This is a genomic window from Streptomyces sp. NPDC002911, assembly GCF_053591835.1.
Window position 1 is genome coordinate 112,716 of record NZ_JBSFUO010000009.1, and the last position, 196,909, is coordinate 309,624.

Here is a 196,909-nt window from a genome sequence, read left to right on the forward strand (position 1 = left end):
GCAGGGCCGCTGGTGGCGGAGCCCTGCCACCACTGACGGCCCGTCCCGGCGAGCGTGGTCGTCACGCCCGTCGCGAGGTCGAGGGCCCTGATCGCGTGGTTGACCGTGTCCGCGACGGCGATCCGGCCGTCCGGCAGGAAGGCGAGGCCCTGCGGTTCGCTGAACCGCGCCTCGGCCCGGCCGCCGTCCACGAACCCACGCTCGCCGCTGCCGAAGTGCCCGCGTACGGTCTCCCCGTCGGCGTCGAGCTCGACCAGACGGTGGCGGGTGGTGTCGGAGACCAGGAGTCCCCCGTCGGGGAGCGCGAGCGCCTTGCCGGGGAAACGCAGGTGCGTGGCGACCGGTTCCGGAGCGACGTACGGGCCGTCGCCGCGGCGCAGCGTGCCCTTCGCGGAGTGCTCGGCCTCCAGCTCCTCGACCAGCTTCTCGATGGCGTGCGCGTGCCCCTCACCGGCGTGCTGGGCCACGACATAGCCCTCGGGGTCCACGACGACGAGCGTGGGCCAGGCCCGGACGGCGTACTGCTTCCAGGTGGCGAGCTCCGGGTCGTCGAGGACGGGGTGGTGTACCTCGTACCGCTCGACGGCGTCGACCACGGCCTGATGCTCGGCCTCGTGCACGAACTTCGGGGAGTGGACACCGATGATCACCAGCGTGTCGCGGTGCTTCTCCTCCAGCTCCCGCAACTCATCGAGCACATGCAGACAGTTCACACAGCAAAAGGTCCAGAAATCCAGGACGACAATGCGTCCCCGCAGGTCAGCGAGGGTGTACTTCCGGTTGCCTGTATTGAGCCAGCCGCCCTTGCCGATCAGTTCGGGGGCGCGGACACGTGCACGTCCTGTCATGACAACAGTCAACAGCACCGCGGCCTGCGCGCATTCCGGTGGGGCGTCGGGGAACCTGTGATCCATGAGACTTCTCGTACGTGAGCGAGTGTTCGGCGTCGGCGACGACTACTGGATCCAGGACGCGGACGGGCGGAAGCTCTTTCTCGTCGACGGCAAGGCCATGCGGCTCCGTGACACCTTCGAGCTGAAGGACACGTACGGCCGGGTGCTGGTGGAGATCCGCCAGAAGCTGATCAGTCTGCGCGACACGATGATCATCGAGCGGGACGGCGAGGAGCTCGCCAAGGTCAAGCAGAAGCGACTCTCGCTCTTGCGCAACCACTACCGGGTGGTCCTGGTGGACGGCACCGAGCTGGACGTCAGCGGCAAGATTCTGGACCGCGAGTTCGCCATCGACTACGACGGTGAGCTGCTCGCCCAGATCTCCCGGCGCCGGCTGACCGTCCGCGACACCTACGGCGTCGACATCGTGCGCGAGGACGCCGACGTTCCCCTGCTCGTCGCGGTGGCGGTCGGCGTGATCGTCCTTGCGGACAAGGAGCGCGAATAGGAGCACGGCGAGGACGAGAGACGGAAGGCGCAGAGCGATGGCCCGGTTTCACGTGAAACGAAACCAGGCCATCAGGCGTGCTGCGCCTGCACCGATCAGGCCAGGCGCCGCCGGGCGAGACCCAGACGGCGGTCCTTGAGGGCCGGGAACTGCTCCCGGGTGGTGGCGACCCTCGTCGGGTCGAACTCCACGGTCAGCACCTCCTCGGCCGCCCCGGCCTCGGCGAGTACCTCGCCCCAGGGATCGACGACGATGCTGTGGCCCGCCTGCTCGACCCCCGCATGGGTGCCCGCCGACCCGACCGCCAGGACGTAAGCCTGGTTCTCGACGGCGCGGGCCTGCGCCAGCAGCGTCCAGTGCGAGCGGCGGCGCTCCGGCCAGCCGGCCGCAACGATCAGGGTTTCGGCCCCCGCGTCGACGAGCCCCCGGAACTGCTCGGGGAAGCGGAGGTCGTAGCAGGTGGCGAGGCCGAGCGTGGTCTCCGGCAGGGCGACGGTGACGAGCTCCTCGCCGGCCCCCATCAGCACCGCCTCGCCCTTGTCGAAGCCGAAGCGGTGGATCTTGCGGTACGCGGCGGCGCGCTCACCCTCGGGCGAGAACACCAGCGAGGTGTTGTAGAGGGTGCCGTCCTCGGCGCGCTCGACGAAGGACCCGGCGTGCAGCCAGACGCCGGCCTCGACCGCCGCCTTCGCCATGATGTCGTGCGTGGGCCCCTGCAGCGGCTCGGCCTCGTCGGCGAACGCGGTGTACGCGAAGGCCCCGACCGGCCAGAGCTCGGGAAGGACGACCAGGTCCACACCTCGCTGGGCCGCGACCAGGGAAGCCGCGCGCTCTCTCCGGAGTTGGACCGATTCATCCGGGTTTACTGCGATCTGGATGAGGGAGGCGTGCACACTACCACCGTCCTGGCATAGGAGCCGTCAACGCGGGCCTACGATCGTCACACGAAAGCACTGCCGGGGTGCCTGCTCGCAGCGTAACTTAGCGAGCGAACCTCCCACGCAGACCGCAGACAGCACCGTCGTTGCCGGCCATCCCGTCCGGCACTCCCTGCTCTCCAGCCCATGCACCGCAGAACCGCACGAGGGGTCCCGTGACCGTCCATCCCAGCCTCCAGACCTATGCCGATGCCTGGACAAACTCCGTCGAGTCGATATCCGAGCTGGTCAAGCCGCTCGTCGAGGGGGAGTGGAACCACCGGACACCCTGCCCGGCCTGGTCGGTGCGCGACATCGTCTCGCACGTCATCGGCATGGAGTGCGAGCAGCTCGGCGATCCCCGACCGATCCACACACTGCCGCGCGACCTCTACCACGTGCAGAACGACCACCAGCGCTACATGGAGATGCAGGTCGACGTACGGCGCCACCACACGGCACCGGAGATGACCTCGGAACTGGAGTACACGCTCATCCGTCGCATGCGTCAGCTGCGCAACGAGTCGCGGGCCCCCGAGACCATGGTGCGGGCGCCGCTGGGCGCCGAGCAGACGCTGGAACTGGCACTGCGCATGCGGGCCTTCGATGTCTGGGTGCACGAGCAGGATCTGCGTACGACGCTGGGACAGCCCGGCAATCTGGATTCCCCCGGCGCCCTGATCGTCCGGGACACGCTGCTGGACGAGCTGGGCAAGGTGGTCGCCAAGGACGCGGGCGCGCCGCCCAATTCGGCCGTGGTCTTCGATGTGCACGGCCCGCTGGAGTTCCTGCGCACGGTCAGGGTCGACGGCGAGGGACGCGGTTCGGTCGACGGCGCCCCGTCGCTGGGCCCCGCGGCGACCCTGGCGATGGACTGGGAGACGTACTACCGGCTGGCCTGCGGCCGGGTCCGGGCCCAGGCCGTGGAAGACCTGATCAAGATCGAGGGCGACCAGGACCTGGCGGCCGAGATCCTGCGCCACTTCGCCGTGACCCCGTAGGTCCTGGCTCCGTAGATCCTGGCTCCGTAGGACGTGGCCCCGTAGCGCTGGGACCGGCGGCGCCCGCCCGCAGACGGGACGGGGGACGGGCGTGCCGCCGGGGCACTGTCAGACGGGCACGTGTACGGCTTCGACCCGGCTGACGACGTGGTGGTCGCGTTCCCGGTGTGTGGCGCCGGCGTGCAACCTCAGGATCTGCACGACGCCGAGCACCTCCAGGACGAAGACCGAGGCGAACGCGATGCGGTAGTTGTCCCCGGTCGCGTCCAGCAGGACACCGACCGCGAACAGCGTCGTCATCGAGGCGACGAAGCCGCCCATGTTGACGATGCCGGAAGCAGTGCCCTGGCGTTCCGGCGGATTGGCCGGACGGCCGAAGTCGAAGCCGATCATCGAGGCCGGGCCGCAGGAGCCGAGCACCACACACAGGGTGATCAGCAGCCACATCGGCGCGTGGTCGCCGGGGTAGAAGATCGTGGACGCCCAGAGCAGCGCGGTCATCGCGACCGTGCCCAGGGCCAGCGGCGCACGCGCCGCGTGATGGCGGGCGATGATCTGGCCGTAGACGAGCCCCACCACCATGTTGGAGAGCACCACCAGGGTGAGCAACTCACCCGCGGTACCCCTGCTCAGCCCCTGCGCCTCGACGAGGAACGGCATGCCCCACAGCAGGAGGAACACCATCGCGGGGAACTGCGTGGTGAAGTGCACCCACATGCCCAGGCGGGTGCCCGGCTCCCGCCATGAAGCGGCGATCTGCTTCCGCACGTACGCCGCTCCGGCGTGCTCCGCGGGCGGTGGCTCATGACCCTCGGGGTGGTCCTTGAGGAAGAGCAGCAGCAGGGCCAGCACCACCACGCCTGCGAGCGAGCTTCCGACGAAGGTCGTGGTCCAGCCGAACCCGTGCAGCGCGCGGGCGATGAAGAGGGTCGAGACGAGGTTGCCCGCCATCCCGCAGAGGCCGGCTGCCTGCCCGATCAACGGTCCACGTCGGGCCGGGAACCACCGGGCGCCGAGCCGCAGCACGCTGATGAAGGTCATCGCGTCACCGCAGCCCAGCAGCGCGCGGGAGGCCAGCGCCATTCCGTACGAGGGGGAGAGTGCGAAGCCCAGCTGACCCAGCGTGAAGAGCACCACCCCGAGGGTGAGGACCTTCTTGGTGCCGAGTCGGTCGACCAAGAGGCCCACGGGTATCTGCATGCCGGCGTAGACGAGCAGCTGAAGGATGGAGAACGTCGACAGGGCCGAAGCGTTGACGTCGAACCGGTCGGCGGCGTCGAGTCCGGCGACGCCCAGGCTCGTGCGGAAGATGATCGCGACGAAGTAGACGGCGACACCGATGCCCCAGACCCACACGGCACGCCGACCGCCGGGCGGGTCTCCGGGCAGGGACAGGGTGGGAGTGGCGGAGCTCATCGGTCATCACCCCGGACCAGCACCTTGACCCGGCTGACGTGGCGGCGCACGACCTGCGCGGCGCCTTCGGCGTCACCGGCCCTGATGGCGTCCAGCAGCTCACCGTGCTCGGTGATGTTGGCGGCGATCCTGCCGGGGTGCGCCTCCATCACGGCGACGCCCATCCGCAGCTGCCGGTCGCGGAGCTGGTCGTAGAGGCGGGAGAGGATCTCGTTGCCCGCGTTCTTCACGATCTCGGCGTGGAAGCAGCGGTCCTTGACGGACACCGCGGCCAGGTCTCCCGCCTCGGCGAGCTCCCGCTGCTCCTCCAGAAGCTGTTCGAGCCGGGCGATCAGCTGTGCCGGTGCGGGCACGGCCTTGCGTGCGGCGAACTCCTCCACGAGCAGCCGGGTCTCCACCACGTCGGAGATCTCCTGCGCGGAGACCGCGAGCACCAGCGCACCCTTCTTCGGGTAGAGCTTGATCAGCCCTTCGACCTCCAGCCGGAGCAAGGCCTCCCGCACCGGGGTGCGGGATACGCCGACGGCCTCGGCCAGGTCGCCTTCGGTGAGAAAGGTTCCGCCCTCGTAGCGACGGTCGAGGACCGCTTCCTTGATGTGGGTGTAGACGCGATCGGCTGCGGGCGGCGGCTTGGGGTCTGCCTGGCGGGCAGCGGGCGAAGCAGTGGGTGCGGCAGGCATGCACACAGCATAGATACAAGATGGGTGCGTCCGCCTCCCCGTCCGCCATCCGGACCCCCGGCACCCCGTCCACGACCAGCCCGGCGACGGCCATATGATCCGTCTGCCGGGCATCGACATCACCCTTACGGGGGTACATCCATCCGGCCACCTCGCGAGTCTCATCACCGAGCAGCACCTCATGTTGCCGCATTTCAGGTGTATTTGGAGCGTTTGACTTGAACATCGGTCTCAAGGGCATAAACCGCGCAACCGTCGCCGCCACTGCGGCCCTCACCACGGGCGCCGTCCTCGCGGGCGGCGCGTTCGCCTCCACGGCCCAGGCGGCGGCCCCGCCGACGCCCACGATCACCGCCAAGGGCGGCTTCGTGATGAACAGCGGCACGGCGAAGACGCTGTACGGGAAAACGCCGGACACCCGCCGCCCCACCGGCTCCACGACGAAGATCATGACCGCCAAGGTGGTCCTGGCTCAGAAGAACCTGAACCTTGATTCCAAGGTCACGATCCAGAAGGCGTACAGCGACTACATCGTCAAGAACACCGCCTCGTCGGCCCGGCTGATCGTCGGCGACAAGGTCACGGTCCGTCAGCTCCTGTACGGCCTGATGCTGCCGTCGGGCTGCGACGCCGCGTACGCGCTCGCCGACAAGTTCGGCTCCGGCACCACGCGCGCGGCCCGGGTGAAGTCCTTCATCGGCAAGATGAACGCCTCCGCGAAGAGCCTCGGCCTCAAGAACACCCACTTCGACTCGTTCGACGGCATCGGCAGCGGCTCGAACTACTCCACGCCGCGTGACCTGACGAAGATCGCCGGCAGCGCGATGAAGAACAGCACGTTCCGCGCGATCGTGAAGACGAAGTCGACGAAGCAGAAGGTCACGACCAAGTCCGGCGGCTACCGCTACATGTCGTGGTCCAACAGCAACGCCATGCTGGGCAGCTACACCGGCATGATCGGCGTGAAGACCGGATCGGGTCCCTCCGCCAAGTACTGCCTGGTCTTCGCCGCCACCCGTAACGGCAAGACGGTCATCGGGACCGTCCTCACCTCGACGTCCGCGACCACCCGGACCGCCGACGCGAAGAAGCTCCTGGACTACGGCTTCAAGAAGTAGCGCCGTGGTACGGAGGAGGGGCCTTGTTCGCGCGATGCGTGGGCGGGGCCCCTTTGTCGTTCCTCCGGCTGACCCGGCTACGGGTACTGGCGCAGGTCCGCTATGAAGCTGCCCCAGGCGGCAGGGGTGAGGACGCGGAAGTCTCCGTCGGACTGCTTGGAGTCAGGGACGGCGACGGCCCGGGGGAGGTCGCGGGCCACTTCGACGCATTCGCCGTTGCCGCTGCTGTAGCTGGACTTGACGAACTCGAAGTGACGCACGGCTACAACTCCTTGCGCATACGCCCTATCAAGGCAATGGAATCGCGGGGAGCGAGTCCGCATCGTGCGATACGGCTGAACGTGACGTTGTGACGAGCGGCGTCCCTCTCACTCTCCAGCCACTGCGTAGACGAAGTGGTGTCCATGTAGAGCACGTCCATCGAGCCAGGTTCCGCAAACGATACGACGCTGAATGCGCTGGTCATGCCAGGGTGCGCCCCGGCGAGGAAGGGGACAACCTGCACGGTGACATGTGGCTTGCCGGCGGCCTCCGCCAGATGTTCCAGTTGCGCACGCTCACCTCGCGACCACCGACCAGTTGCCGCAGGGCTCCCTCGCCGACGATCGCCCACAGCGCGAGTGGAGTGCTGTCCGCAAGGCGTGCCTGCCGGGCGATCTTCGCCTCCACGAAGCGCTCGACCTCACTTGTGGGGTGTCGAGCCACGCACCGTCGGGAAGACCGTGTTCGCCGAACTCGCCCTACGAGGGCCAGGCATGGCGGTGGGCCCGCGCACACTTCGCGCGAGCCCACCTCATACACGTACCGCAGGGGCGACTACGCCCAGGTGATCAGCCGCTTCGGCTGCTCCAGGATCGCCGCGACGTCCGCGAGCACCTTGGAGCCGAGCTCGCCGTCGACCAGCCGGTGGTCGAAGGAGAGCGCCAGCGTGGTCACCTGCCGGGGCTTCACCTTGCCCTTGTGGACCCAGGGCTGGAGCTTGATCGTCCCGACCGCGAGGATCGCGGACTCGCCCGGGTTGAGGATCGGCGTACCCGTGTCGACGCCGAAGACGCCGACGTTCGTGATGGTCACCGTGCCGCCCGCCATGGCCGCAGGGGAGGTCTTGCCCTCACGTGCCGTGGAGACCAGCTCGCCCAGTGCCTCGCCCAGCTGGGGCAGGGTCTTGTCGTGCGCGTCCTTGATGTTCGGCACGATCAGACCGCGCGGGGTGGCGGCGGCGATGCCCAGGTTGACGTAGTGCTTCTGCACGATCTCCTGGTTGGCCTCGTCCCAGGCGGCGTTGATCTCCGGGTTGCGCTTGATGGCGACCAGGAACGCCTTGGCGATGATCAGGAGCGGGTTGACGCGGACTCCCGCCATGTCCTTGTCTTCCTTCAGCTCCGCCACGAGCTTCATCGTGCGCGTCACGTCGAGGGTCACGAACTCGGTGACGTGCGGCGCCGTGAAGGCGCTGCCGACCATGGCCTGCGCGATGGCCTTGCGTACGCCCTTGACCGGGATGCGCGTCTCCCGGGCGCCCGCGACAGCCTCCACGGGCAGGGCCGGAGCCTGGACGGCGACGGACGCGGGCGCCGGTGCGGGGGCCTCGGCGGCGGCCGGCACGGCTGCCGCGTGGACGTCCTCACGGGTGATGATGCCGCCCTCGCCGGTCGGAGTGACCGTCGCCAGGTCGATGCCCAGGTCCTTCGCGAGCTTGCGCACCGGCGGTTTGGCGAGCGGCCGGCTCTCCGGGGCCACCGCGCCACGGCCGTTGATCTCGGCCTGGATCGCGGCGGCTGCCGGCCCCGGGATCTCGGTGCCCTTGCGGGCACGGCGCTTGGTGGAGGTCACGGCCACGCCGTAGCCGACGAGCACCGGCTTCCGGGCCTCGGGCGCTTCCGGCTCGGGCTCCTGCACGGGCTCCTGCACCGCTGCGGGAGCCGCAGGGGCGTCGCCGCTGCCGGGCGCCACGTCCACCGCGATGATCACCTCGCCGACGTCGACGGTCGTGCCCTCGGGGAAGCGCAGCTCGTGCACCACCCCGTCGAACGGGATCGGCAGCTCCACCGCGGCCTTGGCCGTCTCGACCTCGCACACGACCTGGCCGTCGGTGACCGTGTCGCCGGGCTGGACGAACCACTTGAGGATTTCCGCCTCGGTCAGTCCTTCGCCCACGTCGGGCATCTTGAACTCACGGAAACGAGCAGACGTTTCGGTCATCGTCGTCACGAACCCTCTCCTCAGTACGCCAGCGAGCGGTCGACGGCGTCGAGCACCCGGTCGAGACCCGGCAGGTACTCGTCCTCGAGCCGGGCCGGCGGGTAAGGGGCGTGATAGCCGCCGACCCGCAGCACCGGTGCTTCGAGATGGTAGAAGCAGCGCTCGGTGATCCGGGCCGCGATCTCGGCCCCGGAACCGTAGAACACAGGCGACTCGTGGACCACCACGAGCCGGCCGGTCTTCTCGACCGAGGTCTGTACGGCGTCGAAGTCGATCGGGGACATCGACCGCAGGTCCAGGACCTCGACCGACTTGCCCTCCTCCTGAGCGGCTGCCGCAGCCTCCAGGCAGACCTTCACCATCGGGCCGTACGCGACGAGCGTGAGGTCAAAACCCTCACGGGCCACGGCGGCCCTGTGGAGCGGACCGGGGATGGACTCGGTGTCGAGCTCCCCCTTGTCCCAGTAACGCCGCTTGGGCTCGAAGAAGATGACCGGGTCATCGCTCTGGACGGCCTGCTGCATCATCCAGTAGGCGTCGCCCGGGTTGGACGGCGAGACGACCTTCAGGCCCGCCACGTGCGCGAACAGCGCTTCGGGCGACTCGCTGTGGTGCTCCACGGCACCGATTCCGCCGCCGTACGGGATGCGGATGACGACCGGCATCTTGATCTTGCCGAGCGAGCGGGCGTGCATCTTCGCGAGCTGCGTGACGATCTGGTCGTACGCGGGGAAGACGAAGCCGTCGAACTGGATCTCGACGATCGGGCGGTAACCGCGGAGGGCCAGGCCGATCGCCGTACCGACGATGCCGGACTCGGCGAGCGGGGTGTCGATGACCCGGCCCTCGCCGAAGTCCTTCTGGAGCCCGTCCGTGATACGGAAGACCCCGCCGAGCTTGCCGACGTCCTCACCCATGATGAGGACCTTGGGGTCGGTTTCGAGAGCCTTGCGCAGGGACTCGTTGAGCGCCTTCGCGATGGACATCTTTTCCATGGCCATGGCTAGTTGCCCTCCTCGGCGAACGATGCCTGGTAGGCGGCGAACTGGGCGCGCTCCTCGTCCACGAGCGGACTGCCGTCGGCGTAGACGTGGTCGAAGATCGCCAGCCGGTCGGGTTCGGGCATGGTCCGCACCACCTCGCGCACCCGCTTACCCAAGGCCTCGCTCTCCTCGTCCAGCGCGGTGAAGTACGCCGCGTCGGCGAGCTCCTGCTTCTCCATGTACGTGCGCAACCGCAGGATCGGGTCCTTGGCCTCCCAGGCCGCCGTCTCCTCGTCCGCCCGGTACTTGGTCGGATCGTCGGAGGTGGTGTGGGCACCCATCCGGTAGGTGAACGCCTCGACGAGGGTCGGCCCCTCGCCCCGGCGGGCACGATCCAGCGCCGACCTGGTGACGGCCAGGCACGCCAGTACGTCGTTGCCGTCGACCCGGATGCCGGGGAAGCCGAAGCCCTGCGCGCGCTGGTAGAGCGGCACGCGCGTCTGCTTCTCGGTCGGCTCGGAGATCGCCCACTGGTTGTTCTGGCAGAAGAACACGACGGGGGCGTTGTACACCGCGGAGAAGGTGAAGGACTCCGCGACGTCGCCCTGGCTGGAGGCACCGTCACCGAAGTACGCGATCACGGCCGAATCCGCACCGTCCTTGGCGACGCCCATGGCGTAGCCGGTGGCGTGCAGGGTCTGCGAGCCGATGACGATCGTGTACAGGTGGAAGTTGTTGGTGTTCGGGTCCCAGCCGCCGTGGTTCACGCCGCGGAACATCCCGAGCAGATTGGTCGGGTCGACGCCCCGGCACCAGGCCACGCCGTGCTCCCGGTAGGTCGGGAAGACGTAGTCGTCGTCACGCAGGGCCCGGCCGGATCCGATCTGCGCGGCCTCCTGGCCCAGCAGCGAGGCCCACAGACCCAGCTCGCCCTGACGCTGCAGCGCGGTGGCCTCGGCATCGAAGCGACGGGTCAGGACCATGTCCCGGTAGAGACCGCGGAGCTCGTCCGCGCTCAGGTCGATCTGGAAGTCCGGGTGCTCCACGCGCTCGCCCTCGGGCGTCAGCAGCTGCACCAGCTGGGGGCCGGAATTTTCCGGCGTCTTCGCGGGCGTCTTCGCGGCGCTGGTCCGCTTGCTGCTGCGTCGCGGTTTGCGCGCGGCAGTGCTCTCCACGGTCACGTGCGTGCTCCTCCGTCGGTCCGGCCCCCGGGGTGGCCGGGAACCAGTGCGGCTCGCCTGTATCCGGACCCGTGCACGGGGTGGGTGCCGTCGGCCGGGAACAGGCGTGACAGGTGCCCCGGCGAGCGTCCTGTCATAAGCACGTTACCCAGTGCATCGCATAACTGCGAAACACCTTGTGACCTGCGTTTTTGCTTGGATTTCCAAGTAAATCGCGAAAAAGGCGAACTCCCGCTGGTCACAGCTCTGGTAACGGCCTGGCAGACGGCCGGAACAACGGCACGTTATCCCGGTAGCCAGTCGCAGGGAAGGGCGGACGAGAAGGGAGTGTGTGAGACTGCGAATGTGCGTGAAGGAGGAAAAATCACGGTATTTCTGCTCGATGATCACGAAGTCGTCCGGCGAGGCGTTCATGAACTGCCGGCCGCCGAGCAGGACATCGAGATCGTCGGCGAGGCCGGCGCGGCGGCGGACGCGCCGGCACGTATCCCGGCCACCCGGCCCGATGTCGCCGTCCTGGACGTGAGGCTCCCGGACGGCAGCGGGGTGGAGGTCTTTCGCGAGGTCCGCTCGGGGGACGAGAGCATCACATGGTGGCCCGGCACCTGGTGGCCGAGGCCCGTGTCATCCTGCGGCTGCACCGAGGGCCCGGCTTCCACGAGGCCCGCGACGGAAGCGTCATCACCTACGGGGTGGACAACGTCAACTTTCCCGCGTCCGGCGGCGCGGAAGACCACTGGTCGGTACAGTTCACCGGCCCTGTCGAGATCGTGCACCCGGCTTCCGACCAGCGCGGACGCTTCGGAACCGGCCCGGCCGAGGTGAACGGCGAGGGCTCCGACCCGGCGTGTCTCCCGCTCGATCCACAACTCACGCACATACACACTTTGACCTTCGCCGCAAGTCCGTAAAACCGGCCACACAGGGTCACCTACCATGTGGCGAGTGCCGCGCTCATCTGTGACCCTCTTACCTGTCCCTCCGGTCGGCGAGGTCCTGCGCCGCTACCCCGATGCCGGTGAGCCTCTCGCCTGCGAACCTCTCAGCAAGGGCCTGCTCAACCACGGTTACCGCGTGTCCACCACCCGCGGCTCGTACTTCCTCAAGCACCATCTCGACAAGCATCACCTGGACGACTCCAGCGGCGATCACGCCACGATCGTCCGGCAGCACCGGGCGACGCAGCAGCTGCACTCCCTCGGTGTGCCGGTGGCCCCGCCGCTCGCCGCCACGCAGGGTGACACAGTCACCGTGATCGACGGACAGCACTACGCCCTGCACCGGTGGGTCGACGGTCTCCACCGGGACGGCGCCCAGCTGACGACCGCCCAGTCGCGCCGGCTCGGGGCGCTCCTCGGAGCCGTACACATGGGCCTGGAGCAGGTCATGGAGGCGGACCCACCGCCTCCGGTACGGGGGCAGAGCCCCAACCCCGCCGATACGTTCACGCTGATCGACGAGTTACTGACGGCCGCGCGGCACCTGGGCCCACGGGACGCGTTCGACGAGCTCGCCGTGCACCGTCTCGTCGAACGCCGCGCCCTGCTGGAACAGCACGCGCACCGCCGCCCGCCCACCCCCGAGGGCTCCGCCAGGGGCTGGGTGCACGGCGACTTCCACCCGCTGAATCTGCTCTACCGGGGAGCCGACCCCGTCGCGATCGTTGACTGGGACCGGCTCGGCGTCCAGCCTCGCGCGGAGGAGGCCGTACGGGCGGCGGCGATCTTCTTCGTACGGCCGGACGGTGAGCTGGAGCTGGAGAAGGTGCGGGCGTACGCCCGCGCCTACCGGCATTCGGCGGGCGCCGGGGCGGCCGAGCTGGCGGCCGCGGTGCACCGGGTGTGGTGGGAGCGCCTCAACGACTTCTGGATACTGCGCTGGCGCTACCGCCTGAACGACCGCAGGGCCGACCCACAGTTTCCTGCGGTGTCGGCCCTGGCGGTGTGGTGGACGCGCGAGTACGAGGCGGTCGGCGAGGCCTTCACGGGGTGAAGGCCTCGCCACACGGGCCGGTGGCGCCCGTGGTCACTCCCCGGTGGTGCCCGTCGTCGTTCCCGCGGCGGCACCTGTCGAGGTGCCGGCCGACGTGCCGACCGAGGCCCCCTCCGCCGCCGCTCCCTCGTCGTCGCCGGTGCCACCGTCCTCGGCGCCACCGTCATCGCCGGTGCCACCGTCATCGCCGGTGCTGCCGTCCGTCGTCTCACTGCCACCCTCGCTCGTGCCCGGATCCGGCGAGCTGGGTGTGTCCGAGGGCTCCTCCGTCGGCTCGGCCGGCTTCTCCGGCTGGGTCCACGTCGGGTTCTCGGTGGGCCACCTCTGACCGCCCGTGGAACTCTCGGGCACCTCGGCGGTCTCCTCGTCCGTCGCCTCGTCCGTCGGCTCCTCCGTGGACGGGGTCGGCGAGGGAGTGACCGCCTTGGAGGGCGAGACCGGCGCCTTCTTGTTGCCGTCGTCGCCGCCGCTCGCGGCCTGGAGGGCGAACGCGACGCCCGCGCCGATCGCGATCAGCGCGAGCAGGACGAAGAGCCACATCTTGCTGCGGCCGCCACCGTTGTGATGGCCACCTGCGTACGCCCCGTCATCGGGATTCATGGGCGGCAGGATCGGGCCCTGCGAGGTGTCCCCGTGCATGGGGCGCCCCATGGCGGTCGTGGCGCCGCCGACGTTCATCGCGGCCGTGTGACCGCCGTCGTGCGCGTTGACCGGGCCGGTGTTCCACGTACCCGTGTGCCCGCCCTGGACCTGCAGCATCTGCAGGCTGTACTGGACGAGCCCGCGCATCTCCTCGGCGCTCTGGAACCGGTCGTCCGGGTCCTTCGCGAGGGAGCGCATGACGAGCCCGTCCAGCTCCGGCGGGACGTACCCGGCGACGTGGGAGGGCGGGACGGGCATGTCCTGGACGTGCTGGTAGACGACGGAGAGCGGAGTCTCACCCGTGAACGGAGGCCGCAGGGCCAGCAGTTCGTAGAGCAGGCAGCCGGTGGCGTACAGGTCGGAGCGGTGGTCGACCGCCTTGCCGAGCGCCTGCTCGGGGGAGAGGTACTGAGGTGTGCCCATGACCATGCCGGTCTGCGTCATCGTCGACTGGGCGCCGTGCAGCGCGCGGGCGATGCCGAAGTCCATCACCTTGACCGCACCGGAGTGCGTGATGATCACGTTCGCCGGCTTGATGTCGCGGTGCACGATGCCGTGCTGGTGGGAGTACGCCAGGGCCTCCAGCACTCCGGAGACGATGATCAGTGCCTGCTCGGGCGGTGGGGCCTCGGCTTCGAGCAGCAGGTCACGGATGGTGTTGCCCTCGACGAGCTCCATGACGATGTAGGGCACGGTCGCCCCGCCCACGACGTCCTCGCCGGAGTCGTACACGGCGACGATCGCGTGGTGGTTGAGCCCCGCGACGGACTGTGCCTCACGCGTGAAGCGGGCCTTGGAGACCGGGTCCTCGGCCAGGTCGGAACGGAGCAGTTTCACCGCCACCGTGCGTCCCAGACGGACGTCCTCCGCGGCGTAGACCTCGGCCATGCCGCCGCGGCCGAGCCGGTGGGTCATGCGGTAACGGCCGTCTCCGACCACACCGCCGACACCCCAGGAGTCGGTGCCATCCGAAACTCCGCCGCCGTTTGCTTCGGATTCGGGTGCCATCAGTCCTCGCCGTCGTATCTGTCCGCGCGTCCGCGGTTCTCACGGTGCCTTGCTGCATTTGCCACGTCACGCTACAGCCTCTGGCCGACCCGCCGGATTTCAGAGTGACGGGCCATCCAATCGGCTCGCGTGCCGTACGCGCAAATTCCATGAGCTTCCTGTAACGCTTCCGAGACGCTTCTCGTGCGTAGGGTCACGGAACGGGCACCTGGCTTGACGTGTCGTACCCCTCGGGCAGACTTGGCCCGTAACAGGGATGATCGCGTCCGTCGGGCGCCGAGGGGGATGCAAGTCATGAGCCACGACGGCGCCCAGGGGCGCTACGCGGGCGGTTCCGTGGCCGGTGGCCGCTACCAGCTGCGCGACCTGCTCGGCGAAGGCGGCATGGCCTCCGTCTACCTCGCGTACGACTCCGCCCTCGACCGGCAGGTCGCCATCAAGACGCTGCACACGGAGCTGGGGCGCGAGCAGTCCTTCCGCGAGCGGTTCCGTCGCGAGGCGCAGGCCGTCGCCAAGCTGCAGCACACCAACATCGTCTCGGTGTTCGACACGGGCGAGGACGAGCTCGGCGGCGCGCTGATGCCGTACATCGTCATGGAGTACGTCGAGGGGCAGCCGCTCGGCTCCGTGCTCCAGTCGGACATCCAGCAGTACGGCGCGATGCCGGCCGACAAGGCCCTCAAGGTGACGTCCGATGTGCTCGCCGCCCTGGAGACCAGTCACGAGATGGGCCTGGTCCACCGCGACATCAAGCCCGGCAACGTGATGATGACCAAGCGCGGCGTCGTCAAGGTGATGGACTTCGGGATCGCCCGGGCCATGCAGTCGGGCGTCACCTCGATGACCCAGACCGGCATGGTCGTCGGCACCCCGCAGTACCTCTCCCCCGAGCAGGCGCTCGGCCGTGGCGTCGACGCGCGGTCCGACCTGTATTCGGTCGGCATCATGCTCTTCCAGCTGTTCACGGGCCGTATCCCGTTCGACGCGGACTCCCCGCTCGCCATCGCGTACGCGCATGTGCAGGAGGAGCCGGTCGCCCCGTCGAGCATCAACCGGTCGATCACCCCTGCGATGGACGCCCTGGTCGCCCGCGCGCTGAAGAAGAACCCGAACGAGCGCTTCCCGAGCGCCGCGGCGATGCAGGACGAGATCGCGCGGGTGCTGAGCGCTAACGGCCCGGCGGGCGCCCCGGTGATCGTCGGCGGCGGCACCCCGGCGCCCAGCGGATCGGGCGTCGGCGCGGCGGTCTTCCCGCCCGTCGACCAGGGCGCTCCCACGCCGCAGAGCGTGCAGACGCCGTACCAGACCCACCCTCACCAGCAGCACCAGCCGGGCCCCTACGGCGTGCCGGTCCCCGCGCCCACACCGGGCTACGGCTACCCGCAGGCGGCCCAGCCGTACGGGACTCCGGCGCACCCGGGGCAGCAGACCCCGCCTCCGTACATGATGTCCCCGCAGCCCACGGGGGGTGCGGGCGGCGGCTCCTCCAAGCGCAACATGCCGGTGGTCGTGGGGTCGATCGTGGTCGCCCTGGTTGCGATCAGCGGCCTGATCGCCTTCCTGAACATGAACCAGGGCTCGGGCACCGGCAAGAGCGACGACCCGAGTTCCAGCGAGTCCGCCGTCGCCGGCGAGCACAAGCCCCCGGAGCGGAACCGGACGATGGACGAGGAGGACTGCAGCGACGCCACGGAGGACACGGACGACCCGGCCAAGGTCCAGGCTCCGAATTTCGTCTACAAGGACATCATCTCCGCGAAGTCCTGTGCGGCCGCCGCAGGCTGGACGGTCAAGGTCATCGAGGTGGAGGGCAACACGTACGCCGAGGACCAGGTCATCGATCAGTTCCCGACCTCGGGCACGGCGGTGGCCGAGCAGGGTGCCCACTTCGAACTGCGGATCGCGACGGGTGACCCGGCCTGATCGGCTGCCCCGGCTCCGCCGTCTTCCACCGAGGGCTGGTCCCGCGCGGGATGATTGAAGTGCGGCTTCCGGATTCACTCGGGATGCCGGATATATCAGGGCGTGTGACGCTGATCTCATGCCACCTGGACTCCGGGCTTCACGGTCGTCACAGCGTGTCGCCTGCCTGGTGATGGCGGCCGGGGTGGCGCTCGGGCCGGCCTCTCGTGCGTACGGGGGCGACGGAGCCACCGCGTCAGCGAGTCCGGGGTACCTCGCGCCGTCGATGCCCTCGGGCAGGGGTGACGCCCCTCCCCCTGTCGCTAGCTCTTCGGCAAAGGAAGGCCCCCTCGCCGGACGGCAGGCCGGGGAGGGCCGAGCGCGGCCGGGACGGTCGCTCACCCCCCAGGAGGTCGCGGACTCCGGGGCCGCGGACTCCGGGGCCTCCGCGGACTCCGGGGCCTCCGCTGACTCCGGGGCCTCCGCTGACGAGATGCCGCCGGACCCGGACCCCGCCCGGGAGCCCGCGTTCACGCCACCGCCGGAGGCGTTTCCCGAGCCCGGTAAGACCGCACGACAGCGGCAGGCGCAGGACGAGCCCGCCTCGCGCCATGTGCGGGACGCGTCGCTGGGCAGCGGGATCGCCCTGGTGGGACTGGGGCTGGCGTTTCTGGCGATCCGCCTGCGACGCGCCGACTGACCTTGCCGTCCCGCCCGGTAGCTCCCCCCTGGCCCTGACCAAGAGCACGTGCACCCATCGACATCCTGGTTGTGCGTACTCAGTACGTCGACGCGTCACGGGCTTCTCGCCCTCCTGGAGCGGGGGCCACGGTACGGCTCCCGGATCCGCACCGAATGCGAGTCCCGCACGGGCTCCACCCGGCCGCTGAACGTCGGCCGGGTCTGCACGACGCTCAGCATCAGCCCGCCGCGCAACGAGCAGGCGATCAAGCTCGCCATGGCGGTCGGGGCGCCAGGGGTCCACATCCGGGCAGTCATCCGGTCCCAGTGGAGCCACACGCTGAAGGCGTGCAGGACTACACCCGGCTGATGCCCCAAGCACTCGCCGACGTGCCCACCGACCGCGACGAGGTCGCCTGGCTGCTCGTGGCCGAGCAGTTGATCTTTCAGGCCGAGGCGAAGACACGCCGACCGGACCACTGCGAGTCGCGCCACGTCCGCTTCGCCGCAGTGGCCGCCACGGAGCACGTGTGATCACCGGGCTGCCGGCCCTGCTCGTGCCGGTGCCGACAGGGCCGCCGGCCGCCGCCTTCGCCGGGTCACGGTTGTCCCTGGCACGACGCGCGGAGTGACCGGCTGCCGCTGAGCGGAGGTTCCGGGATGCCGACACCCCGGCCCCGTGGACACCGGTGCCCGCCAGTGCCCGCCAGTCCCCCTGGTAGAGGGTGATCACCCCTTTTCGGGGGCACCACCATGGGGTGAGGCGCGTGTGCGCGACAATGGCGTCATGGAGATGCCGAGGAATGAACGGTCGCAGGAGCACCCCCAAGTCCTCGTAGTGGGGCAGGACGGAATGGCTATCGGCGGCGGTGGCAGTGGTGGTGGCGGTGACGACGAGTCGCGCGAGGTCCCGGTGACGGAAATGGTTGAGCAGCCCGCGAAGGTCATGCGCATCGGCAGCATGATCAAGCAGCTTCTGGAAGAGGTCAGGGCGGCTCCTCTCGACGAGGCGAGCCGGGTCAGGCTCAAGGAGATCCACGCCAGCTCGGTGAAGGAGCTCGAGGACGGTCTGGCGCCGGAGCTCGTGGAGGAGCTGGAACGGCTCTCCCTGCCGTTCACCGAGGAATCCGTCCCCTCCGAAGCCGAGCTGCGGATCGCGCAAGCCCAGCTGGTGGGATGGCTGGAGGGCCTTTTCCACGGCATTCAGACGGCACTGTTCGCCCAGCAGATGGCCGCCCGTGCGCAACTGGAACAGATGCGCCGCGCCCTTCCTCCGGGCGTGGGCCATGAGGACGAGGAAGGCGGCGCCGATCCGCACGGACCGGCGCGCTCCGGTCCGTACCTGTAGCCCCTCAGTCCCCTCCAGCTCCCGATCCCACCGACCGCGGTACGTACGCACCGGGGCCCGGCACACCCCGGTGAGGCAGCATCACCTCGGTGCGCCGGGCCCTCTGGTTTGCCCGTGAGGTGCAGACGTGACCTGCGGAACGGGGCTTCTCATGTCAGCCGCTCGTGTCAGCCCCGCTTGTACAAGGTCGCTCGTGTCGGCTGCCGCTCGTGTCGGCTGCCGCTCGTGTCAAGCCTTCGGCGCCGCCAGGAGGATCTTGCCGATGTGGCTGCTGGACTCCATGAGCCGGTGGGCCTCCGCCGCGTCCGCCATCGGCATCGTGCGGTCCACGACCGGACGGACGACACCGTCGGTGAGCAGCGGCCACACATGCTCACGCACCGCCGCGATGATCGCGGCCTTCTCCGCGAGCGGCCGCGCGCGGAGCGACGTCGCCGTGACAGCGGCCCGCTTGCTCAGCAGGGCGCTCAAGTTCAGCTCGCCCTTGGCTCCGCCCTGGAGGCCGATGATGGCGAGACGGCCGTTCACGGCCAGCGCCCGCACGTTCCGGTCCAGATACTTCGCCCCCACGATGTCGAGGATCACGTCCGCGCCCGCGCCGTCCGTCGCCGTACGCAGCTCCTCGACGAAGTCCTGCTCACGGTAGTCGATGAGGATGTCGGCGCCGAGCTCCTGACAGCGCGCCAGCTTTTCGGGGCCTCCCGCAGTCACCGCGACGCGCGCGCCGACGGCCTTGGCGAGCTGGATCGCCATCGTGCCGATCCCGCTGGACCCGCCGTGGACCAGGAGGGTCTCGCCGGGGCGCAGGTGGGCCACCATGAAGACGTTGGACCAGACCGTCGCCGCTACCTCGGGCAGTGCCGCGGCCTCGGCAACGTCCACTCCGTCCGGTACAGGCAGCAGCTGACCGGCCGGCACGGCGACCTTCTCCGCGTATCCGCCGCCCGCAAGCAGTCCGCACACCTCGTCGCCCACGGACCACCCGGTCACCCCGGGACCGAGTGCCGCGATGCGGCCCGCGCATTCCAGGCCGGGGTAGGGAGAGGCGCCGGGCGGCGGGTTGTAGAAGCCCTGCCGCTGCAGGACATCGGCCCGGTTGACCGCGCTGGACACGACCTGGACGAGAACCTCGCCCTCGCCTGGTACGGGATCGGGGACCTCGGCCCATACGAGCGCTTCAGGGCCGCCGGGTTCGGGGATCGTGATCGCATACATGGCCGCGAGGCTACTCCGTGCAGGGCCCCGGACGGGGGCGGACCGGCCTGCGCCGCGTCCGGACCCTGTTTCTACGGCCGCTGATTGGGCTGCTGCGGATGGCCCATCGGCGATGTGTGGATCGGTGAGGCACGCACGATCGTGATCACCCGGTCCGTCAGCTGCAGGGGGCTGGCCGCCGGATCGTCGTAACCGAGCAGCCGGTGGCCGCGCAGGACGCTGACCACCAGGTCGTCGGTCTCCCGGACGTTCTTGCCCACCTCCGCCTTTATCACCGGCCGTTCGACGAGATCGAGCCCGCTGCCCTGCTGGATGAGATCCTCCATCACCGTGCCCGCACTGGGGCTGAGGACGGACAGCCCCAGCAGACGGCCCGCCGCGCTCGCGCTGGTGATCACAGCGTCGGCGCCGGACTGCCGCAGCAGTGGCGCGTTCTCCTCCTCGCGCACGGCTGCCACGATCTTCGCGCCTTTGTTGAGCTGACGCGCGGTCAAGGCGACCAGCACAGCGGTGTCGTCGCGCTGGGTGGCGATGATGATCTGACGGGCCTTCTGGACCTCGGCGCGCAACAGCACGTCGCTACGCGTCGCATCGCCCAGGACGCCCACGAAGCCCTCGGCGTTGGCCGCTTCGATCACCTTGCCGGCAGGGTCGACGATGACGATCTGATCTTTCTTCAGGCCGGTGGCGCAGAGTGTCTGGATGGCCGAGCGGCCCTTCGTACCGAAGCCGACGACCACGGTGTGTTCACGCAAGTTGGTTCTCCAACGGTTCAGCCGGAAGTCCTCCCGAGTCCGCTCGGTCAGGACCTCGAGGGTGGTGCCGACCAGGATGATCAGGAAAAGCACGCGCAACGGCGTCACCAGTACGACGTTGACGAGGCGGGCCGGGTCGCTGTACGGGACGATGTCGCCGTAGCCGGTCGTCGACAGCGTCACCGTCGCGTAGTAGACGGCGTCGAGGAGGTCGACCTTGCCGTCGGCGTTGTCGTGGTACCCGTCCCGGTCGGCCCAGACGATGAAGACCGTTATGGCCAGCACCGTGAGGGCCATCGCCAGCCGCTTGGCCACCTGACGCAACGGCCTGTCGACCACCCGCCGGGGCAGGAGCACCCGCGTCGGGACGACATGCTCGTCCGCCCGCCTGGCCATCGCATCGTGGCCGGGAAGTTTCACGTGAAACACCCTTCCGTCCACGGCGCTGCCGAGGCCCACGGTAGATCGAGGATCTCCACCTCGGTGCCGGACCGTACCCCGCCGGGCGGCACCACTGCCAGCCCGTCCGCGGCGGCGATCCCCCGGAGCATCGCGGGGCCGTTGTAATGGAGGGGTACGACGCTGTCCTGGCGATGGGCCACAGGGATCAGCCGGGTGTCATGCGGGTGTCCGTGCACCTCTTCGCAGATAGGCACGCGGTAACGGTCCTGGGTTGATTGGCCGGCAGCTCCCCGGAGCAGAGGCTCGGCCAGCGTGAGCAGTCCGGACACCGCGGCGAGGGGGTTTCCGGGCAGGCCCACCAGCCAAGGGCCTCCCTCGGCGAGTCGCGCCAGAAGCATCGGATGGCCGGGACGCACAGCCACTCCGTCCACCAGAAGCTCGGCTCCGATGTCGGCCAGAACCGGGTGGACGTGGTCCAGCGGGCCGGTGGCTGTCCCGCCCGTGGTGAGGATCAGGTCGGCGTCGCTGGAGACGAGGGCCTGACGGAGCGTCTCGGCGTCGTCACCGAGCCGCCGGGGCTCTGCGACATCGGCCCCCAGCGTACGGAGCCAGGGGCCCAGCATGGGGCCGAGCGCGTCCCGAATCAGCCCTTCGTGCGGAAGCCCCGCCGTGAGGAGCTCGTCACCCAGGACGAAGATGTCCACGCGGGGCCGGGGTACGGCGACGAGAGCGTCGTACCCCGCGGCTGCCGCCAGTCCGAGAACGGGCGGGGTCACCACGGTTCCCACGGGCAGGAGTTCATCGCCGGACCGGCATTCCTGGCCACGGGGGCGGATGTCCTGGCCCGGGACGACATCACGGGTGGCGTGCAACAGCCCCTTGGCTTCGTCGTGGTGCACGTGCTCGCTGCGGATGACGGCGGTGGCGTCTGCCGGGAGACGTGCGCCTGTGGCGATCCGCAGGGCCCGCCCATCGGGCAGCGGCTCCATGGACCCGCGTCCGGCGAGGAGTCCTTCGCCCTCCTGCACGGTCCAGGGCCCCGGCCCCGCGACGACCCAGCCGTCCATGGCCGAGGTGTCGAACGACGGCAGATCGGTGAGCGCGACAACGGCCTCGGCCAGGACATGTCCGAATGCCCGGTCGAGGGGCAGCCGGAGGGCGGCCGGGGAAGCTGTACGGCCGAGGCTCTCCGCCAGGTCACGCGCCCCGACCCAGACGGTGGAGCCGGCTCGGTGAGCGGGCGGAGAGGACGGGGAGCCGTTGCCCTGCGAGGTTCCGTGACGGCTGGAAGGGCCCGAGGCCGGAGTGCCTGGGGCCGCCGGAGTTTCTGGGGCCGGGTTGCCTGAGGAGGGGGCCGGGCTGGTGCGTATGCCCGGCTCTGCCGGCGTCGACGAGGAAGCCGGAGCGGACGCACCGGGCCGGCCCGGCAGGTGGTGCGCGGCCTGCGGCTGACGCCCGACGAGAGCCAGAGCCTGCTCGACAGCCCGCTCCTCCTCGGCCGCCCGTTCTTCCGCGGCTGCCCTTCTTCGCTCGGCCGCCCGTTCTTCCGCGGCTGTCCGCGCCCTGCCTCCGTGCGCGGTCATGTCGTACCGGGCCCGCTGCCGGCCTCCGTTTCCTCCTCCCACCTGAGCGCGAGGGCGGTGGCCTTGCGGGAAGCCTCGGTCACCGCTTCAGCTGCGGCCTCCGGGCTTTTCCCGCTGCTCGCCATCGCCGCCGCGTACCCCACCAGGAAGGTGGTCAGCGGCGCGGCGGGCCGGGCCACGCCGTGCGCGGCATCACGGGCGAGGTCGAGCAGGACGCCGGTGTCGACGTCGAGTTCGATGCCCAGCTCGTTCTTGACTGCGGTGATCCATTCGTCCAGCACGGTCCCATGCTCCCTGATCCGCGCTCTGGCGGCAGCAATGTCTTCCCAGGTGTCGCAGTCGAACGAAGCCAGTGGACCCGCCTGGATCCGGGCCAGGTCCAGTTCGGCCGTCAGCAACCGCAGCGGGAGACCGGCGAGGCTGCCGTGTTCCATGGCGATGAGGCCGAGTTCACGGCGCAGCGGCTCGGCCCGGTAGACCGCTACCAGCGGCTGATCCCGGCCGTCCTGGTCGGTACACAGGGCACCTTCGCGGCCCCCCGGCTCCGCAGCGGCCAGCAACGAGCGAACGGTCGTCTCCCCCAGAAACGGCAGATCCGCAGAGAGCACCAGAACGCTCTCCGCGTCCGTATGCCGTACACCGGCGCCAAGCGCGGCCAACGGCCCGCCGCCCTCGGGTACTTCACGTGTCCAGGTGACCGGACGCACGGTGGGCCTGCGCCCGCCCACCACCACGGTGGACCCGGCATCGGCACATACGGCGAGCACCCGGTCGAGCAGCGCACGGCCGCCCACGCGGAGCCCCGGCTTGTCAGCTCCCCCGAGGCGCTTCGCGGCCCCTCCGGCAAGAACGATGGCGTCATACGCGGTCATGCCCCGAGTATGCGGGCCGCCCGCCCCTGACGGTCCCCCGGAGACGGAACTCACAGGAAGCCCGGCCCGGGGCCGTCCACATCCCGGGCTCCGCTACAGCGTGCGCAGCAGCACCACCGGCTGTTCCACACAGTCGGCCACGTACCGCAGGAAGCCGCCCGCCGTGCCGCCGTCGCAGACCCGATGGTCGAAGGTGAGCGAGAGCTGGACGACCTGGCGGATCGCCAGCTCCCCCTCGTGCACCCAGGGTTTCGGCACGATCCGGCCGACGCCGAGCATCGCCGCCTCCGGGTGATTGATGATCGGCGTCGAACCGTCGACGCCGAACACCCCGTAGTTGTTCAGCGTGAATGTCCCTCCGGTGAGCTGCGCCGGGGTCAGCTTCCCGTCCCGGGCAGCCTCGGTCAGCCGAGCGATCTCCGCCCCTGTCGACTCCACGTTCCGGGTATGTGCGTCCCGGACGACCGGAACGACCAGCCCTCGCTCCGTCTGGGCGGCGAAGCCCAGATGGACCCCGGACATTCGTACGACCTCCCGGGCCTCGGCGTCCACTGTCGCGTTGAGCTCGGGGAACCGGGCCAGAGCGGCCGTACAGATACGGGCCAGCAGCGCGAGCACCGACACCTTCGGCGCGGCACCACCGGCGGCGTTCATGGCGGCCCGCGCCGCCATCAGTTCGGTGGCATCGGCGTCGACCCAGCAGGTGGCGTCGGGAATCTCCCGCCGGCTGCGCGACAGCTTCTCGGCAACCGCGCCCCGGACCCCGCGCAGCGGGATCCGCACGGCCGATGTGTCCGGCTCCGGCACGGCCGCCGTGGCTGCACGGACAGGGCGCTTTTCGCCCGTGGCCTTGATCGCGGACTCCACATCGGTGCGCAGGATCAGCCCGTCGCGTCCTGTGCCGGTGACCTGCCGGAGATCGAGACCGTGCTGCCGCGCCAGCTTCCGGACCAGTGGGGAAATGACGGCCACGGGCCCCTGCTGCTCCATGGCGTCGAGAGCTGGGGCCTTGGTGGGAGGCGTGGCAGTGGCTGCCGGGCCCGAGGGCATGGCCGCAGCCGTGGTTGCGGCCGTGGTTGCGGCCGTGGCGGGCAACGGAGCGGGCCTGACCCGGCCTCTTCGCGCAGCCGGTGCGCCCGTGCCGTAGCCGACCAGCACATTGCCGGAGGTCCCGCTCTCGGCACCGCTGCTGGACGGCTCGCCGGAATTGCGGTGCTCCGTCACCGGCTCCACCGACCCGACCGCCACCGTCAGCAGGGGCGCCCCGACGGGAAGCTCCGCGCCCTCCTCGCCGAACCGCGCGGTGACCACACCCTTGTACGGGCAGGGCACCTCCACCGTGGCCTTGGCCGTCTCGACCTCGACGACCGGCTGGTCGACAGCGACGACGTCGCCGACCTCCACCAGCCAGCGCACGATCTCGGCCTCGGTCAGCCCCTCTCCCAGGTCCGGCAGCTTGAATTCGAGCACCTGCGCCATCAGCTCTCGGCCTCCCACTGAAGACGGGCGACCGCGTCGAGCACCCGGTCCACACCCGGCAGATGGTGCCGCTCCTGCATCGGCGGCGGATAGGGAATGTCGAACCCGGCGACACGCAGGACCGGCGCCTCCAGATGATGGAAGCATCGTTCGGTCACCCGTGCCGCGATCTCACCGCCCGGACCGCCGAAACCGGAGGACTCGTGGACGACCACCGCACGCCCCGTGCGGCGGACCGATGCGGCGACGGTCTCGTCGTCGAAAGGAACCAGCGAGCGCAGGTCGACCACCTCGAGATCCCATCCCTCGGCCGTGGCCGCCTCGGCTGCCTCCAAGCACACGGGGAGAGACGGTCCGTAGGTGATCAGGGTCGCGCTGCGACCGGAACGCCGGACCACGGCCCGCCCGATCGGCTCGACCTTCGCGGGCGCATCCGGCGACCAGTCGGCCTTGGACCAGTAGAGCCTTTTCGGCTCCAGGAAGACCACCGGGTCGTCGGAGGCGATCGACTCCCTGAGCAGCCCGTACGCGTCGTCGACCGTGGCCGGCACGACGACATGGAGACCGGGCGTCGCCATGTAGTACGCCTCCGAGGAGTCGCTGTGGTGCTCGACTCCGCCGATGCCGCCGCCGTACGGAACCCGCACTGTGATCGGCAGCGGCATGGCGCCCCCTGTGCGGTTCCGCATCTTGGCGACATGGCTGACCAGTTGCTCGAACGCCGGATACGCGAAGGCATCGAACTGCATCTCCACCACGGGTCGCAGCCCGTACATCGCCATGCCCACGGCCGCGCCGAGGATTCCTGCTTCGGCCAGCGGTGTGTCCGTGCAGCGGTCGTCGCCGAACTCCTTCGCCAGGCCGTCGGTGACGCGGAAGACGCCGCCGAGTGTGCCGACATCCTCCCCGAGCACGTGCACCGCCGGGTCCTCCGCCATCGAGTCTCGCAGCGCCCGCCCGAGGGCCTGCGCCATCGTGGCCGGCTTGGCCCTGCCGGTCCGGTCGCCGGCCGTCGCGGCAGCAGTGCTCATCGCCCACCCTCCGCGCCGCGATCGTCGTGCGTGCCGTGCTCGGCGTCCAGCTCGGCCCACAGCCGTGCGGCCTGCTCCTTCAGCTGTCCGGTCTGCTCCCCGTAGACATGGGTGAACAGATCCATCGGGTCGAGCACCGGGTCGGCGTTCATCTGCTCCCGCAGCTGCTCCGCCATCCGTTCCGCCGCCTCCCGCACCGTCCCGATGCCGTCCTCGTCCAGCAGCCCGCGCCCGATCAGCTCCCGCTCGAGAAGCATGATCGGATCGTGCGCGCGCCACGCCTCCACCTCGCTGTCGCCGCGGTAACGGGTGGCGTCGTCGGCGTTCGTATGGGCGTCCATGCGGTAGGTGACCGCCTCGACCAGCGTCGGCCCCTCGCCCCGCCTGGCCCGTGCCACCGCCTCGCCCAGCACCTGGTGCATCGCGGCCGCGTCGTTGCCGTCGACCAGGCGCCCGGGCATCCCGTAACCCACGGCCTTGTGGGCGAGGGACGGTGCTGCCGTTTGCTTGGCCAGGGGCACGGAGATCGCGAAGCCGTTGTTCTGCACAAGGAACACGACCGGGGCCCGCCAGACGGCCGCGAAATTCAGCGCCTCGTGGAAATCGCCCTCACTCGTACCGCCGTCGCCGACCATCGCGAGAGCGACCACGTCGTCGCCCTTGAGGCGGGCCGCGTGTGCCAGGCCCACGGCATGCGGCAACTGGGTGGCCAGCGGGGTGCACAGCGGGGCGATACGGCGCTCACGCGGGTCGTACCCGGTATGCCGGTCGCCCCGCAGCAGTGTCAGTGCCTCAACCGGGTCCAGGCCACGCGCCACCGCAGCGAGAGTGTCGCGATAGCTGGGAAAGAGCCAGTCCCGGTCCTCCAGCACGAGCGCCGCCGCGATCTCGCAGGCCTCCTGGCCCGTGCTCGACGGGTACACCGCGAGCCTGCCCTGCTTGGTCAGCGCGGTGGCCTGCGCGTTGTACCGGCGCCCGCGCACCAACTCGGCGTAAAGCCTCAGCAGCAGTTCGGGGTCGGCGCCTGCCGCCGCGCCCGTACCGAGCACGCGGTACGGCTCGGCGTCCGGGAGCAGCGGCGCGGGATCGGTGAGCGGCTTCCAGGCCGGGGGCGGCGTGGGCCGGTAGGCGGCTGCGCCGGGCAGCTCCTGAACCGTCATGACAAGCACCTCCTGGCATCGAGATACATCGAGGGGTGTCGAAATCCGCAGCAATGTCGGGGCCTGAACGAGGCACGGTGTGGTGTACCTCACCTACCGATTGTTCGGTCGTGGGCGCAATTTGGCTACAGCCGACTTCAGCCTGTGGACAAACGGTTCTCCACAGCCTGGGATAGAGGCAGGTCGTCCACAACAGGGAGGCGCGGGCAGATGGCAGCTGAACGAATGGCCGCCGGGGGCGGGGACCCGGACCGCACTCCGCCCGCACGACCGCTGGACTCCACCGACCGCGCCATCCTGCGCATCCTCCGGACGGACGGCCGCGCCTCGATACGGGCCGTCGCGGAGCGCGTCCACGTCTCGCGCGCCAATGCGTACGCCCGGATCAACCGGCTCGTCGAGGACGGCGTGATCCGCGGATTCAGCGCACGCGTGAATCACGAACGGGCAGGGCAGGCCGCCTCCGCGTACATCACGCTCAAAATCGTGCAGAATTCCTGGCGCACCGTGCGCGAACAGCTCCAGGCGCTTCCGGGCGCCACCCACATCGCGCTGGTCAGCGGCGACTTCGACGTCCTGCTCCTGGTGCACACCCCGGACAACCAGGCGCTGCGCGAGCTGGTCCTGACCAGAATCCAGGCCATACCCGAGGTGCTCTCCACCCGCACCCTGCTGGTGTTCGAGGAGACCGACCTGGGCCCGCGCCCGGACCGCCCGGCCGAGCTCACCTAGGGTCTTTCTTCTGGCTCAGCCCTGATCGAGGACCAGGGCCTGTGCCGGGCATCACCAGGCGGAAGAAGGGGTCGACGCGGAGCGGTTGGGGCCTCCCTGCTCGAGCGGAGCCGAGACCTCGGGGAAGACTGACGACAACGCCGCGAGGTGCGGTGCCAGGGCACGCGAGCCCAGCATGATCCGAACGACAGGCCTTAGCCCGTTCGGGATCAGCCGGCCCGCATCCCCTCGAAGGCGAGCTGGACGACCGTGTCGGCGAGCTGCTCCGCCTCCGCGGAGCCGCCCGGCTGCGGGCGGTACCACTCGACCAGCGAGTTCACCATGCCGAAGAGCAGCCGGGTCGCCAGGCGTATGTCCACGTCCGCACGCAGATCTCCCTCCGCCACCGCGGCCTTGAGCAGCTCGGACACCCGCTGGTCGAATTCACGCCGGCGCTCCAGCGCCCATCGCTCCGTCTTCGTGTTCCCGCGTACCCGCAGAAGCAGCGTCACGTACGGCAACTCCGCCAGGAGCACCTCGACCGTGCGGCGCGTGACGTACTCGACCCGGGCGATCGCCCGCCCCTGTATCGCCCCCGTCTCGTCGAGGATGCCGAAGAGTCCGTCGAGCGCCCGGCTCACCGCACGCCTCAGCAGCTCCTCCTTGCCCGCCACATGGTGGTAGATGGACGACTTGGAGATGCCCGCCGCCTTGGAGAGGTGCTCCATGGACGTGCCGTCGTAGCCGCGCTCGTTGAAGACACGGACGGCAACGGTCAGGAGTGTCTCCGGGGTGTACGTGTCCCGCTTGGCCGTGGTCATGACCGCGATCCTCCCCCATGAGTCGTCCACAGGTTCTTCGGGGCCCCTTGTCCCGACCGATCGTTCGGTTACTCTAACTCCGTCAGCACGTCCCTGCCCGGCTCGACGAGGAGTTGGTCCGTCATGGCCGCCGAGCTTTCCCCCGAGAAGCTTTCCGAGATCCACCGCCCGACGCTCGACCAGGCCCTCGACGCGATCCGCACGCGCGCCTACTGGTCTCCGCACCCCGAGCACCCGAAGGCCTACGGCGAGGGAGGTCTCCCCGGCAGCCTCGGCGCGGCCGAGGGCAAGGCCGCGTTCGACGCCGTGCTCAACACCCGGATGGATCTGGGCCAGCCCGGCACCGACGGCTGGACCGGCACAGAGGTCTCGCCGTACGGGCCCGAGCTGGGCGTGGAGTACCCGCACGTCGACCCGGACGTCCTGCTGCCCGCCATGAGCGCCGCCATGGGCGCCTGGCGTGCGGCGGGGCCCGAGACGAGGGCCCTGGTCTGTCTGGAGATCCTCGCCCGGATCAGCGCCCGTACGCACGAGCTGGCCCACGCCGTGATGCACACCAGCGGGCAGGCGTTCGTGATGGCCTTCCAGGCAGGCGGCCCGCACGCCCAGGACCGCGGCCTGGAGGCCGTGGCGTACGCGTACGAGGAACAGACACGCACGCCGCGCAGCGCCGACTGGTCGAAGCCCCAGGGAAAGCGCGACCCGCTGCAGCTGCACAAGTCGTACACGGCGGCCGGGCGCGGTATCTCACTCCTGATCGGCTGCAACACGTTCCCCACGTGGAACGGCTATCCGGGCCTTTTCGCCTCGCTGGCCACCGGCAACCCCGTCCTGGTCAAGCCGCACCCGCGGGCGGTCCTGCCACTGGCGCTCACCGTTCAGCTGGCGCGTGAGGCTTTGGCCGAGGCGGGCTTCGACCCGAATCTCGTCGCGCTGGCGGCCGAGCGGCCCGGTGAGGGCATCGCCAAGGCCTTGGCGCTTCGGCCCGAAATCAAGATCATCGACTACACGGGGTCAACCGCCTTCGGCGACTGGCTGGAAACCAACGCCCGGCAGGCCCAGGTATACACGGAGAAGGCGGGCGTCAACACGATCGTCATCGACTCCACCGACAACTACCGCGGCATGCTTTCCAACCTCGCCTTCTCGCTCTCTCTGTACAGCGGCCAGATGTGCACCACCCCGCAGAATCTGCTCATTCCGCGAGACGGTATCGCGACCGACGCCGGCGCCAAGTCCTACGAGGACGTGGTGGGGGACATCGCCGATGCGGTGAACGGGCTCCTCGGCGACGACGCCCGCGCCAACGGACTGCTCGGCGCCCTGGTGAACCCGGACGTGAAGGCCCGGCTGGAAGGGGCCGCGGCCCTGGGGGACGTCGCGCTCGCCTCGCGCCCGGTCGCCAACCCCGAATTCCCCGACGCCGTGGTTCGTACGCCGGTTCTTGTGAAACTGGACGGAACCAAGCCCGAGGACGGCGCTGCCTACCTCTCGGAGTGCTTCGGCCCGGTCTCCTTCGCGGTCGCCGTCGGTTCGACCGCTGACGCGCTGGACCTCCTGCGCCGCACGGTCCGCGAGAAGGGCGCGATGACCGTCGGCGCGTACACCACGTCCGACGAGGTGGAGCGCGCGATGGAGAGCGTCTGCTTCGACGAATCGGCTCAGCTCTCGCTGAATCTCACCGGCGGCGTGTACGTCAACCAGACGGCGGCGTTTTCCGACTTCCACGGTTCGGGAGGCAACCCGGCGGCCAACTCTGCGCTCTGCGACGGGGCGTTCGTGTCCAACCGCTTCCGGGTGGTGGAAGTCCGCCGCCAGGCCTAGGAGGCCGCCGGTGACCGGTGGAGTGGGTCACGTCCACCGGTCACAGGCCCCCGCGGGTCCCCGATGTCCGCGTACCTCTGCACCCAGGCATGCATGGCGATGGCGGCCGCCGCACCGGCGTTGATCGACCGCGTGGAGCCGAATTGCGCGATCGAGCACACCATCGAGGCGTGCTTGCGCGCCTCCTCCGTCAGCCCGGGCCCCTCCTGCCCGAACAGCAGCACGCACCGGCGCGGCAGCACCGTCCGCTCCAGCGGCACGGCCCCGGGAAGGTTGTCGATCCCGACGATCGGCAGTCCTTCTGCCTCGGCCCACGCGGTCAGGTCCGCCGTGTCCGGATGGTGCCGCACGTGCTGGTAGCGGTCGGTGACCATCGCCCCCCGCCGGTTCCAGCGCCTCCGCCCCACGATATGGATCTCCTTTGCGAGGAAGGCATTGGCGGTGCGCACCACCGATCCGATGTTGAAGTCATGGCCCCAGTTCTCCACCGCCACATGGAAGTCGTGCCGCCGCAGATCGAGATCGGCGACGATCGCCTCCCGCGTCCAGTACCGGTAGCCGTCGCCCACGTTGCGCCGGTCACCGTGCGCCAGGAGTTCAGGGTCGTAGCGCTCCCCCTCGGGCCAGGGCAGCGGATGCGGCCCCACGCCGATAACGCCGCCGTACCCGTCGTCGTACTGGATCGGTTCCGCGGTCGGGTCGGGCGCGGCTGCCGCCTGGGGCTCTTCTGGACTGCTGGTCTCGCTGGTCACCCGACGAGCGTATGGCCACTGCCACTGCCGGTGCGCGTGGCCTCCTCGTCGTCCGGCATTGCCCGCCGCTGTCCGGGGAGCCGGAGCCCGCCCACCGTCAGGGCGAACAGACGTTGCCGGCAGAACGACACCCTGTGTCCCAGCCACACCAGGAAGACCGTCGGCAGGAAGACGGCGTCGGCGGCGATCATCGCCATGGAGAAGAAAGGCAGCCCCAGCAGGACGGAGATGCCGGCGTGCTCACCGATCATGAGGACCAGCAGGACGTTCTTGACCCGCCGGTTGAACAGCGTGAAGGGGAAGGCGACCTGCACGATGACCGTGGCGTACGTCAGCAGCATGATCGCCAGGGCACTGGAGGCGAGCAGGCCGGAAAGCCCTGGCCACGGGGTGAAGTAGTCCAGCTTGAGCGGGTAGTAGATCGCGGTGCCGTCCTGCCAGCGGGAGCCCTGGATCTTGTACCAGCCGGAGGTCGCGTAGATCAGACACACCTCGGCCATGATCACGAAAAGCGCGGCATTGTGGGCGAGGTTGGCCAGGACGTCGAAGAGGGCGCGCATCTCATGGCCCGGCGCGTACCGGTTCAGGGCCCACCAGCCGCCGTTTCCCAGCCACAGCACCCACAGGAGGGACGGCAGCCACCAGGTGCCGCCGAGTCCTCCCATGAGGGTGGCAGTCAGAAGGACACAGCCGAGCACCGCCCACAGGACCGGCCCCACGACGTCACCGGCCGGCCTGCCTCCCTCCGCGCGCCGCGCGGCGTCCCGCGCCGCACGGCGCGCGTCCAGGGACCAGACCCGCGCACACCGCGTCAGCACCAGATAAAGCGCAATCAGGTGGATGACGTTGTCGCCACCGTCGCCCATGAAGATGCTGCGGTTCTGCAGGGAGAGCACGCCGGCCATGAAGACGACGGACGTGACCCGGGTCCGCCAGCCGGTCATCAGCAGCGCGGCTGATACCAGCGTGAGCATGTACACGGTCTCGAACCACAGCGTGCTGTCCGACCACATCAGGACCGTGAAGGCGTCGTTGTTGGTGATGAGACGGCGCGCCATGTCCCAGCTCCACGGGCCGTCGGGGCCGTACAGCTCCTGACGGTGGGGCAGCTCGCGCAGTAGGAACAGCAGACAGGTGGCGGACACACCGATCCGGACGACCGCGCTCTGATAGGCACCGAGAGGGGAAGCCGAGATGCGCTGGACGGCGTGAGCGAGCGCATGGCCGAGGGCACCGGCGTGCTCACGGACCGGGGCGAGGGCGGGGGCGGGGGTTCTCATTTCTCGGCCTTCCCGGCCTGCGAAGCCTGATCCGCCGTGGCAGCCCCGGGAAGGTCGGACGGGACGACGGTCCACCACGGGAGCTCCCTGTACTCCGGCCGGGTGCTGATCTTCTCGTCGCTCCACGTCGGGGCCACGACAGAGCGTACGGCGGACCGCACCTGGATGCGCTCGACCGTGCCGCCGTAGCCGTGCTCGGCGAGGCGCAGCATGACGATGCGGCGGATGTAGCGCTCGGACAGCTCACCGCGCAGGCCGTTGGGGCGGCTCTCGCTGTCGTGGGACCCGGTGTAGAAGTCCCACGCACGGCGTAGCTCGTTCTGGTCGACATGGCTGGGGAGGAGATTGCCGCGTATCGCCTCACCGTCATCACGCGAGAGGTTGATCCAGCGGGTGACCCTGCTGCCGTCGGCGCCGTTGTCGGCCACCTCCGCCCGCACGTGCACGGAGATGTTGCGCTGGAGCGGATTGGGTGCGAACAGCTTCCAGTTCTGCTCGAACTCGGGGAAGACCCAGTCGTCAACCACCTCGCCGTGCTGCTTCGTCAGCGTGTTGGAGGGCGCGACGTGCAGAAAGATCATGGCTATGTGCACGCAGGCGAACAGGCCTATGCCGGACAACACGAGCGCCGCGGGGATCTGGTACGGCAGCGAGAGCGCGGCCATGCCGCCGCTCGACCGGCGCCCGGCGGGCCCCGGGACAGGCCCGGCGGCAGTGTCCGACGGCGCTCCCGCGACCGGATCCGGGGGCCGGGCCGCCCCGGCCGGTGTACCCGCAAGCGTGGCCTCCGCGTCCCGATCCGCGTTCTGGTCCGCGTTCGGGCGGTTCGTCACGCCGGGCCGGGTGAGTTTCTTCTCGTCTCCGGTGCGCCCACCGTGGTCCGCAACCATCCCGCCCCGATCACCGTCGATCATCACTCAGTTATCCACAGGGTTGACACCCTACGGGCCTCCGACCCACCATTGAAGCCAAGGAACCGAACGATCGGTCGGTAGGGAGCCCGGGATGGCGGCAGTGACTGCGGACCAGATGACGCAGGGGACAGCAGGCACGGTGGAGGAAACGGACGCGGAGCATCTGGCGGCATTCGGCGCCACAGTGGCGGCGGACGACCGGATCGAGCCGCGGGACTGGATGCCCGAGGCGTACCGGGCCTCACTGATCCGCCAGATGGCCCAGCACGCCCATTCCGAGATCATCGGCATGCAGCCCGAAGCCAACTGGATCTCACGGGCACCCTCGCTGCGCCGTAAGGCCATCCTGATGGCGAAGGTGCAGGACGAGGCCGGGCACGGCCTCTACCTCTACAGCGCGGCGGAGACACTGGGGACCAGCCGTGAGGAACTGCTCGACAAACTGCACGCCGGTCGGCAGCGCTACTCCTCGATCTTCAACTACCCCACGCTGACCTGGGCTGACGTCGGTGCGATCGGCTGGCTGGTGGACGGTGCCGCGATCACCAACCAGGTACCGCTCTGCCGCTGCTCCTACGGCCCGTACGCACGTGCGATGGTGCGGATCTGCAAGGAGGAGTCCTTCCACCAGCGCCAGGGGTACGAACTGCTGCTCGCTCTCAGCCGTGGCACCGCCGCCCAGCACGAAATGGCGCAGGACGCGGTGAACCGCTGGTGGTGGCCCTCCCTGATGATGTTCGGTCCGCCCGACGACTCCTCGGCGCACTCGGCACAGTCGATGGCCTGGAAGATCAAACGGCACTCCAACGACGAGCTGCGCCGACGCTTCGTCGACATCTGTGTCCCGCAGGCACAGGCTCTGGGCATCACCCTTCCCGACCCCGACATCCGATGGAACGAGGAGCTCGGGCAGCACGACTACGGAGCGATCGACTGGACGGAGTTCCAAGAGGTCCTCAAGGGCAACGGCCCCTGCAACGAGCAACGGCTCACTCAGCGGCGCACGGCCCACGAAGAGGGCGCCTGGGTCCGCGACGCGGCATCGGCATACGCGGACAAGCACGCGGTACGGCCCGGTACGACCGGAGCGGCCGCCCGGACCGTGGAGGCGACCGCATGAGCAGCCTCACTGACTGGCCCCTGTGGGAGGTGTTCGTGCGCTCCCGGCGCGGACTGTCCCACACCCACGCGGGCAGCCTGCACGCACCGGACGCCGAGATGGCCCTGCGCAACGCCCGCGATCTGTACACACGCCGCTCGGAAGGCGTCTCCCTCTGGGTGGTTCCCTCGACGGAGATCACCGCCTCCTCGCCGGACGAGAAGGACTCGTTCTTCGAACCGGCCGGGGACAAGCCCTACCGCCACCCCACGTTCTACGAGATCCCGGAAGGCGTGAAGCACCTGTGACCGCGGCCCTCGCACTCGGCGACGACGCGCTGGTGCTCTCGCACCGGCTGGGGGAGTGGGCGGGCCACGCCCCCGTGCTGGAGGAAGAGGTGGCTCTGGCCAACATCGCCCTGGATCTTCTGGGCCAGGCCAGGATGCTGCTCTCTTTCGTAGGGGACGAGGACCAACTGGCCTACCTGCGTGAGGAGCGGGCCTTCCGCAACGTCCAGCTGGTGGAGCAGCCGAACGGCGACTTCGCCCACACCATCGCCCGCCAGCTCTACTTCTCCGTCTACCAGCACCTGCTGTACGAGGAGCTGGCATCGGGTGACGGTGAGTTCGCGGATCTCGCGGCCAAGGCCGTCAAGGAAGTCGCCTACCACCGGGACCACGCGGAGCAATGGGTCCTGCGACTCGGTGACGGCACCGTGGAGAGCCATGAGCGGATGCAGCGCGCGCTGGACGCCCTGTGGCGGTTCACCGGCGAATTGTTTGAATCCGTCGAGGGTGTCGACGTCGACTCGCACGCCCTGCGCGACCGCTGGCTGGCCGCCGTCACGTGCCTGGTCGAGCGGGCCACCCTGACTCTGCCGTCGGGGCCCCGGTCCGGGGCATGGACGGCCGGAGCGGGCCGACAGGGCCTGCACACGGAGCCGTTCGGGCGGATGCTCGCCGAGATGCAGCACCTGCACCGCAGCCACCCGGGGGCGTCATGGTGACCACCGAGACCCCGCTGGAAGCCGAGCTTCGCCGGCTGGCGGGGTCCGTGCCCGACCCCGAGCTGCCGGTCCTCACTCTGGACGAGCTCGGTGTGCTCCGCGGTGTGCGGGTGGACGGCCCGGACAGGGTCACCGTGCGGCTCACCCCGACGTACACCGGGTGCCCGGCCATCGAGACCATGTCCGCCGACATCGAGCGGGTACTGCACGACCACGGCGTCGCGAAGGTGTCCGTGGTCACGGTCCTCGCGCCGGCTTGGTCGACGGACGACATCAGCGACGAAGGGCGTCGCAAGCTCGCTGAGTTCGGCATAGCGCCGCCCCGCCCACGGAGCGGTCCGGGCGGACCGGTGCCTCTGACGCTCTCGGTGCGCTGTCCGCAATGCGGCTCCACGGACACGGAGCTGCTGAGCCAGTTCTCCTCCACGGCGTGCAAGGCGCTGCGCCGCTGTGTGACCTGCCGCGAACCGTTCGACCACTTCAAGGAGTTGTAGATGTTCCATCCGCTCCGGGTCAGCGCGATCGAACGGATCACGGACGGCGCGGTGGCCGTCACCTTCGCCGTGCCGTACGAACTGCGCGAGACCTTCCGCCACACTCCCGGCCAGCACCTGAATGTGCGCTACCGCGTCGGCGGCGAGGAGATCCGAAGGTCGTACTCGATCTGCGCACCTGCAACGGAACGACCGGGCGCTCCGTTGCTGCGGGTGGGCATCCGCATGGTCGACGGGGGCGCGTTCTCGACATACGCCCTCAAGGAGCTGGCCGTCGGGGACCAGGTGGAGGCGATGGCTCCGATGGGCCGTTTCGTCCTCGACCCGCGTCCGGGCCACTTCGCCGCGATCGTCGGCGGCAGTGGCATCACACCGGTGCTGTCGATGGCGTCGACACTGCTCGCACGGGAGCCCCTGGCGCGTTTCTGTCTGCTCCGCAGCGACCGGACGGCTGCGTCGACGATGTTCCTCGACGAAGTGGCGGACCTCAAGGACCGGTATCCGGACCGCTTCCAGCTGGTGACCGCACTGTCCCGTGAGGAACAGGCTGCCGGGCTCCCCTCGGGCCGGCTGGACCGCGATCGGCTTTCCGAGCTGTTGCCCGCGCTGTTGCCGGTGCCCGACGTGGACGGCTGGTTCCTGTGCGGGCCGCTCGGCCTGGTCCGGGGGGCGGAAGGGGCCCTGCGTGCACTCGGCGCCGACCGCTCACGCATCCACCAGGAGATCTTCCACATTGCCGACGAGGGGACGGCTTTGCCGACGGTCACGCGAGCGGCCGCACCGTCGAAGAGCAGGCTCACTGCGACACTCGACGGGCGGTCGGGCAGCTGGCCGGTCCAGGACGGCGAATCGCTGCTGGACACGATGCTGCGAAGCCGCTCGGACGCTCCGTATGCCTGCAAGGGAGGAGTGTGCGGGACCTGCCGGGCCTTCTTGGTCTCGGGCGAAGTGCGGATGGACCGCAATTTCGCGCTGGAACCGGAGGAGACCGGGGCCGGCTTCGTACTGGCCTGCCAGTCGCACCCCGTCACTCCGGAAGTCGAACTCGACTTCGACCGCTGACGGCCCGCACGGCCACTTCATGCCTTGCCCGCACGGCCACTTCATGCCTTGCCCGCACGGCCACTTCATGCCTTGCCCGCACGGCCACCGGCCGGTGCCCGTGCGGGCAAGGCCCTCAGAGGACGAAAGCTGCGTTCCCACTCTCCGTGACCATCGGCCGCTCGGCCCCGTGCCAGGCCAGCATGCCGCCGTCGATGTTCACGGCGTCGATGCCCTGTTGCACCAGGTACTGCGTGACCTGGGCGGACCGACCTCCGACGCGGCACATCACATGCACGCGACGGCCGTCCTCGACCGCCTCGGTCAGCTCGCCGAAGCGGCCCACGAAATCACTCATGGGAATGTGCAGCGCGCCGTCGACATGCCCGGCCGCCCACTCGTCGTCCTCCCGGACGTCCAGCACGAAGCCGTCAACCGGCACCGCCGCGACGTCCACCGAGGGCAGCGGAGCGAAATTCATGGATATGCCTTCTCTCGTACGTACGCGCCGGGTCATCCGGAACGCTACTGCACCAGCCCTGCCAGCTCGTCCTCACGCTTGGACACGTCTGCCAGAAGCTTTTCACCGATGTCCTCGAGCAGCCTGTCGGGGTCGTCCGGCGCCATCCGCAGCATCGAACCGATCGCGCTGTCCTCCAGCTCTTTGGCCAGAACCGTCAGCAGCTCCTTACGACGACTGAGCCAGTCCAGCCGTGCGTAGAGCTCCTCGCTCTCGCTCAGCTGCAGCTCCCGCGCCACAGGCCCCGCCGCCCACTCGGCGGCCAACTCCTTCAGCAATGCCACGTCGCCGCGTCCGTAGGCCGCGTTGACACGAGCGATGAATTCGTCCCGCCGTGTCCGCTCCTGCTCGTCCGGCGCCAGATCCGGGTGGGCCTGACGGGCCAGCTCCCGGTAGAGCTTGCGCGCCTCCTCGCCCGGCCTGACCCGCTTCGGCGGCCGCACGGGCTGCTCGGTGAGCATGGCCGAGGCTTCGGGCGAGAGCCCGTCCGAGTCCATCCAGTCGTGGAAGAGCTCGTCGACGCCAGGCATTGGCATGACGATCGCCCGCGCCTCCTGAGCCTTGCGCAGATCCTCCGGATCGCCGGACTTCGCGGCCCGCGCCTCCGCGATCTGCGCATCGAGCTCGTCAAGACGTGCGTACATGGGGCCGAGCTTCTGATGGTGCAGCCGGGAGAAGTTCTCCACCTCGACCCTGAAGGTCTCCACCGCGATCTCGAACTCGATCAGCGCCTGCTCGGCGACCCGGACCGCCTTGGCGAGACGCTCCTCGGGCCGAGGAACACTGCTCTCACCCGCCGCCGCGTCGCCTGCGGCGGGACCCGCCTGCGGCGCATCGTGCGTGTGCTGCGGCTCATCCTGCCGGTCCTGGTTCTGCCGGTCTTCGTCGTTCCGGGTGGTCGGCACCCCGGCGGCTTCGTGGGTCACCCGTCCAGCGTATGGCCACGGCCCGTGCTGCGAAGACACACGGTGGTCGCAGAACAGCTCAGACGCCGAGCTCGGCGTCTATTCGCCCGGCTCGGACAGCCCGGACGAGCTCGGCGTGGTCCGCTTCCGTCCGGTCCGCGTACGTCACGGCGAAATCTGCCACCGCCGCGTCCAGCTCGGCGTTCTTCCCGCAGTAACCCGCGAGCAGCCGGGGATCGGCGCTGTGCGCATGGGCCCGGGCCAGCAGCGCCCCGGTCATCCGCCCGTAGTCGTCCACCTGGTCCGCCGCAAGCGCGGCCGGATCCACACTGCCCTTGCGATTCCTGAACTGCCGTACCTGATAGGGCCTGCCGTCGACCTCGGCCCAGCCGAGCAAGATGTCGCTGACCACCTGCATCCGCTTCTGTCCGAACACCACCCGGCGGCCCTCGTGCACCACATCCGGCACCTCGAAGCCGACCTCCGGGAGATAAGTGGAGAGCGCGGACGGACGGGCCTCCTTCACCTGCAGTACCAGCGGCTCGCCACGGTGGTCGAGCAGGAGCACCACGTAGGACCGGGTCCCCACGCTCCCCGTGCCGACCACCCGAAACGCCACATCATGGATCGCGTAGCGCGCCAGCAGCGGAACCCTGTCCTCCGAAATCGTCCCGAGGTAGCCCTCGAGCCCCGCCGCGACGGCCGCCGCTTCCGCGTCGGGCACCCGGCGCAGCACGGGTGATGCGTCGACGAAGCGACGCCCGCCGTCCTCACATTCCTCTGTGGACCTGGCGGCGAAGCGGGCACTCGTGTTGTTGCGCGCCTTGGCGGAGACCCGCTCCAGCGTCCCGAGAAGGTCCCGCGCGTCGGTGTGCGAGACGAGCTCCTCGTCCGCGATGGCGTTCCACGCGTCGAGTGCGGACAAGCCGGCCAGCAGACGCATCGTGCGCCGGTAGGCGCCCACGGTGTCGTACGCGCCCTGTCGGCAGGTGGCCTCGTCCGCGCCCGCCTCCCGGCCCGCGAGCACCAGCGAGGTGGCGAGCCTCTTGAGGTCCCACTCCCACGGTCCGAACACGGTCTCGTCGAAGTCGTTGAGATCCATGACCAGGTTGCCGCGCGCGTCGCCGTACAGTCCGAAGTTGGCTGCATGCGCGTCACCGCAGAGCTGGGCACCCACCCCGGTGACCGGCGTGCCCACCAGGTCGTGTGCCATCAACCCGGCCGAGCCGCGCAGAAACGCGAACGGCGTCGCCGCCATCCGTCCTACCCGTATAGGTGTCAGGCCGGGTACCCGGCCGCGATTCGACTCCTCGACCGCCTGAACCGCGTCCGGCCTGCCGGTGGGCAGGACCAGGGAACTGTGCGCGGACCGGGGCACCTCGAGCCTCAGCGCCTTGCCGGCCGCCTTCGGGGACGCCGCCCCCGCCCCGGGCGGCCGCACGCCGTCGACCGCCCGTCGCGCGAATCCCGGGACGACCGGGATGCGCCCGGCCCCTGCTGCCCGCTGCACCGTCGCCTCGACCACGCCCATGGAGCGCCGCCTCCCCCGCCCTCGTCCAGCCGTTCCGTCCGACCAACATCAACTGCGGATGACGGTACAGCCGCCCCGTGGCAACCGTCTGCCCCTGTGGACAACTCGAGAGCCGACGTGTGGGCACTCCCGGCATCGAACGATCTCGAGGACGTCCGGAGTATCTGCCGCGCTACAAGCCGACAGCCGGTCAGCAGCCTCGTGGTCCGGCCAGATAGGCATCCGCCCACTGCCCCAGCGCCTTCAGCGCGGGCTCCATGGCGGCGCCGGCCTCCGTCAGCCGGTACGCGACCCGCAGCGGGGGCCCTTCATCGACCTCACGCGCCACGAGGCCGGCCGCCCCCAGCTCGGACAGCCGGTCCGAGAGCATCCGCTCGCTGATACCCGGAATCGCTCGCCGCAGTTCCGCGAAGTGCACCGGCTGCTGCATCAGCACCGAGACGATCGGGCCCGTCCAGCGCTTCCCGAACAGCTCGAAGACGCGGGTGATGCTCGCATCCACCTGCCGACAGGTCTTGTCGCTGTGATCCGCCATGCCTCCAGCGTACTGCGTCACAGTGAGGGGCTAATAAAAAGTAAGTGACTGTGTTATTAATAGGTACGTACTCAAAGACTGCGTACTTCGAAGCCAGGTCGGTCGCGCTCACCGTGTTCACGACTGTCACCCGCGAGCCCACACCGAGCCGCCCGCCCCAAACTTGCACGGAGAATCCCCATGGCCACGCTTCTGCACCTCGACTCCGCCGTTCTCCCCCAGGGCTCCACGTCCCGTGAGGTCACCGCCGCCTTCGTCACGGCGTGGCGCGAGCAGCACCCCGACGGCGAGGTCGTGTACCGCGACCTCGCCGCAGATCCTCTGCCCCACCTGGACGCCTCGGCCGTAGCCGCCGGCGCCGAGGACACGCTGCGCGGGGAGCTGGCCGCCGAACTGACCGCTGCGGATGCCGTTCTCATCGGTGCGCCGATGTACAACTTCTCCATCCCGTCCACTTTGAAGGCATGGCTGGACCAAGTGATCATCGTCGGCCACAACGCGGGCCCGGACGGCCCCGTCGCCGGCACGCCCGTCACAGTCGTGGCCAGCCGCGGCGGTTCGTACGCCCCCGGCACCCCTCGCGAGGACTTCGACTTCGTCCAGAACTACCTGGAAAAGGTGCTGACGGGCATGCTGGGGGCCGAGGTCGATTTCATCGTCGCGGAGTTGACGATGGCCCACTCGAAGCCCGAGATGGCCGAGCTCGTGCCTCTTGCCGACGCATCCCGCACCCAGGCGTTCGCCGACGCGGCAGAGAAGGCCAAGGCCCTGGCAGCGCGTCTCGCCGCCTGACGCAGCCCTCACGGGCGGACTGTCCGAAACGCCCCTATGGCACGGAACCGACGTTTCACGTGAAACAGCATGCACGTACAGCACGCGCATCTGGACACGCCGAAGGCACCACACAACGAAGAACCCCCGTACCGGATCTCTCCGGTACGGGGGTTCTGTCGAACCAACCTGGTAATCGCAAGCGACTGCCTGTTGTGCGCGAGGGGGGATTTGAACCCCCACGTCCCTAAGGACACTGGCACCTGAAGCCAGCGCGTCTGCCGTTCCGCCACTCGCGCATGAGTGGTGTTTTCAGACTCTCTCACCGTGTGGTGTGAGCGCCTGGCGACATTCGGAAGATTAGCACGCTGGACAGGGTGGATTCACATCCGTTGTTTCGCCGGACCCACCAGAGGAACCGGGAACGCGGAAAGCCCGGCCCCACTCCTCCTGAGTGCACCCGGAGTGCGGGACACTGTCAGGAGGTCACCTCTACGATCCGTGTGAGGGGTGACACTCATCCACTGTGCAGACAAGGGGAACCAGCCGATTTCCCGACGCGTGGATACGATCAGTAAGCAGTACAGGGATGACGACACCGGAGGAGGTGCCCCATGGGAGTCATGAAGCGTTTCGAGCAGCGTCTCGAAGGTCTGGTCAATGGCACCTTCGCCAAGGTCTTCAAGTCCGAGGTGCAGCCGGTCGAGATCGCGGGAGCCCTCCAGCGCGAGTGCGACAACAACGCATCGATCTGGAACCGCGAGCGGACCGTTGTGCCCAACGACTTCATCGTCGAGCTCAGCACCCCGGACTACGAGCGACTCAGCCCGTACTCCGGCCAGCTCGGCGACGAGCTGTCCGGCCTCGTACGTGACTACGCCAAGCAGCAGCGGTACACCTTCATGGGGCCGATCAAGGTCCACCTGGAGAAGGCGGACGACCTCGACACGGGTCTCTACCGCGTCCGCAGCCGGACCCTGGCGTCTAGTTCGTCACAGCAGGGCCAGCAGAGCCCCGCTCCCCATGCCCAGCCCAACCGTCCAGGCGCCCCTCAAGGGCAGGGCGGTTACGGCTACCCGCCGGCTTCCGCCCCGCCCATGCCCCCGGCCCCACCGCCGGGTGCCGGGCGCTCCGGAGGCACTTCCGGCGACTGGCGCCCGCCGGCCGCGTCCGGCCCCGCGCCGGACGCCCAGGTGCGGCGCTGGATCGAGATCAACGGCACCCGCCATCAGATCTCCCGCCCGACGTTGGTGATGGGACGAAGCACCGACGCCGACGTGCGGATCGACGACCCCGGCGTATCGCGCCGGCACTGTGAGATCCGGACCGGAACGCCCTCGACGATCCAGGATCTCGGGTCCACCAACGGCATCGTGGTGGACGGGCAGCACACCACCCGCGCTACGCTCCGCGACGGCTCGCGGATCGTCGTGGGCAGCACCACCATCGTTTACCGGCAAGCCGAAGGGTGAAGCGGGGGCAATGTCAGAGCTGACCCTGACGGTCATGCGGCTAGGTTTCCTAGCTGTTCTGTGGCTATTCGTAATCGTGGCCGTGCAGGTCATTCGCAGCGACCTGTTCGGTACGCGCGTCACGCAGCGCGGCTCACGCCGCACTGCCGGTGACGCGCGCCCGCAGCAGGGGCGCCAACAACAAGCAGCGCCGCCTCAGCAGCGCCAGCAGCCCGGGCGCCAGCGCCGCGGGGCACCCACCAAGCTGGTCGTCTCCGAAGGCACGCTCACCGGCACCACCGTCGCGCTCCAGGGCCAGACCATCACCCTGGGCCGGGCGCATGATTCAACGATCGTGCTGGATGACGACTACGCGTCCAGCAGGCATGCCAGGATCTACCCGGACCGTGACGGCCAGTGGATCGTCGAGGATCTCGGGTCCACCAACGGCACCTATCTCGACCGGACCCGGCTCACCACCCCGACACCTGTTCCGCTGGGCGCGCCGATCCGCATCGGCAAGACCGTCATCGAGCTGCGGAAGTAGTACGACAATGAGCGAGCGGAGCGAGCGAGCCGCAGCGGTCCTGACGACGGACCCGGCCCGGCTCCCGACCGGAGGGTGGGCAGTGTGGCTCGAGACCGGCTGTACCCCGAACCGACGGGCGAGGTGCGCATGAGCTTGTCCCTGCGCTTCGCCGCCGGATCGCACAAGGGCATGATCCGGGAAGGCAACGAGGACTCCGGCTACGCCGGCCCCCGCCTTCTCGCCATCGCCGACGGCATGGGCGGCCAGGCGGCCGGAGAGGTCGCCAGCTCCGAGGTGATCTCCACGCTCGTCCAGCTCGACGACGACGTGCCGGGCTCCGACCTCCTCACCTCGCTCGGTACGGCGGTGCAGCGGGCCAACGACCAGCTGCGCGTCATGGTCGAGGAGGACCCCCAGCTGGAGGGCATGGGCACCACGCTCACCGCCCTGCTCTGGACAGGTCAGCGCCTCGGCCTCGTCCACGTCGGCGACTCCCGTGCCTACCTCCTGCGTGACGGCGTCCTGACGCAGATCACCCAGGACCACACATGGGTGCAGCGTCTCGTCGACGAGGGCAGGATCACCGAGGAAGAGGCCACCACCCACCCGCAGCGCTCCCTGCTGATGCGGGCCCTGGGCAGCGGCGACCACGTGGAGCCCGATCTCTCCATCCGGGAGGTCCGCGCCGGTGACCGCTATCTGATCTGCTCGGACGGACTCTCCGGCGTCGTCTCGCACCAGACGATGGAAGAGACCCTGGCCAGCTACCAGGGCCCGCAGGAGACCATCCAGGACCTCATCCAGCTCGCCCTGCGTGGCGGTGGCCCGGACAACATCACCTGCATCGTCGCCGACGTCCTGGACGTCGACAGCAACGACACCCTGGCAGCGCAGCTCAACGACACGCCGGTCATCGTCGGCGCGGTCGCCGAGAACCAGGCCGCCCAAGCGAACGACGGCCGGGCCATGGAGACACCGGCGGGACGCGCGGCCGGCCTCGGCCGTCCCGTGCCCCCGCCGGCCGGTGGCTTCGGCCCTCCCGGCAGCGGCGACGACATGGGCTACGGCTCCGGTCCGGACGGCGCCTTCGACTCGTACGCCGACGACGACTTCGTCAAGCCCCGCGGCCGTCGCACATGGCTGAAGAGGTCGTTCTACATCGTGCTCGCGCTGGCCGTCATCGGCGGTGGCGTCTACGGCGGATACCGCTGGACCCAGACGCAGTTCTACGTGGGCGCGAAGGACGACAACGTCGCGCTTTTCCGCGGAATCAGCCAGGACCTCGCCTGGGTGTCCCTCTCGAAGGTCGAAGAGGACACCAAGATCGAACTGAAGTATCTCCCGCCCTACTGGCGCAAGCAGGTCGAGGCGACCATCTCCCAGGGCAACCTCACCGATGCCCGTAAGAAGATCAGCGAGCTCGAAGCGCAGGCCTCCGCCTGCAAGAAGGACGCGCAGCGCCGCGCGTCCGAAGCGGACACCAATGCCGCCAAGGACAAGGGCGAGACCGGCAACGCCTCCGACAGCACGTCAGCCACGTCTCCCGCCAAGGGGACCAAGACCGCGACTCCCACTCCCGGCCCCAGCCTCTCGGAGGAAGAGAAGAAGCTGGCCCTGCAGTGCGGTAAGCAGTAAGCCGTAGGGGGCCTTCAGCACATGAGCGTTGTCACCAACACCACCACGATCGGCGCGATCGACGCGCCGAGCCGCCGTAACACCGAGCTGGCGCTGGTCGCCTTCGCCGTTCTGATCTCGGTGTTCGCGTACGCCAACGTGGGCCTCGCCCTCAACGGCGAACTTCCCGCCGGCATGCTCGGGTACGGGCTCGGGCTCGCCCTGCTCGGCGGAATAGCGCATCTCGCCGTCCGCAGATTCGCACCGTACGCGGATCCGCTGCTGCTGCCGCTGGCGACTCTGCTGAACGGGCTGGGTCTGGCCCTCATCTGGCGTCTGGACCAGTCGGAGAGGTTCCAGGCAATCTCGACGTTCGCCCCGGCCGCCTCCAAGCAGCTGATGTTCTCCGCGGTCGGTGTGGCCCTGATGGTCGGCGTCCTCATCGCCCTCAAGGACCACCGCATCCTGCAGCGCTACACCTACATCTCCATGCTGGTCGCGCTGTTTCTGCTGATCCTTCCGATGTTCTTCCCCGCCGTGAACGGCGCCAAGATCTGGATCAAGATTCCTGGCGTCGGCACGATCCAGCCGGGAGAGTTCGCGAAGATCATCATCGCGGTGTTCTTCGCCGGTTACCTCATGGTCAAGCGCGACGCGTTGGCCCTCGCCAGCCGCCGCTTCATGGGTCTCTATCTGCCCCGAGGCCGCGACCTGGGCCCCATCCTCATGGTCTGGGCGTTCTCGATCCTCATCCTGGTCTTCGAGACCGACCTGGGGTCCTCACTGCTGTTCTTCGGCATGTTCGTCGTCATGCTGTACGTCGCCACCGAGCGCACCAGCTGGATCGTCTTCGGCCTGCTGATGTCGGCGGCCGGTGCCGTCGGTGTGGCCACGTTCGAGCCACATGTCCAGGACCGCGTCACCGCCTGGCTCGACCCCTTCGCGGGCTGGGGCAAGGAGGCGGCGAGCGAGCAGATGGCAAAGTCCCTGATGGCCTTCGGCTCCGGCGGCACGCTCGGCACCGGTCTCGGGCAGGGCAACTCCGACCTGATCGGCTTCGCCGCCAACTCCGACTTCATCCTCGCCACCGTCGGGGAGGAACTCGGCCTCGCCGGAATGATGGGGGTCCTTCTCGTCTACGCCCTGATCGTCGAGCGCGGTGTCCGCACGGCACTCGCCGCCCGCGACCCGTTCGGCAAGCTCCTGGCGATCGGCCTCTCCGGCTCCTTCGCCATCCAGGTCTTCGTCGTCGCCGGCGGTGTCATGGGACTCATCCCGCTGACCGGTATGACCATGCCGTTCCTCGCGGCCGGTGGCTCGTCCGTCATCGCCAACTGGGCCCTCATCGGCATCCTGATCAGAATCAGCGACACAGCCCGGCGGCCGGCCCCGGCCCCCGCACCGTCATCGGATGCCGAGATGACCCAGGTGGTACGACCGTGAACAAGCCGCTCCGCAGGATCGCGATCTTCTGCGGCATCCTCGTCCTTGCCCTGTTGGTACGCACCAACTACATCCAGTACGTCCGTGCCGACGAGCTCAACGCGAACGAGCACAACCGCCGCGTACAGATCGAGCGCTACGCACACGAGCGCGGCAACATCATTGTCGACGGCGAACCCGTCACCGGCTCGGTCGAGACCACGGACAGCGACTTCACGTACAAGCGTGTCTGGAAGAACGGCCCCATGTGGGCCCCCGTCACCGGTTACTCCTCGCAGGCCTTCGACTCCTCACAGCTGGAGAGCATCGAGGACGGCATCCTCACCGGCAACAGTGACGACCTGTTCTTCGACCGCACCCTTTCGATGTTCACCGGTGAGCAGAAGGGCGGCGGGAACATCGTCACCACCCTCAACGGTGCCGCCCAGAAGGCCGCCTTCGAGGGGCTGGGCGACAAGAAAGGCGCCGTTGCCGCGCTCGACCCGCAGACCGGCGCCGTCCTGGCGCTGGCCAGCACGCCCTCGTACGACCCCTCGGTCTTCGCGGGCAACTCGATGAAGGACTCCGACGCCCGGCAGAAGCTTCTGGCCGACAAGGACAAGCCGATGCTGAACCGGGCCCTGCGGGAGACCTACCCGCCCGGCTCCACGTTCAAGGTCGTCACGGCCGCCGCGGCGCTGGAGAACGGCCTCTACTCCGACATCGACGCGAAGACGAACTCCCCGCTGCCCTGGCGTCTCCCGCAGTCCACCAACTTGCTTCAGAACGAAGGCAGCATCCCCTGCAAGAACGCCTCGCTCCGGGAAGCCCTGCGCTGGTCCTGCAACACCGTCTTCGGCAAGATGAGCGATGACCTCGGCAACGAGAAGATGATCGAACAGGCCGACAAGTTCGGCTTCAACGAAGAGGTCTTCACTCCGGTCCGTGCCGACGCCAGCGTCTACCCGAAGGACAACCCGCCGCAGAACGCCATGGCGGGCATCGGCCAGGCGTCCAACCGCGCCACTCCGCTCCAGATGGCCATGGTGGCGTCCGCGATCGCCAACGACGGCAAGCTCATGCAGCCGTACATGGTCGCCCAGCGTCAGGCCCCCAACCTGGACGTCATCTACACGCACGAGAACGAGCAGCTGAGCCAGCCGCTCTCGGCGGAGAACGCCCAGAAGGTGCAGCAGATGATGGAGACCGTGGTCAAGGACGGCACGGGAACCAACGCGCAGATCGACGGCGTCACTGTCGGTGGCAAGACCGGTACCGCACAGCACGGCCTCAACAACAGCGAGAAGCCGTACGCCTGGTTCATCTCGTACGCCAAGACCGACAGCGGCTCCCCGGTCGCCGTCGCCGTGGTGGTCGAGGACGGCAACGCCAACCGGGACGACATCTCCGGTGGCGGTCTGGCCGCACCGATCGCCAAGAGCGTGATGAAGGCGGTACTCGACGGAAAGTAGTGACACCCGTCACAACTTCTGTCCACACCAGCACATTGGGATACCGGTCGGATATCAGCTGACGGGTGCGGGCCGATCGCGACGGGAGCGCCCGGTAGCGTATGCGCGAACAGCGCACCGCCGGACCACACACGGGTGCGGTCGGGACTGACGGAGAGGGCTGGATCAGTTATGGAAGAGCCGCGTCGCCTCGGCGGCCGGTACGAGCTGGGCTCGGTGCTCGGCCGTGGTGGCATGGCCGAGGTCTACCTCGCGCACGACACCCGGCTCGGCCGCACCGTCGCTGTGAAGACGCTCCGGGCCGACCTCGCCCGCGACCCGTCCTTCCAGGCACGGTTCCGCCGTGAGGCCCAGTCTGCCGCCTCGCTCAACCACCCCGCGATCGTCGCCGTCTACGACACCGGCGAGGACTACGTCGACGGCGTCTCCATCCCGTACATCGTGATGGAGTACGTAGACGGGTCGACGCTCAGAGAACTCCTGCACTCCGGCCGCAAGCTGCTGCCGGAGCGGACCCTCGAAATGACGGTCGGGATCCTCCAGGCACTGGAGTACTCGCACCGCGCGCAGATCGTCCACCGCGACATCAAACCGGCGAACGTCATGCTGACGCGCACCGGCCAGGTCAAGGTCATGGACTTCGGTATCGCCCGCGCCATGGGTGACTCCGGTATGACGATGACCCAGACCGCCGCGGTCATCGGCACCGCCCAGTACCTCTCCCCCGAGCAGGCCAAGGGCGAGCAGGTCGACGCACGCTCCGACCTGTACTCCACCGGCTGCCTGCTCTACGAGCTGCTCGCGGTCCGGCCCCCGTTCGTCGGGGATTCACCCGTCGCGGTCGCGTACCAGCACGTACGCGAGGAGCCGCAGCCTCCGAGCAACTTCGACCCCGAGATCACGCCCGAAATGGACGCCATCGTCCTGAAGGCGCTGACCAAGGACCCGGACTACCGCTACCAGTCGGCCGACGAGATGCGCGCCGACATCGAGGCCTGCCTCGACGGCCAGCCGGTCGCGGCCACAGCGGCCATGGGCGCGGCGGGCTACGGCGGATACGACGCCTACGGCAACGAGCAGCCCACCACAGCGCTGCGGTCGGCAGACCCGGGCGGTGCCCAGACGTCCATGCTGCCCCCGGTCAATCCGGACGACGGCGGCTACGGCTACGACGACCGGCCGGGGCGCCGGCGCCAGAAGAAGAGCAACACCTCGACGATCCTCCTGGTCGTCGCCGGCGTTCTGGTGCTCATCGGCGCGATCCTGATCGGCCGTTACATCTTCAGTTCCAACGAGGGCACCGGCAGCGGGGACAAGTTCGACGTGCCGAACATGATCGGCTCCACGGTCGCGGAGGCGCAGAAACTCGCGGACAACGCCGAGATCAAGCTGGAGGTCGGTTCCAAGGAACCCTGCGAGGCTCAGGAGAAGGATCAGATCTGCAGCCAGACCCCGTCCCCGGACGGCCAGATGGAGACGGGTGAGACCGTGACGGTCGTCGTCTCCACCGGAGCTCCCAAGATCGAGGTGCCTGACGTCCTGGAGAAGTCCGAGGACAGCGCCCGCAAGAAGCTGGAGGACGAGGGCTTCACGGTGAAGGTCACCGCCGTGGAGTCCGAGGCGAATCCGGGCACAGTCACCAAGCAGGACCCCGAGGGCGGTACGAAGGTCGAGAAGGAAAGCGAGGTCACGATCACGGTGGCCAAGGAGTCGCTGCTCGATCTGCCGGTTCTCAACCGGACGTACGCCGAAGCGGAATCCCAGCTCCGGGGCATCGGCTTCACCAACATCGTCCGGCAGGACGTCGACTCCGAACAGCCGAAGGACATGGTTGTCGGCCAGACCCCGGAGGGGCCGAGCAAGCAGGCCAAGGACGCTCAGATCGTCCTGAAGGTCTCCAAGGGTCCGGCCCCGCCCGAGCAGGTCACCGTCCCGGGTGACGTCATGGGCAAGCGGTACTCGGAGGCGAAGGCCATGCTCGAGGGCCTGGGCCTCGTGGTCGCACTCGCACCCAACTCGTCCGACAAGCCGAACGCCCTGGTGGTGCAGGCCGACCCCGGGCCCAACTCCACGGTGGCCAAGGGTTCTACGGTCACCCTCACCACCCTTGGCGGTACGGGCGGGAACGGGGGCGGCAACATCTTCGGCGGCTCGTCCGGCTCGGAGGACTGACCCGCCCGGCGCCGTACGGACGAACGCAGAGGACCCCGGTCACCGCTGAGGTGGCCGGGGTCCTCTGCGTTCGTCCGTGACTACCGCAGCTCCGCCGGCTTCGTGCGGTCCCTGTCCACCTTCTCGGTCCGCACCAGCTCGCCCCACACGATGTAGCGGTACTTCGACGTGTAGACGGGGGTACACGTGGTCAGCGTGATGTATCGGCCCGCCTTCTTCACGCCCGACTCCTCGGGCACCGGGGCGATCGCGGCGACGTTGAACTTCGATGTCTCCGGAAGCTCCGCGTAGACCTTGTAGATGTACCAGGTGTCCTTGGTCTCGAAGACGACCGCGTCGCCCTTCTTCACCTTGTCGATGTTATGGAATTTGGCACCGTGCCCGTCCCGGTGCGCGGCGAGCGAGAAGTTGCCCTGCGCGTCCGAGGGAAGGGCCGACTTCACAGGGTCCGTGTAGTAGCCGGCGATGCCGTTGTTGAGCGTCTCGGTGTCGGTGCCCTTCTTGACCAGCACCTCGCCGTTCTTCATGGCCGGGACGTGCAGGAAGCCGATGCCCTCCCCGGTGTCCAGGGCTCCCGGGCCGCCCGCCCAGCGGTCGCGGACGGTGTTGCCCTGCTTGTCGGCCTCACGGTCGGCGAGCACATTGGTCCACCACAGTGAGTAGGCGACGAACAGGCCCAGCACCAGCCCGGCGGTGATCAGCAGTTCACCGAAGAGGCTCACCGCCGTAGCGACGGGATGGCGGCTCCTGCGCCGTACCGGGGTCACCGGTTCGTCGGTGCGCTCTTCGTGCTCGGTCCTCGCTGCCACCGCACCGTCCCTGTCGTGATGATGTTCAGCCCACGAGCGCGTCGGGCTTCCCCTTGCTGCGCGGTCGTTCGTCGACCATTTTGCCCCATACGATCATTCGGTACGTACTCGTGAATTCCGGGGTGCAGGTCGTCAGCGTGATGTACCTGCCCGGGCCGGTGAACCCGGAGCCCGGGGGGACTTCGTCGATCACGGCCACATTGGACGGCGACGTCTGCGGAAGGATGCTGGCCATCTCGTACGTGTAATAAGCGTCCTGCGTCTCGATGACGATCGGGTCGCCCGGATTCAGCTTGTTGATGTAGCGGAAGGGCTCACCGTGGGTGTTGCGGTGACCCGCCACCGCGAAGTTCCCCTGCTTCGCCGAAGGCATCGCGGTCTTCAGCTTGCCCTCGGCGTAATGACCGATCATGCCACGGTCGAGGACCTTCTCCTTGTTGATGCCCTCGGCGATCGGCGCGACCACGTCCAGCTTGGGGATGTGCATGACGGCGAATCCCTGACCGGGTTCGAAGGTGCCAGGGCTGCGCTCGCCGTTCGCCCAGTCGTCCTGGATCTTGCTTGTCTCCCGGCCGGCGATCTGATCGGCGCGGATGTTGGTCCACCACAGCTGGTACGTGACGAACAGGAGCATCAGCACGCCGAAGGTGATGAACACTTCGCCGGCGACCCGGCTGGCCACGACGGCGGGGCTGTCCTTGGCGGCACGGGCCGCGCGCCGGGCCTCCAGCCGTGACATCGGGACCGCGGGCTCCGACGCCCCGGGCTCCGCAGCACGCGCGGGTTCACCCCGTCGTCTGCCACGCCCCTTGGCTGCCCGCCGGCGCTCGGCCCGGCCGCCTGTCGGCGGGAATTCGGGGGCATACTCCGAGGCCCCGGACCCGGCCGGCCGCGACACGCGCGGCGTATCGGCGGTCCGCAGGGCGACGGTCTCGTCGCCCGTGGCCGGAGGGACGCCGGTGAGGAAGGGCTCGGGGGCCGGGTCAGGCGCTACCGGCGCGGGGTCAGGTGCTACCGGCTCGGCTGCCACCGCCGCAGCCTGGACCCTGCCCTGTTCGGGGGTTTGCGGGCCCTGGCGCCCGTACCAGTCCCCCTGATACCCCTCCGGGTCGTACCACTCGCCCGGGGGCTCCGCCGGCCCCTGAGCCGCCGCCTGAGGCATCTGCTGGGCCCCGCCGTCGGCCTGCTCGGTATCCGCCCGGAACCAGGACGAGGCGTGCTGACCCGGCAGGGGATCGCCCAGCGGATCCGCGAGCTGCCCCGGCAACGGATCGTTCAGCGGATCCGCGAGCTGCTCCACCGCCGCCTCGAACGTGCCGTCGGGCTCGTGCGCTCCCTGCGCGTACGGGCCTTCCTGCCCGGCGTGGGGGCGGAGCGAGGTCACGCGGCGGCCTTGCCCACCACCGGGGCGAGCCCCGCCGATCTCCCGACGGCTCCCTCGTCACCGCACTGCTCGAGCCAGTTGGCGAGCATCAGGTGGCCGTGCTCCGTGAGTACCGATTCGGGGTGGAACTGCACGCCCTCCACGGCCTGTTCGCGGTGGCGCAGGCCCATGATGATGCCGTCGGCGGTACGTGCGGTGACCTCGAGCTCAGGCGGAACCGTCGCCGGCTCGGCGGCGAGGGAGTGGTAACGCGTCGCGGTGAACGGGGACGGCAGACCGGCGAACACCCCCTTGCCCTCGTGCAGTACGGGGGAGGTCTTGCCGTGCAACAACTCCGGCGCGCGGTCCACCACACCGCCGTACGCGACGGCCATCGACTGCATTCCCAGGCAGACGCCGAAGACCGGGACCCTGCTCCGCGCGCAGTGGTGCACCATTTCGATGCAGACGCCCGCCTGCTCGGGTGCACCGGGCCCGGGCGACAGAAGGACCCCGTCGAAGCCGTCGTCGGCGTGCGCCGTGGTCACCTCGTCGTTGCGCACCACTTCGCACTCGGCACCGAGTTGGTAGAGGTACTGGACGAGGTTGAAGACAAAGCTGTCGTAGTTGTCGACGACGAGAATGCGTGCGCTCACTGGCCGTGCCCCGCTCCGCTGGTGTCTTCGCCGTCCACCGTCACATCACCGAACGGAAGCAGTGGCTCCGCCCAGGGGAAGACGTACTGGAAGAGCGCGTAGACAACGCCAAGGGCCAGCACGAGCGAGATGAACCCCCGCACCCATGCGTTGCCCGGCAGGTGCCGCCAGATCCAGCCGTACATGCTGTTGCCTCCATTCGGTACGGCACCAGACTAAACGGCCGGGGCGCAGGCGTGGGTCGCCTGTGGAAAGCCGCTGCCCGGTGTCCGGCACAGCCCTGCGCGTGCCGCACGGGCACCTGTACGCGTGGGGTGCCCGGCGACCTACTCCGCGGGCTGTGCGTAATGGAGATCGACGGTGCCCGAATAGCCGGGGAGTGTCAGCTTGTCATCCTCTTCGACCTTCCATCCCAGCCCGTACGCCTTGACGTACAGCTGGTAGTTCTGGATCGCCGTGGAGTCGTCGAGCGCCTGCCTCAGCTTTCCCCGGTCACCGACGGCGGTGACCTTGTAGGGAGGTGAGTAGACCCGCCCCTGCAGGATCAGCGTGTTGCCGACGCAGCGCACCGCGCTGGTCGAGATCAGCCGCTGGTCCATGACCTGGATCCCACGGGCCCCACCTTCCCAGAGAGCGTTGACGACAGCCTGCAGATCCTGCTGGTGGATGACCAGGTCGTTGGGCTGTGGCTCCGGGTATCCAGGCTTGGCGGTGGCGTTCGGCGGGGCGTCGTTCAGCGTGACGGCGAGCGCTTCACCGGCGACTTCCGTGGTGCCGGCGGCCTTCTCCAACGCCTCGAGCTCGGCGTCCTCGGCACGGGTGCTCCCGTCGTCCCGCCGGGCGAGGGTGTCGATGTCCGCGCGCACGGAAGCGGTCGATTCGTCCAGCTCCGCGTTCTTCTCGCTGCGCTGCTGAATGAGATCGGAGAGCTTCAGCAGAGAGGAGTCGGTACGGATATCGGTCCCCTTGGCCGTATTGGCACTGGTGACGAAGATCAGCCCGGCCAACGCGAAAACGGCAGCGGTGAGACCCTGGACCGGCCATCGGTACACGCGCCGGGCCGGGCCTCGATGAGATTCGGCAGAATTACTCAACGTACCCTTATCTCCTTAGGCGCCACGGAAGCACTACGCTAACGGACGCCCCGGGGAGGCAGCATTCCCCCTTGCGCCCCGGCGCCAGCCACAGATCCCTGCGCGGTCACGCAGCGCATCGACAGGAGAGTCCCTCGTGCCGAAGTCACGTATCCGCAAGAAGGCAGACTTCACGCCTCCGCCGGCGAAGCAGTCGACGAGCATAAAGCTGACCAACCGGAGCTGGGTGGCGCCGGTGATGCTGGCGCTCTTCTTCATCGGTCTGGCCTGGATCGTGGTCTTCTACGTCACCGAGGGCGACCTGCCGGTCGACGCTCTCGGCAACTGGAACATCGTCGTCGGCTTCGGCTTCATCGCCGGCGGCTTCGGCGTTTCCACGCAGTGGAAGTAGCTCTGCCCTGAAGTTACCCACAGAGTTATCCACAGGCGGGGGAAAAGGTCAGACGATCTGTGGATAACCTCCCTCCACGTTGACGCTGGTGTGACTACTCACTTACGCAGCGCGGGCCGGTACGCCCCTTGTCCTGACTGGTAGAACCCAGTTCAGCGACAAGGGGCACACCTGTTCCACGCGTCGTGCACAAGATTCGGCACGCTCTGTGGACAACTGCACGCCTGGAGCAACGGATTCCGCTCAGGTGAGCGCCGCTGTCCTGATGAGGACGGCCGCCACGACCACCACGAGGACCAACGCACAGGCGCCGTACTGCACAAGATTCCGGCGCTCATGCGGCGCGTGGACCATGGCGACGGCGATCAGCGCCCCGGCGACCAGACCACCGACATGCGCCTGCCAGGCGATCGCACCCCATGGGTTGAAGGTGAAGATCAGGTTCACCACGAGGAGCGCGATCACCGGCCGCATGTCGTAGTTCATCCGGCGCATCAGCACGGCAGTGGCGCCCAGCAGGCCGAAGACAGCACCCGAAGCACCGAGCGAGCCCTGTGCGGGGTCGGCGATCCAATAGGTGAGCGCGCTGCCCGCGAGCCCTGAGAGCAGGTACAGCGCGAGGTAGCGGCCACGACCCAGGGCGGTCTCCAGCGGGCCGCCGAGCCACCACAGCCCCAACATGTTGAACGCGATGTGCCACACCTCCTGGTGCAGGAACATCGACGTCAGCAGCCGGTACCACTGCCCCTCGGCCACTCCTTCGATTCCGGCCGACAGATCGCCCGAGTAGGCGCGGCCGAACAGCAGCAGATCCTCGACCAGCGGGTACCCGGACCGTTCGGCGATCAGGACCGCGACGAAGACGGCGAGGTTGATACCGAGAAGGATCTTGGTGATCAGCCTCGGGTCGTTCACGACACTGCTGCCCGCCAGGGTCCGAGGCCGGTTCGCCGCGGTGTGGTGGCCCGTACCGGAACCCTCGCGGACGCATTCCGGGCATTGGAAGCCCACCGAGGCCTCGACCATGCAGTCCGCACAGATCGGCCGCTCGCACCGCGCACAGCGGACCCCCGTCTCCCTGTCCGGATGCCGGTAACACGTGGGGGGACCGCCCGCAGCCACGGACCTGTCCCGGTCTTTCGGCGGCTGCTGCTCCATCGGTCACGGCCCCTTCGGTCCTCGTCCGTGGAGGCGGCACACATGCGGCCGCCCCGCTCGCCCGTTATGTAACAGTACGGATGAGCAGGGCGGTTGGTTCCCCGGGCCGGGACCACGGCCCATCGGGTCATCGACCCCGCTGACCGGCCGCTCCGCCCGGTCAGCGGATCTCGATGACGACGGATTCGATCACCACATCCTGGAGCGGACGGTCGGTGCGCGGGTTGGTCGGAACCGCGGCGATGGCGTCCACGACCTTCTTGCCCGCCTCATCGGCGACCTCGCCGAAGATCGTGTGCTTGCCGGTCAGCCAAGCGGTGGGCGACACGGTCACGAAGAACTGCGAGCCGTTGGTGCCCGGACCGGCGTTGGCCATCGCCAGCAGATACGGCTTGTTGAACGCGAGGTCGGGGTGGAACTCGTCGCCGAACTCGTACCCGGGGCCGCCCGTGCCGTTGCCCAGCGGGTCGCCGCCCTGGATCATGAAACCGCTGATGACGCGGTGGAAGACAGTGCCGTCGTACAGCTTGTCGGTGGACTTCCCGCCGGTCTCGGGATTGGTCCACTCACGCTCGCCCGCAGCGAGCTCTACGAAGTTCTTGACCGTTTTCGGCGCGTGGTTCGGCAGAAGCCGGATCTCGATGTCGCCCTTATTGGTCTTCAAAGTGGCGTAAAGCTGCTCGGCCACGGTCTGCCTTCCGTAAGTCTCCGCTGGACGACCGATCCTCGCACGGAGCATCCCGCCCCAGCCCGGTCAGCGCCCTGAGGGGAGCGGCACTCACCTTGTTGCCCTCCTTTCTGCACTTTTTCCACACTTCCTGCGGGATCGGCACAGCCACGTGCACGGCGACACGGAGCGCTCCGACACGAACCGTGGCATCGTCGTCCGCACGCTCCCCTTGCACCTCTTTGCCCGAGAATCACGTTCATGACCCGGATGCCCGTCCCGCATGGCGCTTCAGGCCTCAGCGGGCATGATTTCGAATTGGGTGGATAGGCGGAGTACCTACCCGCCACCAAGGAGGAGGATCCCGTGACCCGCATCGACAGCGTGCGCGCCGCAACCTACTCGGCGAAGGACAGCGCGCAGCACGCCGCGGAAGTGGTGGCGCCTTACGCCGACACGGCCAAGGAACAGGCCGCGCACTACGCACAGGAGGCTCGCGCACGGCTCGCACCCAAGGTGTCGAAGGCAGCCGCGCAGGCCCGCGTCCAGTACGGCGCGCATCTCGCACCACGTATCGAGCAGGCAATGACCCACGTGCCTCCCAAGGTTGACGAGGCCGCGCACAAGGCGGCCTGCCGGACGCGTAGCGCCGCCCGCACCGCCGCGGACTACACCGTGCCGCGTGTCGAGTACGCGGTGGCCGCGAGCCGGCCCATGGCCGAGGAGGCCACCGCCCGCAGCACGGCCGCGCTGGCCGCGCTCCGAGGCCAGGTGACGGCCAGGGAGATCCAGAAGCTCGTAAGGAAGCACGAGCGGCGAGCCAAGGCTGGACGAGCGGCCAAGGGGTTTCTCGTGCTGGGCATCCTGGCCGGCGGAGCTTTCGCCGCCTGGAAGTGGTGGGACAAGCAGGCCAACCCGGACTGGCTGGTCGAGCCGCCCGCTCCTACCGAGGTGGGTGACGAACGAACTCCGCTGACCTCGGTCGACGGCAGCGGCCGGACCGTGCTCGACCCGGAGGTCCGAGCCAAGCAGGACGACGCCGAAGGCGAATCGGACCAGGCGGACGGCACCGACCACGACGGTCGCACCTGAGGAGATCACCGCTGGCCCGGTCCGCCCGCGAAGGCCGCCTGGAAGGGGCGCCGGACGACTTCACGGTCCCCAGGCGCCCCGTCTCTGTTTCACGTGAAACAGAGACGGGGCGCCTTTCCTGTTCCACGTGAAACAGGAAGAGCACGCAGACCGCATGGCAAGGCAGCCGCACGCCCACGCGGTTCACATCGGACCACTGCTCAGACAACTGCCTCGAAAGTGATTTCGGCGGCACGGGCGAGAAGTGCATCATCGCGTCCGGCGCCCTTGGTGTCGCGGCGGGAGAGGACAGCGAGAGCGATGGGAGCGGCGCCGGGGGGCCAGACGATGGCAATGTCGTTGCGGGTGCCGTAGCCGCCCGAACCGGTCTTGTCGCCGACGAGCCAACCGTCAGGGGTACCGGCACGGATGGTGTGGTCACCGGTGGTGTTGCGCTTGAGCCAGTCGGTGAGCACGGCGCGCTTGTCCGCGGGGAGCGTGGTGCCGAGGACGTATGCGCGCAGGTCGTCGACGAGAGCGCGGGGGGTGCTGGTGTCTCGGAGGTCACCAGGCACCGCATCGCTGAGCGCGACCTCATAGCGGTCGCAGCGGGTGACGTCGTCGCCGAGCCCGCGTAGAGCGTCCTGCAGTCCCTGAGGGCCTCCGAGCTCCCGGAAAAGGAGGTTGGCCGCGGCGTTGTCGCTGTAACGGACGGCGGCATCGCACAGCTCACGCAAAGTCAGCCCGGTGGCAACATGCCGCTCGGCGATCGGCGAATTACTGATGAGGTCGTCACGGCTGTAGCGCACGAGCCGGTCGAGCTGGCGGAGCGAGTTCCTGTCCAGCACCGCGCCGGCGAGCAGTGCCTTGCAGGTGGAGGCGTAAGCGAAGCGTTCATCGGGCCGGTGGGTGACGGTCCGGCCGCTGCCGGTGTCGAGTGCGTAGACGCCCAGCCTGGCGTCGTACTTCCGCTCCAGCTCGGCGAACGCGCGCTCGGTACGGGACTCGGCGGACATGGAGGCGGAGGGCGTCGAGCCGGAGGACGTGGAAGCGGACGGTGGCGAACCGGATGATGCCGGGGAGGCGTTGCACCCGGAGAGCGGCAGGGTCGCGATCCCCGCCAGCGTGGCGAATGCGGCACGGCGGGAGACAGGGGGTCGGGTGCTCATGAGGTGTGGGCTTTTCCCTTCAGAGGTCTTCGTTCGGACCCTGCCGGCTTCTGCTCAGCGGGTCAGGTTGCGCAGAAACCGCGCGGCGACCGGTCCGGCGTCGGCGCCGCCGGAACCGCCGTCCTCCAGGAGAACCGCCCACGCGAGGTCGGAGTCACCCTGATACCCGATCATCCAGGCGTGGGTGCGAGGCGGTATGCCGCTGCCGTATTCGGCGGTTCCGGTCTTCGCGTGGGGTCGACCGGGCAGGTCCTTGAGCGCGTGGGCCGAACCGGAGGTCACGGTGGCACGCATCAGTTCACGGAGCTCGCCGGCGACTCCGCCATCCAGTTCTGCCGGGGCCCGGTACTTCTTCTTCACCGCGTCCGGCACCAGCACGGGCTGGTTGAACGTCCCGGTCTTGACGGTGGCCGCGACGGACGCCATGACCAGCGGGGACGCCTGAATGCGTGCCTGGCCGATGGTGGCAGCGGCCTTGTCGTTGTCGCTCGTCGTAACGGGAACGCTGCCGTCATACGTGGTCGTGCCCACGTCCCAGCTGCCGCCGATCCCGAAGGCCTGGGCCGTGTCGCGCAGGCCGGTTTCGGAGAGCCGGTCGCGGGCGTCGACGAAGTAGGTGTTGCACGACTGCGTGAAAGCGTCGGCGAAGGTCGAGCCGGACGGCAGCTCGAACTGCTTCTGGTTTTCGAAGCGCTGCCCGTCGACCCGTGCGAACTTCGGGCAGGGAGCGGCGCTTTCCACCGTCATACCGCCTTTCAGGAGAGCCGCTGCCGTGACGACCTTGAAGACGGAGCCGGGTGGGTAGCGTCCTTCGAGGGCGCGGTTGAAACCGCCGGGCCGGTTGGCCGCGGCGAGAATGTGACCGGTGCGCGGGTCTATGGCGACGATGGCCGCGTGGACCTCGGCCCCGGTCAGGGAATCGGCTGCCGCCTTCTGTACGCGGGGATCGATGGTGGTGTGCACCGGGCGGCCTTCGGCCTGGGCTGCCTCGGTGAGCTCCTTGACCGCGCGACCGCTCTGCCGGTCCGCGACCACCAGGGATTTGCCCGCCTTCCTCCCCCCGGACAGGACATCGTCGTAGCGGGCCTCCAGGCCTGATGCGCCCTTGCCGCTGGCCGGGTCGACGGTTCCGACCAGACTTTCCGCACGCAGCGGGTCGCCCTCGGCGTCGAGGATCTGCGCCCTCTTGCCGGCGCTCTTGAGCGCGAGCGTCTGCCCCGGCTCCAGCTCCGGATGGATCACCGGCGAGGTGAACTCGACCTTCCACGTCCCTGCGATGTCGCTCACCTGGGCGTGGGAGCGCCACGTGACGTCGCCCGCGCCGGGTACCACCATGGTCACGGTGAAGGGGAAGCGCACCTTCCCTTCCCCTTCCCTCCGGCCCTCGCCCTCGTCGATGGTGGTCCTGGAGGGCTTGAGGTTGGTCAGTACGGACGTGAGAAGCGATGCCGCCCCGTCGGGTGTGTCGGTGTAGCTCGCCGCCTTCCGCGCGTCGTGCCCGGCCCACGCGGCGAGGAATGCCGCCAGGGGCTCATGGGCGGACGTGACCTGCGCGTCTTCTTCCTGAGTATCGCCGCCCACAAGATCGAAGGCGGCATAGCCCCCTCCCGCGAGCAGGAGAAGAGTCACGGCGATGCCGAGCGGTATCCGCATGCGCCGCGACCGCCCCCGCGGCGGGGCGGACCTGTTCCGGCTGTCGGTGCGCGTCACGGTGTTCTCCGTTCCGAGTGGGGCCTGATCAGCTGGCCGGAGGCGGTCCCCCGGCGTCGGGGGCGCCTTCGCTCGACTGCAGCCCGGCTACGGCCTTACCCGAACCGGCCCGGCCTGCCCCCTTTCCGGAGTCAAGCCCGCCCTCCCGCCGCATGTCGAATACGCTTTCGGCATCACGCTGATTCGCAGGCTGTATCGCTGCACTTCAGGAGGAAAAGTGCTGACGGAACGGCATCTGGAAATCTTCGTCGCGCTGGCGGAGGAAGAGCACTTCGGAACTGCCGCTCAACGGGTGGGCATCACCCAACCGCCTCTGTCGCAGGGCCTGCGTCGGCTGGAAGCCCTGCTCGGGGTCCGCCTGTTCGACCGCGATAGAGGCGTGTCCCTCACCGAGGAGGGGGCTCTGCTCCTTCCTCACGCCCGTAGAGCACTGGCCGCACTCGCGGAACTCAGGGAGACCGGTGCCCGCGAGCACGCCGACGGCAGGCGCCTGCGGCTCGGGCTGACACCAGAGGTCCCCACGCCCCTCGCGGCCGACGTGGCGGCCTCGCCGGTCCGGGCCGGCGAACGCACACGGATCGGCATGGTGACGGCATCGACCTCCGCACTCCTCAACGACGTGGCGGCCGGGCGGCTCGACATCGCCGTGATCCGCCATCCCTCCGTGTTGCACGGTCTCGCCGCAGGTCGGGTGATCCTGCTGCCGACCTGGATCCTCGCCCCCGCCGGACGGAGCGGCGCCCATGACGCCCTGGCGTCGCGCCTGCCCGTCGCCGTACGGCCGCGTGCCGAAGCGCCCGCGGCCCACGACCTCTTCGTCGACACCCTGGCCAGCCGCGGACGGCGCGTGGACACCGTGGTGGTCTCCGACGAACGCGCCGGCCTCGCCCTGGTCGCGGCAGGTCAGGCGCTCCTGGTCACGGCGGACGCCACGTTGACGGCAACAGAGGTCGAGCGGCGATCAGCGACGGACCCACCGCTCCCCCTGCGCCTGCGGGTGGCCTGGGACCCACGGCGTCCGGGTTCGAAGGAGACCGCTGAGACGGCACGACTGATCGAGGACGCCCTGACCCGGAGGGTGGCGAAGTGAGCGGGAGGAGGACCGGCGGCAGTGCGGAGCGGGCCATCCGCGGCATGTTCGACGACGCGGGTGTCCGAGGCTGGCTGCACGTGGCGGAACTGCACCGTCCGTCTGCCCGGGTGGCCGTCGATCCCGGCGAGCGGCTGCCCATGGGGTCGGTCTACAAGGTGCCTCTGATGGTCGCCTTCTGCCGCCTCGCGGACGCGGGGCTGATCGACCCGAGTCACAGGCTGACGCTGGACCCGGACGAGCGCGTGCCCGGCCCGACCGGCATCTCGATCCTGCACGACCCCGTCACCCTGTCACTGCGCGACATGGTCATCCTGATGATGGCCATCTCCGACAACACCTCCGCCGACGCCGTCCTCCGGGCGGTCGGCCCGGACGTGGTCGACGCCATGTGCGCGGAACTGGGCATGCCCGACACCCATATCCACGGGGGAGTCGTCGCCACGTTCAGCCGGCTGGTCGCCGAGACGGGCGCCCCCACTCTGGACGCGGCTCTGGCACATGTGGCGGACAACGACACCGTCGTGCCCTCGGGTGTGTACGACCCGGCGTTCAAGGCCTCCACCACACCGGCGGACATGGCACGGCTTCTGCGAGCGATCTGGACCGGACAGGCCGCGTCCGCCGATCGCTGCGCTTTCATGCGCGACGTGATGCGCAGGCAGCCGTGGACACACCGGCTCGCTTCCGGATTCCCCTACGACGATGTCACCGTCTACGGGAAGACAGGCAGCTTCGGGGCCATGCGCCACGAAGCGGGCGTCGTCGAACTCGCGGACGGCAGCACCTACACCGCCGTGGTCTTCACCCAGGCCGCCCGATCCGACGCCAAGCTGCCGCGCGCCGACGCGGTGATCGGCGCCGCGGCCCGGGCCGCCGTGGAGGAGCTGCGGGGACGTCAGGGCACCTGACCCCGGCGTGCCTCTGCCCGAAGTCGCGAAGGTGCCGGCCCATGGACACGAAAATGCCCTCCGCTCCGCGTCATGCGGGTCGGAGGGCACTCGGAGTGGAGCAAGTGGAGCCTAGGAGATTCGAACTCCTGACATCTGCCTTGCAAAGGCAGCGCTCTACCAACTGAGCTAAGGCCCCGGAATACGGACACCACAGGACACATCCATGCCGCGAAGTCCGTCGCAGAACAGAGTACCGGGTGACCCCCCGAATCCTGCAAAAGGATTGGGGCTCCCGGCCCGCAGTGGCTCTCCGTAAGATGCACGACAAGGTTCGCAGCAGCGAAGCCGCAGCGAAGGGGAGACGCAATGGACGCAGCGCAGCAAGAGGCGACGGCTAGAGCCCGGGAGCTCCAGCGCAGCTGGTACGGGGAGCCTCTGGGGGCACTCTTCCGACGGCTGATAGATGACCTCGGCCTCAACCAGGCACGCCTCGCGGCGGTGCTCGGGCTGTCCGCCCCCATGCTCTCCCAGCTGATGAGCGGGCAGCGGGCCAAGATCGGCAATCCCGCGGTCGTCCAGCGGGTCCAGGCACTTCAGGAGCTCGCCAGCCAGGTGGCGGACGGCAGCGTCAGTGCGGGAGAGGCCACCGACCGGATGGAAGAGATCAAGAAGTCGCAGGGCGGCTCGGTCCTGACCAACACGGGCCAGACCTCCAGCACCGGTGGGGCACCCACCGTGCGGCGTGTGGTCCGCGAGATCCAGTCGCTGCTGCGGTCGGTCGCGGCGGCCGGCGACATCATCGATGCGGCGGACTCCCTCACCCCGGTCCACCCCGAACTGGCAGAGTTCCTCCGGGTGTACGGAGCGGGACGCACCGCGGACGCGGTCGCGCACTACGAAGGCCACCAGAGCTAGAACGGACTCCAGGCCCCGGGGCCGCCCCGGGGCGGCGGAGCCGTGGCAGTATCCCGGCAGCCGGGGCACGAACCGAAACGGGAACGGGAGCGGGCACAGCGCAATGGGTGAGGTCTTCGCTGGTCGGTACGAGCTGGTCGATCCGATCGGACGTGGCGGGGTCGGCGCCGTCTGGCGCGCATGGGACCACCGGCGCCGCCGGTATGTGGCGGCCAAGGTCCTGCAGCAGAGTGACGCGCACACGCTGCTGCGCTTCGTCCGTGAGCAGGCGCTGCGGATCGAGCATCCGCATGTCCTCGCTCCGGCCAGCTGGGCCGCCGACGACGACAAGGTCCTGTTCACGATGGATGTGGTCAGCGGCGGTTCGCTGGCCCATGTCATCGGCGACTACGGCCCGCTGCCCCCGCGGTTCGTCTGTCTCCTGCTCGATCAGCTGCTGTCCGGGCTGTCCACGGTGCACGCCGAGGGGGTCGTGCACCGCGACATCAAACCGGCCAACATCCTGATGGAGGCCACCGGTACGGACCGCCCGCATCTGCGGCTGTCCGACTTCGGCATCTCGATGCGCAAGGGCGAGCCACGGCTGACGGAGACCAACTATGTGGTGGGTACGCCCGGTTACTTCGCGCCCGAGCAGATGATGGGAGCCGAGCCCGACTTCCCGGCGGATCTGTTCGCCGTCGGTCTCGTCGCGCTCTATCTGCTCCAGGGGCAGAAGCCCGACTCCAAGGCGCTGATCGAGTACTTCGCCACGCACGGCACCCCGAGCGCGCCCCAAGGGGTGCCGGAGCCCTTGTGGCAGGTCCTGGCCGGCTTGCTGCAGCCGGACCCGCACGCCCGTTTCCGTACGGCCACGGGCGCGCGCAAGGCGCTGACGGCCGCGATCGAGATGCTGCCGGAAGCAGGACCGGGCGACGAACCGGTGGAGGTGTTCGACCAGATCGGCCCGCTGCCCGCGGGATACGGTCCCGACGGCCCCGTCGGGACCGGCGCCCCCGAAACGCCTGGCAACGGGCCTCAGACGCCCGCACAGGCCGTGGGCGGCACGATTCCCGCACCGCAGCCGCCCCAGGAGACGTACGCGCCGCAGGGCCCCGGACAACAGCTGTACCCACAGCCGCAGGGCACGCCGGTACAACAGCCGTACACGCCGCCCTCGTCGATGTCGGAGACGGGCAGCTTCCATCTCGCTCCACCCCCGCAGCCCCCCGCACCTCATCCGCACCCCGCGCAGCCGCGGACGCCGTCCGCCCCGCTCCCCGGCCACCCGGCGTACCCCTACGCCGCCGCCGACGCGGCCCGAGGCCTCGCCCAGGCCGCTACGGCCGCCGTGCCGTACGGGGCGGCGGCCACCCGCGCCCACACGGCCCGAAACCCTCAGGTTCCGTCGGACGCAGCCCCGCAGCCGTCCTCCACGAAGCGGCCGGGACCGCCCCCGAAGGTGGCGGTCCCGGTGCTGGTGGTGGCGCTGATCTGCTTCGCGGTGGGGATCTGGGCACTCACCCAGGCCTGAGCGTCCTACCGGGCCTGCGGCGGGCCGCCGAACGGCGACTGCCCGCCCGGACCCGGCGGCACGGCGGCGGGAACCGCCCGGCGCCTGGCCAGCAGGGTCCAGACGCCGAGCCCCAGCACCAGCACGGAACCCGCGCCGATGCCCGCCGCGGCCACCATCGTCATGGTGGCGCTCCTGACGGCCTCGGGCGCGCTCCCGCCGCTCTTGGCCATCTCCCTGTCGTCGTCCGTGACCCCGAAGACCCCGGCGTCCCCCTGGTAGGGCGACGGCTTTCTGTCGTTGACGACCTTCACCTTGAGCGTCAGCCCGATGGCCTCGTCGCCGTAATGCTCCGCGACCTCGGGCGAGAGCGTCACCGACAGGTAGTACCAGCCGGCGAAGCGCATGGCGCTGACGTCCGCCGCCGCCGCGTAGCGGTTCTCGTACGCCACCGGGGGCAGCGGGTCCAGAGCCACTGAGCTGGACGCCCCGGAGTACGACAGCATCGCGTTGTCCACATGCCCGCCCGCCGGGTTGTCCAGCGCCATCACCAGGGCGTTGCCTAGGTATTCCGTGGACTTCTTGCTGTTGCTCAGCACGGCCGTGGCGAAGATCTGCTGGCCCCAGTCCACGGGCACCCGATAGAAGCGGGTCCGACCGGGCGCAATGGAGGTGACCCATTCGCCGGACTCCAGCCCGGTGGCGTCGTAGAAGCTGCTTCCACCGGACCGCTCCTGCTTTCCGGCCGGCGGCACCGGCGAGGCGGAGGGCCAGTTCTCCGGTGCCTCGGTCGGCAGCGACTCGCCGTCCTTCAGCGCCGGCTCGGCCTCGAAGCGCAGCTCCAGGCCCCAGACCGCCGGGGACGACGTCGCCTTGCTCTCCCGCTCGATCAGGACGTTGTACGTGCCGCCCGCCTCGCAGGTGTTGCTGTCCTTCTCCACGGTCCGGTGGGCGTACGCGGTGATCGGGCGCGGGAACTCCGCCGACTCGAAGTCCGCGTCCTCAGAACTGCACTGGTTGTCGTCCAGGTCCCTGATGCTGATCGTGATGCCGTCCCCGTAGGCGACCTTTCCGCCTGCCTTCGGCACTGCCACGGCGGAGACGTACGCATCGGTCGTGTCGTCGAGCTCCAGACGGTAGTAGAGCTTCTGCCCCTGCTCGATGGAGCTCCTGTAGACCGCCCCGGGCTTCAGCTCCTCCGCTTCGGCGTTCGTCTCCGCGCCCGGGACCGATGTCGCCGCGGGGTCGAAGGTGTACGCCGCAGGGCCGTCGGCCGCGTGCGCCTGACCCGGCAACGCCGCCACCGCGCACACCGCCGCGATCGTCGCGAGCGTCACCCGGCCCCTGTTGCGCTGCCTGTTCACGCGTTTCCCCTCGTCGTCTGCGTGCCTGCTCTGCGTCGGCTGCGTACGAACAGGAGCCCCGCGATCAGGACGGCCGCGGCGCCCGCTCCGGCAGCCGTCGCGATGCCGGTCCATCCTGCCCCGCCCGCACCACCGCTGTCTGCGGCCCCCGTCGTAATGCCGCCGTCGCCCGTTCCGTACCCCCGAGCTCCGCCGTCAGCGCGGGAGTTCCGTGCTGGGGCCCGGAGAGCTAAGCGGCCCGGTCCAGCGGGCTCACCGGGCGCGGAAGCCGGGTGTGCGCCCACCGGGTCCCTCGCGGCCACCTGTACACCAACGTCGCTTTGCTCATGCGATCCAATGATTTGCTCTGGTGAACCCAGAGAGGCGACTGTCACTGCCGCGCAACAGCGGACTCAGGACAGCAGAAAGCCCCGGCCGCTCGGCGGCCGGGGCTTCTAGCAGACTGTTCCGTCTCACACACCTGAACCTGCGGGCACGGAGTCGGTCGCCTCCGTCCACAGATCCTGCTCGGCGCGATCCGCCTGGATCTGGCGGTACACGAGGAGCCCGCCGATGGCGGCCAGTGCGACCAGGAGAAGCTTCTTCACCGCGCGACCTCGTCTTTCCTTGACGTAAGGAACTTCTGCCGCCCGACTATACACACCGGCCGATACCGATCGGTGACCTCCCCGGAACCCGCTCGCCGCCCCTTCCGGGCCCCCGCCGAGGCCGCTCACCGCCCCGGGAACAGCTTTTCCGAGCCGGTTGCACCATAAGAGTGGTGTTCATCGGAAGATCGGCGCACCGGGGGCGTCGGTCCCGGTGTTCGAGGGCCGGATCCACATCATCGAAAGGGTAAGCAAACCGGACCACCTGAAAGCGAGGGGCCATGAGCACCTTCAGGGCCAAGAGCATCTGGACCGCCTTCGTCACCGCCTTCTTCGCACTTCTCGCGTCGCTGGGCCTTGCCACCGCCCAGGCCACGGCCGCGGAGCCGACGGTCACGAACCAGAAGCACACGGATGCGGCACCGGCAACCGCGACCACCCCGTCGGTGCGATGGACCCTTCCGCGTGACAGGGCGCTGCCACCCACGATGAAACAGCGCATCCGCGCCGAGGCGCACGGCTCCTCGCCGGCCGGCCGCCAGCTGTCCGCCGACACCACGGACGCCGCTCGGACGACGTACAGCACCCAGTCCGCCCACGGCGCCACACCTGCCGGGGACTCGGCCCCGCTGCCACCCTGAGGGCGGCGCGAACGCCACCCAGGCCCCTGGTCCGGTTCACACCGGCGGGGGCCTTTTTCGCGCCCCGATACGCAGCCGCTTCCGCGCGATGGAACGCAACGGGGCGACGTCGGCCGACCGGCCGGTGTCCTTGGATGCCGGTCCGTTGCGGTACGGCGTCGGTCGGTGCTGCCCGCATCTGTTGGTGTCAGCCGTTGATGTCAGCCGAGTGTCAGTGGGTGGTGACAAGCTCCATCGACATGAGCGCTCATGTGTGTCTAAGAGACGTCGGACAGGCCGATCTGGAGGAATTCTTCGCGCAGGAACACGATCCTGAGGCCGTCCAGCGGTCAAAGTTCCCACCCCGGGAACGGGAAGCCTTCATGACCCACTGGACGACAAAGGTTCTTGGGGACCCCACCGTCTTCGTACAGGCCGTCACCGTCGACGGAGCGCTGGCGGGCAACGTGGTGGCGTGGTCGGGCGAGGGCCGGCGCTTCATCGGATACTGGCTCGGCAGGCAGTACTGGGGACTGGGCGTCGGTACGCAGGCACTGGAGCTGTTCCTGGAGCGGGAAAAGGCCCGTCCCCTGCACGCCGACCCCTTCGTCGGGAACACCGGCTCGGTGCGACTGCTGGAGAAGCACGGCTTCCGGCGAGCCGGGGCGGTTTGGTACGGCGAGCAGGAGCACATCATGTTGGTGCTCGACGAAGACCCCGTCTGAGCCCATGCCCGCCTCGGAAGACCCATTGACCGGCTGATGTCAGACGTAGACGTCAAAGGCCCCCCACCGGTAACGGTGGGGGGCCTTTGCAATGGTGGGGCTAACAGGATTTGAACCTGTGGCCTCATCCTTATCAGGGATGCGCTCTAACCAACTGAGCTATAGCCCCGCCGCGCTGCTGCGCTGACTTCTGAAGATTAGCGCACGTCGGGGCCAGTCCCAAAATCGATACCCGGCGTCCTACTCGTCCTCGGCGAGAGTGAGCTCCACGCCACCCACGAAGCCCGCCGACAGGTTGTAGATGAAGGCGCCCAGCGTCGCCAGTGCGGTCGCCAGCACCACGTCGATCACCGCGATGACCGACGTGAAGATGAGGACCCGCGGCAGCGACAGGAACGACTGCAGATCGAAGCCGTTGCTCTCGTTCGAGCCGGTGGCCTCGCTGATGGTGCCGCCCACGGTGGAGAAGACGCCCATCGCGTCCATCACCATCCACAGGACGGCGGCCGCGACCACCGTGCAGATCCCGAGCGCGATGGAGAGAAGGAAACTGACCTTCATCACCGACCACGGATCGGCCTTCGCCACCCGCAGACGCGCCTTACGGGTACGCGGAGTGGTCCGCGCCCCCGTCCGCGGCAGCCGGGTCGCCTGCGTGCCGCCCGCTACACCGCCTTGTGTGCCTCCGCCCTGCGTACCGCCCGCAGGCGACTGGTACGCCTGCGGCGGGTGGTAGGGCCCCGTCTGAGCCGCTGCGGGCTCCCGCTCGCCGGGCAACGGCCCGGTGGCGTACCCCTCGTACTGCGGCTGTGGTCCCCGAGTGTCCGTCACAGTGCCCCCTTGGGAGTCCGTGGCAGAGCCACGGGCACCGTTCGCTCCAGCTCCGGAAGCGGCCGAATCGGCGCCCGTGGCTCCACTCACGCTCTACTCCTCGTGCTCCCCGGCCGAAGGCTCCGTGCCCTCGACTGTGCCCTCGACCACGTTCTCGGCATGGGCCTCGACCGTGGCGCCTTCGGCCTCATCGGTCCCGTCGACCTCTTCGGCCTCACGACCGGCCTCGGCGTTGCGCGCGATACCGACGACGGCATCGCGCTTGCCCAGATTGATCAGTTGGACGCCCATGGTGTCACGGCCCGTCTCCCTGACTTCATTGACTCGCGTACGAATCACACCACCGCCGAGCGTGATAGCGAGGATCTCGTCCGCTTCCTCCACCACCAGCGCGCCGACCAGCGAACCACGATCCTCGACGATCTTGGCGGCCTTGATACCCAGCCCGCCACGACCCTGGACGCGGTACTCGTCGACAGCGGTGCGCTTCGCGTACCCGCCGTCAGTGGCAGTGAACACGAACGTACCGGGCCGGACAACATTCATCGACAGCAGTTCGTCGCCCTCGCGGAAACTCATGCCCTTCACGCCCGAGGTGGCACGGCCCATCGGGCGCAGTGCGTCGTCCGTCGCCGTGAACCTGATCGACTGGGCCTTCCTGCTGATGAGGAGCAGGTCGTCCTCGGCCGACACCAGTTCCGCGCCGATCAGCTCGTCGTCCGCGCCGCTCTCCGTCTCCCGGAGGTTGATCGCGATGACGCCACCGGAACGCGGCGAGTCGTAGTCCTTGAGCGAGGTCTTCTTCACCAGACCTCCCTTGGTCGCCAGGACCAGGTAAGGCGCCGCCTCGTAGTCACGGATCGCCAGGATCTGCGCGATCTGCTCGTCCGGCTGGAACGCCAGCAGGTTGGCGACGTGCTGGCCACGCGCGTCCCGGCCGGCGTCCGGCAGCTCGTACGCCTTGGCCCGGTAGACCCGGCCCTTGTTCGTGAAGAACAGCAGCCAGTGGTGCGTCGTCGACACGAAGAAGTGGTCGACGATGTCGTCTTCCCTCAGCTTCGTGCCGCGCACGCCCTTGCCGCCACGCTTCTGCGAGCGGTAGTCGTCCGTCTTGGTGCGCTTGACGTACCCGCCGCGCGAGATGGTGACGACGATGTCTTCCTCGGCGATGAGGTCCTCGATCGACATGTCGCCGTCGAAGGGCACCAGCTTGGAGCGCCGGTCGTCGCCGAACTTGTCGACGATCGAAGCCAGTTCCTCGCTGACGATCTGACGCTGCCGAGCCGGCGACGCGAGGATCTCGTTGTACTCGTTGATCTTCGCCTGGAGCTCGTCGTGCTCGGCGGTGATCTTCTGGTGCTCCAGCGCGGCCAGGCGGCGCAGCTGCATCTCCAGGATCGCGTTCGCCTGGAGCTCGTCGATCTCCAGCAGGCCCATCAGGCCATCACGCGCGATCTCCACGGTGTTGCTGCGGCGGATGAGCGCGATGACCTCGTCGATCGCGTCCAGCGCCTTGAGCAGGCCGCGCAGGATGTGCGCCCGCTCCTCGGCCTTGCGTAGCCGGAACTTCGTACGCCGGACGATGACCTCGATCTGGTGCGTCACCCAGTGCCGGATGAAGGCGTCGATCGACAGCGTGCGCGGCACCCCGTCGACGAGCGCCAGCATGTTCGCGCCGAAGTTCGACTGCAGATCGGTGTGCTTGTAGAGGTTGTTCAGCACGACCTTGGCGACAGCGTCACGCTTCAGCACGACGACCAGTCGCTGGCCCGTGCGCGAGGACGTCTCGTCACGGACGTCCGCGATGCCGCCGACCTTGCCGTCCTTCACCAGGTCGGCGATCTTCTGCGCGAGGTTGTCGGGGTTGGTCTGGTACGGAAGCTCCGTGACGACCAGGCACTGCCGGCCCTGGATCTCCTCGACCGCCACCACCGCGCGCATCGTGATCGAGCCGCGTCCGGTGCGGTACGCCTCTTCGATGCCCTTGCGTCCGACGACGAGCGCGCCCGTCGGGAAGTCAGGGCCCTTGATCCGCTCGAGCAGAGCGTCCAGGAGCGCCTCGTGCGAAGCCTCCGGATTCTCCAGGTACCACTGCGCACCGGCGGCGACCTCGCGCAGGTTGTGCGGCGGAATGTTCGTGGCCATACCCACCGCGATGCCTGCCGAGCCGTTGATCAGCAGGTTCGGGAACCGGGCCGGCAGAACAACCGGCTCCTGGTTGCGGCCGTCGTAGTTGTCCTTGAAATCGACGGTCTCCTCGTCGATGTCCCGGACCATCTCCATGGACAGCGGCATCATCTTGCACTCGGTGTACCGCATGGCCGCGGCCGGGTCGTTACCCGGGGAGCCGAAGTTGCCGTTGGAGTCCACCAGCGGCATGCGCATCGACCAGTGCTGTGCCAGGCGCACGAGCGCGTCGTAGATCGAGGAGTCGCCGTGCGGGTGGTACGTACCCATGACGTCACCGACGACGCGGGCACACTTGTAGAAGCCCTTCTCGGGCCGGTAGCCACCGTCGTACATCGCGTACAGCACCCGGCGGTGGACGGGCTTCAGACCGTCCCTCACGTCGGGCAGCGCGCGCGACACGATGACGGACATCGCGTAGTCGAGGTAGGAGCGCTGCATCTCCGTCTCGAGCCCCACGGGCTCGACACGCATGCCCACGCCCGGAACGGCGGGCTCCTCTTCGGGCATCACAGGGGTGTTCTCGTCGGCCATTGCTGGTCAAAGTCCTTTCGCACTGCGGCTTGCTTGTACGGCCGACTCAGATGTCGAGGAAGCGGACGTCCTTGGCATTGCGCTGGATGAACGAGCGCCGCGCCTCGACGTCCTCGCCCATCAGCACCGAGAACAGGTCGTCGGCCTGCGCCGCGTCGTCCAGGGTGACCTGGCCCAGCACACGGTGGTCGACATCCATCGTGGTGACGCGCAGCTCCTCGGCGTTCATCTCACCCAGGCCCTTGAAGCGCTGGATCGAGTCTTCCTTGATCCGCTTGCCGTTCTGCTTGCCGAGCGTCACCAGGGCATCGCGCTCGCGGTCCGAGTACGCGTACTCGAAGTCGTCACGGCCCCACTTGATCTTGTAGAGCGGCGGGCGTGAGAGGTACACGTGCCCGGACTCGACCAGCGGCCGCATGAAGCGGAACAGGAAAGTCAGCAGCAGGGTGTTGATGTGCTGACCGTCGACGTCGGCGTCCGCCATCAAAATGATCTTGTGATAGCGGAGCTTCTCGATGTCGAAATCCTCGTGGACCCCGGTGCCGAAGGCCGAGATCAGCGCCTGGACCTCGGTGTTCTGCAGGATCTTGTCGATCCGGGCCTTCTCGACGTTCAGGATCTTGCCCCGGATCGGCAGGATGGCCTGGTACATCGGGTTACGGCCGGACTTCGCCGAACCACCGGCGGAGTCACCCTCGACGATGAAGATCTCGCACTTCGTCGGGTCGTTGGACTGACAGTCGCTCAGCTTGCCGGGCAGCGAGGCGCTCTCCAGGAGCCCCTTGCGCCGGGTGAGGTCACGCGCCTTGCGGGCCGCGACACGGGCCGTGGAGGCCGCGATGCCCTTGCGGATGATGTCGGCGGCCTCGTTGGGGTTCCGGTCGAACCAGTCCGTCAGCTGCTCGTGGACCACTTTCTGGACGAAGGTCTTCGCCTCGGTGTTGCCGAGCTTGGTCTTCGTCTGCCCCTCGAACTGGGGCTCGCCCAGCTTGACCGAGATGATCGCCGTCAGACCCTCGCGGACGTCCTCACCGGTGAGGTTGTCGTCCTTTTCGCGCAGCAGCTTCTTGTCGCGCGCGTAGCGGTTGACCAGCGAGGTCAGCGCCGCGCGGAAGCCCTCCTCGTGCGTACCGCCCTCATGCGTGTGGATCGCGTTGGCGAAGGAGTAGACGCCCTCGGTGTACTGCGTGTTCCACTGCATGGCGATCTCGGCCGAGAGGAGTCGCTCCTTGTCCTCGGCCTCGATGTCGATCACCGACTGGTGAATGAGCTCGCCCTTGCGGGAGTTGAGGTACTTGACGAAGTCGACGATGCCGTTCTCGTAGTGGTACGTGACCGTGCGGGTCGACTCCTCGTCGGGGACGTCGACCACCTCGGCGCTGTCGGCGCCGGCCGTGGCCTTCGCCGACTCCCGCTCGTCGGTGAGCTTGAGCGTGAGTCCCTTGTTGAGGAACGCCATCTCCTGGAATCGGCGCGAGAGCGTCTCGAAGGAGTAGTCGGTCGTCTCGAAGACATCGCCGTCGGCCCAGAAGGTGACGGTCGTCCCCGTCTCCTCCGTGGCCTCGTTCCGAGCCAGCGGGGCGGTCGGGACACCGAGCTTGTAGTCCTGGGTCCAGCGGTAGCCGTCCGTCCTGACCTCGACGGCGACCCGGGTGGACAGGGCGTTGACGACGGACACACCGACGCCGTGCAGACCACCGGAGACGGCGTAGCCGCCGCCCCCGAACTTTCCGCCCGCGTGCAGGACGGTGAGCACGACCTCGACGGCCGGCTTGCCTTCGGACGGCACGATCCCGACGGGGATACCGCGGCCGTTGTCGATCACGCGCACCCCGCCGTCGGCGAGGATCGTGACGTCGATGGTGTCCGCGTGCCCGGCCATCGCCTCGTCGACCGAGTTGTCGACAACCTCTTGCACGAGGTGGTGGAGACCGCGCTCACCGGTCGACCCGATGTACATACCGGGTCGCTTGCGGACCGCGTCCAGGCCTTCGAGCACAGTGATCGCGCTGGCGTCGTACGAGGCGGTCACCTCGCCGTGCTCACCGGCTGTGGACGGGATGTTCTCGTTGGGGTTGCCGGAATCGGCCACGAAGCGCCCTTTCTGGCACAGCACAGGCCGTTCTCCGGCAGGCGGGAGCGGCTGCGTCGTTCGGCTTGTATCGACGACTCCCGCGAGGAAGCGGGATTGTCCATCAGTCTACCGGTAGCGCCGACATGAATGGGGGTTTGCCGGTGCCTGAGTACGCATGTGCCGCCCTGAATGAGCGGCTGACGACTCCCCATATTCGGGAAGGGGCCCCGGGGGGCTCACGAGGGCATTGCGCGCTTCGGGCTGTCAACCTCCCGCTACGGTGAGGGACGCCCCACGTCCCTCACGGGACCCAAACCCCCACATAGCCGTACAGACCGGAAAGGTCGCGTCGTCGGCAGATCAGGACATAGGCGAGTGAAACGCCCCCATGTCGTCCCCGGCGTGAGCCGGTGCCTGAGGGCTCCGGAGGAGGAAAAGACCTGCTCAGCCGTAGGTGTCGCCGGGTCCCTTGCTCCCGGGCGTCCGGAGCGGGCCGAATCTGCGCTGCGGACCGCCGGGGCCGAGAACTTTGATCATCCGTACGGTGCCGTGGCCCAGATCCGTGTTCAGCCGGGCCACCAGCTGAGGTGCCAGCAGCCGGAGCTGTGTCGCCCACGCCGTCGAATCGCACTGCACGGTCAGCACCCGCTCGACCGGATCCTCGTCGTAGCGCACCGGCACACAGTGATTGGCCAGGTCGTCACCGACGATCTGGGGCCAGCGGCCCATCACTCCCCCGACGGCCGCCGGGGTCTCCCAGCCCCGCTCGGTGATCAGCCGGTTGATCGCCGATCCCAACGGCAGCGGATCACGGCCGTCGGACCGGGCGCCCGACCGCAGACCGCCGCCTCGCCTGGCCTGCTTCTTCTGCTGAGCCGCGGCGCCCCGCGCACGGGCCTGCTCCTTCGCCGCACGCAGGGCCACGCGCGCCAGATCCACACCCGACACGTCGGGCTGCTTCACCCGCCGCGGCGTGGGTCCACCCCGCTCGTCCGGACCGCTCACCGTCGCTCCACCGCCCCGGCGGACACCTCGTACCGCGCACCGGCCAGCACACCCGGTACGTCATCGTTGACCGCGGCCGTCACCAGCACCTGCTCGCCGGGGGCCACGAGCTCCGCCAGCCGCTCGCGACGGCGCGCGTCCAGCTCGGCGAACACGTCGTCGAGCACCAGCACCGGCTCATTGCCCTCGGTGCGGAGCAGGTCGTACGAAGCCAGTCTGAGCGCCAGGGCGTACGACCAGGACTCGCCATGGCTCGCGTACCCTTTCGCCGGCATTCCGCGCAGGCCCAGCACCACGTCGTCACGGTGCGGACCGACCAGCGTCACGCCGCGCTCGATCTCCTGTTTGCGTGCCTGGACCAGTGCGGTCATCACCTGCTCGTACAGCTCCTCGCGATTGCGCGCGGGCTCCACATCGGGACCGACCGAGCTGCGGTACTCCAGCGTCACCGGTCCACCGCCGGGGGCGACGTCCGCGTACGCCTTGTCCGCCAGCGGCTGCAGGGTCGCGATCAGGTCCAGCCGCTGCGCCAGCAGCTCCGCCCCCACACGGCCCAGGTGCTGGTCCCACACGTCCAGCGTGGACAGATCCATCGACCGGCCGCCGTGTCTGCGGGCCATGGCGGCGGACTTCAACAGGGTGTTCCGCTGCTTCAGCACCCGCTCGTAGTCGGATCGGACTCCGGCCATGCGGGGGGAGCGCGCCGTGATCAGCTCGTCCAGAAAGCGCCGGCGCTCGCCCGGGTCACCCTTCACGAGCGCAAGGTCCTCCGGGGCGAAGAGCACCGTCCGTACTATCCCCAGGACGTCACGCGGTCTGACCTGCGACGACCTGTTGACACGGGCCCGATTGGCGCGGCCCGGATTGAGCTCCAGCTCGATCAGCTGCGAACGCTCGCCCTGGGTGACCGCAGCGCGTACGACGGCGCGCTCCGCACCCATCCGCACCAGGGGGGCGTCGGACGACACCCGGTGGCTGCCGAGCGTGGCGAGATAGCCGACCGCCTCCACCAGATTGGTCTTGCCCTGGCCGTTGGCCCCCACGAACGCGGTGACGCCCGGGTCGAGAGGAACCTCGACCCGGGCGTACGAGCGGAAGTCGGCCAGCGAGAGATGCGTGACGTGCATGGTCGCCGACCCTTCCGACTGCGTGCTCTGCTGTGTTCCGCTGTGCCCCGGGGCTGCCCGCGCCCCGCGGTCCTACTTCTTGTTCTCGACCGCGTGGCCGCCGAACTGGTTGCGCAGCGCGGCGATCATCTTCATCTGCGGCGAGTCGTCCTGACGCGAGGCGAAGCGGGCGAACAGGGACGCTGTGATCGCGGGCAGCGGAACCGCGTTGTCGATGGCGGCCTCGACCGTCCACCGGCCCTCGCCGGAGTCGGCTGCGAAGCCACGGAGCTGGTCGAGGTGCTCGTCGTCGTCCAGCGCGTTGACCGCCAGGTCGAGCAGCCAGGAACGGATGACCGTGCCCTCCTGCCAGGAGCGGAAGACCTCGCGCACGTCGGTGACGGAGTCGACCTTCTCCAGGAGCTCCCAGCCCTCGGCGTAGGCCTGCATCATGGCGTACTCGATGCCGTTGTGGACCATCTTGGCGAAGTGGCCGGCGCCGACCTTGCCCGCGTGGACGGAACCGTAGTCACCCTCGGGCTTGAGGGCGTCGAAGACCGGCTGGACCTTCTCGACGTTCGCGGCTTCGCCGCCGTACATCAGGGCGTAGCCGTTCTCCAGGCCCCAGACGCCGCCGGAGACGCCGCAGTCGACGAAGCCGATGCCCTTGATGCCCAGCTCGACGGCGTGCTTCTCGTCGTCGGTCCAGCGGGAGTTCCCACCGTCCACGACGACGTCGCCCGGGGAGAGCAACTCGGCCAGCTCGTCGATGGTGGACTGGGTCGCGGCACCCGCCGGAACCATCACCCACACGACGCGCGGACCCTTGAGCTTGCCCACAAGCTCTTCGAGGCTGTGGACATCGGCGACGTCCGGGTTGCGGTCGTAACCGATGACCGTGTGCCCTGCGCGGCGGATGCGCTCGCGCATGTTGCCGCCCATCTTGCCGAGGCCGACGAGACCGAGCTCCATCAGAGATTCCTTACGCGTTGTGCCGATTCGTACCCAGGGCCGAGCCTACGCCCGGCCCGGGACAGCACGGCGGGGTGCAGCACGGTGGGCCCGCTCTGCGCTGAGCCTGCCCGCCGGAAACTGCCATGACAGGAACGACCGCCGGATCAGCCGGAGAGGCGGACCGGCATGATCAGGTACTTGTACGAGTCGTTCGCCTCGGCGTCGACGGCCGCCCGGCCACTGAGCAGGGCCGGCTTGGTCGACGTCGTGAAGGAGAGCTGAGCGACCGGGGAGTCGATCGCGCTGAGCCCGTCCAGCAGGAAGGTCGGGTTGAAGGCGATCGAGATGTCGTCACCCTCGAGCACGGCGTCGACACGCTCCACAGCCTGTGCGTCGTCGCTGGAGCCGGCCTCCAGGATCAGCACGCCCTGCTCGAAGCTCAGCCGCACCGGGGTGTTCCGCTCGGCGACGAGGGCCACACGCTTGACGGCCTCGACGAACGGGGCGGTCTCGATGACCGCGACCGAGTTGAACTCGGTGGGGAAGAGGGTCCGGTACTTCGGAAGATCGCCCTCGAGCAGCCGCGTGGTCGTACGGCGGCCTGCGCCCTCGAAACCGATGAGCCCTTCACCCGCGCCCGAGCCGGACAGGGCCAGGGTCACCGTGTCACCGCTGGTCAGCGCCTTGGCTGTGTCCAGGAGCGTCTTGGCGGGCACCAGGGCCACAGCCGAGGCGTCGGGGTTCTCCGGCTTCCACAGGAACTCACGGACTGCGAAGCGGTAGCGGTCGGTCGAAGCGAGAGTGACGGTCTCGCCCTCGATCTCGATCCGGACGCCGGTCAGGACCGGCAGGGTGTCGTCACGCCCGGCCGCGATGGCGACCTGCGCCGCAGCGGAGGCGAAGACCTCACCGGGGACGGTGCCCGTGGCGGTCGGCATCTGCGGCAGTGCCGGGTACTCCTCCACAGGCAGGGTGTGGAGTGTGAAGCGCGAGGAGCCGCAGACCACCGTGGCCCGTACGCCGTCGGTGGAAATCTCCACCGGCCTGTTCGGCAGGGCGCGGCAGATGTCGGCGAGCAGCCGGCCGGAGACGAGCACCGTGCCGTCCTCCTCGACCTCCGCGTCCACGGAGACCTTGGCCGAGACCTCGTAGTCGAAGCTCGAGAAGCTGAGGGCGCCGTCCTCAGCCTTCAGCAGAAGGCCCGCGAGAACGGGCGCCGGCGGACGGGCCGGGAGGCTGCGGGCCACCCAGGCCACCGCCTCCGCGAGTACATCGCGCTCCACCCGGATCTTCACCGGAACCGCCTCCTGCTGTTGCTCGCTCGCCCTGCTGGCCTTCGTCGTCTGACCGGGGCTCCCTGCCCAAGGGCTGGGGAGACCACCGGGGTCCAGTCTGACGTACGGCACCGACACTCGTTGCTGCTCGGGGTCAAGTCGCACCAGGAGGTTCGCCGAGCTCGCCGCTCGAGTTGTGCACAGGCCCCACTTCGAAGCGGATTCCTGGCTAACTCTGAGTGGTAGTAGTAGTAGGCCCTGTGGAAACCGTGGATAACGTCATTTCCCCAGGTCAGACCCTGTTTTTTGTCCACCGACCCTGTGGGTGGCACCGGTGGACAACCAGGCGTTTCTGTGGACACGCGAAAGTTCTGCACACTCGATGCACAGGGCAGGGGGACTTCTCCCCAGGGCTGTCCCCAGCTTTACCCACGTTCCCCACAGCTCAACCGAGGCCCCTTGTGTGACGCCTTTCACTCTCGGCGGTGAAAGCGGGTGTTGTGTTGCCGAACAGTGGACAGGGGTGTGGAGAAGCTGGGGACAACAGGGGCACTCCTGTGGGCCGACGGTGGACAACATCATCGCGACCCTGTGGACGAAATTTTTGTCCACAGGCTGTGGATCATTGTTGACCACAAATCCCCAGGCACCTGACCTGGCCTGATGGAGTATCGACAGTCGGCCCTGTGGACGCAATCTGGACAACTTCGCAGTCCCCAGGCTGTGGACGCCGGATTCCGCGTTCTTCTGTGGAGAAGCGCTGGTCCGAGGCCTGTATTCGAACAGAGCACACGGCCTCAGCCGTCCCGCAGGCCGTGGACCAGACCCGAATCGGGTGCGCGGCATGGCCCCGGAGGCTGTCGCGGTGACGCTGTACGTCGGTTCCTGGAGCCCTCTCTCAGCATCCGGGGACGAAGAAAGGGCGCCCCATGAGGACGTCATGCGGTCCTCGCGGGGCGCCCGGGGCGCGCGGTACGGCGGGCTGGCTGCTGTTCCGGCCTCAGCCGTTCTTGATGCGGTTGGTGAGCTCGGTGACCTGGTTGTAGATGGAACGCCGCTCCGCCATCAGGGCGCGGATCTTCCGGTCGGCGTGCATCACCGTGGTGTGGTCGCGTCCGCCGAACTGGGCGCCGATCTTGGGCAGGGAAAGATCCGTCAGCTCGCGGCACAGATACATCGCGATCTGGCGCGCCGTCACCAGTACGCGGCTCCGCGAGGATCCGCAGAGATCTTCCACCGTCAGTCCGAAGTAGTCCGCGGTCGCCGCCATGATGGCCGGCGCGGTGATCTCGGGGGCCGAGTCCTCGCCGCCCGGGATCAGGTCCTTGAGCACGATCTCGGTGAGGCCGAGGTCCACCGGCTGCCGGTTCAGGCTCGCGAAGGCGGTCACGCGGATGAGCGCCCCCTCCAGCTCCCGGATGTTGCGCGAGATGCGGGAGGCGATGAACTCGAGTACCTCCGGTGGGGCGTTGAGCTGCTCCTGCACGGCTTTCTTGCGGAGGATCGCGATACGCGTCTCCAGCTCCGGCGGCTGCACATCGGTGGTGAGCCCCCACTCGAACCGGTTGCGCAGACGGTCCTCGAGGGTCACCAGCTGTTTGGGCGGACGGTCCGAGGACAGCACGATCTGCTTGTTGGCGTTGTGCAGCGTGTTGAAGGTGTGGAAGAACTCCTCCTGCGTCGACTCCTTGCTTGCCAGGAACTGGATGTCGTCGACCAGGAGGATGTCCACGTCGCGGTAGCGCTTGCGGAAGGTGTCGCCCTTGCCGTCGCGGATCGAGTTGATGAATTCGTTCGTGAACTCCTCGGAACTCACGTACCGCACCCGGGTGCCCGGGTAGAGGCTCCGCGCGTAATGCCCGATGGCGTGCAGCAGGTGGGTCTTGCCGAGCCCCGACTCCCCGTAGATGAAGAGGGGGTTGTACGCCTTGGCGGGGGCCTCGGCGACGGCGACCGCCGCCGCGTGCGCGAAGCGGTTGGACGCCCCGATCACAAAGGTGTCGAAGAGGTACTTCGGATTCAGCCGGGCGTGCGGCTCGCCGGTGCCGGGCGGAGGCGCGGACTGGGTGCCCATGGGGCCGCCGCCGTTCCTCCCGGTCCCGGGGCCGGACTGGCGGTGCTGGGGCGGCTGGTCCTGCATATCGTGGCGGTCGCGGCTGTCCCGCGGCTCGTAGCCCTGGTGCTCGGGCGGCTGCGGACGGTAGTCGTGCTGCGGCTGCTGAGGACGCGGGCTCGCGTACGGGTCGCGGTCCTGGTACCCGCCATGCCGGGGCTGCCAGGAGCGGTCCTCCTGGACCCGGGGCCAGGCGCCGGGCTCGGGGCGGTGCTGCTGGTAGTCCGGGTAGGCGGGACGGGCCGTAGGCATGCCGTCGTCCGAGGGCCTGGGGCCGTAGCCGTCGTATCCGTCGTTGCGCGAAAGCTCGTCGTGCTGCGGCCCCTGGTAGCGGTGGGACTGCTGCCCCTGGTGGGGCTGGTGCATCGGGGGCGCGGGCGGAGCAGGAGGCTCGTCGGCGGAGTCGTCGACGGTGATCGCGATCCGGATCGGGCGTCCGCACTCGCGGGTGAGCGTCTCGCTGATCAGCGGTGCGAGCCGACCCTCGAGGACACGCTTGCCCCACTCGTTGGGCACGGCCAGTAGCGCGGTGTCGGCGACGAGTGCCAAAGGCTGGCAGCGCTCGATCCACTGCTTGTCCTTCGGCTCGATGCCCTGCTGGCCCTCCCCGAGGAGCTGTTCCAGCACTCGCGGCCACACTGCGGCAAGATCGGCAGGTACGTCAGCCACAAGGCACGCTCTCTCGCATGTCCCACGAATGTGTACTTCTCGGGACGGGATGGGTCGGGTCGGGTGAGGCCCGGCAGGCAGGAAGGGAAAGAACCGGAGTTCAGCCACGGTAGTCAGGCCGACCCGCGCGGTTCAAGTTGTTGTCCACAGGCTGTGTACAGCAAGGGGTGGTGCGGACCTGGTTTGACCGGACGGCGCAGCCGCGCGTACCGTGACCAGGTCGAGTTGTCGATGGCTGCTGCCGCCTGCCTCCGATGGGCAAACATCACGATCTGTGATTGTGAAGCGGTGCACTAAGGCGTTTACGCGAGTTCCTCGTGGGCGCACGGTGACAGCCAGGCGATGTCCCGCCAACACACGAATCATTTCTGGAGCCCCCGAGTGAGCAAGCGCACCTTCCAGCCGAACAATCGTCGTCGCGCCAAGACCCATGGCTTTCGCCTGCGGATGCGTACCCGTGCCGGCCGCGCGATTCTCGCGAACCGCCGTGGCAAGGGTCGCGCCAACCTGTCCGCCTGATCGCGGCCAGGTCATGACGTGCTGCCTACCGAGAATCGGCTGAGGCGGCGCGAGGACTTCGCAGCCGCTGTACGCCGGGGACGTCGGGCCGGACGCCCGCTACTCGTCGTACATCTACGCAGCGGTGTTACGGACCCGCACGTGACAGGGGAGAGTGCTCCCCCGCCACGTGCGGGTTTCGTTGTCAGCAAAGCAGTGGGTGGAGCGGTCGTTCGCACCGCGGTGAAGCGAAAGCTTCGCCATCTGGTCCGCGATCGGCTTGCTCAGCTGCCCCCCGGTAGCCTTGTTGTCGTACGAGCGCTGCCCGGATCGGGTGACGCCGACCATGCACAGCTGGCCCGAGACCTGGACGCCGCTCTTCAGCGGCTGCTGGGAGGGGGTGCGCGATGAAGTACCCGCTGCTGGCTCTGATCAAGCTGTACCAGTGGACGATCAGCCCGCTTCTGGGGCCCGTCTGCCGCTACTACCCGTCGTGTTCCCACTATGGATATACGGCGATCGACCGGCACGGTGCCATCAAGGGAACAGCGCTGACCGCATGGCGCATCCTGCGATGCAATCCGTGGTCACCCGGCGGCGTGGATCACGTACCGCCACGCAAACGTCCGCGTTGGCACGAACTGCTGCGCAGCTGTCTGCGTGGCGGCAAGGGCGGGGCCTCCGCCGCCGATGTGCCTTCCGGGGGGTCGGTATCCGAACCCCTGAGCCCGGCCACGGAGACCTCGCCCAAAGCTCAAGGAGCCTGATTAGTGGACACGATTGCCAGTCTGTTCAGCTTTATCACCACACCCGTCTCGTGGGTCATCGTCCAGTTCCACAAGCTGTACGGAGCGCTCTTCGGCGATGACACGGGGTGGGCCTGGGGCCTGTCCATCGTGTCCCTGGTCATCCTGATCCGGATCTGTCTGATCCCGCTGTTCGTCAAGCAGATCAAGTCGACCCGGAACATGCAGGTGCTCCAGCCGAAGATGAAGGCGATTCAGGAGCGCTACAAGAACGACAAGCAGCGTCAGTCCGAAGAGATGATGAAGCTGTACAAGGAGACGGGTACCAACCCGCTCTCCTCGTGCCTTCCCATCCTGGCGCAGTCCCCGTTCTTCTTCGCCCTTTACCACGTGCTCTCGGCCATCGCCTCGGGCAAGACGATCGGCGTCATCGACCAGCCGCTGCTGGACAGCGCCCGTCAGGCGCACATCTTCGGCGCTCCGCTGGCTGCGAAGTTCATGGACAGCGAAGAGAAGGTCCAGGCGCTCGGCGCCTCGCTGACCGACGTCCGTGTCGTGACCGCGATCATGATCGTGATGATGTCCGCCTCGCAGTTCTTCACGCAGCGCCAGCTGATGACGAAGAATGTCGACCTGACGGTCAAGACCCCGTACATGCAGCAGCAGAAGATGCTGATGTACATCTTCCCGGTCATCTTCGCCGTCATGGGCATCAACTTCCCCGTCGGTGTCCTTGTGTACTGGCTGACCACGAACGTCTGGACCATGGGTCAGCAGATGTACGTGATCAACCAGAACCCGACGCCGGGCAGCAAGGCGCAGGACCAGTACCTGGGTCGCCTGCTGAAGAGCGTGACGTCTCATGGCGAGGTGCGTGGCAGGACGCGGCGCAACACCGTCAAGCGGATCGTTGCCAAGGGACCCGACCGCAACGACATCGAGCGCAAGTTCATCACCGGTCTGGCCAAGCTGGGTCTCGCCGCCCAGGATGACGGGACAGTCGCGAAGAGCGAAGCCGCCGTCCTTGAAGCCGAGGGCGGGGCTGCGGCCAAGCGGCAGCAGCCCAAGCGCCAGACCAAGGCGAAGCGGCACACCGCTGCCACGCATCCCGGCACGGCGAAGGACTCCGGCTCCACGGGCTCGGAATCCAAGACCTCGCTGAAGAAGCAGGACGCATCGCAGGACGACAAGCCGAAGCCGGCGGGCAAGCCCGCCGCGTCCGGCTCCTCACGCCAAGCCAAGTCCGGACAGCGCAAGGGCCCGCAGCGGCCCAAGCACCCGTCCAAGAAGTAAGAAGGAGTCCATCCGTGACGGAAGGCACCACCACCACGGCCGCTGAGGGCAGCGACACTCTGACTCGCCTGGAGCAGGAGGGGGAGATCGCGGCTGATTACCTCGAAGGCCTGCTCGACATCGCTGACCTCGACGGCGATATCGACATGGATGTGGAGGCGGACCGGGCTGCGGTCTCGATCATCAGCGACTCGGCGCGTGACCTGCAGAAGCTTGTGGGCCGCGACGGTGAGGTGCTGGAGGCGCTCCAGGAGCTGACGCGGCTGGCAGTTCACCGTGAAACAGGCGACCGCAGCCGCCTGATGCTGGACATCGCCGGTTTCCGTGCCAAGAAGCGTGAGGTTCTGGCCGCGCTGGGCGCCAAGGCCGCGGATGAGGTCAAGAGCACGGGTGAGCCGGTGAAGCTGGAGCCGATGACACCGTTCGAGCGCAAGGTCGTGCACGATGCGATCGCGGCAGCAGGTCTGCGCAGCGAGTCCGAGGGCGAGGAGCCGCAGCGCTTCGTCGTCGTTCTCCCGGCCTGACCGGATCCTTGTACGATCGGCCCCGTCTGTTCGCAGGCGGGGCCGATCTTTGTCAGCCTCATAGTCAGCGTGCTAGTGCGGTACGGAAGGACGGTCCCCGTGACGGAGGAAGCAGAGCTCCCTCAGGCGCCCAAGGAGGCGCAGGCGGTATTCGGTGAGTTCTTTCCAGAGGCTGTCAGGTACGCGGAGTTGCTCGCGGATGCGGGCGTCAAGCGGGGACTGATCGGTCCTCGCGAGGTTCCCCGCCTGTGGGAACGCCACCTGCTGAACTGTGCGGTGCTCTCCGAAGTGGTCCCCGCCGGTGTCACGGTGTGCGATGTGGGCTCGGGCGCTGGTCTTCCCGGCATCCCGTTGGCACTGGTACGACCTGACCTGAAGATCACGCTACTGGAGCCGTTGCTGCGTCGCACGAACTTCCTTCAGGAGGTCGTCGAGCTCCTCGGGCTGGATCATGTGACGGTCGTCCGCGGCCGGGCCGAAGAGGTGCTCGGGACGCTGCAGCCCGTCCATGTAGTGACGGCCCGGGCGGTGGCCCCGCTCGACCGGCTGGCCGGATGGGGCGTGCCTCTGCTCCGCCCGTACGGCGAGATGCTGGCGCTCAAGGGGGGCACGGCCGAGGAGGAGATCCAGGGAGCTCGCGCCGCTCTGAGTAAGCTGGGAGTGGTGGAGACCGAGGTGCTCCACGTCGGTGAGGGCCTGGTGGATCCTGCGTCCACGGTGGTGCGCGTGGTGGTTGGAGAGAGCCCGGGCGGTGTGAGGTTCGCCGCAAAACGGGCCAAGGCCGCACGGGTGGGCCGGACGCGACGCCGTCGATGAACGTGAGCTAGGCCAGCCTGGTTTATTTGCTTTTCATGCGCATGAGGCTCTTTGTGCTGATGCTCCATGCAAGCAGCGATATGTGTCGCATGCGGAGTGTCGAGAGCCTGCCGCTGTACTGCAGGGGCATCGTGTTTCACGTGAAACGTCGCTCTCTGCTGCAGGGAATCATCGGTCGCGGTCGCGCGGCTGGCGCGCCGCGCAACCGCAAGCCCGTACGGGCTACCGAGTTGTCCACAGAACCGGATTCGTCCACAGAACAGATGGCCTCGCTGGTTCGTGACCCCGAAAGCATGGCAGGCTCTGTTCATTGCGAGCCTGAAGTCGAGGAGAGTGAATCCTTGCGGTCCGACGCCAACATCGCGGGACCGATGACCGACCCGGTCCCCGGTCCCCGTACCGAGTCCCTGGGGGACGGTGTTTCACGTGAAACACCGCCACCGATGGACGACACACCTATTGGTCGTGCCGCTCAGTTGGCGGTCGAGGCCCTTGGCCGCGCCGGCGAGGGCCTCCCGCGACCCGACCGAACACGCGTCATGGTCGTGGCCAACCAGAAGGGCGGGGTGGGCAAGACGACCTCGACGGTCAACCTTGCCGCCTCGCTCGCACTGCACGGTGCGCGTGTCCTGGTGGTGGACCTCGACCCGCAGGGGAATGCCTCCACGGCTCTGGGCATCGACCATCACGCAGAAGTGCCCTCCATCTATGACGTCCTTGTGGAGAGCATGCCGCTCTCCGAGGTGGTCCAGCCCGTCCCGGACGTCGAAGGTCTCTTCTGTGCACCGGCGACCATCGATCTCGCCGGTGCGGAGATCGAGCTGGTGTCGCTTGTCGCGCGGGAGAGCCGGCTGCAGAGGGCGATCCAGGCGTATGACCAGCCACTGGACTACATCCTCATCGATTGCCCGCCCTCGCTCGGCCTGCTGACGGTGAACGCCCTCGTGGCCGGAGCAGAGGTGCTCATCCCGATCCAGTGCGAGTACTACGCGCTGGAGGGCCTCGGCCAGCTTCTCCGCAACGTCGACCTGGTCCGGGGGCACCTGAACCCTGACCTTCACGTCTCGACGATCCTGCTCACCATGTACGACGGCCGAACCAGGCTTGCTTCACAGGTAGCCGAGGAGGTGCGCAGCCACTTCGGTAAGGAGGTGCTGCGAACCAGCATCCCGCGCTCCGTGCGCATCTCGGAGGCGCCGAGTTACGGGCAGACCGTCTTGACGTACGATCCGGGCTCCAGCGGCTCTCTGTCCTATCTCGAGGCGGCCCGTGAGATCGCACTGAGAGGCGTCGGAGTGCATTACGAGGCCCAGCACGCACCTGCGGGCGAGCCGGCCCACACGGGCGTCCAGAACAGTCGGCAGAGCCATTCGGAGGGCATGCAGTGAGCGAGCGTCGTAGAGGGCTGGGGCGTGGACTCGGTGCACTGATTCCCGGAGCTCCGCAGGAGAAACAGATCGCAGATCCGACCTCCGGTACGCATGCAGTGGGTACGGCTCCCGTCATGACCGCCGGTCGTGGGGTGGCCGCTGCGAAACTGGCCGCGCTCCCCTCAGAAGCGGTGATCCCGGAGCCGAGCTCGCCAGTCGAGGATGTGGAGCCCGCCGTTGGTCAGACCGATGGCACCGAAGCGTACTTCGCTGAGATTCCCCTAGATTTGATCACGCCCAACCCCAGGCAGCCCCGCGAGGTCTTCGGCGAGGACGCTCTGGCAGAACTGGTCACCTCCATCAAGGAGGTCGGTCTCCTCCAGCCCGTCGTCGTACGCAAGGTTGCCGAGGACAGCTTCGAGCTCATCATGGGTGAGCGCCGTTTGAGGGCGTGCGACGAAGCAGGTCTGGAGCGCATCCCGGCCATCGTCCGTGCGACCGATGACGAGAAGCTGCTCCTCGACGCACTCCTGGAGAACCTGCACCGGGCTCAGCTGAATCCTTTGGAGGAGGCGGCGGCGTACGACCAGCTGCTGAAGGACTTCAAGTGCACGCATGACCAGCTGGCGGACCGGATCGGCCGGTCCCGCCCCCAGGTGTCGAACACGCTGCGTCTGCTGAGGCTGTCCCCGCCGGTGCAGCGCAGGGTCGCGGCAGGGGTTCTCTCGGCCGGTCATGCGAGGGCCTTGCTGTCGGTGGACGACTCCGAGGAACAGGATCGCCTGGCTCTCCGCATCGTGGCCGAAGAACTGTCGGTGCGCGCGGTCGAGGAGATCGTGCGTCTTCTCGGATCCAAGCCCACGAGCTCCGCGAAGCCCCGTAAGCCCAAGGCCGACGGCAGGGGCGCAGCCACTCTGACCGATCTCGCTTCGCGCCTTTCTGATCGGTTCGAGACGCGGGTGAAGGTCGATCTAGGGCAGAAGAAGGGAAAGATCGTCGTCGAGTTCGCCTCGATGGAGGATCTGGACCGCATTCTCGGCAGCCTTGCTCCTGGTGAGGAACGCGTGTCGGAACAGAGCGTCGAGGGAGAGCAGGCTGAGGCCGACGAGGCCTGACTCTGCTGGACGGCAAAGGGCGGGTCGAGTTCTGGGAAGTTCTTCCGGAACTCGGCCCGCCCTTTGCCGTCTCTCGGTGTTCCCATCACCTCTGGGTGGATACGATGCGTTCTGGTATGGCGTATCCACCACCGCGATTCACCGCAGAGGAGGCGGGGGCCGTGCGATCAGTGAATCGCAGCCACCTGGTATCAGTCGGGTTGGGGCTTGGTGCTGTCGGGGGGTTCTTCGGCAGCCTGTTCCGAGAACGGAGTGCGTTGGCAGCCGCACGTGATGCGGCGGGCGAAGGAAGCGAGGAACCGCCTACATGGGGCGTCGGCTTGTACCGCTCACACTGGACAACCTTCCGGATCTCCCCAGACGTTGCCGCTCGTGTGTCTTCTGGGAACTTGATCCGGTCAGCGGGGAAGCTGCGGTAAAAGCAGGCAGGCCTGAGCTCGAGAAAGAAGCCTGGATCTCCGCCGTGCTCCTGGAGTGGGGCTCCTGCGGGCGGGTCGTCTACGTGGACGATGTCGCAGCCGGCTTCGTTCTCTACGCACCGCCTGCGTACGTTCCCCGGGCCATGGCGTTTCCCACCAGCCCGGTATCCCCCGACGCCGTGCAGTTGATGACCGCGCTGATTGTGCCGGGTTTCCAGGGGCAGGGATTGGGCCGCGTGATGGTACAGACAGTCGCCAAGGACTTGCTCCGACGGGGCTTCAAGGCGATCGAGGCTTTTGGCGACGCACGGTGGAAGGAGCCGGCCTGTGTCCTGCCGGCGGATCACTTGCTCGCGGTCGGCTTCAAGACGGTGCGCCCTCACCCCGTGTATCCCCGGCTGAGACTTGAGTTGCGCACGACGCTCTCCTGGAAGGAAGACGTCGAGCTGGCATTGGACAGGCTGCTGGGCGCCGTACAGAAGGAGCCGGCGCTGCGACCTCTCTGAGTACCCTGACCGCTTACTGAGAAGCATGCAAAACGGGCCCACCCTTCGGGGTGGGCCCGTTTCACGTGAAACAGTCAGTCGCTACTTCTGCACGATGAAGTTCTCGAGGTCGCGCAGAATCGCGGCCTTCGGCTTGGCGCCGACGATGGTCTTGGCGACCTCGCCACCCTGGTACACGTTGAGGGTGGGAATGGACATCACGCCGTACTTCGCCGCAGTGGCCGGGTTCTCGTCGATGTTGAGCTTGACGATCTCGATCTGGTCGCCGTGCTCAGCCGCGATGGCCTCCAGCGAAGGCGCGATCTGACGGCAGGGGCCGCACCAGGCGGCCCAGAAGTCCACCAGTACGGGCTTCTCGTTCTTCAGGACGTCCTCATCGAAGGAGTCGTCGGTTACGTTCTTCAGGGCGCCGGCCACGGCGGCCTCCTTAACTTCGCGGGGTGTGGGGGTTCGGGGGAGCAGTCAGACTGCCGGGGTCTTCTCCGGTTCGGCGAGCTGCTCGTCGGAGAGCGCGGCCAGGAACCGCTCTGCGTCGAGAGCTGCCGAGCAGCCGGTCCCGGCGGCGGTGATGGCCTGGCGGTAGGTGTGGTCGACGACGTCGCCGGCGCCGAAGACACCCTTCAGGTTGGTGCGCGTCGAGGGGGCCTCGACCTTGAGGTAGCCCTCGTCATCCAGGTCGAGCTGGCCCTTGAAGAGCTCCGTGCGGGGGTCGTGTCCCACAGCGATGAACAGGCCCGTCACCGGAAGCTCGGAGGTCTCGCCCGTCTTGGTGTTGCGCAGGGTGAGGCTGGAGAGCTTCTGGTCGCCGTGGACCGTGGCGACCTCGCTGTCCCACGCGAACTTGATCTTCGGATCAGCGAAGGCACGCTCCTGCATCGCCTTGGAGGCGCGCAGGGAGTCGCGGCGATGAACGATCGTGACGGACTTGGCGAACCGGGAGAGGAAGGTCGCCTCCTCCATGGCGGTGTCGCCACCACCAATCACGGCGATGTCCTGGTCCTTGAAGAAGAAGCCGTCGCAGGTGGCACACCAGGAGACACCGCGCCCGGAGAGCGCGTCCTCGTTGGGTAGACCGAGCTTGCGATGCTGGGATCCCGTGGTGACGATGACGGCCTTGGCGCGGTGGACCGTGCCCGCGGTGTCCGTGACGGTCTTGATCTCTCCGGAGAGGTCGACGGAGACCACGTCGTCGGGGATGAGCTCGGCACCAAAACGCTCTGCCTGGGCGCGCATGTTGTCCATGAGCTCGGGGCCCATGATTCCGTCCTGGAAGCCCGGGAAGTTCTCCACGTCGGTGGTGTTCATCAGCGCGCCGCCGGCGGTGACGGCACCCTCGAACACCAGGGGCTTCAGCGACGCGCGAGCGGTGTACAGGGCGGCGGTGTAACCAGCCGGCCCAGAGCCGATGATGATCACATTACGGACGTCGCTCACGGGTTCTTCCTCGTCTCTGCGGACTGCCTGCTGCCTACTGGGGTCGGTTCCACGACTCTCACCCCACCCAACGGATCCTAAGGGGCATGCATTCCCGAAATACCGGTCCGGCTGCCGGCAAGGCCCTCAGGGGCGTGTGTAGGAGTGCGTGAGCAGGAGTTGTCCCTTTGCCGCGGGCGTGGACTTCACGCAGGCTGCGTCGACGACGTAGGCCTGGACGCGGCTTGAGTCGGTCGCATGGGGCAGCACGACAAGGAATGCAGCTGTCCCTTGGTAGGTGCCCTCGTCGATAGCGAGGGCGGGCGCGTTCCGGCCGATTCCCTGTTGCACGCAGGGGGGAACATCCACGATGGGGGCGCGGAGGGGAGTACGGGGGGACGCCCCGTCGGGGGACGGGTCCCCCGGGGACGACTTGGCGTCGAGAGACGGTTTGTCCGGGTCATAGCCCGGAGCCTCGGAAGCCCTTGTCTCGCTCATGAGCGTATGGACGCGGCCTTCGAGTGTGCCCTGGGAAAAGTCCCCTTGGCTCTTCTGCGCAGCGCTGGCTCCTCGGTCGGCCATCGTGTCGGCCGAATCCTGGGACGGTCGGAGAGACTGGAGCAGGAAGACGCTCATGGCGACCGCCGCCGCCCCGAAGGCGGTGCCGAGGATCAGCGTGCGGCGCCGACGGCGTGACGGACCCCGACCGGGGCCAGTGGCGCCGCGTGGACGGCCGACGGGCCGGGGCGCGGTCGCGACCTCCGTCGGCGCTTCATATGTTTCACGTGGAACAGGCATCGCCGTGTCCGGCACCTTGGCGGCAGACGCTGCCTCCGATGTCAGCGCCGCGTCGATCCGGGCGGTGACGTCCTCAGGCATGGGCTCGCTCAGGGGCAACATCGCCCCCAGGAGCGAGCGGACCTCTTCCAAGGAGGCGTAGATGTCGCCACAGTCTCCGCAAGCGTCGATGTGGCGGCGGAGCGCCTCCTCGCGGGGTGGAGGGAGGAGGCCTTCGGTGAGGTCCGAGATCTCAGAGACGTCCGGGTGCTGAGTCGTGTCGGCTGTGGATGTCATGCGAGCTCACCTCCGCCCTTCACAGCTGCAGGGTCACCGTCGCCTGCGTCTCTCGGTGCTGACGCCGGTGGGACGAATGTCCCGTGCGTCCGGTTCCTTTCCATGGAGCCATCCTTGCTGCTGTCTCCTCTGTTGCTGCGTAGATGGGTCAGCAGGGGGAGCAGTCTGGCCCGGCCTCGCGCACAGCGGCTCTTCACGGTGCCGGTCGGTACGCCGAGGATGCGAGCGGCTTCGGCGACGGGGTAGGCCTGCATATCCACGAGGACCAGAGCGGCGCGCTGTTCGGCAGGCAGGGTGGCCAGCGCGGCCAGAAGCTCGCGGTGCAGGTCGTGCCGCTCAGCGGGGGCCTCGGCGGATTCATGCGGCTCCATGAGCTGATCGAGCCGCTCGGCGTCGTCGACCGGAGAGGTCTTACGCGAGGCCGTCTTGCGGGCACGGTCCAGACAGGCGTTCACCGTGATCCTGTGCAGCCACGTGGTGACGGCGGACTGGCCGCGGAAGGTGTGGGCGGCACGGAACGCGGAGACAAGGGCATCCTGCACGGCGTCGGCGGCCTCCTCGCGGTCGCCGAGTGTGCGCAAGGCCACGGCCCAGAGCCGGTCACGGTGCCGCCGGACGAGCTCACCGAAGGCGTCCCGGTCGCCGGCGACGTGCTGGGCCAGGAGATCCTGATCGCTGATGTCGGTGAATCTGTTGTCCAACGGTGAGCCCCCTCCCCTGGTGCCGTCAGCTCGTGATCTTGATGTCCGAGATCTTGCCTCGGTACCTGCCGTCGTCACTACTCAGCGGAACCTTGGTCAGCCAGACCAGAACGTACCGCGCCTGCACCGGCTTGTCGGGCCTGAGGGACACCTTTGTCCCGGAGCCCTGCGCGACCGCGGTGAACCCGTCGGGTGACTGCGGAATGGACGAGCCGTCGGCGGTCCTCAGTTCGACCGAGGTGCTGCCGCCGAGGAAGGACACGTCGACGTTGCCCACCTCCTGCACTTTGCCCAGGTCGAGGACGATTCCCACGCCGTCCTTGAGGTTGCCGAAGGCGGAGGTGTAGTAGCCGTCGGTGCTCCAGTACGAGCTGGCATCCCCGTCGTAGGCATTCTTTATCGACGCGGGCTTCTCCGAGCCGTCTGTGCCCTGAGGATCGTAGTCCCGGGCGGTGGCGATGCTGACAGGCTTGTCGGGTTCGACTGCTTTCTTGTCGCTCCCGTCTTCGGAGGACTGCGTGGGGGTCGGCTCCCCGGAGTCGTTGTCCCGGTTCAGGACGGTCTCTGCCAGCTGCCAGCTACCGAGGCCCAGAGCCGCGATGAGCAGCGCGGACACCGCCCACTTGAGCGCCTTGCCCGTGCGGCTCTGGAGAGGGGGCGGAGGGACTGAGATGACAGGCTGGGCGGTGGAGCCGGGGCGCGAGGACGGGCGCCCGTACGTGCCCTGCTGATAGGTCGTGCGCTGGTACTCCGGCGGCGCGGTGAAGGCGGGTTCCGGGGGGAGAACGCGTGGCATGGCCGCGACGGCCTTCGCCAGCTCATCCGGGGTGGTGCACGGCTGTTCCTGTCGCGACGCGGTGGCGCCGTCGTTGGCGAGCGCGCGCATGGCGAGCTCCGACAGACCGCGGTGGACGCCGGCACGCACTTGGTCCGGGGGAATCAGGCCCAGGTCCTTGGGGAGCCCGGAGAGGCCGTAGGCGTCGCTCTCGTAGGGCCAGCGCCGGGTCAGGGCGGCGTAGAGGAGTGCGCCGATGGCCTCGGTGTCCGTGCGCAGGGGCTGGTCGGCGGTGATGCCGCGCAGTGCGGCGTTCACGGCCAGACCGCGGATCCGGTACTGGCCGGTCGAGGTGCGCAGTACGGCGCCCGGCGTGAGACGCAGATGTGCGAGCCCTTCGCGGTGTGCGGCGGACATGGCCTGCGAGATCTGACTCACGAGCTGGTACGCGTCGTGGGCCTCCAGAGGGCCACCGGCCAGCAGCGCCGTGAGCTCGGTGGCGTCGGGGAGCCATTCGTGGACGACGTAGACGAGGTCGTCCTCCTCCACGGCGTCCAGGACCTGGACGAAGCGAGGGTCACCGAGAAGCGCGGAGGAGCGGGCCGCGGCCAGCACCGAGCGGGCGCGCGGGTGATCGGCGGGCAGCAGATGCACACCCACCGCGCGCCGTAGTTTTTCGTCGACAGCGCGCCAGCTGCTGAATCCGTCCAGCCGGGTGACGCACTCCTCGAGCCGGTACCGACTGGCCAGCTTGTGACCGCTGTGCAGGTCGGGTGACGCCGGTACGGCGTCCGAGCTGTCATGTCCGCTCGGCGCGTCCTGCGGGCTTGCGCCCTCTTCGTTCTGGGTATGTGCCGTCCCGTCGGTCGTGGCCGCGTCCGCCTTGGCGGTCAGCGGCTCGTCGCCGCTGTTGTCGGCCACGTCGACAGCGGCCGTGCTACGTTCCGCCACCGTCGTTCCTGCCTCCCCATCCGTTGCGCGATGCCAGCCAGCTCGCCACAGTCACGCCAATTGTGCCCACACTCCGGCGCTATGCACGACACGCGGTGTCCAGCGATGGTTGTGCGGTTCGAAGCGCATTCAGCGGCCGAGCCGTCCCCGGACCATGCCGACCATGCCGTTGAGCTCCTCGATACGCATCTTCTTCGCAGCGACGAAGAAGATGCCCAGCAGGACGACGCTGCCACAGACCAGTGCCACCACCGAACCGCCGGCTCCGTCACCCAGGGCCGTCAGGAGAGCGAAACCCACCCCGCCGCCGACCACTGCCGCGGGGATCGCGGCCAGGCAGAGACGGGCGTAGGTACGCACCACACGGGCGCCGTCGAGGTCGCCGCCGAGCCGGTTGCTCAGTCGTCGCCAGGCGATACCGACGCCGACCGTGTAGGCCAGCCCGTAGGAGGCAGCCATCCCCACGACTGCCCACTGGGCCGGAAGAACCACGTAGCAGAGGGCGGAGGCCGCGGCATTGACCGCTGCGACGATGACCGTGTTGTAGAAGGGGGTGCGGGTGTCCTCGTACGCGTAGAAGCCGCGGAGCACGACGTACTGCACGGAGTACGGGATGAGGCCGAGGCCGAACGCCATCAGGATGAAGCCCATGGACCGTGCGGCCTCGGTGCCACTGGAAGCGTAGAGCAGGGTGCACATCGGGAGACCGAGCGCGACGAAGGTGAAAGCGACCGGGACGATGGCCACCGCCGAATTGCGCAGACCTTGTGAGATGTCGTCGCGGACAGCCCCGGGGTCGTTGTCATGGGCGGCGCGGGAGATGCGGGGCAGCAGGGCTGCCATGACCGAGACCGTGATGATGGCCTGAGGCATGCCCCAGATCAGCTGGGCATTGGAGTAGGCGAGGAAGCCCGTACCGTCCTTGCCCGACAGCTTGCCGGCCGCGGTCGCCAGCTGCGTGACGACGATGACGCCGGCCTGGTTGGCCAGAACGAAGAGAACCGTCCACTTGGCGAGCTTGATCGTCTTTCCGAGCCCGTGTCCCTTCCAGTCGAAGCGGGGACGGAAGCGGAATCCGGCCTCCCGGAGGTACGGGATCATGGCCAGGGCCTGGACGGCAAGACCGAGCAGCGTACCGATGCCGAGCAGACGGACACCTTCGGCAGGGATCGTCTCCACGCCCATCCGGGATTCGGCCGAGGAGCCGTAGACCCAGATGAACAGGCCGAAGGTGAAGATCATGACGATGTTGTTGAGGACCGGGGTCCACATCATCGCGCCGAATTTTCCGCGGGCATTGAGGATCTGGCCCATGACGACATGGACGCCCATGAAGAAGATCGTCGGCAGGCAGAAGCGGGCGAAGGCGACGGCCACGCTGTTCGCCGCGGCATCGTTGGCGATGGTCGGGGACATCATGTGGATGAGCCACGGAGCAGCAAAGACGGCGATACCGACGATCACGCCGAGGGCGACCATGACGAGCGTCAGCAGCCGGTTGGCGAAGGCCTCGCCGCCGTCCTCGTCGTCCTTCATGGACCGGACGAGCTGGGGGACGAAGACCGAGTTGAGTCCGCCGCCCACCGTCAGGATGTAGATCATCGTCGGCAGGGTGTAGGCGATGGTGAAGCTGTCACCGAGCAGAGCCGCGCCCAGCGCCGCAGTGATCACGAGGCTGCGGACGAAGCCGGTGAGCCGGGACACCAGGGTGCCCGCCGCCATCAGTGCGCTGGACTTCAGTATCCCAGCGGCCCGCCCGCCGGACTTAGGCGGTACGGGCGGAGCCGCTTCAGGCTCGGGAGAAGGACCGGGAGGCCGGCCCGACCCTTCCTGGTCACGGAAGAGGTGAGCGAAGGCGTCCTGTTCCCCACGGTCGCCGGAAGCCTGCGTGACCAGGTCGTCCACGCCTACGTACTGGGTGGTCGCGGCGTTGTCGCCGTACGGCAGGTGCCGGGAAGGGCCTGCGGGCTCCGGTGGCGGCGTCTGGGCCCAGATACGAGGGTCAGGGGCGTGCTGGGCTGCCGGAGGCTGCTGATAGAGGGCCTGCGGCTCCTGATAGGTGCCCGGAGGCGGTGGCGGATGTGAAGCGCGGTCATAGAGTGCCTCGGCCACCGGATCCTGCGCGACGAGGTCCTGAGCACGGTACGGATCGTGGTCGTACGCGTGCTGCAGGTAGGGGTCGGTTACCTCCCCGCCCTGGCCGGTGCCCGGTGGTACCGGCGGACCGCCGGAAGAACCTGCTCCGCCCGCGCCCTGGCCGCGGTCACCGTCGTACGGCGCGTTCATCGAAACCCCACCTTATTGTCCCCGGCCGACAGGCCACGACAGACATCGCTCAACGGTCCACTTTCTCACCCGGGCCCGAGGGGTTTCCGCTTCCCGGACCGGTGTCCGGCGTAGGGTCACTCGGCTGCTCGGGTTCGCCGTCGCTGTTCTCCGCCGCGCCGGCGGCCACGGTGCGCTTGCGGTGGGTGTACATCCTGATGCCCGCCAGGACCAGCAGCAGCAGACCGCCGGCGATCACCAGGAGCACCGTCGGTGTGACTTCCGAGACCTTTACCGTGAAGGTCATCGCTTCGCCGTACGGAGCGCCGTCCGCGGTGAACAGCCGTGCGGTGACCTGTGCCTGGCCGTTGGCATTGGCCGAGGCGTCGAATTTTACGGACTGGCTGTGTCCGCCCGCGATGTCGACAGGCTGTTCGGCGACAGCTCCGCCGTCGTTGAGCTTGAGACGGGTGGCGTTGCTCGACGTCAGACGGAGCACGAGGTGATCGACACCCTGAACCAGTTTGTTCTGCACGGTCACCGGGATCGTGGCGCTGCGTCCGGACAGGGTCACATCCGACTTCGAGATCAGCTGGACCTCATTGGTGAGGCCCTGCAGATAGGTGCGGACCGCATCTCTGTACCGCTGGGCCTCCAGCGGCCTCCCGCGCCATGACGTCGACACGGAGCGGTTGATCGCGTTCCCGAAGGGGGTGACCACCCGGTCCGGCTGCGTGAGGATGACCTGGAGACGGTTGAGCGAGTCCTGTGTCGTCCTGATGTCCTGGAACGCCTGGGTGGGCAGCTCCTGGCTTCGCAGCTTCTTCGGGTACTTGGAGGCCCGGGGCACCTTGGTGGTGGCCCGGGCATCGGGTTTCTGTTCGGCCGCCGCCGTCAGGTCGAGGGGCTGCGTCCAGTGTTCGGCCGTGAGGGCCTGCAGGGCGCGAGCCATGGTCTGTGCCTGGGCGGCGTCGGGAGTCCGCTGCGGGGCGACGACGATGCTGCGCTCGCTGTCAGGGGCCTGCTCCGTCAAGGTCAGCGTCTGAGCCAGGAATTCCTGGACGGCGAGTGTCGAGGCGCCGGCCTTGGCCATGTCGCCGGTGAACGCGGTGGAGAGCCGGTAGTCGGAGACGACGGCGGTGGTGCCCCCGCCGATCGGCCGGGCCGAGGTCGGTGTGTAGGGCAGCCCGCCGGTCTCCTTGAGGCTGTCGCTGCGGGCGATCACCTTGTGCGCACCGGCTGAGGTGGCGACGTCGACGACCGAGGGATCGATCGCACCGTCCACCGGCCAGGCGAAGTCGGTGGACGGCTTCACGTGAAGGACGGTTTCCACCGTCGTGGCCGCGACCTCGGTTGCCGTCTGCAGGTGACTGAGGGCACCCGAAACGTTCTTGCCGCGGTGGGCGATGGACGCGAGATCGGGGTCGGCGAACGGCAGGGCCACCACCTTCCCGTCCTTGGCGGCCGCCTGTAGATCCATGAGCCATTTCTTGGCGATGGCCTGATTCTTCCCCGCGACTGTGGTGTCACCGACCTTGACGCGGTAGTTCTTCGTCATCGCGTCGACGGAGGCCAGCAGGTCCGGATCGATCACCCACGTCACGGGGAGCTGCCGCCCCAGTGAGACCAACTGTTCCAGGCGGCCGCCCGGAGCGAGCTCGAGGGCCAGGTCGTCATCGGCGAATACAGGGGTCTGCTGTTCGTCGGAGCCTGTCTCGGCGGTGACGTGTGCTGATGCGATCAGCGGCCAGAGGAAAGTGAGCTTGGTCTTGCTCTCGGCGTCTTCCGGCTGCCACGGAAGGAAGGTCCGCTGGATGCCGAGCACCTGGTCGTAGGCGTAGTCGGTGGTCCGGCCGGTAAGGGATACCCCGAGCTGGTAGACGCCCTCGGCGTCCAGGTCCAGCTTGTCCACCGGGACGGAGAGGGTGAAGTCCTGGCTGATCCCGGACGAGAGCTCGGGAACCTTCAGTGTGTACGCGTCGCCGAGCTTGGCCGGGTCACTGCCGGGCAGATATCCGGTGCGCTTGGCGGCCTCGTCGACAGCCCCTCTGTCCGACAGCTGCGGCCCGACGCGCAGGTCGACCTCAGCGTTCGTGACCGCTTTCCTGCCCTTGTTGGTGAGGGTGCCGGAGACGATGAGTGTGTCGCCTTCGACCGGTGCGCTGGGTGCGAGCGTGTCCAGGGACACGTCGACGGTGCGCGATCCGGTGGGCGCCTTCGACACTTCCTCGGCTTGGGCCGAGGGTGTTGCGGGACCGGCCAGGAGGCCGGCGATCAGCGGTGCCCCGACGATCAACGAGGCTGCCTGCCGGAGCCACCGGCGGGCAGGGGAGGGATTCATCCCCTGAAAGTCTTCCGCCTCGGCCACGCGTACCCGTCCCTCGTCGTCGTCAGCTTGTACCGGCCCTGCCGGTCTCTGCGTCCCCGCATGGTAACGATGTGCCGGACGCCTGAGTGCCGGGGACCGTGCCACATGATCGGGAGAGTCTCGCAGGGCCGCAAGAAACGATGACGCCCGGGCCGGTCGGTACACGTACCCTTTTCTGTTGTGCCGAATGCCAACGAAGACAGCCCCCGTGCACTGAGCCAGGTGCAGCACCGCGCAGTCAGCGAACTGCTGCGGGTGTCCCCCGTCGCCGATGACCTCGCTCACCGATTCCAGGAAGCCGGATTCAACCTTGCCCTGGTCGGTGGGTCGGTCCGCGACGCGTTGCTCGGCAGACTCGGAAACGACCTGGACTTCACGACCGACGCCCGCCCGGAGGCCGTACTCAAGATCGTCCGGCCCTGGGCGGACTCGGTCTGGGAGGTCGGAATCGCGTTCGGCACCGTCGGCTCGCAGAAGGACGGCTACCAGATCGAGGTCACGACCTACCGGTCGGAGGCGTACGACAGGACCTCGCGCAAGCCTGAGGTCTCCTACGGCGACTCGATCGAGGACGACCTCGTGCGCCGTGATTTCACTGTCAACGCCATGGCCGTCGCGCTGCCGCAGAAGGAGTTCGTCGACCCGCACGGCGGCCTCGATGACCTGGCGCAGCGTGTACTGCGCACTCCTGGCACACCGGAGGCGTCCTTCTCCGACGACCCGCTGCGCATGCTGCGCGCCGCACGCTTTGCCGCGCAACTGGACTTCGAGGTGGCCCCCGACGTCGTTAAGGCCATGACGGACATGGCGGGACGCATCGAGATCGTCTCGGCCGAGCGGGTCCGGGAGGAGCTCAACAAACTGCTGCTCTCCGCTCACCCCCGCAAGGGACTGGGGCTTCTCGTGGACACGGGCCTGGCCGACCGGGTCATGCCCGAGCTCCCCGCGCTCCGTCTGGAAAGTGATGAGCATCACCGCCACAAGGACGTCTACGAGCACTCTCTGACGGTCCTGGAGCAAGCCATCGATCTCGAGGAGGACGGTGCGGACCTGGTGCTGCGCCTCGCGGCCCTGCTCCACGACATCGGGAAGCCGAGGACGCGGCGCTTCGAGAAGGACGGCCGCGTCTCCTTCCACCACCACGAAGTGGTGGGAGCCAAGATGGCCAAGAAGCGGATGACCGAGCTCAAGTACTCCAACGACATGGTCAAGGACGTCTCGAAGCTGGTGGAGCTGCATCTGCGCTTCCACGGATACGGCGACGGGGAATGGACCGACTCCGCGGTGCGCAGGTACGTGCGGGACGCGGGACCGCTGCTGAGCCGGCTGCACAAGCTGACGCGCTCCGACTGCACGACGCGGAACAAGCGCAAGGCCAATGCCTTGTCGCGTACCTACGACGGGCTGGAGGAGCGAATCGGGCAGCTGCAGGAGCAGGAGCAGTTGGAGGCGATCCGGCCCGACCTGGACGGCAACGAGATCATGCAGATCCTGGGGGTGGCGCCCGGGCCCGTGATCGGCAAGGCTTACTCCTTCCTGCTGGAGCTCCGGCTGGAGAACGGCCCGATGGAGCGCGATACCGCGATCGCGGCGCTCAAGGAGTGGTGGGCCGCCCAGGGCTGAGGAACCCGCTGTGTTTCACGTGAAACACAGCGGTGCGCCGGGAAGTGATGCGGGGCTGCGCGATGAGGGGCGTTGTTTCACGTGAAACAACGCCCCTCATTTCTTGGTGCGGGCGTGCCGGAGCGCGATGCTCACCCGCCGTCGGCGAAGCATGGCCACCGAAACAATGGCGTAGAGCGCGGCCACGGTGAGCACTACGACGACAGACCGCCCGTCAGGGGGTAGCGCGAGGGTGGACATTCCCGCAGCGGCGACGAAGGCGACGTTGAACAGCACGTCATAGAGCGAGAAGACCCGGCCGCGGTAGGCGTCGTCCACGGAGGTCTGCACCTCGGTATCCGTCGCGATCTTCGCCCCCTGGGTCACGAGCCCGAGAACGAAGGCCGCCGCCAGCATCGGGGTAAGGGTGAACGGAAGCCCGAGCGCCGGCTCCAGGAGGGCAGCTGCCCCGGCGCAGCCCGCCAGCCAGCCGTACCGCCCGAAGCGCCCGACCGCCCACGGAGACATCAGGGCCGCCACGAAATACCCCGCGGCGGAAGAGCCGAGCGCGAGGCCGAGGAGGGCCAAGCCGTCGGCCTCGGTGTCGGACCAGGCGTAGCGGCACAGCATCAGCACCATCACGGTCAGTGCCCCGTAGCAGAAGCGCATCACGGTCATTGCCGCCAGTGCGTGAGCGGCGTCCCTTCGCTCGGCCAGATGGCGCAACCCCGCGACGAGCCCCTGTGCGGTAGTGGTGAGCGCCTCCCGTAGCGGCACGTGGCGCAGGCCCCGATCCGGTCCGAGGAGTGTGCGGGGCAAGGCCAGCGAAACCAGCGCCGAGAGAAGGTAGAGGATCGCGCCCAGCAGGACTACAGCGGCATCGGACCCGTCTGTCAGCAGCCGGATGGCCAGGGCAAGGCCCCCGCCCGCAGTGGCGGCCAACGTGCCGGCCGTCGGGGAGAGGGAGTTGGCGAGGACGAGCCGTTCGGTGTCGACGACGCGAGGGAGGGCTGCCGACAGTCCCGCCAGTACGAAACGGTTGACCGCGGTGACGCAGAGGGCAGAGGCGTAGAACAGCCAGTCCGGGACGGAACTCAGGAGCAGCAGGGCCGTGCAGCAGGCCAGAGCGGCTCGCAGCAGGTTTCCGTACAGGAAGACCTGGCGCCGGGGCCAGCGGTCGAGCAGGACTCCGGCGAACGGTCCGATCAGCGAGTACGGCAGCAGCAGCACAGCCATGGCGGACGCGATGGCACCCGGCGTTGTCTGCTTTTCCGGTGCGAAGACGACGTGGGTGGCGAGCGCGACCTGATAGACGCCATCGGCCGACTGGGAGAGAAGCCGTACAGCGAGCAGGCGACGGAAGTTCCGAAGGCGTAGGAGCACGCCCAGATCACGCACGACAGGCATGTGCGCAAGGGTCACACATGTGGGGGACCTCCGGACGGATTGCCCGGGGCCCCCACATGGAGATGTGCCGTTGAAGCAGTGACCGGCTGGATCAGCGCTCGACGTCGCCGTTGATGAACTTCTCGACGTTCTCGCGGGCCTCGTCGTCGAAGTACTGGACCGGCGGGGACTTCATGAAGTACGAGGAAGCCGAGAGGATCGGGCCGCCGATGCCGCGGTCCTTGGCGATCTTCGCAGCGCGCACGGCGTCGATGATGACACCGGCGGAGTTCGGGGAGTCCCAGACCTCGAGCTTGTACTCCAGGTTCAGCGGGACGTCACCGAAGGCACGGCCCTCGAGGCGCACGTACGCCCACTTGCGGTCGTCCAGCCAGGCCACGTAGTCCGACGGGCCGATGTGGACGTTGTCCGCACCGAGCTCGCGGTCGCGGATCTGTGAGGTGACGGCCTGCGTCTTGGAGATCTTCTTGGACTCCAGGCGCTCACGCTCGAGCATGTTCTTGAAGTCCATGTTGCCGCCGACGTTCAGCTGCATCGTGCGGTCCAGGATGACGCCCCGGTCCTCGAAGAGCTTCGCCATCACACGGTGCGTGATGGTGGCGCCGACCTGGGACTTGATGTCGTCGCCGACGATGGGCACACCGGCCTCGGTGAACTTGTCGGCCCACTCCTTGGTGCCGGCGATGAACACCGGGAGGGCGTTGACGAACGCGACCTTGGCGTCGATGGCGCACTGCGCATAGAACTTCGCGGCAACCTCGGAACCGACGGGCAGGTAGCAGACGAGTACGTCGACCTGCTTGTCCTTGAGGATCTGGACGATGTCGACCGGGGCGTCGGCGGACTCCTCGATCGTCTCGCGGTAGTACTTGCCCAGACCGTCATGGGTGTGGCCGCGCTGAACGGTCACGCCGGTGTTCGGCACGTCGGCGAGCTTGATGGTGTTGTTCTCGCTGGCGCCGATGGCGTCCGCGAGGTCGAGGCCGACCTTCTTCGCGTCGACGTCGAAGGCGGCGACGAACTCGACGTCGCTCACGTGATACTCGCCGAACTGGACGTGCATCAGACCGGGCACCTTGCCGGCCGGATCGGCGTCCTTGTAGTACTCGACGCCCTGCACCAGCGAGGCGGCGCAGTTGCCCACGCCGACGATGGCTACGCGAACCGAACCCATGCCGATTGCTCCCTGTGTGTTCTCGGTGTTCCCCGATGACGCCTTGCGGATCTGCGGGGATGTCACTTGGTGTCGTCGGACGGATCCGGCCGGGTGTCATCCCCGTGCCGGGGCAGGCCGCCCGCTTCTCCTGATGTGTCGTGCTGATTGGAGCTCTCGGGCGAGGATCGTCGCTGATCCCGTCCCGACCGCTCGCTCTCGATGAGCTCGTTCAGCCAGCGCACCTCGCGCTCCACGGACTCCATGCCGTGTCGCTGCAGCTCAAGCGTGTAGTCGTCGAGTCGTTCGCGGGTGCGGGCGAGCGAGGCGCGCATCTTCTCGAGGCGCTCCTCCAGTCTGCTGCGGCGGCCCTCGAGCACGCGCATCCGCACCTCGCGCTCCGTCTGTCCGAAGAAGGCGAAACGAGCCGCGAAGTGCTCGTCCTCCCAGGAGTCCGGACCGGTGTGCGAGAGCAGCTCCTCGAAGTGCTCCTTACCGTCTGCCGTCAACCGGTAGACGATCTTGGCGCGACGCCCGGCCATCGAGGATGCGGGGGCGCCCCCACGGCCTGCGGCGGGTGGCGAAGCCGGAACACTTCCCGGTTCCTCGATCAACCAGCCGTTGGCGACCAGCGTCTTGAGGCAGGGATAGAGGGTGCCGTAGCTGAAGGCGCGGAAGATTCCCAGCGACGTGTTGAGGCGCTTGCGCAGCTCGTAGCCGTGCATGGGGGACTCACGAACCAGGCCGAGTACGGCGAATTCGAGGATGCCGGAGCGTCTGCTCACCTTCGCCTCCTCTTCCACCTGGTGCTTCCGCAGGCTGCTGGGCCCACCCTATGCCGTGCTGATGTATCGACTCGATACATCAGCACGATAGATCGACTCGTGATGTTCGACAAGGGGGTGGTTCGTGAGCGGCGTCACATCCCCGATTCATAGGGAGTGACTTGCGTAATTTGGGGTGAAGTTCGGTCTCCGGAGGTTTTTGACCGTGCGTAGTCTGTGCGGCATGCAGACCACCGGGAACCGTGAGACGCCTCCGTGCGTCAGTAATCGCGGACTGCCGGATGTACTGCGGGTGAGCCTTCCGCAGGGCTCGTCCGCAATTCGGGGGGACCGGATCTCAACTGCCGCTTCCAGGCGCTCTCGCCTGCCCGAGGAGTAGTCGTTCGATGAGCGAGCACCGTCGCAAAACGCCGCCCCCGCAAGGTGGCGGGCGCGCAGCGGCCAGACGAGCCGCCCAACAACCTGCTGGACGTCGCACCGATTCGTCACGCAGGGCAACTTCGTCGTCACCATCCGCAGCGCACGGCGAGGAGCCGGCCTACGGCAGCCGCGCCGAAGCGCGTCGCGCCGCCCAGCGCGGCGGAGTCAGGCGGCGGGGAGGTGGAGACAGCAGCGGTCCTGAAGGCCGCGGCCGAGGTCGTGTCGACTCCGGCAAGAAGCGCGTCGTCGACTACCCGCGGGCCGGTAAGGACGGCTTCCGCCGCTGGGTCCCGTCGTGGCGGCTGGTCTCCGGTCTGTGCCTGGGTTTCCTGGGCCTGATGATGGGTGCGGCCGGCATCGCGTACGCGCTGGTGGTTCCGCCCCAGGTCAAGGACGACGCCAAAGCACAGAACAACGTCTACTACTGGGCCGACGACACTCAGATGGTCGCCACCGGTGGTTCCGTCAACCGCCAGTCGCTCGAGTACGCCCAGATTCCCGAAGAGATGCGGAACGCCGTCATCTCGGCCGAGAACAAGTCGTTCGAGGACGACAGGGGCATCGACCCCATGGGTATCGCCCGCGCCTTCTGGAACATGGCGCGGGGAGGTGACACGCAGGGTGGCTCGACCATCACCCAGCAGTACGTGAAGAACTCCATGCTCACCCAGGACCAGACCCTGAGCCGGAAGATCAAGGAACTCTTCATCACGCTCAAGGTCGGTGAGCAGGTGAGCAAGAAAAAGGTCATGGAGGGGTACCTCAACGTCTCCTACTACGGCCGGGGCGCTTCGGGACTGCAGGCCGCGGCACGTGCGTACTACAACAAGGACGCCACCCAGCTGAACGCGAGCGAGTGCGCCTTCCTGGCCACGCTGCTCAAGGGCGCGAGCTACTACGACCCCGCCGGTGCCCCCGAGGTGGACCCGGTGAATGCCACCGCAGAGAAGAACACCAGGCGGGCCAAGCTGCGATGGAGCTGGATCCTCGACGAAGAGGTGAAGGACGGCAAGATGAGCGCGGCGCAGCGCGCCACGTACACGACGTTCCCCGAGCCGATCAAGCCGAAGAAGGACGCCAAGCTCGGCGGCCAGACCGGATACCTGGTCGACCTCGCCACCAAGTACTTCATCGCGCACAACGACGAGGGCGTCACGGAGAAGGAACTGTCCCAGGGCGGCTACGAGATCCACACGACCTTCGACAAGAAGAAGGTCGAAGAGCTCGAGAAGTCGATCACGAAGGTGTACAAGGCCAAGATCGACCCGGAAAAGCGTCCCGACAAGGACACGCACGTCGAGTTCGGCGGAGCGTCTGTGGACACCAAGACGGGCGCCATCGTCGCCACGTACGGCGGTCAGGACGCGACGCAGCACTACACCAACAACGCCGACGCGACCGGTGCGCAGGTCGGTTCGACATGGAAGCCGTTCGTGCTGGCAGCCGCCATGGAGTACGGCAAGCGCGATCCCGAGCTCGGCCCCGAGCAGAGCGACTCGGAGCGTTCCCCCGTCTCGCCGAAGAGCATCTACAACGGCGACAACGAGCTGAAGATCAACCAGTACAACGGCGAGGTCTGGCAGAACAAAGAAGGCAAGGAGTGGCTCCAGACCAACGACGGGGACAAGGACTACGGAGACATCAGCCTCCGCTACGCCATGCAGGAGTCCGCCAACTCCCCCTTCGTGCAGCTCGGCATGGACGTCGGCACCGACAAGGTGAAGCAGGCCGCCATCGACGCGGGGCTGCGTGACGACGACTACATGGCGAACTCGAGCGTCCCTTCGTTCTCCATCGGTACGTCCTCGCCGAGTGCCATCCGGATGGCCGGCTCGTACGCCACCTTCGCCACCAGCGGAAAGCAGCGGGAGCCCTTCTCGGTCACCGAGGTCAAGCACAAGGGGGAGGTCATCTATCAGCACAAGACGGAGACGAAGGATGCGTTCCCGAGCATCATCGCGGACAACGTGACCGATGTGCTGAAGAACGTCGTCGAGAACGGAACGGGTACGCCCGCCCAGCTCCCGGGACGCGACGTGGCCGGTAAGACGGGCACCACGGACGGCAACAAGTCTGCCTGGTTCGTCGGTTACACCCCGCAGCTGTCGACGGCCGTCAGCATGTTCCGGATGGATGACGACGAGACGAAGAAGAACCGCCAGTTCCTGGAGATGTACGGCACCGGCGGCGAGAAGTCGATTCACGGTGCCTCGTTCCCCGCGCAGATCTGGCACGACTACATGGCCGAAGCCATGAAGGGGGAAAAGGTCGTGCGGTTCCCGAAGGCGGAACCGTACGGCGAGCTCGTCGGCGTCTTGCCCAGTCCGACCCCGTCGCCCAGTCCGACGCCTGAGCCTTCGGAGTCGGCCGAAGAGTCCGAGTCGCCGAGCCCCACTCCGACGACCCCCTCCCCCTCGCCGAGCGAGACGACGTGTGCTCCGCTCGACTGGGATTGCAAGAACGGCGACCAGGACGGCGGGGCGACCGACGGTAACGACAACGGTGGCACCACCGACGGCGCCGACGGTGGGACGGATGCCGGGGCCACGGAGGGCGGAGGGGACGCCGGGACGACCGAAGGCACGACCGAAGGCACGACGGAGGGCGAGGAGAGCGACCGCGGCGGAGTGTTCGGCGGCGGCGGCTAGCACCCAAGGGCGGCGCGCATGACGCCACCGCCCTCCGGAGGCCCCGTCAGGGGCCTGCCGGACACGCGTGACGAGGGCCGTCGGCACCTGCCAGGTGCCGACGGCCCTTTCCTGTGTTCCGGACACGGGCCACGCCCGCACACAGTGCCGTACGGCAGGATGTGCGGCATGCCAAGCGCAGAAGACACGAGCGTGCACCAGGAGCCGTCCGTCGTACCGCCCACGCGACAGGACGAGATCGCCGCAGCGGGCAGTGAGCTGTTCGGCGGTCCTGCGGGCCGCTGGGCACGGTTCGGATCGGGACCGCTCACACCGGTGCGTGTCATCGTGCTGGTGGCGATCGGGATGTTCGCGCTCGGCATGGTGCAGAAGATCCCCTGCTACGACTGGGCATGGTTCCGCGGCACCAGTTCCCAGTACACGCACGCGTGCTACTCCGACATCCCGCACCTCTACGTCGGGCGCGGTTTCGCCGACGGCCTGGTGCCGTACGTCGACCGCCTCAGCGGTGACATGGCGTACCTCGAGTACCCGGTCCTGACCGGCGTCTTCATGCAGGTCGCGTCCTGGCTGACGCTGACCCCGTCCTCGGACCCCGTGCAGCAGCGCGAGCAGATGTACTGGATGGTCAACGCCGGCATGCTGATGATCTGCGCCGTGATCATCGCGGTGTGTGTCGCCCGTACGCACTGGCGCCGCCCCTGGGACGGGCTTCTGGTCGCCCTCGCCCCGGCGGCCGCGCTCACCGCGACGATCAACTGGGATCTGCTGGCCGTCGCGCTCACCGCCGCGGCGATGCTCATGTGGTCCCGCGGCAGGAACCTCACCTTCGGCATCTTCATCGGCCTCGCCACCGCCGCCAAGCTCTACCCCGTGCTGATCCTCGGACCCCTGCTGGTGCTGTGCTGGCGCGCCGGGAAGTGGCGGCCGTACGGGGTGGCGCTGTTCGGCGCGGCGGCGGCCTGGCTGCTGGTGAACCTTCCGGTGATGGCGTACGCCCCGGAAGGGTGGAAGAAGTTCTACACGTTCAGCCAGGAACGGCAGATCGACTACGGCTCGTTCTGGCTGATCATCACCCAGCGCACCGGCCGCCCCATCGACGTGAGCACGGTGAACACGGCCTCGGTGCTGCTGATGATCGTGCTGTGTGCGGGCATCGCGGGGCTGACGCTGACCGCCCGGCACCGGCCGCGCTTCGCCCAGCTGGCGTTCCTGGTGGTGGCCGCGTTCATCCTGACCAACAAGGTCTACTCACCGCAGTACGTGCTCTGGCTGATCCCTCTGGCCGCGCTGGCCAGGCCCCGCTGGCGGGACTTTCTCGTGTGGCAGGCCTGCGAGGTCATGTACTTCCTTGGGATCTGGTTCTACCTCGCGTACACGACGAGCGGCGACAAGCACCAGGGGCTCCCGCAGGAGGGCTACCAGGTCGCCATCGCCCTGCATCTGCTGGGCACGCTCTACCTCTGCGCCGTGATCGTCAGGGACATCCTGCGGCCGGACCGGGATCCCGTGCGGCGTGACGGGTCCGACGATCCTTCGGGCGGGGTGCTCGACGGGGCGCCGGACCGGGTGGCGCTCCTGCGGGTGCGTCATGATCCGGCTCCCCATGCCACACCCGCGGTCGAGGGGCCGCGGGTGGAGTGGGGCACGGCGGGCAGGGCGGCCTCCGACTGACCGGAGGGCCGGGTCTACCGGTCCACGAGGCGGTCGAACTGGGTGGTGGTGTGGCGCAGATGGGCCACCAGTTCGTCGCCGACCCTCGGCTCCGAAGCGTCCGAGGGCACGAAGAGGATCGACACCTGCATGTGCGGCGGTTCGGCGAACCAGCGCTGCTTGCCCGCCCAGACGAACGGTGACAGGTTGCGGTTGACCGTGGCCAGCCCGGCGCGCGCGACGCCCTTGGCGCGCGGCATCACCCCGTGCAGGGCCTTCGGCGCCTCCAGGCCGACACCATGGGAGGTCCCTCCGGCGACGACCACCAGCCACCCGTCGGATGCGGCCTTCTGCTGGCGGTAGCCGAAACGGTCCCCCTTGGCGACGCGCGTGACGTCGAGAACCGCGCCGCGGTACTCCGTCGCGTCGTGGTCGCCGAGCCAGAGCCGCGTGCCGATGCGCGCGCGGAAGAGGGTCTGGGGGAACTGCTGCCGCAGCCGTGTCAGTTCCTCGGACCGCAGATGGCTGACGAACATCGTGTGCAGGGGCAGCCGGGCGGCGCGCAGGCGGTCCATCCAGGCGATGACCTCCTCGACCGCGTCCGAACCGTCCGTGCGGTCGAGCGGCAGGTGCAACGCGAAACCCTCGAGGCGTACGTCCTCGATGGCCGCGTGCAGCTGACCGAGCTCCTCCTCCTTCACACCATGGCGCTTCATCGAGCTCATGCACTCGATGACCACGCGCGCGCCCACCAAGGCGTGCACACCGTCCACGGAGGAGACGGAACGGATGACGCGGTCGGGCAGCGGCACCGGCTCCTCGCCCCGGCGGAAGGGCGTGAGGACCAGCAGGTCCCCGCTGAACCAGTCCTTGATGCGAGCGGCCTCGTACGTGGTCCCGACAGCCAGCGTGTCGGACCCGAAACGGATCGCCTCGTCGGCCAGCCGCTCGTGTCCGAAGCCGTATCCGTTGCCCTTGCAGACGGGGACAAGACCGGGGAACTGGTCGAGCACGGACTTCTGGTGCGCCCGCCAGCGCACGGTGTCGACGTAGAGGGAGAGCGCCATGGCAGGCCCGGAACCTTTCTGGTGGCTGCGGTGTGAGTGAGAGAGGAGCTGAGATCGGTGGTGGGGATGCGGTCAGCGACGCGACATGTACATGTCGAGCGCCTTATGCAGCAGTTTGTTGAGGGGGAAGTCCCATTCGCCGACGTACTCGACGGCTTCCCCGCCGGTGCCGACCTTGAACTGGATCAGGCCGAAAAGGTGATCCGTCTCGTCCAGCGAGTCGCTGATGCCGCGAAGGTCGTAGACGGTCGCGCCCATCGCGTACGAGTCACGGAGCATCCGCCACTGCATGGCGTTGGACGGACGGACCTCGCGTCCGATGTTGTCCGAGGCGCCGTAGGAGTACCAGACGTGCCCGCCGACGACGAGCATCGTGGCAGCCGACAGGTTCACGCCGTTGTGCCGGGCGAAGTACAGCCGCATGCGGTTGGGATCCTCGGAGTTGAGAACCGACCACATGCGCTGGAAGTACGAGAGCGGACGCGGCCGGAAGTGGTCGCGCACAGCGGTGATCTCGTACAGCCGCTGCCATTCGGCGAGGTCCTCGTAACCGCCCTGGACCACCTCGACGCCGGCCTTGTCGGCCTTCTTGATGTTGCGCCGCCAGAGCTGGTTGAAGCCCTTGAGCACGTCCTCGAGGGAGCGGTTGGCCAGTGGCACCTGGAAGACGTAGCGGGGCTGTACGTCACCGAAGCCGGCACCGCCGTCCTCGCCCTGCTGCCAGCCCATCTTCCGTAGCCGGTCCGAGACCTCGAAGGCGCGCGGCTCGATGTGGCTTGCCTCGACGTCACGCAGCCGCTTCACGTCGGGGTCCTGGATCCCCGACTTGATGGCCACCGAGTCCCAGCGGCGGATGACCACGGGAGGGCCCATCTTCACCGAGAAGGCGCCCTGCTGCTTCAGGTGGGCGAGCATCGGCTGGAGCCACTCGTCCAGATTCGGGGCGTACCAGTTGATGACCGGCCCCTCGGGCAGGTACGCCAGGTAACGCTTGATCTTGGGCAGTTGGCGATACAGCACCAGCCCGGCGCCGACCATCTCGCCGTTCTTGTCGAACCATCCCAGGTTCTCCGAGCGCCATTCGGTTTTCACATCAGCCCACGCCGGGACCTGGCAGTGACTGGCCGAGGGCAGGTTCTGGATGTACGCCAGGTGCTGCTCTCGGCTGATGGTCCTCAGGGTCAGGCTCATGCGGGGGGCTCCTCGGCAGGTGTGTCCCCATCGGTCAGGGGCTCCGGCTCTCGCGCCGAAGCCTACTGTGACCGAGGGGCGCCCGGTCTGGCCCGTCTGGACCGGACCGGGCGCCACCCGCGCGGGATCGCCCGGCTGGGCACTGTGTGGGGCCGGCGGACCTGGTCAGCGGCCGCTCGGCCGGTGCGCTCCGCGGTCAGGTGACGACGCCGCCGAAGAGGCCGCCGTGGGCCATGCCGAGGTAGAAGCCGACAGCGGATGCGCCGATCCCCATGATCAGACCGAACCGCTCCCAGGTGGTCCTGGAGATGTACTGCCCGTACGCGCCGGTCAGGATGCCGATCAGACCGGCCCAGGAGCTGAGCAGATGCAGGCTGTGGAAGATCGCCGTCACGAACGCGAGGACGCCGAGGACCCCGGTCACCACCATCAGTGCTTCCTGCAGAAGATGAGGCTTGCCGTCCGTCGCGAAGAGGGATCCGGTGGCCGGGCGGGCCGTGCCCGTCCGGCGGGGAGCGGGCCTGCTGTCGGCAGGTCGGATTGTCTGGGCCATGGAGTACCTCCTGGCGGGAAGGGCGGTGGAATGTAGCGCCTCTCACACCGCATCTGTCTTGATTGTGCGCCCTGAACACCGGATTTCAACCGGAAGCCGGTCTGCGGGTAGTCTGTACGGTCTGCACCGGTGTCTGCCTTGAGTCAGCACTGCGGCTCCCCTCGATCATCGAAGACGGGCGTTGTCAGTGGCGGCTGTTTTACTCGGAGACGCTGTTGCTTACGCATCACGACCCTCCTGCCACGGAACGACCGTGGCCGCTGAGTCCAAAGGAGGTGGGTTCCACATGCGTCACTACGAGGTGATGGTCATCCTCGACCCCGATCTCGAGGAGCGAGCAGTCTCCCCGTTGATCGAGAACTTCCTCTCCGTCGTCCGTGAGGGCAACGGAAAGGTCGAGAAGGTCGACACCTGGGGCCGTCGTCGTCTCTCTTACGAGATCAAGAAGAAGCCTGAGGGCATCTACTCGGTCATCGACCTGCAGGCCGAGCCTGCGGTCGTCAAGGAGCTCGACCGACAGATGAACCTGAACGAGTCGGTCCTCCGGACCAAGGTCCTCCGTCCCGAGACCCACTGAGCATCTAGCTCAGCGGTCATCGGGTTCGAGTAGCAAGCAGCCAGAAGCAATCCCCGCCGAGAGGTTCACCCATGGCAGGCGAGACCGTCATCACGGTCGTCGGCAATCTCGTCGACGACCCCGAGCTGCGCTTCACCCCGTCCGGTGCGGCGGTCGCGAAGTTCCGTGTCGCGTCCACTCCCCGCATCTTCGACCGGCAGACCAATGAGTGGAAGGACGGCGAAGGCCTGTTCCTCACCTGCTCGGTCTGGCGTCAGGCGGCGGAGAACGTCGCGGAGTCGCTCCAGCGAGGCATGCGCGTCGTCGTGCAGGGCCGGCTGAAGCAGCGGTCCTACGAGGACCGTGAGGGCGTCAAGCGCACGGTCTACGAGCTGGATGTCGAGGAAGTCGGCCCCAGCCTGAAGAACGCCACGGCCAAGGTCACCAAGACCACAGGTCGCGGCGGCCAGGGCGGTGGCGGTGGCCAGGGTGGATACGGCGGTGGCCAGCAGGGCGGCGGCAACTGGGGCGGCGGTCCCGGTGGCGGTGGCCAGCAGGGCGGCGGCGGTGCTCCCGCCGACGACCCGTGGGCCACAAACCCTCCGGCCGGCGGCCAGCAGGGCGGGGGCCAGCAGAGCGGCGGGGGTGGCTGGGGCGGAAGCTCCGGTGGCTCCGGTGGCTCCGGTGGCTCTGGCGGCGGCTACTCGGACGAGCCTCCCTTCTAGGGCTGCTCGTACCCCACTTCTTGATCACACAGGAGAAACACCATGGCGAAGCCGCCTGTGCGCAAGCCTAAGAAGAAGGTCTGCGCGTTCTGCAAGGACAAGACCCAGTACGTGGACTACAAGGACACGAATATGCTGCGGAAGTTTATTTCCGACCGCGGCAAGATCCGTGCCCGCCGCGTCACCGGCAACTGCACGCAGCACCAGCGTGACGTCGCCACGGCAGTCAAGAACAGCCGTGAGATGGCGCTGCTGCCCTACACGTCCACCGCGCGATAAGGGAAGGGTGACCGAATCATGAAGATCATCCTCACCCACGAGGTCACTGGCCTCGGTGCCGCCGGCGACGTCGTGGACGTCAAGGACGGGTACGCCCGTAACTACCTGGTTCCGCGTGGCTTCGCCATCCGCTGGACCAAGGGTGGCGAGAAGGACGTGGCGCAGATCCGCCGCGCCCGCAAGATCCACGAGATCGCGACGATCGAGCAGGCCAACGAGATCAAGGCCAAGCTCGAGGCCGTGAAGGTCCGTCTGGCTGTTCGCTCCGGCGACGCCGGCCGCCTCTTCGGTTCCGTCACTCCGGCCGACATCGCCTCGGCGATCAAGTCTGCCGGTGGTCCGGACGTCGACAAGCGTCGCGTCGAGCTCGGCTCGCCGATCAAGACGCTCGGCGGATACCAGGTGTCCGTCCGTCTGCACCCCGAGGTTGCCGCGAAGCTCGGTATCGAGGTCGTTGCTGCCTAAGGGCACAGCTCAGCAGAGCTAGGTGAAGGGCCGCACCCTGGGGTGCGGCCCTTCGTCGTTTCACGTGAAACCGGCCTTTGCCGATTGATGCCCGGTCGGGTGAGCTTCAGCGCGTAGCGCCGGTCACGATCCAGCGGCCGGACCGCATGCGCATCCACAGCGTCAGCAGCCGGACTGTCATCATCAGCGTCATCGCCCCCCAGAGAGCCGTGAGACCTCCTCCGTAGCTGGGGAGGAGGAGAGCGACCGGGGCGAAGACGGCCAGGGTCAGGACCATGGCCCAGGCGAGATAGCGGCCGTCTCCTGCCCCCATCAGCACTCCGTCCAGCACGAAGACCACGCCGGAGATCGGCTGGGAGAGTGCTACGACCAGAAGTGCCGGCAGCAGGGTGTTTTGTACGGATGCGTCGCCGGTGAACACCGGGACGAAGAGTGGCCTTGTGAGGACGATCACCACCCCGAGGACCACTCCGGAGACGATCCCCCACTGCACCATCCGGCGGCATGCCTCGCGGGCGCCCTTGGCATCGTTCGCCCCCAGGTAACGGCCGATGATGGCTTGCCCTGCGATGGCGATGGCGTCGAGCGCGAAGGCCGTGAGGCTCCAGAGCGACAGGATGATCTGGTGTGCTGCGATGTCAGTGTCACCGAGGCGGGCGGCGACGGCGGTGGCGATCATCAGGACCGCCCGCAGTGAAAGCGTGCGGACCAGGAGGGGCACGCCGGCCTGGGCGCTGGCCCGGATGCCTGCGGCATCAGGGCGCAGCGATGCCCCGTGCCGTCGGGCCCCGCGGACCACGACGATCAGGTAAACGAGCGCCATGCCGACCTGAGCGATGACAGTCCCCCATGCGGATCCCGCGATCCCCAGCCCGGCACCGTAGACGAGTCCGACATTGAGAGCACCGTTGGCCGCGAATCCTCCGATGGCGACGTAGAGAGGTGTCCGGGTGTCCTGCAGTCCGCGCAGCACTCCCGTCGCTGCGAGCACCACGAGCATGGCGGGGATGCCGAGACTGGAGATCCGTAGATACGTGATGGCGTACGGGGCCGCGGTGTCGGACGCACCGAAAACATCGACCATCCACGGTGCCAGGGGGAGCGTGACGGCGATGACAGCCGCACCGATCAGCAGAGCGAGCCAGATACCGTCCATCCCCTGGCGGATGGCGGATGCCAGATCTCCTGCACCGACCTGGCGGGCGACCGCGGCCGTGGTGGCGTAGGCGAGGAAGACGAAGATGCTCACCGCGGTCGTCAGCAGGGCCGCGGCGACCGCCAGGCCGGCCAGTTGCGGAGTGCCGAGGTGACCGACGATGGCACTGTCGACCATGACGAAAAGCGGCTCGGCAACGAGCGCGCCGAAGGCGGGGACGGCGAGTGCGATGATCTCGCGGTCGTGCCGGCGGCGGGAGGGCGGCTGGGCCGTGGACGCCTGGATCATGGAGACCAATCTAATCTTCCACAGGTAATAGATGCAATGGACCAGAGTCCCTTACCTCCCTCGGGTTTTCGGGTTCGGCGGAACGCTGTCTTCGGTGATCTTGAGCTGTGGGTGAAAGTTTTTCTCCCCCACAGTCGGTGGATTGAGAAACGCCAGGTCAGGCGTGTCGTCGATGGCTGCGTATGACTTTGTCCACAGTGCTGTCCCCCGGTCCGTACACAGGATCTGAGGGGTTCTCCACAGCATCTGGTCCGTCATCCACATGCCCTGTGGATAACCGGATTGGCTGAAGGTGCGGACCGGCCTACCGTGGTGCGGCGCCCGCTCTCCGTTCCGGCTTGGAAGTCCGCAGAACTTGACGCGCCGGGACCGGAGTCGGGCGTCTTGTTTGTCGGTGCCGTGCCGTAAGAAAGAGTGGCACGGCTAGGTCCGCGAAGCGGACGGGAGGAGGTGGCCCGGTGAGCATTCCCGAGCCTTTGGACGATCCCTGGGCCGATGTCGGTCCCAGTGACCGTCTGCCTGTTACCCGTCAGCGCCGCGGAGAGGGCAAGGGGCGCGACGAACAGCACGAGCGGGGCCGGGAGAGCGGCTGGGACGGCGGCTCGTCCGGCTTCGAGCGGGTGCCTCCGCAGGATCTCGACGCCGAACAGTCCGTCCTCGGCGGCATGCTGCTCTCCAAGGACGCCATCGCGGACGTCGTGGAGATCATCAAGGGGCATGACTTCTACCGTCCGGCTCATGAGACCGTCTACACGGCGATCCTCGACCTCTATGCGAAGGGGGAGCCGGCCGACCCGATCACCGTGGCGGCCGAGCTGGTCAAGCGCGGCGAGATCACCAAGGTCGGCGGAGCCCCGTATCTGCACACCCTGGTGCAGTCCGTCCCGACCGCGGCCAACGCTTCGTACTACGCGGAGATCGTCCACGAGCGGGCTGTTCTCCGGCGCCTCGTCGAAGCCGGTACGAAGATCACCCAGATGGGATACGCGGCTGACGGCGACGTCGACGAGATCGTCAACTCGGCGCAGGCCGAGATCTACGCCGTCACGGAGCAGCGCACCAGCGAGGACTACCTGCCGCTCGGCGACATCATGGAAGGTGCTCTCGACGAGATCGAGGCCATCGGTTCCCGCAGCGGCGAGATGACCGGTGTGCCGACCGGATTCACCGACCTCGACGCCCTCACCAACGGCCTGCACCCCGGCCAGATGATCGTCATCGCGGCTCGCCCTGCCATGGGTAAGTCCACGCTCGCCCTGGACTTCGCCCGTGCCTGCTCGATCAAGAGCAATCTCCCGAGCGTGATCTTCTCCCTGGAGATGGGGCGTAACGAGATCGCGATGCGCCTCCTGTCCGCAGAGGCCCGGGTGGCCCTCCACCACATGCGTTCCGGCACTATGACGGACGAGGACTGGACGCGGCTCGCCCGCCGGATGCCGGACGTGTCGGCCGCTCCGCTTTACATCGACGATTCCCCGAACCTCTCGATGATGGAGATCCGTGCGAAGTGCCGTCGACTCAAGCAGCGCAACGACCTCAAGCTGGTGGTCATCGACTATCTGCAGCTGATGCAGTCCGGCGGGGCCAAACGGGCCGAAAGCCGCCAGCAGGAGGTTTCGGACATGTCCCGAAACCTCAAGCTCCTCGCCAAGGAGCTCGAACTTCCCGTCATCGCCCTGTCCCAGCTGAACCGTGGACCCGAACAGCGCACGGACAAGAAGCCGATGGTCTCCGACCTGCGTGAGTCCGGCTCCATCGAGCAGGACGCCGACATGGTGATCCTGCTGCACCGTGAGGACGCGTACGAGAAGGAGTCACCACGTGCGGGCGAGGCTGACCTGATCGTGGCCAAGCACCGTAACGGTCCGACGGCGACGATCACCGTGGCCTTCCAGGGCCACTACTCCCGTTTCGTGGACATGGCCCAGACCTGACGTAGGCGCATGTAGGGTCTCAGGTTTCGCGTCCTGATCTCAGGCTCGATGTTCAAGTGAAGTCCTTTTAGGACACGATTCTGAGACTGACAGGTCAGATTGTTCACCCTTGCGGGGTGACTGGCGTGCAGTACGAACCATTCCACAGCGGTCTGCCGGCACCGTGGCTGTACGGGCAACTGCCCCGGGGGTGTGGGGTGATGATGGACAGTTCTGCTGTGACGGTAAGCGTCCGTGGCCGAGCGGCGGGGCTGTTGAAGACCGAGCTCCGGGTACGGCGTCTTCGGCTTCCTGGAGGCGGCCGTACTCTGGCGGACGTTCCGCTGGTGCAGGGGTCAGAAGCGACTACGCGGGTACCTATCGGTCGGCACAGACGCACGACCATGTGATCTACGAGTCGCGAAGCGCTTGACCAGCCGCCCTCGATCCCCACGCGAGAAGGTGACGTGCCTGCGGGCGTCCGGACCCTCCCCGTCCGACTGCCCCCCGCTGCGGGGCTAGGCCCGCGGCTCGTGGCTGGAGCCCTGGTCCGACGGCTGCACCCCCGCTCGGCGAGGTGCTGCGGCACCGTGGTTTCCCAGAGCGATCCGGGAGTGGGGCCATCTGAAGGGCGTCCCCCGTCCGACTGGACGATCTCGCTCGGCGACCAGGAGACCGAGACCATCGCGCGGGCGAGCGGTCTCGATCCGCAGACGGTCACCAGCATGACCCCGGCCGGCTATGACCAGCTGCCCACCGCGCCTACTTCGAGCGCCGGTACGTCAACCGCTGGGGTGCTCTGGGGCCGTGGAGCGGATCCCCAATTCTGTCCGGACGGCTTGCGCGAAAGCGATGGCCGATGGCATGGCGGCTGGGCCATCCCTCTGCGACTGGCGGCTCGATAGCGCTGGGCGAAGACGTCCTCACGGTGCTCTGCGATGTGTCGCAGCGCGTCTTTGTGATCCCGATTGGAGAGTCGATCGAGATAGGTATGACCGAAGAGATGGTCGGTCTCGTGTAGCAGGCACCGGGCGAAGCATCCCGTCCCCTTCGATCGAGAGGGGGTTGCCGTCCCTGTCGAAGCCGTGAGCGACGGCACGATCGGTGCGGGGAACCGCCACGCCTGAGCGTGCGGTCGCGGTGGCCAGAGAGATCCTTGCGGAGGAGAGAGCTCTCACGGGCGTCGAGAGTCTGCCTTCTACCGGATCTTCTGCACGTGGGTGGTGTCGGTGCCGAGGGGGGTGCCGTAGGCGCTGGTCGGGGCGATTTCCGGCACAGGGGCTCCGTGCTCGTCGACAAGGGTGGAGTGCGTCTGGCCGGGGGCGAAGGCGTGGCGTTCTCGTCCTGCTTGTCCTCTCGTGGGCAGCGATCGCGCAGCTGCCGTGGACACTGTGGCTCCTCGTCGTCGGAAGCGTGATTCTCGACTTCGCGGTCCAGGCCGTGCATGTGAGCAATCAGCACCACCTCACTGCCGCGCACCCGGATCGCACCAGCAGCGCCATCGGCAGCTACATGGTCTTCTACTCTCTCGGTCCCGCCCTCGGTGCAGCCGCGACCACCGCCGTCTTCACCATTCACGGCTGGGCGGGCTCCAGCATCCTCGGGACCGGATTCGCGGTCTGCGCGCTGGCGGTATGGGCAGCCGACAGGCGACTCCCTCGCGCTGGCGAGAGCGTCCGATCCGACGAAGTGGGCACCCGCCAGGCGGGGGAGGAAAATCGAAGGCCGATCAAGCCAGCCATGTGGTGACTAACCCCAGAGTTCTTTGAGGGCGCCCTGGCCTCTTCAGCCCGCCGGTGGCGGTCTTAGCTCTGCGAGGCCAGTGAGGCGGGGCAGTAACCGCCAGGTGCCAGCCCGCAGTTGTGTTGACCGGGCGTCAGATCTCGTGATCTCTCGGGCGAGAGGGGAGTCACGGTTCCGCAGGACGTGACCTGTGCGACCACGAAGATCCGAATGGGGAGCTCATCTCCGAGGACAGGGTCGGCCGCATGAGGAAGCTCAAGGCTGAGGACAGTGAGCTGGGCATCTGGCTCTGCGGTGGCTCCTGGCTGGCGGGGGAGCTGATCGACGAGGTCGGCGAGCCCGTCATCAAGACCTACCCGCAGGTGTCCGGATCAGGAATGCCCATGTTCGGATCCGCCGTGCGCACCTTCGCCAACGGGGTGCTGGTCAGGACGTACCGCCGCACGCGCTGATCCGGCACCTCGTGCGTGGTAGTGGCGAGGTCATGCCGCTACGGCGACGGCTGGCCCCGATGGCGGCAAAATGGGTTCGTCAGGCGACATGGCGCGGGTCATTCTGGGGCATGACCTCTTCCGACATTCTTCTCCCCAGCACCCGGCGGGCCCTGCTGCACCGCGTCGCCACCGCACAGTCCCAAGGCCGGGCCCCTTCCCTTGTCGCCGCGGTGCAGCGGGGCGGGCAGATCGCCTGGACCGGTGCACGCAGTTGTGTGGACGGCCATGAACCCGATGGTGACACGCAGTTCCGGATCGGCTCCATCACCAAGACGTTCACCGCTGTGCTGGTGATGCGCCTGCGCGACGAGGGGCTCCTGGATTTGGGCGATCCCCTGGAAAAGCATCTGCCGGGCACGGGCGCCGGCCAGGCGACCGTGTATCAGCTGCTCGGCCACAGCGGGGGGCTGAGGGCGGAGACGCCCGGCCCCTGGTGGGAGAGGACCCCGGGTATCACGCGGCCGGAACTGGCGGATGTGCTCGGCGACAGGCCGTTGATCAACCCGTCCGGCCACCGGCACCACTACTCGAACCCGGGTTACACACTGCTTGGCGCCCTCATCGAGAGGCTGCGTGGCGACTCCTGGGCCGAGGTGTTGCGCCGCGAAATCCTGGAACCTCTGGGAATGAACCGTACGACCCCGCAGGCGCACGCTCCGCACGCGGGCGGCTGGGCGGTTCACCCGTGGGCCGACGTCATACTGCCCGAGCCGGCCGAGGACCTGGGGCTGATGGCGTCGGCCGGACAACTGTGGTCGACCACCACCGATCTTCTCCGCTTCGCGGCCTTTCTCGGACAGGGCGATGACCGCGTGCTGTGTGAGGCCTCGGTCGCAGAGATGCGTGCTCCCGCTGCTCCGCCCGAGGCAGGGGACTGGGCAGGCACGTACGGCCTCGGTCTTCAAGCCGTACGGTGCGGGGATCGCACGCTCCTGGGCCACGGAGGGTCGCTGCCCGGCTTCCTGGCCACGCTGTGGTTCAGCGTCGAGGACGATGTGGCCGCCGTGGTGCTCTCGAACGCCACCTCCGGCCCACTGACCGGGACGGTCGCCGCGGAACTCCTGCTGATCGTCGCCGACGCGGAACCGAGGATCCCGGAGCCCTGGCGCCCGCTGCCCGAGGTCGACGAAGAACTGCTGGCGCTGACCGGGCCCTGGTGCTGGGGCACTCAGGTCCACGCCCTGAAGCTGCTCGCAGACGGGGGGCTCGAGCTTCAGCCGTTGCGGGGCTCCGGTCGTGCCGCCCGGTTCCGAGCACGCCCCGACGGGACCTGGACGGGGCTCAACGGTTATTACGCGGGGGAGACGCTTCGGGTCGTGCGGGCCGAGGACGGCACGGTGGACCACCTCGACCTGGGTTCGTTCGTCTTCACGCGGGAGCCGTACGACCGGAGCGCGGCCGTTCCTGGTGGCGTGGACGAGGGCGGTTGGCGGGGACTCGCCACCTGAGGAGAGCGGGTCGGCGTTTCACGTGAAACGCCGACCCACCGACCCGGCACTGTGCCGGCCCAGTGCGGCCCGACTTGTCGGCGGCGTACGCATCAGGCCATCAGCTCGCGCTCCAGAGGGGTACGGAAGCGCAGGGGTGGTCCGGGTGTGGCGGCGAGGCCGAGAGCTCACTTTCCGTGGCATGACCTCGCGCGGTCGGACCGTGGCGGCATCGATCGCGTGCAGGGCGACGAGGGCGTCGGCCCACTGCGACGACGGAGCGGGCCCGTTCAGGCGGGCCGGTAGATGCCGTGGCCCTGGCTTGTTCCCGCGCTTCCCGTCATCGATGCGGTACACGTGATGCATCCCGGAGTGTCGGAGCTGCCGGGATCGGTTCAGAGAGTGAGCTTGAAGCCCACATGGCTTGCGGTGAAGCCCAGCCGCTCGTAGAAACGGTGAGCGTCGGTGCGGGTGGCGTCCGACGTCAGCTGTACCAACTGGCATCCGCGACGCCTGGATTCATCGACCGCCCACTGGATCAACTGGGTGCCGAGGCCGCCGCCGCGCTCATCCGCGTGGACGCGGACGCCCTCGACGACGGAACGTGTCGCACCACGTCGGGACAGCCCGGGAACGATCGTGAGCTGGAGGGTCCCCACGACGCGGTTCTCGCGCACGGCCACGACCAGACGCTGATTCGGGTCGTCGGCAAGCCGCCGGTAGGCGGCGTGATACGGGGCGAGATCGTCCGGAGACTCGCGTGACGCGCCCAGCGGGTCGTCCGCGAGCAAGGCCACGATGGCGGGGATGTCGGTGAGTGCTGCGGGACGTATGCCGAGATCGCTCATGATCGGCAGACTACGCAAACCCACCGGTTCAGGCGGGGACCTTCAGCGCCTCGACCGTCCGGACCAGCGGGGCGAGCTCCGGGTTCTCGGCAGCCTCGTCGAGAGCGGTGCGGAGCGCGGTGTCGTTGGTCGGTCTGGCCTCCTTCAGCAGCGTGAGACCCGCCTCGGTGACGTCCGTATAAATGCCCCGCCGGTCGGTGTCGCACAGGTATCGGGTGAGCAGCCCACGGTCCTCGAGCCGGGTGACCAGTCGAGTCGTGGCGCTCTGGCTCAGCACCACAGCGTCGGCCACCTGCTTCATCTGCAGATGACCGCCCGTGCCGCTGTGCTGGCGGCTCAGGACGTCGAGCAGGGAGAACTCGCGTGCGCTCAGGCTGTGGTGGGACTGCAAGGCCCGTTCGATGCGGGCCTCGATCTTCCCGTGGAGCAGGGAGAGGGCGCACCAGCTCTGCGCGAGGGCCGTCAGTGCGGGATCTGTCGCTGTCATGGGTCTCTCCTCCGTACGGGAGCTGCTTGCCTCCAGAGTAGGGCACGTACGCAATAGACCGCGCTTGCCAATAACAAGCGTCTGCAATTATTGTGGACGCTCGTAAGGCGCAGACGCAATCTTCAGGGAAGGTGACACTCATGCCGCTCGCGCTCCTCGCCCTCGCCATTGGGGCATTCGGTATCGGCACCACCGAGTTCGTGATCATGGGGTTGCTTCCCGAAGTCGCGGCCGACTTCCAGGTCTCGATCCCGACCGCAGGGTTCCTGGTGACGGGCTACGCCCTGGGCGTGGTCATGGGTGCTCCCCTGATGACCATCCTGGGCACGCGGGTGACCAGAAAACGGATGCTGATGCTCCTGATGGGGCTGTTCATCGTGGGCAACGTGGTGTCCGCACTCGCCCCCGTCTTCGGCGTGATGCTTGCCGGCAGGGTGATCGCCTCACTTGCCCATGGAGCTTTCTTCGGTATCGGATCGGTCGTGGCCGCAGGTCTGGTCGCTCCGGAGAAGAAGGCCGGTGCCATCGCCATGATGTTCACCGGGCTTACCGTGGCCAACGTCGTCGGGGTGCCCCTGGGGACCTTCATCGGCCAGAACATCGGCTGGCGGGTTACGTTCTTCGTCGTCGCGGGACTCGGCGTCCTCGGTCTTCTCGGGGTGGCTGAGCTCGTCCCCGAGCAGCCGAAACCTCAGGGGGTCCGTGTCCGCCACGAGCTGGCCGCATTCCGCAATGTTCAGGTGCTGCTCGCGATGGCGATGACGGTTCTGGGCTTCGGTGGCGTGTTCGCGGCGATCACTTACATCACCCCGATGATGACGGAGACCTCCGGTTTCGCGGCGTCATCCGTCACCTGGCTGCTGGTCCTCTTCGGCCTTGGCATGGTCGGCGGGAATCTGCTCGGCGGTAAGTTCGCCGACCGCCATTTGATGCCGATGCTGTACGTGACCCTCGGTGCGCTCGCCGTGGTCCTGGCGCTGTTCACACTGACCGTGCACAACAAGATCGCCGCTGCGGTGACCATCGTCCTCATCGGGGCTCTCGGTTTCGCGACCGTACCGCCGCTTCAGAAGCGAGTCCTCGACCAGGCTGCCGGCGCACCCACCCTGGCCTCGGCCGTCAACATCGGGGCCTTCAACCTCGGCAACGCGCTCGCGGCGTGGCTCGGCGGCCTCGTCATCTCGGCGGGGTTCGGATACACCGCACCCAACTGGGTCGGCGCCGCACTCGCTGCCTCGGCGCTGCTTCTGGCGGTGCTCTCCGGTGTGCTGGAGCGCCGGACGGTCATCGGTGGCCGGCTGATTGCCGCGCACTCTCCCGACCCCGCTGAAGCCGTCGGCCCCGGCGAGTCGGCCCCCACGGCTTCAGCACCGATATCGCGGTGACGAAGAGATACGTGGTCGTGGCCACTGAGGGGGCGATGAGCAGATCGATGTCGGTCGCCCCCACGGCGGCGGCCTCGTTGATCCGGGGGCGAAGCGAGAAGGAGGGCAGCCCGGCGGTGACCAGGGTCAGCCAGAACTTCGTCCAGACCCAGCGGTGTCTGGCTAGGCCCCACGGCGTCCTGAGAGCCAGCGGCGGCCGCTGAGAAATGAAAGCAGGGCGACAAACACGACGAGCCAGTCCCCGGAAGACCTTCATGCCGCGGGTGGCGGCCTGGGCTGTCGTGGGGTCGTGGGTGAGGAATGCGGCGAGGCCGAATGCAGCAGCCCCACGGTGGAGACCCAGCCAGCTCACGGACACTGTTACGTGAGCGATCAGATGTTTCGGCGAACGGAACGCTTGAGTGGTTTCACGTGAAACACGGTGTCAAGCGTGGAGCGTGCGGTCATCTGGCGGTGGGAGTATCCACGACTACCGGCCACGGCGTACGCGGTGTGCCCGCCCTACTCGTCGTAGGCCTCACACAGAGCTCCGGACTCAGCTCAGATCGGGCGAGTGCAACGCCCGCACGCCCTCGATGTTGGCGTCCAGATAGTGCCGGAGCGACAGGGGCACGAGGTGTACAGCCGCGATTCCTACGCGGCTGAAGGGCACGCGGACGACTTCGTACTCCCCGCAGGGTTCGTCGATCTCCGGTCCATGCCTACGCGACAGGTCCATCGAAGCCAGTCGGCAGACGAAGAAGTGCTGCACCTTTACGCCTTTGACGCCGCCGCCGGCGATGTGCTCGACGGTATCGATGAAGCAGGGCACCACATCGACGATCTTGGCACCGAGCTCTTCGTCGACCTCGCGGTGCAGTGCCTCGACGACGGTGGCGTCCTCCGGCTCGACTCCGCCACCCGGTGTGAGCCAGTACGGGTCGACACCGGGTTTGGTGCGCTTGATCAGGATGAGGTCATCGCCGTCGAGCAGGACGGCGCGGGCCGTGCGCTTGACCACAGGGCGTTCGGTCATGGGAGGAGAGTGGCCCGGGAAACCCGATCTGAAACTCCTGTCGGCCGACCGGTCACCAGTCGACGGCAGCACGGACCAGCCGCACGTGCGCCCGCGCCATGTGCGGCAGGCCGAGTGTGCCGGTCTTCGCGATGAGGAAGTACGTGCGCAGCGGCGGCATCGGAGGGAGCGGCGGACGCCGCGCCGTCCCTTGCAACCGCCTGGACCGTGCATATGCCCATAGATCACTGATGCCACCGTGTGGGGTCAGTGACGCGCGGTCAACCAGCCTTGTCCTGGCGGTTCTCAGCGCAAGAACCGGGGCGCTCCGAGCTATGACGGGGAGGCTCGGACCGTTCGTCCCGAGCAGGACCGGGCCGGTGAACGGGGACGTCCGTCCGGACCGGTCCTGCCAGGACCGTAGGGAAGCGCTCAGCGCGCGGACTCGTCCAGTGCGCGTTCCACGTCCGCCAGCAGGTCTTCGGGGTCCTCTGCGCCGACGGAGAACCGCACGAAGCCCTCAGGCACCGCGTCCCCGCCCCAGCGAGCCCGGCGCTCGGCGGTGGAACGTACACCGCCGAAACTCGTCGCGTCGTCGACCAGGCGCAGCCCGGCCAGGAAGCGCTCTGCGGTGTCCTTGTCGGCCAGTACGAACGAGACCACGGAGCCGAAGCGCCGCATCTGCCGGACGGCGGTCGGGTACGAAGGATCGCCGGGCAGCCCCGGGTACCGGAGCCCCGCCACGTCCGCGCGCTTGGCCAGGGCCTCGGCGAGTGTCAGCGCGGTCGCGCTCTGGCGGTCGATCCGCAGCTGCAGCGTGGCCAGCGAACGGTGGGCGAGCCAGGCCTCCATGGGGCCGGGAATCGCGCCGACCACCTTGCGCCAGCGACGTACTCCGGCCGACAGCTGAGGGTCCCGGCAGCTCACATGGCCGAGCAGGATGTCCCCGTGCCCGGTCATGCCCTTGGTGTCGCTGGCCACGGAGAAGTCCGCCCCCAGCTCCAGGGGACGCTGGCCGAGCGGGGTCGCCAGAGTGTTGTCCACCGCGACCAGGACGCCCGTGGCGTGCGCGGCCTCGACGAGCCGGCGCACATCGCAGACGTCGAGCCCGGGGTTGGAGGGCGTCTCGATCCACAGCAGCTTCGCCCCGTCGAGGAGCTCCAGCTGGGCATCGCCGCCGGTCGGTGCGGTCCGTACTTCGACGCCGTATGCCTCCAGCTGCTCCCTTACCAGGGGGAGCGCCTGATAGCCGTCGTCGGGCAGGACGACGGCGTCGCCCGTGCGGGCCTGGGACAGCAACACGGCCGAGATGGCGGCCATCCCGGAGGCGAAGACCGTGGTCTCCACCCGCTCCCCCGGTGCTTCCAGCTCGCCGATGGCGCGCTCCAGGTGGGTCCAGGTCGGATTCGTCTCCCGGCCGTAGGTATAGGGGCCGACGGGCTCGCCGGACAGATGGAAGTGCGCGGCGAAGACCGGACCGGGAAGTGTGGGTTCGTACTGCTCCGGTTCGGGCAGGCCTGCCCGAACGGCCCGTGTTCCGTCGCCCGTGGTGCTCATTCGCGTTTCCTCGTCTCTCCCCGGCGTCCACCGGTCCGTTCTGCACTGTGTCATCAGGAGGTGGATCAGTCCTCGTCGGGGAGCACCACATTGAGTGCCCAGGACACGACCGAGATGATCAGCCCGCCCAGGACCGCGGTCCAGAACCCGTCGACATGGAAGTTCAGATCGACGAGGCCGGCCAGCCAGGAGGTCAGCATCAGCATCAGGGCGTTGACCACCAGCGTGATCAGTCCGAGCGTCAGGATGAACAGAGGCAGGGTGAGCAGCTTCACCACAGGCTTGACGACGAAGTTCACCAGGCCGAACAGCAATGCCACCACGACCAGCGTGAGGATTTTGCGCCCGGAGCTGTCACCGGTCAGCGTGATGTCCTGGAGCAGCCAGATGGCTACAGCCAGCGCACCCGCGTTGGCGATCGTCTTGACTACGAAATTCTTCATGTGTCTGATCGTGGCAGACACGATTCGGTGGCGGACACCGGCGGTACAGAGCAGCACGGGCGCGAGGGGCGGACTGACGATGAAGGCATTCAGACTGGACGAGCTGGAGGCGGAACGCGCTGCCAACGACGGCGCCTATCTGCAGTTCATCCGGGAACGCAACATGTCCGTCGGCCTGTACGCCCTCGACGCCGGCGCGCTCGACCCTCAGCAGCCGCACCAGCAGGACGAGGTGTACTTCGTCGTCAGCGGTCGCGCCTCGATCACGGTCGGCATGGAGACCACGCAGGTGGGGCGGGGGAGCGTCGTGTACGTACCGGCGGGCGCTGCCCACAAGTTCCACCACATCACCGAGGATCTGCGGGTGATGGTGATCTTCTCCCCGCCGGAGAGTTAGGCCTCACCGGGGTTCCGGCGGCGTCGGGTTCGGGTCCGGACCCGACGTTCCCTAGGGGATCGCTCAGGGGACTTCAAGGGCTCCCGGAGCCCCGCCGGCCGCCCCTGCGCCTCTAGCATCGAAGCGGAGACTCACAGAGACGAGGTAACAGCGATGGCGGTGCGGCAGATGTTCGCGGGGATGCCCTGGTGGGTGAAGTGGGTCGCGGTGCCTCTCATCGCGATCGTCGTGTTCGGCGGCCTGGTCGCCAGCGTGGTCGGGTTCGTCATCGGACTGTTGTTCAAGGTGCTGGTGTTCGTCGTGCTCGTGGGTGGTCTGATCTTCGTCGTGCGAAAGTTCATGGGCTCGTCCGAGCGCAGCGACCGGTAGGAACATCGGGCGGCCCCAGAGGCGCGGTGGTACCGGGGAAGCGGGGCGGGCCACGGATTCGGTGATTAGCCCAGCTGAGCTAAGTCCATGACGAAACCTCCTTCGTGACTGAGTGTACGGATACAGTTGCGTACCGCTGCCGCCAGCTGGGAAATGACGGTCGTCACCATCCTGACCAGTGGTTTGTGCGACCGTCCGGTCTCCGGACCCCAGGCTCGCGGCGGGCCCGCGGGGGCGGCCCCCGCGGGAGGGCTGAGAGCCCGTCACCATGCCTGGGGGTGACCTGTGACCACGGCATCGAATACCGCTGCCCCGACGTTGATCGGTTCGGTTCAGCGGGCGTTGCGACTTATGGAGGCTGTGGGTACCCATCGGGACGGGGCGCCGGCGAAGCAGCTCGCCCGGGAGGCCGGGCTTCCCCTCCCCACCGCCTATCACCTGCTGCGAACCCTGACCCATGAGGGATACCTGCGCAGGGAGAACGGCGTCTTCCTGTTCGGGGCCGCGGCCGAGAGGCTGGGCGGAGGCCCCGCGACCCCACGTCCCGGCGTGATCGTCGACTCGCTCGCGCACTGGGCGGACATCATCGGCGCACCCGTGTACTGCGCCCTGTACAAGGACGGCGAGATCGAGATGATCGCCGTGGCCGAGACTCCCGCCGCTCCCGCCGTGCACGAGTGGGTCCCGTTCCGTGAGACGGGCCATGCTCACGCCCTCGGGCAGTGCCTCCTCGGGCAACTCGACGATCATGCACGCGAAGATCATCTGGACCGGCACCCTGTCCGGCCGCTGACGCGCTACTCCGTGAGGGACCGTCAAGAGTGTTTGAACCGGCTGGGATCGATGAAACGTACGGAACCTGTCATTGAACGGCAGGAGTACGCCATAGGAACGGTCTGTGGGGCTATTCCGATCACGGTCGGTTCCGCTGTAGCAGCCATGGCCATTTCTCTCCCTCTACATCAAGAGGAACGGTTGCTCGCCGCAGTCGAACAACTACGCTGCGAAGTAACCACCCTCTTGCGCTCGTTCGTGTTCTCTATCAGTATCTGAAAAATCACTCCTTGTGATCTGCTATCGCGTGCACCACGATGGCGTCAATAGGGCCATGGGGGATCATTCCTGGCCAGATTCATCTACTGCGGGGTTGAACGATGCGCGAGTCGGTTCAGGCAGAGGTCATGATGAGCTTCCTCGTCTCCGAGGAGCTCTCCTTCCGTATTCCGGTGGAGCTCCGGTACGAGGTCAGTGATCCGTACGCGATCCGGATGACCTTCCACCTGCCAGGTGACGCCCCCGTCACCTGGGCATTTGGCCGTGAGCTGCTGCTCGACGGTCTCAACAGCCCCAGTGGCGACGGCGATGTTCACATCGGCCCGACCGAGCCCGAAGGACTGTCGGATGTGCACATCCGTCTCCAGGTCGGAGCGGACCGAGCGCTTTTCAGGGCCGGCACGGCACCTCTTGTGGCATTTCTCGACCGGACGGACAAGCTGGTGCCATTGGGGCAGGAGCACACGCTGGGTGACTTCGACGGCAACCTGGAAGAGGCGCTGGGCCGCATCCTCGCCAAGGAACAGAACGCCGGCTGAACAGGAAGGTCTGGCTGAACACCGAACACCGGCGGGCCGGTTCCGTGCGTCCGGTGCCCCGGCTCACGCCTTGCGGCGTCGGCCCCTCCCGGTCCGTGCGGGTGCAGGAGCTCCGGCTTCCGCGCCGAGCCCCGTGCGGTCCGCGGAGACCACCAGGGCCGCGAGCACCGTCGTCACCGGGACCGAGGCGACCAGCCCGATCGACCCGACGAGTGTCCGGACGATCTCCTCCGCGACCAGTTCGCTGTTGGCGACCGTGCCTACGCTGCTCTGGGCGATCGAGAAGAGAAGCAGCAGAGGAAGGGCCGCGCCCGCGTAGGCCAGTACGAGCGTGTTGACGACCGAGGCGATGTGGTCGCGCCCGATCCGGATGCCCGCCCGGTAGAGACGGCGTACGCCCATGGTCGGGTCGGCCTGGTGCAGTTCCCAGACCGCCGAGGTCTGGGTGACGGTCACGTCGTCTAGCACACCGAGGGAGCCGATGATCACACCGGCCAGCAGCAGGCCGCTCATATCGATGTGCGGATACAGGCCGTGGATGAGGCCGGTGTTGTCGTCCGTGTTCCCGGACAGGCTGGCCCAGCCGATGAAGAGCGAACCCAGGAGACCGATCAGCAGCAGCGAGATGAGCGTGCCGATGACGGCCACGGAGGTACGGGCCGTCAGCCCGTGGCAGGTGTAGAGGGCGATCAGCATGATGGCGCTGGCCCCGATCACCGCGACGACCAGCGGATTCGATCCCTGCAAGATCGCCGGCAGGATGAACAGGGTCAGCACGGCGAAGGAGATGGCGAGGGCGATCAGCGCCATCAGCCCACGCATTCTGCCCACCGCGACGACCGCGAGGGCGAAGATCCCGGCGAGCAGCGCCATCGGGAACGCGCGGTCCACGTCGGTCACCGAGTACTGAAGATCCCGGGGTGCGTCGGGGGCGTACGCCACGACCACTCCTTGGCCCTCGCTCAGTTGCCGGGGGGCATCGGGCTGGACCACCTCGACGAAGGTACGGCCCTTGTCCTTACCGGTCGTCACTTCGACCGTGGCTTTCTTGCACTGCCCAGTCTGTTCGTTGACAGCTTCCCGTCCCGAGGCCGTGGAGGTGTCGCCGGTCGGCGGTACCTGCGCGGCGTTGACGTCCGCGCAGTCGACCGACACGACCTTCGTCACCTGCCCGTCCTGGGTCTGCCGGTCGAATCCGACACCCGTGCGCTCATGGGCCGGGGCGCCGCCGGGCCAGAACGCCACGAGGCCGACCAGGACCGCGGTCGCGAAGGGGATGAGCACGGCCGCGATGACCTTGCGCAGATGCTTGGACACGGGCGCGGCAGGGCCGTGGCTGTGGGAGTGGCCGTGTGCATGACTCTGCGTGCTGCCTGATGTGTGGCCGGGGGGTTCGGGGGCGCTTCCGGGAGACGTCACCCGGCGATCATCCCAAGAACAGGGGAGTCCCTCTGGCCAGCACGCCAGAAGGGAGGCTAGCGTGGAGGCACATCTGTACACGCGGGAGCTCGGAGCACCGGGCTGAGAGGGCGCTGACCTCCGTAAATTTATACGGGAAACGCTGCGCCGACCGCCGAACCTGTTACCGGGTAATGCCGGCGTAGGGAGTAGGTCTCATGACCACAGCGGACGCACGCACGCCTGCCTCGAAGCGGAATGGGCGGAACACCGAGAAGAACGCCGAGGCCGGGAAGTCCATCGGCTGGCACAAGGGGTACGTCCAGGGCTCACGCCCGGATCTCCGGGTGCCTGTCCGTCAGGTGCACCTCACCAACGGCACGGACGTGACGTTGTACGACACGTCCGGGCCGTACACCGATCCCACCACCGACACCGACGTGCGCCGGGGACTCGCCCCGCTCCGGGAGAGCTGGATCATCGGACGCGGGGACACCCAGGAGTATGCGGGCCGTCCCGCGCGCCCCGAGGACGACGGCCGCAAGCACACCTCGCCGCGAACGGGGTCTCCCCTGCTCGAGCGAAGCCGAGAGCCCGGGGAGGATCTGCGCAACCTCGACGCGCTCTTCCCGGGCCGCCCGCGCCGGCCCCGCCGCAGCCGCGACGGACGGCCCGTCACGCAGCTCGCGTATGCCCGCCGGGGGGAGATCACCCCGGAGATGGAGTACGTCGCGATCCGGGAGAACGTCGAACCCGAGGTCGTGCGCGAGGAGATCGCGGCCGGCCGGGCGGTCCTCCCCGCCAACGTCAACCACCCGGAGATCGAGCCGATGATCATCGGCAAGCGCTTCCTGGTGAAGGTGAACGCCAACATCGGCAACTCCGCGGTCACCTCCTCCATCGAGGAGGAGGTGGACAAGATGACCTGGGCCACCCAGTGGGGCGCCGACACGGTCATGGACCTCTCCACCGGCCGCAACATCCACACCACCCGGGAGTGGGTCCTGCGCAACTCCCCCGTGCCGATCGGCACGGTCCCCCTCTACCAGGCACTCGAGAAGGTCGACGGCCGGGCCGAGGAACTGACGTGGGAGATCTACAAGGACACGGTCATCGAGCAGGCTGAGCAAGGCGTCGACTACATGACGGTGCACGCCGGCGTCCGGCTGCCGTACGTCCCACTGACGGCACGTCGTAAGACCGGCATCGTCTCGCGCGGCGGGTCCATCATGGCGGCCTGGTGCCTGGCGCACCACAAGGAGTCCTTCCTCCACGAGAACTTCGAGGAGCTCTGCGAGATTCTTGCGGCCTACGACGTGACGTACTCGCTCGGTGACGGGCTGCGTCCCGGGTCCATCGCCGACGCCAATGACGAGGCGCAGTTCGCCGAGCTCCGTACGCTCGGAGAGCTCAACACCGTCGCCAAGCGGTTCGGTGTCCAGACGATGATCGAGGGCCCGGGACACGTCCCGATGCACAAGATCAAGGAGAACATCGACCTTCAGCAGGAGATCTGCGAGGAGGCTCCGTTCTACACGCTGGGCCCCCTCACCACGGACGTCGCTCCCGCCTACGACCACATCACCTCGGGCATCGGTGCGGCGATGATCGCCTGGTGGGGGACCGCGATGCTCTGTTACGTCACGCCGAAGGAGCACCTGGGGCTGCCGAACCGTGACGACGTGAAGACCGGTGTCATCACGTACAAGATCGCCGCTCATGCGGCGGACCTCGCCAAGGGGCACCCCGGGGCACAGGAGTGGGACGACGCGCTTTCGGACGCCCGGTTCGAGTTCCGCTGGGAGGACCAGTTCAACCTGGCGCTCGACCCCGACACCGCGCGGGAGTTCCACGACGAGACGCTGCCGGCCGAACCGGCGAAGACGGCGCATTTCTGCTCGATGTGCGGCCCCAAGTTCTGCTCGATGAAGATCTCCCACGACATCCGTCGGGAGCACGGGGACGAACAGGCGGAGATCGCGGCGGGTATGGCCGAGAAGTCCAAGGAGTTCGCCGCGGCAGGCAACAGGGTCTATCTGCCAGTCGTGGACTGACGTCGGGGCGCCGTGCTCGGGCGCCACGCCGTCGTGCCGGGCACGCAGGCCTCAGCCGGCTCCGGCCCGGGGGCCTGCCGTGCCCGGCCGGGTCACTCCGGCTGGTGCTCGGGGCCGCCGAAGTCCGGGCCGGTGAAGTCGGGGCTGGTGAAGGTCGGGCGCGGGCCGGCCGAGGGGCCGTCCTCCGGGCCCGAGAAGTCCGGTCTGCTGTAGCCGATCTTCGGAATCCGGTTGGCCGAACGGTGCGGCGTCCGTGAGGCGGGGCCGGCGGTCGGATCGGCCAGCGCGTCCCGGAGGAAGGGCAGAATGCCGCGTTCCAGCAGGGCGTGGCGCCAGGCCTCCCGGGCGCGCGCGACGTCCTCCGGCAGATCCTCCTCCTCGTCCGCTGCGGGCAGCGCGGTGGCGCCGTTGCGCAGGGCGGTGACGAGGAGTCCCCCCGCGGCGACGAGGATCGCGGTGGCGGCGACGGCGGCGAAGAACCACCCGGCGGCGACCATGGTTCCCGCGAAGGCCGGGGCGGGACTGAGGGCCTTCAGGGAGTAGCCGATCAGCAGGAATAGCAGGGCGGCCGTACCCGCGAGGACGGGCGCCAGCACGGAGATCACCGCGAGCGTGCCGGCGCCTGTGGGGTCGGTTTCGTCCGCGGCGGGCCCGAGGACCGATGCCTGGGCATCCGGGTCGCCCGGTCCGCGCAGCTCGCCGCGTACCTTCACGTAGTGGTCGTACTCGGTGGCAGCAGTGGCCGTGATCAGGGGCGAGGCGTTGAGCGCCATCGTCCGGAGTTGTTCAGGGTTGAGACGGTCGCCGACACCGTCCAGATCCGGTCGTTCGTGAGCATGGCGCAGTGCGTCGGCCAGGATCCGCTCGTACTCGGGGCGGTCCTCGGCCAGCAGGTGCGGAGCGCTTTTCATGTGCATCCCCCGATGCTCCGTAGGGCCTGATCGACCGTAGGGGCGGGGCGACCGGGCGGAAACGGAGGAGAGCCTGCTACTGATACGCCGATGGTAGAGCGCCTACGGCATGGGGTGACAGGGGGTTTCCGGAAATAGGCTCAGCCGCCGACGGTGTCAGGTCGTGATGCGTCTTCCCCGATGACCGTCAGTCATGCAGCGGGAGTTGGACGACCAACAGCTTTCCGGCCATGGTCACTCCGCCGTCCATGGCGATGGCAAGCCCTTCCGCGTAGACGTGCGGACCCTCGACCACGGGCCGGGGCACGTCCTCGCCCTCCTCCGATCCGACGTCGCCGAGCAGATACGGAATGGGACTGTGGCCGTGGACGACGCGCCGCCCGCCGTACGTCGACATCAGTTCGCGGACGGCCTCCGCGCCACCCTCGTCGCGGAAGGCGAACCGCTTGGTGAGCTTGCGGAAGAGGTCCCAGCACTCATCGGCGTCACTCCGCGTGAGAATGGCGTGGACCGTGTCGTTGACGTCCTCGATGGTGGATCCGTAGTCGAGGTAGGCCGTCGTGTCGGAGTGCATCAGCAGGTGCCCGTCCTCCTCGACGACCGCGTCGAGCCGGGCCATCCACTGGAGGTGGACGTCCTGCAGCCGCTCCATGTCCGTCCTCTGACCACCGTTGAGCAGCCAGGCGGCCTGGAAGGTCGCGGTTCCGGCACCGGAGTTCACCGGGGTGTCGCCGAACCTCTTCGCGCCGAGCAGCAGCAGTTCGTGGTTGCCCATGAGCGCCTTGCAGTAACCGCCGGCCGCGGCGGCCTCCGCGGAGAGGCGCATGACGAGATCGATGACGCCGATGCCGTCCGGACCGCGATCGGTGAAGTCGCCGAGGAACCAGAGCCTGGCGTTGCCGGCTTCCCAGCGGCCGTCGTCGTCGACGAGGCCCTGCTCACGCAGTGCGCCCAGGAGCTCGTCCAGGTAGCCGTGGACGTCGCCGACGACGTACAGCGGACCGGGGCCGGATTCGCCGACGGGCCGGGCTTCCGGGAAGGTCCGCACCTGGACGGTGTCACCGCGGTTGATCACGGGCAGATCGCGTGCGGTGGGGGTGTACCCCTCCGGCGGCTCGTCGCCCACCGCGGCATTGCCGGGGTGCGGCAAGGGCGGGTCCATCGGCACCTGCGCATACGGCGGTACGCGGAAGTCGCGCAACGTCGCTGTCCGCACCACGGGTTCCTGACCGGCCCCCTGAGTCATCGACCCCTCCACCACCGTCGCGCCTCCGTACACCTCACGGGCCCTGCCTGGTAGAGGTGGTCCGCGGTGTCGTGCGCCCATCATAGGAATGCGGATCGTGCTGTGTGACGCACCAGGGGTGGTGAATCCGTGCGCACACCTGGTTCATCGGTCGTTTGGTCCGAATTAATACGATCAGTCCCCGGCCGGTGACCGCGGAGCGCTGACTGTGGTGCGCGGTGGACGGCGCTGGGAAGACGTCCGGACGATGAGCTCCGTCGGTATCACCTGCTCCAACGGGCCGTCGTGCTCGACGCCTTCGATGGCGTCGATGAGGAGCTGGATGACCGCCGTGCCGATCCTGCGGGGCTTCAGCGAGAGTGTGGTGATGGGCGGGTCGGTCGCCGCGTACACGGTGGATTCGCTGCAGCAGACCAGCAGGAGGTCCTCGGGGACCCGTAGGCCGTAGCGCCGCGCCGCGGCGAGCAGATCGGTGCCGTTGGGGTCGAAGAGCCCGTAGACGGCGTCCGGGCGGTCGGGACGGGCGAGGAGGCGGTCCGCGGCGACCGCGCCCGCGCAGGGGTCGTGAGCCGGATAGGACTCGTAGACCGGATCCTGGCCGACCCGCTCGCACCAGTGGAGGTAGGCGGTGGTGGAAAGGCGGGTGTAGGTGTCGGTCGTGGTGCCGGTCAGCAGCCCGATACGCCGGGCTCCTGCGGCGGCGAGGTGGTCCAGGAGGTCGAGGACCGCCGCCCGGTGGTCGTTGTCGACCCAGGCGGTGACCGGAAGCGTGCCCGCCGGGCGGCCGTCGGAGACGACGGGCAGACCCTGGCGCACGAGCTCGGTGACCACCGGGTCCTGGTCGGACGGGTCGATGACGACCGTCCCGTCCAGTGCGACGTTCGACCAGACGTCATGGCGTGACGTGGCCGGAAGGATCACGAGGGCGTAGCCGCGTGCGAGCGCAGCCGATGTGGCGGCTCTTGCCATCTCCGCGAAGTACGCGAACTCGGTGAAGGTGAAAGGTTCATCCCCGTACGTGGTCACGGTCAGGCCGATGAGCCCCGACTTGCCGGTACGGAGGGTTCGGGCCGCCGCGGACGGGCGGTAGCCCAGCCGTTCGGCGACCTCGCGGACATGGTGGCGGGTGGCGTCCGGGAGCCTGCCCTTGCCGTTGAGCGCGTCGGACACGGTCGTGATGGAGACGCCGGCCGCTGCGGCTACATCCCGGATTCCCGCCCGTCCTTGCCGGCCGTTGCGCCGGGGTGTCTCTGTCCGGCTCACCTGGTGCTTCCCTGCTGCTGTCATGGCGAGCCGATAGTAGGGCTCCGGTGCCGGGTCGGGCTGGTCGCATATGCCTACGTTGACAGGCACGTTTCTGCATGATCAATAAGGCTTAAACACCTTGAGAACCAAGGGTGTTGGAGGTGTTGACCCCAATGTGTCACACATCGGCGCACATGAACCTGCTGAATGGTCCATGCCTCGAAGAGTCCTTAACTCACCTGTTCGAGGGATGCGCGCCACGGAGTGAGCGACCGGCGTGCGGCGGGATGCGCAGCGCTCCCCCTCCCGGGGGCCGATGGAGCCGCCGCGAACGACAAGCGTTTCCCGCCGGGGAGGGCGATTGCGGATCCTGGCCATTCGCACGAATGCCCCATCCTCATAAGGTGAGCAGTATTGATGTGTAGATGGTCGAGGAGGACCTGCGGTGAGCGAGACGAGCCCGAAACTGCGCGCCGAACTGGACGGCGTCCCTGCGTATGTGCCGGGCAAGCCGGCGTCCGCGGAGGGGCCGGTTGCCTTCAAGCTGTCCTCCAACGAGAACCCGTATCCCCCGTTGCCCGGTGTCATGGAGTCGGTGCTCTCCGCGGCCGCTGCCTTCAACAGGTATCCGGACATGGCCTGCACCAGTCTGATGAACGAGCTGGCGGACCGGTTCGGTGTGCCGGTCTCCCATCTGGCCACCGGTACGGGATCGGTCGGTGTCGCTCAGCAGTTGCTCCAGGCCACCTCGGGCCCGGGGGACGAGGTCATCTATGCCTGGCGTTCGTTCGAGGCTTACCCGATCATCACGCAGATCAGCGGTGCGACGTCGGTCAAGGTGCCGCTGAGCGGCGGTGAGGTGCATGATCTCGACGCCATGGCCGGCGCGGTCACCGACCGGACGCGGATGATCTTCGTCTGCAATCCGAACAACCCGACCGGCACGGTGGTGCGCCGGGCGGAGCTGGAGCGGTTCCTGGACCGTGTCCCGGACGATGTCCTGGTCGTGCTCGACGAGGCGTACAAGGAGTTCATCCGGGACCCCGATGTGCCGGACGGGATCGAGATCTACCGGGACCGGCCCAATGTCGCGGTGCTCCGGACCTTCTCCAAGGCATACGGCCTCGCGGGTCTGCGGGTCGGCTTCGCGGTGGCGCACGAGCCCGTGGCGGCGGCGCTGCGCAAGACGGCCGTCCCCTTCGGTGTCAGCCAGGTCGCTCAGGACGCCGCGGTCGCCTCGTTGCGTGCGGAGGACGAGCTGCTGGGGCGGGTCGGATCGCTGGTCGGCGAGCGTGCCCGTGTGTACGACGGTCTCGTGGGGCAGGGCTGGACCGTTCCGGAGTCCCAGGCGAACTTCGTCTGGCTGCGGCTCGGGGACCGGACGCTCGATTTCGCCGCGGTCTGCGAGCGGGCGGGTGTGGTCGTGCGGCCCTTCGCCGGTGAGGGCGTGAGGGTCACGATCGGGGAGGCCGAGGCCAACGACGTGTTCCTGAAGGTGGCGGAGACCTTCCACCAGGCGCAGTAGCGGCGCGGGCGCTGCGCGACGGCCCTCCGGCGGCCCCGGACCTCGGTGAGCGAGGTCCGGGGCCACCGCTCTTTCCGCCCCTGGACACCTCGGCACCCTGTCCGGTTTCGGCTGACCCGGCAGGGTCGGCCGGAAAACACCCCCCACCCGATGGCTTCGAAGACATGTGCGCCATAATGCTTGTGAATGTGAACGCGTTCACAAGCGCACCCGTTTCCTCCCTTGATCGGGTGGATTGACTGGGCACTCCGCGGTTGTGATCACGGCGACGTAAGGAGAAGAGTCGTGGACCTGGCTCTGGCACCAGAAACTCTGGCGCGATGGCAGTTCGGCATCACCACCGTCTACCACTTCCTGTTCGTCCCTCTGACGATCTCTCTCGCCGCGCTCACCGCCGGCCTGCAGACCGCCTGGGTGCGCACGGACAACGAGAAGTACCTCAGGGCGACCAAGTTCTGGGGCAAGCTCTTTCTGATCAACATCGCCATGGGCGTGGTCACGGGCATCGTCCAGGAGTTCCAGTTCGGCATGAACTGGTCCGACTACTCGCGGTTCGTCGGTGACGTCTTCGGCGCCCCGCTCGCCTTCGAGGCCCTGATCGCGTTCTTCTTCGAGTCCACCTTCATCGGCCTGTGGATCTTCGGCTGGGACAAGCTGCCGAAGAAGATCCATCTCGCCTGCATATGGATGGTGTCCATCGGCACGATCCTCTCGACGTTCTTCATCCTGGCCGCCAACTCCTGGATGCAGCACCCCGTCGGTTACCGGATCAACGAGGAGCGCGGCCGTGCCGAGCTCACCGACTTCTGGAAGGTGCTCACCCAGGACACCGCGCTCACCCAGTTCTTCCACACCATCACGGCGGCCTTCCTGGTCGGAGGCGCCTTCATGGTCGGCATATCCGCCTTCCACCTCGCCCGCCGGAAGCACATCCGTGTGATGCGCACCTCGCTCCGGGTCGGGCTGGTCACGGTGGTGGCCGCCGGCATGCTCACCGCAGTCAGCGGAGACACGCTCGGCAAGGTGATGTTCAAGCAGCAGCCGATGAAGATGGCCGCAGCGGAGGCCCTGTGGGAGGGCGAGGAGGGCGCGCCCTTCTCCCTCTTCGCGGTCGGGGACGTCGCCGAGGGGCACAACGACGTGGAGGTCTCCATACCCGGAGTGCTCTCCTTCCTCGCGGACAACACCTTCACCTCGTACGTCCCGGGGATCAACGACATCAACGAGGAACTGCAGGAGACCTACGGGCCCGGTGACTACCGGCCCAACATCCCGGTCGCCTTCTGGAGCTTCCGCTGGATGATCGGCTTCGGCATGGCGTCCTTCGGACTCGGTCTGCTGGGGCTGTGGCTGACACGGCGGAAATTCCTGCTGCCGCAGGCGCTGCGCACGGGCGAGGACGAAGTGCCGAATCTCGTCCTCTTCAGGAACAAGGCGCTGAGCCCGAAGCTCGCCAAGCTCTACTGGCTCACCGCCCTCTGGACCATGATGTTCCCCCTGATAGCCAACTCCTGGGGCTGGATCTTCACCGAGATGGGGCGCCAGCCCTGGGTGGTCTACGGGGTGTTCCAGACCCGCGACGCGGTCTCTCCGGGAGTCTCGCAGGGCGAAATCCTCACCTCCATGATCGCCTTCACGGCGCTCTACGCGGTGCTCGCCGTCATCGAGGTCAAGCTCCTCCTGAAGTACGTCAAGGCCGGACCCCCCGAGCTCACCGAGGCGGACCTCAACCCGCCCACCCGGATCGGCGGTCACGACCAGGACGCCGACCGGCCGATGGCCTTCTCCTACTGAGATCAAGCGGAGCTGAGAGATGGAACTCCACGACGTCTGGTTCGTGCTCATCGCCGTCCTGTGGACCGGCTACTTCTTCCTGGAAGGATTCGATTTCGGTATCGGGGTCCTCACCAAGCTGCTGGCCCGGGACCGCAAGGAGCGTCGGGTCCTGATCAACACGATCGGGCCGGTCTGGGACGGGAACGAGGTGTGGCTGCTCAGCGCGGGCGGGGCGACCTTCGCGGCTTTCCCGGAGTGGTATGCCACCCTGTTCTCCGGCTTCTACCTGCCTCTGCTGGTCATCCTGCTCTGCCTGATCATCCGCGGGGTGGCGTTCGAGTACCGGGCGAAGCGGCCCGAGGAGCGCTGGCAGGCCAACTGGGAGCACGCGATCTTCTGGACCTCGCTGATTCCGGCCGTCCTGTGGGGCGTGGCCTTCGGAAACATCGTCCGCGGCGTGAAGATCGATGCCGATATGGAGTACGTCGGCAACCTCTGGGACCTGCTCAACCCGTACGCCGTCCTGGGCGGCCTGGTCACGCTGTTCCTCTTCACCTTCCACGGCACGGTGTTCGCCGCCCTCAAGACCGTCGGGGACATCAGGAAGCGTGCCCGCGGGCTGGCACTCAAGCTGGGCCCGGCCACGGCGCTGCTCGCACTTGTCTTCCTCGGCTGGACCCAGGCGGACAACGGAAACGGCTGGAGCCTGACGGCGATGGTCATCGCCGTCGTGTCGCTGGTCGTGGCCATCGGTGCCATCGCAGCGGGACGCGAGGGCTGGTCCTTCGCGTTCTCCGGCGTGACCATCACGGCAGCGGTAGCGATGCTCTTCCTGACGCTCTTCCCGAACGTCATGCCGTCCTCGCTGAACGACGCGTGGAATCTGACAGTCACCAACGCCTCCTCCAGCCCGTACACCCTCAAGATCATGACCTGGTGTGCAGGGATCGCCACTCCGGTGGTGCTGCTGTACCAGGGCTGGACGTACTGGGTGTTCCGCAAGCGCATCGGCACGCACCACATCGCCGACGCGCACTGAGCCTGACCGGACGAGTGCCATGAGCGCACTGGGGAGCTGTTTCACGTGAAACCGATCGACCCACGACTACTCCGTTACGCCCGGGCCACCCGGTTCTTCCTGGCGGCCGTGGTGGCACTGGGCCTGGTCGGAGCCGCTCTGGTCATCGCCCAGGCCATGCTCGTCGCCGAAGTGGTGGTGGGCGGGTTCGAGGACGGGCTGACCGCTTCCGGACTCCGCACACCACTGCTCCTGCTCGCGGCTGTCGCGCTGGGGCGGGCGCTCGTGGCCTGGCTGACGGAACTGGCCGCGTACCGGGCGAGTGCCTCGGTCAAGTCCGAGCTGCGCGGCCGGCTCATGGAACGGGCTTCCGGCCTGGGGCCGGACTGGCTGAGCGGGCAGCGCACCGGGTCGCTGATCGCCCTGGCGACCCGGGGTGTCGACGCCCTCGACGACTACTTCTCGCGCTACGTCCCGCAGCTCGGCCTCGCGGTCGTCGTTCCGGTGGCGGTGCTGGCCCGGATCGTCACCGAGGACTGGGTCTCGGCGGCGATCATCGTGGTGACGCTGCCGCTGATTCCGCTCTTCATGATTCTTATCGGATGGGCCACCCAGTCCCGGATGGACCGACAGTGGAGGCTGCTGTCACGGCTCTCCGGGCACTTCCTCGACGTCGTGGCCGGACTGCCGACGCTGAAGGTATTCGGGCGGGCCAAGGCGCAGGCCGAATCGATCCGTAGCATCACCTCCCAGTACCGCCAGGCCACGCTGAAGACCCTCCGGCTCGCCTTTCTTTCCTCTTTCGCCCTGGAGCTGCTGGCGACCCTCTCCGTGGCTCTGGTCGCCGTGACGATCGGGATGCGGCTCGTCCACGGAGAACTCGACCTCTACACGGGGCTGGTGGTGCTCATTCTGGCGCCGGAGGCCTATCTGCCCATCCGCCAGGTCGGCGCGCAGTACCACGCGGCCGCGGAAGGTCTTTCGGCCGCGGAGGAGATCTTCGCGGTGCTGGAGACCGAGCCCGCGGCCGGCGGCTCCCAGGACGTGCCGCAGTCGCTGCGGCTGGAGCTGGACGGGGTGACGGTCCGCCACCAGGGCCGGAGCGAGCCCGCGCCGAATGCCGCCTCCCTCGTGGTCGAGCCGGGGGAAACCGTCGCCCTCGTCGGTCCCAGCGGCGTCGGTAAGTCCACGATCCTCAGCGTGGTGCTCGGATTCACCGCGCCCGACGAGGGGCGGGTGAGGGTCTCCGGGACCGATCTGTCCGCCCTCTCCCCCGAACGCTGGCGTGAGCAGATCGCCTGGGTGCCCCAGCGCCCCCATCTCTTCGCGGGGACGATCGCGGAGAACGTACGGCTGGCGTGCCCGCACGCGGACGACGCGGCGGTCATGGCCGCGCTGCGGGAGGCAGGGGCGTACGACTTCGTGGATGCGCTGCCGGACGGCGTCGGGACGCCGCTGGGCGAGGACGGCGCCGGACTCTCCGCTGGTCAGCGGCAGCGCCTCGCGCTGGCTCGGGCCTTCCTCGCGGACCGGCCTCTGCTGTTGCTCGACGAGCCGACGGCGAGCCTGGACGGTGAGACGGAGGCGGGCATCGTCGACGCGGTGCGGAGGCTGGCCGAGGGGCGCACCGTGCTGCTGGTCGTGCACCGGCCGGCGCTGCTCGCGGTCGCGGACCGGGTGGTGGTGCTGGAACCGGGTGCAGGCGAGGACCTGGCCGTGCCCAGGGAGCCGGACGGCGGGACGGTTCCGGGCCCTGCGACGCCGGGCGACCGGGGCGACCGGGACGATGACGGGCGTCTGAGCACGGAGGAGCCCACGCTGCTGGCGGAGACCGCCCGGCTGCTCAAGGACACCGCCCCCAGGGCCGGCGGCCGCGTGCTCGCCCGAGTCCGGGAGGCCGCCGGTTCGCAGCACGGGATGCTAGGTCTGGCTCTGCTGCTGGGCAGCCTCGCCGTCGCGTCCTCCGTCGGCCTCATAGCCGTCTCCGGCTGGCTGATCTCACGTGCCTCCGAGCAGCCCCCGGTGCTGTATCTGATGGTCGCGGTCACCGCGACCCGGGCCTTCGGCCTCGGGCGGGCCGTCTTCCGCTACGCAGAGCGGCTGGTGTCCCACGATGCCGTTCTGAGGATGCTCGCCGAGCTCAGAGTGGCTGTGTACCGGAGGCTGGAGCGCGTCGCGCCCGCCGGTCTGCGGGCCATGCGGCGAGGCGACCTGCTGTCCCGGCTGGTCTCCGACGTGGACGCTTTGCAGGACTACTGGCTGCGCTGGCTGCTGCCCGTGGGGACAGCGCTCGCGGTCGGGGTGGGATCTGTTGCCTTCACCGGCTGGATGCTGCCTGAGGCAGGCGTTGTCCTGGCAGCCGGGCTGTTCCTCGCGGGCGTGGGCGTCCCCTGGCTGAGCGGAGCCTTCGCCCGTCGCGCCGAGTTCCAACTGGCGCCCGCCCGGGCCGCGCTGGCCGTCCGGGTCGCTGATCTTCTCGGCGGGACGGCCGAGCTGACTGTCGCGGGTGCGCTGCCCGCCCGTAAGGAGCAGGTGCGCACGGCGGACGGCGTCCTCACACGGATCGCCTCGCGCACGGCGGCCGCGACCGCACTGGGTGGCGGGCTCTCCGCCCTGATCTGCGGGCTCACCGTCGTGGGCGCGGCGTTCGTCTCGCTGCCCGCCGTGTACGACGGACGGCTGGCGGGTGTCGAGCTCGCCGTCGTCGTCCTCACTCCGCTCGCCGCATTCGAAGCCGTGACGGGGCTGCCGCTCGCGGTGCAGTACCGCCGGCGGATCAAGCGGAGCGCGGAGCGGGTCTTCGAGGTGCTGGATGCTCCTGTACCGGTCGAGGAACCTGCCGACCCGGCCGAGGCGCCGGCTTCACCCTTCCCGCTCGACGTACGAGGGCTGTCGGCCCGGTACGAAGGCGCGGAGCGCGATGCCCTGCATTCCGTCGGTCTGACACTGCACCCCGGGAAGCGGGTCGCTGTCGTGGGCCCGTCCGGATCGGGGAAGACCACACTCGCCCAGGTCCTGCTCCGATTCCTGGGCGCCCGGGAGGGGACGTACCGTCTCGGCGGCGTCGACGCTTCCGCGCTTGACGGGGACACGGTCCGGACCTTCGTGGGGCTGTGTGCCCAGGACGCTCACGTCTTCGACAGCTCCATCCGCGAGAACCTGCGGCTCGCCCGCACCGGCGCGACCGACGGTGAGCTGACAGACGCCCTCGCCTCGGCCCGACTGCTGGACTGGACCCGGTCGCTGCCCGACGGTCTCGACACACTGGTGGGTGAACACGGGGCCCGGCTTTCGGGCGGCCAGCGGCAGCGGCTTGCGCTGGCTCGTGCGCTCCTCGCCGACTTCCCCGTTCTCGTACTCGACGAGCCCGCGGAACACCTCGACCTGGCGACGGCGGACGCACTGACCGCTGATCTGCTGGCTGCCACTCAGGGACGTACGACCGTGCTGATCACCCATCGGCTCGCCGGGCTGGAGGCGGTGGACGAAGTCCTGGTGCTGGACGGAGGCCGGGTGGTGCAGCAGGGTCCGTACGCCGCTCTGGCCGCAGAGGACGGTCCACTGCGCCGGATGCTCGAACGCGAACAGGCTCCGGTCGGTACGGGGCCGGGGTGGTCGCGGGCGGTGCCGGTACCTGTAGGGGGCTGAGGGCGGTGGACCCGCCCCGATTCCGGCTGTCGGGACTATTCGGTGCTTACTAGGCTCGGGTTGTGCCCGAGCCGGATTCGCAGGACGCGCCCGAAGCGGCGCGGCAGAGCAGCGGAAGTCCGCGAGGGCTCTCCGCGGAGCTGACGGCACGCTCTCCCCAGCTGCTGGAAGCATCGAGGTCCGTCGGCACGGGCCTCGAGCTGCACTCGACCCTCGAGCGCATCTGTGAGACCGCGGCCGAACTCGCGCACGCCCGCTATGCGGCCATCGGCGTCGTCGAAGGGCCCGGGGAAGCGCTCAGCGACCTCATCACCCATGGGGTACCCGTGGAGGTCGCCCGGGAGATCGGCCGCCCGCCGGACGGGCACACCGGTCTCCTGGGCGCACTGATCGAGGACGGCGTGCCCATCCGGCTGGAGGATCCGGCGGACGACCCGCGCTTCGGCGGATTTCCGGCCGCCCACCCGAAGATGCGCACCTTCCTCGGGGTCCTGATCCGGGTCCGGGGCAAGATCTTCGGCAACCTCTACGTGATGGAGAAGCATGGCGGGGGCGCGTTCGGCGACGACGAGCTGCACATGCTGGCCACGGCGGCCGGTATCGCCATAGCCCACGCACGGACGTACGACGCCGCCCGAGGGCGCGGACGGTGGATCGAAGGCTCGGTGGCCGTCACCCGGCACTGCTCTCGGCCGGGGACGCCGACGAGGCACTACGAACCGGCGGAGGCGCAGTCGGGGCTGCGGACCAGGGTGCTACGGGAGATCAACATGGCGGCGGTGCCTCTGGGGTTCATGCCCTCGCACCGGTTCCTGGGCCCTGTCGACTCGCTGGTGGGGGAGCGCGCGGGCAAGAATCTCATCGCGGCTCTGCGTGAGGCGCTGTCCAACATGTTCCGGCACGCGCGGGCTTCACACGTCGAGGTGAGAGTGGACGCGACCGCGGTGCTGCCCGACGGGCGGGACGCGGTACGTCTGACGGTCGCGGACGACGGGGTGGGGATCCCGGACGGGGGCCGGCGCAGCGGCCTGCGCAACCTGGCCCGGCGCGCCGAGTCCCTGGGCGGCGCGAGCTGGTTCGGGCCGGGGGAGGAGGACAGCGGCACGGCGGTGACCTGGCAGGTCCCGCTCTGATCAGGCAGGCCTCGGTTCCCGGCCTCAGCGTGCGGTCCGGGCGCGCGGGCTCAGCGCGCCGTCTCAGCGTGTCGGCGTGTGGCGAGGATCCGCTCGATGACGACCGCGACACCGTCCTCGTCGTTCGTCAACGTCACGCCGGATGCGGCGGCCACAGCGGCCGGATGGGCGTTGCCCATGGCGAACGAGGCACCGGCCCAGCTCAGCATCTCCACATCGTTGGGCATGTCGCCGAAGGCGACCACCTCGTCCGGAGCGATTCCGCGCTCCGCGCAGCACGCGGCGAGGGTGCGGGCCTTGGTAACCCCGGGGCCGCTGATCTCCAGCAGGGCGGCAGGGCTGGACCGGGTGAACGAGGCGCGGTCCCCCGCGAGTTCGCGGGCCAGTGCGAGGAAGGCGTCCGGGGCCATTTCGGGGTGGTGGGCCAGAATTTTCAGGACCGGTGTGCCGGTGCCGGGAGCCTCCTCGTGGAGCAGCTTCTCCGCGACGGCGACTGTGGCACCCGGGTCCATGTGGAACGGGGGGTAGGCCGGTTCGTAGTGGGTGCCCGTGGCCAGTCCGACGGCGAACGACACACCGGGTGCCGCCTCGCGCAGGACGTCGACCACGTCCAGGGCGATCGCACGGTCCAGGGGGTACACCTTGAGCAGCCGGCCATCGTGGAGATCGGCGACCGCGGCGCCGTTCGCGCAGATCGCCATGCCGTGGCTGTGCACATGAGGGATGACGACGTCCATCCAGCGGAGGGGCCGCCCGGTGACGAAGAAGACCTCGAGCCCCGCCGCTTCGGCGGCTGCCAGGGCGGCGGTCGTGCGAGCCGACAAGGTCTTGTCGTCGCGTAGGAGGGTGCCGTCCAGATCGGTGGCGATCAGCCGGGTCACGGCAGGCAGAGGCGAGTCGCTAGCTGAGGTCACCCTGTCATTCTCCCGTACGGAGTCGCACGGCGTGCAGAGGGGCGCCCATCTGGGAGCGCGGGTCCCTGAACTGCGGATCCTGCCTCTGGTATATGCCGAAGGCGCCAGGTTGTCCGCCCCGGCTGCGGTCAGCCGAGCTGGGACAGGGCCTCGGTGGCGATCCGATCGAACACCTCGGGGTCCCCGGCGAAGTCGGAGTCCGGCACCGGCCAGTGGACGACGATCTCGGTGAATCCGAGGTCGAAGTGCGTGCCGGCGAAGTCGACGAACGCGTCGAGGGACTGCAATGGACGTCCCGGGGTGAACCCGGTGAGCAGAACCTTGTCCAGGTCGGAGGTGTCGCGGCCGGCTTCTTCGCAGGCAGTGCCCAGCCGGGCGATCTGGCCGCGTACGGCAGCCACGGACTGCGCAGGGGTTCCGGCCTCGTACAGCTTCGGATCACCCGTGGTCACCCACGCCTGGCCGTGGCGCGCTGCGAGCTTCAGTCCACGCGGCCCGGTGGCGGCGACCGCGAAGGGCAGCCGGGGACGCTGTACGCAGCCCGGGATGTTCCGGGCCTCGTTCGCGGCGTAGAAACGGCCTTCCTGGGTCACGGACGGCTCTCGGAGCAACCGGTCGAGCAGTGGGACGAACTCCTCGAAGTGGTCGGCGCGTTCACGTGGCGTCCACGGCTCGTCGTCGGTCCGGCGCAGCGTGGTGGCGTCGAAGCCGTTCCCGCCGGCGCCGATGCCGAGCGTGATCCGTCCGCCGGAGACGTCGTCCAGCGTGATCAGGTCCTTGGCGAGCGTCACCGGGTGCCGGAAGTTGGGCGAGGTCACGAGAGTACCCAAACGCATACGCTGCGTTACCGTCGCTGCCGCCGTCAGCGTCGGGATCGCGCCGAACCACGGACCGTCGCGGAAGCTCCGCCAGGAGAGATGGTCGTAGGTGTACGCGGCGTGGAATCCGAGGTCTTCGGCCTGCTGCCAGATCTTCTGTCCTTCGGCCCATCGGTGGATGGGAAGGATCACGGTGCTCAGACGCATGACCCCGACGATACGCGGGCCTCCCCCTCTCACGGATGTGTCGGCCGGAGCGGATTTCAGGAAGCCACGCCGGCGTCGCGATGGAGGCCGCTACCGTGGCTCCATGGGCGCGCTGGGTAAGACCGAACTCGAGACCATGGTCGAAGGGCGACCGTCGACGCCTACAACGAGGACGAACAGCTGACCGGTCTGTTCACCATGCTTGAGGAGCACCTCGACGTGCCCTTCAACACCGTCGTTCTCGGCGTCGAGGTAACCGTGGCGAGGTATCGACCTCACGCTGGACGGCAGGGCCGTCGCCCTGTGCTCTCGCGGCGGCGTGCGGCAGGCGATCGGAATCCTGGATGCCGTTGCCCAGCCCGGCGCCCGATGGTGCGAATGGGGTCTCCCCTGCTCGAGCGGAGCCGAGAGCTTGGGGAAGGATCGAGGCGTACCGTCACTGGGGCGGTTGAGGCCGGGCACCTCACACCCGACGCGGAATGCGCTTGTATGGAAAGGGCTGAACGTGGCTGGCGCCGTACGGGGCACGAAGCAGGGCATCGGCGAGCCGTCGCTGACCGACCTCATCGAGCGCAGTGCCGAGTTGAAAAGGCAGCTGGTCGCCTTCGGGCAGAGCGACCGCTTCGACCGGTGGTTGACGCCGCTCCTGCTGGAGGCCGCTGGGCCTGCGCGGCAGCTGGACGAGGGTGAGGCGATCCGGATCACCGACCACTTCATCCTGCGGTACCGGCTGCCGGACGGGTCGACCGTGGTGGACCGGTTCGTCGCCGGGCGGAAGGGCTTGACCACGGCCGACCGGGAGATGCTGCTCGGCTGGCGTGACCCGGTCGAGGGCATCTTCGAGATCCAGCGCAAGGACGGGGGCACCGTCGTCCTGCTCAACCTGGTCAGCGATCTGGAGTACCGCACCTACTCGAATGCCGGGCGGGCGGCGTTCCGCGGAGTTTCCAAGGGGGGATTCCTCCACACCTGCCTGGTACCCGTTCAGTCGGCCGGCGGGGCGTGGCTGGTGTCCGGGGCGATGTCGTACTACCCCAGGTCCAGCGCCACCGACATCGCACAGGCGGCGCTCGAACTGGCCACCCTCCAGCCCGAGCTGGTCTTCCGCAACCCCCAGAAGATCGAGCAGGGGTGGCAGCAGATGCGGGAGGACCGGGCCGCGTTCGTCGAGTTCTGCGGCGGCGACGAGTTGGTCCTTCCGCCTGCCGAAGCCGGGGACCTCCTCAACGCCTACTACCGCCACCGCCAGGAGGCCGCCGTCGCCGCACAGCCGGGCCGTGCCCGGCGTCGGCGGCTCCCCGGACTGGACCTGCCCTTCTTCGCGTTCCCGCGGGAATTGGCGGACTCGGACACCATCGGTGTCATCTTCGACCAGATCGACGGGCTCAACTTCTACGCCGACTACGGGATGCTGCGGGACCTCTTCGCAGACCCCGCCCGTACGGGCCGCAGGCGGCACCAGGATCTGCTGCGCACGTACCTGCGCGAGGAGTCGATCGCGCCGTTGCCGATCCGCCGTCTGGCCGCCGCCTACCCGGAGACGGCTGACGAGGTGTTCCGGAAGCTGCTGCGGAAACCCCGCTTCATCTGGAGCGAGCACGGTGAGGCGCTGCTGCGCCGACGCAAGCCCTGGTACTACGAGAGCGAGCCCCGTCCGGGTGTCTCGGTCATCGGCGACCGCCTCAGCAGGCTCGCCGCCGGCCGCCGGTAGTCGCCACGGTGCGCACGCTGACCTGCCGAGGCGTCATCCAGGCAGACGCAGGAAGACCCGCGGTACGGAGTCGGTGAGCCATACCCCGTTGGCGCTGACATGGAAGATGCGACCTGCCCGGTGCATGGCTCCCGCGTCCACGGTGAGGACGACCGGGGTGCCGCGCCGGGCGCCGACCCGGACCGCCGTTCCGCGGTCGCGCGAGAGATGGACATGGTGGCGGTTCATGGGCCGGAGCCCTTCGGTGCGGATGGCGTCGAGTGTTCGTGCCACGGTGCCGTGATAGAGGTACGCGGGCGGGTCGGCCGGGGGCAGGCCGAGGTCGACCGTCACGGAGTGGCCCTGGCTCGCCCGGATGCGATCGCCGTCCATGGCGAAGCGCTGTTTGTCGTCGGCCGCGACGACGTGATCGAGCTCGGCCCGGGTGAGGCTGAAGCCGTCGCGGGCGCAGGCGCGCAGAAGTTGGTCGACGGCGACCCAGCCGTGAGGGTCGAGACCGATTCCGATCCGGTCGGGTTTGTGCCGCAGATGCTTCGACAGGTACTGGGACACCTTGACGGTGCGTCGTTCGTCCACTCCCTCAGCCTGCCCGCGGCGGCTCTTCCGGCGCACCTCGATTTCACTCGGCGTTCGCGGTACTTACGGCTGTCATCAGGTTTGATCCACAGCCAACTCGGTTTATCCACAGGCTTTTTGTCGACGCTGTGGACAAGTGTCGGGCCGCAAGCGACATGTGCGCAACTTGCTCGGCGCCGCGCCTGTGTGGAGCCCAGGGCAACGCGAGTGCTCAACTGCAGTGGGCAGGAGGGCGTAACGCGAAGTGGTCCTGGTCGCAGAGAAGTCGTCGCACGCGAACGCCGAAGCATGCCGACCGGGGTCCTGGGCGGAGCGGAGGCGGTGTCATGCACGAGCATCTACTCCCGTGCGGTGTCCAAGCTCACAGGGGCGGCTTCAGCCGAGCGACCCGGCGGCGTATCCGAGGACTGAGCCGGGTCAGCAGACGTGCGCCGTGGGCCTCGGGCGTCACCGGAACCACGGCCCGGTTGTGCGCCACAGCGTCGAGGATCGCATGAGCGACCTTCTGCGCGGGGTAGTCGCGCAGCGAGTACAGCCGAGCCGTCCGCTTCCGCAGACGCTCCTCCTCCGCGTCGTCTACGCCGGCGAAGTGTGCGGTACCGGTGATGTCCGTGTTGATGAAACCAGGGCATATGGCGCTGACCCCGATCGACCGCTCGGCCAGCTCCGCGCGCAGACATTCGCTGAGCATCAGCACCGCCGCCTTGGAGGTGCTGTACGCGGACAGCACACGTGACGGCTGATGGGCCGCTGCCGAGGCGACGTTGACGATGTGGCCGCCCTGGCCTCGGTCGGCCATCTGTCTGCCGAAGATCCGGCATCCGTGGACGACTCCCCACAGATTGACGTCGAGGACCTTCCGCCAGTCCTCGCTCGTCGTCTCGAGGAAGGAACCCGACAGGCCGATACCGGCGTTGTTCACCAGGACGTCCACGACGCCGTGTCCGGAGATGACCTTCTCCGCGAGCTCCTCCATCGCCTGCTCGTCCCCGACATCCACCACTTCACCCCACGCGGCGGGTGCGCCGACGAGCCGAGCCGTCTCCGCCGTACGGGCGACGCCTTCCGCGTCCCGGTCCACGGCCACCACCCGCGCTCCCGATTCCGCGAACGCCAGGGCTGTGGCGCGCCCGATGCCCGAAGCCGCCCCGGTCACCAGGACCAGCTGGCCGCCGAACCGCTCCGTATGGGCGCCCCTGGCCGCCGTGCCGGCCTCGGCGGGAAGGTCCTGGCCGCCGCCGGTCTCCACACCGTCGGCGAATTCGCTGATCCAGGCGGACAGCTGATCCGGCCTGGTGCGCGGGACCCAGTGCTTCGCCGGCAGGGTGCGGCGCCGCAACCGGGGGACCCACGAGTGCAGTGCGTCGTAGAGCGACGGTGAGAGGAAGGCGTCGCCGGTCGGGGTGATCAGCTGCACCGGTACATGGGCGTACGCGTCCGGGCGCGGCCGACGCAGGCGCGACCGGATGTTGTCCCGGTAGAGCCAGGCGCCGTGCGCCGCGTCCTGCGGGAGCGATGCCGTCGGATACCCGTCCGCCGGCACCTTCTCCATGTGCTGCAGAATCCGCGGCCACTGCCTGCCGAGCGCCCCGCGCCACGCCATCTCGGGCAGAACCGGCGTGTGCAGCGCGTAGACGTACCAGGACTTGGCGCCCTGGCCGAGCAGCTCCCCCACGCGGCGCGGACTCGGGTGGGACATCCGCTGCTTGATCCAGTGCCCGAAGTGGTCGAGGGACGGGCCGGACATCGATGTGAACGAGGCGATACGGCCCTTGGTCCGCTCCACCGTCGCGAACTCCCAGGACTGGACCGAGCCCCAGTCGTGGCCGACGACATGGACCGGACGGTCCGGGCTCACGGCGTCCACGACGGCCAGGAAGTCGTCCGTCAGCTTCTCCAGAGTGAAGCCACCGCGCAGCGGCTCGGGAGCCGTCGACCTGCCGTGCCCCCGCACGTCGTAGAACACCACATGCCACCGCTCCGCCAGTCGTTCCGCGACCCGGGACCAGACCTCCTTGCTGTCCGGATACCCGTGCACCAGCACGATCGTCGGCCGTGACGGATCGCCCGACTCGGCCACGCACAGCTCGATCCCGCCCGTACGCACCCAGCGCTCACGCGCGCCTCGCAGATCCACGCCGCCTCCTCGATACGTGCCGGCGTTGCGGTACGCGTCCGTCACGTGACACCGCTGAATGTGGCAACCGACGTGCGGTGGCGTCAAGGGATGCCCCGAACCTGTGGACAGCGCGGGGACGGCCCGGACCGTGATGTCCACCCTCGAGGGGTCCCCCCTACGGGTCCGTACGCCTGGAGTCGGACGCCGATACAGCCGTCTGGTCTGACGACTCCTGTGGTGCGCGCCGCTACCTTCGAAGACGTGACTGTGATCGCAACCGAAAGCCTGAGCAAGCGGTTCCCGAGGGTGACCGCGCTTGACCGGCTCTCCTTGGACATCGGACCGGGCGTAACCGGCCTGGTGGGTTCCAACGGGGCCGGCAAGTCCACGCTGATCAAGATCCTGCTGGGTCTGTCCCCCGCCACCGAAGGCCGGGCCGCGGTGCTCGGGCTCGACGTCGCCACCGAGGGCGCCGCCATCCGGGAGCGGGTCGGATACATGCCCGAGCACGACTGCCTGCCTCCCGATGTCTCGGCCACCGAGTTCGTCGTACACATGGCGCGGATGTCCGGGCTGCCGCCCACCGCGGCGCGCGAACGCACCGCGGACACCCTGCGCCATGTCGGGCTGTACGAGGAGCGCTACCGCCCCATCGGCGGCTACTCGACCGGTATGAAGCAGCGGGTGAAGCTGGCCCAGGCGCTGGTCCACGATCCGAAGCTGGTCCTTCTCGACGAGCCGACCAACGGCCTCGACCCCGTGGGCCGGGACGAGATGCTCGGCCTGATCCGCCGTGTCCACACCGACTTCGGCATCTCGGTGCTGGTCACCTCGCACCTCCTCGGAGAGCTCGAGCGGACCTGCGACCACGTCGTCGTCATCGACGGCGGCGCGCTGCTGCGCTCCAGCTCCACCAGAGACTTCACCCGTACCACCACGACGCTGGCGGTCGAGGTCACCGACAGCGACACCCACCCGGACGGCACCGACGCGCTGCGCCAGACCCTCACCGGGGCGGGGGTCAAGCTCATCGGGCACGACGGACTCGACGCCGAAGGGCTGCCGGGAGCCGGCCACATCCTCCTGGTGGAGGCCACGGGCGAGGAGACGTACGACGTGGTCCGCGACAGTGTCGCCCACCTCGGACTGGGTCTCATCCGGATGGAACAGCGGCGCCATCACATCGCCGAGGTCTTCCGCACCGAAGAGGCACCGCGGGCGGCCGTGGCCGCGACAGCGGGTGCCGGACAGCAGAAGGGAAGCGGTCGCGATGAGCACTGAGACCGGGACCGCGGCCGGGAGCGACACCTCCCGGATCCACAACATCGGATACCGCTCCTACGACGGAGCACGCCTGGGCCGGCCCTACGCCCGACGCTCGCTGTACTCGCAGTCCCTGCGAGGTTCGTTCGGGCTGGGCAGGTCCGCCAAGTCCAAGGTGCTGCCGATGCTGCTGTGCGGGGTGATGTGTCTGGTGGCGCTGATCCTTGTCGCGGTCGCCATCGCCGCGCCCGGTATGACGAAGCTCCCCATCGACTACACGGACTTCGCGATCTATCTGCAGGCCGTGATCGGGCTCTTCATCGCCTCCCAGGCACCACAGTCCGTGTCCAGGGACCTTCGCTTCAAGAGCGTGCCGTTGTACTTCTCGCGGCCGATCGAGCGTGTCGACTACGTAGTCGCCAAGTTCGCCGCGATGGCGTCGGCCCTGCTGATCCTCACCGGGCTGCCCCTCGTCATCCTCTATGTGGGTGCGCTGCTGGCCGAGTTCGACTTCGCCGATCAGACCAAGGGCTTCGGACAGGGGATGGTCTCGGTGGCGCTGCTCTCGGTGCTGTTCGCCGGGCTCGGACTGGTGGTGGCCGCACTGACACCGCGCCGGGGCTTCGGAGTCGCCGCCGTGATCGCCGTGATGACCATCACCTACGGCGCGGTCTCCACCGTCCAGGCGATCGCCTGGCAGACGGACTCGGCCGATGCCATCACCTGGCTGGGACTGTTCTCGCCCATCACGCTGATCGACGGAGTGCAGACCGCGTTCCTCGGCGCCTCTTCCGCCTTCCCCGGTGGTGAGGGACCCGGAGCCGCCGCCGGTGTGGTCTATCTGATCGTTGTTCTCGCGCTCGTCGCCTGCTCGTACGCCGTATTGATGCGCCGCTACCGGAGGGTCGGGCTGTGACCACCATCGAGATCGACCACACCTCCCGCTGGTTCGGCAACGTGGTCGCCGTCAACGACGTCAGCATGACCGTGGGCCCGGGAGTCACCGGGCTGCTCGGTCCCAACGGCGCCGGGAAGTCCACTCTGATCAACATGATGGCCGGTTTCCTCGAGCCGTCGACCGGCAAGGTGACGCTCGACGGCACACCGATCTGGCGCAACGAGGCCGTCTACGAGGCGATCGGCATCGTGCCGGAGCGGGAGGGCATGTACGACTTCCTGACCGGCCGTGAATTCGTCGTCGCCAACGCCGAGCTGCACGGACTGGGCGACGCGGCCGCGCACAAGGCACTGGCCACCGTCGAGATGGAGTACGCGCAGGACCGCAAGATCTCGACGTACAGCAAGGGCATGCGCCAGCGTGTGAAGATGGCGTCCGCGCTGGTCCACGACCCGTCGGTGCTGCTCCTCGACGAGCCGTTCAACGGCATGGACCCGCGGCAGCGGATGCAGCTCATGGAGCTGCTGCGCAGGATGGGCGCGGAGGGCCGCACAGTGCTCTTCTCCTCCCACATCCTCGAGGAGGTCGAGCAGCTCGCCTCGCACATCGAGGTGATCGTTGCGGGCCGCCACGCCGCGTCCGGCGACTTCCGGAAGATCCGCCGGCTGATGACGGACCGGCCGCACCGCTATCTCGTCCGGTCCAGCGACGACCGGGCCCTCGCCGCCGCGCTCATCGCGGACCCTTCGACGGCGGGGATCGACGTCGATGTGGCGGAAGGCGCCCTGCGTATCCAGGCGGTCGACTTCGGGCGGTTCACGACGCTGCTGCCGAGGGTCGCGCGCGAACACGGCATCCGGCTGCTTACCGTCTCCCCGTCCGACGAGTCCCTCGAATCGGTCTTTTCCTATCTCGTAGCGGCCTGAGTAGTGGCCTGAAAGGAGCTGTGAAGCGTCATGTACGACCCCACAGTCGCCCGGCTCACCTACCGGGCCCTGCTCGGCCGGCGCCGGGCCGCCATCCTGTTCGTCCTGCCGGTCCTCCTGGTGGCCATCGCCGTGGCGGTGCGGACGTTCGCCGGGGCCGATGACGGCGTCGCGTCCAGCGTGCTGGGCGGTTTCGCCATCGCCACCATGGTGCCGCTCATCGGCGTCATCGCGGGGACCGGTGCCATCGGGCCGGAGATCGACGACGGTTCGATCGTCTACCTGCTGGCCAAGCCGGTGAAGCGGCCCACGATCATCTTCACCAAGCTGATCGTCGCCGTGGCCGTGACGATGCTCTTCTCCGCGCTGCCGACGTTCGTCGCGGGCCTGATCCTCAACGGCAACGGCGGACAGATCGCCGTGGCCTACACGATCGCGGCGCTGGTCGCCTCGATCGCGTACAGCGCACTGTTCCTGCTGCTGGGCACGGTCAGCCGGCACGCGGTGGTCTTCGGCCTGGTGTACGCGCTGGTGTGGGAGGCGCTCTTCGGCAGTCTGGTCCCGGGGGCCAGGACGCTCAGTGTGCAGCAGTGGGCCCTCGCGGTGGCCGAGAAGGTCGCCGGGCAGGGCCTGGTCACCTCGGACGTCGGCCTGCCGCTCGCGACCGTCCTGCTGGTCGGCGTCACGGTCATGGCCACGTGGTACGCGGGTCAGAAGCTGCGGGTACTGAAGCTCGCCGGCGAGGAGTGAGACCGGGCGCCGTGCACCCTGCAACCCCCGCCCACCGGGCGGGGGTTGTTCCGTGTGCGGCGAGCGGATCGCGTGACTGTACGGTTGTCGGCTCGTTGTACTGGGTGCGTGGAGGCAACTGGAATCTGTGGCGTCGAGCTTTCGTGAAGTCGGGGAATGCCGGCTGCGGTGGGGCAGTGCCCACCCGGCCGGTCATCGAGAGAGTGGCAACCGTGAGCGACCTCCGCCCTCGCAGCCCGGGGACAGGGCTGTCCCTGCCGTTCCCACGCACGAAAAGGCACACGCATGCCCACGGAAGTCGCCCTGCTCGAATCCCAAGCCCTCCGGGCCGAGCAGATGGGCGCGTCGAAGTCCTCGACAAGGTCGAGGGCCTTGTCATGCTTCCTGATGGAATTCACCTTCGCACAGAGGAGGTGGCTCGTTACTTGGAGTATCCACAGAGGCCATCAAGAAGCTGACACAACGCCACCGCATCGAGGTGGAGGGGAACGGCCTCAGGCTTCTGCGTGGCGCTGAGCTGCGCATTTTCCGGAGGGACACGATGTCCCTATGGGGTGGGGAGGAGCCGGAGAGTTATCCACAGGCTGCCACCCGGCTCACGCTCCACACCCGCCGCACCGTGCTCAACGTCGCCATGCTTCTTCGCGACAGCGACATTGCCCGCAGCATCCGGACCCATCTGCTCGGCGCCGAGGATGACCTCAGGACGTTTATGTCTCTCTCGACCGGCGCGTCACCCGCATCGAGGGCTGTCTCGCCGGTGTGGGAAACGCGCTCCAGGAGCTCGGCCCCGTGCTCGGCCGGATGTCGCAACGGCTGGGTTCCCTCGACAGGAAGCTCGATGTCACCCATCAGATCGTCGGCGCCGTCAGCCTCCGGCTCACCGACGTCTCGCGGGACGTCATCCGGCTCGATGCCCGCATGGGCGACCTCGCTCACCGGCTGAGGGATCTGGGCCGCCGCGAGAACGGCTGACGTCCCGACGGGGACCACCGGAGAATAATGATTGGTCCCCGGACGGCCGCCTGGGGCACAGTGAAGGGGACGGCGCGGAAGAACGGCGCCCGTGAGGACCGGGAGAGGAGCGCGGCGATGACCAGGAGTCCGAGTCCGTCGTGTTCCCGAAAGGGTGGTCCGCGGCCGGCACCGCGGTAGCTTCATCAGCTGCCCGCGGCAGCCGCCCGTAGCAGGACCCCCGGGTGGCCCTCCGCGCTTCGCGCGCGGCCACCCCCCCGGAGGATTGGCCGAGTGGTAAGGCAGCGGCTTGCTAAGCCGTCGTCGGGGCGCGATCCCCGCGCGCGTTCGATCCGCGCATCCTCCGCCGGAGCTCGAAGAACAGGTGCGCCTACGCGCGCGTGGCCGTCCGGAGCAACTCCTCCAGAACCACCGCGATGCCGTCGTGCTCGTTCGACGCGGTGATCTCGTGTGCCACGGCCTTCAGGTCGTCGTGCGCGTTGGCCATGGCGACGCCGTGCTGCGCCCAGCCGAACATGGGGATGTCGTTCGGCATGTCGCCGAAGGCCAGCGTGTCCGCCGCCTTGAGCCCCAGTCGGCGTGCGGCCAGCGAGAGGCCGGTCGCCTTGCTCAGCCCGAGCGGCAGGATCTCCACGACGCCCGGGCCCGCCATGACGACGTTCACCAGGCTGCCGACGGCCTGTCGCGCGGCCTGCGCCAGGGCGTCGTCGTCGAGCTCCGGGTGCTGGATGTAGACCTTGTTCAGCGGAGCGGTCCACATCTCGGCGGGGTCGTGCATGTAGACGGCGGGCAGCGGCCCCTCCTGAACCCGGTAACCGGGTCCGACCAGCACCTCGCCCTCGAGCCCGTCACGGCTCGCCGCCAGTGCGAGCGGACCGACCTCCGCCTCGATCTTGGACAGCGCGAGCCCGGCGAGCTGCCGGTCCAGGGTGAGGGAGGTCAGCAGCTTGTGCTCCCCGGCGTGGTAGACCTGCGCACCCTGCCCGCACACCGCGAGACCCTGGTAACCCAGGTCGTCCAGGATGTGCCGGGTCCACGGCACCGCCCGCCCGGTGACGACGATGTGCGCCGCGCCGGCCGCGGTGACCGCGGCCAGCGCCTCACGGGTGCGCTCGGAGACCGTGTGGTCGTCGCGGAGCAGCGTGCCGTCGAGGTCGGTTGCGACGAGCTTGTAGGGGAAGGTCACGGAGAGGCTCACTTGGAGACCGGCTCCAGAACCTCGCGCCCGCCCAGGTACGGCCGCAGCACCTCGGGCACCCGTACGGAACCGTCGGCCAGCTGGTGGTTCTCCAGGATGGCCACGATCGTGCGCGGTACGGCGCAGAGCGTGCCGTTGAGCGTGGCGAGCGGCTGGACCTTCTTCCCGTCGCGCATACGCACGGAGAGCCGGCGCGCCTGGAAGCCGTCGCAGTTCGATGCGGACGTCAGCTCGCGGTACTTGCCCTGGGTCGGGATCCACGCCTCGCAGTCGAACTTCCGGGAGGCCGAGGAACCCAGGTCACCGGTGGCGACATCGATCACCTGGAAGGGCAGCTCGAGGGCGGTGAGCCACTGCTTCTCCCAGTCCAGGAGCCTGCGGTGCTCGGCCTCGGCGTCCGCCGGGTCGACGTACGAGAACATCTCGACCTTGTCGAACTGGTGGACGCGGAAGATGCCCCGGGTGTCCTTGCCGTACGTACCGGCTTCGCGGCGGAAGCACGGCGAGAAGCCCGCGTACCGCAGCGGCAGCTTGTCGGCGTCGAGGATCTCGTCCATGTGGTACGCCGCGAGGGGAACCTCGGACGTGCCGACGAGGTAGTAGTCGTCCTTCTCGAGGTGGTACACGTTCTCCGCGGCCTGGCCGAGGAAGCCCGTGCCCTCCATGGCGCGCGGACGGACCAGCGCGGGGGTCAGCATGGGGACGAAGCCGGCCTCGGTGGCCTGCGCGATCGCCGCGTTGACCAGAGCCAGCTCGAGCAGCGCGCCGACGCCTGTCAGGTAGTAGAAGCGCGACCCGGACACCTTGGCGCCGCGCTCCATGTCGATGGCGCCGAGCGCCTCGCCGAGCTCCAGGTGGTCCTTGGGCTCGAAGCCCTCCGCGCCGAAGTCACGGATCGTGCCGTGGGTCTCCAGGACGACGAAGTCTTCCTCGCCACCGACCGGAACGTCCTCGTGGACGATGTTGCCGAGCAGCAGGAGCAGCCGCTTGGCCTCGGCATCGGCCTCGTCCTGTGCGGTGTCGGCCGCCTTGACCTCGGCCTTCAGCTGCTCGGCCTTCTTGAGGAGCTCGGCGCGCTCCTCGGGGGTGGCCTTGGGGATCAGCTTCCCGAGCGACTTCTGCTCGGAGCGGAGTTCGTCGAAGCGGACGCCGGACGACCTGCGCAGCTCGTCGGCGGAGAGCAGGGCGTCGACGAGCGCGACGTCCTCTCCACGGGCGCGCTGGGAGGCGCGAACACGGTCGGGGTCCTCACGGAGCAGGCGAAGGTCAATCACCCCTCAAGGCTACCGGTGCGGGGATCCACCTCTCGAACCGATATTGACGAGCGTGACCCTGTGCCTGAAATGTCGGAAACGGTAATTCTGTGGAGAATCGCAGATCAACTGGAGGGCGGAGGGCGGAGAGGGGAGATGTGAGCAAACGGGACTTATTACCTCGAAAAGGGAGGAAGTGCCCCTGCTGTGTGGTGCATCGCCGGTACGCCGGCGGGGAGTTGGGTGCGCGGAAGTGGGTGCGTTGTCCACAGGGCGCCGCTCATTCCGTTAGTTATCCACAGGCTGTGAAGAAGATCTGTGGATGCCGGAAAGATCATTCCGAAAGCGTCATGACGGGACGGGGATTGGCACCTCAAACCCGACTCGTGCACTCATTCGGGTGGGTATTCCTCGCCCCGATGAGGTGATCAACGGAATTCGAGGGACACGGGGGGAGCTGTGACCCCATGGGGGATCCAGGGGTACTGGTGTGATGTGTCGGCCATGCCGCATTGCGGTGTCGACTTGTCCCCAGGCCGAAGAGGTGTCCTGTGGATAACTTTGCGTGGAAGGGCAATGCGCGGTCAGGGCCGCAGAGTATGGCACCCGGCCCGTCCTCCGCCGGCTTCAGACCCGGCCGTCCTGGCTGCGCGCCAGCCAGTCGGACGCCTCGGTGAAGTCCGTGTCCGACGTCCCGATCCGCAGCTCGCTCACCTCTTCGGGTGTCACTCCCGCACGCGGATACGAACCCAGGAACCGTACATGAGGGCAGATTCGCTTCAGCCCCATCAGCGCCTCACCGACGCGGCGGTCCGCGATGTGCCCTTCCGCGTCCACGGCGAAGCAGTAGTTTCCGATGCCCTCCCCGGTGGGCCGGGACTGGATCAGCATCAGGTTGACCCCTCGGACGGCGAATTCCTGGAGCAGTTCGAGGAGGGCCCCCGGCCGGTCGGCACCGAGCCAGATGACCACGGAGGTCTTGTCGGCTCCCGTGGGCGCGGACGGCCTGGCCGGGCGCCCCACCAGCACGAAGCGGGTCTGGGCGTTCTCCGCGTCGTGGATCTCGGTCACCAGCGGTTCCAGCCCGTAGGTGGCGGCGGCGAACTCACCTGCGAAGGCGGCGTCGTAGCGCCCTTCCTGGACCAGCCGGGCAGCGTCCGCGTTCGAGGCCGAGGACTCCCACACCGCGTCGGGCAGATGGGCCGCCATCCAGTTGCGCACCTGAGGCTGCGCGGCGGGGTGGGCGCTGACGGTCTTGATGTCGGACAGCTTCGTCCCTGGACGCACCAGCAACGCGAACGTGATGGAGAGCAGCACTTCGCGGTAGATCATCAGCGGAGAGCCCGTGGTCAGCTCGTCGAGGGTCGCGCTGATCCCGCCCTCCACGGAGTTCTCGATGGGTACGAGTGCTGCCGCGGCCTCCCCGCCGCGCACCGCGTCCAGAGCGGCCGGCACCGAGACCATCGGGACGAGTTCGCGGGTGGCGGCTTCGGGGAGCGTGCGGAGGGCCACCTCGGTGAAGGTGCCCTCGGGACCGAGATAGGCGTAGCGCGTGGCTGACATACGGTCACCCTAGTGGGCCGAGGGACGGGGCCGGTCGCCTCACGCCTCCAGCAGCCCCTGCCCCACGTACCCCCCGGCCGCAGCACCCCCGGGTACGGCGAAGAGGCCGCTCGCCTCGTGCCGGATGAACGGCGAGAGCGCGTCACCGCGGTCGAGTTTGCGTTGGACCGGGATGAAGCCCTTGAACGGATCGGCCTGCCAGCAGATGAAGAGCAGCCCGGCGTCCGGGGAGCCGTCGTCCGAGATGCCGTCGTGGTACGAGAACGGGCGGCGGAGCATCGCGGCACCCCCGTTCTTCTCGGGGGAGGAGATCCGGGCGTGGGCGTTGTCAGGGATCAGCAGTCTGCCGTCCGGCCCCACCTCGTCCAGGTTCATCTCGGTGTCCTCCGATCCGCCGCTGAGCGGGGCGCCGTCCGCCTTGCGCCGTCCGATGACCTGTTCCTGGCGCTTGACCGTGAGTTCTTCCCAGTCGTCCAGGAGCATCCTGATCCGCCGGACCACGGCGTACGAGCCGCCTGCCATCCAGGCGTACGCCGATGAGTCGCCGGACGGTACGAAGATGCGCTCCTCGAAGTCGCTCTCGGCAGGTTTCGGGTTGTTGGTGCCGTCGACCTGACCCATCAGATTGCGTGTGGTCATCGGCCGGCCGGTGGCGCCCGGGGTGCGGTTGAAGCCGTTCATCTGCCACCGCACCCGGGCCGTCGAGCCGGCCTCCTTCTGTAGGGCGCGCAGCGCGTGAAAGGCGACGAGCGCGTCGTCGGCGCCGATCTGGACCCAGAGGTCGCCGTCGGACCGGTTGGTGTCGAGGTGGTCGGAGGAGAAGGCCGGCAGCGGGTCCAGGGCGGCCGGCCGGTGGTCGGCCAGGCCGGTGCGGGTGAAGAAGGTCCGCCCGAATCCGAAGGTGACGGTCAGGGAGGACGGCCCGGCGTCCAGGGCCACCCCGGTGTCGTGCCCCCGGCTGTCCGACGGCTCACCGGCCATCAGCCGTTCCGCCACGGCCGACCAGCGGCGCATCAGGGCGGCTGCCTCCCTGCGCCCCGCGCCGGGCGTCAGATCGAAGGCGACCAGGTGTCCGCGGGCCTGAAGCGGAGTGGTGATCCCCGCCTGATGTTTCCCGTGAAACATTGCCTCGGTCGAACCGACCGCGGTCAGCGGCGTCGGAGTATCCCCACGCGCCGCCGCATAGCCGCCCGCACCGCCCGCCGCTCCCAGGACAAGGCCTGCCGCCCCGGCTGCTCCCGCGCTGCCGATCAGCCGCCTTCGGGAGACGACGCTCACGCCACCGGGACCGGATCCGTCGGGGCGGGCGGCGGGGGTGCCGTTCTCACCGGGGTCGTTCTTCTTCCTGCTCACCCTGCTCAGCCGATCTTCACGTTCTCGTCGATGGTTGTCTGGTCGATGTCCGACGTACGCACCGTCACGGCGACCTTCCAGTCGCCCGCCATCGGGATCTGCACACCGCCCGCCGTCCAGTGCCCCTCGGTGAGGCGGTCGGGGACGACCGGCAGCGGGCCGATGTCCTTGGACTCCAGCGTGAAGGCGATCTTCACCTCGGGGACGTCCATCGGACGCTCGTCGGGCCCGTCGATCCAGAGGTGCACGGTGTTCGAGCCGGTTCCGCCGGGCGAGATGTCCAGGCGCGCCGTCCCCTTGCCGTTCCGGCCGCCGGTGTCGAAGGGCAGGCTCAGATTCACCTGCCCGCCGGTCACCGGCGCGGTCGCCGTGCTGCTGCCGCGGGCAGCCTCCTCCTCGGTGCGGCCGGGCTCGGTTGACGTCAGGATCGTCGTGACGACGAGCAGCACCACGGCGATGCCCGTCTCGACCAGCACGGAACGCCGCAGCCCGGAGCGGTCCGGATCGGCGTCACGGGCGCGCTTCTCTTTGGTCGCCGTCAGCGCGGCGCGCTGACGGGAGAGCTGGGCGGCGCGCTCCGGGGCCAGTTCCTCCTCGGAGGCGGCCGCCGGATCAGGTGATTCCACGGGTTCCACCGAAGCGGCCTGAGCGGCGTCATCGGCGGACACGGAATCGGTGTGCCCGTTCAGCCGCCCCGTCCAGCGGCGGGATATCCACGCGACCCCGACGAGCAGGGCGACGAGCGCCACTTTGACGAGCAGCAGCTGTCCGTACCGGGTACCGGTCAGCGCCGACCACGAACCGACCTGACGCCAGGACTGGTAGAGCCCCGTCGCGGCGAGGACGAGCACACTGGCGAACGCCACGCGCGAGAACCGCCGTACCGCGCCGCTCGGGATGTCCGGAGTCCGGTACAGAGCGACCAGCAGCGCGGTGAGTCCGCCCAGCCAGCCCGCGACGGCGAGCAGGTGGAGCACGTCGACCGGCATGGCGATGCCGGGCTGGATCCCCGTCGAGGCGTGCTCGGCCAGGGCCCACGTACCAGCGATCCCCACGGCGATGACTGCTCCGCCCGTCGCGAGTCCGAAGGTGAGGTCCTGCTTCTCCTTCTCGTCCTCGCGCTTGGCGTACGCCCCGAAGAGGACGGCGATGAAGAGCGCGGAGGCGCCCAGGAGCAGTAGCCGGGAGACCAGCGCGGCTCCCGGCTTGGTGTCGAGCACGGATTGCAGGCCGTCGAGATCGAAGGCGTCCGCGAGCCTGCCGGATCCGGTGTACGGGTTGCGCAGGAGCAGCATGGCCAGGGTGGCCGCGGTGAGCGTGATCCAGCCGCGTACGACGAGCCGCTGCAGCGGCCGCGCGCCCGCCCCGCGCTGCCAGCAGGCGAGCACGAAGGCCGACCCGCCCGCGAGCAGGATGAAGCCGGCGTACGCGGCGTAGCGTGCGATGCCGTAGAGCGCACCCACGAGGCCGCCGCCGGCGCCGTCCGACGGCAGTGCCACGGTGGTCTCCGAGGGGGCACCGACGGAGAAGGTGAAGGCTCCGGAGACCGGGTGGCTGTCCGCGGACACGGCCTGCCAGGCCACGGTGTAGGTGCCGTCGGGCAGACCGCTGTGGAGCTGGACGCCGTACCGCACCGCGCCGCCGCTCGTCAGATCACGGGGAGCGCCGTTGTCGGCCCGCTTACCGCTGGGGTCCAGGACCCGGATCGAGTCGTCGCCCATGGCGATCTGCTCGGAGAAGGTGAGGGTGACGTCCTTGGGGGCCGTGGCGACCACCGCCCCGTCCTGCGGGTCGCTCCCCGTGAGAGCGGCGTGCGCGTACGCGGGGCTCGCACCGGCCAGCGCCAGGCCGAACAGCGAGCTGATCAGCGCGGCGAGGAGCGCGACCGAGGCGAGCGGCCGTCGTGTCGGGGAGGGCCCGAAGCGCGGGGCGGTGGCTGTCATGGGGCGTCAGTACCTCACTGCTTCTTCGGGCTGTAGGTGGTCTCCTTCACGGGAATGGCGACCCTGATGGGGTCGGCCTTCTCGAAGTGCAGTTTCACGGAGACCGTTTCTCCCCGCCTGGGCTGCTGCTTCAGTTCCGTGAACATGATGTGGTTGCCGCCGCGTTCGAGATCGAGCTCGCCGCCGGCGGGCACCTCGAACGACGTGACCTCCCGCATCGTCTGGTTCTTCGTCTCGTGGATGGAGACGTGGTCCGAGAGTGAGCTGGTCACCGAGGTGAGCCGGTCGGCGGCGTCGCCGCTGTTCTTCACGAGGAGGAAACCGGCCGCCATGTCGCTGACGGGCTGTGGCATGAAGGCCCCGGTCACCTCGAGCCGCGGCACGGTGTCCGAGGAACAGGCCGTCAGCGTCAGCCCGGTGGTGAGGGCCAGGACGCCGGCGAGGGCTGTGCGGCGGTTCACGGGGTCTCCCCCTTGACGAGCTCCGGGAGATCCTCGGTGTAGTTCTCGGCCGTGGTGTCCTCGCTGTAGAGCACGTACCCCTTGTCGGTCTTCGGGGAGAACGCGATGACCTGGGCGCCGTGCATCGAGACGACCGTGCCGTCCTTCTCCTTCTTCGGCGGGTCGATGCCGATGCCGATCTGGCGTGCTCCGGCCTGGATGGCCGGGAAGTCACCGGTGAGGCCGGTGAAGTCGGGATCCTGGGCCTTGAGCCAGCTGCCCAGGGACTCCGGGGTGTCCCGTTCGGGGTCCGTCGTGACGAAGACGACCTGAAGCTTGTCCTGGTCGGCCTTGGGCAGCGCGCGCTTGGCGACGGCGATGTTGCTCATGGTCAACGGGCAGACGTCGGGGCAGTTGGTGTAGCCGAAGTAGATGAGAGTCGGCTTGCCCTTGGTCTGCTCGCGCAGGTCGTACTTCTTGCCGTGCGTGTCGGTGAGGACGAGGTCGGGCTTGGTGAACGGCTGGTCGAGCACGGTCGCGGGCTTGGACTCGGTCTCGGAGGAGACCTCGGCGACGGAATTGTCCGCCGAGTCTCCGCCGCTGCCGCAGGCCGACAGGGTCAGTGCGGCCACGGCGGCGAACGCCGCGGCCAGCACCGTCTTCTTGCTGTGCATGGAGAGCAGATTCCTGATCTGTGTCATACGGATGGGTGAGTCGGCGGAATCAGGCGCTGCGTCGACGACCGGCGAGGACGCCGAACGCCACCCCCGCGACGCCGACGACGATTCCGACGATGCCGAGCACGCGGGCGGTGCCGTCGGTACTCGACGAGGACGCGTCGTCCGAGGACGCCGTCGTTTCCTCGGCCTGCTGGGTCTCGCCGCTCTTGTCATCCGCGGCGGCACCGTGGGCGTCGGCCGCCGGGGCGGTCAGGGCGAGGACGGGAGCCGGGCTCTCGGGCTCCTCGCCGCCCTCGGTGGGCTCCTCGATCCAGCGGACGACTTCCTTGTTGCTGTACGTCTGGAGCGCCTTGAAGACGAGCTGGTCGGCGTCCTCGGGCAGCTGCCCGACCGAGAGCGGGAACTGCTGGAAGAAGCCGGGCTCGATACCGTCGCCGTCCGCGGTCCAGGTGACCTTGGAGACCGCTTCGTTGATCTTCTTGCCGTGCACCTCGAGCGGCTCGGCCAGCTTGCTCTTGGTGACGTCGATCTTCCAGCCGGCCACCGGCTGCGGGCTGACGGACGCCAGCGGGTGGTCGGTCGGGAAATTGATCTCGAGCTTGACGGTGGAGGCGTTGTCGCGCTCGTTGGGGACCTTGAAGTTGACGGTGGCGTAGCCGCCCTTGGCGGCCTCGCCCTGCGGCTGCACGCTGACGTGCGCGGAGGCCGTACCGGCGAGCAGCAGGACGGTGGACGCGGCGACGCCGCCGGCGAGGGCGATACGGGAAACGTTCATGGCAGGGGACACTCCACAGGAGTCGGGAATGGGCGGTCCGGCGCGCGTCGGCGCGACGGCATCACGACCACCTCTTCACCTGGAATCCCGGCGGAGGGGTCGTGTCAGGCTGCGTGTACGTATACGGGCGGCGGCCCGCGCCTGATGACCATGTGCTGCAGAGGGTCCCCGGTGGCCGGCGCGGGGGCGTCGACGGCGTTGCGGAGGGGGCGCGGCCCGGTGGTGGGCCGCCCCGGAAGTCCCGCACGCAGCGCGCGTACGAGAGCCATCGCCGCCCGCAGCGCGCGCAGCCTGGCCCCGGCCGCGAGCTGTCGGCCGCCCTGCGCGGAAAGCCTGGCCAGCCGGCAGAGCGCGATCTCACCGCGGCGTAGCAGCCAGCCGGTGACGAGTGCGGCGAGCAGATGCCCCAGGAACATGGGCAGGCCGGGCAAGCCGGACATCACTGTGGCCAGGAACGTCGGGTCGGCCGCGGAAGCGACGTCCGTGCCGGACGCCACATGCGTGTGCCCCTGGGCCACGGCCGCGGGGTCCAGGCCCGCCGTGGTCACGATGCGGTGGGCCTCATCGGCGCTCAGCTGCGCCGGTCCGGCACCGCACACCAGCCCTGCGGCGAAGCGGATCAGCGAGTCGTCCCCGGACCCCTGCGTGGCAGCCGGCATGTGCCGGCCGAACCCGAAAAGGACGTGCAGGGCAAGCTGCCCGGTCGCCAGGGCGGCGGTGATGGACAGAAGGGTCCGCTCCCGTCCGGCGAGCGCCGCCGCGACGGCGAAGACCCCGGCGAAGCCGGCCAGCAGACTCCACCCGGACACACCCACGCCCGCGGCGAGGCTGTGTCCGGCCGCGGCGAGCACGACGCAGACCGCGGTGAACACCGCGGTCCTCAAAAGCCGCATACCGGCTTCGGCGCGTGCGACAGGCATAGACATGGCCGGGTCATCATCCCACTGAGTACCCGGGCCGCGTACGGCAGGTCCGGAAGGTCGGCATCCGTCCCCATCAGGGAGTGATCAGGGGGTGTTGCACCTGTTCATGACTGATCCGGGGCCACGATCCCGGGCCCGCTTACACCGGTGAACGGAATATCCGCATCCGCCGAATGAGCGCTGTCACAGCCGATCCGTGCTTACGAACTACTCATCGCGGCAATACGTATCGGTATGTCGAGCCGCAGCCAGGAGGCTGGAGCATGAGCATCTGGTGGTCACTCCATTTGCGGCGCGAAGCCGCGAGCGTTCCGCTCGCGCGTCGTTTTCTGCTCGGCACCATGGAGACCGCGGGGGTGGATCCGGATATCTCCTACGACCTCTCGGTCGCACTCAGCGAAGCCTGTGCGAATGCCGTCGAACACGGCGGTGACCGACGGGACGTCGGTGAGGCCGGAGACGTGGTCACCACCTCCGCCGGTGGCGGGCAGCCCGGGAAGGCCTGCGGGCAGCACTACCGGGTCACCGCGTATCTGGACGGCGAGAAGTGCCGTATCGAAGTCGCCGACTCGGGCCCCGGGTTTCCCCCCCGGCGCATGCGCCGCACCGCCGCACAGCTGTCCGCCGGGTATCCGGCGGTTCCGCAGACGTCCGCCGTTCACCAGGCGGCCGGTCCTTCGCACGCGTGCACCGCGGTGCGCCCCCCGGCCACGGCCGAGAGCGGCCGCGGACTCTGCCTGATCGAGGAGCTCGCCGATCACGTCCACTTCGGCAACCGGCCGGGGCGCGGCGCGGTGGTGAGCTTCGACAAGGTCCTGAAATGGCGGGAGGGCGCGCTGCTCATGGTGTCCTGAGCGGCGCGCCCTCCGGCACACGGGACGCGACCGCCCCGCGTCGGCCGTGTCAGCCCTTGAGGCCGGCCATCCAGGCCTCGACCTCGTCGGAGCGGCGGGGCAGCGTGGCGGACAGGTTCCGGTTGCCGTCCTCGGTCACGAGGATGTCGTCCTCGATCCGGACGCCGATCCCCCGGTACTCCTCGGGCACGGTCAGGTCGTCGGCCTGGAAGTACAGTCCGGGCTCGACCGTCAGGCAGACCCCGGGCTCAAGGGTGCCGTCGACGTAGGACTCCGTGCGCGCGACGGCGCAGTCGTGGACGTCCATGCCGAGCATGTGGCCGGTACCGTGCAGCGTCCAGCGGCGCTGGAGGCCCAGCTCCAGAACCCTCTCCACGGACAGGTCGCCCAGCAGGCCCCACTCGACCAGCTTCTCGGCGAGTACCCGCTGAGCCGCGTCGTGGAAGTCGCGGAAGGCGGCGCCGGGCTTCACGGCCGCGATGCCCGCCTCCTGGGCCTCGTACACCGCGTCGTAGATCTTCCTCTGCAGCGGTGAGAACGTGCCGTTGATGGGCAGCGTCCGCGTTACGTCGGCGGTGTAGAGCTCGTTGGTCTCCACGCCCGCGTCGAGCAGCAGGAGCTCGCCGGAGCGGACCGCGCCGTCGTTGCGGACCCAGTGCAGCGTGGTGGCGTGCGGGCCGGCCGCGCAGATCGAGCCGTAGCCGATGTCGTTGCCGTCGACGCGGGCGCGCAGGAAGAAGGTGCCCTCGATGTAGCGCTCGCTCGTGGCCTCGGCCTTGTCGAGGACCTTCACGACGTCCTCGAAGCCGCGCGCCGTGGCGTCGCAGGCCTTCTGCAGCTCCGCGACCTCGAAGGCGTCCTTGACCAGGCGGGCCTCGGAGAGGAAGACGCGCAGTTCTTCGTCGTGTTCGGCGGTGACCTTGTCGGTGAGGGCGGCTTCGATGCCAGCGTCGTGTCCGCGGACGTTGCGCACCGGGCCGGTGGCCTCGGCCAGCGCGGCCACGAGCTCCCGGACGTCCTTCGCCGGGATGCCGAGCAGTTGCTCGGCCTCGGTGAGGGAGTTGCGGCGGCCGACCCAGAGCTCGCCTTGGCCGTCGAGCCAGAACTCGCCGTTCGCGCGGTCGGAGCGGGGCAGGAGGTAGACCGTCGCCTCGTGCCCGCCGTCAACCGGCTCCAGCACCAGGACGCTGTCCTGGGTCAGGTCGCCGGTGAGGTACGCGTACTCGGTGGAGGCGCGGAAGGCGTACTCGGTGTCATTGGAGCGGGTCTTCAGGCTGCCCGCGGGAATGACGAGCCGCTCGCCGGGGAAGCGCGCGGAGAGAGCGGCGCGGCGGGCGGCGGTGTAGGAGGCCTGGGCGATCGGCTCCAGACCGTGCAGCTCGGTGTCGGCCCAGCCGGACTGCATGTTCTCGGCGAGCTCATCGGAAATGCCCGAGTACAGGCCGTTCTTCCGCTGCTTGATCGGCTCTGCTTCTGCTGTTTCCGGGATCTCCGGGGCGAGCTCCTCAGACACGTTATGTCCTCCTTTGTACGACACTGGACCCCCTCCATCGTACGGGCGTACGGAAGGGGCCCACGTGCCGGAAGACCTTTTGCCGCCCGGAGGCCGCTGCTGCGGCCCTCAGTCGAAGCGCGCGGCCAGCAGGGCGACGTCCTGCGTGCCGTCGCCCTGCTCCGCACCGGCCGGCAGGACGGCCCGCAGGACGTGGTCCGCGACGGCGCCAGGGTCCTGGCGCAGGACTTTCGGCACACCGGCCGCAGCCGAATGCAGCCGGGCGAACGCCTGGTCCATGGTGTCTCCCGTGCGGCGCAGCAGTCCGCCGGTGTACAGCAGCAGGGTCTCGCCGGGCCGGACCGTGACCTCCATGCTCGGCGCCTCCCAGCAGGAAAGCATGCCCAGCGGCGCGGAGAGGGTCGTCTCCACGAATGCGGTGCGCCGGTCGCCGGTCACCAGCGGTGGGGTGTGCCCGGCGCCGGCAAGCACGAACCTGCGCCGGCCGGGTTCGCAGTACGCGTACAGAGCGGTCGCCGCGGAGGCCGGTTCGGTCAGCCGCAGCAGCAGTTCGAGGTCGGAGAGCACGGCGACGGGGTCCTCGCCCTCCAACACGGCGTAGGCCCGCAGACCGGCGCGGAGCCGGCCTGTGGCTGCCATGGCGGCCGGCCCGGAGCGGCCGACCGAGCCGACGGCCAGGCCGAGGGCGTCGTCCGGCAGGCTCAGTGCGTCGTACCAGTCGCCGCCGCCCTCGGGTGCGGCCCGGCGGCGGGCGGCCAGCCGCACTCCGGGGACCCGGGGGAGCCTGCTGGGGAGGAGTTCCTCGGCGATGACGGCGGCATCGGCCCTGGCGCGTTCCAGTTCGAGCAGGCGGGCCAGATGCTCGGCGGCGTAGCGGGCGTACACCTCGACGAGATGGCACTGGCGTTCCAGCGGATGGGCCGGTTCGTCATACAGCCAGACGGCCGCACCGAGCCGGCCGGCGGTTTCGGTGGCGAGGGGCTGTGCGTAGCTCGCGGCGTACCCGAGCCGGGCGGCGACCTCGCGGCAGTGGGGATCGAGGCCGGTGTCGCCGAGGATGTCGGGGCTGGCCCGGGGGCCGTCGGTATCCGGCAGGCCGTCGAGGAAACGGCCGTATGCGGTGGCGCTGCGGGGCACCGTCTCGATGTTTCCCAGCTCGGCGTGGGCGAGGCCCAGCCCGATCGTGCGGGACGGCCCGCGGCCGTCGGCGGGTTCGAGGATGAGGAGCCCCCGGCCGGCTCCCACCAGGGTCGCCCCGGCACCCAGGAGTTCAGGAAGGGCGCTGTCCAGGGTGCTGGTTCCCGCCAGCCGTTCGGTGAGTTCGTGCAGGGTCGTGAGATCGGAGACCCAGCCGGCCAGCCGGTCCTGGATGAAGGCTCCCGGCGAGGAGAGGGCACCTTCCGTGGGCGCGGCAGTGTGCGTTGAAACGGGAACCATGGGATCGATTCCAGCCACTTTCGGAAGGTGAGGGGCGCTCATGGCAGTCGGCTTTCCGACCGGTGCTCTGTGTCGAATAGCATCGCAAACCCCCATGTCGTTCTGCGTCGCTATCGGTGCAACCGCATGTGCACGCCCCCACATTTACACGCACAAGTAAGCTGATGTCCAGCATTGTCCTTACAGTATTTATGGTGTCCGTGCGACAGTTAACTTGGCCGAAAAATGCACCCCCAGGCGTTTTTTTGCGGTCGACTGGGTGCGCTCGAACAGGGGGCGCCCTCGGGGTGAAATGCCGGAGGGAGCGTCATCCCGGGCATGCTGGGTACGTAATCGTGGACGGCCAGGGGTGGTAGGACCGCCCCGGAACCCGACAACGAGCCCGGGCGTCCTCACATATGACGGCCGCCCGTCCACCCCGAGTGGCGGGGTTGCACAAGGTCGGCACGCGCGGTGCGCACGCCGACCGCGCGATGATTTGACTGGACTCGGCTCGGTTTCGACTCGGCTCGGCTCCATTCTGTTCGGTTCCACTCTGCTCGGCTCAGCTCACGCTCGGCACCGACTGTCCGTCCGTACCGCAGATGCGATGAGCAAGCGCGCACAGCGAAGAGACGCACACGTGCTGTAACGGACACGTGGTGCGATGTGGACCTCGGCGTTCAACGGAAAGGAACGAGCGCTCATGCGCGAGATCCTCGGAAGGCGACGCAGGCACCGGCCCCGGCGCAAGGGAAGTTCCGCCCAGCTCGACGCGGCGCTGATCTGTGCCACCGTCCGGAAGTGGCCCGTGCTCCCCGGAGCAGGGCTGGCGACGGGAGCCGTACGCGGCTGCGCCTGTCCCGACCCCGAGTGCGCCGTACCCGGCGCACACCCCTTCGACCCCGGTCTCCTCGCGGCGACCACTGACCCGCGCATGGTGCGCTGGTGGTGGACCAATCGGCCCACCGCCCCCGTCGTCCTGGCAACCGGCGGCCCGGCACCCTGCGCGCTGAGTCTGCCGGCCGTCGCCGGCGCGCGGGCGCTGACCGCGCTCGACGGCATGGGGGTACGGCTCGGCCCCGTGGTGGCGACCCCCACCCGGTGGTCCCTGCTGGTCGCCCCCTACACCTTGGAACGGCTCGGCGAACTGCTGCATGCCAAGGACCGGGTGCCCAGCTCCCTGCGATTCCACGGAGAGGGCGGCTATCTCATCCTGCCTCCGTCCGAGGTGGGTACGGGACAGGTGCGCTGGGAGCGCGAACCGGCGGCCGGGGACGCCGCGCCGTGGCTCCCGGATGTGGAGTCGGTCCTGGACGCGCTCGTCGAGGCGAGCAACGGTGCTCCGGACGGCGGCAGTCGGCTCGCGTACTGATCGGCCGGCGATTCACCGACGCGGGAACTGCGGGCGGCTCACTCGTTCAGGGTGTGAGGCCGCCCGGGTCCCGCGGGATCAGACGGGGTCGCTCCTCGGCAGGCGTCATCGTGGCCTCGCGAAAGCCTGTGGACACAGGCTTTCGGGCAGCCCTTAGCGGATGGCGCGAACGCTGCGCGCGGCACTGCGGGTGTGCATGATTCCCGGATGCCCGAGGCGTGCGTTCCCCGGTGCTGTGGGCTCATTCACGGCGCCCGGCGGGTATCCCGGACTTTCCGTCCGAAAGCGAACGCCCGGTACGGCCGGACGGCCGGTGCGTGCCGCTCCGGCGCGGAGGAGCGGAACCGATTTCGTGCAGGGTTGCCGGGGTGCGGACCTGGGGCGGGACGGGTGCCCGAGGCCGGGAGGCAGGTGCGGGGCCGGGCAGGGTGCGCGCAGGCTGCCGAGCAACGAGTGATCCGGCGTGCGCCCTGGCCGTCAGGGCCCGGAAACGAGGATGTCCGGCCGCTGGCGACGGGGGATGCACCAGCGACCGGACTTCCAGAACCGTAACAAGAGATCTGCCGTTAGCAAATTCGATCTCGCCTATTCGGACACCGATTTACCTACGGGTACGGGGAGTTGTGACGGGAGTCACCGCCGCGTCCCGGCTTTCGTCACTGTCAGCTGAGCGTCACTTGGCGGTTGGTGAGCCCGCTGCGGGCCCGGCGCTCCTCGGCCGTCAGCGGAGCGTCCGACGCGAGGGCTTCCGTGAGCCGCTCCGCGAACTGCGCCGCAGGCTTCTCGCACTCCTGGGCCCCCATCGCGCTCGGCAGGTCCCAGACCGGGACCATCAGCCCGTGGGCTCGGAACGACCCCACCAGACGGGTCCCTTCACCGAGTGAGGACGCGCCCGCCGCGTGCAGCCGGGCGAGGGCGTCGAGGAGCTGCTCCTCGGGGTGCGGCATGGCCCAGCGGAGGTGGTTCTTCTCCGGTGTCTCGCACCAGTAGGCCGCGTCCACGCCGGAGAGCCGGGTGGTGGGGATGGCCGCAGCGTTGGCACGCTCCAGGGAGGCGGAGACCTCCGCCGTGGCGTTCTCCGCGTCCGGGACCCAGAATTCGAAACCGGAGTGCACGACCGGCTCGAAAGCGGCGTCGGGGTCGAGGACGTCCTGCAGTCGCGGGCCGTCGGCGGGCACCCGGCGGGCGGCGACCGGCGAACCGGGGTCGGCCTCCAGTGCACGCTGCAGGGTGTCCGCGAGGTCGCGGCTGAGGTCGCCGGACGAAGTGTCGTTCTGCAGGGCCAGCAGGACGGAGCCGTCGTCGCGGCGCAACGCCGGCCAGGCCATCGGCAGCACCGTCGCGAGAGCCACGGACGGCACGCCCTCGGGCAGCCCACCCTTCAGCGTCAGCTCGACGGTGGCGGCGGGGACCAGCTCGCGCAGGGCGATCCAGTCACACTCTCCCGAGATTCCCTCGAAGGGGCGCTGGACCAGCTCGGTCACGGCGTGCGCGGCTGCGCGCCCGTGGCACGCCTTGTAGCGGCGGCCCGAACCGCACGGGCAGGGCTCACGAGCCCCTACGACCGGGATTTCACCGTCCTTGAGCTGCGGCTTCCCGGCCTTGGACTGAGGGCGCTTCTTGGCCATGGTGGGCGTTCTCCCGATTGCGACAGTGCGGTCTCGGGCGCGAGCCTAGCCGCCCCTGTCGATGCCGGGGCACACCTGCCGTGGCACCCGCGCGGCCCACTCCGTCGTGCCGCGCGCCGTACCGCTCTCAGCCCGCGTCGTCGAAGGCTTCGAGAGCGTCGGCGAGTTCCAGCCCGTCGAGCGAGCCGAATCCATGCATTCCGAGCCGCCCGCTCAGACCCGACCGTTCGCGACGGGCGGGCCTCGCGGGGGCCGGAGCCACTGTGGTGAAGCTGCCGTGTCCGTGGTCACCGGAGACCAGGGCCCAGACGGTGACCTCACCGACTGCGTCGTCCCGCACGCCCCACTCCTGGGCGAGGGCACTGATGATGTTGAGTCCGCGCCCCCCGCGCGCGGTGACCGAAGGGGTGGCCGGGAGCGGCCTGGTCGGCCCGCCGCCGTCCGTGACCTCGACCGTCAGGTCACCCCTTCTGTCCACGCGCCATGCGGCACGGATGTCGCCGTCCCCCACATCTGAGTGCTGTCCCAGCGGTCTGCCGTGCCGGCAGGCATTGCTGAGAAGCTCGGAAAGGATCAGTACCGCGTCGTCGACCACGGTGTCCGGGACCCCGTTGCTGCGCAGCTGCTCGCGCATACGGTGCCGCGCCTGCCCCACGCCCGCAGGGCCATGGGGTACGGCCATGCTCGACGACGTGGGCACTTCCTGTGCCACCACAAACGCCACCCCCGAGACCTCCTTTGCCCCACGCCACGGTTTGGATGCCCCCCTGGACTGCGCCGGAAACCGGCCCGAGCCCCGTCAGTGATGCACTCGTAACGATCGATTGCGGAGTGAATGCGCCGGTGCACCCCCCGTAGCTAATGTGAAGAGCGGCCAAGTTGCGAAAGAACCTGTTTCGGGCGGTTGGTGATGATTGCTTCCACTCCGAGGCGTACGCAGAGCTCGACGTCCTCCGGCTCGTTCACGGTCCATACGTGCACCCGGTGCCCCGCCCGGTGCAGCCGCTCGATGTATCCCGGATTGTTACGTACGATCCGCATTCCCGGACCGGCGATCCGGGCCCCGGCGGGAAGCCGCCCGTCACGCAGCCGCGGTGAGACGAACTGCATCAGGAAGACCGTGGGCAGGGTGGGCGCGGCGGCCCGGACGCGGTACAGGGACCGCGCGGAGAAACTCATGACGCGTACCGGGGGCGGCCCGTCCGTCGGCGGAGCGTCCAGGCCGAACCGCTTGAGCAGATGGAGCAGCCGCTCCTCGACCTGTCCGGCCCAGCGCGTGGGGTGTTTGGTCTCGATGGCCAGCTGGATCGGCCGGCCGGCGGCCCGGACGTCGTGGGCCAGTTCCAGAAGCCGTTCCAGGGTGAGTACGGACGTGAGCTCACCTGGCACCGGGTCCCAGTCCGGGGACTCCTCGTGATCCTTCCAGGAACCGAAATCGAGGGTGGCGAGATCGGCCAGTTCCAGGGCGGAGACGGCGCCCCGGCCGTTCGACGTGCGGTTCACCCTGCGGTCGTGCACACAGACGAGCTGCCCGTCCGCGGTGAGGCGAACATCGCACTCCAGGGCGTCCGCCCCGTCCTCGATGGCCTTCCGGTACGCGGCCAGGGTGTGCTCGGGGGCGTCGTCCGAGGCCCCGCGGTGAGCGATGACCTGGATGGGAGGCTGTGGTGAGGGCAGACGTGCATGGGTCACCGCGACATCGTGTCACCGGGACGCGTCGGGTGCTGACACCTTCTGAGGGAGGGCCGTTTTGCCTGATGTAAAGATTGGTGTGCGGATGCACAGGTCCTGCTTACAGTGGCCTGACGTGCTGTGGGAAAAGCTGACCGCAGACACGTGCACAGCGGATCTCTTGCCGAATGCCGAGTGGAACCGAGGAGTAAAGAGCTGTGAGCACCGAGAACGAGGGCAACGAGGGCACCACGGTTCCGGCCGTACCGTCTGTTCCGTCCGCACCTCCCGTGCCGGCTGCCGCTCCTGAGGGCACCCCGCAGGGAGGTCCGCCGGCGCCGGAGGCTCCGCCTGCTCCTGCTGTGGACGCGCCGACGGCCCCGGTTCCGGCCGCGACGGGCCAGGAGGGCACCGGGCTGTCCGCCGCCGGGCATGAGCAGCACCCGTACGCGGCCCCGTCGCCACAGCACCCGTACGCGCCGCCGTCGCCGCAGCAGCCTCCGGCCGGCTCGGCCGCGTGGCCGCCGCCCCCTCCCGCCATCCCCGCGTACGCCGACGGAGGCAGCCCCCCGGCCTGGGGAGCGCCGGTCCCCTCGGAGCCGGAACCCCCGCGCAAGCGCCGCGCGAACGGCCTGATCGCCGCCGTGGCGGTAGCCGCTCTGGTCGCGGGCGGCGTCGGCGGAGCCCTCGGCTACTGGGCCGCCGACAGCAACGACTCCGGTTCCTCGTCCGGGTCGACCACGGTCGCCGCTTCCAACAGCCCGAAGGACTTCAAGCGCGACGCGGGCACGGTCGCGGGCGTCGCGGCGAGCGCGTTGCCCAGCGTCGTGACCATCGACGCGCAGTCCGGCGACGGCGAGGGAGGCACGGGCACCGGCTTCGTGTACGACAAGGAGGGCCACATCCTCACGAACAACCACGTGGTGGCCTCCGCGGCGGACAGCGGCCAGCTGACCGCGACGTTCTCCAACGGCAAGAAGTACGACGCCGAGGTGGTAGGCCGGGCCCAGGGCTACGACGTGGCCGTGCTGAAGCTGAAGAGCCCCCCGGAGGGCCTGACCCCGCTGGCCCTGGGTGACTCCGACAAGGTCGCGGTGGGCGATTCCACCATCGCGATCGGTGCGCCGTTCGGTCTCTCCAACACGGTCACCACCGGCATCATCAGCGCGAAGGACCGCCCGGTCGCCTCCGGTGACGGCTCCAGCAACAAGAACTCGTACATGAGCGCCCTGCAGACCGACGCCTCGATCAACCCGGGCAACTCCGGCGGCCCGCTCCTGGACGCGGGCGGCGCGGTCATCGGCATCAACTCGGCCATCCAGTCCACCAGCGGCGGCGGCGTCGGCCAGTCCCAGGCCGGCTCCATCGGCCTCGGCTTCGCGATCCCGGTCAACCAGGCGAAGAACGTCGCCGAGCAGCTGATCAAGACGGGCCAGCCCGTCTACCCGGTGATCGGCGCGACGGTGACGATGGAGGAGAAGACCGGCGGCGCCGTCATCTCGGACGAGGGCGCGGGCGGTACCCCCGCCGTCACTCAGAACGGCCCGGCGGCGAATGCGGGGCTGAAGGCCGGTGACGTGATCACCAAGTTCAACGACACGGTGGTCGACAGCGGCCCGACGCTGATCGGCGAGATCTGGACCCACAGGCCGGGCGACAAGGTCACACTCACCTACGAGCGCGACGGCAAGACGGCAACGGCCGAACTCACCCTGGGCGAGCGCAAGGGCGACAGCTGACCGGCTAGGCTGTCCCACGCATCGAGCCGGCCCCGGCCACCGGGCCCGGTGACGACGCGGGGTGGGTTGCCCGAGCGGCCTAAGGGAACGGTCTTGAAAACCGTCGTGGCAGCGATGTCACCGTGGGTTCAAATCCCACACCCACCGCAGGTGAACGGCCCCTGACCAGGCGAATCGGTCGGGGGCCGTTCTCTTTGCGCTGTGCGTCACCAGCCGTGGTTCCCCGTCAGTTCCCGGCCGATCGGGCACGGGAAGGGCGCGGGCACCTTCTGATCCGTAGCTCTGCAGAGCTCGGGTCATCAATGGTCAGGCACGGCGAAGGGAGGGCAGTTCCGCGTCAGTGGCGGCGCCGCTGGTGGGGATGTCGTCCCGCCGCGCACCGCTCGGCCCGGGTCGAGTGAAGCCGGGCAGGATTCGGTGTCGGGATGCGTGGCGAGGCCGATCAGTATCCCGAGCCTACGGCTCGCGGCCTGGAGCTCGGCGGCCTTCGCTTCGATGCGGGCGCGCTCGTAGGACAACCGGTCCAACAGCTCGGGGCCCATCGAGCGGGCATCGATGGCGGGCAGGAGCTCGGCGATCAGGCGGCTGCTGAGACCTGCGCCGTAGAGCTGCTGGATGATCTTCACCCGGTCGACAGCCGCCTCGGGGTAGACGCGCTGGCCGCCGGACGTGCGCTGCGGACCGAGCAGTAGCTGCTCCTCGTAGTAGCGCAGGGCCCGCGTGCTGACTCCGGCCCGTTCGGCCAGCTCACCAATACGCATCGCGACTCCTTCTCTTCGTGCTGTCGCCGCCCGCCGACTTGCACTTCACGCCGACGTCAGGTTTTAGCGTAGGCGACACGGAGCGGGACCGAACCGTACGCCCGCCCGGGAAAGGGAACGACCATGGACATTGCCGGTTCCACCGCACTCGTGACCGGGGCCAATCGCGGGATCGGCCGACGCTTTGTCGAGCAGCTGCTGGAGCGCGGAGCTGTGAAGGTCTACGCGTCCGCTCGCCACCCGGAGTCGATCAGCATCCGGGACCCGCGGGTCGTGCCGCTGTATCTGGACCTGCTGGACGAGGAATCGATCTCACAGGCGGCAGCAGCGGCGCCGGACGTGACGCTGTTGGTGAACAACGCCGGCATCACCACGGGCGCCGACCTCCTGACCAGCGACCTGGACCTGATCCGGCTGGACCTGGAGACGCACCTCTTCGGCACCCTGAGGGTCATCCGCGCCTTCGCCCCGGCCCTGGCCTCCAACGGCGGCGGCGCGATCGTGAACGTTCTCTCCGTGCTGTCGTGGGTGGCCACCGGCGAAGGGTCTGGGTCGTACTCGGTGGCCAAGGCCGCGGAGTGGAACATGACCAACGGCGTACGCGTCGAGCTGGCCGACCGGAAGACCCTCGTTCAAGGCGTACATCTGGGGGCCGCAGACACCGACATGATGGCGGGACGCGACACGCCCAAGGTCGACCCGGCGGACGTCGCACGCGCCGCCCTCGACGGCGTACAGGCGGGAGCCATCGAGGTGCTGGTCGACGACCCCAGCCGCTTCGTCAAGGCCGCCCTCGCCGGCGACCCGGCGCAGCTCTACGGCCAGCCACAGAGTGACTGACCGCTCGAGCTCGCCATCCTTTGCCGGCAGGCGTCGCGCACATCCGATGAACTCGGACCTTCCGGAGCTTGGGGGGCGTCGTGGAAGGGGCGTCCGTCAGGGGTTCCGCCGCGGGGTGGTCAGGCGGGCGGCCGAGGCGATGGCGGCGCGTGCCTCCTGTTCGGTGAGGCCCGTGCCGATCGCCGCGTCGGTGAGGGCGTTCGCGAGATCGTCGCCGAAGCCGTGTTCGTACGCGCGGCAAGCCGCCCAGAACAGACGGGTGTTGCGCTGCCCCTCGTGTGCGTCGCGCACGAACTGGACCAGCCCCTGCCCCTGCGGGGCTGGGGAGGTTCGGCCGGTGGGGTGGTGGGGGCGTGGCGGGGGCGTGAGCAGGCGCAGGAGGGCGCGAGGGCAGGGGGCCGGTGTCAGGTGGGCCGTGCCGGGAGCCAGCCGGTATCTGCCGTGGGCCGTGACGGAACCGGGGCCGACCAGGTAGCCGCCCGCTGCGCGTACGTCGATGCCGGGAGCGAGGCGGCCTGCGGAGTTGGGCACGGAGACGCCGGACGGGCCCGTCAGCCAGAGGTGCCGACCGCCGCTGGGTGTGAGCACCGTGACGGTGGCCGGGATGGTGAACAGGTGCTGGAGGGCCAGGTGCTGGAGAGCGGCGACGCTGTCGTTGCCGTGGGTGGTGTCGAGATCGATGCCGATGAGACGGTGCGGCGGCCGTCCGCAGGCGATGCCGTATCCGGTGGCCCTGGGCGCTGCGGCGAAGAGCGCGCGGACGGCGGCCGGGTCGGTGGTGGCGTCGTGGACGCCGTGGCCGGGCAGTCCGCAGGCGCCCCGGCACCGTACGGGCGGGTCCTCGTCGCGGTGCGGTGAGCGGAGGGCGGGGAGCTTGGTGGCGGACAGCGGGAAGACGGGGAGCCCGCGCTCGGCGGCGGAGAGCGCGTGGGCCAGGGCCAGGGTGGCGGTCTGCCGGGCGGTGGTGACCATGGAGCTATTTTCGTACAAGCGTTCGAAGAAGGGAAGGGGGTCGGATGCGCTCGAGGCGGAATGCCTTTTCTCGTACGGGAGGTTTATCGGGTGTTCCTCATACGTGCGGGGGAATCGGGCCTCGTGGGTGGTTCGCCGGGGATGTGGTGGGCAGTTTTGCTCCCGCGACGTCGTGACCAGCACCGAGGTGGTCGGCCAACCGCTTCGGAACCAGCCGTATCAAGCCGCATCTTCGGTTTCTGGAGGAAATTGACATGGCAAGTATCCGTACCGCTCGCGCCCTCGCCGTAGTCGCCGCTCTGCCTCTCACCGCCGCCCTGTTCGGAGGGGTCGCGATGGCCGACAACGGTTCGTTCGCGAACGACGGATCGAACGCGGCGGTGGCGACCATCGGATCCGGCGGTGCCGGAGGGAACAACTCCGGCAATTCGTCCACGTCCCAGCAGCAGGCCGTCGGCCTTGGTGCCTCCAACCACAGCAACTCGGCCCAGGTGAACGGATCGGCCTTCACGGTGATCGACCAGTCCACGGACATCGTCGCGGTGACCTTCACGCCGCTCTGGTGAGCTGAGCGGGGCGGCCCGCGCGGCGGCGGCGTGCCGCCGGGGCGCGGGCCGCTTCCGTACGTGAAGGCGCGGGCCCTCGGGGGTGAGGACCCCGAGCTGGGTTGACCGCGTCTCCACCTTCAGGAGGTGGGGCCCGCCCGCCCCCTACGACCTGAGGCGGACCTGGCTTCGACACCTGGGGCCGATCCCCTCGTCCGGGCCCGCTCCTAGCGTGGAGTTATGACCACGCCAGTCTGCACCGGCGCCTCCCGGGCGGCCGCTGCCTCCGCCGGACACCGCCGCTATCCGTCGTTCTCGTCGTACGTGCGGGCCCGGGGCCCCGTACTGCTGCGGACCGCACGGTCCCTCACCGCGAACCCGAGCGACGCCGAGGACCTGCTGCAGACCGCCCTCACCAAGACGTACGTCGCCTGGGAGCGGATCGAGGATCACCGCGCGCTCGACGGATACGTCCGCCGGGCCCTGGTGAACACCCGCACCTCGCAGTGGCGCAAGCGCAAGGTCGACGAGTTCGCCTGCGAGGAGCTGCCCGAGAAGGAGGCCGCACCCGCGCCGGACCCGGCCGAGCAGCAGTCACTGCATGACGCGATGTGGCGTGCTGTGCTCAAGCTCCCGGACCGTCAGAGGGCAATGGTCGTCCTGAGGTACTACGAGGACCTCAGTGAGGCCCAGACGGCCGAGGTCCTGGGCGTGTCCGTCGGTACGGTCAAGAGCGCCGTGTCGCGGGCGCTCGGGAAGCTCCGCCAGGATCCGGAGCTCAGCCCGGTCCGGTGACCGGCGGGCGATCCGCAGCCTTCGCGTCGGCCTCCCGCTGCCGCCCCCACGTCGTTCCCCAGCCGTTCCGCAGCGCGGTTCTGACGGCCGACACCGATTCGCACGCCCGTGAGTAGTGACATACCGCTTGGTATGTGAGCAGAATCAGCGCACCCACACTGCCGCGTAGCGCCCACCGGGAGGACGCCGTGCTCAGCACCATGCAGGACGTACCGCTGACTGTGACCCGCATCCTGACCCATGGGATGACCATCCACGGGAAGTCGCAGGTGACGACCTGGACCGGTGACCCGGAGCCGCACCGGCGCAGTTTCGCCGACATCGGCAGGCGCGCCGCGCAACTGGCGCATGCCCTGCGCGACGAGCTGGGTGTCGACGGCGACCAGCGTGTCGCCACCCTCATGTGGAACAACGCCGAGCATGTCGAGGCGTACCTGGCGATCCCCTCGATGGGCGCCGTGCTGCACACGCTCAACCTGCGGCTCCCCGCCGAGCAGCTGATCTGGATCGTCGGCCACGCCGACGACAAGGTCGTCCTCGTCAACGGTTCGCTGCTGCCGTTGCTCGCGCCGCTGCTCCCGCATCTGCCCTCCCTCGAGCACGTGGTGGTGTCCGGCCCCGGCGACCGCTCCGTGCTCGACGGTGCCGTGCCCCGGGTGCACGAGTACGAGGAGCTGATCGCCGGCCGACCCACCTCCTACGCCTGGCCCGATCTGGACGAACGCCAGGCAGCCGCCATGTGCTACACCTCCGGGACCACGGGTGACCCCAAGGGCGTCGTCTACTCCCACCGCTCCGTCTACCTGCACTCCATGCAGGTCAACATGGCCGAGTCGATGGGGCTGACCGACAAGGACACGACCCTGGTGGTCGTGCCGCAATTTCACGTGAATGCGTGGGGGCTGCCCCATGCGACGTTCATGACCGGCGTCAACATGCTGATGCCCGACCGTTTCCTGCAGGCGGCTCCGCTCGCCGACATGATCGAACAGGAGCGGCCCTCGCACGCCGCGGCCGTTCCCACCATCTGGCAGGGGCTGCTGGCCGAGGTCACAGCGAAGCCGCGGGACCTTTCCTCCATGGCCCGCGTCACGATCGGCGGCGCCGCCTGTCCGCCCTCCCTGATGGAGGCGTACGACAAGCTCGGCGTCCGCCTCTGCCACGCCTGGGGCATGACGGAGACTTCGCCGCTCGGTACCATGTCCAACCCGCCGGCGGGACTGACCGAAGAGCAGGAGTGGCCGTACCGCGTCACCCAGGGCCGTTTCCCGGCGGGTGTCGAGGCGCGTCTGACCGGCCCCGGAGGCGAACACCTGCCGTGGGACGGCGAGTCCGCGGGCGAGCTGGAGGTCCGCGGTCCCTGGATCGCCGGTGCGTACTACGGCGGTGCGGACGGCGGGGAGCTGCGCCCCGAGGACAAGTTCAGCGAGGACGGCTGGCTGAAGACCGGCGACGTCGGTGTGATCAGCGACGAGGGTTACCTCACGCTGACCGACCGGGCCAAGGACGTCATCAAGTCCGGCGGCGAGTGGATCTCCAGTGTCGATCTGGAGAACGCGATCATGGCGCACCCGGATGTGGCCGAGGCCGCGGTCGTGGCCGTCCCCGACGAGAAGTGGGGCGAACGCCCCCTCGCGACCGTCGTCCTCAAGGAGGGCGCCACCGCCGACCACGCGGCGCTCAGGACCTTCCTCGCCCAGTCGGTGGCCAGGTGGCAGCTGCCCGAGCGCTGGACGATCGTTCCGTCGGTGCCGAAGACGAGCGTGGGCAAGTTCGACAAGAAGGTGATCCGCAGGCAGTACGCCGACGGTGAGCTGGACATCACGCAGCTCTGAGCCGCACATCACGCAGCTCTGAGCCGGATCACGGCACACGAGGGCGGTACGGAACCTTCCGTACCGCCCTCGTGTGTTCTCGTACCGACCTCGTCGTCGGCGCCCGATGGCGTCCGGGCGTCAGTTCGTCCCTATCTTCGCCAGCAGATCCACGATCCGGGACTGTACCTCGTCGCTCGTGGAGCGCTCGGCGAGGAAGAGCACCGTCTCACCGGAGGCGAGCCTCGGCAGGTCCGACTCCTCCATGCCGGCCGAGGTGTAGACGACCAGCGGTGTGTGGTTCAGCGAGCCGTTCGCGCGGAGCCAGTCGATGATCCCGGCGCGCCGACGGCGCACCTGCATCAGGTCCATCACGACCAGATTGGGCCGCACCCGGGTGGCGAGATCGACCGCCTCGCTGTCGCCCGACGCCCGCGCGACCTGCATGCCCCGCCGCTCCAGCGTCTCCGTCAGCGCCAGGGCGATCTCCTCGTGCTCCTCGATCACCAGGACCCTCGGCGGATGCTGCTCGCTGTCGCGCGGGGCGAGCGCCTTGAGGAGCACGGCCGGGTCGGCGCCGTACGCCGCTTCCCTGGTCGCCTGCCCCAGACCGGCCGTCACCAGCACCGGGACCTCGGCCGCCACGGCCGCCTGACGCAGTGACTGCAGTGCTGTACGGGTGATCGGGCCCGTCAGGGGGTCGACGAACAGCGCGGCGGGGAACGCCGCGATCTGAGCGTCGACCTCCTCGCGGGAGTGCACGATCACCGGACGGTAGCCGCGGTCGCTGAGGGCCTGCTGGGTGGAGACGTCCGGGGCCGGCCAGACGAGCAGCCGGCGCGGATTGTCCAGCGGCTCCGGCGGCAGTTCGTCGTCGACGGGCTGCGGCTGCGGGCGGTTGGCCACCTCGACGGCGCCACCGGGACCGTCCAGCGGCTCCGGCCCCTCGGCGCCTTCGTCGGGGGCCCCGATCGCGTAGGAACGCCCCTCGGACGCGGGCGGGGACAGCAGCTGACCGGAGCCGGAACCCTGCACGGTGCTTCCATGGGCGTCGCCGGGCTGCGGCGGGCCAGGGGCCGGGACGGGCTGCGGCGGCACGGGAGCCATGGCCGACGGGGCCAGCCCTTCGGCCTCGGGCGGGGCCGCGAGCTTACGGCGCCGCCCGGCACCGCCGAGCGTCTGGTTCTGCTGATGCGCGAGGTGCTGCGCGAAGGGCACGCCCTGACCCAGCGTCCGGACGCTGAACGCACGGCCCTGGGTCGAATCCGAGGACGCCGGCATGGGCTCCTCGGTCGGCAGCGGCCGGTGCCGCGCGTCAGGGACGGAGGCCGGCGCGTCGCTGTCGGCCGGATGCGGCTCCGGTGCGGGCGCCGCGGGCTCCTGCGCGGGTGCGGGACCGGCCGTGGCGGCGACGGTGCCCGTGGTGTGTGTGGTGCTGCCCTGGCCTGCCCAGGACTCGTCACCCGCCGGGTCCATGTCGTCTTCGGGTACCCGGACGGTGGGCCCCTGCAGGGAGGTGTCGCCCTGTGCCCAGTCGGGCTGCGGAGGGACGGCGGGCAGCGGCTGCCCGGGAACGGGGTGGCCCGGCCGGGCCTGCGGCTCCGGCGCCTCAGCGGACCGTGCCCTCCGGCGGCCGGACGGCACGGGGGGCGGCTGCGGCGCGGTGTGGTCCGCGTCCGGATCGGTGCGTGCGGCGTCGTGGCGCTCGGGCAACGGCCCTTCCCCGGCCGGGAGCGGCTGAGCACCGGAGGGGGCCGGGACCGGCTGGGGCATGGCGGGGGCCGGGATCGGCTGCGCGGCGGCCGCGGCCGGTGAGGCAGCGGACGGCGGTGCTACGACAGGCGTGCCCGGAGCCGTAGGCGGCATCCGGTCCGCCGCCGCGGGCGGCAGCGCGAAGGCCGTACGAGGTCCCGAGGGCTCGGCCACCGCGGCGCGTTCCTGCGCCGCGGCGAGAGCCCGGCGAGCCCGTCGCCCTCCGGGCTGCTGTGCCGACTGCTCCGGCTGTGGCTGCTCCTGCGGCCCACGGGCGTCGGGCGAGGGGAGGGCGGGCAGCGCGGGCCGGCTGCCGCCGCCCTGACGCCCGGAGGCGTTCTGCGGCACGCCCTGGGGCGGCACCGTCTGCCCGCGCTGCGGGCGGCCGCCACCTCCCTGCGCACCCTCGGCCGCCGTGACCACCGACCCCTCCGAGGGAGCGGAGGCCGCCGCGGGGAGCGCCAGCGCCTGCCGGGGCTGCTCGGCCGCTGTTTCCGCACCCGTCTCCGCCGGGCTGGGCCGGCCGCGCCTGCGACCGGATCCCTCGCTCCGCTGAGGCGGGGTCATGTCCTGTTCCTGCTGCTGTTCCTGCGGGTCAGTGGACGCACGGCGTGCCCTGCGCCGACCGGTCGGCTCCGCGGCCGCGATGTCACCGGACTCCGGAGCGGCCGCTCCCGCGTCGAGGGGGCTGTCCAGGAACGCGTCCGTCGACCCCCTGCGAGCCCGCCGCCGGCCGCCCTGCGTGGGCTGGGGAGAGGGCTCGGGTACGGGCTCGGGTACGGGTACGGCGGCTTCCTCGGGTAGCGGGGGCTGCTCGGGCGCGACGGTCCCGGCGCCCGTGCCGAGCGGTACCTCCAGGACGTACGCGCTGCCGCTCAGCCCGGGCATCTCGTGCGTCTGGAGCACACCGCCGTGCGCGCGTACGATCCCGCGCACGATCGGCACGTGCACGGGGTCGCCCCCTGCGAACGGCCCACGCACCTCGATCCGTACGACCTCACCGCGCTGCGCAGCGGCCACGACGATCGTGGAGTCGACGTAACCGCCGCCCGGCACCGTCCGGGCCTTGCCGGTCGAGTCCACACCGGCCACGTCGGCGACGAGGTGGGCGAGCGCCGTGATCAGCCGGCCCGCGTCGACCTCGGCCTCGATCGGCGGTGCGTGCACCGCGAACTGCGCACGTCCCGGACCGATCAGCTCGACCGCACCGTCGATGCCCGCAGCCACCACGGAGTCGAGCAGCACCGTCTGCTTGACGAGTTCCTCGGTGCCCTCGTCCAGGCGCTGGTAGCTCAACACGTTGTCGACGAGCGTCGTCATGCGCGCATAGCCGGCGGCGAGGTGGTGCAGGATCTGGTTGGCCTCGGGCCAGAGCTGGCCTGCCGGATCGGCGGCGAGGGCCGAGAGTTCGCCCCGCAACTCCTCCAGCGGCCCGCGCAGGGACTCGCCCAGCACGGCGGTCAGCTGGGTGTGCCGCGCGCCGAGGCCGGTGAGACGCTCCGCCTGCTCCTCCAGCTCGGAGGCGTACCGCTCGGTCCGGTCGGCGGTCTCGGCCGCGTGCTCTTCGGTGAGCGCGGCCACTTCGGCCCGGTGGCTCGCGGTGAGCTCGGCGATCTCGGCGGCGTGCCGTTCGGTCAGCCCCGAGACCTCTTCGGTGTGCTGCTGGGCCAGTTCGTCGTAGGGCCTGCGGTCGGTGAACGTCATGACGGCGCCGACCAGCTGATCCCCGTCGCGCACCGGGGCGGTCGTCAGGTCCACCGGTACCTGGGCACCGCTCTTGGACCAGAGCACCTGGCCGCGTACCCGGTGCTTCCGGCCGGACTTGAGCGTGTCCGCGAGCGGAGACCCGTCGTACGGGAACGGCTCGCCGTCCGCCCGCGAGTGCAGGATCAGCGTGTGCAGTTCCTTGCCGCCGAGGTCGCTGGCGCGGAAGCCGAGGATCTGTGCGGCGGCGGGGTTGACCAGGACGACCCGGCCGTCCATGTCCGTACCGACGACACCCTCGGAGGCGGCCCGCAGGATCATCTCGGTCTGGCGCTGCGAACGGGCCAGCTCGGCCTCGGTGTCGACGGTGCCGGAGAGATCCCGTACGACCAGCATGAGCAGCTCGTCGCCGGTGTAGCTGGAGTTTATGTCGTTGTAACCCGCGTGGCCGCTGTCCAGGGACGCACTGGTGACCTCGACGGGGTACTCGGTGCCGTCGGTCCGGCGCGCGGTCATCCGCGTCGGCTTGGTCCTGCCCTGCTCGTCCGCAGCGTCCGGCCTGCGCATCGACCCCGGGATCAGTCTGGAGTCGAACTCCGGAAGCAGATCGAGCAGTCCGCGCCCCACGAGCGCGGTGCCCGGGGTCTCGAACAGCTCGAGGGCGATGGTGTTGGCGTTGACGACCGTGCCGTTGCAGTTGACGAGCAGGAGCCCGTCCGGGAGGGCGTCGAGTATGGCTGCGAGGCGAGCAGTGCCTCGGGATGGCCTGCTGCTCACGAGACGCTTCCTCCCTGAATACCGCACCTTGCCGACAGCGGGCCCCATCCTGCCCCTCGGGCCTCAGGCTGTCACTGGAGAAGTCTAAAGGCAGGGAGTGCATGGCGGGCGGCGGATGAGGGGGAGCTCTCACCAAGGTTCTGTGCACACGGTGTACGCCGGTGGTCCATGGTATGACCGTGTGCGCCCCCTCTGACGTGCGCCGATACGTTCCGGCGTCCGCCTGGAGACCGCCTGAAGTACCCCCGGGCGGGCGGCGTGCAGGCCTCTGGAGCGGCCTGTACGCGCCCCGGTGCGCGCCGTCCGGCTCGGCCGAAGTCCCGGCGCACGCCCCGCCGAACCGGCTACAGCGCGGAGGGGCGCGCACCCCGCCGAACCGGCTACCGCGCGGAGGGGAGCACCGGCACGAGGCTGTTCCAGCGCGAGATCTCGCAGCCGTTGGCCCGGCTGAACCGCGCGTCGACGGCCTCCCCCTTCCAGGTGCCCTGCACCCGGGCGGCGGCGGGCCCACCGGCCTGCTGGGTGCACATGGCGTTCCGGTCCGTGGCCACGAAGGGGTTGCCCCCCGACTCCGCGGCCGCGTCCAGCAGGTCGCAGGCACGCTGCGCGGCCGGGTGGCTGCCGCCCGCCGGGCCGCACCGCAGCTCGAAGGTCCCGTCGGCCGTCGGATTGCCGGACTCCGAGACCGTCACGGTGAGCCGGGTCTGCGTGTTGGCCTGCGCCGTCGGCCATACCTCCTGGAGTACGGGGAGCGGAGGCAGCGGCACCAGAGGGGACGCGGCTGTGGCGGCGGGTACGGCGGCGGACAGCGCGGCGAGGGACGCGACGGCGGTGAGGGTGAGACGGCGAAGCATGCGGGGCTCCTGTTGTTCTGACGCGCCGGAAGCGCGCCGGCTTGTTCCGGGTACGCGCGCCGTGTCGGGCGAGCGCCGGGCACATCGGGTGACGGACGGAGGGCGGAGCCCTCTCGTCCTCTCTAACGCTCCTTACGCCCGCACGTTGCGCAACTCATGGAGGGCCGACCGGGACAGCCGTACGGCGAAGGTCACCTGAACGCCCACCGCAGGGCGCTTTGCCTAGCCGCCCACCTGCCTAGTAACCTGGGCGGCGATTGGTGACAGCGCGCTCGTCTGTGTCATCATCTGCACGCACCACCCGCTCGCGCGGGGTGTGCTGGAGGCGTCGCCTAGTCCGGTCTATGGCGCCGCACTGCTAATGCGGTTTGGGTCTTAAAGCCCATCGAGGGTTCAAATCCCTCCGCCTCCGCAAGATCACGAAGCCCCGTGCCCCCGGCGCGGGGCTTCGGTCGTATCCAGTCCGGGAAACCTGCCTCAGAACGGTGTTTTCGCAGGCCAGAGGCGGTTTGGCTAATGGATTTCGCGTCACGGCACAGGTCATGTAATGTTGTTCTCGCAACGCCGACCGGGCAGAAAAGTCCGGGGAGCGGGACCGAGGTTCACGCCGAGGACAAGCACTCGTAGCTTAACGGATAGAGCATCTGACTACGGATCAGAAGGTTGCAGGTTCGAATCCTGCCGAGTGCACAGCAGGCCGGAGGCCCTCAGGAGAAATCCTGAGGGCCTCCGGCCATTTGCGTGGGCGGCAACACGCCCACGCCCGGCCGGGTCAGGCCGACGTCTCGGTGACCGCCGTGGTCGGGGCTCCTGCCCGCACCACGCGGCGGCGCCGGGTCGGGATTCCGAGCGTCGGCTTGGCGACGCTCCAGGCCGCGCCCTTGCAGATCAGCTCCTTGTAAAGGGCGGCGAAACGTCCGGTCAGGGCTGCCCGGACGGCTCGGTCGTCGGCGGTGACGTACTGGATGAGGCCTTCCCTGCGGCCCAGCGAGATGCACTGGTTGAAGTAGCGGAGCGGGATGTTCGGGAGCTTCCCGCCGGTCAGGCGTGCCGCCAGGGCGTCGGCACTCTGCCATGCGGTAGGGCCGCCCGTGGCGCACGACATCCGCAGCGGCTTGTCGCCCGGGCCCATCGCCATGGCGGCGTCGCCGACGGCGTACACGTCGGGGTGCGAGACCGAGCGCATGGTCCCGTCGACCACGATCTGGCCCGTGCCGGTGACTTCCAGGGTGGTGGCCTTCGCGATCGGATGGACCGTGAAGCCGGTGGTCCACACGGTGACCGCGGCGGGGAGGGACGTACCGTCGGCGGTGGCGACCCGGTCGGCCTCGACACCGGTGACGGCGGTCTTCTCGTGCACCGTGACGCCCAGGTCGTCGCAGACCTTCCGCAGGTGCCGGCGGCCCTTCGGTGAGAGCCAGTCACCGAGCGTGCCCCGGGCGACGAGTGCGACGTCGAGGTCCGGGCGGGACTCGGCGATCTCGGTCGCGGCTTCCAGGCCGGTGAGGCCGCCGCCCACGACGACCACGGGCCGGCCGGCGTCCAGGCCGGCCAGGCGCTCGCGCAGCCGGAGTGCTCCCGAGCGGCCGGCGATGTCGTGGGCGTGCTCCGCGGTGCCGGGGACGCCCTGGGTGTTCCAGCCGCTGCCGAGGGCGTACACGAGGCTGTCGTACTCAAGCTCCTCGGCGCCGTTCGCGTCGATGACGGTGACGGTCCTGCGCTCGACGTCGACGCCGGTGACCTTCCCGATCCTCAGGGCGACGCCGGTGCCCGCGAACATCGCGTCGAGGGGCCGGTGTCCGAGGTCCTGACCGGCCGCCAGCTGGTGCATCCGGACACGCTCGACGAAGTCGGGCTCGGCGTTGACGAGGGTGATGGCGACGTCTTCGCGGTGCAGACGCCTGGCGAGGCGGCCGGCCGCGACGGTTCCCGAGTACCCGGCTCCGAGGACGATGATTCGGTGCTTCATTTCCTTGCTCCTGTCTCGCGCGGTTCTGCCCCTTGAACCGGGCAGCCCGCCGTTTCCTGACAGGAGTGCTTTGTGAGGCGGGCCACATCGGCGTGATGAGGAGGCGGAAGGCGTCAGAAGGCGTGGAGCAGTGGTTCCCCGTGGTCGGTGGCGGCCCACCGCCGGGTCGCGCGTTCGAGCTTGTCGGGGTTGACCTGGTTACGGAACGCGGCGATGCCCTCGGGAGTGATCTGCAGGCACATGACGCCGATGACCCGGCCGTCGAGGACCGCCACGAGGGCCGGGGCGCCGTTGGCCGTCGTGGAGTAGATCCCCGGGGAGCCTCCGGCGAGGGCGCGCCAGGCCTTGCTGAATTTGAACAGGCCCCGCATGAACGTCGCGACCGCGAGGGCGCCTTCGAACGCCTTGGTGCGGGCCGGGACCTTGCCGCCGCCGTCGCCGATCGAGACGGCGTCCTCGGTGAGGAGCCGAACGAGCGGCTCGGTCCGGCCGCTGGTGGCGGCCTCGAGGAACTCCTCGACGATCCGCCGGGCGGCGGCCCCGTCGATCTCGGCGCGGGCCCTGCCGTCCGCCAGGTGCTTCTTGGCGCGGTGGAGGATCTGCTGGCTCGCAGCCTCGGTGATGTCGAGGATCTCCGCGATCTTCCGGTGCGGGTGGTCGAAGGCTTCCCGCAGCACGTACACCGCCCGCTCGTACGGCGAGAGGCGCTCCATGAGGGCGAGGACCGCGTACGAGACGGATTCGCGCTGCTCGGCGGTGTCGGCCGGGCCGAGCATGGGGTCTCCGGCGAGCAGCGGCTCCGGCAGCCACTGGCCCACGTAGGTCTCGCGTCGGGCCCTGGCAGAGGTGAGCTGGTTGAGGCACAGGTTGGTGAGGACCTTCGTCAGCCAGGCCTCGGGTACCTCGATGCGGTCGATGTCGGCGGCCTGCCAGCGCAGGAACGTGTCCTGGACGGCGTCCTCGGCATCGCTCGCGGATCCGAGCAGACGGTAGGCGATGGCCTCCAGGCGGGGCATGAAGGCCTCGAACCGGTCCATGTGGTGTGCCGTCAGAGCCATGGCCCGGATCCTAACGCCGGGCGTCCCTCAGCGCGCGTAGGAGCCCAGGCCGACCAGGCAGTACACGTATTCGTCGAGGGTCGCCCCGTTGAGGGTGTAGCGGTACGAGAACGCGTACTGCGTCCGGGAGTCGGACTCGCACCTGCTCATGTCCGACGTGGAGGGGATCGTCTCGATCACCTGATAGTGGGCGTCGGACGCCGAGCAGGACACCTCGTCGACGCCGCTGACCTCCTGCGCGGTCGTGGAATCCGGCAGGGTCCCGTTGAGGCAGGTGCCGGACTCGTACGGATCGGGTTCTTCGGTCGCTGTCTCGTACGGATCCTCGGTGTACGGGTCCTCGGGCTCGTCGGTCTCCTCCGCGGCCTCGGTCTCCTCGGTTCCCACGGCGGCGGGGTCCTCGGCGTTCGGGTCCTCCGAGTACGGAGCGTCGGTGTAGGGGGCGTAGGCCGAGGCGCCGGGTGTGGCGGTGGACGAATTGCTGTCGTCCTCGGTCGAGTCGACCAGCACCACCGCGAGCACGAAGGCCGTCGCCACTCCGAGTACCGCCAGCCACCTGACGCCGTTCGACGGCCCGGAGACCCGGATCCGCAGGAGTACCTCCCGGCCGCCGGCATGGGCCCGGACGAGGTCGCCGTCCGTGGAGGGCGGGATGCGGATGCGGGTGGCGCCGGTCGGCAGGGGGACGGTGACGACGGCGCCGTCGGCGGCCTGGCGCGGTGTGAGCGAGAGGGGAATCTCCGTTGAGGACCCGGTTCAGTGTGAATCGCCGACGCACTGAAGTGGAAGTACTTTCTAGAATGTCACTCTAGAAACGTAGCGGTTCTACGCTGTTCGTATGGGGCTGAGAGGGGTGGCGTGAGCGGCTGGCGGTGTACCGGGCTGCGCTGGCCCCACGGCGAGCCCGTGCTCGGCTGGGCGCGGAGCGACGGGACCGGGCAGGGGCGGGTGAGCGTCCTGGCGTACGGGAAGGAGCTCGGGTTCCGGGTTGAGGGGGAGCGGCACTGCCTCGGTGCGCGGGGCAACCCGTGCCCGGTCGGGGCCCTGGTGCCGGTACGGAGTACCGGGGCGCGGTGTGCGGTGTGCGCACGGCTGGACCGGGCGCACTCGGTGGCGGCGGACACGATCGCCGACGACCCGCGGACGTACCGCGTCTACCTGGCCTGGTTCGGGCCGGGCATGGTCAAGGTCGGGATCACCGGGGAGGCACGGGACGCCGCACGGCTGCGGGAACAGGGGGCCGTGGTGTTCAGCTGGCTGGGGCGCGGCCCGCTGATGGCCGCGCGGCGTACGGAGGAGCTGCTGCGCTCGGCGCTCGGGGTGCCCGACCGGATCCCGTACGCGCGCAAGCGCGCCGTGCGCGACGAGTTGCCGGCGGCGGCGGAGCGGGCGGCCGAGATCGAAGCCCTGTACCGGCGGGCCGCTGCACTGGGCGGTGCCGGATGGCCGGAGGCGCTGGAGCGGCTCCCGTTCGAGGCGGTCGATCATGCCGGGGTGTTCGGGCTCGGCGGGGCGGGCCGGGTGGCGCGGGTGGTGACCGGACTGGTGGACGGCGGCGTGGTGGCCGGGCGGCTGGTGGCGGCGGCCGGGCCCGATCTGCATCTGGGGACCGTGGACGGCGAGGTCGTCGTGCTGGACACGCGGCTCGTCACCGGCTGGGACCTGGTGGGTGCGGACGCGCGGGCGGTTCTGAACGTCCCAGCCGTGGCCGTGGGGACCGGTGGCGTGCAGGACGGGCTGTTCTGAGATGGTCGCCGGATCGTTCGCCTCGCCGATCCGGGGGACCGGATCCTGCTCGGTACGGACGTCCCGAACATCCCGGACCCGTACGCTCATCGGCTGCTGTTCCGACGGCAGTGACGGTCCGCCGGCGCGTTTCTCAGGGAATTCACAGGTAGGCGAAAGCTCATTCTCACGGCCGTCTCACAGGCTTGAGCCATGACGACGACCTCGCCCCAGGGGCGTACAGAACTGCTCAGGGCCGACCACAGCCCCGTCCGCGTACTGGTCGTGGACGACGAGGCTCCGCTGGCCGAGCTGCTCTCGATGGCCCTGCGCTACGAGGGGTGGGAGGTGCGCAGCGCCGGGGACGGGGCGGGTGCCGTGCGTACGGCGCGCGACTTCCGCCCCGACGCGGTGATCCTCGATGTGATGCTTCCCGACATGGACGGGCCGGCCGTGCTCGGCCGGCTGCGGCGCGATCTCAACGATGTGCCTGTGCTGTTCCTGACCGCGCGGGACGCGGTGGAGGACCGGATCGCCGGGCTCACGGCGGGCGGCGACGACTACGTCACCAAGCCGTTCAGCCTGGAGGAGGTCGTGGCGCGGCTGCGCGGGCTGATCCGCCGCTCCGGTACGGCCGCGGTCCGCAGCGAGTCGACGCTCGTCGTGGGTGACCTGGTGCTGGACGAGGACAGTCACGAGGTGAGCCGGGGCGACGACTCGATCCACCTCACGGCGACCGAGTTCGAGCTGCTGCGCTTCCTGATGCGCAATCCGCGCCGGGTGCTGAGCAAGGCACAGATCCTCGACCGGGTCTGGAACTACGACTTCGGCGGCCAGGCCAACGTGGTCGAGCTGTACATCTCCTACCTGCGCAAGAAGATCGACGCGGGGCGCACTCCGATGATCCACACCCGGCGCGGAGCGGGATACCTCATCAAGCCCGGCGACTGACGCCGTGAGCAGGAGGTACGGCGCGGACCGTCCCTGGACGCTGCGGACCCGGCTCGTCGTGTACGCGGTCACGCTCATCGCGGTGGTCGCCGCCGTGATCGGTTCGGTCCCCGTGATCGCCTTCCGGAGCTGAATCACGCCCGGGCGGCCCGGAGGGCGAGGATCCGCTGGACTTCGTCGGCAGGGGCGGCCCGTTCAACACGTTCGGTGCCGTGGTCACCGACGGTTCCGTCACCGTCTCGAAGGTGGCCGGGGGTTCGGATGCCCAGCAGAGCACCGAGGAGCTGACCGACGCGCAGGAGGACGCCCTCCAAGCCTCCGGGGCCGCCCGGACGGCGAGCCCCATGACGTCGAACTTCCAGGGCTCGGCAGTTACCGCGTGAAGGTCGTCCTGTCGAGCGACGGTATGTCCGTCCTGGTCGGCATTCCCACGGCCGAGGTGGACAAGGCGGTCACCACCCTCATCCTCGTCGAGGTCTGCGTCACCTGCGCCGGACTCGTCGCCGCAGGGATCGCCGGTGCCGCCGTGGTCGGCGTCGCCCTGCGCCCGCTGCACAGGGAGGCCGCCACCGCGACCAGGGTCTCCGAACTCCCGCTGCACAGCGGCGAGGTCGCCCTCCTCGAACATGTCCCGGATGCCGAGGCAGATCCGCGTACCGAGGTCGGCCAGGTCGGCGCGGCCCGCAACCGGATGCTGGGACACGTCGGTTCCGCCCTGGAAGCGCGGCAGAAGAGCGAGACGCGGGTACGCCAGTTCGTCGCCGACGCCGGCCACGAGCTGCGCACACCGCTCGCCTCGATCCGTGGGTACGCCGAACTGACCCGGCGAGGCCGGGAGGTCACCGGGCCCGACACCCGGCACGCCCTGGGGCGGATCGAGTCCGAGGCGGAGCGGATGACGGGCATGGTCGAGGACCTGCTCCTCCTGGCACGTCTCGACGCGGGTCGGCCGCTCTCGTGCGAGAGCGCCGATCTCTCGCCGCTCGTCATCGACGCGGTGAGCGACGCCCGCGTCGCGGACCGCGCACCCGGCGGTGCCCCGGGCATGACCCATCACTGGCGGCTGGATCTGCCCGAGGTGCCCGCGACGGTGCTCGCCGATCCGACGAGGATCCAACAGGTGCTGGTCAACCTGCGCGCGAACGCCCGCACACACACCCCGCCCGGCGACCCGGTGATGGCGATCGGCGGGTTCCACGGCAGTGACCCGTCCCCGACGCTCGCCCAGTTCAAGAAGCACGTGGAGGACGGAAAGAGCCATCATGTGTTGTACGGCGTACAGGAAGTGCTCTACGGTGTAGAGGAAAATTCCCGTACGCCGTACAAGTGCACCGGAATCAGGAGTCCGCATGACGGCGACCGCCGCCGAGCAGAACGACCACACGTCCCGGAACGGCCATACGCAGCGCTGGCTGATCCTCGGAGTCATCTGTCTCGCCCAGCTCACCGTGCTGCTCGACAACACCGTCCTGAACGTCGCGATCCCCTCGCTCACGGCGGACCTCCATGCCTCCACCGCCGACGTGCAGTGGATGATCAACGCCTATGCGCTCGTCCAGTCGGGACTCGTGCTCACCGCGGGCAGCTCCGCCGACCGCTACGGCCGCAAGAAGATGCTGGTCGCGGGGCTCGCGCTGTTCGGAGTCGGCTCGCTGGCGGCGGGGCTCTCGCAGACCTCCGGACAGCTGATCGCCGCCCGGGCGGGGATGGGCGTCGGAGGCGCGCTGCTGATGACGACCACCCTCGCCGTCGTGGTGCAGATCTTCGACGAGACCGAGCGCGTCAAGGCGATCGGCATCTGGTCCACCGTCAGCTCCCTGGGTTTCGCCGCGGGGCCGCTGCTCGGCGGCGCGATGCTCAACCACTTCTGGTGGGGGGCGATCTTCCTGATCAACATCCCCGTGGCGGTCCTGGGCCTGATCGCCGTCGTCCGGCTCGTCCCGGAGTACAAGAACCCCCGTGGCGAGCGCCCCGACCTGGCCGGGGCGATGCTCTCCACTCTCGGCATGACAGCCATCGTGTACGCGATCATCTCCGGTCCGGAGCACGGCTGGGGCTCGACGCAGGTCCTGCTGACCGGCTTCGCCGGGATCGCGGTGCTCACCGCATTCGTGCTGTGGGAGCTCCATGTCCCGTGTCCGATGCTGGACATGCACTTCTTCCGGAACCAGCGGTTCACCGGCGCGGTCGCGGGAGTGGTCCTCGTCGCGTTCGGCATGACGGGCTCGCTCTTCCTGCTCACCCAGCACCTCCAGTTCGTCCTCGGCTACGAGCCGCTCGAGGCCGGGCTGCGTACGGCCCCGCTCGCCCTCACCGTTGTCGCGCTCAACCTCACGGGGCTCGGTGCCAGGCTCGTCGCGAAGACGGGGACGCCCACCGTCATCGCCACCGGGATGTGCCTGCTGGCCGCGGGGCTCACCGCGATCGCGCTGCTGGGCGGGCGGGATTACAGCGGCATGCTGCTGGGCCTGGTCGTCATGGGTGCGGGTGTCGCGTTCGCGATGCCCGCGATGGCCAACGCGATCATGAGTGCCATCCCGCCGGAGAAGGCGGGCGTGGGCGCCGGGGTGAACGGCACGCTCGCCGAGTTCGGCAACGGCCTCGGGGTCGCGGTGCTCGGCGCCGTACTCAACTCCCGTTTCGGGGCGCTCGTACCGGGGGTCGCGGGGGCGGCCTCACTGCCTGCCGCGCTCGCCGCGGCGGACGGGGCGGCGGACCGCGAGCGGATCACGGACGCCTTCGCCTCAGGACTGGAGACCAGCCAACTGGTCGGCGCGGCGGCGGTCCTGGCCGGTGGGCTGCTGGCCGCGGCCCTGCTGAGGAGGGCCGAGCGTACGGAAGCGGACTGAGGACCCCAGGTGGCGGGCATAGCATCGGACGAGGGTTGCCGGTACGCAGCAGTGCCACCGCAAGACAAGGAGCGTGCGCCATGGGGTCCGCGGCAGACCGTGTGAAGAACCCTTCCCGGGTCAGCGTGTGGCTGGACCGGCGGACGCCTTCGCGCACCCGTAGGGCTGACCAGCCGGCCGGCCTGGACCGGGACAGGATCACGGCGGCGAGTGTCCGGCTGCTCGACGCCGACGGCCTCGCGAAGTTCTCCATGCGCCGCCTCGCCGCCGAGCTGGATGTCACCGCGATGTCCCTGTACTGGTACGTCGACACCAAGGACGACCTGCTGGAACTCGCCCTGGACACCGTCTTCGGCGAGATCCCGGCCACGCCGGAAGGCGCTGACTGGCACCGCCGGCTGCGCGAGCTGGCGACCAGTTACCGGAAGATGTTCGTCCGCCATCCCTGGGTCTCGGCGCTCATCGGCAGCTTTCTGAACATCGGCCCGCACTCGATGCTGTTCTCGTACGCCGTCCAGGACGTCGTACGGGCCACCGGGCTGCCGCTGGAGCGACAGACGGGCGCGATGGCGGCCGTCTTCCAGTTCGTCTACGGATTCGGCACCACCGAGGGGCACTTCGTGCAGCGCACGGTGGAGGCCGGGCTCACACAGGACGAGTACTTCGAGCGGGCGATGGGCACGATCCGCGCGGACCCGGAGCTCCACCGGGCCATGCGGCCCTCGGAGAACCTGATGGACGCGCGTGGCGGGGCGACGGTGGAAGAGATGCGCGAGCGGGACTTCACGTTCGCACTGGACCTCTTGATCTCGGGCATCGAGGCGACGTGCGAACGCGCGGCGCGCCGCCCGTAGACCGGGTGCGCCGGGCCCGGCCGGGCTCTCAGTAGCCGCGGCCGGTGTCCACGGCCAGCGCGGGCGTACGCCCCTTCGCTACCGCCTGCCAGCAGGACTCGAAGTCGGCGACGACATCCTCGTCTGCAGTGATGCCGGCCGAGTGCGACGTGATCACCGTGCGCGGCAGCCGCCAGACCCGGTCAGCGGGGCCGGCGGGCTCGTCCGGCAGCACGTCGAGCACGGCCCGGCGCACGGCCCCGCCGTGCAGCGCGGTCTCCAGTGCCGCCATGTCCACGGTCGCGCCCCGGCCCACGTTGACGAAGGTGGCGTCCCGCATGGCGGAGAACCGGGCGGCGTCGAAGAAGTGCTCCGTGGCGCGGGTCAGGGGCAGGGTGGACACCACCCACCGGGCCTCCGCCAGGGCTGTCGTCTCCTCCTCCGAGCCGGCCAGGACCACCCGGTCGAAGCCCGCCGGTACGGCACGGGGAGTGCGGCCCACGCCCACCGTGCGCACGGAGCAGGCCCGCAGCAGGCCGGCGACCGCGGAGCCGATGCGCCCGGTGCCGTGGACGACGGCGGTCTGCCCGGCGGCGAGTTCGGACGGGAGGCGGCGCCACTCGGACCTGGAGTGCTGTGCTGCGTGTTCCGGGACGGACTGGCACTCGGCGAGGACCCAAGCCAGCGTGTACTGGGCGATCCGCTCGCCCATCCGTCCCACGGTCCGCGTCAGCAGGGCCCCTTCGGGCCAGGGCCCGGCGGCCAGCAGCGCGTCCGTACCCGCGTTGACGCTGTGGAACCACAGAAGCCGGGGGGTCCGCAGCGCCTCGGGCAGCACGTCCCCCACGTACACGAAGGGGCGGTCGGGCCCGGGGGCGCTCGCCGGGCCGGCCGGGCGCCCGGCGATCCGTTCCAGCTCATGGACCACGGCCGGGCTCACGGACGGGGAGGTCAGCAGTCGGGCCCGCGCGAGCGGATCCGGGTGGGGCGGCGTCATCGTACGGTCAGCTGCCGCCGGCCAGGTGGGCGGGGAAGCCGCCGGTGGCGACCGGACCCCAGCGCTCCGGAGTGATCCGGATGATGGACTTCCCCTGCTTGATCATCGCCGCCCGGTACTCGTCCCAGTCCGGGTGCTCACCGGAGATGGTGCGGAAGTACTCGACGAGGGGCTCGACCGAATCCGGTGAGTCGATCACCTCGGCCGAACCGTCGACCTGGACCCACGGGCCGTTCCAGTCGTCCGACAGGACGATCAGGCTGACCCGCTGGTCCCGCTTGGCATTACGGGTCTTGGCCCGCTCGGGATAGGTCGAGACGACGATCCGTCCCGCGCCGTCGACGCCGCAGGTGAGCGGGGAACCCTGGGGGCGGCCGTCGGACCGGGTGGTCAGCAGGATCGCCCGGTGCCGGGGCCGCACGAAGTCCAGCAGTTCCGCGAGTTCCACGGCGGTGTTGGTCGCGATGTTGGGTGCCATACGGCTCACCCTAGACCCGCCCGGCGGTCCTAACCCGGGATGAAATCACCCTGGACCGCCTGGATGTCGAGTTCGACGCGCAGGGTCGTGCCGATCGCGGAGATGCCGGCCTGCAGCACCTGGTTGTAGTTCATGGCGAAGTCGTCGCGGCGCAGCTCAGCGGTGGCGTGGAAGGCCGCCCGCACCCCACCCCACGGGTCGGGCCCGGTGCCAAGGTAGCTGAGGTCGAGGTCGACTTCCCGCGCGATGCCGTGCATCGTGAGCAGGCCGTGCACCGTCCAGCGGTCGGGTCCGGCCGGCGCCAGCGCACGGGAACGGTAGCTGATCTCCGGGAACGTCTCCACGTCCAGGAAGTCCGCCGAGCGCAGGTGCTTGTCCCGCATGGCGTTGCCCGTGTCGATGCTGGTGGAGGCGATGAAGGCCTCCACCCGGGAGTGCTGGACGTCCTCGGCGATCTCGATACGGCCGCCGAATTCGGTGAACCGGCCGTGCACGCTGGAGATCCCCAGGTGCTGTGCGACCGCGGCCACCGAGGAGTGCACCGGGTCCAGAGACCAGGTTCCCGGAGGCGGCATTTCCACGCCGCCCTGCCGGGCCAGCACCACGGTCCCGGCCTCGACCCGCCCGCTGGCCGTGACGAGCGCGGTGGACGCGGCGGGGGCGTAACCCACCGCCGTGACGATCACCGTGTACGCGCCGGCCGACAGGTGGTCCTCGGTGCGGACGGCACCGTTCTCGTCGGCGTCGGCCCGGAGCACCTGGGTGCCCGTCATGTCGGTCACCGTCACGACCGCGTGCTGGACGGCCCAGCCGTCCCGCGTACGTACCTGTGCGCGAAGTCCCATCCCGTGTTCTCTCCTTGCTCAAAATCACTCGTGAAGCAGCGACTCGATGAGTCGGGCCCCGGGGTGGGAACGGCACCGGGCCGCCGCCGTCCTGCTGGATGAACCCGAAGCCCTTTTCGGCGTCGAACCACTTGACGGTTCCGCCGGCCATGCCGGCGCCTCCTGCAGAT

At 68.8% G+C, this 196,909-nt stretch carries 170 protein-coding genes, 7 tRNA genes and 11 pseudogenes (1 of these 188 running past the window's edge); 86 read left to right on the top strand and 102 right to left on the bottom strand.

Going from position 1 to position 196,909, the window contains the following annotated elements:
* On the bottom strand, positions 1-848 hold the start of the coding sequence (locus ACWD04_RS16620; RefSeq protein ID WP_451132465.1) for an NHL domain-containing thioredoxin family protein. It extends 964 nt beyond the left edge of the window; the window shows 848 of its 1,812 coding nt (coding positions 1-848); it begins with the start codon at positions 846-848; its stop codon lies off the left edge, out of view.
* 64 nt (positions 849-912) lie between these two features.
* Here ACWD04_RS16620 and ACWD04_RS16625 point away from each other — a divergent pair, with 64 nt between their 5' ends.
* On the top strand, positions 913-1,401 hold the full coding sequence (locus tag ACWD04_RS16625) for an LURP-one-related/scramblase family protein (protein WP_451132467.1): 489 nt from the start codon (positions 913-915) through the stop codon (positions 1,399-1,401).
* Positions 1,402-1,496: 95 nt separating this feature from the next.
* Here ACWD04_RS16625 and ACWD04_RS16630 read toward each other — a convergent pair whose 3' ends face one another.
* Positions 1,497-2,294, bottom strand: coding sequence for a carbon-nitrogen family hydrolase (locus ACWD04_RS16630; protein ID WP_451132469.1), 798 nt, complete (start codon positions 2,292-2,294; stop codon positions 1,497-1,499).
* Between the two features lie 200 nt (positions 2,295-2,494).
* Here ACWD04_RS16630 and ACWD04_RS16635 point away from each other — a divergent pair, with 200 nt between their 5' ends.
* Positions 2,495-3,319 carry a maleylpyruvate isomerase family mycothiol-dependent enzyme gene (locus ACWD04_RS16635; protein ID WP_451132471.1) on the top strand — a complete coding sequence of 275 codons (825 nt, stop codon included), beginning with the start codon at positions 2,495-2,497 and terminating at the stop codon, positions 3,317-3,319.
* Between the two features lie 108 nt (positions 3,320-3,427).
* Here ACWD04_RS16635 and ACWD04_RS16640 read toward each other — a convergent pair whose 3' ends face one another.
* On the bottom strand, positions 3,428-4,735 hold the full coding sequence (locus ACWD04_RS16640) for an MFS transporter (RefSeq protein WP_451132473.1): 1,308 nt from the start codon (positions 4,733-4,735) through the stop codon (positions 3,428-3,430).
* On the bottom strand, positions 4,732-5,415 hold the full coding sequence (locus ACWD04_RS16645; protein ID WP_451132475.1) for a GntR family transcriptional regulator: 684 nt from the start codon (positions 5,413-5,415) through the stop codon (positions 4,732-4,734). Before ACWD04_RS16645 ends, ACWD04_RS16640 begins: the two co-directional genes overlap by 4 nt.
* A gap of 218 nt (positions 5,416-5,633) precedes the next feature.
* Between ACWD04_RS16645 and ACWD04_RS16650 the strand changes: the two genes are divergently transcribed.
* Positions 5,634-6,533 (top strand): D-alanyl-D-alanine carboxypeptidase family protein, encoded by a 900-nt coding sequence (locus tag ACWD04_RS16650; RefSeq protein ID WP_451132477.1) that lies wholly within the window; start codon positions 5,634-5,636, stop codon positions 6,531-6,533.
* A 77-nt stretch (positions 6,534-6,610) separates the two neighbouring features.
* Here ACWD04_RS16650 and ACWD04_RS16655 read toward each other — a convergent pair whose 3' ends face one another.
* From ACWD04_RS16655 to pdhA (ACWD04_RS16680), 6 genes are read right to left on the bottom strand one after another with little or no spacing between them, the layout of a single operon-like run.
* Complete coding sequence (locus ACWD04_RS16655) at positions 6,611-6,793, bottom strand: DUF397 domain-containing protein (RefSeq protein ID WP_451132479.1); 183 nt, start codon at positions 6,791-6,793, stop codon at positions 6,611-6,613.
* 2 nt (positions 6,794-6,795) lie between these two features.
* Positions 6,796-7,038: a Scr1 family TA system antitoxin-like transcriptional regulator gene (locus ACWD04_RS16660; protein ID WP_451132481.1), complete on the bottom strand. Its 243-nt coding sequence runs from the start codon at positions 7,036-7,038 to the stop codon at positions 6,796-6,798.
* Positions 6,996-7,334, bottom strand: a complete 339-nt coding sequence (locus ACWD04_RS16665) for a Scr1 family TA system antitoxin-like transcriptional regulator (protein WP_451132483.1) — start codon at positions 7,332-7,334, stop codon at positions 6,996-6,998. The genes ACWD04_RS16660 and ACWD04_RS16665 overlap by 43 nt, the downstream gene beginning before the upstream one ends.
* A gap of 15 nt (positions 7,335-7,349) precedes the next feature.
* Positions 7,350-8,744 carry a dihydrolipoamide acetyltransferase family protein gene (locus ACWD04_RS16670; protein ID WP_451132485.1) on the bottom strand — a complete coding sequence of 465 codons (1,395 nt, stop codon included), beginning with the start codon at positions 8,742-8,744 and terminating at the stop codon, positions 7,350-7,352.
* Positions 8,745-8,755: 11 nt separating this feature from the next.
* Positions 8,756-9,736, bottom strand: coding sequence for an alpha-ketoacid dehydrogenase subunit beta (locus ACWD04_RS16675; RefSeq protein WP_451132487.1), 981 nt, complete (start codon positions 9,734-9,736; stop codon positions 8,756-8,758).
* A gap of 2 nt (positions 9,737-9,738) precedes the next feature.
* The gene (gene pdhA, locus ACWD04_RS16680) at positions 9,739-10,899 is read right to left on the bottom strand and encodes a pyruvate dehydrogenase (acetyl-transferring) E1 component subunit alpha (protein WP_451132489.1); all 1,161 of its coding nucleotides are present in this window, start codon (positions 10,897-10,899) and stop codon (positions 9,739-9,741) included.
* A 345-nt stretch (positions 10,900-11,244) separates the two neighbouring features.
* Between pdhA (ACWD04_RS16680) and ACWD04_RS16685 the strand changes: the two are divergent.
* The 3 genes and pseudogenes from ACWD04_RS16685 to ACWD04_RS16695 all read left to right on the top strand — a co-directional run.
* Positions 11,245-11,487 (top strand): annotated as a pseudogene (locus ACWD04_RS16685) (response regulator); the annotation flags it as partial.
* A 2-nt stretch (positions 11,488-11,489) separates the two neighbouring features.
* Positions 11,490-11,810, top strand: coding sequence for a pyridoxamine 5'-phosphate oxidase family protein (locus ACWD04_RS16690; protein ID WP_451132797.1), 321 nt, complete (start codon positions 11,490-11,492; stop codon positions 11,808-11,810).
* A 25-nt stretch (positions 11,811-11,835) separates the two neighbouring features.
* Entirely contained in the window at positions 11,836-12,891 is a 1,056-nt protein-coding gene (locus ACWD04_RS16695) for a phosphotransferase (protein WP_451132491.1), read from the top strand.
* Positions 12,892-12,924: 33 nt separating this feature from the next.
* Here ACWD04_RS16695 and ACWD04_RS16700 read toward each other — a convergent pair whose 3' ends face one another.
* Positions 12,925-14,541, bottom strand: a complete 1,617-nt coding sequence (locus tag ACWD04_RS16700; protein ID WP_451132493.1) for a protein kinase domain-containing protein — start codon at positions 14,539-14,541, stop codon at positions 12,925-12,927.
* 294 nt (positions 14,542-14,835) lie between these two features.
* On the opposite strand from ACWD04_RS16700, the gene ACWD04_RS16705 reads away from it, so the two are divergent.
* The 4 genes and pseudogenes from ACWD04_RS16705 to ACWD04_RS16720 all read left to right on the top strand — a co-directional run bounded on the left by ACWD04_RS16705 (position 14,836) and on the right by ACWD04_RS16720 (position 18,472).
* A complete protein-coding gene (locus ACWD04_RS16705) occupies positions 14,836-16,464 on the top strand; it encodes a protein kinase domain-containing protein (protein WP_451132495.1) in 1,629 nt (542 codons plus the stop codon).
* 472 nt (positions 16,465-16,936) lie between these two features.
* Entirely contained in the window at positions 16,937-17,143 is a 207-nt protein-coding gene (locus ACWD04_RS16710) for a hypothetical protein (protein WP_451132497.1), read from the top strand.
* A 48-nt stretch (positions 17,144-17,191) separates the two neighbouring features.
* Positions 17,192-17,770: pseudogene (locus ACWD04_RS16715) on the top strand (PadR family transcriptional regulator).
* A 141-nt stretch (positions 17,771-17,911) separates the two neighbouring features.
* Positions 17,912-18,472 (top strand): bacterial proteasome activator family protein, encoded by a 561-nt coding sequence (locus tag ACWD04_RS16720; RefSeq protein WP_451132499.1) that lies wholly within the window; start codon positions 17,912-17,914, stop codon positions 18,470-18,472.
* 228 nt (positions 18,473-18,700) lie between these two features.
* On the opposite strand, the gene ACWD04_RS16725 is transcribed toward ACWD04_RS16720, so the two are convergent.
* From ACWD04_RS16725 to pdhA (ACWD04_RS16755), 7 genes are all read right to left on the bottom strand, one after another.
* Positions 18,701-19,687 (bottom strand): NAD(P)H-quinone oxidoreductase, encoded by a 987-nt coding sequence (locus ACWD04_RS16725; RefSeq protein ID WP_451132501.1) that lies wholly within the window; start codon positions 19,685-19,687, stop codon positions 18,701-18,703.
* A gap of 71 nt (positions 19,688-19,758) precedes the next feature.
* The gene (locus ACWD04_RS16730) at positions 19,759-20,901 is read right to left on the bottom strand and encodes a potassium channel family protein (protein ID WP_451132503.1); all 1,143 of its coding nucleotides are present in this window, start codon (positions 20,899-20,901) and stop codon (positions 19,759-19,761) included.
* Positions 20,859-22,427 (bottom strand): molybdopterin-binding protein, encoded by a 1,569-nt coding sequence (locus ACWD04_RS16735; protein WP_451132505.1) that lies wholly within the window; start codon positions 22,425-22,427, stop codon positions 20,859-20,861. Before ACWD04_RS16735 ends, ACWD04_RS16730 begins: the two co-directional genes overlap by 43 nt.
* A complete protein-coding gene (locus ACWD04_RS16740; RefSeq protein WP_451132507.1) occupies positions 22,424-23,299 on the bottom strand; it encodes an NTP transferase domain-containing protein in 876 nt (291 codons plus the stop codon). The genes ACWD04_RS16735 and ACWD04_RS16740 overlap by 4 nt, the downstream gene beginning before the upstream one ends.
* A gap of 93 nt (positions 23,300-23,392) precedes the next feature.
* Positions 23,393-24,778, bottom strand: a complete 1,386-nt coding sequence (locus ACWD04_RS16745) for a dihydrolipoamide acetyltransferase family protein (RefSeq protein ID WP_451132509.1) — start codon at positions 24,776-24,778, stop codon at positions 23,393-23,395.
* Entirely contained in the window at positions 24,778-25,809 is a 1,032-nt protein-coding gene (locus tag ACWD04_RS16750; protein ID WP_451132511.1) for an alpha-ketoacid dehydrogenase subunit beta, read from the bottom strand. The genes ACWD04_RS16745 and ACWD04_RS16750 overlap by 1 nt, the downstream gene beginning before the upstream one ends.
* Entirely contained in the window at positions 25,806-26,969 is a 1,164-nt protein-coding gene (pdhA, locus tag ACWD04_RS16755) for a pyruvate dehydrogenase (acetyl-transferring) E1 component subunit alpha (RefSeq protein ID WP_451132513.1), read from the bottom strand. The genes ACWD04_RS16750 and pdhA (ACWD04_RS16755) overlap by 4 nt, the downstream gene beginning before the upstream one ends.
* A gap of 210 nt (positions 26,970-27,179) precedes the next feature.
* On the opposite strand from pdhA (ACWD04_RS16755), the gene ACWD04_RS16760 reads away from it, so the two are divergent.
* The gene (locus ACWD04_RS16760) at positions 27,180-27,701 is read left to right on the top strand and encodes an Lrp/AsnC family transcriptional regulator (RefSeq protein ID WP_451132515.1); all 522 of its coding nucleotides are present in this window, start codon (positions 27,180-27,182) and stop codon (positions 27,699-27,701) included.
* A gap of 209 nt (positions 27,702-27,910) precedes the next feature.
* Here the strand turns inward: ACWD04_RS16760 and ACWD04_RS16765 are convergent, their stop codons facing one another.
* Positions 27,911-28,501: a TetR/AcrR family transcriptional regulator gene (locus ACWD04_RS16765; protein WP_451132517.1), complete on the bottom strand. Its 591-nt coding sequence runs from the start codon at positions 28,499-28,501 to the stop codon at positions 27,911-27,913.
* Positions 28,502-28,624: 123 nt separating this feature from the next.
* On the opposite strand from ACWD04_RS16765, the gene paaN reads away from it, so the two are divergent.
* The gene (gene paaN / locus ACWD04_RS16770) at positions 28,625-30,325 is read left to right on the top strand and encodes a phenylacetic acid degradation protein PaaN (RefSeq protein ID WP_451132519.1); all 1,701 of its coding nucleotides are present in this window, start codon (positions 28,625-28,627) and stop codon (positions 30,323-30,325) included.
* Here paaN and ACWD04_RS16775 read toward each other — a convergent pair.
* The 3 genes from ACWD04_RS16775 to ACWD04_RS16785 are packed head-to-tail and all read right to left on the bottom strand — an operon-like array spanning position 30,322 to position 33,271.
* The gene (locus ACWD04_RS16775) at positions 30,322-31,077 is read right to left on the bottom strand and encodes a TrmH family RNA methyltransferase (RefSeq protein WP_451132521.1); all 756 of its coding nucleotides are present in this window, start codon (positions 31,075-31,077) and stop codon (positions 30,322-30,324) included. The genes paaN and ACWD04_RS16775 overlap by 4 nt on opposite strands.
* Positions 31,074-32,357: an HTTM domain-containing protein gene (locus tag ACWD04_RS16780; RefSeq protein ID WP_451132523.1), complete on the bottom strand. Its 1,284-nt coding sequence runs from the start codon at positions 32,355-32,357 to the stop codon at positions 31,074-31,076. Before ACWD04_RS16780 ends, ACWD04_RS16775 begins: the two co-directional genes overlap by 4 nt.
* Positions 32,354-33,271: a DUF5819 family protein gene (locus ACWD04_RS16785; protein WP_451132525.1), complete on the bottom strand. Its 918-nt coding sequence runs from the start codon at positions 33,269-33,271 to the stop codon at positions 32,354-32,356. Before ACWD04_RS16785 ends, ACWD04_RS16780 begins: the two co-directional genes overlap by 4 nt.
* Positions 33,272-33,362: 91 nt before the next feature.
* Here ACWD04_RS16785 and paaA point away from each other — a divergent pair, with 91 nt between their 5' ends.
* The 5 genes from paaA to ACWD04_RS16810 are packed head-to-tail and all read left to right on the top strand — an operon-like array spanning position 33,363 to position 36,932.
* Positions 33,363-34,391: a 1,2-phenylacetyl-CoA epoxidase subunit PaaA gene (gene paaA, locus ACWD04_RS16790; protein WP_451132527.1), complete on the top strand. Its 1,029-nt coding sequence runs from the start codon at positions 33,363-33,365 to the stop codon at positions 34,389-34,391.
* Entirely contained in the window at positions 34,388-34,678 is a 291-nt protein-coding gene (gene paaB, locus ACWD04_RS16795) for a 1,2-phenylacetyl-CoA epoxidase subunit PaaB (protein ID WP_451132529.1), read from the top strand. Before paaA ends, paaB begins: the two co-directional genes overlap by 4 nt.
* Entirely contained in the window at positions 34,675-35,376 is a 702-nt protein-coding gene (gene paaC / locus ACWD04_RS16800) for a 1,2-phenylacetyl-CoA epoxidase subunit PaaC (protein WP_451132531.1), read from the top strand. Before paaB ends, paaC begins: the two co-directional genes overlap by 4 nt.
* Entirely contained in the window at positions 35,370-35,870 is a 501-nt protein-coding gene (paaD, locus tag ACWD04_RS16805; RefSeq protein WP_451132533.1) for a 1,2-phenylacetyl-CoA epoxidase subunit PaaD, read from the top strand. The genes paaC and paaD overlap by 7 nt, the downstream gene beginning before the upstream one ends.
* Positions 35,871-36,932, top strand: a complete 1,062-nt coding sequence (locus tag ACWD04_RS16810) for a 2Fe-2S iron-sulfur cluster-binding protein (RefSeq protein ID WP_451132535.1) — start codon at positions 35,871-35,873, stop codon at positions 36,930-36,932.
* Positions 36,933-37,047: 115 nt separating this feature from the next.
* Here ACWD04_RS16810 and ACWD04_RS16815 read toward each other — a convergent pair whose 3' ends face one another.
* From ACWD04_RS16815 to ACWD04_RS16830, 4 genes are all read right to left on the bottom strand, one after another.
* Positions 37,048-37,392, bottom strand: coding sequence for a rhodanese-like domain-containing protein (locus ACWD04_RS16815; protein WP_451132537.1), 345 nt, complete (start codon positions 37,390-37,392; stop codon positions 37,048-37,050).
* 44 nt (positions 37,393-37,436) lie between these two features.
* Positions 37,437-38,357 (bottom strand): J domain-containing protein, encoded by a 921-nt coding sequence (locus ACWD04_RS16820; RefSeq protein ID WP_451132539.1) that lies wholly within the window; start codon positions 38,355-38,357, stop codon positions 37,437-37,439.
* A gap of 58 nt (positions 38,358-38,415) precedes the next feature.
* Entirely contained in the window at positions 38,416-39,867 is a 1,452-nt protein-coding gene (locus tag ACWD04_RS16825; protein WP_451132541.1) for a DUF2252 domain-containing protein, read from the bottom strand.
* Between the two features lie 190 nt (positions 39,868-40,057).
* Positions 40,058-40,402, bottom strand: coding sequence for a winged helix-turn-helix transcriptional regulator (locus ACWD04_RS16830; protein ID WP_451132543.1), 345 nt, complete (start codon positions 40,400-40,402; stop codon positions 40,058-40,060).
* Between the two features lie 180 nt (positions 40,403-40,582).
* Here ACWD04_RS16830 and ACWD04_RS16835 point away from each other — a divergent pair, with 180 nt between their 5' ends.
* Positions 40,583-41,194 (top strand): FMN-dependent NADH-azoreductase, encoded by a 612-nt coding sequence (locus ACWD04_RS16835; protein ID WP_451132545.1) that lies wholly within the window; start codon positions 40,583-40,585, stop codon positions 41,192-41,194.
* 195 nt (positions 41,195-41,389) lie between these two features.
* Here the strand turns inward: ACWD04_RS16835 and ACWD04_RS16840 are convergent.
* Positions 41,390-41,472, bottom strand: a tRNA-Leu gene (locus tag ACWD04_RS16840).
* 315 nt (positions 41,473-41,787) lie between these two features.
* Between ACWD04_RS16840 and ACWD04_RS16845 the strand changes: the two genes are divergently transcribed.
* The 6 genes from ACWD04_RS16845 (at position 41,788) to pknB (ending at position 49,833) form a co-directional block, all read left to right on the top strand.
* Positions 41,788-42,645, top strand: a complete 858-nt coding sequence (locus ACWD04_RS16845) for an FhaA domain-containing protein (protein WP_451132547.1) — start codon at positions 41,788-41,790, stop codon at positions 42,643-42,645.
* A gap of 10 nt (positions 42,646-42,655) precedes the next feature.
* On the top strand, positions 42,656-43,171 hold the full coding sequence (locus ACWD04_RS16850; protein ID WP_451132549.1) for an FHA domain-containing protein FhaB/FipA: 516 nt from the start codon (positions 42,656-42,658) through the stop codon (positions 43,169-43,171).
* Between the two features lie 129 nt (positions 43,172-43,300).
* Positions 43,301-44,788 (top strand): PP2C family protein-serine/threonine phosphatase, encoded by a 1,488-nt coding sequence (locus ACWD04_RS16855; protein ID WP_451132551.1) that lies wholly within the window; start codon positions 43,301-43,303, stop codon positions 44,786-44,788.
* A gap of 21 nt (positions 44,789-44,809) precedes the next feature.
* Positions 44,810-46,210 carry an FtsW/RodA/SpoVE family cell cycle protein gene (locus ACWD04_RS16860; protein WP_451132553.1) on the top strand — a complete coding sequence of 467 codons (1,401 nt, stop codon included), beginning with the start codon at positions 44,810-44,812 and terminating at the stop codon, positions 46,208-46,210.
* Positions 46,207-47,661 carry a peptidoglycan D,D-transpeptidase FtsI family protein gene (locus ACWD04_RS16865; RefSeq protein WP_451132555.1) on the top strand — a complete coding sequence of 485 codons (1,455 nt, stop codon included), beginning with the start codon at positions 46,207-46,209 and terminating at the stop codon, positions 47,659-47,661. The genes ACWD04_RS16860 and ACWD04_RS16865 overlap by 4 nt, the downstream gene beginning before the upstream one ends.
* 171 nt (positions 47,662-47,832) lie before the next feature.
* Positions 47,833-49,833: a Stk1 family PASTA domain-containing Ser/Thr kinase gene (gene pknB, locus ACWD04_RS16870; protein ID WP_451132557.1), complete on the top strand. Its 2,001-nt coding sequence runs from the start codon at positions 47,833-47,835 to the stop codon at positions 49,831-49,833.
* 80 nt (positions 49,834-49,913) lie between these two features.
* Here the strand turns inward: pknB and ACWD04_RS16875 are convergent, their stop codons facing one another.
* The 5 genes from ACWD04_RS16875 to ACWD04_RS16895 form a co-directional block, all read right to left on the bottom strand.
* A complete protein-coding gene (locus ACWD04_RS16875) occupies positions 49,914-50,642 on the bottom strand; it encodes a class E sortase (RefSeq protein ID WP_451132559.1) in 729 nt (242 codons plus the stop codon).
* Positions 50,643-50,667: 25 nt separating this feature from the next.
* Positions 50,668-52,026: a class E sortase gene (locus ACWD04_RS16880; RefSeq protein WP_451132561.1), complete on the bottom strand. Its 1,359-nt coding sequence runs from the start codon at positions 52,024-52,026 to the stop codon at positions 50,668-50,670.
* Positions 52,023-52,661, bottom strand: coding sequence for an aminodeoxychorismate/anthranilate synthase component II (locus tag ACWD04_RS16885; protein WP_451132563.1), 639 nt, complete (start codon positions 52,659-52,661; stop codon positions 52,023-52,025). Before ACWD04_RS16885 ends, ACWD04_RS16880 begins: the two co-directional genes overlap by 4 nt.
* Positions 52,658-52,846, bottom strand: coding sequence for a hypothetical protein (locus ACWD04_RS16890; RefSeq protein WP_451132565.1), 189 nt, complete (start codon positions 52,844-52,846; stop codon positions 52,658-52,660). Before ACWD04_RS16890 ends, ACWD04_RS16885 begins: the two co-directional genes overlap by 4 nt.
* A gap of 141 nt (positions 52,847-52,987) precedes the next feature.
* On the bottom strand, positions 52,988-53,755 hold the full coding sequence (locus ACWD04_RS16895; protein ID WP_451132567.1) for a DUF881 domain-containing protein: 768 nt from the start codon (positions 53,753-53,755) through the stop codon (positions 52,988-52,990).
* Positions 53,756-53,891: 136 nt separating this feature from the next.
* Between ACWD04_RS16895 and crgA the strand changes: the two genes are divergently transcribed.
* The gene (crgA, locus tag ACWD04_RS16900; RefSeq protein ID WP_451132569.1) at positions 53,892-54,146 is read left to right on the top strand and encodes a cell division protein CrgA; all 255 of its coding nucleotides are present in this window, start codon (positions 53,892-53,894) and stop codon (positions 54,144-54,146) included.
* Between the two features lie 243 nt (positions 54,147-54,389).
* Here crgA and ACWD04_RS16905 read toward each other — a convergent pair whose 3' ends face one another.
* Together ACWD04_RS16905 and ACWD04_RS16910 are read right to left on the bottom strand one after the other, a co-directional pair.
* Positions 54,390-55,304, bottom strand: a complete 915-nt coding sequence (locus ACWD04_RS16905; RefSeq protein ID WP_451132571.1) for a rhomboid family intramembrane serine protease — start codon at positions 55,302-55,304, stop codon at positions 54,390-54,392.
* Positions 55,305-55,464: 160 nt separating this feature from the next.
* Positions 55,465-55,992, bottom strand: a complete 528-nt coding sequence (locus ACWD04_RS16910) for a peptidylprolyl isomerase (protein WP_451132573.1) — start codon at positions 55,990-55,992, stop codon at positions 55,465-55,467.
* 345 nt (positions 55,993-56,337) lie between these two features.
* Between ACWD04_RS16910 and ACWD04_RS16915 the strand changes: the two genes are divergently transcribed.
* A complete protein-coding gene (locus ACWD04_RS16915; protein WP_451132575.1) occupies positions 56,338-57,063 on the top strand; it encodes a DUF5324 family protein in 726 nt (241 codons plus the stop codon).
* Between the two features lie 200 nt (positions 57,064-57,263).
* Here ACWD04_RS16915 and bla read toward each other — a convergent pair whose 3' ends face one another.
* Together bla and ACWD04_RS16925 are read right to left on the bottom strand one after the other, a co-directional pair.
* Complete coding sequence (gene bla / locus ACWD04_RS16920; protein ID WP_451132577.1) at positions 57,264-58,211, bottom strand: class A beta-lactamase; 948 nt, start codon at positions 58,209-58,211, stop codon at positions 57,264-57,266.
* Positions 58,212-58,265: 54 nt separating this feature from the next.
* Complete coding sequence (locus tag ACWD04_RS16925) at positions 58,266-59,921, bottom strand: penicillin-binding transpeptidase domain-containing protein (RefSeq protein WP_451132579.1); 1,656 nt, start codon at positions 59,919-59,921, stop codon at positions 58,266-58,268.
* A 217-nt stretch (positions 59,922-60,138) separates the two neighbouring features.
* Here ACWD04_RS16925 and ACWD04_RS16930 point away from each other — a divergent pair, with 217 nt between their 5' ends.
* Together ACWD04_RS16930 and ACWD04_RS16935 are read left to right on the top strand one after the other, a co-directional pair.
* Positions 60,139-61,011 carry a LysR family transcriptional regulator gene (locus ACWD04_RS16930; RefSeq protein WP_451132581.1) on the top strand — a complete coding sequence of 291 codons (873 nt, stop codon included), beginning with the start codon at positions 60,139-60,141 and terminating at the stop codon, positions 61,009-61,011.
* On the top strand, positions 61,008-61,922 hold the full coding sequence (locus tag ACWD04_RS16935) for a serine hydrolase (protein WP_451132583.1): 915 nt from the start codon (positions 61,008-61,010) through the stop codon (positions 61,920-61,922). The genes ACWD04_RS16930 and ACWD04_RS16935 overlap by 4 nt, the downstream gene beginning before the upstream one ends.
* A gap of 105 nt (positions 61,923-62,027) precedes the next feature.
* On the opposite strand, the gene ACWD04_RS16940 is transcribed toward ACWD04_RS16935, so the two are convergent.
* Positions 62,028-62,100: transfer RNA gene (locus tag ACWD04_RS16940), tRNA-Ala, on the bottom strand.
* A 170-nt stretch (positions 62,101-62,270) separates the two neighbouring features.
* On the opposite strand from ACWD04_RS16940, the gene ACWD04_RS16945 reads away from it, so the two are divergent.
* Complete coding sequence (locus ACWD04_RS16945) at positions 62,271-62,819, top strand: helix-turn-helix domain-containing protein (protein ID WP_451132585.1); 549 nt, start codon at positions 62,271-62,273, stop codon at positions 62,817-62,819.
* 103 nt (positions 62,820-62,922) lie between these two features.
* Positions 62,923-64,332, top strand: a complete 1,410-nt coding sequence (locus ACWD04_RS16950) for a serine/threonine protein kinase (protein ID WP_451132587.1) — start codon at positions 62,923-62,925, stop codon at positions 64,330-64,332.
* Positions 64,333-64,337: 5 nt separating this feature from the next.
* Here the strand turns inward: ACWD04_RS16950 and ACWD04_RS16955 are convergent, their stop codons facing one another.
* Positions 64,338-65,675 carry a hypothetical protein gene (locus ACWD04_RS16955; RefSeq protein ID WP_451132589.1) on the bottom strand — a complete coding sequence of 446 codons (1,338 nt, stop codon included), beginning with the start codon at positions 65,673-65,675 and terminating at the stop codon, positions 64,338-64,340.
* A 452-nt stretch (positions 65,676-66,127) separates the two neighbouring features.
* Positions 66,128-66,262, bottom strand: coding sequence for a DLW-39 family protein (locus ACWD04_RS16960; protein ID WP_003958712.1), 135 nt, complete (start codon positions 66,260-66,262; stop codon positions 66,128-66,130).
* Positions 66,263-66,543: 281 nt separating this feature from the next.
* Here ACWD04_RS16960 and ACWD04_RS16965 point away from each other — a divergent pair, with 281 nt between their 5' ends.
* Together ACWD04_RS16965 and ACWD04_RS16970 are read left to right on the top strand one after the other, a co-directional pair.
* Positions 66,544-66,903 carry a DUF6344 domain-containing protein gene (locus tag ACWD04_RS16965; RefSeq protein ID WP_451132592.1) on the top strand — a complete coding sequence of 120 codons (360 nt, stop codon included), beginning with the start codon at positions 66,544-66,546 and terminating at the stop codon, positions 66,901-66,903.
* 239 nt (positions 66,904-67,142) lie between these two features.
* Entirely contained in the window at positions 67,143-67,607 is a 465-nt protein-coding gene (locus ACWD04_RS16970) for a GNAT family N-acetyltransferase (RefSeq protein ID WP_451132594.1), read from the top strand.
* Between the two features lie 92 nt (positions 67,608-67,699).
* Here the strand turns inward: ACWD04_RS16970 and ACWD04_RS16975 are convergent.
* The 9 genes from ACWD04_RS16975 to dnaA all read right to left on the bottom strand — a co-directional run bounded on the left by ACWD04_RS16975 (position 67,700) and on the right by dnaA (position 80,354).
* Positions 67,700-67,776, bottom strand: a tRNA-Ile gene (locus ACWD04_RS16975).
* Between the two features lie 71 nt (positions 67,777-67,847).
* Positions 67,848-68,438, bottom strand: a complete 591-nt coding sequence (locus ACWD04_RS16980) for a DUF3566 domain-containing protein (RefSeq protein ID WP_451132596.1) — start codon at positions 68,436-68,438, stop codon at positions 67,848-67,850.
* Between the two features lie 93 nt (positions 68,439-68,531).
* Entirely contained in the window at positions 68,532-71,159 is a 2,628-nt protein-coding gene (gene gyrA / locus ACWD04_RS16985; RefSeq protein ID WP_451132598.1) for a DNA gyrase subunit A, read from the bottom strand.
* 46 nt (positions 71,160-71,205) lie between these two features.
* A complete protein-coding gene (gene gyrB / locus ACWD04_RS16990) occupies positions 71,206-73,275 on the bottom strand; it encodes a DNA topoisomerase (ATP-hydrolyzing) subunit B (protein WP_451132600.1) in 2,070 nt (689 codons plus the stop codon).
* A 402-nt stretch (positions 73,276-73,677) separates the two neighbouring features.
* The gene (locus ACWD04_RS16995) at positions 73,678-74,238 is read right to left on the bottom strand and encodes a DUF721 domain-containing protein (RefSeq protein ID WP_451132602.1); all 561 of its coding nucleotides are present in this window, start codon (positions 74,236-74,238) and stop codon (positions 73,678-73,680) included.
* A complete protein-coding gene (gene recF, locus ACWD04_RS17000; RefSeq protein ID WP_451132604.1) occupies positions 74,235-75,365 on the bottom strand; it encodes a DNA replication/repair protein RecF in 1,131 nt (376 codons plus the stop codon). Before recF ends, ACWD04_RS16995 begins: the two co-directional genes overlap by 4 nt.
* Before the next feature lie 72 nt (positions 75,366-75,437).
* On the bottom strand, positions 75,438-76,316 hold the full coding sequence (gene gnd, locus ACWD04_RS17005; RefSeq protein WP_451132606.1) for a phosphogluconate dehydrogenase (NAD(+)-dependent, decarboxylating): 879 nt from the start codon (positions 76,314-76,316) through the stop codon (positions 75,438-75,440).
* Positions 76,317-76,462: 146 nt separating this feature from the next.
* Entirely contained in the window at positions 76,463-77,593 is a 1,131-nt protein-coding gene (gene dnaN / locus ACWD04_RS17010) for a DNA polymerase III subunit beta (protein ID WP_359464132.1), read from the bottom strand.
* Between the two features lie 979 nt (positions 77,594-78,572).
* Positions 78,573-80,354, bottom strand: a complete 1,782-nt coding sequence (dnaA, locus tag ACWD04_RS17015) for a chromosomal replication initiator protein DnaA (RefSeq protein WP_451132608.1) — start codon at positions 80,352-80,354, stop codon at positions 78,573-78,575.
* A 381-nt stretch (positions 80,355-80,735) separates the two neighbouring features.
* Between dnaA and rpmH the strand changes: the two genes are divergently transcribed.
* The 9 genes from rpmH (at position 80,736) to ACWD04_RS17060 (ending at position 87,641) form a co-directional block, all read left to right on the top strand.
* Positions 80,736-80,873: a 50S ribosomal protein L34 gene (gene rpmH / locus ACWD04_RS17020; RefSeq protein WP_014047156.1), complete on the top strand. Its 138-nt coding sequence runs from the start codon at positions 80,736-80,738 to the stop codon at positions 80,871-80,873.
* An 18-nt stretch (positions 80,874-80,891) separates the two neighbouring features.
* Positions 80,892-81,263 (top strand): ribonuclease P protein component, encoded by a 372-nt coding sequence (gene rnpA, locus ACWD04_RS17025; RefSeq protein WP_099173276.1) that lies wholly within the window; start codon positions 80,892-80,894, stop codon positions 81,261-81,263.
* Complete coding sequence (yidD, locus tag ACWD04_RS17030; RefSeq protein WP_451132611.1) at positions 81,260-81,619, top strand: membrane protein insertion efficiency factor YidD; 360 nt, start codon at positions 81,260-81,262, stop codon at positions 81,617-81,619. The genes rnpA and yidD overlap by 4 nt, the downstream gene beginning before the upstream one ends.
* A gap of 3 nt (positions 81,620-81,622) precedes the next feature.
* Positions 81,623-82,891: a membrane protein insertase YidC gene (gene yidC / locus ACWD04_RS17035; protein ID WP_451132613.1), complete on the top strand. Its 1,269-nt coding sequence runs from the start codon at positions 81,623-81,625 to the stop codon at positions 82,889-82,891.
* 14 nt (positions 82,892-82,905) lie between these two features.
* Entirely contained in the window at positions 82,906-83,415 is a 510-nt protein-coding gene (locus ACWD04_RS17040; RefSeq protein ID WP_451132615.1) for a Jag family protein, read from the top strand.
* Between the two features lie 99 nt (positions 83,416-83,514).
* Positions 83,515-84,231, top strand: a complete 717-nt coding sequence (rsmG, locus tag ACWD04_RS17045) for a 16S rRNA (guanine(527)-N(7))-methyltransferase RsmG (RefSeq protein WP_351275220.1) — start codon at positions 83,515-83,517, stop codon at positions 84,229-84,231.
* A gap of 293 nt (positions 84,232-84,524) precedes the next feature.
* Entirely contained in the window at positions 84,525-85,619 is a 1,095-nt protein-coding gene (locus tag ACWD04_RS17050) for a ParA family protein (protein ID WP_451132783.1), read from the top strand.
* The gene (locus tag ACWD04_RS17055; RefSeq protein WP_451132618.1) at positions 85,616-86,716 is read left to right on the top strand and encodes a ParB/RepB/Spo0J family partition protein; all 1,101 of its coding nucleotides are present in this window, start codon (positions 85,616-85,618) and stop codon (positions 86,714-86,716) included. The genes ACWD04_RS17050 and ACWD04_RS17055 overlap by 4 nt, the downstream gene beginning before the upstream one ends.
* Before the next feature lie 307 nt (positions 86,717-87,023).
* Positions 87,024-87,641, top strand: coding sequence for a GNAT family N-acetyltransferase (locus tag ACWD04_RS17060; protein ID WP_451132620.1), 618 nt, complete (start codon positions 87,024-87,026; stop codon positions 87,639-87,641).
* An 81-nt stretch (positions 87,642-87,722) separates the two neighbouring features.
* On the opposite strand, the gene trxA is transcribed toward ACWD04_RS17060, so the two are convergent.
* The 7 genes from trxA to ACWD04_RS17095 all read right to left on the bottom strand — a co-directional run bounded on the left by trxA (position 87,723) and on the right by ACWD04_RS17095 (position 97,188).
* Entirely contained in the window at positions 87,723-88,058 is a 336-nt protein-coding gene (trxA, locus tag ACWD04_RS17065; protein ID WP_451132622.1) for a thioredoxin, read from the bottom strand.
* A 45-nt stretch (positions 88,059-88,103) separates the two neighbouring features.
* The gene (gene trxB, locus ACWD04_RS17070) at positions 88,104-89,075 is read right to left on the bottom strand and encodes a thioredoxin-disulfide reductase (protein ID WP_451132624.1); all 972 of its coding nucleotides are present in this window, start codon (positions 89,073-89,075) and stop codon (positions 88,104-88,106) included.
* A 126-nt stretch (positions 89,076-89,201) separates the two neighbouring features.
* Positions 89,202-90,128 carry an anti-sigma factor family protein gene (locus tag ACWD04_RS17075; RefSeq protein ID WP_451132626.1) on the bottom strand — a complete coding sequence of 309 codons (927 nt, stop codon included), beginning with the start codon at positions 90,126-90,128 and terminating at the stop codon, positions 89,202-89,204.
* Positions 90,125-90,829, bottom strand: a complete 705-nt coding sequence (gene sigM / locus ACWD04_RS17080) for an RNA polymerase sigma factor SigM (protein WP_451132628.1) — start codon at positions 90,827-90,829, stop codon at positions 90,125-90,127. Before sigM ends, ACWD04_RS17075 begins: the two co-directional genes overlap by 4 nt.
* A 25-nt stretch (positions 90,830-90,854) precedes the next feature.
* A complete protein-coding gene (locus ACWD04_RS17085; protein ID WP_451132630.1) occupies positions 90,855-92,555 on the bottom strand; it encodes a serine/threonine protein kinase in 1,701 nt (566 codons plus the stop codon).
* A 129-nt stretch (positions 92,556-92,684) separates the two neighbouring features.
* Positions 92,685-94,841, bottom strand: a complete 2,157-nt coding sequence (gene murJ, locus ACWD04_RS17090; protein WP_451132632.1) for a murein biosynthesis integral membrane protein MurJ — start codon at positions 94,839-94,841, stop codon at positions 92,685-92,687.
* Between the two features lie 49 nt (positions 94,842-94,890).
* Positions 94,891-97,188 (bottom strand): DUF6049 family protein, encoded by a 2,298-nt coding sequence (locus ACWD04_RS17095; protein ID WP_451132634.1) that lies wholly within the window; start codon positions 97,186-97,188, stop codon positions 94,891-94,893.
* A gap of 180 nt (positions 97,189-97,368) precedes the next feature.
* On the opposite strand from ACWD04_RS17095, the gene ACWD04_RS17100 reads away from it, so the two are divergent.
* On the top strand, positions 97,369-98,811 hold the full coding sequence (locus ACWD04_RS17100; RefSeq protein WP_451132636.1) for a CCA tRNA nucleotidyltransferase: 1,443 nt from the start codon (positions 97,369-97,371) through the stop codon (positions 98,809-98,811).
* Between the two features lie 96 nt (positions 98,812-98,907).
* Here the strand turns inward: ACWD04_RS17100 and ACWD04_RS17105 are convergent, their stop codons facing one another.
* The 3 genes from ACWD04_RS17105 to ACWD04_RS17115 all read right to left on the bottom strand — a co-directional run bounded on the left by ACWD04_RS17105 (position 98,908) and on the right by ACWD04_RS17115 (position 102,135).
* Positions 98,908-100,197 (bottom strand): MFS transporter, encoded by a 1,290-nt coding sequence (locus tag ACWD04_RS17105; RefSeq protein WP_451132638.1) that lies wholly within the window; start codon positions 100,195-100,197, stop codon positions 98,908-98,910.
* A 91-nt stretch (positions 100,198-100,288) separates the two neighbouring features.
* Positions 100,289-101,371: an inositol-3-phosphate synthase gene (locus ACWD04_RS17110; RefSeq protein WP_451132640.1), complete on the bottom strand. Its 1,083-nt coding sequence runs from the start codon at positions 101,369-101,371 to the stop codon at positions 100,289-100,291.
* A 62-nt stretch (positions 101,372-101,433) separates the two neighbouring features.
* On the bottom strand, positions 101,434-102,135 hold the full coding sequence (locus ACWD04_RS17115; RefSeq protein ID WP_451132642.1) for a helix-turn-helix transcriptional regulator: 702 nt from the start codon (positions 102,133-102,135) through the stop codon (positions 101,434-101,436).
* A 386-nt stretch (positions 102,136-102,521) separates the two neighbouring features.
* On the opposite strand from ACWD04_RS17115, the gene ACWD04_RS17120 reads away from it, so the two are divergent.
* Together ACWD04_RS17120 and ACWD04_RS17125 are read left to right on the top strand one after the other, a co-directional pair.
* On the top strand, positions 102,522-105,203 hold the full coding sequence (locus ACWD04_RS17120; RefSeq protein ID WP_451132644.1) for a transglycosylase domain-containing protein: 2,682 nt from the start codon (positions 102,522-102,524) through the stop codon (positions 105,201-105,203).
* Between the two features lie 168 nt (positions 105,204-105,371).
* Entirely contained in the window at positions 105,372-106,877 is a 1,506-nt protein-coding gene (locus ACWD04_RS17125; RefSeq protein WP_451132646.1) for a glycosyltransferase family 87 protein, read from the top strand.
* 14 nt (positions 106,878-106,891) lie between these two features.
* Here ACWD04_RS17125 and ACWD04_RS17130 read toward each other — a convergent pair whose 3' ends face one another.
* The 3 genes from ACWD04_RS17130 to ACWD04_RS17140 all read right to left on the bottom strand — a co-directional run bounded on the left by ACWD04_RS17130 (position 106,892) and on the right by ACWD04_RS17140 (position 109,667).
* Positions 106,892-107,923 (bottom strand): alanine racemase, encoded by a 1,032-nt coding sequence (locus ACWD04_RS17130; protein WP_451132648.1) that lies wholly within the window; start codon positions 107,921-107,923, stop codon positions 106,892-106,894.
* Between the two features lie 72 nt (positions 107,924-107,995).
* Entirely contained in the window at positions 107,996-109,114 is a 1,119-nt protein-coding gene (locus tag ACWD04_RS17135; protein WP_451132650.1) for a lipid II:glycine glycyltransferase FemX, read from the bottom strand.
* A gap of 196 nt (positions 109,115-109,310) precedes the next feature.
* Positions 109,311-109,667, bottom strand: coding sequence for a hypothetical protein (locus ACWD04_RS17140; RefSeq protein WP_451132652.1), 357 nt, complete (start codon positions 109,665-109,667; stop codon positions 109,311-109,313).
* A 286-nt stretch (positions 109,668-109,953) separates the two neighbouring features.
* Between ACWD04_RS17140 and rpsF the strand changes: the two genes are divergently transcribed.
* The 4 genes from rpsF to rplI all read left to right on the top strand — a co-directional run bounded on the left by rpsF (position 109,954) and on the right by rplI (position 111,692).
* Positions 109,954-110,244 carry a 30S ribosomal protein S6 gene (gene rpsF / locus ACWD04_RS17145; protein ID WP_006604399.1) on the top strand — a complete coding sequence of 97 codons (291 nt, stop codon included), beginning with the start codon at positions 109,954-109,956 and terminating at the stop codon, positions 110,242-110,244.
* A gap of 71 nt (positions 110,245-110,315) precedes the next feature.
* Positions 110,316-110,948: a single-stranded DNA-binding protein gene (locus ACWD04_RS17150; protein ID WP_451132654.1), complete on the top strand. Its 633-nt coding sequence runs from the start codon at positions 110,316-110,318 to the stop codon at positions 110,946-110,948.
* A 42-nt stretch (positions 110,949-110,990) separates the two neighbouring features.
* Positions 110,991-111,227 carry a 30S ribosomal protein S18 gene (gene rpsR, locus ACWD04_RS17155; protein ID WP_003967857.1) on the top strand — a complete coding sequence of 79 codons (237 nt, stop codon included), beginning with the start codon at positions 110,991-110,993 and terminating at the stop codon, positions 111,225-111,227.
* 18 nt (positions 111,228-111,245) lie between these two features.
* The gene (gene rplI, locus ACWD04_RS17160; protein WP_028441692.1) at positions 111,246-111,692 is read left to right on the top strand and encodes a 50S ribosomal protein L9; all 447 of its coding nucleotides are present in this window, start codon (positions 111,246-111,248) and stop codon (positions 111,690-111,692) included.
* Positions 111,693-111,798: 106 nt separating this feature from the next.
* On the opposite strand, the gene ACWD04_RS17165 is transcribed toward rplI, so the two are convergent.
* Positions 111,799-113,136 (bottom strand): MATE family efflux transporter, encoded by a 1,338-nt coding sequence (locus ACWD04_RS17165; protein ID WP_451132656.1) that lies wholly within the window; start codon positions 113,134-113,136, stop codon positions 111,799-111,801.
* A 458-nt stretch (positions 113,137-113,594) separates the two neighbouring features.
* Here ACWD04_RS17165 and dnaB point away from each other — a divergent pair, with 458 nt between their 5' ends.
* Positions 113,595-115,070, top strand: coding sequence for a replicative DNA helicase (dnaB, locus tag ACWD04_RS17170; RefSeq protein WP_451132658.1), 1,476 nt, complete (start codon positions 113,595-113,597; stop codon positions 115,068-115,070).
* An 883-nt stretch (positions 115,071-115,953) separates the two neighbouring features.
* On the opposite strand, the pseudogene ACWD04_RS17175 reads toward dnaB, so the two are convergent.
* A pseudogene (locus tag ACWD04_RS17175) lies at positions 115,954-116,170 on the bottom strand (peptide deformylase); the annotation flags it as partial.
* A gap of 151 nt (positions 116,171-116,321) precedes the next feature.
* Between ACWD04_RS17175 and ACWD04_RS17180 the strand changes: the two are divergent.
* The 3 genes and pseudogenes from ACWD04_RS17180 to ACWD04_RS17190 form a co-directional block, all read left to right on the top strand.
* Positions 116,322-116,798: pseudogene (locus ACWD04_RS17180) on the top strand (MFS transporter); the annotation flags it as partial.
* Between the two features lie 170 nt (positions 116,799-116,968).
* Positions 116,969-117,244, top strand: a pseudogene (locus tag ACWD04_RS17185) (dihydrofolate reductase family protein); the annotation flags it as partial.
* A gap of 110 nt (positions 117,245-117,354) precedes the next feature.
* Complete coding sequence (locus ACWD04_RS17190; RefSeq protein WP_451132660.1) at positions 117,355-118,734, top strand: serine hydrolase domain-containing protein; 1,380 nt, start codon at positions 117,355-117,357, stop codon at positions 118,732-118,734.
* A gap of 374 nt (positions 118,735-119,108) precedes the next feature.
* Here ACWD04_RS17190 and ACWD04_RS17195 read toward each other — a convergent pair whose 3' ends face one another.
* On the bottom strand, positions 119,109-119,561 hold the full coding sequence (locus tag ACWD04_RS17195) for an N-acetyltransferase family protein (protein WP_451132662.1): 453 nt from the start codon (positions 119,559-119,561) through the stop codon (positions 119,109-119,111).
* Between the two features lie 28 nt (positions 119,562-119,589).
* Positions 119,590-120,048, bottom strand: a complete 459-nt coding sequence (locus ACWD04_RS17200) for a MarR family winged helix-turn-helix transcriptional regulator (RefSeq protein WP_451132664.1) — start codon at positions 120,046-120,048, stop codon at positions 119,590-119,592.
* A gap of 140 nt (positions 120,049-120,188) precedes the next feature.
* Between ACWD04_RS17200 and ACWD04_RS17205 the strand changes: the two genes are divergently transcribed.
* Positions 120,189-121,433: an MFS transporter gene (locus tag ACWD04_RS17205; RefSeq protein ID WP_451132666.1), complete on the top strand. Its 1,245-nt coding sequence runs from the start codon at positions 120,189-120,191 to the stop codon at positions 121,431-121,433.
* A gap of 535 nt (positions 121,434-121,968) precedes the next feature.
* Here ACWD04_RS17205 and ACWD04_RS17210 read toward each other — a convergent pair.
* The 4 genes and pseudogenes from ACWD04_RS17210 to ACWD04_RS17225 form a co-directional block, all read right to left on the bottom strand.
* Entirely contained in the window at positions 121,969-122,448 is a 480-nt protein-coding gene (locus tag ACWD04_RS17210) for an NUDIX domain-containing protein (protein ID WP_451132668.1), read from the bottom strand.
* A 52-nt stretch (positions 122,449-122,500) separates the two neighbouring features.
* A pseudogene (locus tag ACWD04_RS17215) lies at positions 122,501-122,614 on the bottom strand (LysR family transcriptional regulator); the annotation flags it as partial.
* Positions 122,615-122,859: 245 nt separating this feature from the next.
* Entirely contained in the window at positions 122,860-123,984 is a 1,125-nt protein-coding gene (locus ACWD04_RS17220; RefSeq protein WP_451132670.1) for a cystathionine gamma-lyase, read from the bottom strand.
* Positions 123,985-124,049: 65 nt separating this feature from the next.
* A complete protein-coding gene (locus ACWD04_RS17225; RefSeq protein ID WP_451132672.1) occupies positions 124,050-124,427 on the bottom strand; it encodes a phage holin family protein in 378 nt (125 codons plus the stop codon).
* A gap of 79 nt (positions 124,428-124,506) precedes the next feature.
* Between ACWD04_RS17225 and ACWD04_RS17230 the strand changes: the two genes are divergently transcribed.
* From ACWD04_RS17230 to ACWD04_RS17245, 4 genes are all read left to right on the top strand, one after another.
* The gene (locus tag ACWD04_RS17230; protein WP_451132674.1) at positions 124,507-124,824 is read left to right on the top strand and encodes a cupin domain-containing protein; all 318 of its coding nucleotides are present in this window, start codon (positions 124,507-124,509) and stop codon (positions 124,822-124,824) included.
* A 159-nt stretch (positions 124,825-124,983) separates the two neighbouring features.
* A complete protein-coding gene (locus ACWD04_RS17235) occupies positions 124,984-125,193 on the top strand; it encodes a DUF5326 family protein (protein WP_451132785.1) in 210 nt (69 codons plus the stop codon).
* Between the two features lie 285 nt (positions 125,194-125,478).
* Positions 125,479-126,246 carry an IclR family transcriptional regulator gene (locus ACWD04_RS17240; protein WP_451132676.1) on the top strand — a complete coding sequence of 256 codons (768 nt, stop codon included), beginning with the start codon at positions 125,479-125,481 and terminating at the stop codon, positions 126,244-126,246.
* 101 nt (positions 126,247-126,347) lie between these two features.
* On the top strand, positions 126,348-126,785 hold the full coding sequence (locus tag ACWD04_RS17245) for an SsgA family sporulation/cell division regulator (protein ID WP_073750747.1): 438 nt from the start codon (positions 126,348-126,350) through the stop codon (positions 126,783-126,785).
* 63 nt (positions 126,786-126,848) lie between these two features.
* On the opposite strand, the gene ACWD04_RS17250 is transcribed toward ACWD04_RS17245, so the two are convergent.
* Positions 126,849-128,204: a YibE/F family protein gene (locus ACWD04_RS17250; protein WP_451132678.1), complete on the bottom strand. Its 1,356-nt coding sequence runs from the start codon at positions 128,202-128,204 to the stop codon at positions 126,849-126,851.
* A 197-nt stretch (positions 128,205-128,401) separates the two neighbouring features.
* Here ACWD04_RS17250 and thiC point away from each other — a divergent pair, with 197 nt between their 5' ends.
* On the top strand, positions 128,402-130,237 hold the full coding sequence (thiC, locus tag ACWD04_RS17255) for a phosphomethylpyrimidine synthase ThiC (protein ID WP_451132680.1): 1,836 nt from the start codon (positions 128,402-128,404) through the stop codon (positions 130,235-130,237).
* A 92-nt stretch (positions 130,238-130,329) separates the two neighbouring features.
* Here thiC and ACWD04_RS17260 read toward each other — a convergent pair whose 3' ends face one another.
* The 3 genes from ACWD04_RS17260 to ACWD04_RS17270 form a co-directional block, all read right to left on the bottom strand.
* On the bottom strand, positions 130,330-131,154 hold the full coding sequence (locus ACWD04_RS17260) for a hypothetical protein (protein WP_451132682.1): 825 nt from the start codon (positions 131,152-131,154) through the stop codon (positions 130,330-130,332).
* Between the two features lie 181 nt (positions 131,155-131,335).
* On the bottom strand, positions 131,336-132,394 hold the full coding sequence (locus ACWD04_RS17265; protein ID WP_451132684.1) for a metallophosphoesterase: 1,059 nt from the start codon (positions 132,392-132,394) through the stop codon (positions 131,336-131,338).
* Between the two features lie 174 nt (positions 132,395-132,568).
* The gene (locus ACWD04_RS17270) at positions 132,569-133,681 is read right to left on the bottom strand and encodes a LacI family DNA-binding transcriptional regulator (RefSeq protein ID WP_451132686.1); all 1,113 of its coding nucleotides are present in this window, start codon (positions 133,679-133,681) and stop codon (positions 132,569-132,571) included.
* Between the two features lie 403 nt (positions 133,682-134,084).
* Here ACWD04_RS17270 and hisC point away from each other — a divergent pair, with 403 nt between their 5' ends.
* The 5 genes and pseudogenes from hisC to ACWD04_RS17295 all read left to right on the top strand — a co-directional run bounded on the left by hisC (position 134,085) and on the right by ACWD04_RS17295 (position 142,739).
* Positions 134,085-135,164 (top strand): histidinol-phosphate transaminase, encoded by a 1,080-nt coding sequence (hisC, locus tag ACWD04_RS17275; RefSeq protein ID WP_451132688.1) that lies wholly within the window; start codon positions 134,085-134,087, stop codon positions 135,162-135,164.
* A gap of 285 nt (positions 135,165-135,449) precedes the next feature.
* On the top strand, positions 135,450-136,958 hold the full coding sequence (locus ACWD04_RS17280) for a cytochrome ubiquinol oxidase subunit I (RefSeq protein WP_451132690.1): 1,509 nt from the start codon (positions 135,450-135,452) through the stop codon (positions 136,956-136,958).
* A 19-nt stretch (positions 136,959-136,977) separates the two neighbouring features.
* Positions 136,978-137,979 carry a cytochrome d ubiquinol oxidase subunit II gene (gene cydB / locus ACWD04_RS17285; RefSeq protein ID WP_451132692.1) on the top strand — a complete coding sequence of 334 codons (1,002 nt, stop codon included), beginning with the start codon at positions 136,978-136,980 and terminating at the stop codon, positions 137,977-137,979.
* Positions 137,980-138,024: 45 nt separating this feature from the next.
* On the top strand, positions 138,025-141,606 hold the full coding sequence (gene cydD, locus ACWD04_RS17290) for a thiol reductant ABC exporter subunit CydD (RefSeq protein WP_451132694.1): 3,582 nt from the start codon (positions 138,025-138,027) through the stop codon (positions 141,604-141,606).
* A 140-nt stretch (positions 141,607-141,746) separates the two neighbouring features.
* Positions 141,747-142,739 (top strand): annotated as a pseudogene (locus ACWD04_RS17295) (GAF domain-containing sensor histidine kinase).
* Between the two features lie 50 nt (positions 142,740-142,789).
* On the opposite strand, the gene ACWD04_RS17300 reads toward ACWD04_RS17295, so the two are convergent.
* Positions 142,790-143,653 carry a Cof-type HAD-IIB family hydrolase gene (locus ACWD04_RS17300; RefSeq protein ID WP_451132696.1) on the bottom strand — a complete coding sequence of 288 codons (864 nt, stop codon included), beginning with the start codon at positions 143,651-143,653 and terminating at the stop codon, positions 142,790-142,792.
* Between the two features lie 128 nt (positions 143,654-143,781).
* Entirely contained in the window at positions 143,782-144,678 is an 897-nt protein-coding gene (locus ACWD04_RS17305) for an LLM class flavin-dependent oxidoreductase (protein WP_451132698.1), read from the bottom strand.
* Positions 144,679-145,183: 505 nt separating this feature from the next.
* Between ACWD04_RS17305 and ACWD04_RS17310 the strand changes: the two genes are divergently transcribed.
* Positions 145,184-146,389, top strand: a complete 1,206-nt coding sequence (locus ACWD04_RS17310) for a hypothetical protein (protein WP_451132700.1) — start codon at positions 145,184-145,186, stop codon at positions 146,387-146,389.
* A 33-nt stretch (positions 146,390-146,422) separates the two neighbouring features.
* Here ACWD04_RS17310 and ACWD04_RS17315 read toward each other — a convergent pair whose 3' ends face one another.
* Both ACWD04_RS17315 and ACWD04_RS17320 read right to left on the bottom strand, forming a co-directional pair.
* Complete coding sequence (locus ACWD04_RS17315) at positions 146,423-146,965, bottom strand: RNA 2'-phosphotransferase (protein WP_451132702.1); 543 nt, start codon at positions 146,963-146,965, stop codon at positions 146,423-146,425.
* A gap of 361 nt (positions 146,966-147,326) precedes the next feature.
* Complete coding sequence (locus tag ACWD04_RS17320; protein WP_451132704.1) at positions 147,327-149,102, bottom strand: SDR family oxidoreductase; 1,776 nt, start codon at positions 149,100-149,102, stop codon at positions 147,327-147,329.
* 288 nt (positions 149,103-149,390) lie between these two features.
* Here ACWD04_RS17320 and ACWD04_RS17325 point away from each other — a divergent pair, with 288 nt between their 5' ends.
* The 6 genes and pseudogenes from ACWD04_RS17325 to ACWD04_RS17350 all read left to right on the top strand — a co-directional run bounded on the left by ACWD04_RS17325 (position 149,391) and on the right by ACWD04_RS17350 (position 154,242).
* Positions 149,391-150,365, top strand: coding sequence for an ABC transporter ATP-binding protein (locus tag ACWD04_RS17325; protein ID WP_451132787.1), 975 nt, complete (start codon positions 149,391-149,393; stop codon positions 150,363-150,365).
* Entirely contained in the window at positions 150,355-151,263 is a 909-nt protein-coding gene (locus ACWD04_RS17330; RefSeq protein WP_451132706.1) for an ABC transporter permease, read from the top strand. Before ACWD04_RS17325 ends, ACWD04_RS17330 begins: the two co-directional genes overlap by 11 nt.
* Positions 151,260-152,171, top strand: coding sequence for an ABC transporter ATP-binding protein (locus tag ACWD04_RS17335; RefSeq protein WP_451132708.1), 912 nt, complete (start codon positions 151,260-151,262; stop codon positions 152,169-152,171). The genes ACWD04_RS17330 and ACWD04_RS17335 overlap by 4 nt, the downstream gene beginning before the upstream one ends.
* 30 nt (positions 152,172-152,201) lie before the next feature.
* Positions 152,202-152,921, top strand: coding sequence for an ABC transporter permease (locus tag ACWD04_RS17340; protein WP_451132710.1), 720 nt, complete (start codon positions 152,202-152,204; stop codon positions 152,919-152,921).
* Between the two features lie 285 nt (positions 152,922-153,206).
* A pseudogene (locus tag ACWD04_RS17345) lies at positions 153,207-153,896 on the top strand (hypothetical protein).
* Positions 153,897-154,155: 259 nt separating this feature from the next.
* Positions 154,156-154,242 (top strand) — tRNA-Ser (locus ACWD04_RS17350).
* A gap of 24 nt (positions 154,243-154,266) precedes the next feature.
* Here the strand turns inward: ACWD04_RS17350 and ACWD04_RS17355 are convergent.
* From ACWD04_RS17355 to ACWD04_RS17395, 9 genes are all read right to left on the bottom strand, one after another.
* Positions 154,267-155,082: an HAD family hydrolase gene (locus tag ACWD04_RS17355; RefSeq protein ID WP_451132789.1), complete on the bottom strand. Its 816-nt coding sequence runs from the start codon at positions 155,080-155,082 to the stop codon at positions 154,267-154,269.
* An 8-nt stretch (positions 155,083-155,090) separates the two neighbouring features.
* Positions 155,091-156,368, bottom strand: a complete 1,278-nt coding sequence (serS, locus tag ACWD04_RS17360; RefSeq protein ID WP_451132712.1) for a serine--tRNA ligase — start codon at positions 156,366-156,368, stop codon at positions 155,091-155,093.
* 606 nt (positions 156,369-156,974) lie between these two features.
* On the bottom strand, positions 156,975-157,910 hold the full coding sequence (pheA, locus tag ACWD04_RS17365) for a prephenate dehydratase (protein ID WP_451132714.1): 936 nt from the start codon (positions 157,908-157,910) through the stop codon (positions 156,975-156,977).
* Positions 157,911-157,949: 39 nt separating this feature from the next.
* Entirely contained in the window at positions 157,950-159,263 is a 1,314-nt protein-coding gene (gene efeB, locus ACWD04_RS17370; protein WP_451132716.1) for an iron uptake transporter deferrochelatase/peroxidase subunit, read from the bottom strand.
* Between the two features lie 5 nt (positions 159,264-159,268).
* The gene (locus ACWD04_RS17375; protein ID WP_451132718.1) at positions 159,269-161,206 is read right to left on the bottom strand and encodes a copper resistance CopC/CopD family protein; all 1,938 of its coding nucleotides are present in this window, start codon (positions 161,204-161,206) and stop codon (positions 159,269-159,271) included.
* A 14-nt stretch (positions 161,207-161,220) separates the two neighbouring features.
* Positions 161,221-161,667: a copper chaperone PCu(A)C gene (locus tag ACWD04_RS17380; RefSeq protein ID WP_451132720.1), complete on the bottom strand. Its 447-nt coding sequence runs from the start codon at positions 161,665-161,667 to the stop codon at positions 161,221-161,223.
* Positions 161,664-162,320 (bottom strand): SCO family protein, encoded by a 657-nt coding sequence (locus ACWD04_RS17385; RefSeq protein WP_451132791.1) that lies wholly within the window; start codon positions 162,318-162,320, stop codon positions 161,664-161,666. The genes ACWD04_RS17380 and ACWD04_RS17385 overlap by 4 nt, the downstream gene beginning before the upstream one ends.
* Before the next feature lie 49 nt (positions 162,321-162,369).
* Positions 162,370-163,101, bottom strand: a complete 732-nt coding sequence (locus ACWD04_RS17390) for a YcnI family copper-binding membrane protein (protein ID WP_451132722.1) — start codon at positions 163,099-163,101, stop codon at positions 162,370-162,372.
* A gap of 104 nt (positions 163,102-163,205) precedes the next feature.
* On the bottom strand, positions 163,206-164,027 hold the full coding sequence (locus ACWD04_RS17395; RefSeq protein ID WP_451132724.1) for a hypothetical protein: 822 nt from the start codon (positions 164,025-164,027) through the stop codon (positions 163,206-163,208).
* Between the two features lie 260 nt (positions 164,028-164,287).
* Between ACWD04_RS17395 and ACWD04_RS17400 the strand changes: the two genes are divergently transcribed.
* Positions 164,288-164,878 carry an ATP-binding protein gene (locus ACWD04_RS17400; RefSeq protein ID WP_451132726.1) on the top strand — a complete coding sequence of 197 codons (591 nt, stop codon included), beginning with the start codon at positions 164,288-164,290 and terminating at the stop codon, positions 164,876-164,878.
* Between the two features lie 49 nt (positions 164,879-164,927).
* On the opposite strand, the gene ACWD04_RS17405 is transcribed toward ACWD04_RS17400, so the two are convergent.
* Positions 164,928-166,391 (bottom strand): aminopeptidase P family protein, encoded by a 1,464-nt coding sequence (locus tag ACWD04_RS17405; RefSeq protein WP_451132728.1) that lies wholly within the window; start codon positions 166,389-166,391, stop codon positions 164,928-164,930.
* 108 nt (positions 166,392-166,499) lie between these two features.
* Positions 166,500-167,870 carry a PP2C family protein-serine/threonine phosphatase gene (locus tag ACWD04_RS17410; RefSeq protein ID WP_451132730.1) on the bottom strand — a complete coding sequence of 457 codons (1,371 nt, stop codon included), beginning with the start codon at positions 167,868-167,870 and terminating at the stop codon, positions 166,500-166,502.
* A 643-nt stretch (positions 167,871-168,513) separates the two neighbouring features.
* Between ACWD04_RS17410 and ACWD04_RS17415 the strand changes: the two genes are divergently transcribed.
* A complete protein-coding gene (locus tag ACWD04_RS17415; protein WP_451132732.1) occupies positions 168,514-169,182 on the top strand; it encodes a bifunctional DNA primase/polymerase in 669 nt (222 codons plus the stop codon).
* 662 nt (positions 169,183-169,844) lie between these two features.
* Here the strand turns inward: ACWD04_RS17415 and ACWD04_RS17420 are convergent.
* The 3 genes from ACWD04_RS17420 to ACWD04_RS17430 all read right to left on the bottom strand — a co-directional run bounded on the left by ACWD04_RS17420 (position 169,845) and on the right by ACWD04_RS17430 (position 172,502).
* On the bottom strand, positions 169,845-170,810 hold the full coding sequence (locus ACWD04_RS17420) for a DUF5926 family protein (protein ID WP_451132734.1): 966 nt from the start codon (positions 170,808-170,810) through the stop codon (positions 169,845-169,847).
* A gap of 127 nt (positions 170,811-170,937) precedes the next feature.
* Entirely contained in the window at positions 170,938-171,534 is a 597-nt protein-coding gene (locus ACWD04_RS17425) for an ATP-binding protein (RefSeq protein ID WP_451132736.1), read from the bottom strand.
* A gap of 134 nt (positions 171,535-171,668) precedes the next feature.
* Positions 171,669-172,502, bottom strand: a complete 834-nt coding sequence (locus ACWD04_RS17430; RefSeq protein ID WP_451132738.1) for a glycerophosphodiester phosphodiesterase — start codon at positions 172,500-172,502, stop codon at positions 171,669-171,671.
* A 197-nt stretch (positions 172,503-172,699) separates the two neighbouring features.
* On the opposite strand from ACWD04_RS17430, the gene ACWD04_RS17435 reads away from it, so the two are divergent.
* Together ACWD04_RS17435 and ACWD04_RS17440 are read left to right on the top strand one after the other, a co-directional pair.
* The gene (locus ACWD04_RS17435; protein WP_451132740.1) at positions 172,700-174,220 is read left to right on the top strand and encodes a S1C family serine protease; all 1,521 of its coding nucleotides are present in this window, start codon (positions 172,700-172,702) and stop codon (positions 174,218-174,220) included.
* Between the two features lie 60 nt (positions 174,221-174,280).
* Positions 174,281-174,367, top strand: a tRNA-Ser gene (locus tag ACWD04_RS17440).
* Positions 174,368-174,519: 152 nt separating this feature from the next.
* Here the strand turns inward: ACWD04_RS17440 and ACWD04_RS17445 are convergent.
* Positions 174,520-174,981, bottom strand: a complete 462-nt coding sequence (locus ACWD04_RS17445; protein ID WP_451132742.1) for a MerR family transcriptional regulator — start codon at positions 174,979-174,981, stop codon at positions 174,520-174,522.
* Positions 174,982-175,104: 123 nt separating this feature from the next.
* On the opposite strand from ACWD04_RS17445, the gene ACWD04_RS17450 reads away from it, so the two are divergent.
* Positions 175,105-175,821: an SDR family oxidoreductase gene (locus ACWD04_RS17450; RefSeq protein WP_451132744.1), complete on the top strand. Its 717-nt coding sequence runs from the start codon at positions 175,105-175,107 to the stop codon at positions 175,819-175,821.
* A 96-nt stretch (positions 175,822-175,917) separates the two neighbouring features.
* Here the strand turns inward: ACWD04_RS17450 and ACWD04_RS17455 are convergent, their stop codons facing one another.
* Positions 175,918-176,793: a bifunctional DNA primase/polymerase gene (locus ACWD04_RS17455; protein WP_451132746.1), complete on the bottom strand. Its 876-nt coding sequence runs from the start codon at positions 176,791-176,793 to the stop codon at positions 175,918-175,920.
* Between the two features lie 254 nt (positions 176,794-177,047).
* On the opposite strand from ACWD04_RS17455, the gene ACWD04_RS17460 reads away from it, so the two are divergent.
* The 3 genes from ACWD04_RS17460 (at position 177,048) to ACWD04_RS17470 (ending at position 179,968) form a co-directional block, all read left to right on the top strand.
* Positions 177,048-177,359, top strand: a complete 312-nt coding sequence (locus ACWD04_RS17460) for a hypothetical protein (RefSeq protein ID WP_451132748.1) — start codon at positions 177,048-177,050, stop codon at positions 177,357-177,359.
* Positions 177,360-177,578: 219 nt separating this feature from the next.
* Positions 177,579-178,133, top strand: coding sequence for a SigE family RNA polymerase sigma factor (locus tag ACWD04_RS17465; RefSeq protein WP_451132750.1), 555 nt, complete (start codon positions 177,579-177,581; stop codon positions 178,131-178,133).
* Between the two features lie 188 nt (positions 178,134-178,321).
* The gene (locus ACWD04_RS17470; RefSeq protein WP_451132793.1) at positions 178,322-179,968 is read left to right on the top strand and encodes a long-chain fatty acid--CoA ligase; all 1,647 of its coding nucleotides are present in this window, start codon (positions 178,322-178,324) and stop codon (positions 179,966-179,968) included.
* Between the two features lie 120 nt (positions 179,969-180,088).
* Here the strand turns inward: ACWD04_RS17470 and ACWD04_RS17475 are convergent, their stop codons facing one another.
* Positions 180,089-184,180, bottom strand: coding sequence for a PAS domain-containing protein (locus tag ACWD04_RS17475; RefSeq protein WP_451132752.1), 4,092 nt, complete (start codon positions 184,178-184,180; stop codon positions 180,089-180,091).
* A 380-nt stretch (positions 184,181-184,560) separates the two neighbouring features.
* Positions 184,561-185,034 carry an SSI family serine proteinase inhibitor gene (locus tag ACWD04_RS17480; protein WP_451132754.1) on the bottom strand — a complete coding sequence of 158 codons (474 nt, stop codon included), beginning with the start codon at positions 185,032-185,034 and terminating at the stop codon, positions 184,561-184,563.
* A gap of 321 nt (positions 185,035-185,355) precedes the next feature.
* Between ACWD04_RS17480 and ACWD04_RS17485 the strand changes: the two genes are divergently transcribed.
* Positions 185,356-185,446, top strand: a tRNA-Ser gene (locus tag ACWD04_RS17485).
* A 205-nt stretch (positions 185,447-185,651) separates the two neighbouring features.
* A tRNA-Arg gene (locus tag ACWD04_RS17490) sits at positions 185,652-185,724 on the top strand.
* Between the two features lie 82 nt (positions 185,725-185,806).
* Here ACWD04_RS17490 and ACWD04_RS17495 read toward each other — a convergent pair.
* The 3 genes from ACWD04_RS17495 to ACWD04_RS17505 form a co-directional block, all read right to left on the bottom strand.
* Positions 185,807-187,003, bottom strand: a complete 1,197-nt coding sequence (locus ACWD04_RS17495) for an NAD(P)/FAD-dependent oxidoreductase (RefSeq protein ID WP_451132756.1) — start codon at positions 187,001-187,003, stop codon at positions 185,807-185,809.
* A gap of 113 nt (positions 187,004-187,116) precedes the next feature.
* Positions 187,117-188,061, bottom strand: a complete 945-nt coding sequence (gene sigJ / locus ACWD04_RS17500; RefSeq protein ID WP_451132758.1) for an RNA polymerase sigma factor SigJ — start codon at positions 188,059-188,061, stop codon at positions 187,117-187,119.
* A 27-nt stretch (positions 188,062-188,088) separates the two neighbouring features.
* The gene (locus ACWD04_RS17505) at positions 188,089-188,598 is read right to left on the bottom strand and encodes an LppU/SCO3897 family protein (RefSeq protein ID WP_451132760.1); all 510 of its coding nucleotides are present in this window, start codon (positions 188,596-188,598) and stop codon (positions 188,089-188,091) included.
* A 321-nt stretch (positions 188,599-188,919) separates the two neighbouring features.
* Here ACWD04_RS17505 and ACWD04_RS17510 point away from each other — a divergent pair, with 321 nt between their 5' ends.
* From ACWD04_RS17510 to ACWD04_RS17535, 6 genes and pseudogenes are all read left to right on the top strand, one after another.
* Positions 188,920-189,807: a DUF2797 domain-containing protein gene (locus ACWD04_RS17510; RefSeq protein ID WP_451132762.1), complete on the top strand. Its 888-nt coding sequence runs from the start codon at positions 188,920-188,922 to the stop codon at positions 189,805-189,807.
* A gap of 192 nt (positions 189,808-189,999) precedes the next feature.
* Positions 190,000-190,737 carry a response regulator transcription factor gene (locus tag ACWD04_RS17515; protein WP_451132764.1) on the top strand — a complete coding sequence of 246 codons (738 nt, stop codon included), beginning with the start codon at positions 190,000-190,002 and terminating at the stop codon, positions 190,735-190,737.
* Positions 190,738-190,741: 4 nt separating this feature from the next.
* Positions 190,742-191,914: pseudogene (locus ACWD04_RS17520) on the top strand (sensor histidine kinase); the annotation flags it as partial.
* Positions 191,915-191,962: pseudogene (locus tag ACWD04_RS17525) on the top strand (glycosyl transferase); the annotation flags it as partial.
* 124 nt (positions 191,963-192,086) lie between these two features.
* Complete coding sequence (locus ACWD04_RS17530; RefSeq protein ID WP_451132766.1) at positions 192,087-193,586, top strand: MFS transporter; 1,500 nt, start codon at positions 192,087-192,089, stop codon at positions 193,584-193,586.
* Between the two features lie 80 nt (positions 193,587-193,666).
* The gene (locus tag ACWD04_RS17535) at positions 193,667-194,440 is read left to right on the top strand and encodes a TetR/AcrR family transcriptional regulator (RefSeq protein ID WP_451132795.1); all 774 of its coding nucleotides are present in this window, start codon (positions 193,667-193,669) and stop codon (positions 194,438-194,440) included.
* Between the two features lie 28 nt (positions 194,441-194,468).
* Here the strand turns inward: ACWD04_RS17535 and ACWD04_RS17540 are convergent, their stop codons facing one another.
* From ACWD04_RS17540 to ACWD04_RS17555, 4 genes and pseudogenes are all read right to left on the bottom strand, one after another.
* Positions 194,469-195,416 (bottom strand): NAD(P)-dependent oxidoreductase, encoded by a 948-nt coding sequence (locus ACWD04_RS17540; protein ID WP_451132768.1) that lies wholly within the window; start codon positions 195,414-195,416, stop codon positions 194,469-194,471.
* A 7-nt stretch (positions 195,417-195,423) separates the two neighbouring features.
* On the bottom strand, positions 195,424-195,894 hold the full coding sequence (locus ACWD04_RS17545) for a PPOX class F420-dependent oxidoreductase (protein WP_451132770.1): 471 nt from the start codon (positions 195,892-195,894) through the stop codon (positions 195,424-195,426).
* A 29-nt stretch (positions 195,895-195,923) separates the two neighbouring features.
* Positions 195,924-196,739: a YceI family protein gene (locus tag ACWD04_RS17550; protein ID WP_451132772.1), complete on the bottom strand. Its 816-nt coding sequence runs from the start codon at positions 196,737-196,739 to the stop codon at positions 195,924-195,926.
* Between the two features lie 67 nt (positions 196,740-196,806).
* Positions 196,807-196,890: pseudogene (locus tag ACWD04_RS17555) on the bottom strand (cold-shock protein); the annotation flags it as partial.
* Positions 196,891-196,909: the final 19 nt, after the last annotated feature.

Excerpts from the sequence above, each read along its gene's own strand:
- ACWD04_RS17515 (WP_451132764.1), top strand. The coding sequence starts at position 190,000 with ATGACGACGACCTCGCCCCAGGGGCGTACAGAACTGCTCAGGGCCGAC.
- pdhA (WP_451132513.1), bottom strand. The coding sequence starts at position 26,969 with ATGACGGTTCAGGAGCTGCCCGGCGCAGCCGCCTACCGGCCCACGCCG.
- ACWD04_RS17550 (WP_451132772.1), bottom strand. The coding sequence starts at position 196,739 with ATGGGACTTCGCGCACAGGTACGTACGCGGGACGGCTGGGCCGTCCAG.
- ACWD04_RS17545 (WP_451132770.1), bottom strand. The coding sequence starts at position 195,894 with ATGGCACCCAACATCGCGACCAACACCGCCGTGGAACTCGCGGAACTG.
- ACWD04_RS16845 (WP_451132547.1), top strand. The coding sequence starts at position 41,788 with ATGGGAGTCATGAAGCGTTTCGAGCAGCGTCTCGAAGGTCTGGTCAAT.
- ACWD04_RS16780 (WP_451132523.1), bottom strand. The coding sequence starts at position 32,357 with ATGAGAACCCCCGCCCCCGCCCTCGCCCCGGTCCGTGAGCACGCCGGT.
- ACWD04_RS16750 (WP_451132511.1), bottom strand. The coding sequence starts at position 25,809 with ATGAGCACTGCTGCCGCGACGGCCGGCGACCGGACCGGCAGGGCCAAG.
- yidD (WP_451132611.1), top strand. The coding sequence starts at position 81,260 with ATGAAGTACCCGCTGCTGGCTCTGATCAAGCTGTACCAGTGGACGATC.
- ACWD04_RS16945 (WP_451132585.1), top strand. The coding sequence starts at position 62,271 with ATGGACGCAGCGCAGCAAGAGGCGACGGCTAGAGCCCGGGAGCTCCAG.
- ACWD04_RS16675 (WP_451132487.1), bottom strand. The coding sequence starts at position 9,736 with ATGGCCATGGAAAAGATGTCCATCGCGAAGGCGCTCAACGAGTCCCTG.
- ACWD04_RS16735 (WP_451132505.1), bottom strand. The coding sequence starts at position 22,427 with ATGACCGCGCACGGAGGCAGGGCGCGGACAGCCGCGGAAGAACGGGCG.
- ACWD04_RS16815 (WP_451132537.1), bottom strand. The coding sequence starts at position 37,392 with ATGAATTTCGCTCCGCTGCCCTCGGTGGACGTCGCGGCGGTGCCGGTT.
- ACWD04_RS17130 (WP_451132648.1), bottom strand. The coding sequence starts at position 107,923 with ATGGCGCTCTCCCTCTACGTCGACACCGTGCGCTGGCGGGCGCACCAG.
- ACWD04_RS16725 (WP_451132501.1), bottom strand. The coding sequence starts at position 19,687 with ATGTATGCGATCACGATCCCCGAACCCGGCGGCCCTGAAGCGCTCGTA.
- ACWD04_RS16765 (WP_451132517.1), bottom strand. The coding sequence starts at position 28,501 with ATGACCACGGCCAAGCGGGACACGTACACCCCGGAGACACTCCTGACC.
- ACWD04_RS17385 (WP_451132791.1), bottom strand. The coding sequence starts at position 162,320 with ATGCACAGCAAGAAGACGGTGCTGGCCGCGGCGTTCGCCGCCGTGGCC.
- ACWD04_RS17375 (WP_451132718.1), bottom strand. The coding sequence starts at position 161,206 with ATGACAGCCACCGCCCCGCGCTTCGGGCCCTCCCCGACACGACGGCCG.
- ACWD04_RS17140 (WP_451132652.1), bottom strand. The coding sequence starts at position 109,667 with ATGGCCCAGACAATCCGACCTGCCGACAGCAGGCCCGCTCCCCGCCGG.
- ACWD04_RS17190 (WP_451132660.1), top strand. The coding sequence starts at position 117,355 with ATGACCTCTTCCGACATTCTTCTCCCCAGCACCCGGCGGGCCCTGCTG.
- ACWD04_RS16890 (WP_451132565.1), bottom strand. The coding sequence starts at position 52,846 with ATGTACGGCTGGATCTGGCGGCACCTGCCGGGCAACGCATGGGTGCGG.
- thiC (WP_451132680.1), top strand. The coding sequence starts at position 128,402 with ATGACCACAGCGGACGCACGCACGCCTGCCTCGAAGCGGAATGGGCGG.
- ACWD04_RS17125 (WP_451132646.1), top strand. The coding sequence starts at position 105,372 with ATGCCAAGCGCAGAAGACACGAGCGTGCACCAGGAGCCGTCCGTCGTA.
- ACWD04_RS17390 (WP_451132722.1), bottom strand. The coding sequence starts at position 163,101 with ATGAACGTTTCCCGTATCGCCCTCGCCGGCGGCGTCGCCGCGTCCACC.
- ACWD04_RS16700 (WP_451132493.1), bottom strand. The coding sequence starts at position 14,541 with ATGGCACCCGAATCCGAAGCAAACGGCGGCGGAGTTTCGGATGGCACC.
- ACWD04_RS16785 (WP_451132525.1), bottom strand. The coding sequence starts at position 33,271 with ATGATCGACGGTGATCGGGGCGGGATGGTTGCGGACCACGGTGGGCGC.
- paaD (WP_451132533.1), top strand. The coding sequence starts at position 35,370 with ATGGTGACCACCGAGACCCCGCTGGAAGCCGAGCTTCGCCGGCTGGCG.
- ACWD04_RS16640 (WP_451132473.1), bottom strand. The coding sequence starts at position 4,735 with ATGAGCTCCGCCACTCCCACCCTGTCCCTGCCCGGAGACCCGCCCGGC.
- ACWD04_RS17225 (WP_451132672.1), bottom strand. The coding sequence starts at position 124,427 with ATGAAGAATTTCGTAGTCAAGACGATCGCCAACGCGGGTGCGCTGGCT.
- paaB (WP_451132529.1), top strand. The coding sequence starts at position 34,388 with ATGAGCAGCCTCACTGACTGGCCCCTGTGGGAGGTGTTCGTGCGCTCC.
- cydB (WP_451132692.1), top strand. The coding sequence starts at position 136,978 with ATGGAACTCCACGACGTCTGGTTCGTGCTCATCGCCGTCCTGTGGACC.
- ACWD04_RS16855 (WP_451132551.1), top strand. The coding sequence starts at position 43,301 with ATGAGCTTGTCCCTGCGCTTCGCCGCCGGATCGCACAAGGGCATGATC.
- ACWD04_RS16645 (WP_451132475.1), bottom strand. The coding sequence starts at position 5,415 with ATGCCTGCCGCACCCACTGCTTCGCCCGCTGCCCGCCAGGCAGACCCC.
- ACWD04_RS16740 (WP_451132507.1), bottom strand. The coding sequence starts at position 23,299 with ATGACCGCGTATGACGCCATCGTTCTTGCCGGAGGGGCCGCGAAGCGC.
- ACWD04_RS17200 (WP_451132664.1), bottom strand. The coding sequence starts at position 120,048 with ATGACAGCGACAGATCCCGCACTGACGGCCCTCGCGCAGAGCTGGTGC.
- ACWD04_RS17330 (WP_451132706.1), top strand. The coding sequence starts at position 150,355 with ATGAGCACTGAGACCGGGACCGCGGCCGGGAGCGACACCTCCCGGATC.
- ACWD04_RS16850 (WP_451132549.1), top strand. The coding sequence starts at position 42,656 with ATGTCAGAGCTGACCCTGACGGTCATGCGGCTAGGTTTCCTAGCTGTT.
- ACWD04_RS17075 (WP_451132626.1), bottom strand. The coding sequence starts at position 90,128 with ATGACATCCACAGCCGACACGACTCAGCACCCGGACGTCTCTGAGATC.
- rpsR (WP_003967857.1), top strand. The coding sequence starts at position 110,991 with ATGGCGAAGCCGCCTGTGCGCAAGCCTAAGAAGAAGGTCTGCGCGTTC.
- ACWD04_RS17410 (WP_451132730.1), bottom strand. The coding sequence starts at position 167,870 with ATGAGCGCCCCTCACCTTCCGAAAGTGGCTGGAATCGATCCCATGGTT.
- ACWD04_RS16710 (WP_451132497.1), top strand. The coding sequence starts at position 16,937 with ATGCCGCCGGACCCGGACCCCGCCCGGGAGCCCGCGTTCACGCCACCG.
- ACWD04_RS17105 (WP_451132638.1), bottom strand. The coding sequence starts at position 100,197 with ATGCCTGTCGTGCGTGATCTGGGCGTGCTCCTACGCCTTCGGAACTTC.
- ACWD04_RS17530 (WP_451132766.1), top strand. The coding sequence starts at position 192,087 with ATGACGGCGACCGCCGCCGAGCAGAACGACCACACGTCCCGGAACGGC.
- paaN (WP_451132519.1), top strand. The coding sequence starts at position 28,625 with ATGGCCGCCGAGCTTTCCCCCGAGAAGCTTTCCGAGATCCACCGCCCG.
- ACWD04_RS17465 (WP_451132750.1), top strand. The coding sequence starts at position 177,579 with ATGACCACGCCAGTCTGCACCGGCGCCTCCCGGGCGGCCGCTGCCTCC.
- ACWD04_RS17420 (WP_451132734.1), bottom strand. The coding sequence starts at position 170,810 with ATGGCCAAGAAGCGCCCTCAGTCCAAGGCCGGGAAGCCGCAGCTCAAG.
- ACWD04_RS17395 (WP_451132724.1), bottom strand. The coding sequence starts at position 164,027 with ATGTCTATGCCTGTCGCACGCGCCGAAGCCGGTATGCGGCTTTTGAGG.
- ACWD04_RS17245 (WP_073750747.1), top strand. The coding sequence starts at position 126,348 with ATGCGCGAGTCGGTTCAGGCAGAGGTCATGATGAGCTTCCTCGTCTCC.
- ACWD04_RS17400 (WP_451132726.1), top strand. The coding sequence starts at position 164,288 with ATGAGCATCTGGTGGTCACTCCATTTGCGGCGCGAAGCCGCGAGCGTT.
- ACWD04_RS17450 (WP_451132744.1), top strand. The coding sequence starts at position 175,105 with ATGGACATTGCCGGTTCCACCGCACTCGTGACCGGGGCCAATCGCGGG.
- pknB (WP_451132557.1), top strand. The coding sequence starts at position 47,833 with ATGGAAGAGCCGCGTCGCCTCGGCGGCCGGTACGAGCTGGGCTCGGTG.
- ACWD04_RS17455 (WP_451132746.1), bottom strand. The coding sequence starts at position 176,793 with ATGGTCACCACCGCCCGGCAGACCGCCACCCTGGCCCTGGCCCACGCG.
- ACWD04_RS16705 (WP_451132495.1), top strand. The coding sequence starts at position 14,836 with ATGAGCCACGACGGCGCCCAGGGGCGCTACGCGGGCGGTTCCGTGGCC.
- ACWD04_RS16695 (WP_451132491.1), top strand. The coding sequence starts at position 11,836 with ATGTGGCGAGTGCCGCGCTCATCTGTGACCCTCTTACCTGTCCCTCCG.
- murJ (WP_451132632.1), bottom strand. The coding sequence starts at position 94,841 with ATGAACGCGCCGTACGACGGTGACCGCGGCCAGGGCGCGGGCGGAGCA.
- bla (WP_451132577.1), bottom strand. The coding sequence starts at position 58,211 with ATGAGCACCCGACCCCCTGTCTCCCGCCGTGCCGCATTCGCCACGCTG.
- ACWD04_RS16625 (WP_451132467.1), top strand. The coding sequence starts at position 913 with ATGAGACTTCTCGTACGTGAGCGAGTGTTCGGCGTCGGCGACGACTAC.
- ACWD04_RS16830 (WP_451132543.1), bottom strand. The coding sequence starts at position 40,402 with ATGGCGGATCACAGCGACAAGACCTGTCGGCAGGTGGATGCGAGCATC.
- ACWD04_RS17120 (WP_451132644.1), top strand. The coding sequence starts at position 102,522 with ATGAGCGAGCACCGTCGCAAAACGCCGCCCCCGCAAGGTGGCGGGCGC.
- gyrA (WP_451132598.1), bottom strand. The coding sequence starts at position 71,159 with ATGGCCGACGAGAACACCCCTGTGATGCCCGAAGAGGAGCCCGCCGTT.
- rpsF (WP_006604399.1), top strand. The coding sequence starts at position 109,954 with ATGCGTCACTACGAGGTGATGGTCATCCTCGACCCCGATCTCGAGGAG.
- ACWD04_RS17205 (WP_451132666.1), top strand. The coding sequence starts at position 120,189 with ATGCCGCTCGCGCTCCTCGCCCTCGCCATTGGGGCATTCGGTATCGGC.
- ACWD04_RS17305 (WP_451132698.1), bottom strand. The coding sequence starts at position 144,678 with ATGCGTCTGAGCACCGTGATCCTTCCCATCCACCGATGGGCCGAAGGA.
- ACWD04_RS17220 (WP_451132670.1), bottom strand. The coding sequence starts at position 123,984 with ATGAGCACCACGGGCGACGGAACACGGGCCGTTCGGGCAGGCCTGCCC.
- ACWD04_RS16720 (WP_451132499.1), top strand. The coding sequence starts at position 17,912 with ATGGAGATGCCGAGGAATGAACGGTCGCAGGAGCACCCCCAAGTCCTC.
- ACWD04_RS17050 (WP_451132783.1), top strand. The coding sequence starts at position 84,525 with ATGGCAGGCTCTGTTCATTGCGAGCCTGAAGTCGAGGAGAGTGAATCC.
- ACWD04_RS17445 (WP_451132742.1), bottom strand. The coding sequence starts at position 174,981 with ATGCGTATTGGTGAGCTGGCCGAACGGGCCGGAGTCAGCACGCGGGCC.
- ACWD04_RS17340 (WP_451132710.1), top strand. The coding sequence starts at position 152,202 with ATGTACGACCCCACAGTCGCCCGGCTCACCTACCGGGCCCTGCTCGGC.
- ACWD04_RS16835 (WP_451132545.1), top strand. The coding sequence starts at position 40,583 with ATGGCCACGCTTCTGCACCTCGACTCCGCCGTTCTCCCCCAGGGCTCC.
- ACWD04_RS16965 (WP_451132592.1), top strand. The coding sequence starts at position 66,544 with ATGAGCACCTTCAGGGCCAAGAGCATCTGGACCGCCTTCGTCACCGCC.
- ACWD04_RS17195 (WP_451132662.1), bottom strand. The coding sequence starts at position 119,561 with ATGAGCGATCTCGGCATACGTCCCGCAGCACTCACCGACATCCCCGCC.
- ACWD04_RS17260 (WP_451132682.1), bottom strand. The coding sequence starts at position 131,154 with ATGCACATGAAAAGCGCTCCGCACCTGCTGGCCGAGGACCGCCCCGAG.
- ACWD04_RS17535 (WP_451132795.1), top strand. The coding sequence starts at position 193,667 with ATGGGGTCCGCGGCAGACCGTGTGAAGAACCCTTCCCGGGTCAGCGTG.
- ACWD04_RS17060 (WP_451132620.1), top strand. The coding sequence starts at position 87,024 with ATGGGGCGTCGGCTTGTACCGCTCACACTGGACAACCTTCCGGATCTC.
- ACWD04_RS16860 (WP_451132553.1), top strand. The coding sequence starts at position 44,810 with ATGAGCGTTGTCACCAACACCACCACGATCGGCGCGATCGACGCGCCG.
- sigJ (WP_451132758.1), bottom strand. The coding sequence starts at position 188,061 with ATGGCTCTGACGGCACACCACATGGACCGGTTCGAGGCCTTCATGCCC.
- ACWD04_RS17495 (WP_451132756.1), bottom strand. The coding sequence starts at position 187,003 with ATGAAGCACCGAATCATCGTCCTCGGAGCCGGGTACTCGGGAACCGTC.
- ACWD04_RS17230 (WP_451132674.1), top strand. The coding sequence starts at position 124,507 with ATGAAGGCATTCAGACTGGACGAGCTGGAGGCGGAACGCGCTGCCAAC.
- pheA (WP_451132714.1), bottom strand. The coding sequence starts at position 157,910 with ATGTCAGCCACGCGCTACGCCTATCTCGGTCCCGAGGGCACCTTCACC.
- ACWD04_RS16905 (WP_451132571.1), bottom strand. The coding sequence starts at position 55,304 with ATGGAGCAGCAGCCGCCGAAAGACCGGGACAGGTCCGTGGCTGCGGGC.
- ACWD04_RS16970 (WP_451132594.1), top strand. The coding sequence starts at position 67,143 with ATGAGCGCTCATGTGTGTCTAAGAGACGTCGGACAGGCCGATCTGGAG.
- ACWD04_RS17265 (WP_451132684.1), bottom strand. The coding sequence starts at position 132,394 with ATGACTCAGGGGGCCGGTCAGGAACCCGTGGTGCGGACAGCGACGTTG.
- ACWD04_RS16825 (WP_451132541.1), bottom strand. The coding sequence starts at position 39,867 with ATGGGCGTGGTCGAGGCGACGGTGCAGCGGGCAGCAGGGGCCGGGCGC.
- ACWD04_RS16760 (WP_451132515.1), top strand. The coding sequence starts at position 27,180 with ATGGCAGCTGAACGAATGGCCGCCGGGGGCGGGGACCCGGACCGCACT.
- ACWD04_RS17480 (WP_451132754.1), bottom strand. The coding sequence starts at position 185,034 with ATGCTTCGCCGTCTCACCCTCACCGCCGTCGCGTCCCTCGCCGCGCTG.
- ACWD04_RS17540 (WP_451132768.1), bottom strand. The coding sequence starts at position 195,416 with ATGACGCCGCCCCACCCGGATCCGCTCGCGCGGGCCCGACTGCTGACC.
- ACWD04_RS16745 (WP_451132509.1), bottom strand. The coding sequence starts at position 24,778 with ATGGCGCAGGTGCTCGAATTCAAGCTGCCGGACCTGGGAGAGGGGCTG.
- ACWD04_RS17210 (WP_451132668.1), bottom strand. The coding sequence starts at position 122,448 with ATGACCGAACGCCCTGTGGTCAAGCGCACGGCCCGCGCCGTCCTGCTC.
- ACWD04_RS16810 (WP_451132535.1), top strand. The coding sequence starts at position 35,871 with ATGTTCCATCCGCTCCGGGTCAGCGCGATCGAACGGATCACGGACGGC.
- recF (WP_451132604.1), bottom strand. The coding sequence starts at position 75,365 with ATGCACGTCACGCATCTCTCGCTGGCCGACTTCCGCTCGTACGCCCGG.
- ACWD04_RS17150 (WP_451132654.1), top strand. The coding sequence starts at position 110,316 with ATGGCAGGCGAGACCGTCATCACGGTCGTCGGCAATCTCGTCGACGAC.
- ACWD04_RS17270 (WP_451132686.1), bottom strand. The coding sequence starts at position 133,681 with ATGACAGCAGCAGGGAAGCACCAGGTGAGCCGGACAGAGACACCCCGG.
- ACWD04_RS17415 (WP_451132732.1), top strand. The coding sequence starts at position 168,514 with ATGCGCGAGATCCTCGGAAGGCGACGCAGGCACCGGCCCCGGCGCAAG.
- rplI (WP_028441692.1), top strand. The coding sequence starts at position 111,246 with ATGAAGATCATCCTCACCCACGAGGTCACTGGCCTCGGTGCCGCCGGC.
- ACWD04_RS16950 (WP_451132587.1), top strand. The coding sequence starts at position 62,923 with ATGGGTGAGGTCTTCGCTGGTCGGTACGAGCTGGTCGATCCGATCGGA.
- gnd (WP_451132606.1), bottom strand. The coding sequence starts at position 76,316 with ATGGAGCTCGGTCTCGTCGGCCTCGGCAAGATGGGCGGCAACATGCGC.
- ACWD04_RS17460 (WP_451132748.1), top strand. The coding sequence starts at position 177,048 with ATGGCAAGTATCCGTACCGCTCGCGCCCTCGCCGTAGTCGCCGCTCTG.
- paaA (WP_451132527.1), top strand. The coding sequence starts at position 33,363 with ATGGCGGCAGTGACTGCGGACCAGATGACGCAGGGGACAGCAGGCACG.
- ACWD04_RS17110 (WP_451132640.1), bottom strand. The coding sequence starts at position 101,371 with ATGGGTTCGGTTCGCGTAGCCATCGTCGGCGTGGGCAACTGCGCCGCC.
- ACWD04_RS17135 (WP_451132650.1), bottom strand. The coding sequence starts at position 109,114 with ATGAGCCTGACCCTGAGGACCATCAGCCGAGAGCAGCACCTGGCGTAC.
- ACWD04_RS16690 (WP_451132797.1), top strand. The coding sequence starts at position 11,490 with ATGGTGGCCCGGCACCTGGTGGCCGAGGCCCGTGTCATCCTGCGGCTG.
- ACWD04_RS17165 (WP_451132656.1), bottom strand. The coding sequence starts at position 113,136 with ATGATCCAGGCGTCCACGGCCCAGCCGCCCTCCCGCCGCCGGCACGAC.